Source organism: Streptomyces coelicoflavus, assembly GCF_045041415.1.
Classification (GTDB): domain Bacteria; phylum Actinomycetota; class Actinomycetes; order Streptomycetales; family Streptomycetaceae; genus Streptomyces; species Streptomyces coelicoflavus.
The window spans coordinates 6302085-6532224 of the sequence record NZ_CP108218.1 but is presented as its reverse complement, the minus strand read 5'-3'; the positions used below and the strand labels follow the sequence as shown (position 1 = coordinate 6532224).

Here is a 230140-nt window from a genome sequence, read left to right as displayed (position 1 = left end):
ACGCGGCCACCTGCGGCAGATGCGTGACGACCACGACCTGCGCGTTCTTCGCCAGCCGTGCGAGCCGCCGGCCGATCTCCACCGCCGCCTTGCCGCCGACTCCGGCGTCGACCTCGTCGAACAGGTACGTCGGCACCGGGTCGGTACCCGCGAAGACGACCTCCACGGCCAGCATCACGCGCGACAGCTCACCACCGGACGCGCCCTTGGCGATCGGCCGCGGCGGCGCTCCGGGGTGCGGGGCGAGCAGCAGCTCGACCTCGTCGGCGCCCGACGGCCCGTAGGCGACCGTGCGCCCGCCGACCTCGACGCCCTGTTCGTCCTCGGTCTGCCGGATCTCGAACGACACGCGCGCGTGGGGCATGGCGAGCGACGCCAGCTCGGCGGTCACCGCGGCGGCGAACCGCTCGGCGGCCTCGGTGCGCGCGTCGGTCAGCGCCTGCGCGAGACCGCCCAGTTCGGCCCGCAGCGCGTCCCGCTCGGCGGTCAGCTCGCCGATCCGCTCGTCGTCGCCGTCCAGCTCGGTCAGCCGCGCGGCACTCTGCTCGGCCCAGCTCAGCACGGCCGCGATGTCCTCGCCGTACTTACGGGTCAGCGCGGTGAGCGCCGCCCGGCGCTCCTCGACCGCCGCGAGACGCAGCGGGTCGGCGTCCAGGTCGTCGGCGTATCCGGCCAGCTCCCCGGCCACGTCCCGCAGCAGGATGCCCACCTCGCCGATCCGCTCGGCGAGCGCGGCCAGCGCCGGGTCGTGGGACCGTACGGCGTCCAGGGCCCGCTGCGCGCCCGCGACGAGCGTCGCCCCGTCCACGCCCTCGGGATCCTCGGGATTGCCCGCCAGGGCGGCGTGGGCGGCCGTGGCGGCCGACGCGAGCGCCTCCGCGTGGCCCAGCCGCTCCGCCTCCTCCGCCAGCTCCACGTCCTCACCGGCGCGCGGCTCGACCGCGGCGACCTCGTCGAGGCCGTAGCGCAGCAGGTCGGCCTCCTGGGCGCGTTCCCGCGCGCGGGTGGTGATCTCGTCCAGCTCCGTGGCGACGGCGCGCAGCCGCCGGTACGCCTCGGCGTACTTGGCGAGCGGCCCGGCGACCGCGTCGCCCGCGTACCGGTCGAGCGCCTGTCGCTGCCGGGACAGCTTGAGCAGCCCCTGCTGGTCGGTCTGCCCGTGCACGGCCACCAGCTCGTCGGCCAGCTCGGCGAGCATCCCCACCGGCACCGACCGCCCGCCCAGATGCGCGCGCGATCTCCCCTCGGCGGAAACGGTACGGCTGATCAGCAGCGCGCCGTCGTCCAGCTCGGCCCCGGCCTCCTCGGCCCGCACGGCGGCCGCGGCGTCGCCGGGCACGGCGATCCGCCCCTCGACGACCGCGCTCTTCGCCCCGATCCGCACGAGCGCCGCGTCGGCGCGTCCGCCCAGGAGCAGCCCGAGACTGGTGACCACCATGGTCTTGCCCGCACCCGTCTCACCGGTGACAGCGGTGAACCCGGGCGACAGCTCGACCACGGCGTCATCGATGACTCCGAGCGACCGTATCCGCATCTCCTCAAGCACGGACACGACCATACGAGGTCGAGGGCGCGAAGCGCACACAGCCCACCCTTGTCACGCCGGGAAGGGTCATGCCCTCAGGGCGCGGGGCTGTGCTGACAGCGGCTGCGCCGCGGGGCGCGACCAGCCACAACGGGCCCGCACCCCGCGACGCACCGAAACCACCCCTTCGAGACCGCTAATGCGGCGCCCCGCGCCACCCGGACACCGGCAACGCGAACTTCGCGACCAACCGATCCGTGAACGACGCGTGATGCAGTCGAGCCAGCCGCACCGGCACCGCCCCCCGCCGCACCTCCACCCGCGCCCCCGGCGGCAACTCCACCGTCCGCCGCCCGTCGCACCACAGCACCCCCGGCGGGACGTGCGGCAGCACCTCCACCGCGAGCACCGAGTCCGGCGAGGTCACCAGCGGCTTCGCGAACAGCGCGTGGGCGCTGATCGGCACCATCAGCAGCGCCTCCACCTCCGGCCACACCACGGGACCGCCGGCCGAGAAGGCGTACGCCGTCGACCCGGTCGGCGTCGACAGCACGATCCCGTCGCAGCCGAAGCCCGTCACCGGCCGCCCGTCGATCTCCAGGACGACTTCCAGCAGCTTCTCCGCGCCGGCCTTCTGCACGGCGGCCTCGTTCAGCGCCCAGTCGGTGTGCACGATGTCGCCGTTGCGATGCACGACGACGTCGACGGTCATCCGCTCCTCGACCTCGTAGGCGCGGTTCACCACCCGGTCGACGACCTTGTCGAGGTCGTCGCGCTCGGCCTCCGCGAGGAACCCGACCCGTCCGAGGTTGACGCCGAGCATCGGCACCCCGGAGGCGCGGGCGAACTCGGCGCCGCGCAGCAGCGTGCCGTCGCCGCCCAGCACGATCAGCAGCTCGCACCCGTCCAGGCACTGCGGGGTGGCCTCGCCGACCAGTTCCACCTCGCCCGGCAGCGGCAGGTCGCGGGCTTCGGCCTCCAGGACCCGTACGCCGATCCCGGCCCGCAGCAGCCCGCCCACCACCAGCTCCGCGCTGCGGATGGCGGCGGGGCGCCCGGTGTGGGCGAGCAGGAAAACAGTTCGCGCTCGGTTCTGTGTCAACGCGGCCCCTCCGCCACTGCACGGTCAACATCGGCCGGGTCCAGTGCGGCGGCGCCGGCCCGCAGCCACAGAAAGTACTCGACGTTCCCGGAGGGGCCCGGCAGCGGACTGGCGGTGACCCCCTCCACCCCGAGACCCAGCTCCCAGGCCTTCTGGGCGACTCCCCGCACGGCCTCGGCCCGCAGCTGCGCGCTGCGTACCACTCCCCCGCTGCCCAGCCGTTCCTTCCCCACCTCGAACTGCGGCTTCACCATCATCACCAGGTCGGCGTCCGGCCGGGTGCACCGCCGCAGTGCGGGCAGTACCAGTCCGAGCGGGATGAAGGACAGATCCCCCACGACCAGGTCCACGGGCTCCCCATCGATCGCTTCCGGCGTCAACTCGCGTACGTTCGTACGGTCCTTGACGGTGACGCGTTCATCCTGCCGGAGACTCCACGCGAGTTGTCCGTATCCCACGTCCACGGCGACGACGTGCGCGGCGCCCGCCCGCAGCAGTACGTCGGTGAAGCCACCGGTGGAGGCGCCCGCGTCCAGGGCCCGCCGTCCTTCGACGACGAGCCCCCGCGGCACGAAGGCGGCGAGGGCGCCGGCGAGCTTGTGGCCGCCGCGCGAGACGTAGTCGGGGTCGTCGCCGTCGGCGGTCACCACGATCGCCGCGGCGGTCTCGACCTGCGTGGCGGGTTTGGTCGCGACGGTCTTGCCTACGGTGACCCGCCCGGCGGCGATCAGCTGGCTCGCGTGCTCGCGCGAGCGCGCCAGCTTGCGGCGCACCAGCTCCGCGTCGAGACGGCGGCGTGCGACTCCTGCCACGTTCGGTTCAGCTCCTGCGGTCGTACGGTGATGACGGCGACGGGGGTCCCGGGCGCCCCGGAGGTTCCGGAGGTCCCGGGCGGGCGTCGAGCGCGGTGAGCGCGTCGCGCAGCCCCCGGTGTACATCCTCGTACACCTCGACATGTCCGTCGGTGGCGAGGTGGTCGGCGTCGGCCAGCCTCGCCAGCCGGGCGTCGACCTCGGCGTTCCCGGTGGGGGCGCGCGGGACGTCCAGCGGGGCGGGGGCGGCCGGCTCGTACCCGGTGTCCGGGCGTGCCCCGGGCTCCGCTTCCTCGGACTCCGGTCGCGGCTCCGGCTCAGGTACTGCGTCGCTCATGCCCCGACGCTACCGCGTGGTGCTGGGGTACGGTCGGTCGCGATGGCGACGACTGAGGAGTGCCGTGCCGCACTCGAGAAGCTTTCGGACAGCATGCGCGGCGCCGAAGGGGACGTGCGGGCGGCCACGGAGCTGGACCGCTCGGTGAGCTGCCACATCACCGACCTGGACGTCACCTTCGCCGGGCGCATGGCGGACGGCCGCATCGACGTGCGCGAGACCCTTGAGGGGCCCCCGCGCGAGAAGGCCGAGATCAGGCTGTCGATGACCGGCGACGACCTGGTGGCCCTGGTGGCGGGCGATCTGAACTTCGCCAGGGCCTGGGGCTCGGGCCGGGTGAAGCTGGAAGCGGGCCTGCGCGACCTGTTCCGGCTCAGGAAGCTCCTGTAGCGACCGTCTTCACCTGCTTGTCCGTCTGCCTGTCCGTCTGCTTGTCCGTCTGCTTGTCCGTCTGCTCGTTCGCCTGCTTGGTGCGTCCTTTGCGGGCGGCCGGCACCACCAGCGGCGTACCCGTCTCCGGGTCGTCGATGACCTGGCAGCGCAGCCCGAAGACCCGCTCGACCAGGTCGGCGGTGACGATGTCCTTCGGCGCCCCCTCGGCGATGACCTCCCCGCCGCGCAGGGCGATGAGGTGGGTGGCGTAGCGGGCGGCGTGGTTGAGGTCGTGCAGGACGGCCACCAGGGTGCGGCCCTGCTCCTCGTGGAGCTCCGCGCACAGGTCGAGGACGTCGATCTGGTGCTGGATGTCCAGGTACGTCGTCGGTTCGTCGAGCAGCAGCAGCGGCGTCTGCTGGGCGAGCGCCATGGCGATCCACACGCGCTGGCGCTGGCCGCCGGAGAGTTCGTCGACGTAGCGGTCGGCCAGCTCGGCGATGCCGGTCTGGGCCATCGCCTCCTGGACGACCCGCTCGTCCTCGGCCGACCACTGGCGCAGGATGCCCTGGTGCGGGTAGCGGCCGCGGCCGACGAGGTCGCCGACGGTGATGCCGTCGGGCGCGATGGACGACTGCGGGAGCAGGCCGAGGGTCCGCGCCACCTTCTTGGCGGGCATCGACTGGATGACCGAACCGTCGAGCAGCACCCGGCCGTCGCTCGGCTTGAGCATCCGCGACAGGGCCCGCAGCAGGGTGGACTTGCCGCACGCGTTCGGGCCGACGATCACCGTGAAGGAGTTGTCGGGTATCTCCACCGACAGCTTCTCGGCGATGACCCGCTGGTCGTAGGCGAGGGTGACGTTCTCGGCGGTCAGGCGGTTCACGTTGCTCCTTTGGTTCTCGCTCCTCTGGTTCCCGGCCCCGCTGCGGGTGGCGCCGCCGGCGCTCATATCCGGCCCGCCTTGCGCTCGGTGACCAGCAGCCACAGCAGGTAGACGCCGCCCAGTACGCCGGTGACGACGCCCACGGGCAGCTGGTCGGCGCCGAAGGCCCGCTGCGAGATCCAGTCGGCGCTGACCAGCAGGGCGGCGCCCATGCACAGGGACGGCACCAGGTTGGGTCCGGGCGAGCGGGTCAGGCGCCGGGCGAGCTGCGGCGCGGTGAGCGCGACGAAGCTGACCGGTCCGGCGGCGGCGGTGGCCGAGGCGGTGAGCAGGACGGCGGCCACCATCAGCAGCGCCCGCACCCGCTCGACGCGCACCCCGAGGGCGTACGAGATGTCGTCGCCCATCTCCATCATCCGCAGCGCCCGTCCGTTGGTGAGCACGAGCGGCACGAGCACGGCGCACAGCGCGAGCAGGGGCCACACCTGGTCCCAGTCGCGGCCGTTGAGGGTGCCGGTCATCCAGACGACGGCGCGGGAGGCGTCGACGATGTCGGCGCGGGTGAGCAGGTAGCCGTTGACCGCCGTGACGATCGCGGACACGCCGATGCCGACCAGGACCAGCCGGTATCCGTGCACGCCCCGCTTCCAGGCGAGCAGGTAGATGGCGACGCCGGTCACCAGGCCGCCGACCAGTGCGCCGACGGTGACCTGGGCCGAGCTGCCGGAGAACAGGACGATCATGATGAGCGCGCCGGCCGTCGCACCCTGCCCGAGGCCCAGTACGTCCGGACTGCCCAGCGGGTTGCGGGAGATGGCCTGGAAGAGCGCGCCGCCGACGCCGAGCGCCCCGCCGACCAGCAACCCGACCAGGACCCGCGGCAGCCGCAGTTCGTTGACGATGAACTCCTGCCCGGCGTCGCCCTGGCCGACCAGGGTCTTCAGCACGTCGACGGCCGGTATGTCGAAGTCCCCTGTGCCGATCAGCAGCACGCTCACGGCGAGGGCGAGGAGCAGCAGCAGGGCGACCACGACGGTGGCCCGCACGTCGAGGCGGAGGGACAGCCCGCCCGGGGTGCGCACGGCACGGTTGGTCTTCACGGTCTTGCCGGTCTTCACAGCTGGGCCGTCCTCCGCCGTCGTACGAGAAAGATGAAGACCGGCCCGCCGAGTACGGCGGTGACGATGCCGACCTGGAGCTCCGAGGGCCGTGCGACGATCCGGCCCAGCACGTCCGCGCCGAGCAGCAGCACCGGGGACAGGATCGCCGCGTACGGGAGGATCCAGCGCATGTCGGGTCCGGTGAAGGAACGGACGATGTGCGGGATCATCAGCCCGACGAAGACGATCGGCCCGCAGGCCGCCGTCGCGGCCCCGCACAGCACGGTCGCGGCGAGCATGGACAGCGCCCGCGTCCGGTTCAGGTTGGCGCCGAGGGCCTTGGCGGTGTCGTCGCCCATCTCCATGGCGTTGAGCGGCCGGGAGAGCGCGAGCGCCAGGACCGTGCCCGTCACGAAGAAGGGCAGCACGTCCTTGATGGTCCCGGTCGTCGCCGAGGCGAGCGAACCGACCGTCCAGAAGCGGATCCGGCCCAGGGCCGCGTCGTCCATGATCATCACGGCCTGGAGGTAGCCGAAGAGCGCGGCGCTGATCGCGGTGCCGGCCAGCACCAGCCGCACCGGTGTGGCCCCCCGGCTGCCGCCCAGGAACCAGACCAGCGCGCCGACCCCCGCCGCACCGGCGAAGGCGAACCAGACGTACCCGGTCGGCGAGGTGACGCCGAAGAAGGTGATGGCCGTGACGACCGCCGCCGAGGCGCCCGCGTTGATGCCGAGCAGCCCGGGATCGGCCAGCGGATTGCGGGTCAGCGCCTGGAGCACGGCTCCCGCGAGACCGAGGGCGGCGCCGGCCAGCAGGCCGAGCACGGTCCGCGACAGCCGCTCGCCGACGACGACGTCGCCGTAGGTGTCCGAGTCGTGGAAGAGACCGTGCCAGACCTGTGCCAGGGACAGGTCCTTGGCGCCGATCGCGATGCTCGCCAACGCGACGAACACCAGAACCGCGACGGAGACGGGCAGCCCCGCAGCACGCAGGACACGGCGCTTGGCGGGCGGCGCGGGAGCGGTCTCCGCGCGCTGTTCGGGGGGACTCTCGACCAACACGCAGTTAGGTTAGCCTACCCTGCCAATCGATCATGATCCCGAGGCCGCCAAGAGGCCCCGGCCCGACAGGCACCGACAGGCACCGACAGGCACCGACAGGCACCGACAGGCACCGACAGGCACCGACAAGCTCTGGCCCACTCCGGCCCGTGAACGGGCGCCTTCCCCCGTACGCCGTCTCACAACCCCAACCGCGCCAGCGCCTTCCCCGAGTCCAGCCCGCACCCCTGCTCGCCGCCCGCCGTCCAGGCCGCCGCGCACAGGGCCCGCAGCCCGTCCAGCTCCGCGCCGTCGCCGGTCAGCTCCAGCCGCTCCGCACCGGCCGTCGCCGTCCAGCCGCCGCAGCGGAAGCCGTCGTCCGCGTCACCGGTGACCTCCGGCTGGCCGGTGAGCAGCCCGCGCAGGTCGGCGTCGACGTACGTCGGCCGGTGCTGCGGCGGCGCCGCCAGCAGCTGGGCACCGTCGGTCACGCCGGTCAGGACGAGCAGCGAGTCGACCTCCCCGTTGAACGCCCCCTCGATGTCCGTGTCCAGGCGGTCGCCCACCACGAGCGGTCGCTGCGCGCCGGTCCGCAGGATCGTCTCCCGGTGCATGGGCGGCAACGGCTTCCCCGCGACCTGCGGCTCGGCACCGGTCGCGATCCGCACGACCTCCACCGCCGCGCCGTTGCCCGGGGCGATCCCCCGGGCGCCCGGGATGGTCAGGTCGGTGTTGGAGGCGTACCAGGGGACACCGCGCGCGATCGCGTAGGAGGCCTCGGCGAACCGCCCCCAGGGCAGCTCCGGGCCGCCGAATCCCTGCACGACGGCCGCCGGATCGTCCTCGGCCGACTCCACCGGCTCGAGACCGCGCTCGCGCAGCGCCACGCGCAGCCCCTCGCCGCCGATCACCAGCACCCGCGCCCCCGAGGGCACCTGCTCGGCGATCAGCCGGGCCACCGCCTGCGCCGAGGTGATGACGTCACCGGCGTCCGTCGCTATCCCCAACTCGGTCAGGTGCGCGGCCACCGTGCCGGGCGTCCGGAGCGCGTTGTTGGTGACGTACGCCAGGCGCATACCACCGTCCCGGGCGGTGCCGAGGGACTCGACGGCGTGAGCGATCGCGTTCCCCCCGGCGTACACCACGCCGTCCAGGTCGAGCAGCGCCGTGTCGTAGGCCTCGTTCAGAGCCCGCCCACTGCCCTCGGGACTCGTCCTGACGCTCCGGCTCATTCCGCATCGCTCCTCGTTCGTCGCCTTTCCCCCGATCATCCCCCATGCCACTGACACACGTACGATGCCGGGATGAACTCTGCAGGTCACCCGGAAGCAACGGCGCGCCGGGGCCTGGAACTCACCCCGTTCCGAGGCCTCCGCTACGACCCCGACCGGGTCGGCAGCCTGGCCGCCGTGACCTCCCCGCCCTACGACGTCGTGGTCCGCCCCGACGGCCTGCTCCACCTCGAGTCGGCCGACCCGTACAACATCGTCCGGCTGATCCTGCCCCAGGCCGCCACGCCCGAGGCGCGCAACGAGCAGGCCGCCCGCACCCTGCGGCGCTGGACCGCGGAGGGCGTCCTGACCACCGACCCCGAACCGGGCCTGTACGTTTACGAACAGCGCGACGGCGAAGGCATGCTCCAGCGCGGCATCATCGGCGCCGTGCGCGTGTCGGACCCCTCCGAGCAGGTGGTCCTGCCGCACGAGGACGTCATGCCCCACGTCGTCGCCGACCGCGCGGCCCTCATGCGGGCCACCCGGGCGAACCTCGAGCCTCTGCTCCTGACCTACCGCGGCGACGGCGGGACACCGGTCACCACCGGCCTCGTGGAACGCACGGCCGCACAGCCGCCGCTCCTCGCCACGACCACGGAGGACGGTTTCCGCCACCGTCTGTGGTCGGTCACCGACCCGGACACCGTGGCCGGCGTCCGGACCGAGCTGTCCCGGCAGCAGGCCCTCATCGCGGACGGCCACCACCGCTGGGCCACCTACCGCACCCTCCGCGCGGAACACCCCTCCCCCAGTCCCTGGGACCACGGTCTCGTCCTCCTGGTCGACACGGTCCGCTATCCGCTCCGCGTCCGCGCCATCCACCGCCTGCTGCACGACGTCCCGGTACGCGACGCGGTGGCCGCCCTGGACGGGCACTTCCGCGTCCGCCGCCTCGACACGTCCCTGGACGGGTCCCTGGAGACCCTGGCGAAGGCGGCCGACGCGGGCAACGCCTTCCTCCTCGCCGGCGACGGCGCCTTCCACCTCGTCGATCTGCCCGACCCCGGCCTGCTGGCGCGCACGGTCCCCACCGACCGGCCCGAGGCCTGGCGCACCCTGGACGCCACCGTCCTGCACGCCACGCTCCTCGCCCACGTCTGGCACGTCGCCGACGACTCGGCGGCCCACATCTCCTACATCCACGACACGGCGGCCACCGTGGAGAAGGCCGAACGCGACGGCGGCACGGCGGTGCTGATGCACCCGGTTCGCGAGGAGGTCGTCCGCGAACTGGCCCGCCAGGGCGTCACGATGCCCCGCAAGTCGACGTCCTTCGGCCCGAAACCGGCTTCCGGCCTGGTGCTCCGCGCCCTCGACGTCTGACGCCGTCCACAACGGGACGAGGGGGCGGGCCCGTGTACCGGGCCCGCCCCCTCGCCGTACGGAACGTCAGTCCTCGTCGCCGTCCTCGGCGGAGGAACGCTCCACGTCACCACCGGACCCGGTCTCGTCCTCGTCCTCGTCCAGGGCGTCCATGAACTCCACGCCGTCCAGCTCGGCGAGCCGGTCGGAGGCGTCCGTGCTGCCGTCCCGGTCGGACTCCACGGCCTTCGCGAACCATTCCCGCGCCTCCTGCTCCCGGCCTGCGGCCAGCAGCGCGTCGGCGTAGGCGTAACGCAGCCGCGCGGTCCAGGGCTGTACGGAGTGGGAGGCCAGCTCGGGGCTCTGCAACGTCACGATGGCCGCGTCCAGCTGTCCCATGTCACGCCGGGCACCGGCCGCCACGAGGCGCATCTCGACCTGACCGGCCTTGTCCAGCTTGTGCACCTCGGGGGCACCGGCCATGTCCAGCGCCTTCTCCGGCCGGCCCAGCCCACGCTCACAGTCGGCCATCACCGGCCACAGCTCCACCGACCCGGTCATCCGCCGCGCGGCCCGGAACTCCGCCAGCGCCTCGCTGTACTTCTGGTTGGCGTACGCGGCGAAGCCGGCCGCCTCGCGTACGGCGGCGACGCGGGAGGCCAGACGCAGGGCCACCCTGGAGTACCCGTACGCGGCCTCCGGGTCCTCGTCGAGCAGCCGCGCGACCATCACCAGGTTCCTGGCGACGTCCTCCGCGAGCGTCTTGGGCAGGCTCTGCAGCTCCTGCCGCACGTCCTTGTCGATCTCGTCGCCCGTGACCTCCTCGGGGATCGGCAGGCGCTTGATCGGCTCGCGGTCCCGGTCGCGGTCGCGCTCGTCACGGAACCGGCCACCGCCGCCCTGTCGGTCGTCGCGCCCCCGGTACCCGCCGGGGCGCCCACCGCGGTCGTCGCGCCGGGGCCCGCGTCCCCCGCGGTCGTCCCGCCCGCGGAACCCACCGCGGTCGTCACGCCGGCCGTCGTCACGCCGGTCGTCACGCCGACCGAATCCGCCACGCTCACCGCGATTGTCGTCCCGACGGAAACCACCGCGGTCGCCACGGTCGTCCCGGCGGAACCCACCGCGGTCGTCGCCCCGGCGGTCGTCCCGCCGGTCGTCGCGGCGGAAGGGGGGACGGTCATCCCGGCGGTCATCCCGGCGGTCGTCGCGGCGGAAGGGAGGACGGTCGCCGCCTCGGTCGTCACGACGGTCGTCACGCCGGTACGAGGGACGGTCACCGCGATCGTCGCGGCGGAAGGACGGACGGTCACCGCCCCGGTCATCACGACGGAAACCCCGGTCGCCACCACGATCACGATCGTCACGACGCGGCCCACGGTCACGATCGTCACGACGGAAACCACCGCGCTGCCCACCACGGTCATCCCGGCGGTCGTCCCGCCTGTCGTCGCGGCGGAAGGACGGGCGGTCGTCACGCCGGTCGTCACGACGGTCGTCACGACGGAAGGGAGGACGGTCGCCGCCTCGGTCATCACGACGGTCGTCACGGCGGTCGTCGCGGCGGAAGGGAGGACGGTCGCCGCCTCGGTCATCACGACGGTCGTCACGGCGGTCGTCGCGGCGGAAGGGAGGACGGTCGCCGCCTCGGTCATCACGACGGTCGTCACGGCGGTCGTCGCGGCGGAAGGGAGGACGGTCGCCGCCTCGGTCGTCACGACGGTCGTCACGACGGTACGAGGGACGGTCACCGCGATCGTCGCGACGGAAGGACGGACGGTCACCGCCCCGGTCATCACGACGGAAACCCCGGTCGCCACCACGATCACGATCGTCACGACGCGGCCCACGGTCACGATCGTCACGACGGAAACCACCGCGCTGCCCACCACGGTCATCCCGGCGGTCATTGCCCCGGCGGTCGTCGCGGCGGAAACCGCCACGGTCACCGCGCTGACCGCTACGGTCACCGCGGTCACCACTGTCCCGTCGCCGCTGGTCGCGCTCCGGTCGGTCGTCGGGAGAGTTGGTGGACATCGTGGTGACTCCTGTCTTCGGTACCGCAAGTCATTCTCGCGCAGCCGGGTACCCGGTGCGCCCTGGAAAAACGAAAGGACCCCTGGTCCCCAGCTGAACGCTGGGGACCAGGGGTCCTTTCCAAAGATTGTTCGGCGGCGTCCTACTCTCCCACAGGGTCCCCCCTGCAGTACCATCGGCGCTGTAAGGCTTAGCTTCCGGGTTCGAAATGTAACCGGGCGTTTCCCCTACGCTATGACCACCGAAACCCTAATGGTTTCGAGCGAACAAGCACACTCTTCAATTGTGCGTTCTACTCAAAGCCGGCAACGGTCGTTGCCTCAGAACTAACACAGTGGACGCGAGCAACTGAGGACAAGCCCTCGGCCTATTAGTACCGGTCACCTCCACACCTCACGGTGCTTCCAGATCCGGCCTATCAACCCAGTCGTCTACTGGGAGCCTTAACCCCTCAAGGGGGTGGGAGTCCTCATCTCGAAGCAGGCTTCCCGCTTAGATGCTTTCAGCGGTTATCCCTCCCGAACGTAGCCAACCAGCCATGCCCTTGGCAGAACAACTGGCACACCAGAGGTTCGTCCGTCCCGGTCCTCTCGTACTAGGGACAGCCCTTCTCAAGACTCCTACGCGCACAGCGGATAGGGACCGAACTGTCTCACGACGTTCTAAACCCAGCTCGCGTACCGCTTTAATGGGCGAACAGCCCAACCCTTGGGACCGACTCCAGCCCCAGGATGCGACGAGCCGACATCGAGGTGCCAAACCATCCCGTCGATATGGACTCTTGGGGAAGATCAGCCTGTTATCCCCGGGGTACCTTTTATCCGTTGAGCGACGGCGCTTCCACAAGCCACCGCCGGATCACTAGTCCCGACTTTCGTCCCTGCTCGACCCGTCGGTCTCACAGTCAAGCTCCCTTGTGCACTTACACTCAACACCTGATTGCCAACCAGGCTGAGGGAACCTTTGGGCGCCTCCGTTACTCTTTAGGAGGCAACCGCCCCAGTTAAACTACCCATCAGACACTGTCCCTGATCCGGATCACGGACCCAGGTTAGACATCCAGCACGACCAGACTGGTATTTCAACGACGACTCCACCCACACTGGCGTGCGAGTTTCAAAGTCTCCCAGCTATCCTACACAAGCCGAACCGAACACCAATATCAAACTGTAGTAAAGGTCCCGGGGTCTTTCCGTCCTGCTGCGCGAAACGAGCATCTTTACTCGTAGTGCAATTTCACCGGGCCTATGGTTGAGACAGTCGAGAAGTCGTTACGCCATTCGTGCAGGTCGGAACTTACCCGACAAGGAATTTCGCTACCTTAGGATGGTTATAGTTACCACCGCCGTTTACTGGCGCTTAAGTTCTCAGCTTCGCCACACCGAAATGTGACTAACCGGTCCCCTTAACGTTCCAGCACCGGGCAGGCGTCAGTCCGTATACATCGCCTTACGGCTTCGCACGGACCTGTGTTTTTAGTAAACAGTCGCTTCTCGCTGGTCTCTGCGGCCACCCCCAGCTCGGAGTGCAAGACTCGTCACCGGGTGTGGCCCCCCTTCTCCCGAAGTTACGGGGGCATTTTGCCGAGTTCCTTAACCATAGTTCACCCGAACGCCTCGGTATTCTCTACCTGACCACCTGAGTCGGTTTAGGGTACGGGCCGCCATGAAACTCGCTAGAGGCTTTTCTCGACAGCATAGGATCATCCACTTCACCACAATCGGCTCGGCATCAGGTCTCAGCCCTATGTGCGACGGATTTACCTACCGCACGGCCTACACCCTTACCCCGGGACAACCACCGCCCGGGATGGACTACCTTCCTGCGTCACCCCATCACTCACCTACTGCAAGTCTGGTTCGTCGGCTCCACCACTCCCCTCAACTCCGAAGAGATCAGGGCGGCTTCACGGACTTAGCATCGCCTGGTTCGATGTTTGACGCTTCACAGCGGGTACCGGAATATCAACCGGTTATCCATCGACTACGCCTGTCGGCCTCGCCTTAGGTCCCGACTTACCCTGGGCAGATCAGCTTGACCCAGGAACCCTTAGTCAATCGGCGCAAACGTTTCTCACGTTTGTATCGCTACTCATGCCTGCATTCTCACTCGTGAACCGTCCACAACTCGCTTCCGCGGCTGCTTCACCCGGCACACGACGCTCCCCTACCCATCACAGCCGGCGTTGGCCGTATTGCTGCAATGACACGACTTCGGCGGTACGCTTGAGCCCCGCTACATTGTCGGCGCGGAATCACTAGACCAGTGAGCTATTACGCACTCTTTCAAGGGTGGCTGCTTCTAAGCCAACCTCCTGGTTGTCTGTGCGACTCCACATCCTTTCCCACTTAGCGTACGCTTAGGGGCCTTAGTCGATGCTCTGGGCTGTTTCCCTCTCGACCATGGAGCTTATCCCCCACAGTCTCACTGCCGCGCTCTCACTTACCGGCATTCGGAGTTTGGCTAAGGTCAGTAACCCGGTAGGGCCCATCGCCTATCCAGTGCTCTACCTCCGGCAAGAAACACACGACGCTGCACCTAAATGCATTTCGGGGAGAACCAGCTATCACGGAGTTTGATTGGCCTTTCACCCCTAACCACAGGTCATCCCCCAGGTTTTCAACCCTGGTGGGTTCGGTCCTCCACGACCTCTTACAGCCGCTTCAACCTGCCCATGGCTAGATCACTCCGCTTCGGGTCTTGAGCGTGCTACTAAAACCGCCCTGTTCGGACTCGCTTTCGCTACGGCTTCCCCACCCGGGTTAACCTCGCAACACACCGCAAACTCGCAGGCTCATTCTTCAAAAGGCACGCAGTCACGAGACACCAAGCAAGCTTGATGTCCGACGCTCCCACGGCTTGTAGGCACACGGTTTCAGGTACTATTTCACTCCGCTCCCGCGGTACTTTTCACCATTCCCTCACGGTACTATCCGCTATCGGTCACCAGGGAATATTTAGGCTTAGCGGGTGGTCCCGCCAGATTCACACGGGATTTCTCGGGCCCCGTGCTACTTGGGTGTCTCTCAAACGAGCCGTTAATGTTTCGACTACGGGGGTCTTACCCTCTACGCCGGACCTTTCGCATGTCCTTCGCCTACATCAACGGTTTCTGACTCGTCCTGTTGCCGGCAGACAACAGAAGAGAGATCCCACAACCCCGCACACGCAACCCCTGCCGGGTCTCACACGTATACGGTTTGGCCTCATCCGGTTTCGCTCGCCACTACTCCCGGAATCACGGTTGTTTTCTCTTCCTGCGGGTACTGAGATGTTTCACTTCCCCGCGTTCCCTCCACACTGCCTATGTGTTCAGCAGCGGGTGACAGCCCATGACGACTGCCGGGTTTCCCCATTCGGACACCCCCGGATCAAAGCCTGGTTGACGACTCCCCGGGGCCTATCGTGGCCTCCCACGTCCTTCATCGGTTCCTGGTGCCAAGGCATCCACCGTGCGCCCTTAAAAACTTGGCCACAGATGCTCGCGTCCACTGTGCAGTTCTCAAACAACGACCAACCACCCATCACCCCGGAAAAACTCCCGAGTGCACTGGGGCCGGCAACTGAAGGAAAATCATTCCCTCAGACACCCAACAGCGTGCCCGACACGTTCAGTCAAGATCCTGCGTTCCACGCCGAAGCAGTACTAGCAGTCCTCATCCCGATCGTGCCGAGTAGTCAACGTTCCACCCATGAGCAACCAGTGCGAGACGTTCGCTCGCATCCTGGCCTCTGACCAGCCCGAAGGCCGGTAAGAAATGCTCCTTAGAAAGGAGGTGATCCAGCCGCACCTTCCGGTACGGCTACCTTGTTACGACTTCGTCCCAATCGCCAGTCCCACCTTCGACAGCTCCCTCCCACAAGGGGTTGGGCCACCGGCTTCGGGTGTTACCGACTTTCGTGACGTGACGGGCGGTGTGTACAAGGCCCGGGAACGTATTCACCGCAGCAATGCTGATCTGCGATTACTAGCGACTCCGACTTCATGGGGTCGAGTTGCAGACCCCAATCCGAACTGAGACCGGCTTTTTGAGATTCGCTCCACCTTGCGGTATCGCAGCTCATTGTACCGGCCATTGTAGCACGTGTGCAGCCCAAGACATAAGGGGCATGATGACTTGACGTCGTCCCCACCTTCCTCCGAGTTGACCCCGGCGGTCTCCCGTGAGTCCCCAACACCCCGAAGGGCTTGCTGGCAACACGGGACAAGGGTTGCGCTCGTTGCGGGACTTAACCCAACATCTCACGACACGAGCTGACGACAGCCATGCACCACCTGTACACCGACCACAAGGGGGGCACCATCTCTGATGCTTTCCGGTGTATGTCAAGCCTTGGTAAGGTTCTTCGCGTTGCGTCGAATTAAGCCACATGCTCCGCCGCTTGTGCGGGCCCCCGTCAATTCCTTTGAGTTTTAGCCTTGCGGCCGTACTCCCCAGGCGGGGCACTTAATGCGTTAGCTGCGGCACGGACAACGTGGAATGTTGCCCACACCTAGTGCCCACCGTTTACGGCGTGGACTACCAGGGTATCTAATCCTGTTCGCTCCCCACGCTTTCGCTCCTCAGCGTCAGTATCGGCCCAGAGATCCGCCTTCGCCACCGGTGTTCCTCCTGATATCTGCGCATTTCACCGCTACACCAGGAATTCCGATCTCCCCTACCGAACTCTAGCCTGCCCGTATCGACTGCAGACCCGGGGTTAAGCCCCGGGCTTTCACAACCGACGTGACAAGCCGCCTACGAGCTCTTTACGCCCAATAATTCCGGACAACGCTTGCGCCCTACGTATTACCGCGGCTGCTGGCACGTAGTTAGCCGGCGCTTCTTCTGCAGGTACCGTCACTTTCGCTTCTTCCCTGCTGAAAGAGGTTTACAACCCGAAGGCCGTCATCCCTCACGCGGCGTCGCTGCATCAGGCTTTCGCCCATTGTGCAATATTCCCCACTGCTGCCTCCCGTAGGAGTCTGGGCCGTGTCTCAGTCCCAGTGTGGCCGGTCGCCCTCTCAGGCCGGCTACCCGTCGTCGCCTTGGTGAGCCATTACCTCACCAACAAGCTGATAGGCCGCGGGCTCATCCTTCACCGCCGGAGCTTTCGACCCGCCAAGATGCCTTGGCAGGTCAGTATCCGGTATTAGACCCCGTTTCCAGGGCTTGTCCCAGAGTGAAGGGCAGATTGCCCACGTGTTACTCACCCGTTCGCCACTAATCCCCACCCGAAGGTGGTTCATCGTTCGACTTGCATGTGTTAAGCACGCCGCCAGCGTTCGTCCTGAGCCAGGATCAAACTCTCCGTGAATGTTTACCCGACAGTGCTTAATTAAAAGCTTCGGGGCGACACCACGAGAGCGGAACATCGAGAGGAATAGTCCCGACGTTCACAGCGTCCTCGCTGTGTGTTTCTTCAAAGGAACCTCGCCCTCCCGAACGGGAGAGACGGGGTATCAACATATCTGGCGTTGACTTTTGGCACGCTGTTGAGTTCTCAAGGAACGGTCGCTTCCTTTGTACTCACCCTCTCGGGCTTTCCTCCGGGCGCTTCCCTTCGGTCTTGCGTTTCCGACTCTATCAGATCCTTTTCGAACCGATTCCCTGTCGGCGGGATTTGTCATCGGCTTTGGGCTTTCGCTCCTCGACCTTTCGACATTCACTACGTTAGCCGATTTCCCTGCGGACTCATAATCGGGTCCGGCGAGTTCGAATTCGGGCATGCGGGCACGCCAAAATCGCTCCCGCTGAGGGAAGTCGTAGGTAGTGGGTTGGCCGCTTCCGGCTGCTGGCGATTGCCGTACCCGGGTCAAGCGGCTCGGGCTACATTACGCGTCTCCCAAAGGAGAGTCAACTTCGGCGCTTCCTCGGGACATGCGCCCGATACGGGCTGACCGTCGGGTCGTCGGCGACCCAGTAACGCCAGGGGTGCACGCCGCCTTCGCCGGCCACACCGGTCCGGGGTCCGTTGCGCACCTGTTCACCGGGGACGGGGGCGCCCGTCAGGATGCGCAGCGGGGTGTCCTCGGAGGTGCAGGCGTCCGTACCGTTCAGTGCGCGGTCCACGCCCAGGGCGGTGGCGAGGCGGGCCGGGCCCTTGGCCAGTTCCTTGTCGTTGCGGGCGGACTGCCGACGGGTCCGGGCGAGCTCGGCGCCCTCGATGATTTCGCCGGCTCGCAGCAGAACCGCGCTCGCCCGGCCCTCGGGACCGCACACGAGGTTCATGCAGAACCACATGCCGTACGTGAAGTAGACGTACACGTGGCCGGGCGGGCCGAACATCACGTCGTTGCGGGGTGTGCGACCGCGGTAGGCGTGGGAGCCGGGGTCGTTCTGACCGTCGTAGGCCTCCACCTCCGTCAGGCGGAGGGCGATCGGACCGTCCGGGGTGTTGCGCACCAGGATGCGGCCCAGGAGGTCGGGGGCCACCTCGAGGATGGGGCGGTCGAAGAAATCCCTGGGCAGGGGCGTACGGTCGGGGCTCGCGATCATGCCGTCCGAGCGTAACGCAGCCGGGACCGTGCGCGGGGTGGCCGGGGAGCGTCCGCCTTGCCAGGGTGTGGGGCGCGGAACCGGCCACGGTCGGATCGCGTTTGTATGGGTCGAGGATCCACACGTAAGCCTGGAGAGGGAGAGACATGGCGTTCAAGAAGCTGCTCGCGAGTCTGGGGGCCGGCGGGGCCTCGGTCGAGACCGAGCTGCACGAGGTCAACGTCGTTCCGGGGGGTGTCGTCCAGGGCGAGGTGCGGATCCAGGGCGGGTCCGTCGACCAGGAGATCGAGGGGCTGTCGGTCGGGCTCCAGGCCAAGGTCGAGGTGGAGAGCGGCGACCAGGAGTACAAGCAGGACATCGAGTTCACCAAGGTGCGGCTCGGAGGCGCATTCCAGCTCAAGGCCGGCGTGGTGCACGCGGTGCCGTTCGGGCTCGAGATCCCGTGGGAGACGCCGATCACCATGATCGACGGGCAGTCGCTGCGCGGGATGAACATCGGCGTCACCACCGAGCTGGAGATCGCGCGCGCCGTGGACTCCGGTGACCTGGACGCGATCAACGTGCACCCGCTGCCGGCGCAGAAGGCGATCCTGGACGCGTTCATCGGCCTGGGCTTCCGCTTCAAGAGCGCGGACATGGAGCGCGGTCACATCCGGGGCACGCGGCAGCAGCTGCCCTTCTACCAGGAGATCGAGTTCTTCCCGCCGCAGCAGTACCGCGGGCTGAACCAGGTCGAGCTGAGCTTCGTGGCCGACGCGCAGGCGATGGACGTCGTGCTGGAGATGGACAAGAAGCCCGGGCTGTTCAGCGAGGGCAGCGACACGTTCCGTTCGTTCAAGGTCGGGCTGAACGACTACCAGGGCACCGACTGGGCGGCGTACCTCAACCAGTGGCTGTCGGAGGTCGGCAGCAAGCGCAACTGGTTCTGAGGGATCCGGGGCCGAAGCCCGTAGGCTCGGTCGTCTCTGCACCAGAACATCAGGAGGTACCGAGGTGACCGAGCTGAAGCGGCGTCCGCTCCCCCATGACTTCCACCCGCCCGTGCCGTCGTTCACCGTCACGAGTGAGGACGTGCAGGAGGGCGGGACGCTCAAGGACGCTCAGGTCCACGCGGCCGGGAACACCTCGCCGCAGCTGCGGTGGGAGGGCTTCCCGGCCGAGACCAAGAGCTTCGCCGTGACGTGCTACGACCCGGACGCCCCGACGGGCAGCGGGTTCTGGCACTGGGTGGTGTTCGACATCCCGGCCTCGGTGACCGAGCTGCCGGTGGGCGCGGGCAGCGGCGCGTTCGAGGGGCTGCCGCAGGGCGCCGTACAGGCCCGCAACGACTACGGCGGCAAGGAGTTCGGCGGTGCCGCGCCGCCGGCCGGGGACGGCCCGCACCGGTACGTGTTCACGGTGTACGCCGTTGACCAGGAGAAGCTCGGCCCCGACGCGGACGGCACCCCCGCCTTCGTCGGCTTCAATCTGCGGTTCCACACGATCGCGCGAGCCCAGCTGATCGGTGAGTACGAGGTGCCCGCGGACAGCTGAGTGTTCCCAGCGTTCATGGAACGTTTGCCCGCCCCCGGTCTTGGAATGGATCAGGGGCGGGCATTTTTGTTGCGGGGGGTGGCGCGGGGGTATCCCTCGTGGGAGCAGCAGATATTGCGTTGTCCATCCCGGCGTGCCCGGCCAGAGTTGTTCCCAGCCCGCCAGGGGGTGGGCCGGTGCGCACGGGAGGTGGGCTGGTATGCGGGACACGCTGGTGCTGAACGCGAGCTTCGAGCCGTTGTCGACGGTGACGTTGAATCGGGCCGTCGTTCTGGTGCTCCAGGACAAGGCCGTCGTCGAGCAGGCCCACCCCTCGCTGCGGATGCGCGGAGCCGCGCTGGACATACCCGCGCCGCGGGTGATCAGGCTGTGCCAGTACGTACGGGTGCCGTTCCGAAGACGTGCCCCGTGGTCGAGGCGGGGTGTGCTGGTCCGGGACCGGCACCGGTGCGCGTACTGCGGGCGGCGGGCCACGACCGTCGACCACGTGGTGCCGCGGTCGCACGGCGGGCAGGACACGTGGCTGAACACGGTGGCCTCGTGCGCGGAGGACAATCACCGCAAGGCGAACCGGACGCCGGAGCAGGCGGGGATGCCGTTGCTGCGGGAGCCGTTCGAGCCGACGCCTGCGGATGCGATGTTGCTGGCGCTGGCCCGGGACGACTTCGCCGCGTTGCCGGAGTGGTTGGTGTTGGACGCGGCGTGACGGCTGCGCCGTCGGGGCGTGAGTGTCGATGCAGGGTGCCGGCCGGATGTGGCGGGTCGCGCAGTTCCCCGCGCCCCTATCGGGGCGCCGACGGAACCCTGCGTCAAGAGGTGCCCGCTAGTCGATCGACGGCTTCTCGCGGCGTTCCTGGGCCGGGACGCTTGCGCCGCCGTTTCCGGAGCCCGAACCGCCGCCCAGGCCGCCGAGGTTGCCCATGGCGCCGGAGAGGCCCTTGAGGGCGTCGCCGATTTCGCTGGGGACGATCCAGAGCTTGTTGGCGTCGCCCTCGGCGATCTTCGGGAGCATCTGGAGGTACTGGTAGGAGAGCAGCTTCTGGTCCGGGTCGCCGGCGTGGATGGCCTCGAAGACCGTGCGGACGGCCTGGGCCTCGCCCTCGGCGCGCAGGGCGGCGGCCTTGGCCTCGCCTTCGGCGCGCAGGATCTGGGACTGCTTCTCGCCCTCGGCGCGCAGGATCTCGGACTGCCGGACACCTTCGGCCTGGAGGATCGCGGCGCGCTTGTCGCGGTCGGCACGCATCTGCTTCTCCATCGAGTCCTGGATGGAGGTGGGCGGTTCGATGGCCTTGAGCTCGACGCGGTTGACGCGGATGCCCCACTTGCCGGTGGCCTCGTCGAGGACGCCGCGCAGGGCCGCGTTGATCTCCTCGCGGGAGGTCAGGGTCCGCTCCAGGTCCATGCCGCCGATGATGTTGCGCAGGGTGGTGACGGTGAGCTGCTCGATCGCCTGGATGTAGCTGGCCACTTCGTAGGTCGCGGCACGGGCGTCGGTCACCTGGTAGTAGATGACCGTGTCGATGTTGACGACCAGGTTGTCCTGGGTGATGACCGGCTGCGGCGGGAAGGGGACGACCTGTTCGCGCAGGTCGATGCGGTTGCGGATGGTGTCGATGAACGGGACCACGATGTTGAGGCCCGCGTTCAGGGTCCGCGTGTAGCGGCCGAAGCGCTCGACGATGGCGGCGCTGGCCTGTGGGATGACCTGGATGGTCTTGATCAGGGCGATGAAGACCAACACCACCAGGATGATCAGGACGATGATGACCGGTTCCATCGTGGGTGTCCGTCCCCTTCTCCGCCTCGGCGCTCCGGCAGATCCCGTTGAGCTGTCTGGCTCTGACTACTGCTGATCTTACGGCTGTTGAGGATCTTGCTGGTCGAGTCTGACAGACCGTCGCACGACTCGGGGGTCGTTCGGGCCACTTTCGGCACGTCGGGGTCACATGATGACGGCTGTGGCCCCGTCGATCTCCACGACGTCCACTTCCTCGCCGGGCTCGAAGGCACGCCCGGTGTCCAGGGCGCGTGCCGACCAGATCTCCCCGGCGAGTTTGATCCTGCCGCCGGAGCCGTCGACGCGCTCCGTGACGACGGCCTGTCTGCCCTTCAGCGCGTCCACGCCTGAGGCCAGTTGGGGTTGTTGGGCGCGGTGTCGGGCGGCGAGGGGCCGTACGACGGCGATGAGGGCGACCGAGACGACGACGAAGACGAGGACCTGGACGACCAGGTCCGCGCCCAGTCCGGAGGCGACGGCGGCGGCGACGGCGCCGACGGCGAACATGCCGAACTCCGGCATCGCGGTCACGACGAGCGGGATTCCGAGCGCTGCCGCGGCGACGAGCCACCACACCCATGCATCGATGTCGTTCACGCTGTCATGGTAGGTCCGTTGGGGCCGCCGGGGACAGGGCGCACGGGGGGCGGGTCAGGACAGCGGGAGTCCCTTCGCGGTCCAGCGGTCCCCGGCCTGCTCCACGATGAGCGGGAGTCCGAAGCAGAGGGACAGGTTGCGGGAGGTGAGTTCCAGCTCCAGCGGTCCCGCGGCCATGACCTTGCCCTGACGGATCATCAGGACGTGGGTGAAGCCCGGGGCGATCTCCTCGACGTGGTGGGTCACCATGATCATGGAGGGCGCGATGGGGTCGCGGGCGAGCCGCCCGAGGCGGCGGACGAGGTCCTCGCGGCCGCCCAGGTCGAGGCCGGCGGCCGGCTCGTCGAGGAGGAGCAGCTCGGGGTCGGTCATCAGGGCGCGGGCGATCAGGGTGCGCTTGCGCTCGCCCTCGGAGAGGGTGCCGAACCTGCGGTCCAGGTACTCGGTCATGCCGAGGCGGTCGAGGAAGGCGCGGGCGCGCTGCTCGTCGATGTCCTCGTACTCCTCCTGCCAGCCGGCGGTCATGCCGTACGCGGCGGTCAGGACGGTCTGAAGGACGGTCTGGCGCTTGGGCAGCTTGTCGGCCATGGCGATGCCGGCGACGCCGATGCGCGGGCGCAGTTCGAAGACGTCGGTGCCGGGCCTGCCGAGGGTCTCGCCGAGGATGGTGGCGGTGCCGCTGCTCGGGTAGAGGTAGCTGGACGCGACATTGAGGAGGGTGGTCTTGCCGGCGCCGTTGGGGCCGAGGATGACCCAGCGCTCGCCCTCCTTGACCGACCAGGAGACCTGGTCCACCAGAGCCCGGCCCTCGCGGACCACGGATACGTCCTGAAGCTCCAGAACATCGCTCATGAGCGCGTTGTCTCCCCTTGCATTGTGGCCGGTCTCGGCTGTCGCGTACACCTGTTGCTCGGGCCGCGGCGCCGGTGGGCGCAGGCCCCTCCAGGAAATCTACGCCACCGGTCGGCTTCACCGTTCCATCGGTCCGGTCCTTAGGGTGGGGGCATGCTCTCGGAACCACGCGCAGGGCGCCTTGCCGCCTGGGGAAATGCCCTTATTGCCGGAATGGTCTCACCGGACGACGCCGCGATCGCCATCGTGGGTGAGGACGCGGTGCACCGGGTGGAGGGGCTGCCGGGTGAGGACGCGCCGGTCGGTCTCACGCTGGCGCTGGGGCGGCTGCGGGCACTCGGCGCGAGTGGGCTGCGGGTCGCGCTGCCCGCGCCGGGGCATCCGCTGGGGCTGAGCGGGCCGCCGGAGTTCAACGCGCGGGCGTTGGAGGCCGAGCAGGCGGTGATCTGCGAGGGGGCGGCGCTGGGGCTGGTGCCGGAGGTGTACGAGGCGGGGCCCGCGGGCGACGTGCACGTCGAGGTGGTGTGGCACTGCCTGGTGGTGCGGGAGGCCCCGCCGGCGGACGTGCCCTCGCTCGGAGAGGCGGAGCGGGAGCTGGCGGAGGCGCTGCGGGACGCGACGGAGGTGCTGACGCGGCTGGACGTGGCCGGGTCGGGGCCGGTGGCGGAGGCGGCGGTCGCGGCGTACCGGGCTCGGGCGGAGCGGTCGTCCGGGCGGGAGGTGCTGGCGCCGGGGTATCCGCCGCGGGCGGTGCGGGTGCTGGAGTTGGCGCAGCGGGTGGGGGTGCTGGTGTCGCTGGCGTCCGAGAACGGGCACGGGGGTGCGGTGAGCGCGTCCGAGATGGCCGCGCGGGGGGAGGCGCTCAGGCCGGTGGAGCGGGTGTCTCGGCGGGCGCAGGTCGCGGCGTACAACTCCGTTGTGGTGGAGCGGCGTCGGTGACGGTGCCGTGTCCTGGCGGGTGCGCGGCGTGAGTGTCGCCGTGGGGCCGGAGTGCGCTGCTCGGCGCTGACGAGGTGCCGCAGCGCCCACCCGTGCCGCCCCCAGCGGCACGGGTGGGCGCTGCTGGGGGCGGCACGGGTGAGGGGTGGCCTGTGTCAGTGGTTGACGCCCAGGTTGCCGAAGGCCGGGTTCAGGAGGCCGATGACGTTGACGCTGTTGCCCACGGCGTTGACCGGGATGTGGATCGGCGCCTGGACCAGGTTGCCGGAGACGACGCCCGGGGAGCCGATGGCCTCGCCGTGGGCGTGGGAGCCGCCGTCGGTGGCGGAGGCCATGCCCGCGCCGGCGGCGATCAGCCCGCCGGCCACCATCGTCACGGCCGCTGCCTTCTTCAGGTTCTTCACTTACAAGCCCTCCTTGCGATCGCCGCGGCAGTCGCCGCGGCACGCACTGGAGAACGGCCGGACCCCTCGAAGGATGCGCCATATGGGGGACATTCCCACGACGGTATGAATCTCCGACCGGAGGGGAACCCTCCGCCACGGTGGCGCGTACCCGGTCAGCCGGTCACACCGTGTCGTACGGCCCACAGGGCGGCCTGGGTGCGGTCGGCGAGGTCGAGTTTCATCAGGATGTTCGAGACGTGGGTCTTGACCGTCTTCTCGGAGAGGACGAGCGCACGCGCGATCTCCCGGTTGGAGCGGCCGTCCGCTATCAGGCCCAGCACCTCGCGCTCCCGCTCCGTGAGGGAGCCCGCCCTGCCCGGCCCGGAGCTGCTCTCCTCCTGGCTCAGCAGGGCGCCCGCGACCTCGGGCTGGAGCAGGATGTGACCGGCGTGGACGGAGCGGATGGCGCCGGCCAGCGCGTCGGGGTCGACGTCCTTGTAGACGTATCCGGCCGCGCCGGCGCGCAGGGCCGGGACCACGGTGCGCTGCTCGGTGAAGCTGGTGACGACGAGCACGCGCGCGTGGTTGTCCAGCTCGCGGAGCCGGCGCAGCGCGTCTACGCCGTCCATGCCCGGCATCTTGACGTCCATGAGGATCACGTCGGGTTTCAGCTCCTGCGCGCGGTCGACTCCCTCGGCGCCGTCGGCGGCCTCGCCGACCACCTCGATGTCGTCCTGCACCTCCAGGAAGGTGCGCAGCCCCCGGCGGACCACCTGGTGGTCGTCGACGAGCAGCACCTTGATCGTTTCAGCCACCGGGAACCTCCATCTCGATCGTGGTGCCCTCGCCGGGCGCGGACCGCACGGTCAGCCGGCCGCCGGTGCCGTTCGCCCGGTCGCGCATGGAGACCAGGCCGAGGTGGCGTCCGGCGCGGCGGACCGTGCGCGGGTCGAAGCCGCTTCCGTCGTCGGTGATCCGCAGGACGGTTCCGGTGTCCCGCCGGTGCAGGGTCACCTCGACGTGTTCCGCCCCCGAGTGGCGCAGGGCGTTGTGCAGTGCTTCCTGGGCCACGCGCAGCAACGCCTCCTCGTGGGCGGCGGGCAGGGCCTTGACGCCGTGGCCGGTGAAGGTCACGCGGGCGGTGTGGGCGCGGTCGAGGACCTGGATCTGGGTGCGCAGGGTGGCGACGAGGCCGTCCTCCTCGAGGGCGGCGGGGCGCAGCTCGACGACGGCGGCACGCAGTTCGTCGGCCGCCTCGGCGGCGAGCGTGGCGACCTGGTGCAGCTCGTCCTTGGCGCGCGCGGGGTCGCGGTCGACCAGGGCGGTGGCGGCCTGGGCGGTCAGGCGCAGGGAGAACAGCTTCTGGCTGACCGCGTCGTGCAGTTCGTGGGCGAGGCGGGAGCGCTCCTCGGCGATGGTCAGCTCGCGGCTGCGCTCGTACAGGCGCGCGTTGGTGAGGGCGATCGCGGCGTGCTGGGCGAGGATGCCGAGCAGTTCCTCGTCGTCCTGGGTGAAGCCGCAGGTGCCCGTGGGTTTCGGACAGTTCTTGTTGGCGAGGAACAGGGCCCCGATGACCTCGTCGCCGTCGCGGATCGGCAGGCCGAGGAAGTCGACCAGGTCGGGGTGGGCTGCGGGCCAGCCCCCGAAGCGGGGGTCCTTGCGGACGTCGCCGAGACGCTCGGGGGTGGCCTCCTGGAGCATGGCGGCGAGGATGCCGTGCTGCCGGGGCAGGGGGCCGATGGCCTTCCACTGCTCGTCGCTGACGCCGTCGACCACGAACTGGGCGAAGCCGCCGTGGTCGTCGGGGACGCCGAGGGCGGCGTACTGCGCGTCGAGCAGTTCGCGGGCCGAGGCGACGATCGTCTTGAGGACGTCGCGCACCTCGAGGTGTCTGCTCATGGCCAGCAGCGCGGAACTCACCGCGGTGAGGCCGGACCGGGGGCCGTGGCTCATGTCCTCACGGTACCCGCGGGGGGTGGGGACGGGATCGGCCCGGTGACGGGCGTCGCCTAGGCCGGTGGGACTAGGTCCGGAGTCCCGCCCGCCGGGCCTAGGGCGAAGGGCCCTCCCCGGTCGGGACCCGTGCCCGAGGTGACCGGCGGGGCCGGGTTCCTACGTTGGGATCACGCCGGCCGAACGGACGGCGGGGACGACGAAGGGGACGTGCGTCATGCCGGTTGCGATCATCACGGGAGCGTCGAAGGGGCTGGGCCGGGCGCTCGCCGAGGCTCTGGCGGCACGGGGGTGGGACCTGGTGCTGGACGCCAGGAACCCCGAGGTGCTCGGGGAGACGGAGACGGCGCTCAAGGCGTACGGCAGCCGTGTGACGGCGTTGTCCGGCGACGTCACGGACGCCTGGCACCGCACGGCGCTGGTGGCGGAGGCCGGGCGGCTGGGCGGGGTGGATCTGCTGGTCAGCAACGCGAGCGCGCTGGGCGCCGAGCCGCTGGTGCGGCTGGAGGAGCTGCCGCTGGACGGGCTGCGGCGGGCCCTGGAGGTGAACGTCGTGGCCGCGCTCGGTCTGGTGCGGGAGGCGCTGCCGTCGCTGCGGGCGGCTCCCGCGGGCGCGGTGGTGACGGTCAGCTCGGACGCGGCCGCCGAGGCGTACGAGACGTGGGGCGGCTACGGGGCCTCCAAGGCGGCCCTGGACCAGCTGGCGGCGGTACTGGGCGCCGAGGAGCCGGGGCTGCGGGTGTGGGCGGTCGATCCGGGGGACATGGCCACGGACCTGTACGCCGCGGCCGTACCGGACGACGACGATCCGCGACCGGATCCGGCCAGTGTCGTGCCGGCGCTGCTGCGGCTGCTGGACGAGCGGCCGGCGAGCGGGCGCTACGGGGCTCCGGCGCTGCTGGAGTCGCGGTGATGCGGGCACCGGCGGTGAGGGTGCCGGAGGAGTTGTCGGCCCGGGTTCCGGTGGAGCAGCGGGGGCCGGGCCTGGACCGGGACGGTGTGCGGCTGCTGGTGTCGCGCGGCACCGAGGTGTCGCACCACGTCTTCGGGGAGCTGCCGGGGCTGCTGCGGGCCGGCGATCTGCTGGTCGTCAACACCTCGCCCACGCTGGCCGCCGCCGTGGACGGCCGGGTCGGGCACGCGCGCGTGGTGGTGCACTTCTCCACGCGCGGGGACGACGGCCGGTGGGCGGTGGAGCTGCGGGGACCGGACGGAAGGGGCACCACGCGCGCGCGTGCGGATGTAGTGGAGTGGCGCGGGTGCGGTGGCCCGGCGGGGACGAAGGTGCGGCTGCCGGGTGGTGCGCGGCTGGTGCTGGAGGAGCCGCTGAGTGCGCGCGGGGAGCGGTTGTGGTGGGCGCGGGTGTCGGGGGCGGAGGTGCCCGCGCTGCTGCGCGAGCACGGGCGGCCGATTCGTTACTCCTATACGGAGCGGGACCAGCCGCTGTCCGTCTACCAGACCGTTTTCGCGCTCCCGCCCGGGGACGGGGCGGGCAGTGCGGAGATGCCGAGCGCGGCGCGGCCCTTCACGGCGCGGCTGGTGGCGGAGCTGGTGAGCCGGGGGGTGCAGTTCGCGCCGGTGACGCTGCACACGGGGGTGGCGTCGGCGGAGTCGCACGAACCGCCGTATCCGGAGCGGTTCGCGGTGCCGGAGGCGTCGGCGCGGCTGATCAACGCCGTGCGCGCCGGTGACGGGCGGGTGGTGGCGGTGGGGACGACGGCCGTCCGGGCGGTGGAGTCGGCGGTCGGTACCGACGGGGTCGTACGGGCGCGGGCCGGGTGGACCGATCTGGTGGTGACTCCGGAGCGCGGGGTGCGGGTGGTGGAGGGGCTGCTGACGGGGCTGCACGAGCCCGAGGCCTCGCATCTGCTGATGCTCGAGGCGGTGGCGGGGCGGGCGGCGATCGACCGCGGGTACGACGCGGCGGTGCGGGGGCGCTACCTGTGGCACGAGTTCGGGGACGTCCATCTCCTCCTGCCGTAGGAGAGCGTCACCGATCCACTCACACATCGCATTGCTTCAGCAACCAACAGTGAGAACGGCGAGGGGTCGATGTGAGCCCGCGCATAGGGCGCACGTCACGTACGAAGGGGAGTAGGAGAAGGACTCGTCCGTTTTGAGCGGGGCAGATGGTCCAATCTGCCCCGCTTTGCCGTTCCCTGATCCACTATCCCGGATCGTACGTCACACCTTTGCCTCCGGATTTTGCGGTCGCTAAGAATTGCTCTCGTCGCTCAGCGCCGTGGGTTCTCCCCCGCGGCGTTTGTGCCGGAAGCACCAACTGTCCCCACCGGACGAGAGCGACCTCCGCGCTATCCGAAGAGGTCTATCCCGCCATGCTCAAGAACATCCTTCCCCGTGGTCGCAGTCGTTCCCTGACCCGCACGCACAAGGTCGCGATCGCCGGTGTCGGCACGCTCGGCGCCGCCGCCGTCGCCCTCACCGCCGTCCCGGCCAGCGGTCAGACGTCGACCACGAGCGAGGCCGCTCCGACGGCCAAGGTGGCGTACAGCACCAAGCAGATCCAGGACGTGCACGCCGGTGTCACCGGCCAGCTCGCCGGCGCCAGCCAGAAGGTCGCCGCCATCGAGGCCAAGAAGGAGGCGGCCGCCAAGAAGGCGACCGCCGAGAAGAAGGCCGCCGCCGAGAAGGCCGCCTCCAAGCGTGAGGCGAAGGAGACCACCAGCCGGTCCGCCCAGCGCACCGAGGTCAAGAAGGCCGCGCCGAAGTCCTACCCGGACAACCTCGACGGCTGGATCCGCGAGGCCCGGGCCATCATGAAGAAGCACGACATCCCCGGCTCCTACGAGGGCATCCACCGCAACATCATGCGGGAGTCGTCCGGCAACCCGATGGCCATCAACGACTGGGACATCAACGCCATCAACGGCATCCCGTCGAAGGGCCTGCTCCAGGTCATCCCGCCGACGTTCAAGGCCTACCACGTGGCCGGCACCTCGAAGAACATCTACGACCCGGTCGCCAACATCGTCGCCGCGTGCAACTACGCCGCGGACAAGTACGGCACCATGGACAACGTCGACAGCGCGTACTGAGGTCGGCGCGGACCTCTTCACGACGTCGCCGACGCCGCACCGTACGCCGAAGGGCGGCACCCTCCTGACGGGGTGCCGCCCTTCGGGGCGTGCGGGGGGGGCCTTCGGGCCCCGCCGGACGACGGTCTACTTGCGCATGACCTCGGGCTCGTGCCGGCGCAGGAAGCGGGCGACGAAGAAGCCGCAGATCACGCCCAGGACGATCAGCGCGGCCATGTCCATGCCCCAGGCGCCCACCGTGTGCTCCCACAGCGGGTCGGCCTCGGCGCCCTTCTCCGGCGGGCTGATCCTGTTGAAGTCCAGCGTGGCACCGGCCGCGGCGACCGCCCAGCGCGAGGGCATCAGGTACGAGAACTGGTTGACGCCGACCGCGCCGTTCAGGGCGAAGAGGCAGCCGGTGAAGACGACCTGGATGATCGCGAACATCACCAGCAGCGGCATGGTCTTCTCGGCGGTCTTCACCAGCGAGGAGATGACCAGGCCGAACATCATCGAGGCGAAGCCGAGGGCCATGATCGGCAGGGACAGCTCGACGAGTGTCGCACCGCCCAGGATCAGTCCCTCGTCCGGGATCTCGCGGCTGGCGAAGCCGATCACGCCGACCAGCAGGCCCTGGAACACGGTGATCAGGCCGAGCACGAAGACCTTGGACATCAGGTACGCGGACCGGGACAGGCCGGTGGCGCGTTCCCGCTCGTAGATCACCCGTTCCTTGATCAGCTCACGGACCGAGTTCGCGGCACCGGCGAAGCAGGCGCCGACCGCGAGGATCAGCAGGACCGTGGTCGCCGTGCCGTTCGGGATGATCCGGCCGGTCTGCGGGTTGGCCGGATTGGGCAGCAGGCCCTTGTCCGCGTCGATGAGCAGGCTCACCGCGCCCAGCACCGCGGGCAGGATCACCATCAGGGCGAGGAAGCCCTTGTCCGAGGCGATCACCGACGTGTAGCGCCGCACCAGCGTGACGAACTGCGACATCCAGCCCTGCGGCTTCGGCGGCCGCATCGCCTGCATCGGCGGCACCTGTACGGACTGCGGCGCGACGGCGTCCAGGTCCGCGGCGTACATCTGGTAGTGCTGCGAGCCCTTCCAGCGGCCCGCCCAGTCGTAGTCGCGGTAGTTCTCGAAGGCGGAGAAGACGTCGGCCCAGGTGTCGTAGCCGAAGAAGTTCAGCGCCTCCTCGGGCGGGCCGAAGTAGGCCACGGAACCGCCCGGTGCCATCACGAGGAGCTTGTCGCAGGTCGCCAGCTCGGCCACCGAGTGGGTGACGACGAGGACGGTGCGGCCGTCGTCGGCGAGGCCGCGCAGCAGCTGCATGACGTCGCGGTCCATGCCCGGGTCGAGGCCGGAGGTCGGCTCGTCCAGGAAGATCAGCGACGGCTTGGTGAGCAGCTCCAGGGCGACGGAGACGCGCTTGCGCTGGCCGCCGGACAGGGACGTGACCTTCTTGTCCTTGTGGATGTCCAGCTTCAGCTCGCGCAGCACCTCGTCTATCCGGGCGTCACGCTCGGCGGCCGTGGTGTCGGCCGGGAAGCGCAGCTTCGCCGCGTACTTGAGGGCCTTCTTGACGGTCAGCTCCTTGTGCAGGATGTCGTCCTGCGGGACCAGACCGATGCGCTGGCGCAGCTCGGCGAACTGCTTGTACAGGTTCCGGTTGTCGTAGAGGACCTCGCCCTGGTCGGCCGGCCGGTAGCCGGTGAGCGCCTTGAGCAGGGTCGACTTGCCGGATCCCGACGGGCCGATGACCGCGATCAGCGACTTCTCGGGCACGCCGAAGGAGACGTCCTTGAGGATCTGCTTGCCGCCGTCGACCGTGACGGTCAGGTGACGGGCGGAGAAGGAGACCTCACCGGTGTCGACGAACTCCTCGAGGCGGTCGCCGACGATCTGGAACGTCGAGTGGCCGACACCGACGATGTCGGTCGGGCCGAGCAGCTGGGTGCCGCCCTTGGGAATCGGCTGGCCGTTGACGTACGTGCCGTTGTGCGAGCCGAGGTCGCGGATCTCCATGCGCCCGTCGGGCGTCGAGTGGAACTCCGCGTGGTTGCGGGAGACCTGGAGGTCCGAGACGACCAGGTCGTTCTCCAGGGCGCGGCCGATGCGCATCACCCGGCCGAGCGAGAACTGGTGGAACGTGGTCGGACTGCGGTCCCCGTAGACCGGTGGCGCCCCCGCCGCGCCGCCGGGTCCCTGCTGCTGGGGGAAGTGCGGCGCGGCCTGCTGCGGCGGCTGTTGCTGCTGCCAGCCGGCCTGCTGGGCCTGGTGCTGCTGCCCGTGCTGCGGTGCCTGCTGCTGCGGTGCCTGCTGCTGGAACGGCTGCTGCGCGGGCGGCGCCTGCTGGGCCCAGCCCGCGTTGGCGCCCTGCGCGGCGTACGGCTGCTGCTGTTGCTGCTGCGGCTGCTGCGGCTGGGCCTGGGGCGCGCCGGCCGGGGCCTGCGCGCCGGTCAGGCTCACGCGTGGCCCGTCGGTCGCGTTGCCCAGGTTCAGCACCGTGCCGGCGCCGAGCTCCGTCTGCTGGACCCGCTGCCCGTGCACGAACGTGCCGTTGGTGCTGCCGTGATCGTCGACCACCCAACTGCGGCCGTTGAAACTGATCGTGGCATGCCGCCAGGAGACCCTGGCGTCGTCGAAAACAAGCTCCCCCTGCGGATCGCGTCCTAGCGCGTATGACCGGGACGGATCGAGCGTCCAGGTCCGTCCATTGGATTCCAGTACGAGTTCCGGCACTCCATGCCCCACTGAGTTGTCCCCCGATGTGCTCCCGTCGCGGGGAGTCTAGGGATGTCGAACATCGGGGGGAACTATTTCAGGCTCGCCCCCCTGACCGAAAGTCGGGCCTTGTGAAAAGTGCGTAGGCACCCAGCGGCCGTTCCCGTCGGCGGGGTTGAAACCTGCCCGAAAAGTGGTATTCCACGTGAGGGGGACATGCGCGGCAACCCGACCGCGCAGCGGATCGGGGGGTCTGCCATGGGCGCGTCCACGAGCGTGGGAACCGAGGGCCACGGCGCCCGTGTGCCGTGGGGCGACGTGCTGCTGTCCGCCCTCGCCTCCGTGAGCTGGGCGTTGATCGGCATGGCGGGCACGGCGGCGCTCGGCCTGCGGCTGCTGGACGCGGACGCGGCGGGCTCGTTGGGGCCGATGACCGCGGCGGTCGTGGCGCTCGGGGCGGGTGGTTCGGTCTCGCCGGCCGGTGATGTGTCCGCGTTCGGGCTGGAAGGGGCCCGGGCCCACGCGGCCGTCGAGATCACGCCACTGGGGGTGAGCCTGGTCGGCGCCCTGTTCCTGTCGTTCTTCTTCCTGCGGTCCCTGCGGGCGGCGGGAGTTGTCGTCGCCCCCGCCGAACTCCTGGCGCGCGCGGGCTCGGTGATCGCCCTGTTCGTGGCGATGACGGGTGGTCTGGCGTGGGCGGGTCACGACCTCATCACGATCGACGGCGCCTCGTTCGGGCTCGACGACCTGGGCGGCGGGGGCGGGGACGGCGGGCTGGAGATTCCGGGGCTCGGTGAGGTGGGCGACATCGGCGGGCTGCTGCCCGACCGGGTCGGTGACCTCGCCGGCGCCCGGGTCGCCGTCGGGTTCGGCGTCGACACCGCGCCGACGTTGCTGGGCGGTCTCGTCTGGTCCGCCGGGGTGCTGCTGGTCGCGATGCTGGCCTCGCGGCGCACTCCGCTGCCGCGCGGGTGGGAGGCCGTGCACCGGGTGGTGCGACCGGCCGTGTCCGCCCTGGTCACGGTGGCGCTGACGGCGGTGGCGGCGGGTTGCGCGGCGGCGGCCTGGGCGGCGACCGGCGACGATCATCCCCGGCGGATCGCGGGGGCCGCGCTGCTTGGCGCGCCGAACGGGGTCTGGCTCGGCGTCCCGACCGGCCTGTTCGTGCCGTGGGACGGGCGGGCCACCGGCACCCTGACCGGCGTCCTCCCGGCGCCCCTGGACGACCTGCTCGGCTCCGGCACCGAGGAGCCGGTCACGCTGGGGCGGCTGGCGGAGCTGGACGGGCGGGTGTGGCTGCTGGGAGTGGCCGCGGCACTGCTGATGCTGCTGGCAGGGGTCCTGACGGCGGTACGGACGCCGGTGGGGCCCGGCGACGCACGTCCCCTCGTCTTCGCCGGGCGCTGTGCGCTGCGGCTGGGCATCGCGACCGCGGTGACGCTGCCGCTGTCGGCCCGGCTCACGGAGGTGTCCGTGGGCGCCTCCCTGTCGGTGCTCGGCATCGACGCCTTCGGCGCGGGCATCGGCCTGCACGGACACCTCGGTGTGGCCCTGCTGCTGGGCGCCGTCTGGGGCGCGGTTGCGGGGGCCGCCGGGGCGCTGGCGGCGTGCGCGAGCGGGGCGGCGGGGGCCCGGGCGACGGGCTTGGCACGCGGTGCCGGGGCAGTGACGGAGGGCGTCGGCGCGAGAGGCGGGGCGGTGACGGAGGGCATCGGCACGGGAAGCGGGGCAGCGACGGAGGGCATCGGCACGGGAAGCGGGGCAGCGACGGAGGGCATCGGCACGGGAAGCGGGGCGTCTGCGGGCCCGGCCTCGGGGCCGTACCTGCCGGGTGCGCCGCACCGGCCGCCCGACCCGGGCGCCCATCCCTGCCCGCGGTCGTGGAAGGCGTGGGAGGGGGCGGCGCGGCCGGAGTCGGGCACGGCACCGGGAACGGGTGAACCCGAGGACGCCCGCCCGGCGGGGGCGCCCCCGCCACCGCGCGGTGCCTGGCCCCTTCCGGGGCCCGGGCATACGGCGTCCGGGGCCCAGCCGCCCGGCAGCACGGGGCAGGGGCATGGGCATGGGCAGGCGGAGCAGGCGGACCCGGCGTGGCAGGGCGGCGGCGGGGGCCGTCCGAGCGGTGCCCCCGGGCAGTACGGCGACGGGGCGGGCCGGGAGGACGGCGGGACGGATCGCCGGTCCGACGACGACGTGTACGACGCCCCCACGGTGGCCGGGCCGCCGGGTCCGCCCCCGGGAACGCCGCGCCGGCCGCCGAGGCCGGGAGAACGGCCCCCGCGGCCCCGGCCCCGGGCCCGGCCCTGGGGCGAGGGCCCTCCTCCCCCGCCGCCCCCGCCACCCGCACCGCCTCGGCGGCCCCGCGACGGGTAGCCGCGGTCTGGTCCACGGCCCGACCGCTCCGGCGGCCCCGGCGGCGTCGGCGGAAAGGGGTGCCGTTCCTGTCCGCCAGTCGGACCTGGGGCGCGGGCGGCACGGGGTGCCGGATACGGTTGGAGCACCATGAGCGCTACGCAGACCTCTGACGTTCCCACGCTTCTCGTCAAGATCTTCGGCAAGGACCGGCCGGGCATCACGGCCGGCCTGTTCGACACCCTCGCCGCCTACTCCGTCGATGTCGTCGACATCGAGCAGGTCGTCACCCGTGGCCGGATCGTGCTGTGCGCGCTCGTGACCGAGCCGCCCCGCGGCCTGGAGGGCGATCTTCGTGCGACCGTCCACAGCTGGGCGGAGTCGCTGAAGCTGCAGGCGGAGATCATCTCCGGCATCGGCGACAACCGGCCGCGCGGCCTCGGCCGCTCCCTGGTCACGGTGCTGGGTCACCCGCTCACCGCGGAGGCGACCGCCGCCATAGCGGCCCGGATCACCGAGTCGGGCAGCAACATCGACCGTGTTTTCCGGCTGGCCAAGTACCCGGTGACCGCCGTCGAGTTCGCGGTGTCCGGTGTCGAGACCGAGCCGCTGCGCACCGCGCTGGCCACCGAGGCCGCCGCGCTGGGCGTGGACATCGCGGTCGTCGCGGCGGGGCTGCACCGGCGGGCGCAGCGACTGGTCGTGATGGACGTGGACTCCACACTGATCCAGGACGAGGTCATCGAGCTGTTCGCCGCGCACGCCGGGTGCGAGGACAAGGTCGCCGAGGTGACGGCGGCCGCGATGCGCGGGGAGCTGGACTTCGAGCAGTCGCTGCACGCGCGCGTGGCGCTGCTGGCGGGGCTGGACGCGTCGGTGGTGGACAAGGTACGCGCCGAGGTGCGGCTGACGCCGGGCGCGCGCACCCTGATCCGCACGTTGAAGCGGCTCGGCTACCAGGTGGGCGTCGTCTCCGGCGGCTTCACCCAGGTCACCGACGCACTGAAGGAGCAGCTGGGGCTGGATTTCGCGCAGGCCAACACGCTGGAGATCGTCGACGGCCGGCTGACCGGCCGGGTCACCGGGGAGATCGTGGACCGGGCGGGCAAGGCGCGGCTGCTGCGCCGGTTCGCCGCCGAGGCGGGGGTGCCGCTGTCGCAGACCGTGGCGATCGGCGACGGCGCCAACGACCTGGACATGCTGAACGCGGCCGGGCTCGGCGTCGCCTTCAACGCCAAGCCGGTGGTGCGCGAGGCGGCGCACACCGCGGTGAACGTGCCCTTCCTGGACACGGTGCTGTACCTGCTGGGCATCACCCGCGAGGAGGTCGAGGCCGCGGACACGCTGGACGAGGGCCTCGGCGAGGGCCTCACCCCGCCCGCCGAGCGGGTCTGACCCAGCGCGGGAGCGAGCGGAGGTACGGGGCGACGGGACCGGGGCCGGGACGGGGCACGCGACACGGCGAGGGCCCGGACCACGCGGGTACCGGGCCCCCGGCCACGAGTGCGGTCAGTCGGTCGGCGCCCAGTAGTCGACCAGGGCGGCCGTGCCGGGCTCCACGTCCTTCCAGGAGCCCGTGAAGGTCAGGACGGCGAAGGCGGCGGTCGGGAAGCCCCGACGGCCGATCCGCTCACGGACCTCGTCCTCGGCCGAGCCGGCCAGGATCTCGGTGAGAGCCTCCATGCCCGGGTTGTGGCCGACCACCAGCACGTTCCGCAGGTCGTCCGGGGTCTCGTTGAGCACGGCGATCAGTTCGCCGGGCGAGGCCTCGTAGATCCGCTCCTCATAGACGGTTTTCGGCCGGTGCGGGAACTCCTGGACGGCCAGCTTCCAGGTCTCCCGGGTCCGGGCCGAGGTGGAGCACAGGGCCTGGTCGAAGGGCACGCCGGTATCCGCCAGCCGGCGCCCGGCCTCCGCGGCGTCCATGCGGCCCCGGTCGGCGAGCGGCCGCTCGTGGTCGCTCACCTGTGGCCAGTCGGCTTTCGCATGCCGGAAGAGAACAATCCTGCGGGGTTCTGCGACGCTCATGGCATCCAGCTTCGCATGAAACAGGCCACGGGGCTCTGGGAGTTGACATGCGGATCCCCCACGGGACGCGAGCGGGAGGAAACGGTCGGCGCTCAGCGTGCCGTCAGCTGCTCCACCCGCTCCAGCAGGTGGGCTATCGCGGGCTGCTCCGCGGCGGCGTGGGCGTCGGCGGGATTGAGGATGAGCAGAAGCAGCGCGACGAAGGCGAGCACGGGCAGGGCCAGTGCCCACCAGGGCAGCCGGGTGTCGGCGCCGCCCCGGGTCGCCTGGGGAGGCCGGGTGTGGGTAGTGGCCGACATGAGTGCCTCCGCTGGTCTTCGGGCGTCCCGGTCCGTGCTCCGCGGCCCGCCTGTCGCGGGCACATCTCGAAGTTACGGACTCCGCGGGGCCCGGCCCATCCGGAGACCCACCCACTTGACCCTGACCCTCGCCCCCTAGGGGATGGGGGGTTAACCCCACCGTCCGCCCGGCGAGAGCGGTGTCACGGCGAGGCGATCGTCGCGATGACGCCGATGATCACGAAGATCGCGAGGAAGGAGCCGAAGACGATCAGCATCTTCTTCTGGCCGTTCTGGGGATTCGGATCGAGGACTGGCATGGGGCAAGTCTCGCATCCCCGGCACGGGACGCTTCCGGCGGGCCACCGGCCGACCGGCACGCCGCCCGCCGGGGCTCAGCGTGCCGCCTCGTCCTCCACCGTGCGGTCGCGCCCCGCCAGGACGCCCACCACGATCTGCGGCACCATCAGCGCGCTCATCAGCGCGATCGGCAGCCCCCAGCCGCCGCTGTGCTGGTAGAGCACGCCCACCAGGAGCGGACCGGGGATGGAGATCAGGTAGCCGGTGCTCTGCGCGAAGGCGGACAGCTGGGCGACGCCCGCTCCCGTCCTGGCCCGCATGCCGACCATGGTCAGCGCGAGCGGGAAGGCGCAGTTGGAGACGCCGAGCAGCAGGGCCCAGGCCCAGGCGCCCCCGACCGGGGCGAAGTACAGACCGGCGTATCCGGCGAGCCCGCACACGCCCAGGACCAGCACGATCGGGCCCTGGTGGGGCAGCCGGGTGGCCACCCTCGGGATGACGAAGGCGAGCGGCACGCCCATCACCATGATGACGGCGAGCAGCAGCCCGGCGGTACCGGCGGACACGCCCGAGTCACGGAAGATCTGCGCCATCCATCCCATCGTGATGTAGGCGGCGGTGGCCTGGAGGCCGAAGAAGACGGCGAGCGCCCAGGCCGTACGGCTCTGGGTGATGCGCAGCGGCGGCTGTTCCGCGGGCTTCTCGGCGGCCTGCCCGCCCTCGGTCCGCGGCGACGACGCGCCCGGCGCGGTGGACGTGGGCGCGGTGGACGTCGGCGCCTTGCGGTTGCGTACGAAGGGGATCCACGGCACGACGGCCAGCGCCGGGAGCACGGCCCACACCGCGAGACCGGGCTGCCAGTGACCGCCCAGCGCGTTCGTGACGGGCACGGTCGCCGCGGCGGCGACGGAGGTGCCGAAGGCCAGGGCCATCGAGTAGAGGCCGGTCATGGAACCGACGCGGTCGGGGAAGTAGCGCTTGACGATGACCGGCATCAGCACGTTGCTGACCGCGATGCCCATGAGGGCCAGGGCGGTGGCGGCCAGGAAGCCGCCCGTGCCGCCGACGTACGGGCGTATCAGCAGGCCGGCGGTGATGGCGACCATGCCGGCGCAGACCACCGCGCCGGGCCCGAAGCGGCGGGCCAGGCGGGGGGCGGTGACCCCGAAGACGGCGAAGCAGAGCGGCGGCACGGAGGTGAGCAGTCCGGCGACGCTGCCGCTCATGCCGAGCCCGTCGCGGACCTCCTCCAGGAGCGCGCCGAGGCTGGTGATGGCGGGGCGCAGGTTCATCGCGGCCAGGACGATGCCGAGGACGAGCAGCCGGGTCGTCCACGTCGTCCACGCGCGCGTGGCGGGCGCCTCGGCGGACGTCTCGCGGGCACCGCCGTCCACGCGCGCGTGGGTACGCGTCTCGGCGGGCGCCTGCACGCCGGTCTCCGTCCGGGTTTCCGTCCGGGTCTCGTCACTAGCCATGAGACCCATCATAGAATCATGGGATGATTGGTTGTCCACTCGCTCGTCCACCCGTGTGCGAAGGTGAGCCATGCCACTGAGCCATCCCCGCCGTTCGGCCCTGTCCGAGCAGGTCATCACGGCGCTGCGCCAGCAGATCACCTCGGGCGAGTGGCCGATCGGCTCCCGTATCCCCACGGAACCGGAACTGGTCGAGCAGCTCGGCGTCGCGCGGAACACGGTCCGTGAGGCGGTCCGCGCGCTGGCGCACAACGGTCTGCTGGACATCCGCCAGGGCTCGGGCACGTACGTCGTGGCGACCAGCGAGCTCGCGGGCGTGATGCAGCGCCGCTTCGCCGGGGCCGCTCCCCAGCACATCGCCGAGCTGCGCTCCACGCTGGAGTCGGCCGCCGCGCGCCTGGCCGCCGAGCGGCGTACGGACAAGGACCTCAAGCAGATCGACGGCCTGCTGCTGCGCCGGGAGGAGGCCTGGGAGTCGGGTGAGGCGGAGGCCTTCGTGACGGCGGACGCCACGTTCCACCTGGCGGTCGTGGCCGCCTCGCACAACGACGTGATGACCGCGATGTACGCGGACCTGAGCGAGGTGCTGCGGGACTGGCTGCGCGGCGACGTGGGCGAGGGCATGTCCCCGGCGATGCACATGGACCACGGCCGGCTGGTGGACGCGATCCGCGCGGGCGACGCGGCGACGGCGGCCGAGGAGGCCGCCGCCTATCCGTTCGTGTGCCGTCCCGGGCTGTTCGCCCCCGCCTCGGGCGACTGACCGCGCCGGGCCGGCCGCGCCGCCGGTCCGCTCGACGGCACCGCTCCGGGAACGACGCGAGGGCCCGCACCCCGTACGGGATGCGGGCCCTCGGCGTGGCGTCCGGTCAGGCGCCGATGGCGTGCAGACCGCCGTCGACGTGGACGATCTCGCCCGTGGTCTTCGGGAACCAGTCGCTGAGCAGCGCGACGATGCCGCGGCCGGCCGGCTCCGGGTCCTTCAGGTCCCACTCCAGCGGGGAGCGGCTGTCCCACACGGCGGCCAGGTCGCTGAACCCCGGGATGGACTTGGCGGCCATGGACCCGATCGGGCCCGCCGAGACCAGGTTGCAGCGGATGTTCTGCTTGCCGAGGTCACGGGCCATGTAGCGGCTGGTGGCCTCCAGCGCGGCCTTGGCCGGGCCCATCCAGTCGTACTGCGGCCAGGCGTACTGCGCGTCGAAGGTGAGGCCGACGACCGAGCCGCCGTTCTGCATCAGCGGCAGGCAGGCCATGGTCAGCGACTTCAGGGAGTACGCCGAGACGTGCATGGCGGTGGCGACCGACTCGAACGGCGTGTTCAGGAAGTTGCCGCCGAGCGCGTCCTGCGGCGCGAAGCCGATGGAGTGCACGACACCGTCGAGGCCGCCCAGCTCCTCGCCCACGATGTCGGCGAGCCGGGCGAGGTGCTCGTCGTTGGTGACGTCCAGCTCGATGACCTTGGTGGGCTTGGGCAGCTTCTTGGCGATGCGCTCGGTCAGCGTGGGCCGCGGGAAGGCGGTCAGGATGATCTCGGCACCCTGCTCCTGGGCCAGCTTCGCGGCGTGGAAGGCGATGGAGGACTCCATCAGCACACCGGTGATCAGGACGCGCTTGCCCTCGAGAATTCCGCTCATGGTGATCAGTGACCCATTCCCAGTCCGCCGTCAACGGGAATGACGGCTCCAGTGATGTACGACGCGTCGTCCGAGGCGAGGAACCGCACCGTCGCGGCGATCTCCTCGGGCCGCGCGTACCGCCCCAGCGGCACCTGCGACACGATGTTCGCCCGCTGCTCGTCGGTGAGCACCTTGGTCATGTCGGTGTCGACGAAGCCCGGCGCGACGACGTTGAAGGTGATGTTGCGCGACCCCAGCTCACGGGCGAGGGAACGCGCGAAGCCGACCAGACCGGCCTTGGAGGCGGCGTAGTTCGCCTGCCCCGCGGAGCCGAGGAGCCCGACCACCGACGAGATGAGGACGACGCGGCCCTTCTTGGCCCGCAGCATGGCGCGGTTGGCGCGCTTGACGACGCGGAAGGTGCCGGTGAGGTTGGTCTCGAGGACGGAGGTGAAGTCCTCCTCGGACATGCGCATCAGGAGCTGGTCCTTGGTGACGCCGGCGTTGGCGATCAGGACCTCGACGGGACCGTGCGTCTCCTCGATCTCCTTGTAGGCCTGCTCCACCTGCTCGGTGTCGGTGATGTCGCACCTGACGGCCAGGAAGCCCTCCGGCGGCTCACCCGAACGGTACGTGATCGCGACCTTGTCGCCGGCGTCGGCGAAAGCGCGGGCGATGGCGAGGCCGATGCCCCGGTTTCCTCCGGTGACGAGAACCGAGCGGCTCAACGGATCACCCTTTCCCTAGCGGTCGTCCACCCGTCCGGTCACCCGTACGGCGGGCGGCGAGAGCAGGCGGCTTCCTCAAAAATCTATCGGTCCCCCACCTCGCTCAGAGACTCGGGCACCCACAGTGGCTTACGGGGCTGTCTGTCGGGTCCCTACAGAACCGGTGCCGGATGCGAGAGGAAAGGTGTGGTCGCCGGACCGCCGACGCGACATGATGCGGCGCAGCCCCCGGTGTCGCGGCAGACGACCGGTCACGCCGACAGAAAGAGACGCAGGTGCCTCACAGCATCGACCAAGCCTTCACGGCACTCCCCCTACGCGCCCTCGCCGACGCCGCCCTCGCCCGTGCGCGTGCCCTCGGCGCCGAGCACGCCGACTTCCGCCTCGAGCGGGTGCGCAGCGCGTCCTGGCGGCTCAGGGACGCCAGGCCCGCCGGGTCCTCGGACACCACCGACCTCGGGTACGCGGTGCGGGTGGTGCACGGCGGCACGTGGGGTTTCGCGTCCGGCGTGGACCTGACCCTGGACGCGGCCGCCAAGGTCGCCTCGCAGGCGGTGGCGATGGCGAAGCTGTCGGCGCAGGTGATCAAGGCGGCCGGGTCGGACGAGCGGGTCGAGCTGGCCGCCGAGCCCATGCACGCCGACAAGACCTGGGTCTCGGCGTACGAGATCGACCCCTTCGCCGTGCCGGACGCGGAGAAGTCGGCCCTGCTGGCCGACTGGAGCGCGCGGCTGCTGGCGGCCGACGGGGTCGACCACGTGGACGCCTCGCTGCTCACCGTGCACGAGAACAAGTTCTACGCCGACACCGCGGGGACCACGACGACGCAGCAGCGGGTGCGGCTGCACCCCGTGCTCACCGCGGTGTCGGTGGACGACTCCAGCGGCGAGTTCGACTCCATGCGGACGCTCGCGCCGCCCGCCGGGCGCGGCTGGGAGTACCTGACCGGCACCGGCTGGGACTGGGATTCCGAGCTGGCCGAGATCCCGGAGCTGCTGGCCGGGAAGATGCGGGCGCCGAGCGTCGAGGCGGGGCTGTACGACCTGGTCGTCGACCCGTCGAACCTGTGGCTGACCATCCACGAGTCCATCGGGCACGCCACCGAGCTGGACCGCGCCCTCGGCTACGAGGCCGCCTACGCCGGCACCTCCTTCGCCACCTTCGACCAGCTCGGCAAGCTGCGCTACGGCTCGGAGCTGATGAACGTCACCGGCGACCGCACCGCCGAGCACGGGCTGGCGACCGTCGGGTACGACGACGAGGGCGTCGCGGGCCAGTCCTGGGACCTGGTGAAGGACGGCAGGCTGGTGGGCTACCAGCTCGACCGGCGGATCGCGAAGCTCACCGGGTTCGAGCGGTCCAACGGGTGCGCGTACGCCGACTCCCCCGCGCACGTGCCGGTGCAGCGCATGGCCAACGTGTCGCTGCGGCCGGATCCGGGCGGGCTGTCGACCGAGGACCTGATCGGGGGCGTCGAGCGCGGGATCTACGTCGTCGGGGACCGGTCGTGGTCCATCGACATGCAGCGCTACAACTTCCAGTTCACCGGTCAGCGGTTCTTCCGGATCGAGAACGGGCGGCTCGCCGGGCAGCTGCGGGACGTGGCGTACCAGGCGACGACCACCGACTTCTGGGGGTCCATGGCGGCCGTCGGCGGCCCGCAGACGTATGTCCTGGGCGGTGCCTTCAACTGCGGCAAGGCCCAGCCGGGGCAGGTCGCGGCGGTGTCCCACGGCTGCCCGTCGGCGCTCTTCAAGGGAGTCAACATTCTGAACACGACGCAGGAGGCCGGTCGATGAGCGCTAGCACGGGGATTGGCCGGGGGTCCGGGGGTTGTCCCCCGGGAAAGCACAGCCTGAACACCACCCAGGAGGCGGGTCGATGAGCGCCGGGACCAACAAGCCGCACGAGATCGTCGAGCGGGCGCTGGAGCTGTCCCGGGCGGACGGGTGCGTCGTCATCGCCGACGAGCGGTCCACCGCCAACCTGCGCTGGGCGGGCAACGCGCTCACCACCAACGGCGTCACGCGCGGGCGCACGCTGACGGTCGTCGCCACCGTCGACGGGCAGCAGGGCACGGCGTCCGGGGTCGTGTCGCGCTCGGCCGTGACCGTGGACGAGCTGGAGCCCCTGGTGCGCGCCGCAGAGGCGGCCGCGCGGGGGGCCGGTCCGGCCGAGGACGCGCAGCCGCTGGTCCCGGGCGGGCCGGGGTCGCCGGACTTCGCCGACGCGCCCGCCGAGACCTCGTCGGCCGTCTTCGCCGACTTCGCGCCGGCGCTCGGGGAGGCGTTCGCACGCGCGCGTGCGGGCGGCCGGGAGCTGTACGGCTTCGCGAACCACGAGATGACGTCGACCTACGTCGGCACGTCGACGGGGCTCAGGCTGCGGCACGACCAGCCGAACGGGACGCTGGAGCTGAACGCCAAGTCGCCGGACCGGAGCCGGTCGGCATGGGCGGGGCAGGCCACGCGGGACTTCAAGGACGTCGACCCGGCGGCCCTCGACGCCGAGCTGGCCGTGCGGCTCGGCTGGGCCGGGCGCCGGGTGGAGCTGCCCGCCGGGCGGTACGAGACGCTGCTGCCGCCCACCGCGGTCGCGGACCTGCTGATCTACCAGTACTGGTCGGCCTCCGGGCGGGACGCGGTCGAGGGGCGCACGGTGTTCTCCGAGCCGGGTGGCGGCACCCGGCTCGGCGAGCGGATCGGCGCGCTGCCGCTGACCCTGCGCAGTGATCCGCACGAGCCCGGCCTGGAGAGCGCGCCGTTCGTGGTCGCGCACTCCTCGGGCGGGGACCAGTCGGTGTTCGACAACGGGCTGCCGGTGACGGCGACCGACTGGATCCGCGCGGGTGAGCTGCACCGGCTGACGACCACCCGGCACAGCGCGGGGCTGACCGGGCTGCCGGTGGCGCCCGCGGTCGGCAACCTGATCCTGGACGGCGGCGACCCCGACCGCTCCCTGGCGGACATGGTCGCGGGCACCGAGCGCGGGCTGCTGCTGACCTGCCTCTGGTACATCCGCGAGGTCGACCCGGCGACGCTGCTGCTGACCGGCCTGACCCGGGACGGTGTCTATCTCGTCGAGCACGGCGAGGTCGTCGGCGAGGTGAACAACTTCCGGTTCAACGAGTCGCCGGTGGATCTGCTGGGGCGGGCCTCGGAGGCGGGGCGGACCGAGAAGACGCTGCCCAGGGAGTGGGGCGACTGGTTCACCAGGGCGGCGATGCCTGCGCTGCGGGTCCCCGATTTCAATATGAGTTCTGTCAGCCAGGGCGTATAACCTCGTACCTGATTTCGCGAGACCACTCAAGGAGACACGAGAACCGTGACGGACATCGTCGACGAGCTGAAGTGGCGCGGGCTGTTCGCCCAGTCCACCGACGAGGACGCTTTGCGCAAGGCGCTCGCGGACGGTCCCGTCACGTTCTATTGCGGTTTCGACCCGACCGCGCCGTCCCTGCACGTCGGGCACCTGGTGCAGGTGCTCACCGTGCGCCGGCTCCAGCAGGCCGGTCACCGGCCGCTGGCGCTGGTCGGCGGCGCCACGGGGCAGATCGGCGACCCGCGTCCGACCGCGGAGCGCACGCTGAACTCGCCGGAGACCGTGGCGGGCTGGGTCCAGCGGCTGCGCGGCCAGATCGAGCCGTTCCTGTCCTTCGAGGGCGAGAACGCCGCGGTGATGGTCAACAACCTGGACTGGACCGAGGGCCTGTCGGCGATCGAGTTCCTGCGGGACATCGGCAAGCACTTCCGGGTCAACAAGATGCTGACCAAGGACTCCGTGGCCCGGCGTCTGGAGTCCTCCGAGGGCATCAGCTACACGGAGTTCAGTTACCAGCTGCTCCAGGCGATGGACTTCCTCCAGCTCTACCGGAGGTACGGCTGCACGATGCAGCAGGGCGGCAGCGACCAGTGGGGCAACCTGACGGCCGGCCTCGACCTGCTGCACCGGCTGGAGCCGGACGCGTCGGTGCACGCCTACGCGACGCCGCTGATGACCAAGGCGGACGGCACCAAGTTCGGCAAGACCGAGGGCGGCGCCGTCTGGCTCGACCCGGAGATGACGACGCCGTACGCGTTCTACCAGTTCTGGCTGAACGTGGACGACCGGGACATCTCGACGTACATGCGCATCCTGTCCTTCCGTTCCCGTGAGGAGCTGGAGGAGCTGGAGCGGCAGACCGGGGAGCGTCCGCAGGCGCGTGCCGCGCAGCGGGCGCTGGCCGAGGAGCTGACGACGCTGGTGCACGGCGCCGGTCAGACGGCCGCGGTGATCGCCGCGTCGAAGGCCCTCTTCGGCCAGGGCGACCTGGCGGAGCTGGACGAGCGGACGCTGGCCGCGGCCCTCTCCGAGCTGCCGCACGTCCGGGTCGCCGAGCCGGCCCCGGTCGTCGACCTGCTCGCCGAGGTCGGCCTGGTGGCCAGCAAGTCCGCCGCGCGCCGCACGGTGAAGGAGGGCGGCGCCTACGTGAACAACGCCAAGGTCACCGGCGAGGACGCCGTCCCCGCCAAGGAGGACCTGCTGCACGGGCGCTGGCTGGTGCTGCGCCGCGGCAAGAAGAACCTGGCCGCGGTGGAGATCACCGGCGCCTGAGCCGGCGCGCACGCGCGAGGGGCGGCCTCCGGGACCATGCGGTCGCCGGGGTCCGCCCCTTCGCCGTACCCGGACGGTCCTGGGCTAGTCAGGCCCGTTCGCGCCGCTTGTTGCCGCGTACCGCCGTGTAGGCCGCGTCGCCGAGGCCGACGACGATGATCGCCGCCACCAGCTGGAAGAGGTGTCGCCACCAGTCGATACCGGAGGTCGCCTCGACGCCGGCCGCGCGGGCGATCGCGTTGCCGACGATCGCGCCGATCATGCCGCAGATGGTGGTCAGCCACAGCGGCATGTGCTGCTTGCCGGGAATGATCGCCTTGGCGATCAAGCCGAGCACGAATCCCACGATGATCGCCCACAACCAGCCCATGGCTGCCTCCTCGTCCGGCCCTACGCGAGCATTGCCACCAGTGTTCGGCCCTACCGCGTACGGCGCATGCCGCGTACGGCCGAACGGGTTACCGGTTCCTACGCCGTGCGGCGCACACGGTGCGGCCGAGGCGTGGTGCCCCGGTCTCGTGAGCGGCGCAGGCGCGGCGTAACGTGGTGAGTTGTCCGGGACCGGTGTCCCCGAGCGGCCGCGGACGAGAGCGGGGCGGGGAGAGTCCGATGCGGGCGGATGGTGGAACCAGATGCGGAATCAGAGCGCCGGCGGCAGTGCCGAGGTGTTCCGGATCACCGGGGCCCGTACGGGCCTCCAGGAGGATGTGCGCGGGCGGCAGCGCCGGTACGTCATCTCGATGTCGATCCGCACGGTGTCGGTGATCCTCGCCGTCTGCCTGTGGAACGTGGAACGGCACGTCGCGATCGCGGCGCTGATCCTCGGGGCGGCGCTGCCGTACATCGCGGTCGTGATCGCCAACGCCGGGCGTGAGAACGCGCCATCCTTGCCGTCGACGTTCGTGACGGCGCCGACCCCTCCGATGATCACACCGCCGCGGGCCGGGAACGGCGTGGCGGAATCCGTCCCGGAGGGCGCCGCGGCCGATCCGGGGCCGGGCCCGACCGGTGAGTCACGCGGTCGGCCGTGACCGCGGCACCCCCTTCGGGGCAGCGTCGATTCCGCGCCAGGCCGAAGAACTGCTCAGATGAATTCGTGTTGTTCCGGGCCCGGCGAAGGGTGGGCCGTGACATACTTCGTACGCGCTCCGCATCCCCCGTCGGAGCGACGGACCGACGCCGGGCAGCTCCCCCCGTGGCTGCTCGGCGTCGCCTTGTGTGGGGACCTGTGAGAAGAAACAGTGAGTGACGAGACCACCCCGATCTGCTCCGCCAAGGGCTGCCGCACCGCCGCCGTGTGGGTGCTGGCCTGGAACAACCCGAAGCTGCACACCCCGGAGCGCCGCAAGACGTGGATCGCGTGCGACGAGCACCGCGAGTCCCTGTCCCAGTTCCTCGGCGTCAGGGGCTTCCTGAAGGACGTGGTCCCGCTCGCCGAGTGGGAAGCCACGGAGTCCACAGAGGGCTCGGGCGAGGCCGGGGGGACCGGCGGGCGGGCCTAACCCCCGATCGCCGACATCGGGCGGTCGGGCTGGACGAAGGTCGGGTCGTCGAGGCCCGCGCCCGCCTTCTTGCCCCACATGGCCAGGCGCCAGATGCGGGCGATCTCCTCGTCGGGGGCGTCGGAGCGCAGGGCCGCGCGCAGGTCGGTCTCCTCGGTGGCGAACAGACAGGTGCGCACCTGGCCGTCGGCGGTCAGGCGGGTGCGGTCGCAGGCCGAGCAGAACGGGCGGGTGACGGAGGCGATGACCCCGACGCGGTGCGGGCCGCCGTCCACGAGCCAGCGTTCGGCGGGGGCCGAGCCGCGCTCCCCGGCGCCCTCCGCGGTCAGCTCGAAGCGGGTGCGCAGCGAGGTGAGGATGTCACCGGCGGTGATCATGCCCTCGCGCTTCCAGCCGTGCTGGGCGTCCAGGGGCATCTGCTCGATGAAGCGCAGCTCGTAGTCGTGCTCGACGGCCCAGGCGAGCAGGTCGGGTGCCTCGTCGTCGTTGAGCCCCGGCATCAGGACGCTGTTGACCTTGACGGGGGTGAGTCCGGCCTCGCGGGCGGCTTCCAGGCCCTCCAGGACGTCCTGGTGGCGATTGCGCCGGGTGAGGGTCTTGAAGACGTCCGGGCGCAGCGTGTCCAGGGAGACGTTGACCCGGTCCAGTCCCGCGGCCTTCAGGGCGCTCGCCGTGCGCTTGAGGCCGATGCCGTTGGTGGTCAGTGACATCCGGGGGCGTGCTGCGAGGGCGGCGACCCGCTCGACGATGCCGACCAGGCCGGGGCGCAGCAGGGGCTCCCCGCCGGTGAAGCGGACCTCCTCGATACCGAGGGAGGTGACCGCGATGTCGATGAGGCGGACGATCTCGTCGTCCGTGAGCAGGTCGGGCTTGGCGAGCCACTGGAGGCCCTCTTCGGGCATGCAGTAGGTGCAGCGCAGGTTGCAGCGGTCAGTGAGCGAGACCCTCAGGTCGGTGGCCACTCGGCCGTAGGTGTCGATGAGCACGTGGGCCCCCTCCCTCGACGCGGATCGGCGGAGCACTTCTTCTCCTCCGACACCGTCGAGCCTACGTGACCGGTCCGACATCGACAGCCGCCCGAACCCACGACGTGCGGCGCGGCCGCGTCGTAGGGATCTACGAGCGGCCGCGCCGGCAAGGGTCGGACCGGGGGTGTCAGTGTGCTCCGGTGCCGGTCAGGGACCTGACCTCCAGCTCCGCGTACTTCGCCTCGTCGGGCTTCTCCTTCGACAGGACCGTGCCGAGCCAGCCCATCAGGAAACCGAACGGGATCGAGATGAGTCCCGGGTTCTGCAGCGGGAACCAGGCGAAGTCGACGTCCGGGAACATCGCCTTCGGGTCGCCGGAGACGACGGGCGAGAACAGCACCAGGCCGACGGCGACGATCAGACCGCCGTAGATCGACCACAGGGCGCCCTGGGTGGTGAACCGCTTCCAGAACAGGCTGTAGAGGATCGTCGGCAGGTTGGCCGAGGCGGCGACGGCGAAGGCCAGGGCGACCAGGCCGGCCACGTTCAGGTCGCGGGCGAGGGCGCCGAGGGCGATGGAGACGATGCCGATGAAGACGGTCGCCCAGCGGGCCGCCCGCATCTCCTCCTTCTCGGTGGCCTGCCCCTTGCGGATGACGTTCGCGTAGATGTCGTGCGCGAAGGACGACGACGAGGCGAGGGTGAGGCCCGCGACGACGGCGAGGATGGTCGCGAAGGCCACCGCCGAGATCGTGGCGAGCAGGATCGCGCCCCACGCCGAGTCGACGCCGCCCACATGGAGCGCGAGCAGCGGCGCGGCCGTGTTGCCCGACGGGTTGGAGGCGATGATCTCGTCCTTGCCGATGAGCGCGGCGGCGCCGAAGCCGAGGGCGATGGTCATCAGGTAGAAGGCGCCGATGATGCCGATCGCCCAGTTCACGGACTTACGGGCGGCCTTGGCGTTGGGCACCGTGTAGAAGCGGATCAGGATGTGCGGCAGACCGGCGGTGCCGAGCACCAGGGCGATGCCGAGCGAGATGAAGTCCAGCTTGGACGTGCCGGTCGCGCCGTACTTCAGTCCGGGCTCCAGGAAGGAACTGCCCGCACCGCTGTTCTCGGCGGCCTTGCCGAGCAGGTCGGAGATGTTGAAGTCGAACTTCAGCAGCACCAGGAAGGTGATCAGGATGGTGCCGCCGATCAGCAGCACGGCCTTGACCATCTGGACCCAGGTGGTGCCCTTCATGCCTCCGATGGTGACGTACACGATCATCAGGACGCCGACGAGGGCGACGATGAGGATCTTGCCGGCGTCGGAGGTGATGCCGAGCAGCAGCGAGACGAGGATGCCCGCGCCCGCCATCTGGGCCAGCAGGTAGAAGATCGACACGACGATCGTGGAGGTGCCGGCGGCGGTGCGCACGGGCCGCTGGCGCATGCGGTACGCGAGGACGTCGCCCATGGTGTAGCGGCCGGAGTTCCTCAGTGGCTCGGCGACCAGGAGCAGAGCGACCAGCCAGGCGACCAGGAAGCCGATGGAGTACAGGAAGCCGTCGTAGCCGAAGAGGGCGATCGCGCCGGCGATGCCGAGGAAGGACGCGGCCGACATGTAGTCGCCGGAGACGGCGAGGCCGTTCTGGAAGGCACTGAACGACCGGCCGCCGGCGTAGAAGTCGGCGGCGTCCTTGGTCTGCCGGCCCGCCCAGACGGTGATGAACAGCGTCGCGGCGACGAAGACCGCGAAGAGCGTGATGATCAGCGGCCGGTGCTCGCTCGCCTCGTTGGCGGCCAGTTCGGCGGCGAATACGGACTGTGCGGGGCTCATGCGCCGCCCTCCATCCGGGACTTGATGGCCTCGGCCTTGGGGTCGAGCTTCGCGGCGGCGTGCCGCGAGTACCACCAGGCGATGAGGAACGTGGTGACGAACTGGGCGATGCCGAAGACGAACGCGACGTTGATGTTGCCGAAGAGCTTGGTGCCCATGAAGCCGCCGGCGTAGTTCGACAGCAGCACGTAGAGCAGGTACCAGGCGACGAAGGCGACGGTCAGCGGAAACGCGAAGGAGCGGAAGGAGCGGCGCAGTTCGGCGAACTCGGCGCTCTGCTGCACTTCGGAGAACTCCTCGGCGGAGGGGAGTCGGTGTTCCTCTCGCGAGGGGGGCTCCTCTTTCGAGGGGGGCGGTGCGTCGGTGGCCACGGAGTCTCCTCGTACGACGGACATGACGGCTTGGACCTCGGTGTTCTCGCAGGGGGGCCGGTCGGGCTCGGGCTCCCTGCCCAACGACACGGAGCCCCGGGGGGACCGGTTCAACACCCGTGGCACTTTCCGAAGTCACCCTCTGCGGGTCATTGCTGGCCGGCGACTTCGGGGATAGCTTCACCCTGCACCACTACGTCATGTACCTGCCCGGTCCGTTACCCGTGTCCCGGGCAGGTGCCGTCTGCCGATGATGTGGAGACCCCATGGATCATCTGCGTTTCCCGGGTGGCCCGCGCTCGGCACGAGTTTCCCGAGCTTTCCCGACGGACTGGAGACACCACGCATGACCGCACCTCACCCGCGTCACCGCCGTGCCCTCGCGATCCCGGCCGGCCTGGCCGTGGCCGCGTCGCTGGCGCTCCTGCCGGGCACCACGGCCACCGCGGCTCCGGCCGCCGAGGCCGCCCCCGCGACGGCGACCGACGGGACCTCGCTCAGCTACGTCGTCAACGTCTCCCCCGGGCACCGCCCTTCGGCCACCGTGCGCCGCGCGATAGCCAAGGCGGGCGGCACGATCGTGACGTCGTACGACCGGATCGGCGTGATCGTCGTCCACTCCGCCAACCCGGACTTCGCCAAGACCGTCCGCAAGGTGCGCGGTGTGCAGTCGGCCGGAGCCACCCGCACCGCACCGCTGCCCTCGGCCGCCACGACCGACACGGGCGCGCCGCAGGTGCTCAGCGGCAAGGAACTGGCCGCCGCCGAGGCCACCTCCGCGAAGGCCGAGGGCCAGGACCCGCTGGAGTCGCTCCAGTGGGACCTGCCCGCCATCAAGGCGGACAAGGCGCACGAGAAGTCGCTGGGCAGCAAGCGGGTGACCGTCGCCGTGCTCGACACCGGCGTCGACGACACGCACCCGGACATCGCCCCGAACTTCGACCGCGAGGCGTCCGTCAACTGCGTCGCGGGCAAGCCGGACACCACCGACGGCGCCTGGCGGCCGAGCGCGTCCGAGAGCCCGCACGGCACCCACGTGGCCGGGGAGATAGCCGCCGCCAAGAACGGCATCGGCATGACCGGCGTGGCGCCCGGGGTGAAGGTGTCCGGCATCAAGGTCGGCAACCCCGACGGCTTCTTCTACACCGAGGCCGTGGTCTGCGGCTTCATGTGGGCGGCCGAGCACGGCGTCGACGTGACCAACAACAGCTACTACACCGACCCGTGGTACTTCAACTGCAAGGACGACCCGGACCAGAAGGCGCTCGTCGAGGCCGTCTCACGGGCCACGCGGTACGCGGAGAAGAAGGGCGCGGTGAACGTCGCCGCGGCCGGCAACGAGAACTACGACCTCACCTCCGACGAGATCACCGACCCGTCCTCGCCGAACGACACCACACCCGGTGACCGGACGGTCGACCCGTCGAAGTGCCTGGACATCCCGACCCAGCTGCCGGGGGTCGTGACGGTCGCGGCGACCGGAGCGAAGGGCCTCAAGTCGTCCTTCTCCAACTACGGTCGTGGCGTCATCGACATCGCCGCGCCCGGCGGCGACTCGACGGCCTACCAGACGCCCGAGCCGCCCGCCACCAGCGGACTGATCCTGGGCACGCTGCCCGGCGGCAAGTGGGGCTACATGGCCGGTACGTCGATGGCCTCGCCGCACGTCGCGGGCGTCGCCGCGCTCATCAAGTCGACGCACCCGTACGCCTCCCCCGCGATGGTCAAGGCCCTGCTGTACGCCGAGGCCGACGCCACGGCGTGCACCAAGCCGTACGACATCGACGGCGACGGCAAGGTCGACGCGGTGTGCGAGGGCCCGAAGAACCGCAACGGCTTCTACGGCTGGGGCATGGCCGACGCGCTGGACGCCGTGACCTGGTAACCGGTGCCCAGCTGAGCGGCACGCGCGCGTGAGCGGCACCTGTGTGCAGGACCCGCGAAGACCCTCACGCGCGCGTACAGCGGGCCGGGCGGCCGCCCGGCCCGCTGCGCGACTTGCCCGGATCTGAGGACTTGGTGAAGATCCTGGGGTGACCTCGATACGACCCCCTTCCCGGACCACCGGCACCGGACGCCACGCGCGGCCCTCCGGAACCGGCCGGACCGTGGCCGTACTCGTACTGGTGGCACTGGGCGCGCTGATACCCGTGCTCGGCCCGTCCCCCGCGCTGCACGGCACCGGGGAGGCCGAGGCGCCCGGCACCGGCGGCATCGCCCTGCTGCGCACGGTGCTCTTCGCCGCGCTGAGCGTGCCGCTCGGCGAACTCTTCGTGAACCGGCTGGCCCGGCGGCTGCCCGGCGCTCCCCCGGACCGGCCGCGCGGCTGGGCCCCGTACGCGGCCGCCACCGGTTTCGTCGCCGCCCTCGCACTGGCCTCGGTGGTGGCCACCGGCAACCTGGTGCCGGACTCCGCCGCCGACATCGACGTCGGCGGCCTCTACGCGACCCGCGACGGCAAGCTCGCGCTCCTGGAGGTCAACGGGTTCCTCGCGGCCTGGCTGTGCGCGACCTCGCGCCGGCCCGGGCTCCAGGTCTGGCCGCTGGCCGCGGTGATCGTCGCGGACGCGCTGCGCGCCCACCCCACGACCGAGTACAGCCCGCTGCTCGGCTCCGGTCTGACCCTCGTCCATCTGACCTGCGCCTCGCTGTGGGTGGGCGGTCTGCTGTACGCGCTGCGGGTACTGCGGTGTTGGCGGGACGCGGAGGCGGGGCCCGCCCTGCTGGGGCTCTACGCGCGCGTGGCGGCCGTTCTGCTGGCCGCCCTCACGGCGACCGGGGTGGGAAGTTCGCTGCGCCGGATGCCGGCGGGGACGATCCTGGACCAGCTCACGGACACCGCGTACGGGCGTGTCCTGCTCGCCAAGGTGCTGCTGGTGGCCGCCGTCGCCGTCCTGGCGCTGTGGGCGAGGGTCCGGCTGGGCCGCGCGGCCGATCCGCTGGCCGCCTGCTCCCCCGCGCGCGCGGAGGTCGTCGCGCTGGGCGTGGTGGTCGCGGTCTCGGGGCTCCTGACGGCGCTTCCGGTGCCGATCCGCTGGTGACCCCGGGCGCCGTGCGACACGCCGGGCCGGCGGCGGGTGCGCGAGGGGCACCGCAACGCTCCCCGGCCGTCCGGAACTTGACGGAAGGGGGCACCTGCGGGACCGGAGTGTCGGTCCCGGCCCGTATCCTCATTGACCATGCTCGAAGACCGCACGACCGCAGCGCCGTCCGCCACGGCGTGGCCGACCGCGTATCCGCAGGGGTACGCGGTCGTCGACGTGGAGACCACCGGCCTGGCCCGCGACGACCGCATCATCTCGGCGGCCGTCTACCGGCTGGACGCCCGCGGCGAGGTCGAGGACCACTGGTACACCCTGGTCAATCCGCAGCGCGACCCCGGGCCGGTGTGGATACACGGTCTGACGAACGACGTGCTCCGGGACGCACCCCTCTTCCCGGACGTCGCCGAGGAGTTCGCGGCCCGGCTGGACGGGCGGGTCCTCGTCGCGCACAACGCCGTCTTCGACTGGCAGATGATCGCCCGCGAGTACGCGCGTGCCGAGCGCGAGGCGCCGGTGCGGCAACGGCTGTGCACCATCGCCCTGTCCAAGGCGCTGGACCTGCCGCTGCCCAACCACAAGCTGGAGTCGCTGGCCGCGCACTTCGGCGTCGTGCAGCAGCGGGCGCACCACGCGCTGGACGACGCGCGGGTGCTGGCGGAGGCGTTCCGGCCGAGCCTGGTGGCCGCGGCGGCGGGGGGCGTACGGCTGCCGCTGCACGAGTGCCGGCCGCTGACCGAGTGGTCGGACCGGCCCGCCCCCCGGATCGGGCAGCAGGCGGGCTACGGGAGCTACCGGCCGACCAGTTGGCGCCCCTCCCGCAAAAGGCCCGCATGCCCCCATCCCAACCCGGGCCGGTACGAAGTGGGCAAAAAGCTCAAGCAGGGCATGCGGGTCGCCTTCTCGGGTGACACCTCCGTCGAGCGGGACCTGCTGGAGGACCGTGCCGTCGAGGCGGGGCTGCACGTCGCGACCAGCCTGTCCCGGCTGACCAGCCTGCTGGTCACCAACGACCCGGACTCGGGCACCTCCAAGGTGGTCAAGGCCCGGCAGTTCGGCACGCCGGTGGTGGACGAGGCCGCCTTCGGGCAGCTGCTCGCGGACGTCGAACCCGCGGACGCCGCGTCCTGAGACGCGCGGCCGGGCGGAGCCGTACGGACGGGTGATTCCGGGCGACTCGCCCGGCGCCCGCCCACCCGTCTCCGCGGCGACGGCCCACCCTGTGGCGCATGGCGACATGCGAAGTCTGCGGCAACAACTACGGAATGACCTTCGAGGTCCACGCCCAGGGAGCGGTGCACGTCTTCGACTGCTTCTCCTGCGCGATCCACCGGATGGCCCCGATCTGCGAGCACTGCCGGGTGCAGATCATCGGCCAGGGCGTCGAGGTCGACGGCCACTGGTTCTGCGGCGCCCACTGCGCCCGCGCGGAGGGGAGGGCGGGGATCGTCGACAAGGTCTGAGTGCTGCGCGTGACCGCCAGGCGAAGCCATCGTTGAACCCACGCCGCGGCACTGACGTCGGACGTGCTCCCCGCCGAAGCGGGGATGGTCCGCGGTAGACCCCATGCCCGTACAAGCGGGGCATGTGCTCCCCGCAGACGCGGGGCCGCGGCCCTCGTGGGTACCTCCCCGCGAGGGCCGCTCCCGGCCAAGGTACCGTCGATGCGTGTACCGCTTCCTGTTGTCCCGCCAGTGGGTGATCCTCACGCTGGTCGCCGTGCTGCTCATCCCCACGATGATCCAGCTGGGCTTCTGGCAGATGCACCGCTACGAGGAGCGCACCGCCCGGAACGACCTGGTCGCGCGCGCGCTCGAGGCGTCGCCGGTGCCCGTGGAGTCGCTGACCGCGCCCGGCGAGAAGATCACCACGCGTGAGCGGTACCGGACCGTCACCGCGAAGGGCCGCTTCGACACGGACCGCGAGGTCGTCGTCCGGCGCCGCACCGACGGCGACGACAACATCGGCTACCACGTGCTGACCCCGTTCGTGCTGGACGACGGCAAGGTCATGCTGGTCAACCGGGGCTGGATCCCCGCCGACGGGCCGAGCCAGACGGAGTTCCCCGAGATCCCCGCGCCGCCCCGGGGGGAGATCACCGTCACCGGACGGCTGATGCCCGACGAGACGACCGAGGCGAGCGGCATCAAGGATCTCGAGGGTCTGCCGGACCGGCAGATCATGCTCATCAGCAGCGAGCAGCAGGCCGAGCGCCTGGACGCCCGGGTACTCGGCGGGTACGTCGTCCTGAAGACACCGGAGCCGACGGGCAAGACCCCGGAGCCGATCGGTAGGCCCGGCAACGAGAACGCGGCGCTAAACTTCGCCTACGCGATCCAGTGGTGGCTGTTCGCCGCGGCCGTACCGGTCGGCTGGTGGTTCCTGGTCCGCCGCGAGAGGCGCGAGCGCGAGTCCGCCGAGGAGACGGAGCCGGCGCAGGCGGAACCCGCGGCGGTGTAGCCCTCGGGGGAGCCTCCGAGTCCGCACGGGCGGATCCGATTGCTCCGTGCTCCTGTCGGGAAGACGAAACCCCGTGCACCCCCACATCGAGGACTACGCGCTCATCGGCGACCAGCAGACCGCGGCCCTGGTCGGCACGGACGGTTCCGTGGACTGGCTCTGCCTGCCCCGCTTCGACTCGGCCGCCTGCTTCGCCCGGCTGCTCGGCGACGACGACAACGGCCACTGGCGCATCGCCCCCAAGGGCGCGGACCGTTGCACGCGGCGCGCCTACCGGCCCGACACCCTCGTCCTGGACACCGAGTGGGAGACCGCGGACGGCTCGGTCCGCGTCACCGACCTGATGCCCCAGCGCGACCGCGCCCCCGACCTCGTCCGCATCGTGGAGGGCCTGAGCGGCGAGGTCACCGTGCACAGCGTGCTCCGGCTGCGCTTCGACCACGGCTCGATCGTGCCGTGGGTGCGCAGGGCCGACGGGCACCGGGTGGCCGTCGCCGGGCCGGACTCGGCGTGGCTGCGCAGCGAGCCGGACGTGCACACCTGGGGCCAGGACCTAGGGACGCACGCGGAGTTCACCGTCGCCGCGGGCGAGAAGGTCGCGTTCGTACTGACCTGGCACCCCTCGCACGAGCCCAGGCCTCCGCTGGTCGACCCGTACATGTCGCTGGAGCACAGCGTCGAGGACTGGCGCGAGTGGGCGGCGCGGTGCCGCTACGAGGGCCCGCACCGGGACGCCGTGGTCCGCTCCCTGATCACGCTGAAGGCACTCACGTACAAACCCACCGGCGGCATCGTCGCCGCCCCCACCACCTCGCTGCCCGAGGAGCCGGGCGGGGTGCGCAACTGGGACTACCGCTTCTGCTGGCTGCGCGACTCCACGCTCACCCTGGGCGCCCTGCTGTCGGCCGGGTATCTGGAGGAGGCCGAGGCCTGGCGCGACTGGCTGCTGCGCGCGGTCGCGGGCAACCCGGCGGACCTCCAGATCATGTACGGCGTCGCGGGCGAGCGGCGGCTGCCCGAGTTCGAGCTGCCGTGGCTGTCCGGCTTCGCCGGGTCCACGCCGGTCCGCATCGGCAACGACGCGGTGAACCAGCTCCAGCTGGACGTGTACGGGGAGGTCATGGACTCCCTGTCGCTGGCCCGGCTGGCCGGGATGCGTCCGCGGCCGCAGATGTGGGAGCTCCAGTGCGCCCTGATGGACTACCTGGCCACGGTGTGGCGGGAGCCCGACGAGGGGCTGTGGGAGGTGCGGGGCGGGCGCCGGCAGTTCGTGCACTCGAAGGTGATGACGTGGGTGGCCCTGGACCGGGCGGTGCGCACCCTGGAGGCGCACCCCGAACTGGGCGGCGGGGACCTCGACGCGTGGCGCGCGCTGCGCGACGAGGTGCACCGCGAGGTGTGCGAGAAGGGCTACGACCCGGAGCGCAACACCTTCACCCAGTACTACGGCTCGCGGGAACTGGACGCCTCGCTGCTGCTCGTCCCGCGCGTCGGCTTCCTGCCGCCGGACGACCCGCGCGTCGTCGGCACGGTCGACGCGATCGGCGCGGAGCTGACCCGGGACGGTCTGGTGCGCCGCTACAGCACCGAGGGCCGCCGGGTCGACGGGCTGCCTGGCGGCGAGGGGACGTTCCTGGTGTGCTCGTTCTGGTACGCGGACGCGCTGCACGCCACCGGCCGGACCAAGGAGGCCCGGGAGCTGTTCGAGCGGCTGGTGGGGCTCGCCAACGACGTGGGGCTGCTGGCCGAGGAGTACGACCCGGTGGCCGGGCACCAGCTCGGCAACTTCCCGCAGGCCTTCAGCCACGTCGGCCTGGTGAACACGGCCCTCGCCCTGTTCGGGGAGGAGAAGGCAGGATAGGGCCATGGATCTTGGACTGAAGGACCGGGTGTACGTCGTCACGGGAGCCACCCGGGGCCTGGGCAACGCCGCCGCGCGCGAACTGGTCGCCGACGGGGCGAAGGTGGTCGTCACGGGGCGGGACGGGAAGAGCGTCGCCGAGGCGGCGTCGGCACTGGGACCGGACGCGGTCGGCGTGGCCGCGGACAACGCCGACCCGGAGGCCGCCGCGCGCCTGATCGCGACCGCCCGCGAGCACTTCGGCCGTTTCGACGGCGTGCTGATCAGTGTGGGCGGGCCGCCGCCCGGGTTCGTCGCCGACAACACCGACGAGCAGTGGCAGACGGCGTTCGAGTCGGTGTTCCTCGGCGCGGTGCGCCTCGCCCGGACGGCGGCGGCCGAGCTGACGGACGGCGGGGTGATCGGCTTCGTCCTGTCGGGCTCGGTGCACGAGCCGATCCCGGGCCTGACCATCTCCAACGGCCTGCGCCCCGGGCTCGCGGGCCTCGCCAAGTCCCTCGCCGACGAGCTGGGCCCGCGCGGCATCCGCGTCGTCGGCCTGCTGCCGGGCCGCGTCGACACCGACCGGGTGCGCGAGCTGGACGGTCTGTCCGCCGACCCGGAGGCGACCAGGGCGGCCGCCGAGTCCCGCATCCCGCTGCGCCGCTACGGCGCACCGGAGGAGTTCGGCCGCGTGTCCACGTTCCTGCTCTCCCCGGCGGCGTCGTACATCACGGGCGTCATGCTGCCGGTGGACGGCGGCCTGCGGCACGGGTTCTGAGCCGGGAGAACGCGGCCCGGCAGTCCTCAGCTGACCCGCTCGGCCCCGTGCTTGACGCCCCGGAGCTGGACCTCCGCCGGGAGCGACGGCAGGTTCGCCGAACCGCGGGCGTGGGTCAGGGCGCGGGTGGTGAGCTCGTGCAGGGCGGTGCCGGGGTCCACGTGCGGGGCCAGGAGCAGCCGGACGCGGGCTCTCGGGGCGTCGCGGCGGCCGGTGAGCCGGACACCGGCCCGTTCCACCCCGTCCACCCGGTCCGCCTCGCCGGCGAGGACGTCCTCGAGCGCCCTGCCGCGCAGCGTGGCGCCCTCTCCGTCCCCGGTGTCGACGAGGACCTCGGTGAGCCTGCGGCGGCGCACCACCGCGACGAGCCACCACAGGGCGAGCAGCAGCAGGACGGCGAGCGCCGCGATGACGACCGGCCACCACCAGCCCGCGTCCCGCCACCGGGTCCGTTCGGCGTTGCTCAGCAGCACGTCGTGCGGCCCCTGGTGGACCCACCAGGAGGGTGCGGGGGCGTCGAACCCGACGGCCAGCACCGCGCCGCCGACGGCCAGCAGGACCAGTCCCGCCAGTGCGGTCAGTACCCGGTTCACGGTCCTGAGCACCGCGCTCACCCCTTCCGTCCGGGACGCTTGACCCGCAGCGACACGGCGGGCGGCCGGGCCAGGCCGAGGCCGCGCACCGCGTCGTCGAGCACGCCGTCCAGATCGGCCCGTACGTCGTCCAGTTCCCGGAAGTGCGACAGCGCCCGTACGCGGGCCCGGCGGCGGCGCAGCCGCACGCGTGCCGCCTGCACCCCGGACACCTCCATGGCCCGGTCGCGCAGCACCGTGGCGGCGGCGTCCCGGTGCAGTCCGGCGCGTACGTCGGGGTGCGTGCGCCGCATCGGCAGCACCCGGCGCAGACCGGGGGTGAGGGCCAGCACGAGCAGCCACAGCCCGAGGGCCGCGGCGACTCCCGCGCCGACCAGCACCCAGGTGTCGTCGACGGGCCGTTCGACGAGCTGCCGGGCCAGGTCGCGGCGCCAGCCGAGCGCGGACCGGCCGGCGCGCACCGCGACGACGTCGTAGAGGAAGGCTCCGGCGAGGAGCAGGAGCAGGAGCGCCACGAGCCCGGCGGGGAGGCGGCGCGGGGACCAGAAGCGGCCGGCCCGGCCGCCCCCGGCCCCGTCCTGGATTCCGGGCCCACGCTCCTGAGGTGCCGGCTCCGTGCCGCGTTCCACGACGGGCAGGCGCTGGGTGGCGCCCTCGCCCGTCCCCGCGTCCCGGGGCTCGCTCATCGCGTCCTCCCCTGCCTCGCGCCGTACTCCGCCGCCAGGTGCAGCCGCTCCACCCGGACGGCGACCTCCGGCACCGACATGCCCACCAACGCGCGTACCCGCTGGACGACTTGGTGACGCACCCGGCCGCAGCGGGCGCCGATGTCGCACGGGTAGTCGAGTTCCAGGTGGACGCTGACACGGGCACTGTCGTGGTGGACGACGACGGTGGCGTACGGCCGTGCGGCGTCCGGGTGGAGCGGGCCGAGAGCCTCGCGCGCCGCCCGGGCGGCGACCTTGGCGACGACCCGGTCGGCGATCCGGGTGGCGCCGCGCTCGCCCGGCGCCACCCGGGCCAGGGGTTCGAGGAGTTCGCCGGCCCCCTCGCTCACGGCGGTCACCGCCGCCGGTCGTCGCGGCTGCGGAAGAAGTCCCCGAGGTCCATGTCCCCCTCCAGGAGGCGGCCGACGACGAACCCGACGGCCCCCAGGGCCGCCACCAGCAGGAAGGCGCCGAACCCGCCGAAGTATCCGGCGAAGCCCAGTGCCATGCCGGCGATCATGCCGACCACGGCCATGCTCATGGTGCGCTCCCCTCACTCACCGCTCGGTCCTCCACCGTTCGGTCCTCCACCGCTCGGTCCGCCGTCCGTCCCGGTCCGCCGGCCGTCCCGGTCCGCCGTCTGTTTCGGTCCGTGTCATTTGATCCGGGGCTCCGGTTCCTCGTCCTCCTCGTCGGGGAGCTTCACGTCGCTCACCGCGATGTTGACCTCGACGACCTCGAGCCCGGTCATCCGCTCCACCGCCGCGACCACGTTCTCCCGTACGTCCCGGGCCACGTCCGCGATCGACACGCCGTACTCGACGACGATCTCCAGGTCGAGGGCGGTCTGCTTCTCGCCGACCTCGGCCTTCACCCCGCGCGTCACCCCGGACCTGGTCCCGCCGGGGACCCGGTCGCGCACGGCGCCGAAGGTCCGCGACATCCCGCTGCCCATGGCGTGCACACCCGCGACGTCGCGGGCCGCCATTCCGGTGATCTTCTCCACGACGCCGTCGGCGATCGTGGTCCGTCCCCGGGCTCCGGGGTCTCCGCCGCCGCGCCGCACGGTCTGGGCCTTGACCGCTCCGGGGGTGTCGATCGTGTCCTGTCCGCTCCGGTGGCTCTCCATGTCGCTCATCGCCGTCCGTCCCTTCCGGTCGTGGTCCTGTGTCCACGTTAGGCGGGGTCGCGGGGGCGCGCGCCACGGATGTGGCAGGCGGGAGGAACCACGACGGCGGCGGCCGCGCGCACGGTGCGCGCGGCCGCCGCCGTGGGCCGGGGAACCGGAACCGGGCTCCCGGGAGCGGCTCCTACTCCCCGAGGCCCGCCAGGTCGCGCAGGCGGCGTCCCTGCGCGGCGCGTTCGGCGGTGCGCTGGGCTTCGTAGTCCCGCGTGCGGGCGCCCTGGAGCAGCGCCTTCGTCTCGACGACCGCGTCGCGCGGTGCGGCCAGGATCGCGGCCACCAGGTCGTGCACCGCCGGGTCGAGCTGGTCGGCGGGCACGGCGAGGTTGGCCAGGCCGGTGCTGACGGCCTCCTCGGCCGCGACGAAGCGCCCGGTCGCGCAGATCTCCAGCGCGCGGGCGTAGCCGACGAGGGACACCAGGGGATGCGTGCCCGTCAGGTCCGGTACGAGGCCCAGGCTGGTCTCGCGCATGGCGAACTGCACGTCGTCGGCGACGACCCGCAGGTCGCAGGCGAGGGCCAGCTGGAAGCCCGCCCCGATGGCGTGTCCCTGGACGGCGGCGACCGACACCAGGTCGCTGCGCCGCCACCAGGTGAACGCCTCCTGGTACTCGGCGATGGTCGCGTCCAGCTCGGCGTCGCCGCCCCGCGCGAGGTCGATGAACGACGGTTCGCCGTCGAAGCCCTCGGGCGTGAACGCCTGCCGGTCGAGCCCGGCCGAGAACGACTTGCCCTCGGCACGCAGCACCACGGCCCGGACGGAGCCGGGCAGCAGCCGGCCGGCCTCGGTGAGCGCCCGCCACAGAGCGGGGCTCTGCGCGTTGCGCTTGGCCGGGTTGGTCAGCGTCACCGTGGCGATCGCGTCGTCGACGGTGAGCCGCACGCCGTCCTGGTCGAGTGCGGGACCGGGGTCGTGGGCGGGCGAAGCCATGGGGCGCCTCCGAAAGGTGCGGTCGTCGTCCCCGCCGCGCGACGGACGGTGCGCCGTGCGACGGCAGGGCTAAATGACTGCACAGTAACCACCCGAGCGGTCGGACGACCGGCCGGGTGGCCACCATCACTTTCGGAACAAGTTGGGAGCCGGGAGCCGCCCGGGACGTCAGGCCGATGTGGCCTTTTTGCCCCGGGTAGCCCCGCCACGCCCTCGGAGCGTGACGCCCGACTCACTGAGCATGCGGTGCACAAAGCCATACGAGCGGCCGGTTTCCTCGGCCAACGCCCGGATGCTCGCACCGGCGTCGTACTTCTTCTTCAGGTCTGCCGCGAGCTTGTCGCGCGCGGCGCCGGTAACCCGGCTGCCCTTCTTCAGAGTCTCGGCCACCCGTGCCTCCTCATGGGAAGTGCGCTCTGGTCTTCTCATGATCACCCCTCCCGGCGCTCATGGCCACCCATTCGGCAAGGTCGATGAGACAAGGTTGTGACGACAGGAGCGCGTCCCCACATACGGAATCCGTGATTCCAAAGAATCGGGCCCGTTCGGCCGAACGGGTTTTCCCGCGAAATTCCTGGTCAGAAAGGCGCGGCGGCCGGGCCCCCGGCGATGGGGGCCCGGCCGCGAATTCGATGTAGGACACACCTCTTGATGAGGAGATCTCACACAGATGGTGGATCACGCATCGGCCGAATGATCCACCACCAGTGGATCATCCATTCGATCAAGCGAGGGTGACGCTCAGGCGAGGGCGACGAGGTCCGCGTAGTCGGCGCCCCACAGGTCCTCGACGCCGTCCGGAAGCAGGATGATCCGCTCCGGCTGGAGCGCCTCGACGGCGCCCTCGTCGTGGGTGACGAGGACGACGGCGCCCTTGTAGGTGCGCAGCGCGCCGAGGATCTCCTCGCGGCTGGCCGGGTCGAGGTTGTTGGTGGGCTCGTCGAGGAGCAGCACGTTCGCCGAGGACACCACGAGGGTGGCCAGCGCCAGACGGGTCTTCTCGCCGCCGGAGAGGACGCCGGCGGGCTTGTCGACGTCGTCGCCGGAGAACAGGAACGAGCCGAGCGTCTTGCGGACCTCCACGAGGTCGAGGTCTGGGTTGGCCGAGCGCATGTTCTCCAGGACGGTGCGCTCGGGGTCGAGGGTCTCGTGCTCCTGCGCGTAGTAGCCGAGCTTGAGACCGTGGCCCTCGATGACCTCGCCGGTGTCGGGTTTCTCGGCGCCGCCGAGGAGACGGAGCAGGGTCGTCTTGCCCGCGCCGTTGAGGCCGAGGATGACGACGCGCGAGCCCTTGTCGATGGCCAGGTCGACGTCGGTGAAGATCTCCAACGACCCGTACGACTTCGACAGGCCTTCGGCCATGAGCGGGGTCTTGCCGCACGGGGACGGCTCGGGGAAGCGGAGCTTGGCGACTTTGTCGGACTTGCGCTCGGCCTCCAGGCCCGCCAGCAGCTTGTCGGCCCGGCGGGCCATGTTCTGGGCGGCGACGGTCTTGGTGGCCTTGGCGCGCATCTTGTCGGCCTGCGAGTGCAGCGCGGACGCCTTCTTCTCGGCGTTCTGCCGCTCGCGCTTGCGGCGCTTCTCGTCGGCCTCGCGCTGCTGCTGGTAGAGCTTCCAGCCCATGTTGTAGACGTCGATCTGGGAGCGGTTGGCGTCCAGGTAGAACACCTTGTTGACGACCGTCTCGACCAGGTCGACGTCGTGGGAGATCACGATGAAGCCGCCGCGGTAGGTCTTCAGGTAGTCCCGCAGCCAGATGATCGAGTCGGCGTCGAGGTGGTTGGTCGGCTCGTCGAGCAGCAGGGTGTCGGCGTCCGAGAACAGGATCCGGGCCAGCTCGATACGGCGGCGCTGACCGCCGGAGAGCGTGTGCAGGGGCTGGCCGAGCACCCGGTCGGGCAGGTTGAGCGCGGCGGCGATGGTGGCGGCCTCGGCCTCGGCGGCGTATCCGCCCTTGGTGAGGAACTCGGTCTCCTGGCGCTCGTACTGCCGGAGCGCCTTGTCGCGGGTGCTGCCCTGGCCGTTGGCGATGCGCTGCTCGTTCTCCCGCATCTTGCGGATCAGGGTGTCCAGGCCGCGCGCGGACAGGATGCGGTCGCGGGCGAGCACGTCGAGGTCGCCGGTGCGCGGGTCCTGCGGGAGGTAGCCGACCTCGCCGGAACGGGTGACGGCACCGGCTGCGGGCTGGCCCTCGCCGGCCAGGACCTTGGTGAGGGTGGTCTTGCCGGCGCCGTTGCGGCCGACCAGGCCGATGCGGTCGCCCTTGGCGACGCGGAAGGTGGCGCTCTCGATGAGGACACGGGCACCGGCGCGCAGCTCGATGCCGGAGGCGGAGATCACGGTCAGACTCCAGGGCAGGTGGATTGGCGGGGTGGGCGGTGGTGGAGGATCCCGCCGTCTAATGCACGAGGAGAATGGCCATGAGGGCCAGTCTAACGGGGCCGTGCAACCGCTTTTCCCCGTGAGCGTTGTCGGTGGCCGGTGCGAGACTGGGCGAAACGGGCCCAAAACAGCACGGGCCACCGGCTCACGAGGAAGTGATCGGCATGGCAGGCATTGCGGGCGGGCGCCCGAGCATCTGCCCGACGCTCCAGTACGCGGACGCCAAGGCGGCGATCCGGCAGCTCACCGAGGCCTTCGGCTTCACCGGGCTCGCGGTGTACGAGGACGAGGACGGCTCGGTCGCCCACGCCGAGCTGGTCCAGGGCAACGGCGTGGTCATGCTCGGCTCGAAGGGCAAGGGCGGCCGGTTCGACGAGGCGATGAAGAGCGGCGGCACCACGGGGGTGTACGTGGTGGTGGCGGACGTCGACGCCCATCACCGGCGGGCCGTGGAGCACGGCGCGGAGATCCTGATGCCGCCGACCGACCAGGACTACGGCTCGCGGGACTACATGGCCCGCGACCTGGAGGGCAACGTCTGGAGCTTCGGGACGTACGCGCCGGAGGTACCCGGGTAGCCTCCGGCGGTCCGCCGTGGGCCGCGGCGCTCAGCCGCCCCCGGTGTGGACCTGGAAGGCCGCCCGGCGGACCGCCTTGGCCAGGGCCGGGTCGGGGTGCGCTGCGGCGAGGGCGACCAGGACCTGCACCGTGCGGGGGTGGCCGACCGCGCGCACCTCGTCGAGCAGGGCGGGGACGGTGGCCTGCACCGCCGACTCCAGGTGCCGCACGAGCAGCGGGGCCTCCCCGTGGTCGGCGACGGCCGCGGCGGTGTCGACCCACAGCCAGGTGGCCTCCGGACGGGTGAGGACCTCGTGGGCGTCCTCGGGGTCGGCGCCGTCGTGCTCGGCCAGCCACAGCAGCGCGTACGGGCGCAGCGTCGGCTCGTCGACGACGCCGCGCACGTCGGGCTCGGCGGGGGCGCCGACGACCCGCAGCGCGTCGAAGGCGAGGCCGCGCAGCAGGGCGTCCTCGCCGCGGGCGGCGCCGAGGAGCTCGGCGACGGCGCTGCCGACGGGACGGGCGGCGAGCCAGGCGCGGTACTCGTCGCGGGCGGCGTTGGGGCGGAGCCGGCCGCAGCCGCGGAGCATGCCCTCGGCCGACTGCTCGATGTTGCCGGCGGGGCTCTGCGCGGCGACGCAGATCTGCTCCAGCTTGACCCAGACCGCCCAGCTGCCCAGCGGGGTGAGCGTGGCGTGTCCGTCGCCGCAGGTGAGGGCTCCGACGGAGGCGAGGGCGTGCAGGGCCCAGTCGAGGAGCGGGGCGAGCGGGGTGTCGTCGGCGGGCTCCGGGGCGGGCGGGACCGCTCCCGCGGTGCCGGGCGCCGGCTGGGGACCGTAGGGCACCTCGCAGCGTTCGGTGCGCAGTTCGGTGACGCGCTGCTCCAGCAGGTCCAGGAGCTGCGCCACGGGCACGGGTCCGGCGGACAGCTGGAGGAAGGAGAGCACCTGGGGCATCGCGGAGACGACCTCGGCGACGACCGCGGGCTCCTCCGCGGGCTCGGGGTGGGCCAGCGACCAGGCGTCGAAGAGGGCGACCCAGCCGCGCAGCACGGCGCTGTCGTCGCGGTTCCAGGCGCGCAGCCGCCAGCCGGGACGGGCGGTGTCGCCGTGCACCTCGATCAGTCCGGCGAGGCGGGCGGTGTCCCAGTCGGCGCGCACCTCGGCCGCGGTGAGGCCCAGTTCGCGGGCCGCGTGGTCGGCGGTGGCGTCGGACAGGGTGGCCTTGCCGTCGGCGGTCGCGCTGCCGCGGCCGGGACCGAGGGCGGAGTCCGCCCAGCGGGCGACGCGGGCCGCGCCGGCGAGACCGGAGCGTGCCATTCTGGCCAGCTCCGACCGGGCCGGGGTGCCCTCCGGGGGGCGCGGCGCGGGGCGGCGCGAACGCCGCTGGTTCATCGCTTGGGGGGCGGCGGCCAGGGGTCGGGAGCGGACGAGTCGAAGCCTGGAGTCGCGCGGGATACGGGACGTCACGGGTGCAGTCTTCCGGTTGACGGTCCGAAAACCCAAACGGAATGCCTCCGGGGCCTCCTGGTACGGCGGGCACGGGGCTCGGGCGCGCCTTCCGGGCACCGGATCGGGCCAGTGGTACGGCGCCAAACGGAACCGCGTCGGCGGTCGCCGGGGCGGGGGCGCGACCGGGCGGTGGCGGGGTCGCGCCGGCAAGGTCACACCAGTGGGGTCATGAAGCGGCGCAGGGTCTCCTCGTAGTCCGCGGGGTCGGCGTTCCACATGGCGCCGTGCGGGGCGTCGCGGACGGCGTGGAGGGAGACCAGCCGCGCGTGGGTGTCGGCGAGGCGGCGGGAGAGGTGCCAGGGGGCCACCGTGTCGTCGGGGCCGTGGAGGATCAGGGTGGGGACGGCCGGGCGGTGCAGACCGGCGGTACCGGTGTCCCGGTCGCCGTGCAGCCCGGCGCGGCCCTGCGCGGCGCGGACGGCGAGGGGCAGAAGTGCGGCGGGGGTGCGGCGGGCGGCGGCCAGGGCGCGCAGGGTGGTCTCCCAGCTGAGCACCGGGGAGTCCAGGACGAGCCCCGCGATGCGGTCGCGCACGCCCGAGAGCGCGGCGGTGCGCAGCGCCATGGTGGCGCCGGTGGACCAGCCGAGCAGGACGACCTGGCGGGCGCCGTGGTCGAGGGCGTAGCGGACGGCCGCGTCCACGTCGCGCCACTCGGTCTCGCCGAAGTGGTGCAGGCCGTCGGGCGAGGGCGGCGCGCCGACGTCGCCGCGGTACGCCGGGGCGAGGACCGGGACGCTCCTGCGGTGCAGGGGTTCCATCAGGTTCATGGCGTGCTCGCGGGTGGCGGCCAGGCCGTGCACGGCGACGATCCAGGTCGGGCGGGCGCCGGGCACGAACCAGGCCGGGAGCGGGCCGAGTTCCCCGGGGACCTCGACGTCGGTGTACTCGAGGCCGAGGGCCGTGCCGGGGTTGCCGACGTACAGGTTCGGGGTGAACCACGCCCGGTCACCGGCCTCGAGGGTGCCGTGGGTGACCCGTTCGAGGCGGCGCACGACGGTGTCGGCGCCGTGCTCGACGGTGCCGAGGACCGGGCCGACGACCGCGTGCGACCCGTCCCCGGCGAGCCCGTACCGGCCGGGGCGCAGTGCGGCCAGGTCCCGGGTGAGGGTGATCTGCCCGGCGGCGGTGCCGTGCACGGTGAGCCGGGGCTCGGTGGGCAGGGGCCGGCCGGGGGGCGCCTTCAGCGCGGCGTCGCTGGCGTACCGGCCGGCGGCGACGCTCGCCGCCCCGGTCGCCAGAGCTGCGGTGACGGCGGCTGCCGTTGCGGTGACAACAGTGCGCATGGGGCCAGTCTCCTGGTGGAGTCCTCGGGCGGCCAGTGGACGCGTGACGGTGGGTGACGGGCGGTTCGTTTCCCGTAGCCGGTACCCGCTGGGCCGCCCGGCACGCGTCAGCTCCGCTGCCCGTATCCGCGCAGGCGTTCCGTCACCTCCGTGAGCTGGTCCGGCGTCAGCAGGGACGGCGAGTGGCCCGGCACCGAGGAGGCCGTCAGCCACAGGCGGCACATCCACTCGAGCTGGGCGGTCCGGTCGTAGGCCTGGTCGAGGGAGGTGCCGTAGGTGATCGTGCCGTGGTTGCGCAGCAGGCAGCCGGTGCGGCCGGCGAGCGCGTCGAGCATGCCGCGGGCGAGTTCGTCGGTGCCGTAGGCCGCGTACGGGGCGACCCGGACGGGGCCGCCGAGCGCGGCGGTCATGTAGTGCACCGGCGGGAGTTCCGGCACGAGCAGCGAGACCGCCGTGGCGTGCACGGCGTGGGTGTGGACGACGGCCCGGGCGGCCGGGTCGGCGCGGTACACGGCCAGGTGCATGGGCAGTTCGCTGGTGGGGACCAGCGTGCCGAGGATCTGCCGTCCGTCCAGGTCGACGCCGGTCGCGTCGGCCGGGGTCAGCCGGTCGTAGGGCACGCCCGACGGGGTGACCAGGACCGTGTCGCCGACGCGCACCGAGACGTTGCCGGAGGTGCCGACCACCAGTCCGTCCGCCACCGTCCGGCGGGCGGCGGCGACGAGTTCCGCCCAGGCCGCCGCCGTGGCCGGCTCCCCGGCCCGCGCCCCGGGCGACTCCCCGGTCCCGTCCGTCCCCGCGGCCCGCGAATGCGTCACAGTCACCGTCTCCTCCCGGGCGTCCCGCACGCCCCTCACGACCCGTCGCCGAACGGCTTTCCGACGATCCTGCCAGGGGCGTCTCCGGAGAGCACCGGTGCGGCCACGCAGAGGGAGACTCCGGCACCGCTTCCGGTCACCGTGACGCCCTGCCCAGTTCATCTTCCGTTCACCCTGGTTACCTACGTTCGACGCGCCAACGACCTCGAACGATTGCCTGGGTAAATGGAAAGCTTCTCGCTGATCCTCGCGATTGTGGTGGTAACCGCACTCGCGTTTGATTTCACGAACGGTTTCCACGACACCGCGAACGCGATGGCAACGACCATTTCGACCGGTGCGCTCAAGCCCAAGGTGGCGGTGGCGATGTCCGCCGTCCTCAACCTTGTAGGCGCCTTCCTCTCCGTGGAGGTCGCCAACACGATCTCCAAGGGTCTCGTCGACGAGACCGGCATCCGTCCCGAGGTCATCTTCGCCGCACTGGTCGGCGCGATCCTCTGGAACCTGCTGACCTGGCTGGTCGGACTCCCGTCCAGTTCCTCGCACGCCCTGATGGGCGGTCTGATCGGTGCCGCCGTCGCCTCGGCCGGCATCGGCGCGGTCAACGGCGACGTGCTCGTCACCAAGGTGCTCCTCCCCGCGATCGCCGCCCCGATCGTGGCCGGCGTCGCGGCGTTGCTCGCGACCCGGATGACGTACTCGCTGGGCCGCAAGGCCGACGGCAAGGCCTCCGCGAAGGGCTACCGCGCCGGGCAGATCGCCTCGGCCGGTCTGGTCTCGCTGGCCCACGGCACCAACGACGCCCAGAAGACGATGGGCATCATCACCCTCGCCCTGATCGCCGGCGGCTCGCTCGCCCCCGACTCCGACCCGCCCGTGTGGGTCATCCTGTCCGCGGGCCTGGCCATCGCGCTCGGTACCTACCTGGGCGGCTGGCGCATCATCCGCACCATGGGCAAGGGCCTGACCGACCTCCAGCCGCAGCAGGGCTTCGCCGCCCAGACCAGCGCCGCCACGGTCATCCTGGCCTCCTCCCACCTCGGCTTCTCCCTCTCCACCACGCACTCGGTCTCCGGTGCGGTGATGGGCGCGGGCCTCGGCCGCAAGGGCGGTGTGGTCCGCTGGTCCACGGCCACCCGGATGTTCGTCGCCTGGGGCCTGACGCTGCCGGCCGCGGCCCTGGTCGCCGCGCTCGCCGAGTGGGTCTGCCGCGCCGGCGACTGGGGCACGGCCCTCGTCGCGGTGTTCCTGGTCGCGTCCAGCTTCGCGATCTGGCGGATCTCCCGCCGCGAGGTCGTCGACCACACCAACGTCGTCGACACGGAGGAGCCCGGGTCCGCCGAGCCGGTCGGTGTGGTCACCACGGCGATGGCCGCCGTGTCGCCGCCCCCGGCGGGCGTGACCGAGGACCTGGCGGCCACCGTCCCGGCCCCGGCCGCCACCGCCGATCCCAAGGCCCCGTCGGCCACCACCGTCTGAGCCCGCGTCCCGGGTACGAAGGAAGCGAACCTCCATGAGCATCGACTGGGCAGCCCTCGGCTCCGTCTTCGGCATCAGCCTCGTGGTCACGGTGGCCCTGGTGAGCCTGTTCACCCTCGGCGTCGTCGGCCTCTCCCGCCAGGAGCGGGCCGCCGCCCAGGGCGGCTCCGCGGCCCTCGCGGTCACCGGCGCGTACGCCTGCTTCGCGGCCTGCACGGCGGCGGTGGCGTACGGGATCTATCTGATCGTCGCCTGAGCGCTCCACGCACCACCGCGCACGCCCCGGGGCGGGGCGCGGAACGGACTCGAACCGTTCCGCGCCCCGCCTCTTCGCGTGCCGGCGCACACCCTCGGGGTGTGGGCCTTCGCACACTCCCCCGCCGCAGGTCAACGCCAGGTTGACGGGTGTTCGCGGGCCGTGGTGGACTTCCGGGGCCATCTACGGCGGCAGGAGAGGAAGCCCGGTGCGAATCCGGCGCGGTCCCGCCACTGTGACCGGGGATCAGGACCCCCGGGAGCCAGGAACTCTCACCGCCGGACTCTTCGAACCAGGGCGTGGACACCCTGAGTGAGGACATGACGCGATGCCCGGCTGCCGCCACCGCTCGACGCCCAGTACCAGGTGCCTTCCTGCCCGTGTGACCGGCTGAGCCCATGCGTGCCGGACGCGTCTTCGCGTACGGCGCCGCCGCCGGCCTCCTCGGCGACCTCCTCCTCGGCGACCCGCGCCGCGGACACCCGGTCGCCGCGTTCGGCCGTGCCGCGGGCGCCGTGGAACAGGTGCTGTGGCGGGACCACCGGGGCTGGGGCGCCCTGCACACCGCCGTGTGCGCCGGTGGCATTGCCGCCCTCGGGCTGGCCGCCTCCCGTGCCGTACGCCGCTCCCCCGCCGCCTCGGTCGCACTGACCGCGGCGGCCACCTGGGCCGTCGTCGGCGGCACGTCGCTCGCCCGCGAGGCGGACGCGATCGGCCGGGCCCTGGACGCCGGGGACGTCGAGGCGGCCCGGGCCCGGCTGCCGCACCTGTGCGGGCGGGACCCGCAGGCGCTGGACGCCGACGGGATCGCCCGGGCCGTCGTGGAGTCCGTCGCCGAGAACACCTCCGACGCGGTGGTGGGCGCCCTGGTGTGGGGCGCCGTGGCCGGGGTGCCCGGCCTGCTCGGCTTCCGGGCCGTGAACACCCTGGACGCCATGGTCGGCCACAGGTCGCCCAGGTACCGCCGCTACGGCTGGGCCTCGGCCCGCCTCGACGACCTCGCGGGCTGGCCCGGCGCCCGCCTCACCGCCGTACTGACCACCGTCGCCGGTGGCGACCCGCGGGGCGCCGTACGGGCCTGGCGTGCGGACGCCGGGCGGCATCCGAGCCCCAACGCCGGGCCCGTGGAGGCCTCGTTCGCGGGCGCCCTGGGCGTGCGGCTGGGCGGGACGCTCTCGTACGGCGGCCGGGTGGAGCACCGGCCCGTCCTCAACGGCGCCGCGGGACGCGCCGTACGCGCCGGTTCCGGCGACATCGCCCGGGCCGTACGCCTCTCCCGGCGCGTGGGCGGGCTGGCGCTGGGCGTGTGCGCGGGCGCACGGCTGCTCGCGAGCGGGGCCGCCTCCCTGAGGAACCGGGGCGTCACGAAGGGACGTACGTCATGAACGGTGGCCTGCTCGTCGCCGGCACCACCTCCGACGCCGGCAAGAGCGTCGTCACCGCCGGGATCTGCCGCTGGCTGGTGCGCCAGGGCGTCAAGGTCGCGCCCTTCAAGGCGCAGAACATGTCGCTGAACTCCTTCGTGACCCGGGACGGCGCCGAGATCGGGCGGGCCCAGGCCATGCAGGCCCAGGCCTGCCGGGTGGAGCCGACCGCGCACATGAACCCGGTCCTGCTCAAGCCCGGCGGGGAACGCAGCAGCCAGGTCGTGCTGCTCGGCAGGCCGGTCGGCGAGATGAGCGCCCGCGGCTACCACGGCGGGCGCCAGGAGCGGCTGCTCGGCACGGTGCTCGACTCGCTCGCCGAACTGCGCGGCACGTACGACGCGGTGATCTGCGAAGGGGCGGGCAGCCCGGCCGAGATCAACCTGCGCCGCACCGACATCGTCAACATGGGGATCGCCCGGGGCGCCCGACTGCCCGTCCTCGTCGTCGGCGACATCGACCGCGGGGGCGTCTTCGCCTCCTTCTTCGGCACGGTGGCCCTGCTCGCACCCGAGGACCAGGCGCTGGTCGCCGGGTTCCTCGTGAACAAGTTCCGGGGTGACGTGTCGCTCCTGGAACCGGGGTTGGACATGCTCCACGGGCTCACCGGGCGGCGGGCGTACGGCGTGCTGCCCTTCCGGCACGGGCTCGGCATCGACGAGGAGGACGGGCTGCGCGTCTCCCTGCGCGGGACCGTGCGGGAGTCCGTCGTCGCCCCGCCGGTCGGCGAGGACGTGCTGCGGGTCGCCGTCTGCGCGGTCCCGCTGATGTCCAACTTCACGGACGTGGACGCGCTGGCCGCCGAACCGGGCGTCGTGGTGCGGTTCGTGGACCGGCCGGAGGAGCTGGCCGACGCCGACCTGGTGATCGTGCCGGGGACGCGCGGGACGGTCCGGGCGCTGGAGTGGCTGCGGAAGCGGGGGCTCGCGGACGCGCTCGTGCGGAGGGTCGCGGAGCGGCGGCCCGTGCTGGGCATCTGCGGCGGCTTCCAGCTCCTCGGCGAGCACATCGAGGACGACGTCGAGTCGCGTGCCGGTCACGTGGACGGGCTGGGACTGCTGCCCGTGCGGGTGCGGTTCGCCCGCGAGAAGACCCTCACCCGGCCGGTGGGCGAGGCCCTCGGCGAGCGCGTCGAGGGGTACGAGATCCACCACGGGGTCGCCGAAGTCGTGGAAGGTGATGCGTTCATCTCTGATGACAGAGGACGCAGCCTGGACGGCTGCCGGGTCGGCCAGACCTGGGGCACGCACTGGCACGGCTCGCTGGAGTCGGACGGCTTCCGGCGGGCGTTCCTCCGCGAGGTGGCCGCCGCCGCGGGCCGCCGCTTCGTGCCCGCCCCCGACACCTCGTTCGCCGCGCTGCGCGAGGAGCAGCTCGACCGGCTCGGCGACCTGATCGAACACCACGCGGACACCGACGCGCTGTGGCGGCTCATCGAGTCCGGCGCGCCACAAGGACTGCCCTTCATTCCACCGGGAGCGCCCGCATGAGCACAGTGTTGTTGTTGTCGACCGCCGACACGGACCTGCTGGCGGCCCGCGCGTCGGACGCCGCCTACCGGATCGGCAACCCGACCCGGGTCGACGTCCACGAGGAACTGCCGGGCCTGGTCGAGGGCGCGGACCTCGCCGTCGTGCGCCTGCTGGGCGGCAAACGCGCCTGGGAGGACGGGCTCGCCGCACTCAGGGCCGCCGGCATCCCGACCGTCCTGCTGGGCGGCGAGAACGTGCCGGACGCGGAACTGATGGCCGAGTCGTCGGTCCCGGCCGGGGTGGTGGCCGAGGCGCTGCGCTACCTGGTCGAGGGCGGCCCGGGCAACCTCACCCAGCTCGCCCGCTTCCTGTCGGACACGGTGCTGCTGACCGGCGAGGGCTTCGACGAGCCGGAGAAGATGCCGGAGTACGGCGTCCACGGCGAACGCCCCTTCACCGAGGGCCGTCCCACGGTCGGCGTGCTCTTCTACCGCGCCCACCAGCTGAGCGGCAACACCGCGTTCGTCGACACGCTGTGCGACGCGATCGAGGCCCGCGGCGCCAACGCCCTGCCGGTGTACTGCGGTTCGCTGCGCGGCGCGGACCCCGGGCTGTACGAGCTGCTGGGCCGGACCGACGCCCTGGTCGCCACGGTCCTCGCGGCCGGCGGCACGCACGCCTCGCAGGCCTCGGCGGGCGGTGACGAGGAGGCCTGGGACATCGGTGCGCTGGCCGACCTGGACATCCCGGTGCTGCAAGGGCTCTGCCTCACCTCCTCCCGGGCCGCCTGGGAGGCGTCGGACGCGGCGCTGTCCCCGATGGACGCGGCGATGCAGGTCGCGATCCCGGAGTTCGACGGGCGGCTCGTCACCGTGCCGTTCTCGTTCAAGGAGCAGGGGCCGGACGAGGTGCCGGTCTACGTGGCCGACCCCGAGCGGGCCGGGCGGGTCGCCGGGATCGCCGTCCGGCACGCGGCGCTCGGGCACAAGGCGAACGCCGACAAACGGGTCGCGCTGGTCTTCACGGCGTACCCGACCAAGCACTCCCGCGTCGGCAACGCCGTCGGTCTCGACACCCCGGCGTCGGCGGTGCGGGTGCTGGACGCGCTGAGGGACGCGGGGTACGGGGTCACCGGGTACCCCGCCGAGGGCGACGAGCTGATCCACCGGCTGATCGCGGCCGGCGGTCACGACGTGGAGTGGCTGACGGAGGACCAGCTGGCCGCGGCGCCCGCGCGGGTGCCGCTGGCCGACTACCGGGCGTGGTTCGAGAAGCTGGACCCGGAGCTGCGGGAGGGCATGCGGGAGGCGTGGGGCGAGCCGCCGGGCTCGCTGTACGTGGACGGCGACGACATCGTGCTGGCCTCCCTCCGGTTCGGGAACGTCGTGGTGATGATCCAGCCGCCGCGCGGCTTCGGGGAGAACCCGATCGCGATCTACCACGACCCGGACATGCCGCCGTCGCACCACTACCTGGCCGCCTACCGCTGGCTGGACAACACTTTCGGCGCCGACGCGATCGTGCACATGGGCAAGCACGGCACGATGGAGTGGCTGCCGGGCAAGGGGCTGGGGCTGGGCGCCGGCTGCGCACCGGACGCGGTCCTCGGCGATCTGCCGCTGATCTACCCGTTCATCGTCAACGACCCCGGCGAGGGCACCCAGGCCAAGCGGCGCGGCCACGCCACGGTCGTCGACCACCTCGTCCCGCCCATGGCGCGCGCCGACACCTACGGCGACCTGGCCAAGCTGGAGCAACTGCTCGACGAGTACGCCCTCGTGTCCGACCTGGACCCGGCGAAGGCGCCGGCGGTCCGGGCGCAGATCTGGACGCTGGTGAAGGCCGCCGAGCTCCACCACGACCTGCACGTGGACGACCAGCCGGCCGACGACGCGTTCGACGAGTTCGTCATGCACATCGACGGCTACCTGTGCGAGATCAAGGACGTGCAGATCCGCGACGGCCTGCACGTCCTGGGCGGCGGCCCGGTCGGCGAGCCCCGCGTCAACCTGGTCCTGGCGGTGCTGCGCGCCTCGCAGGTGTGGGGCGGGCAGGCGAACGCCCTGCCGGGCCTCAGGGCGTCGCTGGCCGAGCACTTCGGGCTGGTCGAGAAGGAACTGCTGGCCGAGCCGGGCGCCCCGGTGAAGGTGCCGGTGGAGCTGACGGACCTGGTGGACGGCCCGGCCCGGTCGGCGGCCGACGCGATCGACCTGCTCGAGCAGCTGTGCCGGCGGATCGCGGAGGGCCTGGAGCTGCGGGCGTGGGACACGGCGGCCGTCCCGGACCTGGTCCGTGACGTGCTCGGCACCGAACTCCCCGACGCGGCTGCGGTGCTGGAGTTCGCCTGCACCGAGGTCGTGCCGCGCCTCGCCCGGACCACGGACGAGATCGGGCACATCCTGCGGGCCCTGGACGGCGGTTACGTCCCGGCCGGGCCGTCGGGCTCCCCGACCCGCGGCCTGGTCAACGTCCTGCCGACCGGCCGCAACTTCTACTCCGTCGACCCGAAGGCCATCCCGTCCCGGCTGAGCTGGGAGGTGGGCCAGTCGCTCGCGGACTCACTGATCCAGCGGTACCTGACCGACACCGGCGAGTACCCGAAGTCGGTCGGCCTCACGGTGTGGGGCACGTCCGCGATGCGCACCCAGGGCGACGACATCGCCGAGATCCTCGCGCTGCTGGGGTGCCGTCCCGTCTGGGACGACGCGTCGCGCCGGGTGACGGGCTTCGAGGTGGTCCCGGTCGCGGAGCTGGGCCGGCCGCGCGTCGACGTCACGGTGCGCATCTCGGGGTTCTTCCGGGACGCGTTCCCGCACGTGGTGGGGCTGATCGACGACGCGGTGCGGGCGGTGGCGGAGCTGGACGAGCCCGCCTCGCAGAACTTCGTCCGCGCCCACGCCGACGAGGACACCGCCGAGCACGGCGACCGGCGCCGGGCGACCTCCCGCATCTTCGGCTCCAAGCCGGGCGCGTACGGCGCGGGTCTGCTGCCGCTGATCGACGCCCGCAACTGGCGCTCCGACGCGGACCTCGCCGAGGTGTACGCGGTGTGGGGCGGTTACGCCTACGGGCGCGGTCTTGACGGGCGTGCGGCGCGCGGGGACATGGAGACGGCGTTCCGGCGGATCGCGGTGGCGGCGAAGAACGTGGACACGCGCGAGCACGACCTCGTGGACGCCGACGACTACTTCCAGTACCACGGCGGCATGGTCGCCATGGTGCGGCACCTGACGGGCGAGAGCCCTGAGGCGTACGTGGGCGACTCCGCCACCCCGGACCAGGTGAAGACCCGGACGCTGGGCGAGGAGACCCACCGCGTCTTCCGCGCCCGCATCGTCAACCCGCGCTGGATGGCGGCGATGCGGCGGCACGGCTACAAGGGCGCCTTCGAGATGGCGGCCACCGTGGACTACCTCTTCGGCTACGACGCCACGGCCGGGGTGGTGGACGACTGGATGTACGAGCGGCTCAGCGCCGAGTACGTCTTCGCCCCGGAGAACCGGGACTTCATGAAGAAGTCCAACCCCTGGGCGCTGCGCGGCATCACCGAGCGGCTGCTGGAGGCCGCCGACCGCGGTCTGTGGGCGGAGCCGGACGCGGAGACGCTGGAGCGGCTGCGCGCCACCTATCTGGAGCTCGAAGGCGATTTGGAGGGCGACGACAAGTGAGTACCCCGTTCCCGTTCACGGCCGTCGTGGGCCAGGACGACCTGCGGCTCGCGCTGGTGCTGAACGCCGTTTCCCCGGCCGTCGGCGGTGTGCTGGTGCGCGGCGAGAAGGGCACCGCGAAGTCCACGGCCGTGCGGGCGCTGTCCGCGCTGATGCCGGAGGTGGACGTCGTCTCCGGGTGCCGTTTCTCCTGCGACCCCGACTCCCCCGACCCGGGCTGCCCGGACGGTCCGCACGCGCCGGGCGCCTTCGCCTCGCGCGCGGCCCGCATGGTCGAGCTGCCCGTCGGGGCCTCCGAGGACCGGCTGGTGGGCGCCCTCGACATCGAGCGGGCGCTGGCGGAGGGCGTGAAGGCCTTCGAGCCGGGCCTGCTGGCCGACGCGCACCGCGGGATCCTGTACGTCGACGAGGTCAACCTGCTCCACGACCACCTGGTCGACCTGCTCCTCGACGCCGCCGCGATGGGCGCCTCCTACGTCGAGCGCGAGGGTGTGTCGGTGCGGCACGCCGCGCGGTTCCTGCTCGTCGGGACCATGAACCCCGAAGAGGGCGAGCTGCGGCCGCAGTTGCTGGACCGGTTCGGACTCACCGTCGAGGTCGCCGCCTCGCGCGAGCCCGACCAGCGGGTGGAGGTCGTCCGGCGCCGGCTGGCGTACGACGACGACCCCGCGGCCTTCGCCGCGCGCTGGGCCGACGAGGAGGCCGCCGTACGGGCGCGGATCGTGGCGGCGCGGGAGCTGCTGCCGTCGGTGCGGCTGGGCGACGGGGCGCTGCGGCAGATCGCGGCGACCTGTGCCGCCTTCGAGGTGGACGGCATGCGGGCCGACATCGTGATGGCGCGTACGGCCACCGCGCTGGCGGCGTGGGCCGGGCGGACGGACGTACTCGCGGAGGACGTGCGGCAGGCGGCGCTGCTGGCGCTGCCGCACCGGCGGCGGCGGAATCCCTTCGACGCGCCGGGGCTCGACGAGGACAAGCTGGACGAGACGCTGGAGGAGTTCGGCGGCCAGGACGGCCCGGCCGACGACGGGGACGGGGACGGGGACGACGACCCGGACCCGGGGCCCGGGGGCGGCCCCGGTGGGCAGCCGGAGCCCGACGACGCGCCCCAGGGGGACGGGGACGCCGCCGCGCGCCCCGAAGCCGGGGAGGGTGGCGAGCCGCAGCCTTCCGGCGGTGCCGGTGAGCAGTCCCCCGCGCGGTCCGCCGAGCCGTTTCGCACCAAGGTGCTGAGCGTGCCGGGACTGGGTCAGGGCGCCGCCGGGAGGCGTTCGCGGGCGCGGACCGAGCACGGCCGTACGACGGGCGCCCGGAGGCCGCGGGGCGCGCTGACGAAGCTGCACCTGGCCGCGACCGTGCAGGCCGCCGCGCCGCACCAGCGGGCCCGGGGCCGCAGCGGGCCGGGGCTCGTGGTGCGCCGGGACGACCTGCGGCAGGCGACGCGGGAGGGGCGTGAGGGGAACCTCGTGCTGTTCGTCGTCGACGCCTCCGGGTCGATGGCGGCGCGGCAGCGGATGAGCGCCGTCAAGGGTGCTGTGCTGTCGCTGCTGCTGGACGCCTACCAGCGGCGGGACAAGGTGGGACTGGTGACCTTCCGGGGGTCGGCGGCCGACGTGGCGCTGCCGCCGACCTCGTCGGTGGACGCGGCGGCGGTGCGGCTGGAGTCGCTGCCGACGGGCGGGCGTACGCCGTTGGCCGCCGGGCTGCTGCGTGCCCACGAGGTGCTGCGGGTGGAGCGGCTGCGGGATCCGGCGCGGCGGGCGCTGGTGGTCGTCGTGACGGACGGGCGGGCCACGGGTGGTCCCGAGCCCGTCGCGCTGGCGGGGCGTGCCGCGCGGCTGTTCGCCGCCGAGGGCACCGCCTCCGTCGTCGTGGACTGCGAGTCGGGGCCCGTGCGGCTCGGGCTGGCCGGGCAGCTGGCGGGTGAGCTGGGCGGTACGGCGGTGACGCTGGACGAGCTGCGGGCGGACTCGATCGCCGGGCTCGTGAAGGACGTTCAGGGCAGCAGGAGGGCCGCGTAATGCCGCAGGGCAAGCCGAGTGTCGTGCCGGACGACGGGCTGACGACCCGTCAGCGGCGTAATCGTCCGCTGGTCGTGGTGCACACGGGCGTCGGGAAGGGCAAGTCCACCGCCGCCTTCGGGCTGGCGCTGCGGGCCTGGAACCAGGGGTGGCCGATCGGGGTGTTCCAGTTCGTCAAGTCGGCGAAGTGGAAGGTCGGCGAGGAGAACGCCCTGCGGGTGCTCGGCGCCAGCGGCGAGGGCGGATCGGTCGACTGGCACAAGATGGGCGAGGGCTGGTCCTGGGTCCAGCGCGACGCGCAGCTGGACAACGAGGAGAAGGCCCGGGAGGGCTGGGAACAGGTCAAGCGGGACCTGGCCGCCGAGACGTACAAGCTGTACGTGCTGGACGAGTTCGCCTATCCGATGCACTGGGGGTGGGTCGACACCGACGAGGTGGTGTCGGTGCTGCGCGAGCGGCCCGGGACCCAGCACGTCGTGATCACGGGGCGGAACGCGCCCGCCGCGCTGGTGGAGTGCGCCGATCTCGTCACCGACATGTCCAAGGTCAAGCACCCGATGGACGCGGGGCAGAAGGGGCAGAGGGGCATCGAGTGGTGACCTCCCCGGATTCCGGTGTTCCTCGGCTGGTCATTGCCGCGCCCTCGTCCGGGAGCGGCAAGACCACCGTCGCCACGGGGCTGATGGCCGCGCTCGCCGGGCGCGGGCTCGCCGTGTCGCCGCACAAGGTCGGGCCCGACTACATCGACCCCGGGTACCACGCGCTCGCCACCGGGCGGGTGGGCCGCAACCTCGACGCGTACCTGTGCGGGCCCGAGCTGGTCGCGCCGCTGTTCCTGCACGGGGCGCGCGGGTGCGACATCGCCGTGGTCGAGGGCGTGATGGGGCTGTACGACGGGGCCGCCGGCGAGGGCGAGCTGGCGTCCACCGCGCAGGTCGCGAAGCTGCTGCGGGCGCCGGTGGTGCTGGTCGTGGACGCGTCGTCGCAGTCACGGTCGGTGGCGGCGCTGGTGCACGGGTTCGTGTCCTGGGACCCGGAGGTGCGGATCGGGGGCGTGATCCTCAACAAGGTCGCGTCGGACCGGCACGAGGTGTTGTTGCGGGAGGCGGTGGACTCCGTCGGGGTGCCGGTGCTCGGGGTGTTGCGGCGGGCCGCGCCGGTCGACGTGCCGTCGCGGCATCTGGGGCTGGTGCCGGTTGCCGAGCGGGGCTCGGATGCGGTGGAGGCCGTGGCGGCGATGGGTGCGCAGGTTGCGGCGGGGTGTGATCTGGAGGCGTTGGTCGGGTTGGCGCGGGCTGCCGGACCGTTGCCAGGGGGCTCCGCCCCCTGGACCCCCGGGCCTGTGCCCACCCTCCCCCACGCTCGAATGCGCTCGCGCGGGGGGACCCCCATCCCGTCTCGGCCGGGCAAGAAGTCACCCCAGCGCGTCGCCATTGCCGGTGGACCCGCCTTCACCTTCTCCTACGCCGAGCACACCGAGTTGCTCGCCGCCGCCGGGGCCGAGGTCGTCACCTTCGACCCGTTGCGGGACGAGGAACTGCCGGAGGGCACTCAAGGGCTCGTCATCGGCGGCGGGTTCCCCGAGGTGTACGCCGCCGAGCTGTCCGCCAACGAGGGGCTGCGGAAGTCCGTGGCCGAGCTGGCGCTCTCCGGTGCTCCCGTCGCCGCCGAGTGTGCGGGGCTGCTGTACCTGTGCCGGGAGCTGGACGGGTTGCCGATGTGCGGGGTGCTGGACGCCTCCGCGCGGATGTCGGAGCGGCTGACGCTGGGCTACCGGGACGCCGTGGCCGTGTCCGACAGTGCGCTGGCCGGCGCGGGGACGCGACTGCGGGGGCACGAGTTCCACCGGACCGTGGTGGAGCCGGGGGCCGGGGCGGCGCCGGCGTGGGGGATGCGGGCGCCCGAGCGGCGCGTCGAGGGATTCGTGGAGCGCGGTGTGCACGCGAGCTATCTGCACACGCACTGGGCGGCCGAGCCCGGTGTCGCCCGTCGGTTCGTGGAGAGGTGCCGGACGTCATGAGCAGCAGGCTGATCGGTGTGGGGGTCGGGCCCGGTGACCCGGAGCTGGTGACCGTGAAGGGCGTCAACGCGCTGCGGGCCGCCGATGTCGTGGTCGTACCGGTGATGGCTGCATCCGATGGACAGGATGGCGGCGAGCGCGGCCGGGCCGAGGCGACCGTGCTGCACTACGTGGGCGCCGAGAAGACCGTGCGGGTCGTGTTCGCGCTGAACGAGCGCACCGACCGGGCGCGGCGCGAGGCGGCCTGGGACGCGGCCGGGGAGCGGGTGGCCGGGCTGCTGCGGGAGCATACCGCCGTCGCCTTCGCGACCATCGGTGATCCCAACGTGTATTCCACGTTCACCTATCTCGCGCAGACCGTGGGCGTGCTCGTGCCGGGGACGGTCGTGGAGACCGTGCCGGGGATCACCGCCATGCAGGACCTCGCGGCGCGGTCGGGGGCCGTGCTGACCGAGGGCACGGAGCCGTTGACGCTGGTGCCGGTCACGGCGGGGGCGGCGGTGCTCAAGGAGGCGCTGCACGGGCCGGGCACGGTCGTCGCCTACAAGTTCGGCCGGCAGGCGGCCGAGGTGGCGGAGGCGCTGCGGGAGAGCGGGCGGCTCGACGACGCCGTGTGGGGGTCGGCGCTGGGGCTGCCGGAGGAGTCGGTGCGGTCGGCGGGCGAGCTGGACGGTGCGCCGTTGCCGTATCTGTCGACGCTGATCGCGCCCGCCCGGCGCGAGGGCGGGCGGGGCGGGAAGCTGTGAGCGCCTTCCGTTCCCGGCGCTCACTCCGCGATGCCGACCACCAGCCAGATGAACGCCGCGCCCGCGACCGTGCACAGCAGGGTCGAGCGGGCGGGGTGCTCGTGGTGGGCCTCGGGGAGGATCTCGGCCGCGGCGAGGTAGAGCAGTACGCCGCCGAAGAGGCCGAGATAGGCGCCGAGCGCTTGCTCCGGGATGGTGAACAGGAGGGTGGAGGACGCGCCGACGACGGGGGCCAGCGCGTCGGCGACCAGCATCGCGACGGCGCGGCGGCGGGCGTTGCCGTACAGGCTGGTCAGCGTGTAGGTGTTGAAGCCGTCCGCGAAGTCGTGGGCGATCACCGCCAGCGCGACCGCGGCGCCCATGCCGCCGCCGACCTGGAAGGCGGCGCCGATCGCCACGCCGTCCATCGCGCTGTGCCCGACCATCGCGGCCGCGGCCGTCAGGCCCACCTCGGGCGAGCGGTGGCCGTGCTCGTCGCCCCCGTGTGCGGCGCGGCGGGCCGCCAGCAGGCGTTCCACCAGGTGGGCCAGGAGGAATCCGGCCACGAAGAGCAGCAGGGCCGCGGGGACGCCGAACACCTCGTCACCCGCCGCCTCCAGGGCCTCCGGCAGCAGGTCGAGGCCGACCACGCCCAGCATGAGGCCGCCGGCCAGGCCCAGGACCAGGTGGCGCCGGTCGGTCACGCGCTGCGCCGTCCAGCCGCCGGCCAGCGTCATCAGGAACGCGCCGAGCGCGACGAAGACCGCCATGGGCCCTTGGTATCCGATCACCCCGCGTTCACGCGCGTACGACAGCAGCAACCGCAGTAAATATGCACAGGATGCGCAGGATGCACAGGAGAGGACCGAAAACGATGGATTCCGAGGCCAGGGTGACCTTCGTCGGTGCCGGTCCCGGCGCCGCCGACCTGCTGACGTTCCGTGCGGCGCGTGCCATCGCCGAGGCGGACGTGGTGATCTGGGCGGCGAGCCTCGTCCAGGCGGAGGTGCTCCAGCACGCGCGGGAGGGTGCCGAGGTGCTGGACTCGGCGACGATGTCGCTGGAGGACGTCGTCGCCGTGTACCGGCGGGCCCGGGAGCAGGGGCTGCGGGTGGCCCGCATCCACTCCGGCGACCCGGCGCTGTGGGGCGGCACGCAGGAGCAGCTGGACCGGTGTGCGGAGATCGGCGTCGCGACCGAGGTGGTGCCCGGTGTCTCCGCGTTCTCGGCGGTGGCCGCGCTCGCGCAGCGGGAGTTGACCATCCCGGAGGTCGCGCAGTCGGTGGTCCTCACCCGCCTCGGCGGGGGCAAGACGCCGATGCCGCCCGGGGAGGAGGTCCGCGAGTTCGCGAAGCACGGCACGACGATGGCGGTCTTCCTGTCCGCGGCCCGCAGCGGTCAGCTGGTGCGGGAGCTGCTGGAGGGCGGTTATCCGACGGACACGCCGGTCGTCGTCGCCTACCAGGCCACCTGGCCGGAGGAGCTGATCGTGCGGTGCACGATCGGGACGCTGGAGGAGACGGTCAAGGAGCACAAGCTCTGGAAGCACACCCTGTTCCTGGTCGGCCCGGCCCTCGACGCGCACGGCACCCGCTCGCACCTCTACCACCCGGGGCACTTCCACGGCTATCGCAGGGCCGACCCCGAGGCGCGCCGGGAGCTGCGCTCGCGGGGTGCGCGCACGTGATCACGGTGGTCGGGGCGGGGACCGGTTCCCCGCTGCCCGAGGACGTGGCCGTCGGCGCGGAGCTGGTCGTCGGCGGGCGGCGGCACCTGGACGCCGTACGGCTGCCGGAGGGCGCGAGGACGGTCGTCCTCGGGGCGCTGGCGCCGGCCCTGGACACGGTCGCGGAGTACGTCGCGAAGGGGCGGCCGGTGACGGTGCTGGCCTCCGGCGACCCGGGGTTCTTCGGGATCGTGCGGGCGCTGGCCGAGCGGTTCGGGCCGGAGCGGCTGGACGTGCGGGCCGGGGTCTCCTCCGTCGCGGCGGCCTTCGCGCGGGCCGGGCTGCCGTGGGACGACGCCGTGGTGGCGAGCGCGCACGGGCGGGACCTGCGCACGGCGGTGAACCTGTGCCGGGCGTACCCGAAGGTCGCCGTGCTGACCGGTCCCGGGGCCGGTCCGGCGGAGCTGGGGGCCGCGTTGCGGTCCGACGGGCGGGTGTTCGTCGTCGCCTCCGCGCTGGGCTCCGACGGGGAGCGCGTGGAGCGGGTGACGCCCGCCGAGGCCGCCGGACGGGACTGGGGCGCGGCGGTGAGCGTGCTGCTGTGCCTGGACGAGGCGCGGGCGCTGGGGCCGGTTCGGGCGGTCGCGGGGCCGCGTCCCGGGCCCGCCGGGTGGGCGCTGGACGAGGACGCGTTCGCGCACCGGGACTCGATGATCACCAAGTTCGAGGTGCGGGCGCTGGCCCTGGCCCGCCTCGGGCCGCGCCCCGGCGACCTGGTGTGGGACGTCGGCGCGGGCTCCGGGTCGGTGGCCGTGGAGTGTGCGCGGCTCGGTGCCGCCGTCACCGCGGTCGAGAAGACGTCGGACGGGGTCGGGCGGGTCCGGGCCAACGCCGCCGCGCACGGTGTCGACGTGCGGGTGGTGCACGGGGCGGCGCCCGCGGTCCTGTCCGGTCTGGGGGACGACCCCGACGCCGTGTTCGTGGGCGGCGGCGGGCGCGAACTGCCCGCGATCGTCGCCGCGTGTGCGCGGCGGGCCCGGCGCGTCGTGGTCGTCGCCGTGGCCGCGCTCGACCGGGTGCCGGCGGCCCGCGAGGTGCTGCTCGGCGCCGGTCTGGAGTGCGACGGGGTGCTGTTGCAGTCCTCGCGGCTCGCGCCGCTGCCGGGTGACGTGACCCGGCTGGCGGCCGCCAATCCCGTCTTCCTGCTGTGGGGCGTCAGGCCGCACGGCCGTACCGAAGGAGTTGCCCCTTGATCGGCCTCATTTCCGCCACGGCGGCGGGAGCGGCGGCGCGGGACCGGCTGGCCGCGGCCTGGCCGGGCCGCACGCGGGTGTACGGGGGTCCCGTCGGGGACGCCGTGCGGACCGCGTTCGCCGAGTGCGACCGGCTGGTGTGCTTCCTGGCGACGGGGGCCGCGGTCCGGCTCGTGGCGCCGCTGCTGGACGACAAGCGGACCGACCCGGGTGTGGTGTGCGTCGACGAGGGCGGGCGGTTCGCCGTGTCGCTGGTCGGCGGGCACGGGGGCGGCGCCAACGAGCTGGCCCGTGCGGTCGGCGAGGTGCTGGGCGCGGAGCCGGTGGTGACGACGGCGACGGACGCCGTCGGCCTGGCCGGCCTGGACACGCTCGGGCTGCCCGTAGAGGGCGATGTCGCCGGGGTGTCGCGGGCGCTGCTGGACGGCGAGCCGGTGGCGCTGCGCGCGGAGGTGGCGTGGCCGCTGCCGCCGTTGCCGGTCGGCGCCGAAGGAGCGTACGGAATCCGGGTGACGGACCGCACGGTGGAGCCGTCGGAGGGCGAGGTCGTCCTGCGTCCGCCGTCCCTGGTGGTCGGTGTCGGCGCCTCCCGGGGCGCACCGGTGGACGAGGTGCTCGGGCTGGTGGAGGACGCCCTGCGCGAGGCGGGGCTGTCCGCCGCGTCGGTCGCCGAGTTGGCCACCGTGGACGCCAAGGCCGAGGAGCCCGGGATCGTCGGGGCCGCCGAGCGGCTGGGCGTGCCCCTGGTGACGTACGCCGCCGACGCGTTGGCGGGCGTCGAGGTGCCGAACCCCTCCGACGCGCCGCTCGCGGCCGTGGGCACCCCGTCGGTCGCGGAGGCGGCGGCGCTGGTGCGCGGGGGCGAACTCCTCGTGCCCAAGCGGAAGTCGGCGGCGGTGCCCGCGATGGCGACCTGTGCGGTGGTACGGCGTCCCGGGCGCGGGCGGCTCGCGGTGGTCGGGCTCGGGCCGGGCGCCCGGGACCTGGTGACGCCGCGGGCGCGGGCGGAGCTGCGGCGGGCGTCGGTGCTGGTCGGGCTCGACCAGTACGTCGACCAGATCCGCGATCTGCTGCGGCCCGGCACCCGGGTGCTGGAGTCGGGTCTCGGCGCGGAGGAGGAGCGGGCCCGCACGGCGGTCGAGGAGGCGCGGCGCGGGCAGGCCGTGGCGCTGATCGGCAGCGGGGACGCCGGGGTGTACGCGATGGCCTCGCCCGCGCTGGCCGAGGCGTCCGACGACATCGACGTGGTCGGGGTGCCGGGCGTGACGGCGGCCCTGGCGGCCGGGGCGATCCTGGGCGCGCCGCTGGGCCACGACCACGTGTCGATCAGCCTGTCCGACCTGCACACGCCGTGGGAGGTCATCGAGCGGCGGGTGCGGGCGGCGGCGGCGGCGGACCTCGTCGTGACGTTCTACAACCCGCGCAGCCGGGGCCGCGACTGGCAGCTGCCGAAGGCGCTGGCGATCCTCGCCGGGCACCGCGAACCGTCGACCCCGGTGGGCGTCGTGCGCAACGCGTCGCGCGCCGACGAGTCGAGCCGCCTGTCCACGCTCGCCGCTCTGGACCCGGCGACCGTCGACATGATGACCGTCGTGACGGTGGGCAACACCGCGACCCGGGAGATCGCCGGGCGCATGGTGACACCGCGCGGCTACCGCTGGCAGGAGAACCCGGCGTCCCGCCGCTCCCCCGCCGCTTCTTCCCTGACCTCCGGGTCCGGGACGTCCGCATCAAAGACATCAGAGACATCAGAGGAGACCCTGTGACGACCCCGCCCGCCCTGCTCATCGCCGGACACGGCACCCGGGACGAGGCCGGAGCCGAGGCGTTCCGCGACTTCGTGCGCGAGCTGGGCCGACGCCACCCCGAGCTGCCCGTCGCGGGCGGCTTCATCGAGCTCTCCCCGCCGCCGCTGGGCGACGCGGTCGCCGAGCTGGTCGAGCGCGGTGTGCGCCGGTTCGCGGCGGTGCCGCTGATGCTGGTGTCCGCCGGGCACGCCAAGGGCGACATCCCGGCGGCGCTGTCCCGCGAGAAGGAGCGCCACCCCGGCATCTCGTACACGTACGGTCGTCCGCTGGGCCCGCACCCGGCGCTGCTGCGGGTGCTGGAGCGGCGCCTCGCGGAGGCGGTCGACCCGTCCTGGGACCCGTCCGAGACGACCGTGCTGCTGGTGGGTCGCGGGTCGACCGATCCGGACGCCAACGCCGAGGTGTTCAAGGCGGCGCGGCTGCTGTGGGAGGGGCGCGGGTACGCGGCCGTGGAGACGGCGTTCGTGTCGCTGGCGAAGCCGGACGTGCCGGGCGGCCTGGACCGGTGTGCGCGGCTGGGGGCGCGGCGGGTCGTCGTGCTGCCGTACTTCCTGTTCACCGGCATCCTCCCGGACCGGGTCCGGCACCAGACGGACGAGTGGGCGGCCGCGCACCCGGAGACGGAGGTGCGATCGGCGGACGTCATCGGGCCCGAGCCGGAGCTGCTCGACCTGGTGTGGGAGCGGTACGAGGAGGCCGTGAAGGGCGACCTGCGGATGAACTGCGACAGCTGCGTGTACCGCATCGCGCTGCCGGGGTTCGAGGACAAGGTGGGGCTGCCGCAGCAGCCGCACTTCCACCCCGACGACGACGGCGACCACCACCACGGGCACCATCACGGGCATGGACACGCACACTCCCACGCACACTGAGTCCGGGACCGGGACCGGCGGCCCGGACCTGCGGCACCACGGGGACGCCGAGGTGCGCGACGACGGTTCGGCGCTGGTGGACCTCGCGGTGAACGTCCGCGCGGACACTCCCCCGGCCTGGCTGCGTGCGCACGTCGCCGCCTCGCTCGGCTCGCTCGCCGCCTATCCGGACGGGCGGGCCGCGCGGGCGGCGGTGGCGGCGCGGCACGGGCTGCCGGTGGAGCGGGTGCTGCTCACGGCGGGCGCGGCGGAGGCGTTCGTGCTGCTGGCGCGGGCGCTGAAGGTGCGCCGGCCGGTCGTGGTGCACCCGCAGTTCACCGAGCCCGAGGCGGCGCTGCGGGACGCCGGGCACACCGTGGGCCGGGTACTGCTGCGGGCGGCGGACGGCTTCCGGCTCGATGCGGCGGCCGTACCTGAGGACGCCGACCTGGTCGTGGTGGGCAACCCGACGAACCCGACCTCGGTACTGCACCCGGCGGACGTGCTGGCGTCGCTGGCCCGGCCCGGCCGGACGCTGGTCGTGGACGAGGCGTTCATGGACGCGGTGCCGGGTGAGCGGGAGGCGCTGGCCGGGCGGACGGACGTGCCCGGGCTGGTCGTCCTGCGCAGCCTCACCAAGACGTGGGGCCTCGCGGGGCTGCGTATCGGATACGTGCTGGCGGACCCGGAGACGGTCGGCGAACTGGAGCGCGCCCAGCCGCTGTGGCCGGTGTCCACGCCGGCGCTGGCGGCGGCGGAGGTGTGTGTGACGCCGCGGGCGCTGGCGGAGGCCGCCCACGCCGCCCACCGCATCGCCGCCGACCGGGAGCGTCTGGTCGCCGGGCTCGCGGGGTGCGCCGGGGCCGGTCTCCGGGTCGTCGCACCGCCCGAGGGTCCCTTCGTGCTGCTCCGCGTCCCGGACGGCGCCGCCGTACGGCACCGGTTGCGCGAGCTGGGGTACGCGGTGCGGCGCGGGGACACGTTCCCGGGTCTCGGCGGGGAGTGGCTGCGCCTGGCGGTACGGGACCGGGCGACGACGGAGGGCTTCCTGCGGGCGCTGGAGCGGGCGGTGGCGGCGCCGGGACCGGCCTGAGGCGTACGTCGTACACCCCCGGCCGGTCCCGCGTGCTCGGTCCGGTCAGCCGCGCCTGCGCCGGGCCAGGACCAGTGCTCCGCCGCCCGCCAGGACCAGGGCCGCGGCGCCGGCCGCGACGTACGGCGTCGACGAGCTGCCGCCCGTCTCGGCGAGGTCGGCCTCGGTGCGGGCGCCCTGGGCCCGCACGTCGCCCGCGGGCTCGGCGTCGGGATCAGCGGGGTCGGCCTTCTGGCCCGCGTCCTGGCCGGCCGGGGGCTCGTCGGTCTTCGCCGGGGGCTGCCCGGCCCCGTCCGCCGGGGCGGCCGGGGACTCGCAGGTCGCCTTCGCCAGGGTGACGGTGCCGTCGACCTCGGCGACGTTCAGGTCGAGCGGGTTGACGTGGACCTTGAGTTCGAGCGCGGTCGCGGCGGCCGTGCGGGAGGTGGTCTCCTCCTTCGAGAGGTCGAGCCGCACCTCGCCGACGCCGGGCACCTTCACGTCGGTCGTGCCGCCGGTGGTGAGCGTGACCTTCTTGCCGAGGACGGTCACCGGGCCCAGCAGGTTGGCGTCGGCGACCGGCTGCTTCCCGGCCTCGCAGGTCGCGGTGGAGGTGACCTCCTGGACCTCGATCACCGACAGCAGCGGCAGGCCCGGGACGTGCAGCCGGGCGCGGGCCAGCGTCGTGGTGCCCTCGCTCCTGCCGGCGGTGGCCGTCGCCTTCGCCTCGGCGACGTCGGCGCGCAGGACGCTGAAGGGCTTTCCGCCGTCCACGCCGTCCAGCCGGGCGGTGAGCGCCGTCTTCTCGGCGCTCTGGGGCGCCTGCACCTCGTTGAGGGTGACCGCGAGCGGGACGTTCACGGTCTTGTTGAGCAGGGAGACGTCGAGCCCGGTGCGCAGCACGGTGGCGCTCGCGCGGCCGTGGTCACCGGTCGCGTGGGCCGATGCCGCGCCGGCCAGGGTCGCGGGACCCGCGGCCAGGGCCGTGGCCGCCGCGACGACGGCGAGACGGCGTGCGGGCATGCGGAAGGTGTTGCCGTTCAAGGTGGTGGGACCCCCAGTGAGACATGCGTGCGGGGCACGCATGAGCGACGTGCTTGGGACCCGGACAGAATGTCGCCGCCTCCGCCGAACCGTCAGCGAACCGGGGGCACTTCACCCCTTCGTGGGGTTTTGGCGAACCTGTTCGAACCTGCTTCGCATCGCTCGGCACAGGTGTTCGCCGGTGTCACTCCCATTGGTCAACCGACGACCCGCCCGTTGAGCACCACCCGGCGCGGAGCGGTGAGCACGCGCACGTCCGCGCGCGGGTCCTGTTCGTACACCACCAGGTCCGCCGGTGCGCCCTCGTCCAGTCCCGGACGGCCGAGCCAGCGCCGGGCCGCCCAGGTCGTCGCGGAGAGTGCCTCGAGGGGCGGGATGCCCGCGGTGACCAGTTCCGCGACCTCGGCCCCGGCCAGTCCGTGGGCGAGGGCGCCGCCGGCGTCGGTGCCGACGAAGACCGGGACGCCGGCGTCGTAGGCGTTGCGCACGGTGTCGTAGCGGCGTTCGTGGAGCCGGCGCATGTGGGCCGACCAGCGCGGGAAGCGGGACTCGCCGCCGTCGGCCAGCGCGGGGAAGGTGGCGATGTTGACCAGGGTGGGCACGATGGCGACCCCGCGCTCGGCGAAGAGGGGGATCGTGTCGTCGGTCAGTCCCGTGGCGTGCTCGACGCAGTCGATCCCGGCCTCCACCAGGTCGCGCAGGGAGTCCTCGGCGAAGCAGTGCGCGGTGACGCGGGCGCCCAGGCGGTGGGCCTCGGCGATGGCCGCCTCGACGGCGCCGCGCGGCCAGCAGGCCGACAGGTCGCCGAGGTCGCGATCGATCCAGTCGCCGACCAGCTTCACCCAGCCGTCGCCGCGCCGCGCCTCCTGGGCGACGTACGCGACGAGGTCGTCGGGCTCGACCTCCCAGGCGTAGTTGCGGATGTAGCGGCGGGTGCGGGCGATGTGGCGGCCGGCCCGGATGATCTTCGGGAGGTCCTCGCGGTCGTCGATCCAGCGGGTGTCGGAGGGCGAGCCCGCGTCGCGGATGAGCAGGGTGCCCGCCTCGCGGTCGGTCAGCGCCTGCTTCTCGGCGACGTCGGCGGGGACGGCGCCGTACTGGTCGAGGCCGACGTGGCAGTGCGCGTCGACCAGGCCGGGCAGCGCCCACCCCTCGACGGTGCGGACGTCGGCGGCGCCCGCGGGGCGGTCGTAGGAGATCCGGCCGTCGATCACCCACACCTCGTCCCGGACCTCCTCCGGTCCGACGAGCACCCGACCCTTCACGTGCAGCACCGCGCGATCGCTCATGCCCCGCACCCTAAAGGCTGCCCCCACGGCGGTTCGAGGCCGGTGCCCGGCCGTCGCTCCGCGCCGCCGCGCGGGCGCGCCGCTCGGTCGCGTACCCGGCCGCCACGGCGCTCCCGACGGCGGTGAGCGCCAGGACGGCGACGCCGGGGTTGAGGTGGCCGGGGATGTCGGCGGAGTCGTAGCCGTCGCCGTCGAGGGTCTCGCAGCGGAAGCCGAGGGGCAGGTAGGAGACGGAGTAGTCGACGACCTGTCCGGACCGCTCCGGCGGCACCCCGTCACGGCACGGCCGCGGCGGCACGGAGTCCGTCCCGCCGTCCTCCGCTTCCATGACCGCGCCCCCGACGCACAGCAGGCCCCAGAGGTACAGCAGGGCGGCGGCCCCGCCGGCGGCCCCGGCGACGCCCCGCAGGGGCGCGCCCGGCAGGCGCGGCACGCGAGCCGCGGCCACCGCTGCCGCGGCGGGGTGGCGGGGGTAGGTGCCGGCGCCCCGGCGGAGGACGGCGGCCGTCGCCGCCGCGACGAGGACCAGCAGCACAAGAGCGAGCACGGGGCCCATTCCACCAGCCGAACGATCACCCGGCTGTGACGGAAGCCATGATTCCGGGCGTGGGGGTGTCGCAACGGAAGCCCTCCGGCGCGAGTGCCGGCGGGCGCCATGGTTACTCTCGATTCCGTACGCGACGTACCCGCGTCCGTACGGGACGTGTGCGCGTGCGGACGAACGTGCGCGTGTCCGTACGCGACGCACCCGCGTCGTACACCTGCCGTTACTGAAGAGAGCACCGCCGTGACCCATCCCTTCCTGGATCTCGCCCCGCTGAGCGCCGGCCGTTTCGCCGCGATCGAGGACCGGGTCGCGCGCCTGCTCGGCACCGGGCAGGACGTGGTGGTCATGCAGGGCGAGGCGCTGCTGCCGCTGGAGGGCGCGATCCGCGCCGCCGCGGGTCCGGGCACCGTCGCGCTGAACGTCGTCACGGGCCCGTACGGGCAGACCTTCGGGAACTGGCTGCGGGACTGCGGCGCGACCGTGCACGACCTCGCCGTGCCGTTCCACACGGCCGTCTCCGCCGAGCGGATCGGCGAGGCCCTCGCCGAGCACCCGGAGATCGACTTCGTGTCGCTGGTGCACGCCGAGGCGGCGACCGGCAACACCAACCCGGTCGCGGAGATCGGCGAGGTGGTGCGGGCGCACGGCGCGCTCTTCTACCTGGACGCGGTCGCCTCGGTGGGCGCGGAGCCGGTGCTGCCGGACGCGTGGGGCGTGGACCTGTGCGTGATCGGCGCCCAGAAGGCGATGGGCGGCCCGGCCGGGGTGTCGGCGGTGTCGGTGAGCGAGCGGGCCTGGGCGCGGATGGCGGCGAACCCGAACGCGCCGCGGCGGTCCTACCTGTCCCTCCTGGACTGGAAGGAGCGCTGGATCGACGGCGGGCGCAGGGCGCTGCTGCACGCGCCGGCGCAGTTGGAGATGCTCGCGCTGGAGGCGTGCGTGGAGCGCGTCGAGGCGGAGGGTGCCGGCACGGTGATGGCGCGGCACGCGTCCGCCGCGGCGGCCACCCGGGCCGGGGCGCTCGCGCTGGGCGGTCTGGAGCCGTACGTGTACGAGGCGAAGGACGCGGCGCCGGTCGCGACGACGCTGCGCACGCCGTCGGACGTCGACGCGTCCGCGCTGGTGGCGCGCGCCCTGGAGTCCGACCCCGCGCTGCCGCTGGCGGCGGGCGGGGGCGCGCTGGCGGGCGAGATGATCCGGGTCAACCACTACGGTCCGGACGCGACGCGCGAGGCCGTGCGGGGCTGCCTGGCGGCACTGGGTGCCGCGCTGGCCGAGCGGGGTCTGAAGGCCGATCCGGAGGCGGCCCGGCGGGCCGTCGAGGAGGCGTGGGAGCGGCCGGCCGGTACCGGCCCGTCGGAAGGATGAATTCGAGGGAATTCCCGATGCTCACACAAGCAGAATTAAGGAATTCCACTCAGCGCAGCTTCCCGTATTCTTCTGCCCGCTTTCCTCGGACCTAAACACAACAATTTCACGAGTTCCGATCTTCACATTTCGGACACGTCTCGCGCGGGTTACGCGATTGTGACCCGATCCACATGCTGCCCGTTTTGCGGCTTGCGTCCCCCACAAATCGCCCCATAGCGCCGCCGTCTCGCGCGGTGGCACGCGCCCGCGTGATAACACACGAGGCGCCCATTCGTAACCCCATCCGGCGATGCAATTTCGAATTTCCCTGGGTAAATTCAATTTGCATGACTGCCGCGCAAGCAGACCTGCAAATCGACCGTCCGAGAGTGGCCGACGGAGCCGCGCTGTGGCGCATAGCGAGGGATTCCGAGGTCCTCGACCTGAACTCCTCGTACAGCTACCTGCTCTGGTGCCGGGACTTCGCCGCCACCTCTGCCGTCGTCCGCGACGGGCACGGCGTGCCGGTCGGCTTCATCACCGGCTACGTACGGCCGGACAGCCCCGACACCCTGCTCGTGTGGCAGGTGGCGGTGGACGGGACGTACCGTGGTCGTGGGCTCGCGGCCACGCTGGTCGACGGACTGGCGGAGCGGGTGGCCCGCGAACGCGGGATCACCACCCTGGAGACAACGATCTCTCCCGACAACACGGCGTCCCAACGGCTGTTCACCTCGTTCGCCGAGCGCCGCGGCGCCCGGCTCGAGCGAGAAGTCCTGTTCGACACGGCAGTGTTCCCCGACGGGCCGCACGAGCCCGAGGTCCTGTACCGCATCGGCCCCCTGTCCGCCGGCGGCTGACCCCTCGCCGAGCCGCCGGGGCACCCCCGGCCGTCCGGCCCCCAGACTTCCCGGCCGGGACCGCGACCGGTCCCACCGGACCCGTACGACCTTCCTCTCCCACCCTCACCCCACGAGGAGCGATTCGTCGTGACCATCACCCAGCCCGACCTCAGCGTCTTCGAGACCGTCGAGTCCGAGGTGCGCAGCTACTGCCGCGGCTGGCCCACCGTCTTCGACCGTGCGGTCGGCAGCCGCATGTACGACGAGGACGGCCACGAGTACCTCGACTTCTTCGCCGGAGCGGGCTCGCTCAACTACGGGCACAACAACGCCGTGCTGAAACGCGCGCTGATCGACTACCTGGAGCGGGACGGCGTCACGCACGGGCTCGACATGTCGACCACCGCCAAGCGTCGCTTCCTGGAGACGTTCCAGAACACCATCCTGCGCAAGCGCGACCTGCCGTACAAGGTCATGTTCCCGGGCCCGACGGGCACCAACGCCGTCGAGGCCGCGCTGAAGCTGGCGCGCAAGGTCAAGGGACGCGAGTCGATCGTGTCCTTCACCAACGCCTTCCACGGCATGTCGCTGGGCTCGCTCGCCGTGACCGGCAACGCGTTCAAGCGGGCCGGCGCCGGCATCCCGCTGGTGCACGGCACGCCCATGCCGTTCGACAACTACTTCGACGGCACCGTCGAGGACTTCATCTGGTTCGAGCGGCTGCTCGAGGACCAGGGCTCCGGCCTGAACAAGCCGGCCGCCGTGATCGTCGAGACCGTGCAGGGCGAGGGTGGCATCAACGTCGCCCGGGCCGAGTGGCTGCGCGCCCTGGCCGCCCTGTGCGAGCGCCAGGACATGCTGCTCATCGTCGACGACATCCAGATGGGCTGCGGCCGTACCGGCGCCTTCTTCTCCTTCGAGGAGGCGGGCATCACGCCGGACATCGTCACCGTCTCCAAGTCGATCAGCGGCTACGGCATGCCGATGGCGCTGACCCTGTTCAAGCCGGAGCTGGACGTCTGGGAGCCGGGCGAGCACAACGGCACCTTCCGCGGCAACAACCCGGCGTTCGTCACGGCGACCGCCACGCTGGAGGCCTACTGGGCCGACGGGTCGGCGATGGAGAAGCAGACCCGCAAGCGCGGTGAGCAGGTCGAGCAGCACATGATCGCCATCACCGAGGAGAACCTCGCCGACGTCAAGGAGTACCGCGGCCGCGGCCTGGTCTGGGGCCTGGAGTTCCACGACAAGGACCGCGCGGGACGCGTCGCCAAGCGCGCCTTCGAGCTGGGGCTGCTCATCGAGACGTCCGGGCCCGAGAGCGAGGTCGTCAAGCTGCTGCCGGCGCTCACCATCACGCCCGACGAGCTGGACGAGGGCATGAAGACCCTGGCCCGGGCCGTGCGCGAGACCGCCTGACCCGCACGGCACCACCCGTACTTCCGGCGCCTTCGGCCCGCGCGGCCGAAGGCGCCGGGGACCATTGCACACCCTCACCTAGGAGGCATCGCAACACCGTGATCGTCCGTTCGTTCAAGGAGTTCGAAGGCACCGACCGGCACGTGAAGAGCGCGTCCGGCACCTGGGAAAGCACCCGGATCGTCCTCGCCAAGGAGAAGGTCGGCTTCTCCGTGCACGAGACGATCCTGTACGCGGGTACGGAAACGTCGATGTGGTACGCGAACCACATCGAGGCCGTCGTCTGCACCAAGGGCGACGCCGAGTTGACCGACCGCGAGACGGGGAAGACGTACCACATCACGCCGGGCACGATGTATCTCCTCGACGGCCACGAGCGGCACACGCTCAAGGTCAAGGAGGACTTCCACTGCATCTGTGTCTTCAACCCGCCCGTCACCGGACGGGAGGATCACGACGAGAACGGCGTCTACCCGCTGCTCACCGAGGAGGTGTGAGTCACCGTGACCACGACCACGCACGTCACTGATCTCTATCCCACCCGCGGCGCCACCGAGGTGGCAACCCCCCGGCAGGACCCGGTGGTCTGGGGCTCCCCGGACACGCCCGGTCCCGTCTCGGCGGGTGACCTCCAGGCCCTGGACCGCGACGGCTTCCTCGCCATCGACCAGCTCATCGGCCCCGACGAGGTCGCCGAGTACCAGCGCGAGCTGGAGCGCCTCACCAGCGACCCGGCCATCCGCGCGGACGAGCGCTCGATCGTGGAGCCGCAGTCCAAGGAGATCCGGTCGGTCTTCGAGGTGCACAAGATCAGCGAGGTCTTCGCGAAACTGGTGCGCGACGAGCGCGTGGTCGGTCGGGCCCGGCAGATCCTCGGCTCGGACGTCTACGTCCACCAGTCGCGGATCAACGTCAAGCCGGGCTTCGGGGCCAGCGGCTTCTACTGGCACTCGGACTTCGAGACCTGGCACGCCGAGGACGGCCTGTCCAACATGCGCACGATCTCGGTCTCGATCGCGCTCACGGAGAACTACGACACCAACGGCGGTCTGATGATCATGCCGGGGTCGCACAAGACGTTCCTCGGGTGCGCGGGGGCCACGCCGAAGGACAACTACAAGAGGTCCCTGCAGATGCAGGACGCGGGGATCCCGTCCGACGAGGCGCTGACGAAGATGGCCTCGGAGTACGGCGTCAAGCTGTTCACCGGCAAGGCCGGCTCGGCGACCTGGTTCGACTGCAACTGCATGCACGGGTCGGGCGACAACATCACGCCGTTCCCGCGCAGCAACGTGTTCATCGTGTTCAACAGCGTGGAGAACACGGCCGTGGAGCCGTTCGCGGCACCGATCCGACGGCCGGACTTCATCGGCGCGCGGGACTTCACTCCGGTGAAGTGAACCGCGTCTGAATCTCGGGCAGGGGCCTTTTCGTGTGGGACGGGAGGCCCCTGCCCGATGCCGTTCCAGGGCCCCCTCCGCTCAGCCCGCCAGCACGTCGAGCAGCCGGTCCACGTCGGCCGCGGTGTTGTACACGTGGAAGGCGGCCCGCAGATTGCCTGCCCGGTCGGACACCTGGACGCCGGCCTCGCCCAGTTCCGCCTGCCGACGGCCGAGCCCCGGCACGGACACGATCGCCGAACCCGGCGCGTCCACCGGCTCGTGCCCCAGCGAGCGCACCCCCGCGCGGAACCGGTCGGCGAGCGCGGTGTCGTGGGCGTGCACGGCGTCGACGCCCAGTTCCTCGATCAGGGCCAGGGAGTGCCGGGCGCCGGTGTACGAGAACAGGGCGGGGGACTCGTCGAACCGCCGGGCGGAGTGCGCGTACTCCTCGACGGGCCCGTAGCAGCTGTCCCAGGGTCGCTCACCGGTCGCCCACCCGGCGAACAGCGGCGTCAGCCCGGCCGCGGCGCCCAGGTCCTCCGGTACGACGAGGAAGGCGACGCCGCGCGGGCAGAGCACCCACTTGTAGCCGACGGCGGTCACGTAGTCGAAGTCGTCCGCGGCCGTCGGCAGCCAGCCGCCCGCCTGGGAGGCGTCGATCAGCGTCCGCGCCCCGTGCGCCCGGGCGGCGTCCCGCAGCCCGGCGAGGTCGGCGATCCGTCCGTCGGCGGACTGCACGGAACTGACCGCCACGAGCGCGGTGTCCGGCCCCACGGACTCGGCGATCCGCTCCAGCGGCACACTGCGCACCTTGAGGTCGCCGCGCGCGTACAGCGGATTCACCAGGGAGCTGAAGTCGGCCTCCGCGGTGAGCACTTCGGCGCCCGTCGGCAGCGACGCGGCGACGAGCCCGCTGAACGTGGCGACGGACGCGCCGGTCGCGACCCGCGTCGCGGGCACCCCCACGAGGCGGGCACAGGCGGCGCGGGCCGCCTCGACGTCGGCGAACATGTCGAGCGGCCGCCCCTCCGCCGCCGAGGCCGCCGCGTCCCGCATCGCGACGAGGGTCCGGGCGGGGAGCAGGCCGGTACTGGCGGTGTTCAGATACGTGGTCTTCGGGGCGAACTCGGTGCGGACGAGATTCTCGAAGCTCTCCATGGCACCACTGTGCGGCCCCGTGACCTCCCCGTCCATCGCGTATTTCTACGCGGTTCCTCCAAGCAACGCTTATGAACGGCCTCTCACCTGGGCGTTCGCCCCGACCTTCATTCCTGGGGCACGGCGCACCCGTCCGGACCGCACGCCTCCGCTCCCCCGTCGTCGATCAGCTTCAGCGGCGTGCGCCCGCCCCACGCCTGGGTCAGCGCCTGGCTGAAGACCTCGGCGGGCTGGGCGCCCGAGACGCCGTAGGCGCGGTCGAGGACGAAGAACGGCACCCCGGTGGCCCCGAGCTGGGCGGCCTCGCGCTCGTCGGCGCGCACCTCGTCGGCGTAGGCGCCGGAATCGTCGAGCACCGCGCGGACCTCCCCGGCGTCGAGCCCGGCGCCGACGGCCAGCTCCACGAGCCGCTCGTCGTCGTTGAACACGGAGCGCTCGTCGGCGAAGTTGCCCCGGTAGAAGGCGTCGAGCAGCGCCTCGTGCCGGCCCCGCTCCTTGGCGAGGTGCAGCAGCCGGTGCATGTCGAAGGTGCTGCCGTGGTCGCGGTCCCGGGTGCGGTAGTCCAGGCCCTCGGCGGCGGCCTGCGCACCGAGGTTGTCCTCACCGGACTGCGCCTGCGCCTCGCTCATGCCGTACTTCGCGGTGAGCATCGTCAGCACCGGCTGCACGTCGTCCTTGGCCCGCCCGGGGTCCAGCTCGAACGAACGGTGGACCACCTCGACCCCGTCCCGGTGCGGGAAGGCCGCGAGCGCCTTCTCGAAGCGGGCCTTGCCCACGTAGCACCAGGGGCAGGCGATGTCGCTCCAGATCTCGACGCGCATGTCTCGGCTCTTCTCCAGGTCGTACGAGGCGGAGACCCTCTCCGCCTCATACGTGAACCTTCAACCAGCCGCGCTCATTCCCGCTCCTCGCTCAGCTGCCGTCCCGCAGATCCGCGGGCCAACCCGGCCGGAACTCCAGGTGGTCGTACGTCACCGTGCACCCCTCCCCCGTCGGCGCCTGTGCCAGGAAGCCGACCAGGGCGGCGCCGGTCTCCTCCTCGTCGCCCAGCGTGAAGAGCCGGACGAAGGTCCAGCGCTCACCGTCGAGGGAGGCGTGGAAGGCGAAGGCCCGTCCGCTGCGGCTGACCCGGAACCAGACGGAGTCCCCGTCGACGGTGAAGGAGTTGCAGTCGTCGGAGTGCCCCCGGGTGACCACCGTGCAGACGGTGGCCACGTCCGGGGAGTACTCCAGACACAGCTTGGCCCAGGCCCGCTCCCCCACGTGCACGTAGAGCACCCCGGCGTCGAAGGCGTCCCGGAACCCGACGGAGACCCGCGCGATCAGCTGGAAGTCCCCCTCGGGCGCCCCCAGCAACCGCGGCGCGTCGGACACGGACTCCAGCGACTCCCCGGTCGGCGGCACGAACCGGTCCTGCCGGGCCCCGGCGACGCCGGTGAGCACACCGTCGGCGTAGGACCAGTGACCTTCGGGCCCGTACGGGCTGAGGGGAAACGGCAGTTCGGGAAGCTGAAGAGTCATGCACTGATCATCGCAGGCCCAGTGAACGCTTTTTAAGGGGCGCGGGGCTGTGTCATTCTGCGGCTCCGCCGCGGGGGCGCGACCAGCCACGACGGCGCCGCACCCGGCGAAACACCCGCACCTCTGCGGCGCGCTACCGCTCCAGCACCCCGTTGAACCGCCGCGGCAGCCCCAGCGGATTGTCGTCCCGAAGCTCCACCGGAAGCAGCGCCTCGGGCGTCCCCTGATAGGCCACCGGCCGCAACCACCGCTCGATGGCCGTACCCCCCACCGACGTGGACGTCGACGTGGTCGCCGGGTAGGGCCCCCCATGCTGCTGAGCCGCCGCCACGGCGACCCCCGTGGGCCAGCCGTTGACCAGCACCCGCCCTGCCAGCGGCGTCACCTCCGCGAGGAGAGCCGCCCCGGCACCCTCTCCCGCCACTTCCTCGGCGGAGAGCTGCACCGTCGCCGTGAGGTTCCCCGGCAGCCGCGACAGCACCCCCCGCACCTCCCCCTCGTCCTGATAGCGGGCCACCACGGTGACCGGCCCGAAGCACTCCTCCAGGAGCAGGTCGTGCGCGCCCTCCGCCGCCAGTCGCGCCGCCGGCACCGTGAGGAAACCGGCGCTGACGGTGTGCTCGCCGCCCGCGCCCGGCGTCACCGGGGAGTCCACGTCGGGCAGCGCGGCGCGCTCGGCGACGCCCGCGACGAAGTTGTCCCGCATGCGGTGGTCGAGCAGCACACCGGCGTCGGTGGCGCTGACCGCGTCGGTGAGGGACTTGACCAGGCCGTCACCGGCGTCACCGGCCGGCACGAGCACCAGGCCGGGCTTCACGCAGAACTGCCCGACGCCCAGCGTCATGGAACCGGCCAGCCCCGCGCCGATCGCCTCCGCCCGCTCCGCGGCCGCCGCCTCCGTGACGACGACCGGGTTCAGCGAGCCCAGTTCGCCGTGGAAGGGGATCGGCACCGGACGCGCCGCCGCCGCGTCGAACAGCGCGCGGCCCCCGCGCACCGACCCCGTGAAGCCCGCCGCGGCGACCAGCGGGTGCTTGATCAGCTCGACGCCGGCGTCGAAGCCGTGCACCAGACCGAGGACACCGTCCGGGATGTCGTGGCGGGCCGCGGCCCGGCGCAGCACCTTGGCGACCAGCTCGGACAGGGCCGGGTGGTCGGGGTGGGCCTTGACGACGACCGGGCAGCCGGCCGCCAGCGCGCTCGCGGTGTCGCCGCCGGGGACGGAGAAGGCGAAGGGGAAGTTGGAGGCCGAGTAGACGGCGACGACGCCGAGCGGCACCTTGTAGCGGCGCAGGTCGGGGATGGGCGGGGTGGCGGTGTCGTCGGGGTGGTTGACGACCACGCCGAGGAACTCGCCCTCGTCGACGATGTCGGCGAAGGCCCGCAGCTGGTAGCAGGTGCGGGCGAGTTCGCCGGTGAGCCGGACCGGGCCGAGCGCGGTCTCCGCGTCGGCGACCTCGACGAGGGTGCCCTCGGCCGCCTTCAGCTCGTCGGCGGCGCTCCGCAGGAAGGCCGCGCGGACGGTGCGGTCGGCGAGGGCCTGACGGGCGGCGTGCGCGGCGCGGACGGCGGCGTCCACCTCCTGCGCCGTGGCCTCCACGGCGACTTGTTCACGCTGCTTCCCGGTACGGGGGTCGACACTCCAGACTGGTGCTGCTGCCACCGCGGGTCCCTCCACGTGCTCTGCACAGAAGTTGTTCGATATACTGAACGCTGTCTCTACTGATGAATATGCTGTTCGAGACTATATCTTCAGCTTCTCGTCGAACGAAGGGGTCAGGAGCGATGTCGGCTGTCGAGACGGGGGGCGGAGCGCAGGTCAAGTCCGCGGTGCGGACGGTTGAGCTGCTGGAGTACTTCGCCGGACGCCCCGGTATGCACTCGCTCGCGTCGGTCCAGGAGGCCGTCGGGTATCCCAAGTCCAGCCTGTACATGCTGCTGCGCACGCTGGTGGAGCTGGGCTGGGTGGAGACGGACGCCACGGGCACGCGGTACGGCATCGGCGTACGGGCGTTGCTGGTCGGCACGTCGTACATCGACGGCGACGAGGTGGTGGCGGCGGCCCGGCCGACGCTGGACCGGCTCTCGGACGACACGACGGAGACCATCCACCTGGCCCGTCTGGACGGCACGAACGTCGTCTACCTGGCCACCCGCCAGTCGCAGCACTACCTGCGGCCGTTCACCCGGGTCGGCCGCCGGCTGCCCGCGCACTCGACCTCGCTGGGCAAGGCGCTGCTGAGCACGTACAGCGACGAGCAGGTCCGCAAGATGCTTCCCGAGACGCTGCCCGCGCTCACCGAACACACCATCACCGACCGGGAGAAGCTCATCGAGGAGCTGCGCCAGGTGCGGGAGCAGGGCTTCGCCGTGGACCGCGAGGAGAACACTCTGGGGCTGCGCTGCTTCGGCGTGGCGGTCCCCTACCGCACCCCCGCGCGGGACGCGATCAGCTGCTCGGTGCCGGTGGCGCGGCTGACGCCCGCGCACGAACAGACGGTGAAGGACGCGCTGTTCGACGCGCGGGACCGGCTGACACTGGCCACGCGTAGGCTCTGACCCATGCACATCGCACTGCGCGAGGTTCACGACAGCGATCTGCCCGTCTTCTTCCGGCAGATGAACGATCCGGAGGCCCTGCGCATGGCGGCCTTCACCCCGAGGGATCCCGCCGACTGGGAGGCGTTCGCGACGCACTGGGGAAAGATCCGGGCCTCCCGGGACGTCGTGCGCACCATCCTCGGCGACGGTGACGTCATCGGCAGCACGGCGGTGTACGGGGATCCGGGCGAGCGCGAGGTGACGTACTGGGTGGACCGCGCGTACTGGGGTCGGGGCGTGGCCACGGCCGCGCTGCGGGCCCTGCTCGCCGAGGTGCCGGACCGCCCGCTGTACGCGCGTGCGGCGGCCGACAACACGGGGTCGCGGCGCGTGCTGGAGAAGTGCGGCTTCGTGACCAGCGCGCGGGCCCGCGGGTTCGCGCCGGCCCGGGGCGAGGAGATCGACGAGGTCGTGCTGCACCTCGCGGAATGACCCGCCGGGGGTCGCGTCTCCGCCACGCGGCGGAGGCGGATCGTCGCGGCGCAGGACGTGCCGGGGGCGTGCGCGCGGAAGCGTGGACGCATGACGCCGACACCCGCCACCGCCAGCACCCGGTCAGCCCCGCTCTCCCCGGCTCCGCCGACGGACCCGGGGCCCGCCCGGGGCCGGCGGCTGCTGCGGGCGGTCGCCGTCGTGGCCTGCCTTCCGTACCTCGTGCTCAAGGCCGCCTGGATCGGCGGGAGTCACATCGGCATCCCGGAGGGCAGCACGCTGCTCGACCACCGGGTGGCGATGATCGTCGCCAACGGGGTCTCGCTCCTGCTGGACAGCTGCGTGATCGTGCTGGCGCTGGTGCTGACCCGGCCCCGGGGGCGCCGGGTGCCCGCGTGGTCGCTGGCGTTCCCGGTGTGGGCCGCCACCGGGCTGCTCGCGCCGATCATGGCCGGGTTCCCGCTGCAACTCCTCGCACGGGCGTTCACCGGCGGGGTCGCCACGGCCTCCGACCCCCGGCGGGACCCGTTCCTGCACGAGTGGGTGTTCGGGGTCGTGTACGGCGGGTTCATCGTGCAGGGTCTCGCCCTGGGCGCGCTGTTCGTGCTGTACGCCCGGGACCGCTGGGGACATCTGTGGCGCGGGCGGATCCGGGACCTGCCGTCCGCCGTCACCGGGAGGATTCCGAGGGCCGCCGTCGCCGTGGCCGGCGTGCTCGCGCTGTTCCCGTTCGCCGTCCGGCTGCTGTGGGCCTGCGGTTCCGCCGCCGGGCTCGGCGCCGAGCGGGCGGCGGACCGCACCAGCGACTTCTACGTGCTCGAGGGGCTGTACGTCGCCTTCCTCGTCCTGGCCGTCGCCGCCGGGGTGGCGCTCGCGTTCCGCCGCGCGCGTGCCCTGCCGGTCGCCGTGCCGCTCGCCACGGCCTGGGTGTGCTCCGGTGCCGTGGCCTGCTGGGGCGGCTGGATGCTCCTCGCCTCGCTGCTCGGGCCTGGCGAACCCGCCGACCGTCCGACACGGCTGACGGTCCTCACCTACGCTGCCCAGATGACCGTCGGCCTGCTCCTCGCCTCAGCCTGCGCCCACTTCCTCGTCCGGCGGTCGGCCGCCGCCCGTACCCGGCCGTGACCGCGCTCGCCCGGTTGCTGTGCGGCCGACGGGCCCGCTTGAGGTGGATCCACCTGATCCTCGGCGGCGCGCTCGCCATGCCGTACGTCCTCGTCGGCTCCGTCGTCGTCGGTCCGGTCGCCGGGGACGCGAACGTCTTCGGCTCGCTCCGCCTCCAACTGGCCTCCTTCGCGATCGGGTTGCCGCTCGCCGCCGTGACCTCGCTGTTCCCGCTGACCCGTCCGCTGGAGTCCTGGGTGGTGCGGTCGCTGTGCGGGGTCGAGGCGGAGCGGCTCGCGTACGGACCGGCCCGGACGACGGGTGAAAAGGGGCGCACGGCGGCCTGGTTCACCCTGCACCTGGGGGCCGGCGGGATCGTGGCGGGGATGTCGCTGGCGGTGCCGCCGTTCGCGGGCACGCTGATCGTCCTGCCCTTCGTGCCGGCGCTGCGCGAGGGATGGCCGGTGCTGCCCGGCGTTCTCCACCACACCTGGGCGCTCGTGCTGTCGCCGCTCGCGGGCGCCGCCATGCTGATCGCCCTCGCCGGGTGCGCCGCCGCCGTGGGCACGCTGCTGGCCCGCTGGGCGCCGGCGCTGCTCGGCCCGTCCGCCGAGGACCGGGTCGCGGCGGCCGAGGCGCGCGCCGCCGACCTCGCCGTGCGCAACCGGCTCGCGCGTGAACTGCACGACTCCGTCGGCCACGCCCTGAGCGCGGTCACCCTCCAGGCGAGCGCCGCCCGCCGGCTGCTGGACACCGACCCGGAGTTCGTCCGCGAGGCGCTGGGCGCGATCGAGGACACCACGCGTCGTACGGTCGGTGAGCTGGACGCCGTGCTGGGCGTGCTGCGCGACGGCGACGCGACCGGTGACGCCTGGGCCACCGCGCCCGCGCCCACGCTCGCCGCCGACCTGGACGGCCTGCTGCGCCGCACCCGCGCGGGCGGACTGCGCGTGGACGCCACCGTCGCCGCGCTCGCCGCCGACCCGCGGGCGCTGCCGGCGCCGGTCTCCCGCGAGGCGTACCGGATCGTGCAGGAGGGGCTGAGCAACGCGCTCAGGCACGCGGGTGAGAAGGTCACCGTGGCGCTGCGCGTCGAGGTGCTGGACGGTCACCTGCGGATCACCGTCGAGAACCCGTTCGGTACGCCGGTCTCCGCTCCCCGTCCCGGCGGCGGCCACGGCCTGCGCGGTGTCGCCGACCGGGCCCGGCTGCTGGGCGGCGCGGCCGAGGCGGGCCCCGAGGGGCCGGTGTGGCGTCTGAGCGTCCGACTGCCGTTGAAGGGAACCGCGTGACCCACCCGCCCGTCCGTGTCGTCGTCGCCGACGACGAACGCATGGTCCGTACCGCCCTGCGCGCCATCCTCTCCGCCGAACCGGACCTGGAGGTCGCCGGTGAGGCCGCCACCGGTGCCGAGGCCGTCTCCGTCGTGCGCGAGGTGCGGCCGGACGTGGTGCTGATGGACGTCCGCATGCCCGAGGTCGACGGCATCCGCGCCACCGAGCAGATCCTGGCCACGCTCGACGCGCCGCCCCGCGTCGTCGTCGTGACCACCTTCGAGAACGACTCGTACGTCTACGACGCCCTGCGCGCCGGCGCCGCGGGCTTCCTGCTCAAGCGGGCCGACGCCGACACCCTGGTCCGGGCCGTGCGGCTGGTGGCGCACAGCGACACGCTGCTGTTCCCGTCGGCGGTGCGGACGCTGGCCGCCGAGCACGCGCGCGCGAACCCCGCGCCGCCGCCCTGGGTGGCGCGGCTCACCGAACGCGAGGGCGAGGTACTGCGTCTGATGGCGACCGGGCTGACCAACGCGGAGATCGCCGGGCGGCTGGGGGTGGGCCCGGCCACGGCGAAGACCCACGTGGCGGCGGTGCTGGCGAAGACCGGCGCCCGGGACCGCACCCAGGCGGTGATCCGGGCCTACGAGGCGGGCTTCATGAACGGGCGATGAGACCGGATGAGAAGGATGAGAAAACGGGGCAGACGGGAACGATCAGCTCCGGCCCGTTCGTCCTGTCAGCGGGATGAACGGGATGAACAAGACGATCAGGCGCGCCTCCGTCTTCACGCTGCTCCTGGTGTTCGCTCTGCTGGTCAGGGCGACCTGGGTGCAGTTCTACGAGGGTCGGGCGCTCGCGGACAGCAAGGACAACCGGCGGGGCGCGATCGAGACGTACGCGGAGCCGCTCGGGAACATCATCGTGGCCGGCCGGTCGGTCACCGGCTCGGCGCCGACGGAGGGTGGTGACCTCGCCTACAAACGCACGTACGAGAACGGCAAGCTGTACGCGGCGGTGACGGGCTACGCCTCGCAGGCGTACGCGCCGACCCAGCTGGAGGGCATCTACCAGGACGTGCTGAACGGCACCGATCCGCGGCTGAAGACCGTGATGGACACCGTCACCGGCACCCGGGCCGAACCGGGCAACGTGGTGACGACGATCGACCCGGACGTGCAGAAGGCCGGGCTCGAGGCGCTGGGCGACAAGAAGGGCGCCGCCGTGGCGATCGACCCGAAGACCGGCAGGATCCTGTCGGTCGTGTCGACTCCGTCCTACGACCCGACGTCGCTGACCGACGCCAACACCGCCGGTGCGGCCTGGGAGAGGCTGACCGGTGATCCCGACAAGCCGCTGACCAACCGCGCGCTGCGCCAGCCGCTGCCGCCGGGCTCGACGTTCAAGCTGGTCGTGGCGGCCGCCGCGCTGGAGAACGGGCTGTACGACTCGGTGGACGTGAAGACGGACAGCCCCGACCCGTACACGCTCCCGGACACCACGACGGACCTCACCAACGAGAACCCGAACGCCCCCTGCGAGAACGCCACGATCCGCACCGCGCTCCAGTACTCGTGCAACAACGTGTTCGCGAAGATGGCCGTCGACCTCGGCCAGGACGACCTGCGCGCGACGGCGGAGAAGTTCGGCTTCAACGACGAGACGCAGGACGTGCCGGTACGGGCCTACACCAGCGTCTACCCGAAGGACATGAACCGGCCGTCGACGGCCCTGACGGGCATCGGCCAGTTCGACGTGACGGCGACCCCGCTTCAGATGGCGATGGTCTCGGCGGCCCTGGCCAACGGCGGCGAGCTGGTCTCCCCGCACATGGTGTCGCAGATCACCGACAGCGGCGGTGACGTCCTGGAGGACCACACCGACGCGGACTCGAAGCGGATCGTCAGCTCCTCCACCGCCGAACAGCTGCAATCGGCCATGGAGACCGTCGTCGAGGACGGCACGGGGTCCCACGCGCGGATCGCCGGAGCGACGGTGGGCGGCAAGACGGGCACGGCCCAGCACGGCGAGAACAACAGCAAGACGCCGTACGCCTGGTTCACGTCGTACGCCAAGTCCGGCACCTCGGACAAGGAGGTCGCGGTGGCGGTCGTCGTCGAGCAGTCCGACGCGGCCCGCAGCGAGGTCAGCGGCAACGGCCTGGCGGCCCCGGTGGCCAAGGCGATGATGGAGGCGGCGCTCAAGGGCTGACTTTCCCCGGGCCGTGCGGGTTCGGTCTGCCGTACGGTGTTCGGCGTCCGGGAAGCCGCTGCGAGGAGAGTCCGCCGTGAGGACAGTCGTCGACGACGCCGCCTCCGCGGAGTTCCACGCCTTCTTCGAGCGCCACTACGCCGAACTGGCCCGGCTCGCCCACCTGCTGACCGGCGAGCCGGACGCCGCCGACGACCTCGCGGCGGACGCCCTGCTGGCGCTGTGGCACCGCTGGGACCGGGTCCGCGCGGCCGACCACCCGGTGGCGTACGCGCGCGGGGTCGTCGCCAACCTGGCCCGTAGCCGCGTCCGGAGCGCCGTGCGCGAACGCAGGCGCGTCGCCCTGTTCTGGTCGCAGCGCGAGGAGCGGACGGAGAACCCGGACGTCGCGGGCGTGGTGGACGTCCAGGAGGCGCTGCGCAGGCTGCCGTTCCGCAAGCGGGCGTGCGTGGTGCTGCGGCACGCGTTCGACCTCTCGGAGAAGGACACGGCCCTCACCCTGGGCGTCTCGGTGGGCACGGTCAAGAGCCAGACGTCGAAGGCGGTGGCCGAACTCCAGCGACTGCTCGGCACCCGGACCGCGCCCCGCGCTCCCCAGCAGGTGCGCGCGGCGATCGCGCACAGCGGTGAGGCCGCGGGAGGGACCCGATGACCGGATCGCGGCGGGACGGGGACCGGAACGTGGACGCGGACGACGGCCTGCGCGCCCGGCTGCACGAGGCGGCCGGGGCGCACCGGCCGGACCGGGCCCGGATGCTGGCCCGGGTCGAACGCGGCATGACGGCCGGGGACCGGGGGCCGGCCCGCCCGGCACCGGCGGGCTGGGTACGGGTGGCCGGTGCGACGGCGGCCGTGGCGGCCGTCCTGGTGGCCGGCGGCTACACCGTCGCCTCGGCGGTACGGGACGACGCTCCCGCGCAGCGCTCGGTCGCCGGCTCACCGACTTCGCGCGAAACCGGCCCGCTGTGGTCGAGCGGCGCGGTGGACCCGCACAGCAACGAGTTCTGGGCACAGAGCAACATCACCCTGAAAACGGGTGCTCCCCTGGCCGCGCTCACCGTCGAACTGCGGGTGGCGCAGACGGGGTCGGTGACCTCCACCGGGGCGTGGCGGTCGCTGCCGGAGGAGGACTTCACGTTCACGGCCGGCGAGCGGGACGGCTTCCTCGTCTACCGGTGGACGCTCAAGGAGGGCCGTACGGTCCCGGCGGGCGAGTGGATCTTCGCGGGGCAGTACAACCACGAACGCGGCGGCCGGGACGCGGGCGGCGACCGCTACACGGCGACGGCCACCACCGCGTCCGGGCGCCTCTCGGCGGAGGGCGGATTCACCACGCGCGGCTGAGCGGGCGGTCCGCTATTCGACGAAGTACGTCGGGTTGGGCAGCTTGTAGGTGCGGTCCGCGTAGCCGCCCTGGAGGTCGGAGTACTGGTCGCCGAAGTTGGCGACGATGTCGTACCCGAGGTCCCGTTCGATGTGCCGGCGGGTGCCCGCCTTGTACTCCACCGTGGTGCACTTCCAGGCGCCCGGGGTGGCGCAGTGGGCCAGGTAGGACGGCGGGTTCGCCTTGTCCTTCAGGAAGATGTGGGCGGTGTCGAGGTTGACGTCGGCGCCGACCTTCTTCAGGTTCTCGACGGCGGCGGTGCGCTGCGCCTCGCTCAGCCCCGAGTTGTAGAAGACCTCGACGCCCTTCTTCTCGGCGTACCGGGCGAGTTCCGGGCTGCCGGGGACGGCCGGGCGGTCGGCCCGGTCGACGTAGGCGGCCCAGGTGGCGCCGTCGTAGCCGTAGTTGTTCTTCTTCTCGTAGTCGAGGCTGAGCAGCAGCGTGTCGTCGATGTCGAAGACGACCGCGGGCCTGGTGTGCCGGTGGTGCGCCGCGCGGGCCGCCCGGTCGATCTGCTTCTTCGCGGCGGCGTCGACGCGGGCCAGGTCGTCGGCGTACGGGCTGTCCGGGGAGGCCTGGTAGACGCCGTCGGCGTCGAGCGTGGTGCCGTAGTAGGCGTCGATGTCCTTGGCCAGCACCCCGATGTTGTACGGCTCGTGGGTGGAGTTGGCGGTGGACTGGCCGGCGGTGGCGGCGCCCGTGCCGTACAGGACGGCACCGGCGACGGCACAGGCGGCGGTGACGGTCGCGATGCGCAGTGGTTTATGCATGGCACATGTTTCTACGCGCGTCACCCGGGTGAGCGCGAGACCCGTGGCCGGATTCGCGCCCCCGTATCTGGCAAAGATCGCGTCAAGCAGGTCAAGTACCGGCCGCGCTGGCCCGGTCGGGCCCGTTCAGTGCCGCCCTCCGCGGTGCGGCAGCCGGTCGTAGGGCCGCCAGTCGCCGAGGTACGCCTCCCGGGTGTGCCCGGCGGCTTCGGCGCGGGTGAGCTGCGGCCGGTTCTCCGGAACGGTGGTCGCGGCGCCGGGCCCGGTGTTGCGGTACTCGCGGAACCGCTGCTCCTGCCAGGGGTACGCGTCCCGCATGTTCGCGTACGGCGCCACCGCGTCGATGCCCGCGCCCAGGTGGGTCTCGCGCACGGTGAGCATCGGGCGGGCGGTGGTGTCGGAGCTGGGCACCCAGGGGCGGGCCAGCTTGTAGTAGCCGTCGGGGGCCTCGCTGCCGACGCGGCCGCGGATCACCAGGTGGCCGCGCGGGTTGGCGCCCGCCGTGGAGGGCGCGAAGACGAAGCCGTACGGGGCGGCGTCGAGGTCGGGGCGGACCAGGGTGCGGAAGTGGCAGTGCTCGTACACGGCGGTCGCCCGGCCGAAGACGAAGTCGACGTCGCCCTCGACGTAGCAGCGCTCGTAGTACTGGCGGGCGAAGAGGGAGAGGTCGCGGGTGTCGGCGTAGAGGGTGTCCTGGTGGCCGAGGAAGCGGCAGTCGTGGAAGGCGGACCGGTCGCCCATGACCTTGATCGCGACCGCCTGGGTGCCGGTCCAGTCGGGCCGGTCGGCGCGCAGCCAGTCGTTGGCGAAGGTGAGGGCGCGGGCGGTGAAGCCGTCGGCGCGCACGGTGGTGGTGGCGGACCCGCTGGTGCCGTAGGTGCCGGAGCCGTCGGGCTTGGGGGTGCCGGCGGCGTTGTCGTAGACGATGACGACGTCGCGCGGGTCCCCGGAGGCGCCGATCCAGGTCGCTCCGGTGCGCGAGGCGTCGACGGAGACCGTCTCGCGGTAGGTGCCGGGGGCGAGGACGAGCGTCCAGCCGTCGCCCTGCGCGGCGTCGACGGCGGCCTGGACGGAGGTGAAGTCGCCGCGGCCGTGCGGGTCGACGTACAGGGTCTTGGGTGTGCGGCGGGCGGCCGGTGAGCCGTACCGGCCGAAGGGGCGCGGGTGCGGGTGGGGCCGGGTGCCGGCGACCGCGGGGCCGGCTGCCGCGAGGCCGAGGCCGAGGGCGGCGCCCGTGCCGGCGGTCGCCAGGAGGAAGCCCCTGCGGGAGGGGGCGGGTCGGGGCATGCGGGTGCTCCTTCGAAGACGGGCGGGGTGGGCCGGGGCGGTGCGGGCGCCCCGGCCCGGTTCACGGGGGACGGGTCAGCGCAGGCGGCCGGCGCCGGCGCCGTGGTCGACGACGAAGGGGACCGCCCGGGACGGCAGGACCCCGGTGCGCAGCGTCGGCGTCCAGCCCGCGCCGGAGCGGAGGGCGGCGTCCGGGTTGGCGGCGTTGTGGGCCGCGACGAGGTCGACGGTGCGGCCGTTGACGCGGTTGTGGGCGGCGCTGAGCGGCGAGTCGTTCCAGCGCTTGAGCACCTTCGCGGGGCTGACGCCGGCCGGCAGGGTGAACGCGTTGTGCTCGGCGACGAGGGCGGACTCCTTGCCGACGCCGAAGCTGTAGGCGTAGTCGTCCGAGGCGACGAAGTGGTTGTTGTAGACGTCGACCTGGCCGAAGCGGACGCGGGGCGCGCGCTCGACGAGGTTCTTGAACAGGTTGTGGTGGAAGGTCGCCTTCAGGTGGCCGCGGTCGACGGCGGCGGTGGACTCGCTGTCGCTGTTGCCGATCAGGATGGTCTTGTCGTGCTCGGTGAAGACGTTCCAGGACGCGGTGACGTAGTCGGCGCCCTTGACGATGTCCAGTTGGCCGTCGTGCTGCTGGTAGAGCATGCCGAAGTGGGTGGGCGCCGCGCTGTCGGGGTGCTCGCCGTCGGTGAAGGTGTTGTGGTCCAGCCACACGTGCGTCGACCCGTACACGACGGCGCTGTCGTACTCGGAGTTCCAGTTGCCCCGGTCCCCGTCGGTCGGGTCCCACTGCGGGAAGCAGTCGACGGGGCTCTCGAAGGTCAGGTTGCGGACGATGACGTTGTCCACGCCCTTGATCTGGAGGCTGGCGCCCTTGAGCGCGGCGCCCCGGCCGACGCCGATGATGGTGGTGTTGGAGGGCACGTTCGCCTTGATGGACCGGTCCTGCTGTGCGGCGGAGTCACGGCGCAGGCCCTCGGGGCTGTCGTCGGGCTCGGCGCTCAGGTCGGTCTCCATGCCCCAGTTCTCGGGCGCGTACTTCTCCAGGTAGGCGTCGAAGTCGTACCCGGGCGCGGCGAAGGCCTCGCAGCCCTCCGAGACGGCGTCGACGGTGCCCCTGACCTTGATGATCCTGGGCGCGGTGCCGTCGGCGGCGAGGGCGGCCCGGAACTCGGCCCAGGTGGAGACGGTGTACACGTGCTCGGCGTCGGCGGCGGCCCCGCCGGTGGTGCCGGCGCCCTGTGAGGCCCAGCCGTCGCCCGCGGGCAGGGTCTGCCGGGCGGTGTCCCGGTGGTGGTGGTGACCGGGGCGGGCCTCGGCCGTGGCGGCGGTCAGACTCAGCACGAGGGCGGTGCAGCCGGCGAGTGCGGCGGTTCTCTTCATGGCATGCCCATGCCATCCAGGTGTGCTCATGGTGCGGCTCTCCCTTGTTCTCGGGGTCGGTCGACGGTGTTACGCGGTGGCCGGTGCGGGCCAGCTGATCCAGGACTCGGGGATCTCCTCGTCCAGCCGGCGCACGTCCCGGTGCGCCAGTACTCGCCCGCGCAGCAGTTCCCGGGCGACGAGCCGGGCGACCGCGATCGCGCCCGGCGGGTTGAAGTGGGTGTTGTCCTGCTCGGTGGCGGTCCAGTTGAAGTACGCCTTGGTCCCCTCGGCCCCGAGCCGCTGCCACAGCGCGAGCGACAGCGCCTGTACGTCGAGCAGCGCCACGCCCTCCCGCCGTGCGAGCGCCCGCATCGCCGCCGGGTACTCGCCGTGACTCGGCACGGCGTTCCCCGCCGTGTCGAACCGCCGCCGCTCCACGGGCGTGGCGAGCACCGGCCGCGCCCCACGGGCCCGCGCCCCGTCGACGTACCTCCGCAGACAGTCCTGGTACGTCGTCCAGGGCTCGGTGTAGCGGGCGGGGTCCTCGTCCTTCTCGTCGTTGTGCGCGAACTGGACCAGCAGGAAGTCACCGGGCCGGATCGCCCCGAGGACGACGTCGAGCCGCCCCTCGTCGACGAAGCTCTTGGAACTCCGCCCGTTCACGGCGTGATTGGCGACGCGGAGGTTGTTGCGGAGGAAGAAGGGCAACGCCATGCCCCACCCGGTCTCGGGCGCGGCGTCGGCGTACTTCTGCGCGGCGGTGGAGTCCCCGGCGATGTAGAGGGTGCGGGGGTGGGGACGTCCGCCGGCCCGGGCGGTGCCGGTGGCGGCGAACGCCAGTGGAATGGAGGCAACAGCGGCTGAGGTGAGTTGTCTTCGGCTGAGCGACATGCCGGTCTGCCTTTCAGAAGGGAGATGGACAGCTCCCCCAGGGGCGCGGGGAACTGCGCGACAAGCCACGGACGGCCCGCAGCCCGCGACGAACCACGGACCATCCACGGCGAAACCGAAACCGCCGACTAACCCATCTGCTCCGTCCACTCGGCCTGCGCCTCATTCAGCTTCTCGGCCAGCCCGTCCAGAAAATCCTTCGCACTCATGTCGCCCAGCAGCACCTTCTGGAATCCCGGCTCACTCTCCGACTTGGACAGCGTGTTCCAGTCCGGCAGGTAGTACGGCAGCTGAACGATGGTCGTGGACCCGTCGTTCAGCGCCTGAGCCGCCAGCTTCGTCGGCTCGGCCTTCTGGATCCACGCGTCGTTCGCGGCCTCGGTGTTGGACGGCACCTGCCCGGCCGACTCGTTGAACTTCGAGTTCTGTTCCTTCGACGTGGCGAACTCGATGAACTTCCAGGCGGCCTCCTTGTTCTTCGAGCTCTTGAAGATGCCGAGCCCGTCGACCGGGTTGGACACCTGGACCCGCTTGCCGGAGGCGCCGACCGGCTGCGGGACGCCGCGGAACTTGTCGACGCCGAGCGCCTTCACGTGGTCCTGGTAGGAGCCCAGGTTGTGGTTGACCATGCCGATGGTGCCGGTGTCCCACTGGGCGACCATCTTGGCGAAGTCGTTGTTGACGTCGGCGGCCGGTGTGACCTTCTTGTAGAGGGCCGCGTACTTCTCCAGCGCCTCGACGTTCTTCGGGTCGTTGACGGTGGTCTTCTTCTTGCCGGCGTCCCAGAACGAGGTGATGCCGGACTGCCCGTACATCGCGTCGAGCGCCTGGGCGATGGAGCCGGAGCCGCCGCGGATGGTGTAGCCGAACTCGTTCTTGCCCGCGTCGGTCAGCTTCTCGGCTGCGGTGTAGAACTTGTCCCACGTCGTCGGCGCGTCGAGTCCGGCCTTCTCGAACAGGTCGGTGCGGTAGTAGAGGACGCCGTTGTTGGCGGAGGTCGGCATCGAGTACAGGGTGCCGTCGCCGCCGCCCGCGGCCTTCAGGGACTCGACCATGTCCTTGTTGAGCTTGGCGCTCAGGGAGGACTTGGCGAGCCGGTCGTCCAGCGGCTCCAGGGCGCCCTGGGCGGAGAAGCCCGCGAGCATGGACGCCGTCACACCGCCGACGTCGGGCAGGCCGCCGCCCTGGATGGCGGTGTCGACCTTGGACTGGTACTCGGTGGCGGCGATCCCGACGTACTCCACGTCGATGTCCGGGTTCGCCTTCTCGAAGTCGGCGATGATCGTCTTCCAGACGGCCGTACGGATACCGCCGTTGTTGTCCCAGAAGGTGATCTTCCCCTTGCCGCTGCCCTCGGCGCCCTTGTCGCCGCCCGCCCCGCTGCCGTCGTCACCGCAGGCGGTGGCGGTCAGCGCGAGTACGGCCCCCAGGGCGACGGCGGCGGACGTCCGGCGCCCGACTGTGCCTCGGTCTCTGCTGCTGCGCATGCTGATCCTCATTGGTCGGCTCTCTTCTTCCGGGTCTTCTGGATCGAACGAAGCGGTGGAACGACAACGTGGGGGTTCAGTGGGGCCCGACGCGGAACCGCGTGAAGGTGGCGGTACCGGCGGGTCCCTGGCCGGCGGGCGCGAGGGCGAACAGGCCGAGCAGTGCGCCGACCCAGCGCCAGGGGGTGGCGGCGAACTCCCGGCCGACGGGGACGGGGCACGAACCGTCGCCCGGGTCGCCGTCGCCGAGGTCGTACGAGAAGCGGCAGCGCGCCCCCGGCACCGTCTCGATCCGCAGCCGGACCCGTCCCCCGGGTGCGGGGCGGGGCAGGTCGGCGTCCCGCTCGGCCTCGGCCACGGACTCCGCGAAGCGGTGCACCAGGTGCACGGTCCCGTCGGTGTCCCGCTGGAGCCCGATCCAGCGGTAGGCGTCGCCGAGGACCGCGAGCCCGGCCCGCGCGCCGGGTTCCGCGCTGTCCAGGCGCAGCTCGACCTCGATCACCGAGGGCGCGCCGGGGAAGCGCTGGGTCAGGACGCTCGGCAGCAGGCGCAGGTCGTGCGCGTCGGCCGAGCGGACGCAGGCGAGGCGCAGCCCGTCCCCGGCGTGCTGGGTGGCCCAGCCGGCGCGGGGGTTGGCCGTCCACGACCACTGGCGGCCGAACCGTCCGCCGGGGAAGTCGTCGTCGGTCGCGGGCGCGGCGGGCGGCTGCAGGGGCAGCGCGGGACGCGGGTGCTCGGCGACCGGCGCACCGTCGTCCCCGAGGACCGGCCAGCCGTCCGTCCCCCACCGCATCGGCTGGAGGTGGACCACCCTCCCGTACGCGCCGCGCTGCTGGAAGTGCAGGAACCAGTCCTCCCCGGACTCCGTGCGCACCCAGCCGCCCTGGTGGGGGCCGTTGACGTCGGTGTCCTTCTGTTCCAGGACGACCTTTTCCTCGTACGGCCCGAAGAACCCGCGGGAGCGGAAGGCGCCCTGCCAGCCGGTCTCCACGGAGCCGGCGGGGGCGAGGATCCAGTACCAGCCGTCGTGCCGGTAGAGCTTGGGGCCCTCCAGGGTGAACCAGCCGGGGAGCCGGTCGCCGTCGACGATCACCCTGCCCTCGTCGAGCAGTCCGGTGCCGTCGGGGCGCATGCGGTGGCCGGTGAGCCGGTTCTTGATCCCGGAGCGGGAACGGGCCCAGGCGTGCACGAGGTACGCCTCGCCGCTCTCCTCGTCCCACAGGGGGCAGGGGTCGATCAGGCCCTTGCCCGCCTTGACCAGGTGGGGCGCGGTCCACGGGCCCCGGATGTCGGGGGCGTTGACCTGGAAGACGCCCTGGTCCGGGTCGCCCCAGAAGATCCAGAAGCGGCCCGCGTGGTGGCGCAGGGACGGCGCCCAGACGCCGCAGTCGTGCCGGGGCCGCGTGAACTCCCGCTCGGGCTCCAGGCGCTCCAGGGCGTGCCCGACCAGGGTCCAGTCGACCAGGTTCCGGGAGTGCAGGAGCGGCAGTCCGGGGACACGGCCGAAGCTGGAGGCGGTCAGGTAGAAGTCGTCGCCGACGCGGACGACGTCCGGGTCGGACCAGTCGGCGTTCAGGACGGGGTTGGTGTACGTCTCCGCGGTCCCGGGGGCGGTCTCGGCGGCGGTCACGTGCTCACCGCCTTGCGCACCAGGGCGGCGGCGCCGTCCGCGTCGAGGCCGCCGTCGGCGACGACGGTGACGATCCGGCGGACCAGGGTGTCGCCGGGGGCGACGGTCACCCGCTCCTCGTGGGCCAGCGAGGACCCGACCCCCGGGTACTCCTCGGTGCGCACGAACCACGGGTCGCGCCGGGTGCGTTCGGTGGCCCCGGCGAACACCAGCGACCAGGTCTCCCCGCTCAGCGCGAGCCAGTCGGCGCTGCGGCCGTGCACCTCCCGTTCGCCCTCCCGGTCGGCGGTGAACACCCTGGGCGCCGCGTTCTCCTTGCGGGCGCGCCAGAAGAAGCCGCCGTAGGCCGCGCCGGGGCGCCCGTTGGTGGCGGGGCTGCCGATGCCGAGCGGGTCCGGGGTGGTGTTGGTGAGGGAGAAGGTGAAGTCCAGCGCCCAGGCGGTGCCCGTGAGTTCGGTGGCCGCGACCGTGCGGCGCTCGCGCAGCAGCTCGGTGCCGGCGGCGATCCAGCGCAGTTCCTCGACGAAGCCGTCGGGGTCGCGGAGCTGGAAGGCGGTGTGCCGCTGGGTGCCGTGGTTGTCCAGCTCGGTCGGCCCCCGGCCCCGGACGAAGGTGCGCCCGCCCCAGAAGTTGTGCCCCTCGACGTCGGGAACGGCGACACCGACGCCGAGGTGATGGAGGTGGTCGGCAGGACGGAACTCGGTCACGGCCGTGCCGGCCAGGGTGGTGACGGGGTGCAGACAGGGGCGTGGGGAGAGCCGGTGGGGCAGCTCGGGCCGGGTGACGTAGCGGGCGACGGGGCGGCCCGCCACGCGCAGCACCGGGAAGTCGTTGCCGGTCACAGGGTGCTCACCTCGTAGCGCGGGTGCTCGGTGCGCGGCGCCCAGGGCGCGCCCAGTTCGGAGTAGAGGGAGAGGGTCTCGGCGGCGGCGACCACGAGGGCGTCCACGCCGGGGACCACGCGGCGCTCCTCGCCGGGGACGCGGCGCCAGGCGGCCTCGGGCAGCGGCTCCGGGTCGGGCGCCCGGCGGATCGCCTCGACGACCCGCATGAAGGCGCCCGTCTCGTCCGGCGGGACCAGCAGCGGAGCGCCGGTGGTGAGGTGGTCGACCAGGTTTTCCAGCAGGTCGGTGCGGTCGTGGTGGAACTCCTCGGGGCCGTGGCCGCCACGCTGGAGCAGGACGCGGTCCTGCTTGTACCAGAAGGTGACGCGGCCGCTCGAACCGTGCACCAGGACGTACGGTTCGTCGGCCCGCTCGGCGCACAGGGTCGCGGCGACGGTGACGCGGTGCCCGCGCGCGGTGCCGATCCGCACGCAGGAGGTGTCGTCGGACTCGATGTCGTTGGCGTGGCTCAGCTCGGTCTCGATGCCGGTGACGTCCTCGGCGCGGGCGGTGCCGCCGAGCGCGAGGGCGGTGGCGACGGCGTGCGCCAGCGGGTTGGTCAGCGCGCCGTCGATCACGTCGGCCCCGTTCAGCCGCCGTTTGCCCGACCAGGGCGCCCGGCGGAAATAGGCCTCGTCGCGCACCCAGGCGCCGGCCGCGCCGATGCCCACGACCTCGCCGATGGCGCCCCGGGCGACCAGTTCCCGGATGGCGGGCACCGCGTGCGAGCCCAGCGACTGGAACCCGATCTGGCAGGCGACCCCGGCCTCCGCGACCCCGTCGGCCATCCGCCGGAACTCGGCGTACGACGGTGCCGGGGGCTTCTCCAGGAGGAGGTGCACGCCCCGCCGGGCGGCGGTCAGCGCGAGGTCGGTGTGGGTGGGGATCGGCGTGCAGATCACGGCGATCCGGGCGCCGGTGGAGTCGAGCAGGGCCCCGAAGTCGGCGGACTGCTCGGGGAGTTCTCCCTGGGCCTCCTCCCCGGTCAGCGGGGTCAGCTCGCAGAGGCCGGCCAGCCGGACCAGTCCCGCCCGCTCCAGGCGGCGGATGTTGGCGACGTGCCAGCGGCCGTGGCCGCGGGCGCCGGCGAGGACGACGGGAACCGGGCTCATCCCTTCACCGCCCCCGCGCTGAAGCCGGTGATCAGCCACTTCTGGATGAAGGCGAAGACGATCACGACCGGGACGGCGGCGACGATGCCGCCGGCGGCGAGCGCGCCGAGGTCGACGCTGTCCGCGCTCATCAGGGAGTTCAGGCCGACCGGGATGGTCTGCTTGCTCTGGTTGTTGAGGAACATCAGGGCGAACAGGAAGTGGTTCCAGGAGTGCACGAAGGCGAAGGAGCCCACCGCGATCAGGCCCGGCCGCAGCAGCGGCAGGACGACGATCCGGAAGGCCCGGAACCGGCCGCAGCCGTCGACCCAGGCGGCCTCCTCCAGGGAGTACGGCACGTTCTTGATGAAGTTGCTGATCAGGATGATCGACAGGGGCAGCTGGAAGACCGTCTCGGCGATGATGACGCTGCCCAGCGAGTTGATCATCTGGAGTTCGGCGAAGATCTCGAACAGCGGCACCAGGAGCAGCGCACCCGGCACGAACTGGGAGCAGAGCAGGGCGAGCATGAAGCCCCGCTTGATCCTGAAGTCGAACCGGGCGAGGGCGTAGCCGCCGGCGAGGGCGACGAGGGTGGTCATCACCAGGGTCGCGAGCCCGACGTACACGCTGTTGGTGAAGTAGGTGCCGAAGCCGCGGTCGGTCCACACCTTCTCGAAGTGCTCGGTGGTCATCGGCCAGGGCACGAGCGAGGTCGACCCGGTCGGGCGCAGCGCGAAGAGCAGGATCCAGTAGAACGGGATCAGTGTGAAGACCAGGTAGATGCCGAGGGGCAGATAGATCTGCCAGCGGGGCACCTCGTCCCAGGCCGGGCGCTTCCTGCCGGGCCGCGGCGCTTCGGGGACGGCCGGCGTGGGGGCGGGGGCGGCCGCGGGGGCCTCTTTGGTGATCACTTGTTCTCGCCTCCGAACTTGCTCAGCCGCAGGTAGACGATCGAGCAGAAGAGCAGGATCACGAACGCGACCGTGGTGAGGGCCGACGCGTAGCCGAAGTCGTGGGCGTCGACGCTGGTGTTGGCGATGTACAGGGGCAGTGTCGTGGTCTCGCCCGCGGGTCCGCCGCCGGTCAGGGTGTAGAGCAGGTCGACGTTGTTGAACTCCCACACCGCGCGCAGCAGCGTGGACAGGATGATGGCGTCCTTCAGGTGCGGCAGCGTGATGTGCCAGAACTGCTTGATCCGGCTGGCCCCGTCGACCTCGGCGGCCTCGTACAGGTCCTTCGAGACGGACTGGAGGTCGGCGAGGATGAGGATCGCGAAGAAGGGCACGCCGCGCCAGAGGTCGGCGACCACCGCCGCGGAGAACACGGTCGAGGTGTCGGAGAGCCAGCTGGTGCCGTACGAGCCGATGCCCATGTCGGCGAGGTAACGGGTCACGCCGGTCTGGGAGTTGTAGAGCAGCACCCAGATCGCGGAGGTCAGCACGCCGGAGACGGCCCACGGCGAGAACACCAGCGCCCGGCCGATGCCCCGGCCCACGAAGGTCTGGTTGACGATGAGCGCCAGCGCCAGGCCGAAGAGCAGTTGCAGTCCGACCTCGACGAAGACCCACTTGGCGCTGAAGACCAGGGTGTCCCAGAACACCGGGTCGTCGGTGAAGATCTTGACGAAGTTGTCGAAGCCCGCGAAGCCGTTCCGCCACGGCTTGGTGGGGTTGTACTCCTGGAGGCTGTAGTAGAAGACGCTGATGACCGGGTAGGCGATGAAGCCCAGCATCAGCAGGGCGGCCGGTCCGATCAGCAGGTAGGGGAGCCTGCGCGGCGTGGCCGAGGCACGGCGCCGCCGGGGTGGCGCGGGCGGTTTCGCCACGGCTGCGGCTTGGGCCATGACAGTTCTCCGTTCTGGTACGTCATCTCTGGTACGTCGTGCGGGGCTTGGCGGAGCTGATGGGAAGCGCTTTCTCGACGGGTAGGGGTGTGCCGGGTCCCGCCGTTCGGCGGGCTCAGCCCGCGTAGGGGTCCCGCACCTTGCCCGGGCGGGCCAGGAACTCGAAGTCGCAGCCGGTGTCGGCCTGGGTGATCTGTTCGTTGTAGAGCGCGCCGTAGCCGCGCTCGTAGCGGGCGGGCGGCGGGGTCCAGGCGGCCCTGCGGCGCTCCAGTTCCTCGTCGTCCACGCCCAGGTGCAGGGTGCGGGCCTCGACGTCGAGGGTGATCGGGTCGCCGGTCCGGACGTGGGCGAGCGGTCCGCCGACGTACGACTCGGGGGCCACGTGCAGCACGCACGCGCCGTAGCTGGTGCCGCTCATCCGGGCGTCGGAGATCCGGACCATGTCCCGCACGCCCTGCTTGAGCAGGTGGTCGGGGATGGGCAGCATGCCGTACTCGGGCATGCCCGGGCCGCCCTTGGGCCCGGCGTTCCGCAGCACGAGCACGCTGTCGGCGGTGATGCCCAGCTCCGGGTCGTTGATGGTGCGCTGCATGGTCCGGTAGTCGTCGAAGACGACGGCGGGACCGGTGTGCTTGAGCAGGTGCGGCTCGGCGGCGATGTGCTTGATGACGGCGCCGTCCGGGCAGAGATTGCCGCGCAGTACGGCGACCCCGCCCTCGCCCGCGACCGGGTTGTCGCGGGTCCTGATGACGTCGTCGTGGTGGACGAGGGCGCCGTCGAGCTGCTCGCGCAGGGTGTCGTGGGAGACGGTGGGCCGGTCGAGGTGGAGCAGGTCGGTGATGCGGGAGAGGAAGCCGGGCAGGCCGCCGGCGAAGTGGAAGTCCTCCATCAGGTAGGTCTGTCCGCCGGGGCGGACGTTGGCGAGCACCGGGACGGTGCGGGCGATCCGGTCGAAGTCGTCCAGGGTGAGGGTGACTCCGGCCCGGCCCGCCATGGCGATCAGGTGGATCACGGCGTTGGTGGAGCCGCCGAGGCCGAGCACGGTGGTGACGGCGTCCTCGAAGGCGTCGGCGGTGAGGATGTCGCTCAGCTTCCGGTCCCGGTGCACCAGTTCGACGATGCGCAGTCCGGCGGCGGCGGCCATCCGGTCGTGCCCGGAGTCGACGGCCGGGATGCTGGACGCCCCGGGGACCGTGACGCCGAGGGCCTCGGCGGCGGCGGTCAGCGTGGAGGCGGTGCCCATCGTCATGCAGTGGCCGGGCGAGCGGGCCAGGCCGCTCTCCAGTTCCTGCATCTCGTAGTCGCCGATGAGGCCGGCCCGCTTGTCGTCCCAGTACTTCCACATGTCGGTGCCGGAGCCGAGGGTCTCGCCGCGCCAGTGTCCGGGGAGCATGGGCCCGGCGGGCACGAAGACCGCGGGCAGGTCGACGCTGGCGGCGCCCATGAGCAGGGCGGGCGTGGACTTGTCGCAGCCGCCCATCAGCACGGCGCCGTCGACCGGGTAGGAGCGCAGCAGCTCCTCGGTCTCCATGGCGAGGAGGTTGCGGTAGAGCATGGGGGTCGGCTTCTGGAAGGTCTCGCTGAGCGTGGAGACCGGGAACTCCAGCGGGAACCCGCCCGCCTGCCACACTCCCCGCTTGACCGCCTGGGCGCGGTCGCGCAGGTGGACGTGGCAGGGGTTGATGTCGGACCAGGTGTTGAGGATGGCGATGACGGGCTTGCCGAGGTGCTCCTCGGGCAGGTAGCCGAGCTGGCGGGTGCGGGCGCGGTGGCTGAAGGAGCGCAGGCCGTCCGTGCCGTACCACTGGTGGCTGCGGAGCTCCTCCGGGGACTTCCTGGCGGTCATATGGACCACCCCGCGACGATGGCGGCGACCTCGGCGCGCTCGCTCTCGGGCAGCGGCTTGCTCGGCGGGCGGACCTCCCGGCGGCACAGGCCCAGCGAGGCGAGGGCCTCCTTGACCACGGTGACGTTGTTGGCGGAGCCGTTGGCGGCGCGCAGTTCCTCGAAGCGGCGGATCTGCTCCCAGACCTTCATGGCGGCCGGGTAGTCGCCGGAGCGAAGCGCTTCGATCATGTTCAGCGAGACGGCCGGGGCGACGTTCACCAGTCCCGAGGTGAAGCCGGTGGCGCCCGCGCTGAAGTACGAGGGGGCGTACGGCTCGGCGAGCCCCGCGACCCAGACGAAGCGGTCGAGGCCGGCGTCGCGGGCGAACGCGGCGAACTTCGAGGCGTCCGGCACGGCGTACTTCACGCCGACGACGTTGGGGCAGGCGTCGGCGAGGTCGGCGAGGCGGGCGCCGGTGAGCTGGGGGTTGCGGATGTAGGGCACCACGCCCAGCTCCGGCACGGCCTCGGCGATGGCGCGGTGGTAGTCGACCCAGCCGCCCTGGGAGACGTAGGGGTGGACGGGCTGGTGGACCATCACCATGGAGGCGCCCAGGTCGCGGGCGTGCCGGGCGGAGGCGACGGCGGTGGGCACGTCGTGGCCGACGCCGACCAGGATCGCGGCGCGCTCGCCGGCCTCCTCGAAGGTCAGCTCGGTGACGAGGCGGCGCTCGGCCGGGTCGAGGGCGTAGAACTCGCCGGTGTTGCCGTTGGGGGTGAGGGTCGTGATGCCACCGTCGAGGAGACGACGCAGCAGGGCCCGGTAGGTGGCGGGGTCGACGGTGCCGTCCTCGGCGAACGGGGTCACCGGGATCGCCACCACGTCGGCCAGGGCCGCCCGCTGGGTCTCGAACGTCGCTGTCATGCCTGACCGTCCTCTTCCTGGGCCGCGGTCCCCGCTTCGGGGAAGGCCCGCTCGACGAACGACGCGATGTGCGCGTGGAGGGCGCGGGCGGCGCCGTCCGCGTCACCGGCGAGGGCGAGGCGCAGGATCTCCTGGTGCTCGCCGGCCTCCCGTTCCCAGGAGGGGTCGGCGGCCCAGGCGACCGCGGAGACGAGGGCCGCCTGGTCGCGGACCTCGTCGAGCATCCGGCCGAGCAGCGGGTTGCCGCACGGCACGTACAGGGCGCGGTGGAACTCGCGGTTGGCCAGCGACCGTTCGGCGGTGTCCGTGGCCCCGTCGGCGCGGGTCAGCGCGTCCTGGGCGGCGTCCAGGGAGGCACCGCGGCGCACGGCGCGCCTGAGTGCCTCGGGCTCGAGGAGCAGTCGGACGTCGTAGACCTCGCGCGCCATGTCCGCGTCCACCATGCGTACGGTGACGCCCTTGTACTGGCTCATCACGACCAGTCCGGTGCCGGCCAGGGTCTTGAGCGCCTCGCGCACCGGTGTCTTGGACACCCCGAACTGTGCGGCGAGGTCGGTCTCGACCAGGGCCTGGCCGGGCGTCAGCCGGCCGGTGAGGATGCGGCGTTTGATCTCCTCGAGCACGTACTGCGTGCGGGAGGGGATCGGCGTGGGCACAGAGGTCATGCGCGCCTCTCGGAATCTCGCGTCGGATCCGCGGACCTCGGACGTCCGGTCTCCGCACCGGTGCCGGAACGGAGCTCGGACATCAGATCTCGCGTATCGCGTCTCATATATGACGTACGGAGTACGACGCGTTGAAGGTAAGAGGGGCGCGCGACGGCGTCAATGGTTCTGACAAAGGAAGTTGTTCGGGTGCCGCCTTGCTCAGGCGGTGCGGCTCCAGCCCGGGTCCCGCCCGCTCAGCCCCACCGCGCGCTCCAGCAGCGGCGCGTCGGCGGGCACGGCGACGACGGGCCCGAAGATGCCCTGGTCCCGGTCGGACTCCTCCGCGGCGGCGGCGAGCAGCCCGTACGCCGCCCGCAGCGCGGCCGCGTCGGGGGCGTACTCCTGGCCGGTCGCGCGGGCCAGGTCCCAGCCGTGGATCACCAGTTCGTCGGCGACGACGGCGCCCGCGACCTCGCCGGGCAGGTCGATGCCGCCGGCCCGGGTCATGCCGGTCCAGGCCTCGGGCGTGCGCCACGCGTCGGCGAGTTCGGCGAGGACCTTCGCAAGCTCGTCGCGCCAGCCGGGCCCGATGTCCGGCACGGATGCCTCGGGGCTGGTGTCCGTGGTGGGTCCCAGGTCCTTGCGCGCGGCGTCGCGGAAGGCGACGGCGAGGCCGGTCAGGTGCCCGAGCAGGTTGCGCACGGCGAGGTCGGGGCAGGGCGTCGGGTCCGCGAGCCGGACGTCGCGCACGCCGTCGGCGAGGCGGGCGAGGATCCGGGCCTGCGGCCCGAGGTCGAGGGTGTCGGTGGCGGTCTCGTGTGTCATCCGTGTCTCCCGGGAACGTGCGCTCGCTCTGTCGGGAGGTAGACCGATCACGACCGCGAAACTCATCGGCCTCCAAGCTCGCGTCCTGGGGCACCTGCCCGATGCCGGCCGTCGCGCCTTAGCCCCACGATGACCAGGCATGACGACAAGAACCACGGACCCGGCCGAGCCGCGGCGGAGCCCCTGGCCCCTGACCCGCGTCCTGCGCGACCGCAACGCCGGTCTGTATCTCGCCGGGGTGGTGGTGTCCGGTTTCGGCAGCTCGGCGCTCGGCCTGGCGGCGGGCGTGTGGGTGAAGGACCTCACCGGCTCGGACGGTCTGGCGGCCCTGTGCCTGCTCGCGCTCTGGACGCCCACCCTGGCCGGACCCGCGCTCGGCACGATCGCCGACCGGGTCCGCCGCAAGCCGCTGCTGATCGTCGCGAACCTGCTGCCGGCCGGCCTCCTGCTCAGCCTCTTCGCGGTCGACTCGCCGGGCGCCCTGTGGCTGCTGTTCGCGGTGCTGTTCCTGTACGGCGTGGCCGGTGTCGTCCAGGACGCGGCCGAGTCGGCCCTCGTGGCCGCCGCCGTCGATCCCGGCCTGCTCGGCGACTTCAACGGGCTGCGCATGACCGCCAACGAGGGCATGAAGCTGGTCGCACCCCTCGCCGGTGCGGGACTCTACGCGGCGTACGGCGGGCCGAGCGTGGCGGCACTGGACGCGCTGACGTTCGTGCTGGCCACGGGGCTGTACGCGGCCCTGCGGGTGCGGGACGCGCCACCGGGGCGCCCCACGGTGAACTGGCGGCGGCAGACGGCCGAGGGCGCCCGGTACCTGTGGGGGCATCCGGGGCTGCGCCCGCTGGTCCTCGCGGGCGGGGTGACGATGCTGTGCGCGGGCGTCGGCGGCGCCACCCTGTACGCCGTCGTCGACGCCCTGGACCGCTCCCCCGCCTACGCCGGTGTGCTGTACGCCGTCCAGGGCGCCGGCTCGGTGGCGGTCGGGGTCCTGTCCGGCCCCGCCCTGCGCCGCCTGGGCGCACGGCGGTTCGGGGCGGCCGGGATCGCGCTGTTCGCGGTGGCGGTGGCGGTGCGGGCGGTCCCGTCCGACGCGGTGACCCTGACCTCGAGCGCGGCGGTCGGCGTGGGCCTGCCCACGGTGCTGATCGCCGCCCTGACCGCCGTCCAGCACGAGGCGCCGGGTCCCCTGCTGGGCCGGGTCTCGGCGACGGCCAACTCCCTGGTCTTCGCCCCGAACGTCCTCGGCCTGGCCGCGGGGGCGGCGCTGGTGGAGACGGTCAGCCTGTGGCTGTTGCTGCCGACGCTGAGCGCGGTCCTGCTGGCGACGGCGACAACGTTGCGGTCGCCGTAGTACGTCGTGCCCCCTCGCGCAGCTCCTCCCATCACGGAGCCGAAGGCACACGGTGGATTCGTCCCCCTGCGAATGCGCTTGAGGTCGGCGATGGGGCCTTTCCCGCGGGTGCGGGGAGCAGTCCGGGTCCGGATCCGGCTTCGTGTGCTCAGGGGGACCATCCCCGCGGATGCGGGGACCATGTGGCCTCGCGGGTCAGCAGGGTGCGGACGTCGGGACCATCCCCGCGGGTGCGGGGAGCAGCACTTGGCGGCCTGGGGGCTGGGGTTCTCGAGGGGACCATCCCCGCGGGTGCGGGGAGCAGTGGGTCATGTCGGTGCCACGGGTGAACGGCGGGGGACCATCCCCGCGGGTGCGGGGAGCAGCGCGCAATGGCCGCCTGACGGTGCTGCTTGGGGGGACCATCCCCGCGGGTGCGGGGAGCAGAAGGAGGCAGAGAAGCGGTTCGGCCGGGTCCTGGGACCATCCCCGCGGGTACGGGGAGCAGGTTCATCGCATGCTGGTAGGCGGCCGGGTCGGGGGACCATCCCCGCGGGTGCGGGGAGCAGTGCGACCGTCCTTGCAGGTAGTTGTTGACGTAGGGACCATCCCCGCGGGTGCGGGGAGCAGGACCGCGACGCCGACGTGGCAACGCCCGCACAGGGACCATCCCCGCGGGTGCGGGGAGCAGGCCGCACCCACCCTGGTCCTCCTCCTGGAGCTGGGACCATCCCCGCGGGTGCGGGGAGCAGCATGGCCGGTCAACGACTGCGGGCCCCTGGGGGGGACCATCCCCGCGGGTGCGGGGAGCAGCGTACGTCCGGGCTGAGCGGGGTGGTTCCCTCGGGACCATCCCCGCGGGTGCGGGGAGCAGGGCTGCCCCGGGATGCCGTACCTGCTTGCCTGGGGACCATCCCCGCGGGTGCGGGGAGCAGCTGGACCGGTACGCCTCGCAGATCCTCAACCAGGGACCATCCCCGCGGGTGCGGGGAGCAGGGGGACATCGTCCGCGCCCACCGATCCACCCTGGGACCATCCCCGCGGGTGCGGGGAGCAGTTCCTGCACGCCGCCGCCGTGGCGGTGCGGGAGGGACCATCCCCGCGGGTGCGGGGAGCAGCGCTGACCGCTGTTGCGTTCGCTGCGGTGGTCGGGACCATCCCCGCGGGTGCGGGGAGCAGGTCACCCGTCACGGTGACCTGGTCGAACTCGACGGGACCATCCCCGCGGGTGCGGGGAGCAGACTGATTGACCTGGGAGTTTATGGTTGCTGAGACGTGTTTTCAGCGACCTTTGCAGATCCCGGCAAATCGGATATAGAGCGACGCGAATTCATGGGTGCCACGAAGACTGGCGGGTCATCCAAGTTCTGGAGGCGCTGACCGCCCTCACCCCTCTCCTACGCAGGCTCCGGAAGCAGACCAAAGTACTCCACGCCGCGCTCACGCAGCAGGGTGCTCTCCCACCAGCGGCAGCGCCGAAGTAGCCCTCGTCGCCTGTGAGGTTGCGGCCGGAAATGTCCCAGGTACTCAAGGGCGGCACGTCGCATGTCCTCAAATCCCAACTGGCTCGCAGTGCTGTGCCGATGTCGATCAGGGTGCAAAGGCCACCCCCTCCCCCGCATCGCAGCCACCTCTGGCCTGCAGCCCCTCGTATTCGCGGCGCCTGCCGACGGCACAGCCGCCCTGTCGTCCGCTCCTCGGGCAGGGCAGGATCGGAGCATGAGGATTCTCGTCATGGGCGGAACGTGGTTTCTGGGTAAGGCGATTGCCGAGACGGCGTTGGCCAAGGGGTGGGACGTCACCACCTTCAACCGCGGTCGGTCCGGGGTGGACGTACCCGGTGTGGAGGCGGTACACGGTGACCGCACAGAACGGGCAGACCTGCGAAAGCTCACCCAGCACGGCCCTTGGGACGCCGTCGTCGACACGTCGAGCTCGGAGCTGCCGCCCCGTGACGTACTCCTGGCCACCACGACGCTGGCCGGCCATGCGCGCCGTTGGGTGCACCTGTCCACCGTCTCCGTTTACGAAGGCTGGCCGCACGAGCCGTTGACAGAGGACTCCGCCCTACTTCGGTGCCCGGCCGACGCCGACGGATCGTTCGGCTACACCGGTGAGGACGGCAGCCCCACGAAGTACGGCTTCCAGAAGGCCGGCGGAGAGCGAGCCGTGGCCGAGGCCTTCGGCGACGAAGGGGTTTTCCTCAGGCCGGGGGTCATTCTGGGCCCCGGCGAATATGTGGGCCGATTGCCCTGGTGGCTGGAGCGTACGAAGCGCGGTGGCCGCATGCTCGCGCCTGCGCCTGCGGAGCAGCAGATCCAGCCGGTGGACGTCCGGGACGTCGCCGCCTTCGCAGTGCACCAGGCCGCGAGCACCGACCGCGGTGCCTTCAACGTGACTCATCCCGACGGAATTTCGTTCTCCAGCTTCCTCACCGAGTGCTCGCGGGTCACGAGGAGCGACGGAACGCCGGTCTGGGTGGACCCTGCCGTACTGACGGAGCACAGCGTGAAACAGTGGACCGAGGTGCCCCTGTGGCGCACCCATGCCGGTGTCTGGTCGGTCGACGCCCGGCGTGCGGTCAAGGCGGGCCTGCGCTGTCGGCCGATCGCCGACACCGTGCGGGACACCTGGAAGTGGTGGTCGGAAGACGGGCGCCCCGTGGACCACCCGCGGCGGGCGGAGCATGGGATCGCGGCGGAGAAGGAAGCGCGGATTCTCGCCTCGCTGTGAGCCCCGTGGTCCGGCCCTTGTAGTCGGGACCCTTGTGCTCTCCGTGCCTCTTGCCGCAATCCCTGTAATCAGGGCCCGATCGACAGCAGTGCCGCGGACGGACCGAGTCGGTATGGCGGGGAGACACGGGTGAACTCCTCGACCTGCTCACGCAACTGCGACGGGAGTGGTGAGCCGTGGTAGCGCGGTCGCGCCAGGTGCCTGCCGATCCTGGCCGTCCGGACGACCACCCCCGTTTTGCGCCGCTCGGCCGGCACTTCCCAGAGTGGTGTCAGCGCCTCGGCCGCGCCCTCCACGTTGTCGGACAGGAGGCGGGCGTACGCCAGGTCGGCTGCCGCTCCCGCCAGGACGTGGGTCGACTGCTCGTCCTGCGCCCGTTGCCCGAGGAGGGCGATGGCGCGGCCGGCCTCGGTCTCTGCCTGCTCCGCGTCGCCCATGAGCAACGCCGTCGTGCTGTTGGACATGGCCAGCCGCTCCTCGGAGAAACCGAACTCGCCTCCCACCTCATCGTGCAACTCGTCGCGAGCGTCACCGCGGTCCTGAGAGAGCCGGATCGTGCGGCGTGCTGACGCGATGTCGCCGAGGTGGGCGTACGCGCGAGCAGCGATGGCGTGCAGGCGCCGCTGCGCAACGGCGCCGAGACCGCCGTACGAAAGTGCTCGCCGAGCCTTCGACAGGGCCTCGTTCGACTCACACGAGTGGTAAGCGATGTAGGCCAGGGTTCCGTCGGCGTAGGCCTGCAAGGGTGCGAAGCGCGTGCTCTCCCCGTAGACAGCCGCGGTGCGGGCCAGGGTACGGGCGCTGGGGAAGTAGCCCAGGTCGAACGCTGCGACCGCAAGAAGTGCGGCCGTCTGCCCGTTGAGGATCATCAGGGTCTGCTGCTGGAACGGAACCTGCGTGCGGTCCCGGTGCCGCTCGATCTCCCGGCGCAGGTTGTCGGCAGTTTCGTAGGCACCTGCGGCCGGCAGGCCGTGATAGCGCCGAGCGAGACTGACCACTTGGTCGCGGAGTTCGTCGATGGTGTTGTCGGAGATGGACGCCGCGGCGGTCGCGCCGGCGCCGTCGTGGGCTTCACGTGCGGTCATTTGCACTCGCTCTTCCAGGTCGAACACGGACACCTGGGGATCGTCCGCCGGTGGCGGCGCAAACAGTTGTGCTGCCGTGTAGCCGGGCCACATGGCTTCCAGGACGTGGCAGGTCTCCGGCCCCGGTAACCCGGTGAGTTTGCCGCCGGTCCAACGCCGGAACTGCGTCTCTCCACACGTCGGGTTGTTGGGGCTGTTACCGAAGAGGCGAACGCCGGTCTCGTTGAACTTCTTGTCGAACCGGCGGTAGGTGAGCTTGCCCCGGTCGCACAGCTTGGCGAGCAGTGTCCTCGGTTCGCTTCTCATCCCGCCCCCAAGTCTGCGGAGCCGCGCAGCACGGCCTGCGGATGGATCCCTTCCCTCGAAGGAGACCCCGGCCTTCCGTCCGGCGGCAAGACGCCTCATGCGGAAGTCACTTCAAAGCTATCCCGAGGCCAGGGGGTGTCACCCGTAAGAGCCGCGGGAGCCACGGTCCAAGCCATGGCGGAGCCATGTGCACCGGGTGAACGATGAACACCAGCTTTCACCGAGAGTGCCCGACCCAGCACAGAGGGGCGAGGGAGGGAGGGAGCGACCACGATGCTCGCCGAGCGCATCAGCCCCTCACCGGCACTCGCTGTTGGGCAGCAGGACGGGCCGCACAGGCCCGGTCTCGACCAAGCAAGCGGTCCGACGTACTGCTGGCGATCCGCCGCCTGTCGATCAACAGAACACGCCCACCAACGCCCGGGACTCTGCCGCCCATTCGCCGTCTGTCCCTCCGCCACTGCCAACCGCCTCGAAGGGAACCGTTCCATGGCGCCTGTCGCGACTGCCGCGAAAGCCCGCCCCACTCCCCCGCCCGTGTGGCTCGTCACGCCCGTTCCACCTGTTCCGTCCTGGACACGGCACACGGAGGACCTCGAACGCATCGTCGTCATGCTCCGGGCCGACCTTCCGATCGACCGGGCGTTCGATGACGTGGCAGCGGTCTTCGGTGACGGAGCCGACCCGGCCGAGGACGACATCCCGGCCCTCGTCGAGCGCTTCTGCGGAACCGATGACGTACGGGGTCACCTTGCGACCCTGATCGACCTCGTGACCGAAAGGCAGTCCGGCGAACCGGACGTCAGGGCGCGGCTCATCACGAGGGCAAAAGACGCCCTCGGGTCACCGGCGCGTTCGGACGGCATGAAAAGGATCGGTCTCCTTCGCCGGCTCGCTCTGGCTGCGCAGGACCTGCTGGAGCTGTTGCTGTCCGGCGAACCTGACGAACCCGACGAAGAGGAGGCGACGCGTTGACCGTTCTGGCACGACCGGGGGAGCCCGACATCGTCGTCATGCCCCCGGCCGAGGCGTACGACTTCGAGTACTTCCGGGCCCGGGTGGATGCTGGGCTCCTGTCGCGGAGCATCGCCGTCCGCGTGTTCCGCATGCCCTTCCTCGCCGTGCCGGTGGGCGGGGCCAGGCGCGGCGGCTGGTTCGGTGCCGACAGCCTCGTCGTGGCGCTGGCCGTTCGTGACGTCCTGGCACCCATCAGCGGTTTCTCCGGCGCGCGCATCGTGTGGCAGTGCACACCGCGCTCGTCGTACGCCGTCGAGTGGGGGGACCGTCCTCCGGCCACCTGGCTCGACGACAGCGAGCGCCTGTCCTTCTACGGACTCACGCAGCCCCACACCCCTGCCCCAGGCTTCGAACCCACGCCCGGCCTTCACGACCGTGCCTGCCACCCTCCCCCACTGACTTCAACTGTTCTTCACGGCTCCGTACATCCGCGACTCTCGCTGCAAGGGCCGGACGTGCGCACTCATAGATCAAGGAGTTTTCCCATGTCCCCCAGGCCTGCCGCGGCGAATACAGCGGTACGGGCGCAGCGCACAGCCCCGCTTGTCGACGGGGAAGTGATGAACGAGCGGATCGTAGTGGCCCCTCGTCGCCGTGACGACATGCCCCGCCCACAAGATGCAGCGCGGGTGGGCGTCCTCCGCCGGATCGCTGCCGCCAGGCTCAAGCACCACGGGTTGGACGCGCTGATCGACGACGTCCTGCTCATTTCCTCCGAACTGCTGACGAACGCCTTGCTGCACAGCGGGGCGGCCGAGATCACGTTGAACCTGACCGTCCGTGGCGGATGCCTCCGCATCACTGTCATCGACGGCATGCCGGGTCGAGCGGAGCGCAGAAAGGTCGACGACGAGGCCGAGACAGGGCGTGGGCTGGGACTCATCGCGATCCTGGCCGCACAGAGCGGCGGCACCTGGGGTACCAGCGAGGACGGCGCGGCGACCTGGTGCAGCCTTCACGTACCCGCCGGGCAGCGGCAGTGATGGCGGCGGTCTATGGGCCGGAGCACGGTCCGCTCTGTTCAGCACCACCCCGCTCGCTGCCCGGCAACCCGGACGGCGCAGGGCAGTACGGAAGGCCCGGCGCCACGCTCCGGTGACAAGCAGTGCCTCAGTTGCAGGCTGCACCCTCACGGCACGGCAGCCCGCACCTGGGGTCCTGAGACCCCCCGCCCGTCCAGGGCGGACCGACTACCAAGGAGCCATCCGTGTCGATCCCCACCTACCAGCCGCCACAGCCGACCGCAGCTTTCGCCGAGCCCATGTCCATGCCCGTCGAAGAGTGGGAGCTGAAGACCACCGTCACCCGGGCTCCTACTCCCATCGTCGAGGCCTGTGGCACCGGTGACGGCTGCGCCAAGACCTGCGCCTCGTCCTGCGCGTCCAGCTGACGCGCAGGTCCGTTGCGGTGGTGTGGGCGTGCCCTCCCGCACCCGCACCACCGCGCCGGCGTATCACCCACCAAGGAATCGCTGATGAGGAGGAATCGCTAATGACGACACATCCTGCCTTCCGTAGACACGGTGACGTCCTGGTTCTGCGTGCCGCCGTTCTTCCGCTACAGGCCCGCCCGGACGACTGGCCCGACGTCGAATCGCTCGACAGTTGCCGCGCCTGGCTCACACATGTGTGGTCCGACGAGGCTTTTGTCGTTCCGCTGCGCGCGGCGTCTCCGCGGCTGGTCGGCTTCGTCGAGAGGATCTTGAACGGCGACGAAGTCCCGCAGAAGCGGGTCCGCAGCGCGACCCTGTCCGTCACCAGCTACCTTCTGCGGGCATCGGCCCGAGCGACGCCCTTCGGTCTCTTCGCCGGTGTGGCACTCGCCGACGTCGGGCCGGTGTCCGCGAACCTTGGTACCCGTCACCGAGCCTCGGCGCGCCCCGACACGCTGTGGGTGGATCACGTACGCCGTACGCTGCAGCGTCGTGCCGATGTGCTTCGGCATCTGACCATCCAGATCAACACCTTGTCGTTCCGGCGAGGCAACGCCATCTGTGCTCCTCGGCCGGGCGGACGCCTGGCGAGTGCACCGGTGACTCGTCCCCTGGCCGTCCTGCTGAGTGCGGCGGCCGCACCCGCCACGGGCCGCCGTCTCGTCGAGGCGCTGACGGAGGCGGGCGGCACACCCGAGCAGGCCATCCGCCTGACCGGGCAGGCTCTTGAGGACGGGTATCTGACCAGTGATCTCACCGCTCCCATGACGGACCAGGACCCCGCCCGGCACATCGTGTGCACCCTGCGGCCGCACATGGGCACGCTCGAGCCGGACACGGTCCAGATCATCGACCGCCTTGAGGAAACGGGACGGGCCCTCGCCCTGCACAATCGGGCTGAACCGGAGGTGGCCCCCTCACTGCGTGCCACGGCCGACAAGGGAATGCGGGAGATCCAGTCGGCGGACTGCCGAAGCAGGATCAGCCTGGACCTGTGCGTCGATGCACAAGTCACCGTGCCTCGCCAGGTCCTGGCCGAAGTGGAACGCGCCGCGCACGCACTCCTGCGCCTGACCCGTGCCAAGGGGGAATCGCCTGCATGGGCCGCCTACCAGACTCATTTCTGGGAGCGTTACGGCGCCGGTGTCCTGGTCCCGGTCCGTGACGCCGCCGACCTGGCCGCGGGCGTCGGGCTGCCCGCCGACTACCCGATGTCCGTATGGAGCGAGGCGCCGCCCAGGGTGTTGCCGCGCGACGAGCAACTCGCGGCACGTGCCATGCGGGCGGCCATGACCGGGGACAGCGAGATCGTCCTCACGGAGCAGGACATCGACGCTCTCTCCGGCAGCGATCCGGAGAGGCCGACGGCGCCGCACGTGGAAGTCGGTTTCAGGGTCCGCGCCGCCAGCAGGAAGGCCGTGGGCGACGGAGACTTCACGCTCGACCTGCGACCGGCGTGGGCGGCCGGCGTCCTGTCCGGCCGCTTCGCCTCCATGCTGGGACACCGGCTGTCGGACCTTTACCGGACACTGCCCACCATGACCCAAGGAGCCTTGCCCGCACAGCTCTCCTTCGTGCCAGGCTTTCCGCACGCCCAGAACGTCTCCCGTATCCCCGCCCTGCTGCCCTACGTGATCCCCGTGGGCGAGACCGGGGCGGCGGCGGACGGCATCATCGGCCTTGACGACCTCGCCGTGTTCTCCACCGGCGAGCAGCTGCACCTGGTCAGCATGTCCCGGCGGCTCATCGTCGAGCCGCACGTCCTTCACCCCCTCGCTCTGGAGAAACAGGCCCCTCCGCTGGTCCGGTTCCTGGCCCAAGTGGGGCGTGGCTTCGCGACGGCCTGGACCGCGTTCGACTGGGGCCCGGTCGCTTCCGTGCTCCCCTATCTGCCGCGTGTCCGCCATCGCCGCACCGTGTTGACTCCGGCACGGTGGAAACTGTCCGCCGTGGACCTGCCGACCGGTCCGTTCGGGCCGACCTGGCACAAGGCACTGGGCGAGTGGGCAGTCACCTGGCGATGCCCCGCCCGGGTGCAACTGCTGGACGACGACCGCGGCGTGATCGTGGACCGGACCGATCCCCTCCACGCACGTCTCATCCACCAGCACCTTCGCCGCTCCGAGCACGCGGTGCTTGCCGAGGCCGTGAACGACGAAGAACTCGGCTGGTTGGGCCACGCCCACGAGTTCACCGTCCCGCTGGCCACCACCCGCCCGCAGGTGCCACACCCGGACCTGACCCACGCCCCCGTGGTGACGAACCGGGACCTGGCGCACCCCGGAGATACCGGGCAGCAATGGACTCAAGCAAAGGTGTTCACCCACCCCACCGCCATGGACCAGATCCTGACGCTGTGGCTGCCCCGCTTGCTCGATGCACTCGGAACTTCCCAGGTGTGGTTCGTGCGGTACCGGTCCCTGCAGGAGACCGACCATCTCCGGATCCGTGTGCCCAGCGGCGGGCCGGACGGCCGCGAGGCCGCCCTGCGCCTGCGCGCCCTGTCCGACTGGACGAAGCGTCTGACCGAAGACCGGCTCGCCTCTCAACTCGTCCTCGACGGCTACCGGCCCGAGACCGGCCGCTACGGCACCGGGGCCGCCATGGACGCGGCCGAGGACGTGTTCGTCGCTGACAGCCTCGTGGCTCGTTACGCTCTCACCGACGTGCCCGACCTGGAGAGGGCATCAGTCTGCGCCCTGAACATGGTCGACATGGCGGAGGGGTTCCTCGGCACCGACGAGGGCAGGGCCTGGATGGCGCGGACTCCGGTACGGACTCCGGCGTGTGGCACGGCCGACCTCGACGTCACGCGGCAGACCATCGACCAGGTGAAGAACCACCCGCTTCTGCACGCGACGCCGCGCCTCGCCCGGGCGGTCTCCCAGCGGCGGGCCGCGCTGGGGGCCTACCGGTCGCAGACCGACACGAGCCGTCCGGGACAGACCCTCGAGTCCCTGCTCCACATGCACCACAACCGGCTGATCGGGCCCGACCGCGACAGTGAGGCCGCCTCCCGCCACGCGGCACGGCAGGCCTGCCGGTCCTTGGTGATGAGGAAGAACCCATGAACCACGACGACCTCGGCGGCGGCCTCGCCGGAAACGCCCTGTACGAGATGGTGATCGCCCGCGAGCAAGGCGACTGGACGGCGGCCCATGCCGCGGCGAAGGCGCTCAGCTCCCTTCCCGTCACCGCCCACCCGCCCCACGCGAACCTCTACCGAGGCGCGCCCGCGGTCGCATACGTCCTGCACATCGCGGAACACCCGGCCTACGCGCGGTCCCTCGCCGAACTCGACGCCGAGACGGTCGCGATCGTCTCGGGCCGCCTGGACACCGCGCACCGCCGCATGGACAGCGGACGCCCGCCACGCCTTCGGGAGTACGACCTGATCAGTGGTCTCACCGGACTCGGCGCGTACCTCCTCCACCGTGGGCGAGGCAGCGTCCTCGAACGCGTCCTGCACTACCTGGTGCGGCTGATGACCGAACCTCTCGCCGTCGACGGCTGCCAGGTCCCTGGCTGGTGGGCGGCGACCGACCCGCGCGATGCCATCGGTACCGGACGGTTCGAGCACGGCCACGCGAACTTCGGGATCGCGCACGGTGTCACCGGCCCTCTCGCGCTCCTAGCCCTGGCCCGCCGCGCCGGCCATTCCGTCGAGGGGCAGGACGCCGCCTTGGCCAAGGGCATCGCTCACCTCACCGCATGGGCGCAGCCCTTCGACAACAACAGCATCGGCTGGCCCGAACTCCTGCCCCTGGACGCCTACCGGAAAGGCCCCGAACCCGGAACCGCACCCAGCCGCCCTTCGTGGTGCTACGGCACCCCCGGCATCGCGCGCGCCCTGCAACTGGCCGCACTCGCCCTCCACGACGACGCGGCCCGCCGACTCGCGGAGCTTACGGCGCTTCAGGCCGTCACCGACTCGCGGCAAACCTGCCAGCTCACCGACGCATCGGTCTGCCACGGATGGGCGGGACTGCTCCTGGCCACCGACCGAATGGCCTCGGACGCCGCGCTCCCCGACCTCACCGGCGCACTGCCGACACTGCACGCATGCCTCGAGTCCGCCATGGCACACAACGAGAGGCCCAAGGACGCCGGTCTGCTCACCGGCAACGCCGGCGTCCTCCTGACCGCCCACACCCTCAACGTCTCCCACCCCCTCGACCTGGGGTGGGAGACGTGTCTCCTCCTCAACTGAAAGCGAAGCAACTGTGAGCCAGACCCCCACGGCCGACCGACTCCGCAACCGACTGGTCGACGACATCATCAGCGAACGCGCCGTGCCCTCCGACGTGGAGCGCGCCATGCGAACCGTGCCCCGGGACGCGTTCCTGCCGGGCATCGAGCTTGAGAACGCGTACACGGACCAGGCCGTCACCATCAAGGACAACCCCGGCAAGCCGCTCCCGCTGTCCTGCGCATCGGTGCCGTCCGTCGTGGCGATGATGCTCGACCAACTCGGCGCCCGCCCCGGCGACAAGGTCCTCGAGGTCGGTGCCGGTACCGGGTACAACGCCGCCCTTCTCGCCGAGCTCACCGGCGGCCGCAATGTCACCACGGTCGACATCGACTCCGCCGTCGCCCTGCATGCGCGGTCCACTCTCAACGCTGCCGGCTACGAGAGCGTCACGGTGATCGAGCGCAACGGCCTGCTCGGCGTCCACGAGAACGCGCCGTACGACCGGATCATCGCCACGGTGGGCGTTTGGGACATCCCGGCCACCTGGTGGGACCAGTTGGTGGACGGCGGACGCCTCGTCCTGCCGCTGCGCTGGCGCGGACAGACTCGATCGGTCTCCCTGAGTCGTCGCGGGGACGAGCTGGTCTCCGACGGCATGGAGCTGTGCGGCTTCGTTCCGATCATCGGGCAGAAAGGCGAGAAGACGGCTCCCCTCAACGCCGCCGACACGATCCGCGTCCACTACGACCAGGACCAGGTCGTCGACACCGACGCGCTCGCCGACACTCTGGCGGCTGACGAACCGGCCGGGCACTTCCTGTCCGCCCAGCGGATCGGCGGCGAGGAGTCGTTCGACGGCGTGTGGCTGCGCGCCACAGCTGGCGACGACCGCGTCTGCCGACTCGAAGTCACCCCGGAGGCCGTGGAGCAGGACCTGATCCCCAGGCCCGCTGCACCGGGCCGCAGCCCCGTCCTGGTCGAAAGCGGCTCCCTCGCCTACCTCACCGTGACCCGCGAAGGCATCGCCCCGAACCGCCCGTTCCGGCTAGGTGCGACGGCATACGGACCTCGCGGTGAGGCTCTGGCCCACGATCTCATCGCCCACATCGACGCGTGGGGCGCCGCCCGCCTGGCCGTACCGCAGATGACCATCACACCCTCCGCGACCGGGGCCGCGCCCGGCCACGTCATCAGCAAGCCGGAGAGCCGAATCACACTCGCCTACTGAGGCGACCTCGACGGCGCTCCCATCCGCGCGGACGGGGGCGCCGTTGGGCCGTGCAGGGAAATCCCCGCGACGTGTGGGGAGCAAGGTGTCGCCATGCACGCGGTGATCCCGGTGCTGGGACCATCCCCGCGGGTGCGGGGAGCAGGGGTCCTCGCCCGGCACTTCGCGCTGCTGGCCGGGACCATCCCCGCGGGTGCGGGGAGCAGGCGTCGCCGATGTCCCAGGGAGAGGCTTCCCCGGGACCATCCCCGCGGGTGTGGGAGCAGGAGGCCGCGGGCCCACTGGTCAAGCCAGTGCCGGGACCATCCCCGCGGGTGCGGGGAGCAGGTGTCAGCTTGCGCAATGGGTAGGCCCCGCCGGGGACCATCCCCGCGGGTGCGGGGAGCAGCCTGCCGACGGTGGCCTCGGAACCGCGTCGGAGGGACCATCCCCGCGGGTGCGGGGAGCAGGGTGGGCTTGGGCATGGTCACCTTCCGATCGCGGGACCATCCCCGCGGGTGTGGGGAGCAGTTCGTGGACCGGTACGCGCGGATCGTGAACCCGGGACCATCCCCGCGGGTGCGGGGGGCAGGCGTTCGGGTTCCTGCTGCACATCCCGGTCCAGGGACCATCCCCGCGGGTGCGGGGAGCAGAAGATGCCCCGCCAGCTCCAGAAACCGTCGACGGGACCATCCCCGCGGGTGCGGGGAGCAGAACATCGTCCTCGCTCCCTACATGCCGCCCGAGGGACCATCCCCGCGGGTGCGGGGAGCAGAATTTCGTCCACTTCCAAGATCATTTCGTGGCGGGACCATCCCCGCGGGTGCGGGGAGCAGACTGATTGACCTGCAAGTTTATGGCCACAGAGGCGTGGGTTCAGCAACTTTTACAGATTCCGGCAAATAGGACATAAGGTGATGGGTCGGTTCCGTAGACGCATCCATAGATAGCCGATCATCGTATGACTGAGAAGTGCCATCTCTCAGTGCGTTCGTCTCTTTTCTGGTTCTGGTGGGGCGAGCCGGGTTTTCCCTGTATGAATCACCCATGAGTGATGGGGGGAACGCCCGTTCCTGCCTGCTGCGTCGGCTTGGGGAGTCGGCCAGGACGGTTTGGGCCAAACATGACTGTAAGACTGATGGGTGGCTGCCTCTGTGGCGGCACATGGAAGACAGTGCCGCAGTGGCGGGCCTGTTGTGGGACCGGTGGTTGCCTGTAGGGGTGCGGCGGCTGATCGCCGGGGCGTTGCCCCAAGGGGAGTCGGACGCGCGTGCTCTTGCCGTGTGGCTCGCTGGTGTGCACGACATCGGCAAGGCCACGCCGGCATTCGCGTGTCAGGTCGACCAGCTCGCCGACGCGATGCGCGGGCAGGGGCTGGAGATGCGGTCGGCGAGGGCTTTGGGCCCGGATCGACGGGTTGCGCCGCACGGTCTGGCCGGGCAGGTGCTGCTGGAGGAATGGCTGGAGGAACGGCACGGTTGGGCGCCCGCTCGGACTGGACAGCTCACGGTTGCCGTGGGCGGGCATCACGGTGTGCCTCCCGAGCACGGGCAGATCAAGGCTCTCTACGAGCACGAGGAGTTGCTGCGCACCCCGGGCACGAGCAGCCGTGTCTGGCGGCAGGTGCAGACCGAGCTGCTCGATGCCTGTGCCGAGCAGTTCGGCGTGGCGGAACTGCTGGGCGGATGGCAAAGGATCAGGTTGCCGCAGCCAGTGCAGGTGCTGCTCACCGCGCTGGTCATCGTCTCCGACTGGATCGCCAGCAATCCGGACCTCTTCCCCTACTTTCCCGACGGCGCGTCCCGTAAGGACGATGAGCGTCTTGCCGCGGCCTGGCAGGGACTGGACCTGCCGGAGCCCTGGCTGGCCGAGGAACCGATGGGCGGCGCTGGGGAGCTGTTCGCCTCCCGGTTCGACTTGCCCGCTGGAGCCGAGGTACGCCCCGTCCAGGAAGCCGCCTTGGAACTCGCGCGGGAGCTGGAGACGCCCGGGCTGATGATCGTCGAGGCGCCGATGGGCGAAGGGAAGACGGAGGCGGCCCTCGCCGCAGCCGAGATCTTCGCCGCACGCTCGCGGGCCGGCGGAGTCTTCTTCGCCCTGCCGACGATGGCCACCGGTAATGCGATGTTCCCCCGCCTGCTCGACTGGCTGGAGCGGGTGCCGGGGGTGGCGGGCTCGCGGCGTTCGGTGCACCTGGCTCACTCCAAGGCGGCCCTCAACGAGGACTTCGCCGGCCTGATGGCCGGTACGGGAGGCGTCGCGGCCGTCGACGTGGACGAAGCGGCCCACGCGTCCCGGCAGAAACTGGACGAACGGCGCCGTGCGGGAGCGGAACTCGTGGCGCATGCCTGGTTACGCGGCCGTAAGAAGGCCATGCTGGCGTCGTTCGTCGCGGGCACCATCGACCAGTTGTTGTTCGCCGGCCTGAAGAGCCGGCACTTGGCGCTGCGTCACCTCGCCGTGGCCGGGAAGGTCGTCGTCATCGACGAGGCGCACGCCTACGACACCTACATGAGCGTGTACCTCGACCGAGTGCTGTCCTGGCTGGGCGCGTACCGGGTTCCGGTCGTGGTGCTGTCCGCGACTCTGCCGGCCTCACGTCGGCGGGAGCTCGTGGCGGCGTACTCCGGCCGTGCCGATGCGGCGGCCATTGCCGCAGAAGCGGTTGATTCGGACGCGTATCCATTGCTGACCGCCGTGGCTCCGGGCGGCATTCCGCTGGTCCGGCGCCCGCAGGCATCGGCCCGGTCGACGCAAGTGCGGGTCGAGCGTCTGGCCGACAGCCTGGACGTCCTCGCCGACCGGCTGGAGGGAGAGTTGACCGACGGCGGGTGCGCCCTGGTGATCCGGAACACCGTCACACGGGTACTGGAAACAGCTCACGCACTGCGCCAAAGGTTCGGTGCCGAGAACGTGACGGTGGCCCACTCCCGTTTCATCGACCTCGACCGGGCAGGAAAGGACAAGGCACTGCTCCGCCTCTTCGGGCCCCCGGAGAAGACGGACGACCGGCCCGCGGGCCGGCACATCGTGGTGGCCAGCCAGGTCGCGGAACAGTCCCTCGACGTCGACTTCGACCTGCTGGTCAGCGACCTGTGCCCAGTCGACCTGCTCCTGCAGCGCATGGGCCGCCTGCACCGCCACCAGCGCGGTGAGGAGCAGCGGGACCGCCCCAAGCGCTTGCGTACCGCGCGTTGTCTGGTGACGGGCGCTGCCTGGGACACGGAGGTACCCGCACCGGTACGCGGGTCCGTGGCGGTGTACGGACGGTACGCCCTGCTGCGGTCGGCGGCGGCACTCCTCCCCCACCTGGATGGCAGGCCGCGGCAGCCGGTGCGTCTCCCGGAGGACATCAGCCCCCTCGTACAGAGCGCGTACGGGAATGACCCGGTCGGGCCGGACAACTGGCAGGACGCGATGAAGGCGGCGGCCGAGCGCTTCGAGGAGCACCGCGACGACCAGGCTCAGCGCGCCGCGGTATTTCGTCTGGGGGACGTCGGCAAACCCGGGCGACCGCTGTTCGGCTGGGTCGCCGCCGGCGTGGGCGACACCGACGACTCCCCCACCGGGCGTGCCCAGGTCCGCGACAGCCGGGACAGCTTGGAGGTCGTCGTCGTGCAGCGACGCGGCGACGGCAGCCTTGCCACCCTTCCGTGGCTCGAGCCGGACGGCAAGGGCCGGCAACGAGCCGGCCTCGAGCTGGCGCAGGACGCGACGCCGACACGGTTCGCGGCCCGTACGGCCGCGAGCTGCGGGCTGCGGCTCCCCCTGCAGTTCTCCGGCGAGACCATGGACCGGGCCATCGAGGACCTGGAACAGCTGTATCTGCGCAGTTGGCAGGGCAAGGACAGCCCTTGGCTCGCCGACCAGCTGATTCTCGCTCTCGACGAGGACTGTCAGACCCACCTGGCAGGGTTTGCACTCCGCTACAGCCCAAGTGACGGTCTTGAGGTGACCCGAGCTGCAGACGGAGAGCCGACGGCTTGAACCGCGAGGTATCCCCGCTAGGTGCGGGGAGCAGTGATGCACGCCCCTAAGGCTGGGGCCATCCCCAGGGAGGTGGGGAGCAGTGGCCTTACGACATGAGGACTCGTACGTCATCAGATTCGGGCCGTTGGTCCAACGTACACAGGATCGCGCTGCCGCGCGGACAGAGGAGGCTCAATGCTCCTTCGGTAACTGGGCCCAACGAACAAGCGGCAGGACGGCCACGGGCGAGACCACAGTTGCCAGCGCCGTGGCGATACCCCACTTGACGGATTCGTCATCGGGCCCCCCGTACAGCAGGACGCGGCCCAATAAGAGACCTAACCAGAAGGTGACTATGACCGCCCCGACGACGAGGACCCAGCGACCCCAGCTACTCAACATCCCACTCCCCTAAGGCTGTTCCACTCAGTGCGCCATACCCTACCTGCCCCAGAGGGATGTGCTGTGTCACTTACCGCAAGTGGCCCCGCCGTCCCTCCCCTTGCCAGACCGCAGGGCGTTGTCAGTCCTGCCTGGCAGGCTGTTGTTCTCGCTGCAGTCAAGTAGCGACCCTGAGGAGACCTATGCCTGAAACCGTTTCCGGCAGCCCGAATGCGCCAGCATTCGACCTGACGAGCCAGCCCTGGATCGGTGTGTTGCGGCGCAACGGATCCCAGGACGAGCTGTCCCTCCGCCAGGTCTTCGCCCAGGCCGATGATCTGCGCTGCGTCGTAGGTGAACTGGCCACCCAGGAGTTCTCCTTGGTCCGTCTCCTGTTGGCCGTCGCGCACGACGCGCTGGCTGGCCCCGGTGACATCGAGGAGTGGGTGGAGCTGTGGGAGGACCCGGGCTGCTTCGTTCCGGTCCAGGCGTATCTGGACGAGCAGCGCGACCGGTTCGACCTTCTGCATCCGGTCGCGCCCTTCGGGCAGACGGCCAGGCTGCGTACGGCGAAGGACGAGGTGTTCTCCCTCAACCGAATCGTGGCTGACGTACCGGCCGGGGAGCCGTTCTTCAGCGCGCGGATGCCGGACGTGCAGCGGCTGTCCTTCGCCGAGGCCGCCCGCTGGGTCGTCCACGTCCACGCGTACGACACCTCCGGCATCAAGTCCGGCATGGTCGGTGACGACCGTGTCAAGGGCGGCAAGGTATACCCGCTCGGCACCGGCTGGGCGGGAGGCCTGGGTGGCGTCTTCGTTGAGGGTGCCACGCTGCGCGAGACACTGCTGCTTAATCTGGTGGCGGCAGACACCGAGCTGCTCGACTTCTCCGCCGACGACCGGCCGGCCTGGCGCCGCGAGCCCTGCGGGCCGGGGTCCGACGGGCGGACCGCGACCGGTCTGCGCGACTTGTACACCTGGCAGTCGCGCCGGGTCCGTCTGCACCACGACGCGGACGGCGTCCACGGTGTAGTTCTCGGCTATGGCGATCCGCTCGTCGCCCGGAACATGCACCAGGGTGAGCCGATGACTGCGTGGCGGCGCAGCCCTGCGCAGGAGAAGAAGCTGGGGCAGTCCCCCGTGTTCCTGCCGCTGGAGCACGATCCGGCCCGTGCGGCCTGGCGGGGCATCGCCGCACTTCTCGCCGACCGGCTGGAGGGCACCAACGGTGCAGCAGGCCCCTCCCGGCTGCGGCCGCGGATCCTCGAGTGGATTGCGCGGCTGGTGACCGAGCGCCATCTCTCCCGCCGCTTCCTCGTCCGTACCCGAGTGGTGGGTGTCCGGTACGGGACCCAGCAGTCCGTGATCGACGAGGTGATCGACGACCGCCTGGAGATACCGGTCGTCCTGCTGCACGGGCAGGACCCCGCCTACGCCGCACAGGCCATCGCCGCGGCCGAGGACGCGGACCGGGCGGTGCGGATTCTGGGAGACCTCGCAGCCGATCTGGCCCGGGCGCGTGGCTCCGAGCAGGAGGGGCCGAAGTACGTTGCCCGTGCCGAGGGGTTCGACGCGCTGGACCATCCGTACCGCGCCTGGCTGTCCGACATGGCGAAGGCGCCCGACCCCTTCGAACACCGGCACATCTGGCAGCGCCAGGTCCGGCACACGGTGGGCCGCCTCGGCGACCGTCTCATCGCAGCCGCGGGTGACGCCGCCTGGGAGGGGCGGATCCACACCGACCCCAAGGGCGGCACTCACTGGCTGAACGCGGGCCTGGCCGACGTGTGGTTCCGGGGGCGGCTGGCCAAGGCGCTGGGCGACCCCGACTCCCTCGACGCCTCGGGGTCTTCAGGCTCTTCGAGTGCCGCAGGCTCCAGCGGAAAGGGCACCGCCCCTCCCGAGGGCCGGCCGGCCGGGCCGGTTCCCGCCGGCCCGAGGAAAACCGAACACGCCGCTACCGACCCGGAGGTGCACGTATGACCACGACCGCATCCGCACCAGCCCCGCATGCCGCGGCCCCGGTTCAGCAGCAGGTCGCGGATCTCGCCGCCGCGCTCATCGGGTCCTGGCAGGAGGGGTACCTCAAGGACAGGTCCCACGCCGTCGGCGCTCTCGCCCGACTGCGCCGAGGCGCGGGTCGTGAGGCGGGCGAAATGCCCGACCTGTGGAGCCTGATCGACACCGGCCCGCTCCACACCACGGCCGCAGGAGCGCGACCGATGGGCGAACAGGAGCTGGAGCGTGCGGAGAACGCGCTGCACGCCGCCCTCACCCTGTGGGCGTTCCACCAGCAGTCCCGCGGCGTTCCCATGCACCGCCGGCACACTCGTGAGCGACCGGGCGGCCTGGGCGCAGCGGTCCGGCGTCTGATGCCGGCCGACGGCACCGACGCCCCCGTCCGCAAGCGCCTGGTCCGCGCGGGCACCGCCCCCGACCTCGCCATGCTCACCCAGCGGCTGCGCGACATCGTCGCCCTGCTGCGCAGCGCCAAGACCCCGATCCCGCTCGACTACGCGCTCCTCGCCGGTCAGCTCTACCTCTGGCAGTGCCCCGACGGGCCCGCCGCCGTACGGCGTCGGTGGGGCCGCTCCTTCCACGAGCAGATGCGAACCCGGCCGGACACCGACCAGAACACCACCCCGGACACCGACAAGGACGCCTCGTGAACCGCATCTTCCTGGACGTGCACGCCCTGCAGACCGTCCCGCCCAGCAACCTCAACCGGGATGACACGGGCGCCCCCAAGACAGCCGTCTACGGCGGAGTCCCCCGCGCCCGGGTCTCCAGTCAGGCATGGAAGCGGGCGATCCGTACCTGCTTCGCGGACGAGCATTTGCTCGACCCCGCGGAACTCGGTGTACGGACGAAGAAGATCGTGGAACTCCTCGCCGACCGGGTCACGGGACTCGACGACTCCGTCGAGCGGGAGACAGCGCTGCAACTCGCCGACGAGACGGTCAAGGCCGCGGGCTTCAAGACCGAAATCCCCAAGCGGAAGGCCGAGCAGGCGAAGAAGGACGGGAACCCCGCCCCCGCTCCGGAGAGCAAGTACCTGGTCTTCCTCAGCTCACGGCAGCTCGACGGCCTGGCCCGCCTCGCGCTGGAAGGCGCCGCCGACATCGCGGCGTTCCTCAAAATCAAGGACAACAAGGCCCGGGCCAAAGAACTCGCGGACACTCGGCACTCCGTGGACATCGCGCTGTTCGGCCGGATGGTCGCCGACGTCGCCGACATCAATGTCGACGCAGCCGTACAGGTGGCACACGCCCTGAGCGTCCACCGGGTCGACAACGAGTCCGACTATTTCACGGCCGTCGACGACGAGAACGCCGATGAGGAAACCGGCGCCGGAATGATCGGCACCGTCGACTTCAACTCCGCGACGCTCTACCGCTACACCGCCCTCTGCGTGCACCTGCTCGCCGACAACCTCGGCCAGGGACTGCGGGAGGAGGAACCCCGCACCGACCCGGTGCGCCGAGCCGTCGAGGCGTTCGTGCAGGCCTTCGTGGAGTCCCTTCCCACCGGAAAGATCAACACCTTCGGACACCACACCGAACCCGACGCCGTGGTCGTCAAGCTCCGCACCACCCGGCCCATCAGCTACGTCGCCGCCTTCGAGGACCCGGTTCGCAGCGACGGCGGCGGACACCTGCGCGAGGCCACCGACCGGCTCGCCTCCTACGCCTCGGACGTCGAACGCGCCTACGGCGACCCCGACACCACTTTGACCTGGGTTCTGCGGGTGGGCCCCGCCACGCAGAAGCTCGCCGACCTCGGCACCGAAACCGGCACGCTGCGTGAACTCGCCGCCGCCGTCGGGCAGGCCGTCGCCGAACGCCTGGACAAGCCCGCATGAGCAACGCCGGCGTACTCGTCCTTCGCCTGGCAGGCCCCCTGCAGTCCTGGGGGGCCTCCTCCCGCTTCACCCGCCGCACCACCGAATCCGCCCCCACCAAGAGCGGCGTCGTCGGTCTGCTCGCCTCGGCGGCCGGCATCGAACGCGGCGACGACACGCACCTGGCGCCCCTGGCAGCACTCCGGTTCGGAGTCCGCATCGACCAGCCCGGCACCCGTATTCGTGACTTCCACACCGCCCACCACGGCGTCACCGGTGCGTCCATGCCGCTGTCCGAGCGGTTCTACCTGGCCGACGCCGTCTTCGTCGCCGCCGTCGAGGGCGATCAGGCCCTGCTCGCCGGCCTGCACGACGCTCTGCGCGCCCCGGTCTACCTGCCGTACCTCGGTCGGCGCTCTTGCCCGCCCTCCGCACCGGTCGACCTCGCGCTGTACGAGGACACGACACTCGAGAACGTGCTGACAACCGTGCCGTGGCAGGCATCGTCCTGGTACCGCAGGCGCCACCCGACCCCGCAGTCCTTGACCGTCATGCGCGAGAGGGCCACCCACGAGCCCGCCGAGCCGGCGGCCGACGTCCTGCGCGACCAGCCCGTCAGCTTCGACGCCGCCCACCGGCGGCACGCCCTGCGCACCGTCGTCACCACCGCCGTACCCACTCCGGTCCCTGCCGACGGCGGCTACGGCCCGCAGGGCCTGCACGACCCATTCGCCGCCCTCGATGCCCTGGAGAATGAGAGCGCCTGATGTTCTTCTCCCGCTTCCGCGTCAACACGGCACGACCCGGCGCTCGCCATCTGCTGTCGTCTCCCCAGGCCATGCACGCGGCCGTCATGTCGTCCTTCCCTCACATCCTGCCCTCCGACAGTCCGCAGCCCGACGCACCGCGCGTGCTGTGGCGCCTGGACCAGCGGGGCCGTGCCGAGGTGTTGCTGTACGTCGTCAGCCCCGAGCGCCCCGACCTGACGCACCTGGTCGAGCAGGCCGGATGGCCCGCCGTCGCCGACCCCGAGAACCCAGGCTGGCAGACCCGTCCCTACGCCCCCCTCCTCGACCGCCTGACCGCCGGCGACCGCTGGGCGTTCCGCCTGACCGCGAACCCCGTGCACACCGTCCGTCGCAAGGAGGGCGAGCCCCGCAAGCTCACCGCCCACCTCACGCCCGTTCACCAGATGGGCTGGCTGCTCGACGAGGAACGGCAAAAGCGCCTCGGCTTCCGGATCTGCGAGAAACCGACCGACCAGCGTCTCCTGCCCGAGGGCACCACCCACCAGAAGCGGCCCCACTCCGGCGACCGGTACGAGCTGGCCATACGGGACACCCGCTCCCTCACCTTCGACAAGTCCCGCGGCTCCGGCAGCCGCCGCGACAAGCCGGTCACCGTCGTCACCGTCACCTTCGAAGGACGGTTGGAGGTCACCGACCCCGCCGCGCTGCGCCGCTCCCTCACCCAGGGCATCGGCCGGGCCCGCGCGTACGGCTGCGGTCTGCTCACCCTGGCCCCCCTCACCCAGCCGACGCGGCCAACGCCATGAGCACGGTCTCCCAGCGCACCGCACTCACTCCACGGCAGCTCACCCGCACCGGCGAACGCCTCTCCTTCGTCTACCTGGAACGCTGCACGGTCCACCGTGACGCCAACGCCATCACGGCCCAGGACGCCGAGGGCACCACCCACATCCCCTCCGCGACCATCGGCACACTCCTCCTCGGTCCCGGAACACGCGTCACCCACCAGGCCATGAGCGTGCTCGGAGAAACCGGTGCGGCCGTCTGCTGGGTCGGCGAACGCGGCGTGCGCTACTACGCCTCCGGCCGCGCCCTCAGCCGCTCCGCCGCCCTCATGGAGGCCCAGGCCCGCCATTGGGCCAACCAGCGCAGCCGCCTCGCCGTGGCCCGGGCGATGTACCGGCTGCGCTTCCCGGACGAGGACCCCACCGGTCTCACCCGGCACGAACTCCTCGGCCGCGAGGGAAGGCGCGTCAAGGACTGCTACCGGTCCGAGGCCGCCCGCACCGGCGTCCGCTGGCGGGGCCGCCGCTACACCCCCGGCGACTTCACCAGCGGCGACGCCGTCAACCAGGCCATCACCGCATCCGCCCAGTGCATGTACGGCATCGCTCACGCCGTCGTCACGTCCCTGGGATGCAGCCCGGCTCTCGGTTTCATCCACTCCGGCCACGAGCTGTCCTTCGTCCTGGACATCGCCGACCTCTACAAGACGGAAATCGGCATACCGCTCGCCTTCGACATCGCCGCCGAGGACGAGGAGGACACCGGCCCACGCACCCGCCGCGCACTACGGGACCGCATCAACGAAACGTCCTTGCTCGACCGGTGCGTCAACGACATCAGGCGCCTCCTGCTCTCGGAAGCAACCGGCCCCAGAGGCACCGCCGACGACCGGGACGTGGTCACACTCCAGAGCGATCACGGCCACCAGGTTGCCTCCGGCACCAACTACGACGGCCCCGAGGACTACGGGGACGAGCTCTGGTGACCGTCATCGTCCTCACCAACTGCCCGGCCGGGTTGCGCGGCTTCCTCACACGCTGGCTGCTGGAAATCTCCGCCGGAGTCTTCGTCGGCAACCCCTCGGCCCGCATCCGCGACGCGCTCTGGGCAGAAGTCCAGCAGTACGCAGGCCAGGGCCGCGCCCTGCTGGCCCACACCACGAACAACGAACAGGGCTTCACCTTCCGCACCCACGACCACGCATGGCACCCGACCGACCACGAAGGCATCACCTTGATCCACCGCCCCGCCCCCAACGCCCCCGCCCGCGGACCAGCTCCCCAAGCCCAACCACCATCCGGCTGGAGCAGAGCGGCCAAACGTCGGCGCTTCGGCAGGGGCTGATTCCCTTGGAGTCACATATGCCCCATTCACCGGAATCAGTGAAGCTACTCGACAACCACCCCCGTCGCCGGTAAAACCGCAGGTCATTCAGTCTACTCCCCGCACACGCGGGGATGGTCCCGGCACGCACTGCTGGAGCGGGTCCAGGGCGCCACTGCTCCCCGCACACGCGGGGATGGTCCCGACGTCCCCGCGGTCCGGCCGGTCACCGCGAGCTGCTCCCCGCACACGCGGGGATGGTCCCCGGAGGAAATCAGCATGATCGAATCCCTGGTGCTGCTCCCCGCACACGCGGGGATGGTCCCACGATCCCGGTCACGGCGGGGACGGTGGACATCTGCTCCCCGCACACGCGGGGATGGTCCCGTCTCGGCGTACTTCCAGTTGAGCTGGTTGGTCTGCTCCCCGCACACGCGGGGATGGTCCCACCTTCGACTCACGGATGTACGGCATCCTCGCCTGCTCCCCGCACACGCGGGGATGGTCCCCGTTGCTGACGGTCCGACCGAACGCGTCATAGCTGCTCCCCGCACACGCGGGGATGGTCCCACCACGCATGCGCGCCGAAGTCGAACGGGTCCTCTGCTCCCCGCACACGCGGGGATGGTCCCGGCCCGGCAACCGAGCCACGGTGGTGCGGCAGCTGCTCCCCGCACACGCGGGGATGGTCCCGGGTAGTCCTCGTTGAAGGCGACGTCGGCGGACTGCTCCCCGCACACGCGGGGATGGTCCCAGGAGCATTCCGGGCGCCTCCGGCGACTGGCCCTGCTCCCCGCACACGCGGGGATGGTCCCCGGGTCTCGGGCTCGCGCTCGAGGAAGAGGATCTGCTCCCCGCACACGCGGGGATGGTCCCCTTTCCAATACGGCCGAGAACCGGGTCGTGGACTGCTCCCCGCACACGCGGGGATGGTCCCTTGACGCCGTTGGCGGTGCCGGGCGTCGTTGGCTGCTCCCCGCACACGCGGGGATGGTCCCGGCGGCAACGCGAACGCGGGCGCCGCGCACCGCTGCTCCCCGCACACGCGGGGATGGTCCCCAGGCGGCCGGCGCCCGCCACACCTCCGCTCCCTGCTCCCCGCACACGCGGGGATGGTCCCGAACCCGTCAGCTCGTACCGGGTGGACTGCGTCTGCTCCCCGCACACGCGGGGATGGTCCCAGGTTCCCCAGCTCCGGGTCCTTCACGGTCGGCTGCTCCCCGCACACGCGGGGATGGTCCCTCCGCAAGGAGCGCCACGCCAGGGCGGCCATCCTGCTCCCCGCACACGCGGGGATGGTCCCGCGAAGAGGGCCGCGCCCTGGCGACCCTCAAACTGCTCCCCGCACACGCGGGGATGGTCCCGTCTGCAGGACGCGGCCCTCGATCCGCTCGAACTGCTCCCCGCACACGCGGGGATGGTCCCGAGCAGCGCCTCGCCGTCACCGCCAGCGTGGACTGCTCCCCGCACATGCGGGGATGGTCCCGACGAGCACGCCGATCCCGTCCTGACGGTCCACTGCTCCCCGCACACGCGGGGATAGTCCCAAGCCCGTGGCGTCACCGGACTCTCCGGTCGTCTGCTCCCGGCACTCGCGGGGACCGTCCACCTCCCCGCCCGGTCTCCCGCTGCCACTACACCGCGCAGCGGGAGACCGGGCCGAGGGCAGTCGCCCGCCCCACGGCCACCGTCCAGCCGTGCTCACACCGCCCCCAGCCCCGCCCGCACCCCCTCCAGATCCCCGTCCGAAGCCAGCCCCGCGTGATACAGCCGCAGTTCCGTCGCCCCCAGCTCCCGCGCGCGGGCCGCGTCGGCCGCGAGGGTGCCGGGGCTGCCGCCCATGCCCGAGACCACCGTGAGGTTGGCGGCGAGGACGGTCCCCTCGGCGGCCTGTTCGGCGAACGGAGTCAGCAGGGCCGGGCCGCCGGTGCAGGGGACGACGACGCCGTCCGCGACGGAGAGGATGTGCGCGGGGTCGACTCCGGCGTTGGCGCCGCAGTGGTGGGAGACCGGGTCGGCGTGCAGCAGGACCTGGAAGCCGTCGGGTGCGGCGGCGCGGACCGCCGTGACCGCCGTCTCCTGGAGGGTGCGGGCCCGGTCGTCGCGCCACGCGCGCGTGGCGTTCGCCGTCGCCGCGCCGAGCAGCTTCTCGACGCCCGCCCAGCCCCCGTCCGAGGGCGCCGCGCCCCGCCACACCGGCTCGAGGGCGGTGCGTACGGCGGTGGCGAGTTCGTCGGGGTCGAGGCCCCGAGCGGCGTACCCGGCGCGGCAGTCGGGGCAGAAGCACAGCGACATCAGGTACTGCCCGGCGTCCCCGAGCCCCACCCCGCCGGTCTTGTCGTGGGCGTGCAGGTGGGCGAGGCCGTACCAGCCGAGGGACTCCAGCTCCGTGCCGCGCGCCCCGGGCCGTACCGCCGCCTCGGCGGCCAGGTCGGTGAGGTACGCGCGGGTGGCGGGCTGCGCGATGCAGGGGGCCCAGGGGTAGCGGTCGCCGTAGGCGTTGACGACGGAGGTGTCGGGGTGCTCCGCGCCGAGGCGGGAGTTGTGGGCGAGGACGACCCAGGTGTGGACGTCGAGGCCCGCGTCGGCGAGGGCGGCGGCGGCCTCGCCGTACGCGTCGCCGGGAGCCCAGGCGCCGGACGCGTAGGGGCGGAGTGCGCGGCCCTGCCAGCGGGCGGCGTCCGGCGGGTAGAGGACGGCGGCGTGTTCGGCGGTGACGACGCGGTGGCGCGGGTGGCGGGGGGTGAGGGCGCGGGTGGAGTGGTAGGCGGCGGCGAGGGTCACCTGCGCCACGCCCAGGTCCGCGATGCGCGCCGGGGCCTGCGGGTCGCCGTTGACGTCCCAGGGGTAGACGAACGCCGAGGCCTTCACCGGTCCACCTCCGCGTCGAGCAGCGCCCGGCCCCGCTCGATGATCCGCGCGAGCTGCTTCACGTGGTCCTCGGCCGGCTCCCGCAGCGGCGTCCGCACCTCCCCCACGTCCAGGCCGCCCAGCCGTACGCCCGCCTTGACCAGGGCGACGGCGTATCCGCGTCCCTGGGCGCGCAGTTCGACGAACGGCCGGTAGAAGCCGTCCAGCAGGCGGTGCACGGTGGGGTCGTCGCCCTCGCGCAGCGCCCGGTGGAAGGCGAGGGCGATCTCGGGGGCGAAGCAGAACACGGCGGAGGAGTAGAGGGGCACGCCGAGTGCGCGGTAGGCGAGCTGGGTCTGTTCGGCGGTCGGGAGGCCGTTGAAGTACAGGAACTCCTCGCCGGGCAGCTCCGTGCGCACCGCGCTGACGATCCGCTGCATCAGGTCGAGGTCGCCGAGCCCGTCCTTGAGGCCGACGATGCCTTCCGTGCGGGCGAGATCCACGACGCCCGACGGGGTGAACACGGCGTTGTCGCGCTGGTAGACGATCACGGGCAGCGGGGTCGCGGCGGCCACCTCCCGGTAGTGCCGCACCAGTCCCTCCTGCCCGGCGTGCACCAGGTAGGGCGGCATGGCAAGCAGTCCGTCGGCCCCGGCCTCCTCGGCGAGGCGGGCGTAGCGCACGGCGAGGGCGGTGCCGTAGCCCGCGCCCGCCAGCACGGGCACCCGGCCGGCGCTCTCCTCGACGGCCGCGCGGACGCAGGCGGCGAACTCCTCGGGCGTCAGGGCGTGGAACTCGCCGGTGCCGCAGCAGGCGAACACGGCGGCGGCGCCGGCCTCGATCCCGCGGCGCACATGGGTGCGGTAGACGTCGAGGTCGAGTCCGCCGTCGGGTCCGTACGCCGTGACGGGGAAGAACAGCGGCCCGCTGGGCGCGGTGAGCCGGGCGGCGAGAGGGGCTGAGGTCACGGGAGCTCCCCATTCCATGTGCAGGGTCGATTCACGGGCGTCATCGTCATCGTCATCACATTCATGACCTACGTCTACATTTCTGAACGCGACCACGCTAAGCCGCCCCGCGAACACCGTCAAGCAGGCGCCCCCTTGACGCGCGACCACCCGTTCCTTAGCGTGTCCACGCATATGAACACGAGGCACGCACTCGTACAATCGCCGCTTCAGGAGACCTAGGAGTCCCGAGGATGCCCGCTCCCCGCACCGTCCTGCTCACCGGCGCCGCCGGCGGCCTCGGCACCCTGATGCGGGCACTGCTCCCCGACCACGGCTACGCGCTGCGCCTGCTCGACCTGCGCCCGGTCGAGGGCGAGCCGGACGCGGTCGTCGCCGACCTCGCCGACCGCGACGCCCTGCGCGAGGCGGTCCGGGGCGTCGACGCGATCATCCACCTCGCGGGCATCTCCCTGGAAGCCTCCTTCGAGAAGATCCTCGCGGCGAACATCGAGGGCACGTACAACCTGTACGAGGCCGCCCGCGAGGAGGGCGTCGGCCGCATCGTCTTCGCCTCCTCCAACCACGCCGTCGGCTACACGCCGCGCCCGCGGGGCGACGACCCCCTCATCCCGATCGACACGCCGCGCCGCCCGGACACCTTCTACGGCCTGTCCAAGTGCTTCGGCGAGGACCTGGCCCAGCTCTACTGGGACAAGCACGGCATCGAGACCGTCTCCGTCCGCATCGGCTCCTGCTTCCCGGAGCCGACCAGCGTGCGCATGCTGTCGGTGTGGATGAGCCCCGCGGACGGCGCCCGCCTCTTCCACGCGGCCCTCACCGCCGAGAACGTCGGGCACACCGTCGTCCACGGCTCCTCCGCCAACACCCGCCTGTGGTGGGACCTCACCTCCGCGCGGGCGCTCGGTTACGAGCCGCAGGACGACTCCGAGCCGTACGCCGAGAAGCTCGTCGCCGAGCAGGGCGAACTCGACCCCGGCAACCCGGCGCACGCGTGCCTCGGCGGCCCCTTCGTGACCGACCCCCCGATCTGGCCGTACTGACCGGAAGTAGACCCCACACCACCCCCGAAGAGGCGGACGGGCACCGAACGGGCCCGTCCGCCTCGGCATGCGGGCATCCGGACCGCCCGTTCTCACCCCGCTTCGCACTGCGCCCCAGGTCCGAGACGGGCACCCGGCGCCGCAAACGGGCGCAACCGGGCAGTATCGGATCCGCAACAGGCCTGGTCAGTGCCGCGGGACGCCTGTAGAACTCTCCCCAAGGGCCACGCGGGCCCGAAACGGGCAACCACACGGCGACGAGGCGGTGAGGCAGGTGTTCCGCATGAGCACGGGGACAAGGACGACGGAAGAACGCCGGCACGAGATCGTGCGGGTCGCCCGCGCCACCGGCTCGGTCGACGTCACCGCGCTCGCCGCCGAACTGGGCGTCGCCAAGGAGACCGTACGACGGGACCTGCGCGCCCTGGAGGACCACGGCCTGGTCCGCCGCACCCACGGCGGCGCCTATCCGGTGGAGAGCGCCGGCTTCGAGACCACGCTCGCCTTCCGGGCCACCAGCCACGTGCCCGAGAAGCGCCGGATCGCCTCCGCCGCCGCCGAACTGCTCGGCGACGCGGAGACGGTCTTCATCGACGAGGGCTTCACCCCCCAGCTCATCGCCGAGGCCCTGCCCCGCGACCGGCCGCTGACCGTGGTCACCGCCTCCCTGCCGGTGGCCGGCGCACTGGCCGAGGCGGGCGACACCTCCGTCCTGCTGCTCGGCGGCCGGGTCCGCTCGGGCACCCTCGCCACCGTCGACCACTGGACGACGAAGATGCTGGCCGGCTTCGTCGTCGACCTGGCGTACATCGGCGCCAACGGCATCTCCCGCGAGCACGGTCTCACCACCCCCGACCCCGCTGTCAGCGAGGTCAAGGCGCAGGCGGTCCGGGCGGCCCGCCGCACGGTGTTCGCCGGCGCGCACACCAAGTTCGGGGCGGTGAGCTTCTGCCGGTTCGCGGAGGTCGGCACCCTGGAGGCCATCGTCACCAGCACGCTGCTGCCCACGGCCGAGGCCCACCGCTACTCCCTGCTCGGGCCGCAGGTCATCCGCGTCTGACACCACCGTCGCACCCGGTCCCCGCACCGCACACCCGCCCACACACCCTCCCAGTCGGACACACCCACACCCCTCCATGCCCCATACCTCCCCATATGTTCAGGAGCGATCCATGCGAACCCAGAGCCGACGGAGGCCGCGAGTCACACTCGCCATGGCCGCCGCAGGGACGCTGCTCGCCCCGCTGCTCACCGGCTGCTGGGTCGGGGCGGGCGGCGCCGGATCCGGCGGCAACGCCATCAACGTCCTGATGGTGAACAACCCGCAGATGGTCGAGTTGCAGAAGCTCACCGCGGACCACTTCACGAAGGACACCGGCATCAAGGTGAACTTCACCGTCCTGCCGGAGAACGACGTCCGCGACAAGATCAGCCAGGACTTCGCCAACCAGGCCGGCCAGTACGACGTCGCCACCCTCTCCAACTACGAGATACCGATCTACGCCCGCAACGACTGGCTGCACGAGATGAACACCTACGTCGCGAAGGACCCGGGCTACGACGAGGAGGACATCCTCGGCCCGATGCGCGAGTCCCTGACCGGCGACGACGGCAAGCTCTACGGGCAGCCCTTCTACGGCGAGTCGTCCTTCCTGATGTACCGCAAGGACCTGTTCGCCGAGGCGGGCCTGGAGATGCCCGAGCACCCCACCTGGACCCAGGTGGCCGGCTTCGCCGAGAAACTCGACGGGGCCGAGCCCGGCATGAAGGGCATCTGCCTGCGCGGACTGCCCGGCTGGGGCGAGATCATGGCGCCCCTGACGACGGTCGTGAACACCTTCGGCGGCACCTGGTTCGACCAGGACTGGCAGGCCCGGCTCGACTCCCCCGAGTGGGAGAAGGCCACCAAGTTCTACGTCGACCTCGTCCGCGAGCACGGCGAGTCCGGCGCCGCCCAGTCCGGCTTCGCCGAGTGCCTGAACAACATGACGCAGGGCAAGGTCGCCATGTGGTACGACGCCACCTCCGCGGCCGGCTCCCTGGACGCCGCCGACTCCCCGGTCAAGGGCAAGATCGGCTACGCGCCCGCCCCGGTGGAGAAGACGGACTCCTCCGGCTGGCTCTACACCTGGGCCTGGGGCATCCAGAAGGCCTCCCGCAACGCCGACAAGGCCTGGAAGTTCGTCTCCTGGGCGTCCAGCAAGGAGTACGAGCAGCTGGTCGGCGACGAGATCGGCTGGTCCAACGTCCCGGCCGGCAAGCGCGCCTCGACGTACGAGAACCCGGCCTACGTCAAGGAGGCCGCCGCCTTCCAGGAGATGACCAGGAAGGCCATCGAGGGCGCCAAGCCCAAGGACCCCGGTCTGCAACCCCGCCCGGCACCCGGCATCCAGTTCGTCGGCATCCCCGAGTTCACCGACCTCGGTACCAAGGTCTCCCAGGAGATCAGCGCGGCCATCGCCGGACGCCAGTCCGTCGAGGAGGCCCTGAAGAAGTCCCAGCAGCTCGCCGAGCAGATCTCCGAGGAGTACGAGGGACGATGACCGCCACGACCACGGCCCCCTCGGCCGCACCCGAACACACGCGCCCCACCGTCCGCCCGCCGTCCAACCGGCTGCGCGCCTGGGCCACCCGGGCCCCCCTCCTCCCCGCCCTGATCTTCATGATCGTGGTCACCCAGCTGCCCTTCGTGGCGACCCTGGTGATCTCCTTCTTCGACTGGAACGCCCTCTACCCGGACGCCCGCAGCTTCACCGGCTTCGCCAACTACGGCGACGTCCTCAGCGACCCCGCCCTGCGCAAGTCGGTGTGGACGACGATCCTGCTCACCGTGGCGGTCGTCCTGGCCAGCCTGGTCCTCGGCCTGGCCCTCGCCCTGCTCCTCGACCGGAAGTTCAAGGGCCGCGGCGTGGTCCGCACCCTCCTGATCGCCCCGTTCCTCGTGGTCCCGGTGGCGGCGGCGCTGCTCTGGAAGCACGTCCTGTACAACCCCGAGTACGGCCTGCTCAACGGCCTGTTGCACTACGTCGGCGGACCGCAGCCGGACTGGATCTCCAACACCCCGCTGCTGGCGGTCGAGGCCTCACTGGTGTGGCAGTGGACGCCGTTCATGATGCTCATCCTGCTGGCCGGACTGCAGAGCCGGGACCAGCAGCAGATCGAGGCCGCCCGGGTGGACGGCGCGGGCGACTGGCAGATCTTCGTCCACCTCACCCTGCCCCACCTGCGCCGCTACCTCGAACTCGGCGCCCTGCTCGGCTCGATCTACATCGTCCAGAACTTCGACGCCGTCTTCACCATCACCTCGGGCGGCCTGGGCACCGCCAACCTGCCCTACACCGTCTACCAGAGCTTCTACCAGGCCCACGAGAACGGCCTCGCCTCGGCCGCGGGCGTCCTGGTCGTCATCGGCTCGATCATCATCGCGACCTTCGCGCTGCGCGTGGTGTCGTCCCTGTTCCGCGAGGAGGTCGGCCGCGCATGAGCGCCACCGCCGTACGCCCCGTCGTCACCGACGCCAAGCCCGCACCCGCCCGCCGCAGGGCCGGTGCCGGCCTGGGCCTGGTGGCCTGGCTGGTGGGCATCGTCTTCTTCCTGCCCATCGCCTGGATGGCGCTGACCTCCTTCCACTCGGAGGCGGACGCCGCCACCAACCCGCCGTCCTTCGCCGCCTCCCTCACCCTGGACGGCTACCGCGAGTTCTTCGGCGCGGGCGGCGGCGCCAGCCCCTGGCCCGCGCTGATCAACTCGGCGGTGGCGTCGATCGCCTCGACCCTCTTCGTGCTGGTCCTGGCCCTCCCCGCCGCCTACGCCCTGTCCATCCGCCCGGTGAAGAAGTGGACCGACGTCCTGTTCTTCTTCCTCTCCACCAAGATGCTGCCGGTGGTGGCGGGCCTGCTGCCGATCTACCTCTTCGCCAAGAACACCGACATGCTGGACAACATCTGGCTGCTGGTCATCCTCTACACGTCGATGAACCTGCCGATCGCGGTCTGGATGATGCAGTCCTTCCTGGCGGAGGTCCCGGTCGCGATCATCGAGGCGGCCCGGGTGGACGGCGCGAAACTGCCCACGATCCTGGTCCGGGTCGTGGCCCCCATCGCCCTCCCGGGCATCGCCGCCACGTCCCTGATCTGCTTCATCTTCAGCTGGAACGAACTGCTCTTCGCCCGGGTGCTGACGGGCGTGGTCGCCGAGACCGCCCCCGTCTTCCTGACCGGCTTCATCACCAGCCAGGGCCTCTTCCTGGCCAAGGTGTGCGCCGCGTCGCTCGTCATCTCCCTGCCGGTGCTCGCCGCGGGGTTCGCCGCCCAGGACAAACTGGTCCAGGGCCTGTCGTTGGGAGCCGTGAAATGAAGGCCGCCGTCATCGAGTCCGTGGGCCGCGCCGTCGTCACCGAGGTCCCCGACCCGACGCCAGGACCCCGCGAGGTCGTCGTCGAGGTCGCCGCCTGCGGCCTGTGCGGCACCGACCTGCACATCCTCCAGGGCGAGTTCGCGCCCAAGCTCCCGATCGTGCCGGGCCACGAGTTCGCGGGCGCCGTGGTCGGCGTCGGCGCCCAGGTCACGGAGGTGGCCGTCGGCGACCAGGTCGCGGTGGACCCCTCCCTCTACTGCTACGAGTGCCGCTACTGCCGCACCGGCCACAACAACCTCTGCGAACGCTGGGCGGCCATCGGCGTGACGACGGCGGGCGGCGCGGCCCAGTACGCGGTGGCACCGGTCGCGAACTGCGTGAAGCTCCCCGAGCACGTCCGCACCCAGGACGCGGCCCTGATCGAGCCGCTCTCCTGCGCCGTCCGCGGCTACGACGTCCTCCAGTCCCGCCTCGGCGCCCACGTCCTGATCTACGGCTCCGGCACGATGGGCCTGATGATGCTGGAGCTGGCCAAGCGGACCGGCGCGGCCAGCGTCGACATGGTCGACCTCAACCCGGCCCGCCTGGAGACGGCCCGCGGCCTCGGCGTCTCGGCCTCGGCCGCGACCCCCGACGAACTGGACCGCCCCCAGGGCTGGGACCTGGTCATCGACGCCACCGGCAACGCGGCGGCGATCCAGGACGGCCTGGACCGGGTCGCCAAGGCGGGCACCTTCCTCCAGTTCGGCGTCGCCGACTACGCGACGCGCGTGCAGATCGACCCGTACCGCATCTACAACCAGGAGATCACCATCACCGGCTCGATGGCGGTCCTGCACAGCTACGAGCGCGCGGCGGAGCTGTTCGCGAACGGCGTCCTCGACCCGGACGTCTTCATCAGCGACCGCATCGAACTGGACCGCTACCCGCAGGCCCTGGAGCAGTTCGCGGCGGGCGTGGGCCGCAAGATCGTGGTCGTCCCGTGACCGTATAGCCCGTCCGGCGCTTGAGGACGAGGCCGTCCAGGCCGGAAGCGGGGGTCTGGGGGCGGCAGCCCCCAGGGACGGGAAGGGAAGGGGCGGCGGGGGCGAAAACCCATGGGGACGCCGCCCCCACCCCCCGTACGATCCCCCGCATGCCCAAACCGAACGGCTTCGCCTACACCGCCACCGCATCCGGCACCGTCCACATCACCCACCACGACCGTCCCGCCACCACCCTCAACGGCTCCCGAGCCGCCCGCTTCCTCGAAGAGGTCACGTCCGGCGACCCCCAACTCGTCATGGCCCGCTGGACCGGCAACTACAAGCACGGCAACGAACGCACGGCCCGCAACCACCCCCGAAACCGCCGCTGACCAGGGGGGACGCGACCCTGACCCGATTGGCCGCCGGGTAAGGGAACGGTAAAACGCCCTCGCTCGTTCACCCGGCATGACAGCTATGACCCCCGGCTCGAACATCCCCCTCTCCGCCGCCCGCGTGACGGTGGACGTCGCCGCGCCCGTGCGGCTCGACGTATCGGGCCTGCTGCTCACCGCCGACGGCAAGGTGCGCTCCGACGACGACTTCATCTTCTACAACCAGCCCACCGGCCAGGGCGTGACGTACCGCTCCGGCGGCGGCACGGCCCCGGACGCGATCGTGGTGGACACCTCCGCCGTCCCGCCGGGCATCGAGAAGATCGTCGTCACCGCCAGCCCGGACGCCGCCGGCCAGACCTTCCAGGGCATCGAGCCCACCGCCACCATCCGCAACGGGGACGACAACTCCGTGCTGGCCACCTTCACGCCCCCGCAGCTCGGCACCGAGACCGCCCTGGTCATCGTCGAGGTCTACCTGCGCAACGGCGCCTGGAAGGCCCGCGCGGTCGGCCAGGGCTACGCCAACGGCCTGGCCGGCATCGCGACGGACTTCGGCGTCACGGTGGAGGAGCCCGCGCCGGCCGCTCCCCCGGCGCAGCCGGCGGCCCCGCAGCGGTCCCACGCGGCCACACCCCCGCCGCCCGCCGCCGCACCCACGATGCCCGCCGCTCCGCCCGCTCCGCCCGCTCCGCCCGCCGCTCCGCCGGCCCCCGCCCCGGGCAGCGGCAAGATCAACCTCGACAAGGGCCGGGTCAGCCTCCAGAAGAACCAGACCGTCTCCCTGGTCAAGGGCGGCCGCCCGGTGCTCTCCCAGGTCAAGATGGGCCTCGGCTGGGAGCCGGCGTACCGCGGCAAGGACATCGACCTGGACGCGTCCGTCATCGCCTACGGCCCGCAGCGCAACCACATCGACAGCTGCTACTTCGGCAAGCTCTCGATCGTGAACGGCGCGATCAAGCACTCCGGTGACAACCTGACCGGCGAGGGCGGCGGCGACGACGAGGTGATCGTCGTGGACCTGGGCCGGCTCCCGCAGGAGGTCAGCGGCCTGGTCTTCACGGTGAACTCGTTCTCCGGCCAGAAGTTCACCGAGGTCGCCAAGGCGTACTGCCGCCTCATCGACGCCGCGAGCGGCGAGGAGCTGGTCCGCTTCGACCTCACCAGCGCCGAGCCGCAGACCGGCGTGATGATGGCGAAGCTGATCCGCCAGTACTCGGGCGAGTGGGAGATGACCGCCATGGGCGACTTCGTCAAGTCCCGCACGGTCCGCGGCATGGTCAAGCCGGCCGCGCAAGCGCTGTAAGCGACAGGGGACAGGTGTGAGGGGCGCCCGGCGGCGGGCGCCCCTCACACCTGTCCCCGCCGCCCCAGTCCCTCCATGAGCAGCGACAGATACCGCCGCACGGCGGCCCCGTCCACCTCGTCGGCCGCCTCCGCCGCCGTCACCACGCCGTGCAGCAGCCGCAGCACCTCGACGGGCTCCACGTCCGCCCGCAGCGCACCGGCATCCTGCGCGGCCCGCACCAGCCGGGTCGCCGCGCCGCGCACACAGTCGCCGCACGCGGGTCCGCCGCCGGTGACGGCCGTCCCGAGCAGCGCCTTCAGCCCGCGCACCTGGAGCATCCCGGCGGCCAGCTCGTCGAGCCACGCCACCAGCGCCGCACCCGGCGGCCGGGCGGCGGCGATCACGTCGGCACGGGCCGCGATCGCCTCCAGACGCTCCAGGTAGGCGGCCTCCAGCAACGCCTGCCGCGTCGGAAAGTGCCGGTACAGCGTGCCGACCCCCACCCCGGCACGCCGGGCGATGTCGTCCAGGGAGGCACCCTCCCCGTGCTCGGCGAACGCCTCCGCCGCCACCGCCAGCAACCGCTCACGGTTCCGCCGTGCGTCCGCCCGCATGGGCCTGACCTGCGTCACAGCCCCTCCCTGTACAGCGGGCAACGTTCCGGGCACCCTACCGCGCGTGCTCGGCCCGGTCCTCCCACGGCCAGTCGGCGTCCCGGCCCGCCTCGAGCAGCGGAACCATCCGGAACGCGGCGTCGGAGAGACCGCCGAAGGTGTGCCGGTTGCCCCGGCCCGAGGGACCGTGGCCCGCCCGGTACCCGGCGAGGTTCCAGGTGTAGACGGGCACGTGCCCCGGCACCTGCTCGGTCGGGTCGCCGTGCCGGCTGTACGCGTACTGCTCGTCGGTGACGATCAGCACTCGGTCGTGCTTCTTGTAGTGGCGCCGCACCGCCTCGGTGGTGTCGGTGCCGCCGAGGTCGCCGAAGCGCTCCAGGACCTTCAGCACCGACTCGCCCTTGCGGTACGTCACGCGGTTGCTCGACGAACCGAACTCGACCAGGTCCGCGTCGGCCGCCCGCAACGCCAGCGCCGTGCCGAAGACCGCCGCCGCGTCGGCCCGGGTCAGCTCGGAGCGGTCCGACATCCGCGAGTAGAACATCGAGCCCGAGCGGTCCACGAGGACCAGCGTCCGGCCGGACAGTGCGGGCACGTTGGCCAGCGAGTGGCCGAGCGCCTGCTCCAGCGGGTACGACCAGCGCAGCGACGGCGCGTGCCGGTACGCGGCGAGGTAGCGGAAGGGGAACTGCCGCGAGCGCGCCACCTCGGCCGGGTCGCTGATCCGCGCCGCGACCCGGGCGGCGACCTCGTCCGAGACACCGGCCTCGTCGAAGTTCCGCAGGTTGCGGACGAGCCCCATCGCTCCCATGGACGGGACCACCGCTTCCCAGGCGGCCTTGTCCATCGGGCCCTGGAGCCAGCCGGCCAGCATCTCCCACGTGATGCCCGCCGCCGCGAGCCGCTCGGCACCGTCGGGTGCCGTGACCACCGCTCGCCGCTCGGGAACGGGCAGCGCCATCAGCTCGCGGTGCGCGGTCAGGACGCGGTTCGAGGCGGGCGGCACCGCGGAGTCCGGGTTGTGCCGGCGGTCGAGGGCGTACTGGAACAGCTCGCCCTGCCAGGGCTTGTCCGGGTCGGGCGCCGCGTGCACCAGGTTGAGGATGTCGCCGAAGCGGTACCCCTTGGACGCGGTGTCGTACTTCAGCAGCGACGTGCCGTGGTAGAGCCGCCGTACGGCGTCGGCGATCCCCCGCTTGACCGGCTTCGGCACGGCGCGGCCGTACGTCGCGGTCCAGTACGCGAGCAGTTCACCGGGCTCGTCGGGGCGCCGCAGCACGGAGGCGACGACCTGCCGGTTCGCCGGTCCTTCGGTGACGCCGTGGTCGAGCCGCGCCTTGACGTACTCGGCGGCGCCGACGATCGAGGCGGTGCGCAGGTTGCCCTCGCCGCGCAGCCAGCCGAGCAGGCCGGCCGTCCAGGACGGGTCGGCGACCGCGAGTTCGCGCACCAGCGTGGCGAAGCGGTCGTCGCGGGCGGCGCCGGACTCGTAGAACGTCCGCTGGGAGACGAAGTTGGCCACCGCGAGCAGGAAGAGCTCGGAGCGCGCGTCGCGCTCGGTGCCCCGGCCGCCCTCGCAGGTGCGCAGCACGCGGCCCGTCGAGGTCACGCGCGAGGTGGGCTGCGCCTTGGCGGCGGCCTTGGAGTTGAAGCGTGCCATGCTGAATTCCCCCGAATTCTCGAAAGCCGGAACGTTTTCGGAGGGAGACACGGCAGCAGAAGGGTGCCCGAGGTCGGAATCGGCGACGGAACTGTGCGGATGCTCTGCCGAATTGAGCTACACCGACCCGAAGTCGATGACGGGATTCGAACCCGCAACCGTCCGATCAAAGGAAGTATCCGCTGCCTGCGCACCGGGCACCCTTCGACTGCTGGGCCTCCCGAGATCAGGTGGGCAGCGGCATGGGATTCTTTTTGCAGAAGAAGTAGCCGCGGCCCGCGCACCGGGAGGTGCGTGAAGTTGTGGGTGTCCAGAGTTCAGGTCGGCGGAACCGACAAGGTGCTCTAACCCCTGAGCTACACCGGCGCGTTGTGCCGGTGACGGGACTCGAACCCGTGGCCGCCCCATTATCAGTGGAAGTAGGTCCTGCCTTCGCACCTGGACGTTCATCACTCTAAAAGGGCGGCCACCGGTCGGGCGAGCGAATTAAATCAGCGGCGCTTCTGGCGCTTCCACGGCCCCGTGATGGCCAGCATGATGCCCGGCGTCTGGATGTTGGCGTAGAGGGTCCGGCCGTCGGGCGAGAAGGTGACTCCGGTGAACTCGCTGTACTCGGGGTCGTCCTCGGTGCCGAGGTTCAGTTCGTTGCGGGCGATGGGGTAGGTGCGGCCGCTGTCGGTGGCGCCGAACAGGTGCTGGACACCGTCGCCGTCCTCGGCGATGACCAGGCCGCCGTACGGGGAGACGGTGATGTTGTCGGGGCCGTCGAAGGCACCGTCGGCGGACGGGTCGGCGTTGACGCCGAGCAGCACCTTCAGCGTGAGGGTGCGGCGCTTGGGGTCGTAGAACCAGACCTGGCCGTCGTGCGGCCCGCCGGGGCTCTCGTCACGGGCGAAGGAGGAGACGATGTAGGCGCCGCCGTCGGCCCACCACATGCCCTCCAGCTTGCGCGCGCGGGTGACCTCGCCGGCGGCGAACTGCTTGCGCACGGAAGTGGTCTTCGCGTCGCGGTCGGGAACGTCGACCCAGTCGACGCCGTAGACGGTACCGGTCTTCGTCGCGCGGGAGAGGTCGTCGACGAACTTGCCGCCGGAGTCGAAGCACTTGAAGGCCTGGAGGACCCCGGCGTCGTCGGCGAGGGTGCGCAGCCGGCCGCGGCCGTGCCGGAAGTGCTCCGGCGGGGTCCAGCGGTAGAGGAGGCCGTTCGGTCCCGAGGCGTCCTCGGTGAGGTAGGCGTGGCCGCGCTTGTGGTCGATGACGACGGCCTCGTGGGCGTAGCGGCCGAGCGCCTTGACGGGCTTGGGGGCGCGGTTGGCGCGGTGGTCCTCGGGGTCGACCTCGAAGACGTAGCCGTGGTCCTTGGTCATCCCCTCCTCGCCGGCCCTGTCCTCGGTCTCCTCGCAGGTCAGCCAGGTACCCCACGGAGTGCTGCCGCCCGCGCAGTTGGTGGCGGTACCGGCGATGCCGACCCACTCGGCGACGTGGCCGCCGCGGCGGACCTCGACGACGGTGCAGCCGCCGGCCGCCGCCGGGTCGTAGACGAGGCCCTCGGTGAGCGGGACGGGGTGCGGCCAGTCGTCGCGGTGGCCGCCGAGTTCGTGGTTGTTGACGAGGAGGGTGGTGCCGCGCGGGCCGTCGAAGGCGGCGGTGCCGTCGTGGTTGGACGGGGTGTACTCGCCGGACTCCAGCCTGGTCCGGCCGGAGTAGGTGATGATCTCGTACCGGAAGCGGGCGGGCAGGGCGAGGATGCCGTCCGGGTCGGGGATCAGCGGTCCGTAGCCGACCCCGCCGTGGTGGTGACCGTGGTCGTGGTCGTGGTCGTGGCCTCGTCCGTGCTCCTCCCCGGCACTGTCGGTGTCCGTGGACGCGAGGGCGTTGGGGGCGGTGGCGAGGGCGCCGACGCTGCCCGCCAGCACGACCCCGGCGCCGGTGAGCGCGGATCGGCCGGCAAAGTCCCTGCGGGTGAGCGACATGGTGTCTCCTGTGACGGTGGGGCTGGTCGTGGAGGGTGGCGGACCTCGGTCAGGCGTCACGGTCGCGCCCGCGCCTGAACGGGAGTCCCGCGGGTTCCTGAACGACAGTTGAACTGGCGAAGACGCCTCCCGCCCACGGCCCGGGCGGGGCTGGGCCGGGCTGGGCTGGGCTGGGCCTCGGGCACGGCTACCCGACCGGGCTTCGGGCTCGGGCTCGGGCTCGGACACGGCGACCCGACCGAGTCCCGGGCTCGGCGGGCCGATCGGGTGTCGGGCGCGGCAGGCCGACCGAGTCCCTGGCGCGACGGCCCAACCGGGCCTCGGGAACGACGACCCGACCCGACCCCGGGCTCGGCGGGCCGATCGGGTGTCGAGCACGGCGGGCCGACCGAGTCCCTGGCGCGACGGCCCAACCGGGCCTCGGGAACGACGACCCGACCCGACCCCGGGCGCGACGGCCCTATCCGGTCTCGGGCACGGCAACCCGACCGAGTCCCTGGCGCGACGGCCCAACCCGGCCCGGGCACGGCGGGCCGACCGGGTGTCGAGCACGGCGGGCCGACCGAGTCCCTGGCGCGACGGCCCAACCGGGCCCCGGGCACGGCAGCCCAACCCGGCCCCGGGCACAGCAACCCGACCGAGTCCCGGGCACGGCAGCCCAACCCGGCCCCGGGCACAGCAACCCGACCGAGTCCCGGGCACGGCAGCCCAACCCGGGCCGGGCGCGGGCGCGGGCGCGGGCCGTGCCGGCTCTCGCCCGCGGCCCAACCAGGTCCCGGGCGCGGGCCAGCCGACACTCACCCGCGGGTCAGCCGGGTCTTGGCCACAGGCCAGCCGGGTTTTGGCCACCGCGCCCCGGTCGCGCTCCCCCGCCCGGGGCGGGCCCAGCTCACCTCTCCGCCCGCAGGCCCGCATCGCGCCCCGGCGAGGGCCCCGCTGCGACCCTCCGGTCTCGGGTCACCCCACCGCTCCGGGCCGCGGACCGGCCGTCTCAGCCCGGCCTGGCCCCGGCCCGCAGGCCGACCACCGGCCCCCGACCGCCCGGACCCGGCTCTCCCGCCCCTCCGTCAGCCCGCCCGGCAGGGCGCCCCGCACCGCCCCGCGCCACCCCGCCGCGTCAGCCGCCCTGCTGCGAGCGTGCCTTGAAGGCCGCCTTGCGGGCCTCCTTGGCGATCTTCTTGTCGGGGTGCAGCCGCCCCATCGCTTCCAGGACGTCGGGCGTGGCCGGGTGCTCGACCCGCCAGGCGGTGTCGAAAAAGCCGCTGTGCTGCTGCGCCAGGCCCTCCACCAGGGCGCGCAGCTCCTCGGAGTTGCCCTCGGCGGCGAGCTGCGCGGCGACCGTGTCGATGGTCAGCCAGAAGACCATCTCCTGCGGCGGCGCGGGCACGTCCCGGGCGCCGTGCTCGGTGAGCCACACCCGGGCCAGGCCGCCCAGCTCGGCGTCGTCGAGGACCTCCCGCAGCGCGGGCTCGGCCTCCGCGCCGACGAGGGAGAGCGCCTGCTGGCAGCGGAGCCGGCGCAGGGGCGCGCCGGTGTCGGAGCCGCGGGCCGCCGCCAGCAGTTCGCGGGCGGCGTCGAGCGGGCCGCGTCCGGCCAGCCACAGCTCGGTCTCGGCGTGGGCGGCGGCCGGCGGGAAGGGGGCGGTGCCGTCGAGCAGCGCGTCGGCGCCCTTGTCGGCGAGGTCGCCCACGGCGGGGGCCTCGAAGCCGGCGTCCAGGAGCCGGGCGCGCAGTCCGTACAGTCCGAGCGGGGTGAGCCGCACCATGCCGTAGCGGGAGACGTCGGCCTCGTCGACGGGGGCGGCGGGCTCCTCGTCGGCGTCGGCCATGAGCGCCTCGTCGACCGGCTGGTACTCGACGAGGCCGATCGGCTCGAGCAGCCGGAACTGGTCGTCCAGGCGCATCATCGCGTCCGACACCTGCTCCAGGACCTCGTTGCTGGGCTCGCCCATGTCGCTGGGCACGATCACGGAGGCGGCCAGCGCGGGCAGCGGCACCGGGGCGTCGCCGGGGCCCTCCTCGCCGACGGTGAGCAGGTAGAGGTTGCCGAGCACGCCGTCGAGGAACTCGGACTCGGCGTCGGGGTCCCAGTCGAGGGAGGAGAGGTCGACCTCGCCGCCCTCGGCCATCGCGTCGACCAGGTCGTCGAGGTCGGGGACGCTCGCGTCGGCGAGGACCGCCTCCAGGGCGGTGAGCCAGACGCCGAGCACGTCCTGGGGGGAGCCGGTGAGCAGGGCGAGGTCCTCGCCCGGGGCGACGGTGCCCGCCTCCTCGTCGGTGATGTCGACGAGCCCGGTGTCCACGGCGATCCGCCAGGCCTCGCTCGCGTACGCGGCGGCGTCGTCCCCGCTCAGCCCGAGCTGCTCGGCCGCGGCGGGCAGCTGCTCCTCGACGAGTCCGCCCCCGGCGTCGACGCGGGTGCCGGGGCCGGCCCAGCGGGCCAGCCGCGCGGCGCGGGCCAGCACCGGCACCGACAGCGCGGCGCTGGCCAGCTCCGCTTCGGGGCGCAGCCGTGCGGGCGGCAGGGTGGAGCTGTCTGACATCGGAAGTTTCTCCTCGCGCGCCTCTTGACCGCCGTACGGCCGCGTTGGGACCGCGTACGGCTCAACTGCTCAGCCTAGACGGGTTTCGCCCCATGCCGCCCGGTTCATCTCCCCGTCGGGTGGTGTACATGGCCGAAACCTTGACAACTGGCCGGACCAGGCAGGAGATTGACGCGCGTAGAGTCCCCGCGCCACGTCACATCCCCGGAGGGATCCGTTGGCCAGCAAGTCCTCCGCGCGCCTCGCCGCGCTCACCGTCGCCGCCGTCTGCTCGGCGGCGTCCACCGTCGTCCTCACCGTGCCCGCGCACGCCGGTCCGGCAGCGGCCGATGCCGTGCGCGTCCACGACATCCAGGGCAGCACCAGGCTGTCGCCGTACGCCGGCAAGCAGGTCACGGACGTGGCCGGAATCGTCACCGGCGTCCGTGGCTACGGCTCCTCCAAGGGCTTCTGGATCCAGGACCCGCGGCCGGACACCGACCCGACCACCAGTGAGGGCGTCTTCGTCTTCACCGGCAAGGCCCCCGAGGTCGCCGTCGGTGACGCGGTCACCGTCTCCGGCACGGTCTCGGAGTACGTGCCCGGCGGCACGTCGTCGGGGAACCAGTCGCTGACCGAGATCACCCGCCCGACGGTCACCGTCGTCTCGAGCGGCAACGCGCTCCCGGCCGCGACGACCGTCTCCGCCCGCTCCGTGCCCCGGGCGTACGCCCCCGAGGGCGACCCGAGCGCGAACGGGTCGGTCAACGCCCTGCCGCTGAAGCCCGCGCGGTACGCCCTGGACTACTACGAGTCCCTGGAGGGCATGAACGTCCGGGTGTCCGACGCCCGTGTGGTGGGCGCCTCGGACCCGTACACCGAGCTGTGGGTCACGGTGAAGCCCTGGGAGAACGCCAACCGCCGCGGCGGCACGGTGTACGGCTCCTACGACGACCAGAACACCGGCCGGCTCCAGATCCAGTCGCTGGGCAAGCCGGCCGACTTCCCGGAAGCCAACGTGGGCGACACGCTGGCCGGTGCCACCGCCGGTCCGCTGGACTACAACCAGTACGGCGGCTACACGCTGGTCGCGAGCGAGATCGGCACCCTGGAGCGCGGCGGCCTGGAGCGCGAGTCGACGCGCCGGCAGAGCGCGCGCGAGCTGGCGGTGGCGACGTACAACGTGGAGAACCTCGACCCCTCGGACGACACGTTCGCCGCGCACGCCGACGCGATCGTGCACCACCTGAAGTCGCCCGACATCGTGTCCCTGGAGGAGATCCAGGACAACAACGGTGCCACGGACGACGGCACGGTGGCGGCCGACGAGACGCTCGGAAAGCTGGTCGACGCGATCGTCGCGGCCGGCGGCCCGCACTACGAATGGCGGGGCATCGACCCGGTGGACAAGGCGGACGGCGGCCAGCCCGGCGGCAACATCCGCCAGGCGTTCCTGTTCAATCCCGAGCGGGTCACCTTCACCGACCGTGCGGGCGGCGACGCCACCACGGCGACCGGGGTGCGCAAGGTGCGCGGCAGGGCCGCGCTGACCCTCTCCCCCGGCCGGGTGAACCCGGCGGACCCGGCCTGGGAGGACAGCCGCAAGCCGCTGGCGGGCGAGTTCGTCTTCCGCGGCCGGACGGTGTTCGTGATCGCCAACCACTTCAGCTCCAAGGGCGGCGACCAGGGCCTGACGGCGCAGTACCAGCCGCCGTCGCGCGGTTCGGAGACGCAGCGCCACGCCCAGGCGAAGGTCGTGAACACCTTTGTCAAGGAGATCCTGGCCGCCCAGAAGAACGCGGACGTGGTCGCCCTCGGCGACATCAACGACTTCGAGTTCTCCGAGACCGCCCGCGTCCTGGAGGACGACGGCACCCTGTGGTCGGCGGTGAAGTCGCTGCCGAGGAGCGAGCGTTACTCGTACGTCTACCAGGGAAACAGCCAGGTCCTGGACCAGATCCTGGTCAGCCCGTCGGTCCGCCGCGGCGGTCACCTGTCCTACGACAGCGTGCACGTCAACGCGGAGTTCCACGACCAGATCAGCGACCACGACCCGCAGGTGCTGCGGTTCCGTCCGTAACCGGCGCACCCCGGGGGCGGGTTCAGCGGGGCACGAGGCCCAGCGCGTGGTCGTAGCGGCTGACCGTGCTGCTCTTCAGGCCCGGCCAGTTCTGCACCCGCTCCCACTGGGGCGTCGCCGAGCCGACACCGTCGCCGGGCGCGGCGAGGGCGTCGAGGTGGGCCTCGGCGCTCTCCCACTCGGCGTAGTTGAGGACGCGCGTGCCGTCGGTGCCGAGGTGGAAGTGGGCGGAGATGCCCCCGGGGCGCGGGTCCGGCTCGCTCTCCAGTGCCTCGAAGACGGCGTCGACCCAGGCGCGCTGCCGGTCGGGGTCGGGTCCCTCGAACTCGACGTCGACGATCACGACGCAGCCGGGGACGACGGCTGCCGCCCGGTCGTCGCGGGTGGCGCTGCGGTAGCGCCGGTACCGGTTGAGCGCCAGCCGCTCGATGCCGGGCACAGCGGTGTCGATCTCGTCGACGCGCTCCTGCCGGTGCGTCTTGACGAAGGCCTCGTACGCCTGCTCGTTCGCCCACTGGGAGTGGTGCAGCAGGGTGCTGCCGTCGTGCCCGGCGTAGACGTGGTAGCCGCGCAGGTCTTCGGCGGGCCAGGGCCGCCTCTCCCAGGTGCGGGCGATGGCGTCGACGGCCTGCCGCTGCCGTTCGGGGGTGCCCGTCCGCCAGGTGCTGAAGAAGGGCGCCAGGACGTCGGGGCGGTCGAACCGGGGGTGTGCGTCGGTGCGGCGGGTCATGCCGGCCTCCGGTGGTCGTGGGGTCGGTCGTCGCGTGCGCGGTGCGTACGCGCGGTCGGTGCACACGGTCGCCGCACGGTCGATGCACACGGTCTGTGCGCTCGACCGGTGCGCCCGACCGGTGCATGCACCACCCTCCGACCTCGACCAAGGTTGAGGTCAAGCCCCTTCCGGTACCGGCGGGTCACACAGGGCGAGGGGCCCCGTCCGGGGCCCCTCGCCACACGCCGTTCCCGTGAGTGCCCTCAGCAGGGCCCGTGGTGACGGCGCCGAGCGAGGCTCGCCGCGACCACCACGCCGGCCGCCGCCCCGGCGACCAGCACGGCGCGCGGGTGACCGAGCCCCGCGCGCACCGCACCCCGCGCCCGTCCGGGCGGGGTGTGCCGGGCGCGGTCCGTCCTGTCCTGTGCGGCGTGCCCGGTGCGGCCCGCCTTGTCCTGCACGGCGTGCCCGGCGTGCGCGGCGGAGCTGCGCAGTTGCACGCTCATGGCGCCGGCCTTGTCCTTCAGGTCGGCGGCCCGGGCCTTGGCGCGGCCCTTCACGTCGGCCTTGCCCGCCAGTTCCTCCACGGTGTCGCCGAGCTGTCCGCGGGTCTGTTCGATCTGCTGCCGCAGCTCGTCGGGGCCCTTGGCCCCGCCGACCGGCTGCGCGGTGGAGCCGCTCCTCGTGCCGTCCCGGCTCGTCGCGTCGGTCATCGATGTGCCCTTTCCCTGATCTGGTCCACGTCGGCCCTGACGCTGCCGAGGGTCTCCTCGGGCTTGGGTGGCACGGCCCGGCGGAGCTGGGTGCGACCGGCCATGGCCAGTACGCCGGCAATCACGAAGAGCGCCGCCGTGACGATGAGCGCCGCGGCCCAGACGGGCAGTACCAGTGAGAGCGCGGCGGCGGCCGTGCCGGCCAGGGCGAACAGGCCCACGTACGCGATGGCGCCCGCGGCACCGAGCATTCCGCCGCCACGCCCGGCCCGCTTGCCCTTCTCGGCCAGTTCCATCTTGGCGAGGGCCACTTCCTGGCGCACGAGCCGGGAGAGCTGTTCGGTGGCCTGCCCGACGAGTTCGCCCACGGAGTGCTGCTCGTCGCGCACCGGCCTGGTGTGCATGGTTCCGGTCACGGTGTTCCCGCCTCCTCTCGGTTCGGAGCACCCCGGGTACCCCGGCCCGGGCGGCACTACCCGCACCCACCCCGCACCACTCGGCGCTGAAGCATCCCTTACAGGTACCTCGTAGAAGAATTAAGTGGAGCTACATCATCGGTCCGCCGACACTACTCCTATGACGCCAGACGACGACCGCCCCGCTCCCTTCGGCCGCGCCCTGTGCGCCATGGTCACCCCCTTCACCGAGTCCGGCGCGCTCGACCTCGACGGTGCCCGGCGCCTCGCGGACCGGCTGGTCTCGGGCGGCTGCGACGGTCTCGTGCTGTCCGGCACCACGGGCGAGTCGCCGACCACCACGGACGCCGAGAAGGCGGCGCTGGTGACGGCGGTCCGGGAGGCGGTCGGGGGCCGTGCGGCCCTCGTCGCGGGGGTCGGCACCGCGGACACCCGGCACACCGTGGAACTGGCCCTGGCGGCGGAGAAGGCCGGCGCGGACGGACTCCTGGTGGTCGCCCCGTACTACAGCAGGCCCCCGCAGGACGCCCTGGAGGCGCACTTCCGCGAGGTCGCCGACGCGAGCGGCCTCCCGGTGATGCTCTACGACATCCCGGGCCGCACCGGCACCCGCATCGAGCCCGACACCATGGTCCGCCTGGCCGGGCACCCGCGGATCGTCGCCGTCAAGGACTGCTCGTACGACCTCCTCGGCACCCAGAAGGTGCTGTCCCGCACGGACCTGGCGTACTACACGGGCTGCGACGAGCAGGTCCTCGCCCTGTACGCGCTCGGCGCGACGGGGTACGTCAGCACGGTCGCGAACGTCGTGCCGGGCCTGTTCCGGGCCGTCCTCGACGCCTTCGACGCGGGCGACACCGGGCGGGCCGCCCTGCTCCAGCGACGGGCGGTCCCGCTCGTCGAGGCGATGATGGCGTCGGGCCTGCCCGGCACGGTCACCGCGAAGGCCCTCCTCGGCGCGTTGGACCTCCCGGCGGGCCCGGTCCGCGCCCCGCTGCGGTCCGCCGACCGGGAGACCGCGGCCGCCATGCTGGCCGTCTACGCGGAACTGGCCGCCGGCGCCGGTCAGTTCCAGGCGTAGCAGTCGCCGAACAGCAGAGTGTGCTCCAGTACGTCCTCCGCCGGGTCGTCGATCTGCCCGACGTGGACGTTGAGGAGGCCCACGCGGGGGCCGTTGTGCGAGCCGGTCGTCGTCTCGTCGGCGTGCGCGGCACCCGCGGCCCCCAGCGGCAGCCAGCACACCAGCACCGCGGCCCCCGCCCCGGCCAGCAGCCGCGCCACGGCTCCCGCCCGCTCGTCCGTCGTCCCAGGTGTCGTCTCGGGCGTCATCCCAGGTCCCTCGTTTCGTCGGATCGGCGTCTGATCGGACTCTGTGTCCACCCGTTCATCGGCCGGGACCGCCGACAGGTCACGGGCAGTCATCCGTACGTGCGGGTTACGGTGCCCGCGATGAGCAGACGACGCTATGTGGCCCGGGGCGTCCCGGGCGGATACCGCATCTGGGACAGCAAGGGCCGCCGCTGGTGGGGCGACCACTACGAGTTGTGCCCCGACGACCTCCTGACCGAGCTGAACGGCGCGGCCGACCCGTCCCGCGTCACCGCGCTGCTCAAGCGCTACCGCGCCCTGAAACGCTGAACGCCCTCCCCGCGGCGGACGGGGAGGGCGCTCGGCGGACGTGCCGTCAGTTGTGGCTGTGCAGCACCTCGTTCAGGCCGCCCCACACCGCGTTGTTCGGGCGGGCCTCGACCGTGCCGGTGACCGAGTTGCGGCGGAAGAGGATGTGGGAGGCGCCGGAGAGCTCGCGGGCCTTGACGACCTGGCCGTCGGGCATCGTGACGCGGGTGCCCGCGGTGACGTAGAGGCCGGCCTCGACCACGCACTCGTCGCCCAGCGCGATGCCGACGCCCGCCTCGGCGCCGACCAGGCAGCGCTCGCCGATGACGATGCGGACGTTGCCGCCGCCGGAGAGGGTGCCCATGGTGGAGGCGCCGCCGCCGATGTCGGAGCCGTCGCCGACGACGACGCCGGCGGAGATGCGGCCCTCGACCATCGAGGTGCCGAGCGTGCCGGCGTTGAAGTTGACGAAGCCCTCGTGCATGACCGTGGTGCCCTCGGCCAGGTGCGCGCCGAGGCGGACGCGGTCGGCGTCGGCGATGCGCACGCCCTTGGGGGCGACGTAGTCCGTCATGCGCGGGAACTTGTCGACCGAGGTGACCTGGAGGTGCAGGCCCTCCGCGCGGGCGTTGAGGCGGACCTTCTCGATGTCGTCCACGGCGACCGGGCCCAGCGAGGTCCAGGCGACGTTGGCGAGGTGGGCGAAGATGCCGTCCAGGCTCTGGCCGTGCGGCTTGACCAGGCGGTGGGAGAGCAGGTGCAGGCGCAGGTAGACGTCGTGGGTGTCGACCGGCTTCTCGTCCAGCGAGGAGATGACCGTGCGGACCGCGACGACCTCGATGCCGCGGCGGGCGTCCGGACCGACCGCGGCGGTGGCGCCGCCGCCCAGGAGTTCGGCGGCCTGCTCGGCGGTGAGGCGCTCGGTGCCGGAGGGACCGGGCTCGTCGGACAGGGCGGGGGCCGGGAACCAGGTGTCGAGGACGGTGCCGTCGGCGGCGATCGTGGCGAGGCCGGCGGCCACGGCGCCGGTGGTGCGGGGAGCAGTCGTGTCGGTCATGAGGGCAACCTAACCGGCGGTCGCCGGTGGAAGCGAGCCGGGACCGGGGGCGTCTCGGGTGCCGGGCACGGGGAGCAGCCGGGTGAGCACCTCGCGCGCGTACTCCTCGTCGTACGGCGTGTCCGTGAGCAGGACCTGGAGGCAGATGCCGTCGATCACGGCGACCAGGGCGTGGGCCGTGACGGGGTCCGTGCGGGCGGCGAGCAGGGCGCCCACGCCCTCGGCCCACTCGGCGGCGACCGGGCGCAGGGCGGGGCGGCGCAGGGCGGCGAGGTACAGCTCGTACTCCAGCTCCACGCCAGTGCGGTCGCCGCCGAGCCACTCGCCGAGGACGCGGGCCAGTTCGGCGGGCAGGTCGGCCTCGGGGTCGGACAGCGCGGGGTGGGCGGCGACGACGTTGGCGAAGCCCTCGTTGGCCTGGCGCAGGGCGGCGACCATGAGGTCGTCCAGGGTCGCGAAGTGGTACGTCGTGGAGCCGAGCGGGACGTCGGCCTCGGCGGCGACGGTGCGGTGGCTGAGGCCGGCGATGCCCTTCTGCCCGACGACGCGGATCGCGGCGTCGATGAGGCGCTGGCGGCGCTCGGGGTCGTGGCGGCGGGCCATCAGTGCGCCCCGCCCAGATTGAGGACGACGACGCCGACGATGATCAGCGCGATACCGGCGGCCTTGGTGAGGGTCATCCCCTCGCCCATGAAGGCCACGCCGATGGTGGCGATGGCGGCCGTGCCCACCCCGGCCCAGATGGCGTACGCCGTGCCCATGGCGAGGACCTTCAGGGTCTGGGCGAGGAGTGCGAAGGAGAGCACGTAGGCGAGGGCCGTCAGGAGCGACGGCACCAGCCTGCTGAAGCCCTCGCTGTACTTCATGGCGGTGGTGCCGGCGACCTCGGCGGCGATGGCTCCGGCCAGGAGCAGATATCCCATGTGTACGAGCGTACATAACGAGGGGCGCGGGCGGGCGCGAAGACGAGGAACGGCGGCACCCGGAGGTGCCGCCGTTCCCGGAATCATCGGTGCCGGTGTGTCTCAGACGTTGAACCCCAGCGCGCGCAGCTGCTCGCGGCCGTCGTCGGTGATCTTGTCCGGGCCCCACGGCGGCATCCAGACCCAGTTGATGCGCAGCTCGTTGACGAGGCCGTCCGTGGCGGACTTGGCCTGGTCCTCGATCACGTCGGTCAGCGGACAGGCCGCCGACGTCAGGGTCATGTCGATGGTCGCGATGTTCGCGTCGTCGATGTGGACGCCATAGATCAGGCCCAAATTGACGACGTCGATGCCCAGCTCGGGGTCCACGACGTCCAGCAGGGCCTCACGGACCTCCTCCTCGGAGGCCGGCTTCATTTCCACGGTCTCGCTCATGCCGTCGTCTCCTTCTCGGCGTCGGCGCCGTCCAGTGCCTGGGCCGTCGCGTCCTTCCAGGCCATCCAGCTCAGCAGGGCGCACTTGACCCGGGCCGGGTACTTCGAGACCCCGGCGAACGCGACCGCGTCCTCCAGGACCTCCTCCATCGCGTCGTCGGGCTCGATCCTGCCCTTGGACTGCATCAGCTCCAGGAAGGTCTCCTGGATCCGCTGCGCCTGGGCGAGGTCCTTGCCGACCAGCAGGTCGTTCAGCACGGAGGCGCTCGCCTGGCTGATGGAGCAGCCCTGGCCCTCGTAACTGACGTCGCTGACCGTGGTGCCGTCGTACTTCACGCGGAGCGTGATCTCGTCCCCGCAGGTGGGGTTGACGTGGTGGACCTCGGCGTCGCCATCCCGCAAGCCCCGCCCGTGCGGGTTCTTGTAGTGGTCCAGGATGACTTCCTGGTACATGGAGTCCAGCTTCATGCTCTTCGCTCGTCCCGTCAGCCGAAGAAGTTCCGTACGTGCTCCAGGCCGTCGACCAGCGCGTCGATCTCGGCCGGCGTGGAGTACAGATAGAACGACGCTCGCGTGGTCGCAGGAATTCCGTAACGCAGGCAGACGGGGCGGGCGCAGTGGTGGCCGACCCGGACCGCGATGCCCTGCTCGTCGAGGACCTGGCCCACGTCGTGGGGGTGGATGTCCCCCAGCGTGAAGGAGATCGCCGCGCCGCGCTCCTCGGCCGTGGTGGGGCCGATGATGCGCAGGTCCGGGACCTCCAGCAGGCGCTTGACGGCGTACTCGGTCAGCGCGTGCTCGTGGGCGAGGATCTTGTCCATCCCGATCGAGTTCAGGTAGTCGATCGCCGCGCCCAGGCCGACCGCGCCCGCGATGGGGGGCGTGCCCGCCTCGAACTTGTGCGGGGCCGGGGCGTAGGTGGAGGAGTGCATCGAGACGGTCTCGATCATCTCGCCGCCGCCGAGGAACGGCGGGAGGTCCTCGAGCAGCTCCTGGCGGCCCCACAGCACGCCGATGCCGGTCGGGCCGCACATCTTGTGGCCGGTGAAGGCCACGAAGTCGGCCTGGAGGGCCTGTACGTCCAGCGGCATGTGCGGCGCGGCCTGGGAGGCGTCGATGCACACGAGCGCGCCGACCTCCTGGGCGCGGCGCACGATCGCCTCGACCGGGTTCTGGGTGCCCAGGATGTTGGAGACCAGCACGAAGGAGACGATCTTCGTCTTCTCGGTGATGACCTCGTCGATGTTGGACAGGTCCAGGCGGCCGTCGTCCGTGAGACCGAACCAGCGGAGCTTCGCGCCGGTGCGCTGCGAGAGCAGCTGCCACGGCACGATGTTGGAGTGGTGCTCCATCTCCGTGATGACGATCTCGGTCTCGTGGTCCACGCGGTAGGGGTCGTCGGCCCAGCCCAGCATGTTCGCGACCAGGTTGAGGGACTCCGAGGCGTTCTTGGTGAAGATCACCTCGTCGCGCGAGGGCGCGTTGACGAACTCCGCGACCTTGTCACGCGCGCCCTCGTACAGCGCCGTGGCCTCCTCGGCGAGGACGTGCACGCCGCGGTGGACGTTGGCGTTGTAGCGCTCGTAGTACTCGCTGAGCGCGTCCAGCACCTGTCGCGGCTTCTGGCTGGTCGCCGCGTTGTCCAGGTACACGAGCTTGTGCCCGTCGTGGACCTGGCGGTCCAGGATGGGGAAGTCCTTGCGGATCGCCTCGGTGTCGAGGAGGCCCGGCAGCTGTGTCACTCGGATGCGCCGCCCTTCGTGTATGCCTCGTAGCCCTCGGCCTCCAGCTTGTCGGCCAGCTCGGCGCCGCCCGACTCTGCGATGCGGCCGTTGGCGAAGACGTGGACGTAGTCGGGCTTGATGTAGCGCAGGATGCGCGTGTAGTGCGTGATCAGCAGGGTGCCGACCTCACCGGACTCGCGGACGCGGTTGACGCCCTCGGAGACGACGCGCAGGGCGTCGACGTCCAGGCCGGAGTCGGTCTCGTCGAGGATCGCCATCTTCGGCTTGAGCAGCTCGAGCTGGAGGATCTCGTGGCGCTTCTTCTCACCGCCGGAGAAGCCCTCGTTGACGTTGCGCTCGGCGAAGGCGGGGTCCATGTTGAGGCGCTCCATGGCCTCCTTGACCTCCTTCACCCAGGTGCGCAGCTTGGGGGCCTCGCCGCGGACGGCGGTGGCGGAGGTGCGCAGGAAGTTGGAGACGGAGACGCCGGGGACCTCGACCGGGTACTGCATGGCGAGGAAGAGGCCGGCGCGGGCGCGCTCGTCGACGGACATCTCCAGGACGTCCTCGCCATCGAGGGTGACGGTGCCGCCGGTGATCGTGTACTTGGGGTGACCCGCGAGGGAGTAGGCGAGGGTCGACTTGCCGGAGCCGTTCGGGCCCATGATGGCGTGCGTCTCGCCCTGCTTCACGGTGAGGTCGACGCCCTTGAGGATCTCCTTCGTGGCGTTGTCGGCCTCGACGGTGACGTGCAGGTCTCGGATTTCAAGCGTTGCCATGGGTGCCTCAGGACTCCTGGGTGAGGGAGGCGCGTACGTCAACGAGGACGCTGCCCCCTTCGATCTTTACGGGGTAAACGGGGACGGGGCGCGTCGCCGGAAGACTGTCGGGCTTGCCGGAGCGGAGGTCGAAGCGCGAGCCGTGCAGCCAGCACTCGATGTGGCAGTCGTCGACCTCGCCCTCGGCCAGCGAGACGTTCGCGTGCGAGCAGATGTCGTGGATGGCGAAGAGCTCGCCCTCGGTCCGCACGACGGAGATCGGCGTGCCGTCGAGTTCCACCCGCTTGGGGGTGTCCTCCTCCAGCTCGTCCGCTCCACAGACGCGTACGAAGGTCATGCGACCGACGCCTCCAGCTCTTCCGCGATCTTGACGAGGAGGCGCTCCTCGATGTCCGCCACGCCGATCTGCTGGACCAGCTCCGCGAAGAAGCCGTGGACCACCAGGCGGCGGGCGTCCAGCTCGGGGATGCCGCGCGCCATCAGGTAGAAGAGCTGCTCGTCGTCGAAGCGGCCGGTGGCGGAGGCGTGACCGGCGCCGACGATCTCGCCGGTCTCGATCTCCAGGTTCGGCACCGAGTCGACCCGCGCGCCGTCGGTGAGGACGAGGTTGCGGTTCATCTCGTAGGTGTCGGTGCCCTCGGCCGCGGCCTCGATGAGCACGTCGCCGATCCACACCGCGTGCGCGTCGTCGCCCTGGAGCGCGCCCTTGTAGACGACGTTGGACTTGCAGTGCGGGACGTTGTGGTCGACCAGGAGGCGGTGCTCCTGGTGCTGGCCGGCGTCGGTGAAGTACAGGCCGAACAGCTCGGCCTCGCCGCCGGGGCCCGCGTAGGCCACGCGGGGGTGCAGCCGGACCAGGTCGCCGCCGAAGGTGACGACGAAGGACTTGAAGGTGGCGTCGCGGCCGATCAGCGCGTTGTGCTGGCCGACGTGGACGGCCTTGTCGTCCCAGTCCTGCACGGAGACGACGGTCAGCTTGGCGCCGTCGCCCAGGACGTAGTCGACGTTGGCGGCGAGCACCGCGTCGCCGGTGTGGTCGATGACGACGACCGCCTCGGCGAAGGCGCCCAGCTCGATCACCTGGTGGCCGAAGCGGGTGCCGCCCTCGCCGTGCACGGTGATGCGGATCGGCTCGGTGAGGACCGTCTCCTTGGGGACGGTGATCACACCGGCCTTCTCGAACGCCGAGTAGGCCTGCGCGGCGACCCGGTCCACGGGGGTGCCGGCCCTGCCGATGCGCGCGTCGTCGCGGCCGACGGTCTCGACGAGGACGCCCTCGGGCGCGTCGACGTCGACCTTCACGCCGTCACCGGTGGCGACGGCGGTGCCGTCGTGCAGCCCGCGCAGCCGCTCCAGCGGGGTGAACCGCCACTCCTCCTCGCGGCCGTGGGGGACGGGGAAGTCCGCCACGTCGAAGGACGCGGGCGCGCTCATGCGCGTGGCGACGGTCGACTCGGCGGCCACCGCGATCTGGCCCGCGGTGGTGGACCCCACGGGGATGTTCTGAGCCTCAGCCATGGCTGTCGGTCTGCTCTCTTCCTACGTTCCTGGATCTGGTGACTGCGGTGGGGGCCGGGGTCAGCCGACCGCGCCCTCCATCTGCAGCTCGATCAGCCGGTTGAGTTCGAGGGCGTACTCCATGGGCAGCTCCTTGGCGATCGGCTCGACGAAGCCGCGCACGATCATCGCCATCGCCTCGAACTCGCTCAGACCGCGGCTCATCAGGTAGAAGAGCTGGTCCTCGGAGACCTTGGAGACGGTCGCCTCGTGGCCCATGGACACGTCGTCCTCGCGGACGTCCACGTAGGGGTACGTGTCGGAGCGGGAGATGGTGTCGACGAGCAGCGCGTCGCACAGCACGTTCGACTTGGAGCCGTGGGCGCCCTCGCCGATCTCGACGAGACCGCGGTAGGAGGTGCGGCCGCCGCCGCGCGCCACGGACTTCGAGACGATGTTGGAGGAGGTGTTCGGCGCCATGTGGACCATCTTGGAGCCGGCGTCCTGGTGCTGGCCCTCGCCCGCGAAGGCGATGGACAGGGTCTCGCCCTTGGCGTGCTCGCCCATCAGGTAGACGGCCGGGTACTTCATCGTCACCTTGGAGCCGATGTTGCCGTCGATCCACTCCATGGTCGCGCCCTCGTACGCCACGGCGCGCTTGGTGACCAGGTTGTAGACGTTGTTCGACCAGTTCTGGATGGTCGTGTAGCGGCAGCGGGCGTTCTTCTTGACGATGATCTCGACGACCGCGGAGTGCAGCGAGTCCGACTGGTAGATCGGCGCGGTGCAGCCCTCGACGTAGTGCACGTAGGCACCCTCGTCGACGATGATCAGGGTCCGCTCGAACTGGCCCATGTTCTCCGTGTTGATACGGAAGTAGGCCTGGAGCGGGATCTCGACGTGCACGCCCTTCGGCACGTAGATGAAGGAGCCGCCGGACCACACGGCGCTGTTCAGCGAGGCGAACTTGTTGTCACCGACGGGGATGACGGTGCCGAAGTACTCCTTGAAGAGCTCCGGGTGCTCCTTCAGGGCCGTGTCGGTGTCGAGGAAGATGACGCCCTGCTCCTCCAGGTCCTCGCGGATCTGGTGGTAGACGACCTCGGACTCGTACTGGGCCGCGACACCGGCGACGAGGCGCTGCTTCTCCGCCTCGGGGATGCCGAGCTTGTCGTACGTGTTCTTGATGTCCTCGGGCAGGTCCTCCCAGGACGCCGCCTGCTTCTCCGTGGAGCGCACGAAGTACTTGATGTTGTCGAAGTCGATCCCCGACAGGTCCGAGCCCCAGTTCGGCATGGGCTTCTTCTCGAAGAGGCGCAGGCCCTTGAGACGGAGCTTGGTCATCCATTCCGGCTCGTTCTTCTTCGCGGAGATGTCGCGGACGACGTCCTCGTTGATGCCGCGCTTGGCAGAGGCGCCGGCCGTGTCGGAGTCGGCCCAGCCGTACTCGTACTTGCCCAGGCCCTCGAGCTCGGGGTGAGCAGTCTCCGTGGGGAGAGTCATGCGGGGTTCCTCCCGGCCGTGCTTGCAGATGCGTTAGCGGTGTTCTCGGGCGCGCGCGCCGGGGGTGGCGCGTGCGAAGTCTTCGGAATGAACGTGGTGCAGACGCCGTCGCCGTGCGCGATGGTCGCGAGCCGCTGTACATGCGTACCGAGCAGCTCGGCGAAAAATTCCGTCTCCGCCTCGCACAGCTGCGGAAACTGCTCCGCGACGTGGGCGACGGGGCAGTGGTGCTGGCACAGCTGCTCGCCCTGCTGGGGGTGGGGCGCGCTCCGCGCGGTAGCAGCGTACCCGTCCCTGCTCAGGGCCTTGGCCAGCGCTTCGGCGCGCTGCTCGGCGGGGACGGACTCCACGGCCTTGCGGTACGCGCCCGACTGGGCGGCGATGCGGGCGCGGGCGAAGGCGGCGATCGCCTGCTCCCCGCCCTCCCGCTCGGCGATCCAGCGCAGGGCGTCGGCGGCCAGCTTGTCGTACGACTGGTCGAAGGCGTCCCGGCCGCAGTCGGTGAGCGCGAAGACCTTGGCGGGCCTCCCGCGCGTGCGCGCGCCGTAGACCCGCTGCTCGCGGGCCTCGACCACGTCGTCGGCGACCAGGGCGTCGAGGTGGCGCCGGACGGCGGCCTGGGTCAGGCCCAGGCGTCCGGCGAGCTCGGCGACGGTCGAGGGCCCGTGGTCCAGGATGGAGCGCGCGACCCGGTTGCGGGTGGACCGCTCACCGGTCGCGAGTTCCTCCTGCGGAGCCTCACCGACGTTTTTCACAACGCCATTGTTGCGTAATTCATCCGGGGCGGGCAAGCCGGGTCCGGATCATCGGACGGTGCCCTGCGTCACTTAGGCATACCTAAGGTGACCTGCGGAAACGATCTTTGATCGATCAGACGCCGGGCAATCCGCTGGCGTCCGCGACCGGCTTCCGGAACACTCCCCCGCATGCCCACGCCCCCTCCGACCGGCCCGCTCGTCACCCGCGGCACGCTCGCCGCCGGGCTGCGCGAACTGGGGGTGCGCAGCGGCGACACCCTCCTCGCGCACACCTCCCTCAGCTCGCTCGGCTGGGTCTGCGGCGGCCCCGTCGCGGTCGTCCGGGCGCTGCTCGACGTCCTCGGCCCGGACGGCACCCTGGTGGTCCCGACGCAGACCGGCGACCTCTCCGACCCGGCCCTGTGGACCAGCCCGCCGGTGCCCGAGGCGTGGTGGGAGAGCATCCGCGCGGCGACACCCCCCTACGACCCGCTGATCACGCCCTCGCGCGGCGTCGGCGTGGTCCCGGAGACCGTTCGCACCTGGCCCGGCGCCCGGCGCAGTGCCCATCCGCAGACCTCCTTCGCGGCCCTGGGGGCCCGCGCCGCCGAGGTGGTCGCCGGCCACGCGACCGACTGCCGGCTGGGCGAACGGAGCCCGCTGGCCGTGCTGGAGCGGCTGGACGCCCGGGTCCTGCTGCTCGGCGCGGGCTACGACGCGTGCACCGCCTTCCACCTCGCCGAGTACCGGATCCCCGGGCCGATGGTGGAGGTGGGGCGCCCGGGGCCGGTGGGCTGGGAGCGGGTGAGGGAGGTGTCGATCACCTCCGAGCGCTTCGACGAACTCGGCCACGACTTCGAACGGGACCGCCCCGTGGTGCGCGGCAGGGTCGGCTCGGCCGACGTACGCCTGTTCCCGTTGCCGGACGCGGTCGCCTACGCCGAGCGGTGGCTGCCCCTGCACCGCCCGCGCGAGTGAGCCCCGTCCACGGTGCGAGAAGGGTTTTCCACACCCCCGCGCCCGGCCGGTCGTCCGTCTCCCTAGACTCGTGACCCATGCGAAGCGAGCCCGTGGTCCAGGTCCAGGCCCTGGTGAAGCGGTACGGCACGAAGACCGCGGTGAACGGCCTCGACCTGGTGGCCCGTACGGGCGTGACCGCCGTGCTCGGTCCCAACGGGGCGGGCAAGACGACCACGATCGAGACCTGTGAGGGATACCGCAGGCCGGACTCCGGGACGGTGCGCGTCCTGGGCCTGGACCCGGTGGGACAGGGCGCCGACCTGCGCCCGCGGATCGGCGTGATGCTCCAGTCCGGCGGCGTCTACTCCGGCGCCCGCGCCGACGAGATGCTGCGCCACGTGGCGAAGCTGCACGCTCACCCGCTGGACGTCGACGCGCTGATCGAGCGGCTCGGCCTCGGCTCGTGCGGCCGCACCACGTACCGCAGGCTGTCGGGCGGGCAGCAGCAGCGGCTGGCCCTCGCGATGGCCGTGGTGGGCCGCCCGGAGCTGGTGTTCCTGGACGAGCCGACCGCCGGCCTGGACCCGCAGGCCCGCCGCGCCACCTGGGACCTCGTACGGGACCTGCGCGGCGACGGGGTCTCGGTGATCCTCACCACGCACCACATGGACGAGGCCGAGCAGCTGGCCGACGACGTCGCCATCGTCGACGTCGGCCGGGTCGTCGCCCAGGGCTCCCCCGAGGAGCTGTGCCGCGGCGGCGCCGAGAACACGCTGCGGTTCACCGGCCGACCGGGACTGGACGTCGCGTCCCTGCTCAAGGCCCTGCCCCCGGACTCCTCGGCCGCCGAGCTGACCCCGGGCTCCTACCGGGTGAACGGCGAGGTCGACCCCCAGCTGCTGGCGACGGTGACCTCCTGGTGCGCCCAGCACGGGGTGATGCCGGACCGCATCTCGGTGGAGCGGCACACGCTGGAGGACGTCTTCTTGGAGCTGACGGGCAGGGAGCTGCGCGCATGACCACGACCTCGACCACGGGCGGCACCGGCGCCACCGGTACGTACGCCCCCAGGCCCGGCGCCGCGCCGCTCGGGCGCATGATCGCGGCGCAGGCCGTGCTCGAGACCAAGATGCTGCTGCGCAACGGCGAGCAGCTGCTGCTGACGGTGATCATCCCGACGCTGCTGCTCGTCCTGTTCAGCTCCGTGGACATCATCGACACGGGAGCCGGTGAGGCGGTCGACTTCCTCACCCCCGGCGTCCTCGCGCTCGCCGTGATGTCGACGGCGTTCACGGGCCAGGCCATCGCCACCGGCTTCGAGCGCCGGTACGGGGTGCTGAAGCGGCTGGCCGCCTCCCCGCTGCCGCGCTGGGCCCTGATGACCGCGAAGACGGCGTCGGTCCTGGTCACCGAGGTGCTCCAGATCGCGCTGCTGACCGTGATCGCCTTCGCGCTGGGCTGGTCGCCGCACGGCAACCCGGCCGCCGTCCTGCTGCTCCTGGTCCTCGGCACCGCCGCCTTCTCCGGGCTCGGGCTGCTGATGGCGGGCACGCTGAAGGCGGAGGCCACGCTCGCCGCCGCCAACCTGGTCTTCCTGCTGCTCCTCGTGGGCGGCGGGGTGATCGTGCCGCTGGACAGGTTCCCGGACGCGGCGCAGAGCGTGCTGGGGCTGCTGCCCATCTCCGCCCTGTCGGACGGACTCCGCGACGTCCTCCAGCACGGCGCCGCGATGCCCTGGGGCGACCTGGGCATCCTCGCCGTGTGGGCGGTCGTGGGGCTCGCGGCCGCGGGGAAGTTCTTCCGCTGGGAGTAGGAACACATGCCGCGGACCGACCCTCGTGAAAGCGTGCACAAGCGGGCGCCTACGATGGACGGCGTGCCAAACGTGACCCGCGCCGACGCCGCAGCCGCCGTGCGCAATCCGCTCGCCTTCATCGCCGCGCGCTGGACCCCGCATCCCCGGACGGTCCAGCGGGCGGCCCTCGCGCCCCTCGTGATGTCCGTGATCATCGTCGTCACCGGCGGCGCCGTCCGGCTCACGGGCTCCGGTCTCGGCTGCCCGACCTGGCCGAAGTGCACCGACGACTCGCTCACCACCACGAGCGAGATGGGCTTCCACGGCGTCATCGAGTTCGGCAACCGCATGCTGACCTACGTGCTGTGCGCCGCGGTCGGCTGGGCGATCATCGCCGCCCGCTCGCAGAAGCCGTACCGGCGCAGCCTCACCCTGCTCGGGTGGGCGCAGTTCTGGATCGTGATGAGCAACGCCGTGCTCGGCGGCATCGTCGTGCTCGTCGGTCTCAACCCGTACACGGTCGCGGCCCACTTCGTGGCGACGACGGCGCTGCTGACGGTGGCCACGGTGATGTGGCAGCGCACCCGGGAGGGCGACGGGGCACCGCGCCCGCTGGTCGGCGGGTCCGTGCAGCAGCTGGTGTGGGTGATGGTCGTCGTCTCCGCGCTGCTGATCACGGTCGGCACCGTCGTGACCGGCGCCGGACCACACGCGGGCGACTCCAGCGACGTGCCGCGCATGCCGGTCGACTGGGAGATGATCAGCAAGGCGCACGCCGTCCTGGCGTGGATCGTGGTGACGCTGACGTTCGCCCTGTGGTTCGTGCTGAAGGCGGTCGACGCGCCCAAGGGCCCGCTGGCCCGCACCCGCGACCTGTTCCTGGTGCTGCTCGCCCAGGGGGTCATCGGGTACGTCCAGTACTTCACCGACCTGCCCGAGGTGCTGGTCGGGCTGCACATGCTGGGCTCGTGCCTGGTGTGGATCGCGGTGCTGCGGGTGCTGCTGGCGCTGCGCGAGCGGCCCGAGGAGCCGGTGCCCGGCCTGCCCGCTCAGGAGTACGACGCCACCAGCGTGTCGATGGCCGGTCCCAGGTAGCTCCGGGTCAGCTCGGCGCGGCGGGCGGTCCAGTCCGCAGTGGCCGGGGGGCGCGCGCCGTTCCCGTACCGCCGCTCGGCGACGTCCTCCACGACCTCGGCGGGCGCCCCCAGGGCGGGCAGCTCGGCCAGGGCCTCCCGCTTGGTGATCAGGCGGCCCTCCCGCAGCGTGACGGTGGCGCGGGCGAAGGTGATCAGGCCCAGGTCGACCCAGACGTCCTGCCGCCACAGCTCCGCCCTGCGCACGTTCGGCCGCCAGAACTCGCGCTGGTCGCGGACGACGAAGGAGTCCAGTTCCGGGTCCGGCACCGGCGGCAGCAGGTGGTCCGGCGCCGCGCCGTGCAGGACACGGCCGAAGCTGTGCAGTTCACGCCGGGTGACGGGGGTGACCGACCGCTTGAACAGCTGTTCGTGGGCCCAGGTCAGGTGCCGCCGGGCCGGGTCGGCGACCGTGTCCGGCGACAGGTACGTGCAGTGCAGCAGTCCGGCCAGGGGTTCCTCGCGCAGCCGGGCGTGGAGCAGCCCGAGGCGCCAGGCCGTGCGGGCGGTGGCCGGCCGGGGCAGGACCGCGATCAGGTCGAGGTCGCTGCGGCCCTCCTGGTAGTCCCCCGCGCCCAGTGAGCCGTGCGCCCAGACGGCGACGGGGTCGAGGGGCAGCAGTCCGGCGAGGAAGCGGTCGAGCAAGGCGTCGGTCGGCATGCGCCCAGTCTCGCCGACCCACTCCGGTCCGTACACCCGTTGCTCCGGTCCGTACACCCGTCACTCCAGTCCGTACGCCCGATACTCCAGTCCGTACACCCGTCACTCCAGTCCGTACACCCGCCCGGCGTTCCCCGAGGCGATCATCCCCGCCACCCGCTGGGCGTCCCCCAGCGACCACGCCCCCTCGGCCACCCAGGCGCCCAGCACCCTGCCCAGGGCCTCGCGGAACAGCCGGGCGGCGACGACGTGCAGTTCGGGCAGGCCCTGGGCGCCGCTGGAGAACAGGATCTTGCCGAACGGCGCCAGCTCCAGGATCTCCGCGAGGACCGTCGCCGCGCGGGCCCCGGTGCGCACCAGGGCGGCGCCGGAGTCGGCGTAGACGTGCGGGAAGACGCCGGCCAGGTGGGCGGCGTGGCGGTGGTACGGGTAGCCGTGCAGCAGGACCAGGTCGGTGCCGAGGCCGGCGGTGGCCCGTACGAAGTCGGTGAGCAGCACCGGGTCGGTGCGGTCGATGCGCAGGCCCGGTTCGCCGAGGCCCGCGTGCAGCTGGAGCGGCAGCCCCGAGGCGACGGCGATCCACAGGAGGTGGCGCAGCAGTACGGGGTCGCTCAGTTCCCCGCCGACCTCGCGCCCGGTGAGCCAGCGGGAGGCGGCCCCGCGCACCTCGCCGGGGCCGGGCGGTTCCGGGGCGAGGGACAGTCCGTGCCGTACCCCGGCGACGGAGGTGAAGGCGACCGCGTCCGCGGCGGCGCCGTGCACGGCCTCGGCGAGGTTGGCGAGGAAGGACTCGACGGTGCCGGAGGTGTCGGCGACCTGCTCGGCGAGGAGTTCCAGGCGCACGATCTCTCGGGTGTCGGCGTCCGCGGCGGAGGCCATCTCGCCGGGTCCTGTGAGGTCGCCGGGCAGTCCGGCGTCGACCAGGTAGGTGGTGATGCCGCTGCCGCGCAGCAGCCGGCGGTCGGCCTCCATGACGCCCAGTTCGCGGCGCCGGGCCAGGTAGCGGGCGGGCGGGCAGTGCGGTTCCAGGCCGAGCAGGGGCGGGCACCAGCGGCGTACCGCGAAGCCGGTCTGGGTGTCGAAGAGGGTGGTGCCCGGCGCGGGCGGACCCTCGGTGCGGGCCAGCTGGGCCTCGAAGGTGCCGAGGCCCAGCTCCGTTCTCAGGACGCCGTGGCAGTACTGGTCCACCAGGGACGGCGTTTCGATCATCCGGGCTCCCCGTGCTGGGACCGAGCGCCGCGCGGCTCGTGCGCCTCGCGGCCCGCGCGCCTCGCGGCTTCCTACGGTCCTAACGGGTGAACCCGGTCTCAGGTGTTGCTCGGGCCTCCGACCTGGATGCCCGCCATGCGCGACCACTCGTAGCGGCCGGTGGCGACCTTGGCCGCGTACTCGCCGTCGAAGTCGTCGTGGACGGTGATCCCGGACTGCTCCACGGCCTTCCGGGCCCGCTCGGGGGTGCGCGCGACCAGGTCGCCCCAGGCGCCGTCCGCACCGACGAGCACGATCCGGGCGCCGCGCTCACCGAGGTACGCCACCTGGGCCTCCGCGCCGCCGTGGGCCTTGGCGAAGGCCTCGATCCGCCCGGCCGTCCGGGTCACCTCGAACGCGTCCCACCGGTCGGCCCAGCCGCGCTTCGCGCCGGCCTGCTCCGTGTCCACCTGCTCCGTGTCTGCCATGACCAGGATGCTACCGACGGGTAGATCGAACGGCGACGGGCGGGGTGCGTGGCCTTGGCCACGCACCCCGCCCGTCGGACGTCCGCACCGGGGGCTCAGCGCAGGAAGGGGTCCACCGCGATCGCGAGGAACAGCACCGACACATAGGTGATGGACCAGTGGAACAGCCGCATCTCCTTGAGCTTGCCGCCCGTGACCTCGGCCTTGGCGCGGTTCTGGAGCCCGTGCGCCTCCCACAGCCACATCCCGCCGGCCGCCAGGGCCACCGCCGTGTAGAACCAGCCGGTGTAGCCGAGCGGCTGCAACAGCAGTGACACGACGACCATCACCCAGCTGTAGATGACGATCTGCCGGGCGACGACCTTGTTGGAGGCGATCACCGGGAGCATCGGCACGCCGACGCGCGCGTAGTCCTCCTTGACCTTCATGGACAGCGGCCAGTAGTGCGGCGGCGTCCAGAAGAACATCACCCCGAAGAGGATGACCGGCGCCCAGGACATCGAGTTGGTCACGGCCGACCAGCCGATGAGCACCGGCAGACAGCCGGCGATGCCGCCCCAGACGATGTTCTGCGACGTGCGGCGCTTGAGGATCATCGTGTAGACGACGACATAGAAGAGGAGGGCGCCGAGCGAGAGCCAGGCGGACAGCCAGTTGACCGTGAAGCCGAACAGCAGCGTCGAGACGATCGCCAGGGTGATGCCGAAGACGAGGCATTCCACCGGGCTGACCATGCCGGTCACCAGCGGGCGCTGCGAGGTCCGGTCCATCAGCGCGTCGATGTCGCGGTCGATGTACATGTTCAGCGCGTTGGCGCCGCCTGCCGACAGATAACCGCCGACGCAGGTCAGCAGCACCAGCTTCAGATTCGGAACACCCTGTTCGGCGAGGAACATCACCGGAACAGTGGTGATCAGCAGAAGCTCGATGATCCGCGGCTTGGTCAGTGCCACGAACGCCTTGACACGGGCCCCGAACGGCCGGTGACTCGGGCTCTGGCTCGTCCCGATTACCCCCGCAGGACGGGATTCAACGGCCGTCACGCACACCCCTGACAGAGACTCCCAGCAAGCCCGACCGTGTGAAGTGGCGGTAAAGGCTCGCGCGTACCACGCCACTTTAGACGTTGCCCATACCTCGGCCCTCGCGGGGGTGGGCTCGTGTTGGCGCGGGTGCTCCGACGTGCGTGCGGAGAGTCGATTGAGCAGTCAGATGAGCGCCTCCGTATTCACTTGCCGAATGCGGTTTCGCCCAGTCGACAGGCGGATCGAGAAGAGTCCCGGCAGTCTGGTTTCCAGCGGAAAAACGCACGTACTTACGGGGGTAGGCTCGGCCATGGCCGGCCGAACTCACGGACGCGCCGGCAGCCGGTGCACCCGTGCACCGGCAACCGACATGTGGAGAGGAGCCCTGACTCAGGGTGAGCACCAAGCCGACCACCACAGACCTCGAGTGGACCGAACTGGACCAGCGGGCCGTGGACACCGCCCGCGTCCTGGCCGCCGATGCCGTACAGAAGGTTGGCAACGGCCATCCGGGTACGGCGATGAGCCTGGCGCCCGCCGCCTACACCCTCTTCCAGAAGGTGATGCGGCACGACCCCGCCGACGCGAACTGGGTCGGGCGCGACCGTTTCGTGCTGTCCGCGGGTCACTCGTCCCTGACCCTCTACACCCAGCTGTACCTGGCCGGCTTCGGCCTGGAGCTGGCGGACCTGGAGTCCTTCCGCACCTGGGGCTCGAAGACTCCCGGCCACCCGGAGTACGGCCACACCACGGGCGTGGAGACCACGACCGGCCCGCTGGGCCAGGGTGTCGCCAACGCGGTGGGCATGGCGATGGCCGCCCGCTACGAGCGCGGACTGTTCGACCCGGAGGCCGCCGAGGGCGAGTCCCCGTTCGACCACTTCGTCTACTGCATCGCCGGTGACGGCTGCCTCCAGGAGGGCATCTCCGCCGAGGCGTCCTCGATGGCCGGTCACCAGAAGCTCGGCAACCTGGTCCTGCTGTGGGACGACAACCACATCTCGATCGAGGGCGACACCGAGACCGCCGTCTCCGAGGACACCTGCAAGCGGTACGAGGCGTACGGCTGGCACGTGCAGCGCGTCGCCCCGAAGCCGGACGGCGACCTGGACCCGAACGCGATCTACGACGCGGTCGAGGCGGCGAAGAAGGTCACCGACCGGCCGTCCTTCATCGCCATGCGCTCGATCATCGCCTGGCCGGCCCCGCACGCGCAGAACACGGAGGCCGCGCACGGCTCGGCGCTCGGCGACGAAGAGGTCGCGGCGACCAAGCGGGTGCTGGGCTTCGACCCGGAGAAGTCCTTCGAGGTCTCCGACGAGGTCATCGCGCACACCCGCAAGGCCCTGGAGAAGGGGCAGGCGGCCCGCGCGGTGTGGGAGAAGTCCTTCCAGCAGTGGCGGGACAACAACCCGGAGCGCGCCGCCGAGTACGAGCGCGTGGCCAAGGGTGAGCTGCCCAAGGGCTGGGAGGAGAAGATCCCGGTCTTCGAGGCGGGCAAGGGCCTCGCGACCCGTGCCGCGTCCGGCAAGGTGCTCCAGGCGCTCGGCGACGTGGTCCCGGAGCTGTGGGGCGGCTCGGCCGACCTGGCCGGCTCGAACAACACGACGATCGACAAGACGTCGTCCTTCCTCCCCACCGGCAACCCGCTGCCGGGGGCGGACCCGTACGGCCGCACCATCCACTTCGGCATCCGCGAGCACGCGATGGCCGCGGAGATGAACGGCATCGCGCTGCACGGCAACACCCGCATCTACGGCGGAACGTTCCTGGTCTTCTCCGACTACATGCGCAACGCGGTGCGGCTGTCGGCGCTGATGCACCTGCCGGTGACGTACGTGTGGACGCACGACTCCATCGGTCTGGGCGAGGACGGCCCGACCCACCAGCCGGTCGAGCACCTGGCCTCGCTGCGCGCCATCCCGGGTCTGAACGTGGTCCGTCCGGCCGACGCCAACGAGACGGCGATCGCCTGGCGCGAGATCCTGCGCCGCTGGACGAAGGAGTTCGGCAAGGGCCAGCCGCACGGTCTGGCGCTGACCCGCCAGGGCGTGCCGACGTACGAGCCGAACGAGGACGCGGCCAAGGGCGGCTACGTGCTGTTCGAGGCGGAGGGCGGCGACGCCGAGGTCGTGCTCATCGCCACCGGTTCCGAGGTCCACGTGGCCGTCGAGGCGCGTGAGGCGCTCCAGGCCGACGGCGTGCCGACCCGTGTGGTGTCCATGCCGTCCGTGGAGTGGTTCGAGCAGCAGGACCAGGGGTACCGGGACAGCGTCCTGCCCCCGTCCGTGAAGGCCCGGGTCGCGGTCGAGGCCGGGGTCGGGCTGACCTGGCACAAGTACGTGGGAGACGCCGGCCGCATCGTCTCCCTGGAGCACTTCGGTGCTTCGGCGGACGCCAAGGTGCTGTTCGCGGAGTTCGGCTTCACCGCCGAGAACGTGGCCTCCGCGGCGCGGGAATCCCTGGCCGCGGCCCAGCGCTGACGCCCATATACGACTCGTAGTAGGAGATGCAATTTCCATGACAGACGCACTCAAGCGCCTCTCCGACGAAGGCGTCGCGATCTGGCTGGACGACCTGTCGCGCAAGCGGATCACGTCCGGCAACCTCGCCGAGCTGATCGACCAGCAGCACGTCGTGGGCGTCACCACCAACCCGTCGATCTTCCAGAAGGCGATCTCGCAGGGCGACGGCTACGACACGCAGCTCACCGACCTCGCCGCCCGCGAGGTCACGGTCGAAGAGGCCATCCGCATGATCACCACGGCGGACGTCCGGGACGCCGCCGACATCCTGCGCCCGGTGTTCGACAACACCGGCGGCAAGGACGGCCGGGTCTCCATCGAGGTCGACCCGCGCCTGGCCCACAACACCCGGGCGACGGTCGCCGAGGCCAAGCAGCTGGCGTGGCTGGTGGACCGGCCCAACACCCTGATCAAGATCCCGGCCACCGAGGCGGGTATCCCGGCGATCGCCGAGACCATCGGCCTGGGCATCAGCGTCAACGTCACGCTGATCTTCTCGCTGGAGCGCTACCGCAAGGTCATGGACGCCTTCCTGACCGGCCTGGAGAAGGCCAAGGAGCGCGGCCTGGACCTCTCGCAGATCCACTCGGTGGCGTCCTTCTTCGTGTCCCGCGTGGACACCGAGATCGACAAGCGGATCGACGCGCTGGGCACCGACGAGGCCAAGGCCCTGCGCGGCAAGGCCGCCGTCGCCAACGCGCGCCTCGCCTACCAGGCGTACGAGGAGGTCTTCGGCACCGACCGCTGGGCCGCCCTGGAGAAGGCCGGCGCCAACAAGCAGCGTCCGCTGTGGGCGTCGACCGGTGTGAAGGACAAGGCGTACAGCGACACCATGTACGTCACCGACCTGGTGGCACCCAACACGGTGAACACCATGCCGGAGGCGACGCTGTTCGCCACCGAGGACCACGGCGAGATCGGCGGCAACGCCGTCGCCGGGACGTACGAGCAGGCCCGCGCCGACCTCGACGCGGTCGAGAAGCTGGGCATCTCCTACGACGAGGTGGTCCAGCTCCTGGAGAAGGAGGGCGTCGACAAGTTCGAGGCGTCCTGGAACGACCTGCTGAAGTCCACGGAGGCGGAGCTCAAGCGCCTCGCTCCCTCGAAGGGCTGACAATTGTCGAGCAGCAACCCGCTGCGTGACCCCGCAGACCGACGGCTCCCGCGCATCGCGGGGCCGTCGGGTCTGGTCATCTTCGGCGTCACCGGCGATCTGTCCCGCAAGAAGCTCATGCCCGCCGTGTACGACCTCGCCAACCGGGGTCTGCTGCCGCCGGGCTTCTCGCTCGTCGGGTTCGCCCGCCGCGACTGGGAGCACGAGGACTTCGCCCAGGTCGTGCACGACGCCGTCAAGGAACACTCCCGCACTCCGTTCCGCGAGGAGGTCTGGCAGCAGCTCATCCAGGGGATGCGCTTCGTCCAGGGCACCTTCGACGACGACGACGCGTTCGAGCGGCTGCGCGGCACCATCGAGGAGCTGGACAAGGCACAGGGCACGGGCGGCAACTTCGCCTTCTACCTGTCGGTGCCGCCGAAGTCCTTCCCGGTGGTCATCCAGCAGCTGAAGAAGCACGGGCTGGCCGACCAGTCGAGCGGCTCCTGGCGCCGCGCGGTGATCGAGAAGCCGTTCGGCCACGACCTGAGGTCGGCCGAGGAGCTCAACGCGATCGTCCACGAGGTCTTCGGCTCCGACCAGGTCTTCCGCATCGACCACTACCTGGGCAAGGAGACCGTCCAGAACATCCTGGCGCTCCGCTTCGCCAACACGATGTTCGAGCCGATCTGGAACCGGTCCTACGTGGACCACATCCAGATCACCATGGCCGAGGACATCGGCATCGGCGGCCGCGCCGGCTACTACGACGGCATCGGCGCCGCCCGTGACGTCATCCAGAACCACCTCCTCCAGCTGCTCGCACTGACCGCGATGGAGGAGCCCGCCTCCTTCGACGCGGACGCGCTGGCGGCCGAGAAGACCAAGGTGCTCGGCGCGGTCCGCCTCCCCAAGGACCTGGGCCGGGACACCGTGCGCGGCCAGTACGCGGCCGGGTGGCAGGGCGGCGCCAAGGCCGTCGGCTACCTCGAAGAGGACGGCATCGACCCCAAGTCGAAGACCGACACCTACGCCGCGATCAAGGTCGGGATCGACAACCGCCGCTGGGCGGGCGTCCCCTTCTACCTGCGCACCGGCAAGCGCCTGGGCCGCCGCGTCACCGAGATCGCGGTCGTCTTCCAGCGAGCCCCGCACTCCCCCTTCGACTCCACCGCCACGGAGGAACTCGGCTCGAACGCGATCGTCGTCCGCGTCCAGCCCGACGAGGGCGTCACCGTCCGCTTCGGTTCCAAGGTGCCGGGCACGTCGATGGAGATCCGGGACGTCTCGATGGACTTCGCCTACGGCGAGTCCTTCACCGAGTCCAGCCCGGAGGCGTACGAGCGTCTGATCCTGGACGTCCTGCTGGGCGACGCCAACCTCTTCCCGCGCACGGAGGAGGTCGAGCTGTCCTGGAAGATCCTCGACCCGATCGAGCAGTACTGGGACGCGCACGGCACCCCGGCGCAGTATCCGGCCGGCACCTGGGGGCCCGTCGAGGCGGACGACATGCTGGAGCGAGACGGACGGAGCTGGCGCCGGCCATGAAGACAGACCTCACGGACACCACGGCCAGCAAGATCAACAAGGCGTTGGTGCTGGGCCGCCGGGCGATCGGCACCCCGGCCATCGGCATGGTGCTCACCCTGGTCATCGTCACCGACGAGGAGAACGCCTACGACGCGCTGAAGGCCGCGAGCGACGCCGCGCACGAGCACCCCTCGCGCACGCTCGTCGTCATCAAGCGCGTCTCGCGCTCCCCCCGGGACCGCACCACGTCCCGGCTGGACGCCGAAGTCCGCCTCGGTGCCGACGCGGGCACCGGCGAGACGATCGTGCTGCGGCTGTACGGCGACGTCGTCGACCACGCCCAGTCGGTGGTCCTGCCGCTGCTGCTGCCGGACGCGCCGGTCGTGGTCTGGTGGCCGGTGAACGCGCCGCTGGACCCTGCGAAGGACCCGCTGGGCGCGCTCGCGCAGCGCCGGGTCACCGACACCTATGCCTGCGAGGAGCCGATACGGGAGCTGGTGGCCCGCGCCGACGCCTACGCGCCGGGCGACACGGACCTGTCGTGGACCCGCATCACACCCTGGCGTTCGATGCTGGCGGCGGCCCTCGACCAGGTCGACTGCCAGGTGCAGGCGGTCGAGGTGGAGGGCGAGGAGTACAACCCCAGCTGCGAGCTGCTCGCGATGTGGCTCGCGGACCGGCTGGAGGTGCCGGTGCGGCGCACGGTGTCGAGCGGCCCGGGTCTCACCGCGGTCCGCATGGACACCGACTGCGGTCCGGTCGTCCTGGACCGGGCCGACGGTGCGCTGGCGAACCTCTCCATCCAGGGCCAGCCGGCCCGCGCGGTCGCCCTCAAGCGCCGCGAGACGGCCGAGCTGATCGCGGAGGAGCTGCGCCGCCTGGACCCGGACGACACCTACGCCTCAGCGCTGCGCTACGGCGTGGACCGGCTGACCGCGCCGGCCAAAGGGGACGCCCGCAACGGGGAAGGCGCCGTCGCCGCTCCCGTGGAAGCGGTCGCGAAGGCTCCCGCGAAGGACGCGGCGCGGGAGAAGACACCGGTGAGGAAGGCGGCGGCGAAATGAGCGAGACCCCGCAGCTGGTCGTGCACCGCGACAAGGAGCTGATGGCCGAGGCCGCGGCGGCCCGCCTGATCACGAAGATCGTGGACGCGCAGGCCTCCCGGGGCAGCGCGTCCGTGGTCCTCACCGGCGGCCGCAACGGCAACGGCCTGCTCGCGGCGCTGGCCGGCTCCCCGGCCCGGGACGCGATCGACTGGGGCCGGCTCGACCTGTGGTGGGGCGACGAGCGCTTCCTGCCGGAGGGCGACCCGGAGCGCAACGTCACCCAGGCGCACGAGGCGCTCCTGGACGCGGTGCCGCTGGACCCGAAGCGGGTGCACGCGATGGCACCGTCCGACGGCCCCTACGGCTCGGACGTGGAGGCGGCAGCGGCAGCCTACGCGCAGGAACTGGCCTCGGCCTCCGTCCCCGAGAACCACGCCGCGGTCCCGTCCTTCGACGTCCTGCTCCTCGGCGTCGGCCCGGACACCCACGTGGCGTCGCTCTTCCCGGAGCACCCGGGCGTCCGGGAGACCGAGCGCACGGTGATCGGCGTCCACGGCTCCCCCAAGCCGCCGCCCGTCCGCATCTCCCTGACCCTGCCCGCGATCCGCGCCGCCCGTGAGGTGTGGCTGCTCGCGGCGGGCGAGGACAAGGCGAACGCGGTGGCGATGGCCCTGTCGGGCACGGGCGAGATCCAGGCCCCGGCAGCGGGCGCCCGGGGCCGCGCCCGCACCCTGTGGCTCCTGGACTCGGCGGCGGCGTCACAACTGCCGAGGTCGCTGTACCCGCCGGCGTCGGCCTAATCCAGCCCGTCCGGCGTTTGAGGACGAGGCCCGTTCAGGGCCGAAGCGGGGGTCTGGGGGCGCAGCCCCCAGGGACGGGAAAGGGAAGGGGCGGCGGGGGCGAAAACCCTCCCCGCCCCAGCCCGCCCGTCACTTCACGGACCCCGCCATGACCCCCTGCACGAAGTGCCGCTGGAACGCGAAGAACACCACCACCGGCACCACCAGGGACAGGAACGCACCCGGCGCCAGGACGTCGATGTTGCTGCCGAACTGGCGGATCTGCGACTGGAGCTCCACCGTCAGCGGCTGCGACGAGCTGTCCGCGAAGAGCAGTGCGACCAGCATGTCGTTCCACACCCACAGGAACTGGAAGATGGCGAGGCTGGCGATGGCCGGCTTGCCGACCGGCAGCACCAGCCGTGTGAAGATCCGCCACTCGTTGCCGCCGTCCATGCGCGCGGCCTCCAGCATCTCCTTGGGCATCTCGGCGAAGTAGTTCCGCAGCAGGAACACCGCGAACGGCAGCCCGTAGGCGACGTGGAACAGGACCACACCCGGGATGGTCCCGAACAGGCCCAGTTGCCCGAAGAGTTTGGCGACCGGCAGCAGCCCGATCTGCACGGGCACCACCAGCAGTGCCACGACGACCAGGAAGACCGTCTCGCGCCCCGGAAAGTCGAGCCAGGCGAAGGCGTACCCGGCGAGCGCCCCGACGACCACGACGAGCACGGTCGTCGGTACGGAGATCAGCACCGTGTTCCAGAAGGCCTGGGTGATGCCGGAGTTGCCGAGCAGCGCCGAGTAGTTGTCGAGGGAGAGCTGCCCCGGGCTCGCCAGGGCCGTCCACCAGCCGCCCTTCGCCGTGTCCTCGGACGAGCGCAGCGAGGACACGAACAGTCCGGCCAGGGGTGTCATCCACACCAGCCCGATGAGCACGAGGAAGGCCTGGACGACCCCGTTGCCCAGATACCGCCGGACGGCGTTCATCGCTGACTCCTCATCGCTGACTCCTCTTGAAGCGGCGGACGTTGAAGACCATGGCCGGGACGACGAGCAGCAGGAGCAGGACACCCAACGCGCTGCCGAGGCCCTGGTTGTTGCCGCCGCCGAACGACACCAGCCACATCTGCGTCGCGAGCACCGTCGCGTCCTCCTGCACGGGTCCGGGCGCGATGATGTAGACGAGGTCGAAGACCTTCATCACGTTGATCACGAGGGTGATGAAGACGACCGTGAGAACCGGGGCCAGCAGCGGCACGGTGATCCGCCGGAAGATCTGCCACTCGTTGGCGCCGTCCATCCGCGCCGCCTCCAGCGCGTCGCGCGGCAGCGAGGACAGCCCGGCGCCGATCAGCACCATCGCGAACCCGGTCCAGATCCACAGGTACGCCCCGATGATGGCGGGGGTGACGAGCGCGGGTCCGAGCCAGGAGACGCCCTCGTAGGGCGGGGCGAAGTTCGAGGCGGGGAGCTTCAGGGTGTAGGAGCCCCGGTCCAGCCCGTCGAAGCGGAAGGAGCCGTCGGCGGCGGTGGTCGCGGTCGCGACCGTACGGCCGTCGCGCACGGCCTCGACCGTCATCTCGGGCAGCCCGCTCTCGCGCCGGTCGACCCGGCCCTGCTCCCCTCCCCCGCCGGGCGTGAAGTCCAGGTAGACGACGCCGCGCACCTCGTCGGCGGCGGCGTCCCGTCCCGCCGCCCCGTACGCGGACTCCGCGCCGGACGGCAGGTCGTCGGGCCCCACGCCGACCAGGCCGAGGGTCACCGTGTCGCCGGGTGACACGCCCGCACCGGTCCGGTACGAGCCGTCGGCGCCCTTGACCAGACCGCCCTCCTGACCCTCACGCGCCCGCGCGCCCGGGTAGCTCGCCGTGCCGGCGAAGGCGTCGTGCACGCCGGTCACGGCGGCGTTGAGGACACCCTTGTCCGGGTCGTGGTCGTAGGCGAGCCGGAAGATGATGCCGGCGGCGAGGAAGGAGACCGCCATCGGCATGAAGAGGAGCAGTTTGAAGGCGGTGGCCCAGCGGACCTTCTCCACCAGGACGGCGAGGACCAGGCCGAGGCCGGTCAGCAGGGTGGGCGCGACGACGACCCAGATCGCGGTGTTGCGGACGGCCTTGAGGGTGGCCGGGTCGCGGAACATCTCGGTGTAGTTCTCGCCGCCCACGAAACGCGTGCCGGAGGCGTCGAAGAGGCTGCGGCCGACGGAGAACAGCACGGGGTAGACGACGAGGGCGCCCAGCAGGAGCAGCGCGGGCAGGACGAAGAGCAGGGCGACGGCCGCCCGGCGCCGCCGGGGGCGCCGCAGGGGCGCCGGGCCGGGAGCGGCGGGCGGGCTCGCCTCTTTCACCAGGGTGGAGGTCATGACCGGTCGGCCCTCAGCCCTTGTAGGCCTTGGCCGCCGCGGTCTCCAGTGCGGCCGCGGTCGCCTTCGGGTCGGAGGAGTCGCGCAGGAAGTCCTGGAGGATCTTCCACTCGCCGGTGCCCTTGGTGCCGCCGAAGGCCGCGGGTGCCTGGTCGGACATGTCGAAGCGGACCGAGTCCCCGGCTCCGACGAGGGACTCGGCGGTGGCCCGGGTGACGTCGTCGCCGTAGGAGGCGGGGTCGAGGTTCTTGTTCGGGGAGAGGAAGCCGCCCGCCTCCGCCCACACGGCCGCGGCCTCCGGCGTCGCGAGGTACTCCAGGAGCGCCATTCCGGCCTCGGAGTTCTTGCCGTCCTTGAGGACGACGGCCGCGTCGCCGCCGCTGACCACGGGTGCCTCGCCGCCGCCGACCGCGGGGAACGGGAAGAAGTTCGCGTCCTTGCCGATCTCCTTGCCGAACTGGTCCTTGGCGACCCCGGCGACGAAGTCGCCCTCGTAGACCATGCCGGCCTCGGGCTTCGGGCCGAACACCTTCTCCACCGAGCCCGGGAAGTCGGTGTTCAGGGCGCCCTTCTGGCCGCCCTCGACGAGCTGCTTGTCCTTGAAGAGCTTGCCGAGGGTGGTGAGCGCCTCGACCACGCTGGCGTCGGTCCACTTCAGTTCGTGGGCGGCCAGGGCGTCGTACTTCTCGGGTCCGGCCTGGGAGAGGTAGACGTTCTCGAACCAGTCGGTCAGCGTCCAGCCGTCCTGCCCGGCGACCGAGAAGGCGGCGAGCCCGGAGTCGGAGACGGTCTGCCCGGCCTTCAGCATCTCGTCGTACGTCGTCGGCGGCTCGACCCCGGCCTGGGTGAGGGCGTCGGGGCTGTACCAGACGGTCGACTTGTGGGCGGCCTTGAAGTAGAGGCCGTAGAGGGTGCCGTCTACGGTCCCGTACGTCTGCCAGACGTCCGCGAAGTTGGTGCCGACGGACTTCTGGGCCGTCTTGGACAGCGGCTTCAGCCAGCCCTTGCCGGCGAACTGCTTGAGCACGCCGACCTGCGGGACCATCACGACGTCTGGGGCGTTGCCGCCCTCGATCTTGCTGCCGACGACGGTGGAGACGTTGTCGCCGGTGGAGACGAAGGAGGTCTTGGCGCCGGTCTTCTCGGTGAAGGCGTCCAGCACCTTCTGGAAGTTCTCCTGCTCGGTGCCGGACCAGACGCCGGCCACGGTGACGGACTGTCCGTCGAGCGCCTTGTCGCCGCCGCCCGCGGTGACGGGTCCGGAGCCGCCGCAAGCGGTCGCGCCGAGGGCGAGGACGAGGGCGGTGCAGCCGGTGAGCAGGGTGGTACGTCGTCGCATCATCGTTGATGTCCCTTCGAGGGTGGGGCGAGAAGAGGTCGGGGGCGGGGTCAGAGGTCGGCGATCCACCAGGCGGCGGTGGAGCCGGGCAGGACGCCGGGCGGGCAGGGGCCGTCGCTGGCGAGCAGCGGGGCGCCGGGGACGGGGGCCGGCGTGGGGGCGGTGCCGAAGTTGACGGCGCAGACCAGGCCGTCGCCGCGGACGAAGGCCAGGACGCCGGGCGGGGTGTCGAGCCAGCGCAGGGTGCCCTCGCCCAGCTGGGGCAGTTCGGAGCGGAGTTGCAGGCCGTCGCGGTAGAGGTGCCAGAAGGAACGGGTGTCGGCGAGGGCGCGGTCGGTGGCGTACTCGGCGAAGTACTCGGGCTGCGGCAGCCAGGGTTTGGCCGCGCCGTCGCCCGAGGTGAAGCCGAACGGGGACGCCTGTCCCGACCAGGGCAGCGGCACCCGGCAGCCGTCGCGGACGCGGGCGCGGCTGCCGGTGCGGTGGAAGATCGGGTCGGTGAGCACGTCGTCGGGCAGGTCGACGACCTCGGGCAGGCCCAGTTCCTCGCCCTGGTAGATGTACGCGGCTCCGGGAAGGGCCAGCATCAGGAGGGCGGCGGCGCGGGCGCGGGCCGTCCCCAGGCCGCTGCCGTCGGTGGCGGGTTCGCCGTAGCGGGTGACGGTGCGGACCTGGTCGTGGTTGTTGAGGACCCAGGTGACCGTGGAGCCGGTGCCGGCGATGTCCTGCATGGCCTCGGAGATGACCTTGCGGAAGGCGTCGGGGTCCCAGGGGGCGCCGAGGAGGTCGAAGAAGAAGGCCTGGTGGAGTTCGTCGGGGCGGACGTAGCGGGCGTGTTCGCGGGCGCTGGGCACCGACACCTCGCCGACGAGGAGGCGTTCGCGGCCGTCGCGGGCGGTGTACTCCTCGCAGACCGCGCGCCACTGCCGCCACACGTCGTGCACCTCGGGCTGGTTCCAGGCGAGCGGGTTGACCGAGTCGCGGGTGCGGGCGTCGGCCTCCGGGTCCGGGGAGTCGGGCAGTTCGGGGTGCTTGTAGAGGCCGGCGGCGACGTCGATGCGGAAGCCGTCGACGCCCCGGTCCAGCCAGAAGCGGAGTATCCGGTCGAACTCGGCGGCGACCTCGGGGGTGCGCCAGTTCCAGTCCGGCTGTTCGGGCGTGAACATGTGCAGGTACCACTGGCCGGGGCGGCCGTCGGGCTCGGTCACCCGGGTCCAGGCGGGGCCGCCGAACATGGCGTGCCAGTTGTTGGGCGGCTCGTTCCCGTCCGGGCCGCGGCCGTCGGCGAAGTGGAAGCGGGCGCGGGCCGGGCTGCCGGGCGGGGACGCGAGCGCCTCGCGGAACCACGGGTGCTCGCTGGAGCAGTGGTTGGGGACGATGTCGAGCAGGACCCGGATGCCGAGGCGCCGGGCCGCGGCGGCCAGCGCGTCGAACTCGTCGAGGTCGCCGAAGAGCGCGTCGACTCCCCGGTAGTCGGCGACGTCGTAGCCGTGGTCGTGCTGGGGCGAGGGGTAGAAGGGGCTCAGCCAGATTCCGTCGACGCCCAGTTTGCGCAGGTAGGGCAGTCCGGACCGGACGCCGGCGAGATCGCCGACGCCGTCGCCGGTGCTGTCGAGGAAGCTGCGGACGTAGACCTGGTAGATCACCGCGTCACGCCACCAGTGGTGCCTGTTCACCCCGAGGACCTGTCTGTTGAGAGCCGTCGCTGTTGTGCATGCATGTTAGGTAGCGGTGTCGCGAAGGTGTCAACGAACAGAACAGAAGCTACTGAGCAGTTGGGGATTTATATGCGGACTTTTCACCGCACTGAAGGCGGAGATGAGACGTCGGCGTTACCTAACATGTAACTAGGAGGGGTTTCAGTGCCGTGCGATGGCGGCCAGCTCGCGGGCCAGCCGTCGCACCGCCGCCTCGGGCGTCTGCCGCCCGGTCATCGCGTCGTGCACGACCGCCTGCACGGCCAGGCTGACCTGGTCGTAGCGCGGGCTCTTGGGCCGCGGGGCGGCGGCGAGCACGCTCTCGCGCAGGGTCGGCAGGTACGGGAACGCCTCGATCAGCTCGGGGTCCTCGTACAGGTCGGCCCGTACGGGCGGCAGCGCGCCGCGGGTGAGGACCTGGCGCTGGACGCGCTCGCTGGTGAGGTACGCGATGAGGCGCGCGGCCGAGTCGGGGTGCTCGGCGTGGGTGCCGACGGCCAGGTTGGAGCCGCCGAGGACGCTGGTGCCGGGACCGGCGGGGCCGGGCAGCGGTACGGCGCCGACCTTCCCGGCGACCGCGGAGTCCGGGGCGGAGGCGCTGACGTAGGCGTAGGGCCAGTTGCGCAGGAAGAGCAGGCGGCCGTCCTGGAAGGCCTGCTTCGACTCCTCCTCCTTGTAGGTCAGCGCCGCCTTCGGTATCCAGCCCTCGCGCACCCCGCGCGCCAGGAAGCCGATGCCATCGCGGGCCGCCGCCGAGTCCACGGTGACGCGTTCGCCCTCGTCGCCGAGGATGCTGCCCCCGGCCGAGTAGACGGACTCGGCGGCGTTCACGGTCAGGCCCTCGTAGGGCAGGAACTGGCCCGCGTAGCCGTCCAGTCCGTGCTTCGGGGCGATGGCCTGGGCGTACCGCTCCAGCTCCGCCCAGGTGCGCGGCGGCGGGACGCCCTCGGCGGCGAGGACGTCCTTGCGGTACAGGAGCAGGCCGGCGTTGGTGACGTACGGGACGGCGTAGAGCCGGCCGTCGTAGGTCGCCGTGTCGACGACGGGCGGCAGGAAGGTGCCGAGCGGGAAGCGGTCGCGGGGCAGCGGGCGTATCCAGTCGGCGGCGGCGAACTCGGAGGTCCAGTTGACGTCGATGTTGAGGACGTCGAAGCGGTGCCGGCCGCCGTCGCGCAGGTCGGTGGCCATCTGCGCGCGGGTCTCGTCGGCGGAGTCGGGCAGTTCGACGAGGGTGACCCGTTCGCCGGGGTGGGCGCGGTTCCAGCCCTCGAGGAGCGGGCCGAGGTAGCCGGTGAGGTCGCCGGCGGTGGCCAGGGTGAGCGGGCCCCGGCCGCTCGCGGCACCCACCTGCGCGCGGGCGCCGGAGGCGGCGTACCCGGTCAGGACGACGAGGAGGACGAGGAGGCCCCTACCGGCGGCGTGGATCCACCGCATAGGTTCCTCCCTGTACACCCTCGTACACCGGTCCCGCCGGCTCGCACCGGCACCGGGCGTCCTCGTCCCGGATCAGAGGCCATGTATACCTGTTAGGTATGCGCGATACTAGGGCGTGGAGCACATCCGGGGACTCGAACAGAAGCGGGAGGACGGCTGAGTGCGCCTGCACCTCCTGGCTCTCCTGGCCCGCGGTCCGGCCCACGGCTACGAGCTGAAGCAGGACCTTGAGCAACTGCTGGGCTCCGCGTACCCTCAGCCGAACGTCGGCCAGATCTACGTCACCCTCGGCCGTCTCGAGAAGACGGGACTGATCGAGGGCGAGGACATCGAGCAGTCGAGCCGGCCCAACAAGAAGGTCTACCACCTCACCGACGCCGGGCGCGACGAGCTGCGGGCCTGGTACGAGGAGACGACGGACGAGCCGCGGGTGCGGGACGAGTTCTTCATGAAGCTCGCTCTGGCTCCGCAGACCGGGCTCGCCGACCAGATCGCCCTGATCAACAAGCAGCGGCGCCAGTACCTGAACACGATGCGGCAGTTGTCGAAACTGGCCGCCGCCGAAGACCGGGACAACCGCGTCGCCCACCTCCTCATCGAGGGCGCGATGCTGCACCTTCAGGCCGACCTCGACTGGCTGGAACGGTGCCAGGAAGAGCTGGAGGAGCTGGAGTGAGCGCTGGGACGAGTGCCGGCCCCGCTCCCGTGCTGCGCGCCGAGGGCCTGGTCAAGACGCACCGCGGCGAGGGCGCCCCGGCGCACGCCGTGCGCGGGGTGGACCTGACCGTGCGGCGCGGCGAGTTCGTGGCGGTCACCGGGCCGTCCGGTGCCGGGAAGTCGACGCTGCTGCACCTGCTCGGCGGGCTCCAGCGGCCGGACGCGGGCAGCCTCTGGCTGGACGGCGCGTGCACGGACGGCTACAGCGAGAAACGCTGGGCGGTCGAGCGCAGGAAGCGGATCGGGATCGTCTTCCAGTTCTTCAACCTGGTCTCCGACCTGTCCGTCGCCGACAACGTGGAGCTGCCCGCCCTGCTCGCCGGGCTGCCGCCGAAGCGGGCGCGCGCCGAGCGGGCGGAGCTGCTGGCCGAGCTGGGCCTGACGGGCAAGGAGCGCAGCATGCCGGGTGAGCTGTCCGGCGGCGAGCAGCAGCGGGTCGCGCTCGCCCGGGCGCTGGTCAACCATCCGCCGCTGCTGCTGGCGGACGAACCCGCGGGCAGCCTGGACGGCAAGGGCACCCGCGAGGTGATGCGGCTGCTGTCCCGCTTCCACCAGCGGGGCCAGACGATCCTGCTGGTCACCCATGACGCGCGGCTCGCCAGCGCCGCCGACCGGGTGATCAGCTTCTTCGACGGGCGGATAGCCGACGACGCCGAGCTGGACGCCGCGACGCCACCGCGCCGCCGTCCCGGGGCGTCCGCCGTCCTGGAACTCAAGGACTGACATGCGGGCGTACGACCACCGCGCGCACCGCGCACCGGAGGGCTGAGGCCGTGCGAGCGACCCTGCGCTGGGCCCACTCCGATCTGCGCACGCACCGGGGCGAGGCGCTGTTCCTCGTCCTGGCGACCGCCGGGATCGTCGCGTCGCTGCTGCTGGCCGCGGCCCTGTTCGGGTATGCGACCAACCCCTGGCAGCGGGTCTTCACGCAGGCCCGCGGCGCCCACGTCTGGCTGCACACCGACCGTGCCGCCGACACCGGCGAGCTGGCCGCGCTGGACGGCGTCCAGTCCGTCGCCGGCCCCTATCCCACGGCCTCCGCGACCGTCGCCGTACGCGGCACCCGGGCCTCCGTCGAACTGCGCGGCACCGGCGAGGAGCCCGACGTGGGGCGCCCGCTGCTCACCGCCGGGCACTGGCTCGACGCCGGCGACCCCGACGGGGTGGTCCTGGAGAGCCACCTCGCCCGCGCGCTGCTGGCCCAGCCCGGCGACACCCTCACCCTGCCCGGCACCCCGCGGACCCTCACGGTGCTCGGCATCGCCGACAGCCCCGAACGCCGCTACCGGCCGGGCGAGCAGCCGGGCCTGGTGTGGGCGCCGCCGGCCGCGGTGCCCGACCCGGGCGGTCAGGTGATCGGCCTGCGGCTGACCGATCCCGGGGAGACGGACTACGCCGTGCAGCGGGCGGTGACCGTGCTGGGCGCCGGGGCGATCGGGCAGGTCTCCACCTGGGAGCAGGCCCGCGCGGAGGCGCAGGGCGACAACCGGCTGCTCGGCCAGGTCCTCGGCCTGTTCGGACTGGGCGCGCTGCTCGCCGCGGGGCTGGCGGTGCACGGGGCGATCGGCACCCGGATCCGCGGTCATCTGCGGGACATCTCGGTGCTGAAGGCGATCGGCTTCACGCCGGGCCAGGTCGTGCGGGTCTTCCTGCTCCAGCACCTGGCCTACGCGCTGCTCGGCGCGGTGGCCGCCGCCGGGCTCACCCAGGCCCTCGGCAGCCGGGTGCCGGGGCGGCTCGGGGACGCGGTCGGGGTGTGGCAGGGGCTGCCCGAGCACACGGTGGCGCTGTTCGTCGTACCGGCGTGCGCGGTGCTGTTCATCGGCGCCACCACCGGCCTCGCGGCGTGGCGGGCGGGCCGGGTGCCGCCGGTTCCGCTGCCGCGCCCGGCGGGGGCGCAGGGCGGCGGGCTGTCCGGGGCGGCTCGGCGGGTGCTGGGGCTGCGGGTGCTGCGGGTGCCGGCGGGAGTCCGGGCAGGGGGACTTGCTGGACGGGGGCCTGGTGTACGAGAGCGTGGTGTACGGGGTTCCGACGGAGCCGGTGTGCCGGGTGCCGAGGCCTCGCCCGGCGTGCGCGAACTGGAGGTACGCGTGCCGCCCGCCCTCGTGCTCGGCTGGCACAAGGCGTTCGCCCGCCGCCCGCGCTCGTTGGCGACGGTGGCCCGGCTCACGCTGCCGCTGCTGCTGATCGTGGTGGCGATGAGCGCGTGGACCACCATCGACCGCTTCCACAGCCGGCCCGAGGAGATCGGCCTGCCGACCGCGCTGACCGTCCGCGTGGACGCCGACGCCGGTGACCGGAGCACCCGGGCCCTGCTGGAGCACGACCCCGGGGTGGCCGCCGCCTACCCGGGTGTCGAGGTGGCCGCCCTGGTGCCGGGGCAGACCGCCACGATCGCGCTGCGCGGGCTCGGCACCCGCGAGGACCCCTACCCGTACGCCCTGGCCGAGGGCCGCCGCGCGCACGGACCGGACGAGGCGGTGGCCGGGCAGGGGCTGCTCGACCTGCTGGAGGTGGAGGTCGGCGACTGGGTGCGGATGACCGTCGGCGACCGGCCGCAGATCCTGCACATCGTGGGCCGCAGCATCGAGCCGGAGAACGCCGGCCGAGTCGTCTCGACCTCCCTGGACACGCTCCGGGAGAACGATCCGCGGCTCGAGCCGGCCCTCTACCAGCTGCGTCTGCGCGCGGGCGCCGATCCGGACGAGGTCGCCGGGCGCCTCACCGAGGCCGGGCACGGCAGGCTCGACGTGCATGCCGTGGCGAACCCGGCCGACGGGCTCTCCCCGCTGCGCGGAGTCGTCCTCGGACTGGTGGCCGTCCTCGCGCTCGTCGGGCTGATCGAACTGCTCACCGCCATCGGCGGCACCGTCCGGGAGAGCGAACGGGACCTGCTCGCCCTCAAGGCGATCGGGCTCTCCCCGCGTCAGATCACCGGCATCACCGTCACGGCCACGGGCTGCACGGCCCTGGCGGCCGTGCTCCTCGCCGCCGCCCTCGGGCTGCCGCTCGCCCACTGGCTGATCGACGCCCAGGGCGCCTCCAGCGGCATCGGCGCGGGGATCGCCCGGGCGCCGTCCGCCGTTCTCCTGGTGGCCGTGGGCGCGGGGGCCGTGCTCGGTGCGGCGGCGCTGGCCGCGGTGCCGTCGGCCCGGGCGGCCCGGCGCCGCCTCGCGGACACGCTGAGCGCGGTGGCCTGACCGGTACCGGCCGGACCGCCGCGCCCCGTTCCGCTCACTGCCGGTCGCGCAGCTCCCGGTAGGCGGCGACCAGCGCCTCGGTGGAGGCGTCCAGGCCGGGGACTTCCGCGCCCTCGGTCAGCGCGGGCTCGATCCGCTTGGCGAGCACCTTGCCGAGCTCGACGCCCCACTGGTCGAAGGAGTCGATGTTCCAGATCGCGCCCTGCACGAACACCTTGTGCTCGTAGAGGGCGACGAGCTGCCCGAGCACCGACGGGGTCAGCTCGGCGGCCAGGATCGTCGTGGTGGGGTGGTCGCCGCGGAAGGTCTTGTGCGGGACCAGCTCCTCGGGCACGCCCTCCGCGCGGACCTCGTCCGGGGTCTTGCCGAAGGCGAGGGCCTGGGTCTGGGCGAAGAAGTTGGCCATCAGCAGGTCGTGCTGGGCCTTGAGCTCGTCGCTCAGCTCGCCCACCGGCCGGGCGAAGCCGATGAAGTCGGCGGGGATCAGCTTGGTGCCCTGATGGATCAACTGGTAGTACGCGTGCTGCCCGTTGGTGCCCGGCGTGCCCCACACCACCGGCCCCGTCTGCCACTCCACGGGGTTCCCGTCGCGGTCGACGGACTTGCCGTTGGACTCCATGTCCAACTGCTGGAGGTAGGCGGTGAACTTCGACAGGTAGTGCGAGTACGGCAGCACCGCGTGCGACTGCGCGCCCAGGAAGTCGCCGTACCAGACGCCCAGCAGGCCGAGGAGCAGCGGCGCGTTGGCCGGGGCCTCGGCGTTGCGGAAGTGCTCGTCGACGATGCGGAAGCCGTCGAGCATCTCCCGGAAGCGGTCGGGGCCGATGGCGATCATCAGGGACAGCCCGATCGCCGAGTCGAAGGAGTACCGGCCGCCGACCCAGTCCCAGAACTCGAACATGTTCGCCGTGTCGATGCCGAAGCCGGAGACCTTCTCGGCGTTCGTCGACAGGGCCACGAAGTGCCGGGCGACCGCGGCGTCGTCACCGAGGGCGTCCAGCAGCCAGGTCCGGGCCGAGGTGGCGTTGGTGACCGTCTCGATGGTGGTGAACGTCTTGGAGGCGATGACGAACAGTGTCTCGGCCGGGTCCAGGTCGCGGACCGCCTCGTGCAGGTCGGCGCCGTCCACGTTGGAGACGAAGCGGACCGTGAGCGAGCGGTCGGTGAAGGCGCGCAGCGCCTCGTAGGCCATCGCGGGGCCCAGGTCCGAGCCGCCGATGCCGATGTTGACGACGTTCCTGATGCGCCTGCCGGTGTGGCCGGTCCACTCGCCGGAGCGGACCCGGTCGGCGAAGCCGGCCATCTTGTCGAGCACGGCGTGCACCTTGGGGACGACGTTCTCGCCGTCGACCTCGATCACCGCGTCGCGCGGGGCGCGCAGCGCCGTGTGCAGCACGGCCCGGTCCTCGGTGATGTTGATGCGCTCACCGCGGAACATCGCGTCGCGCAGCCCGAACACGTCGGTCGCGGCGGCCAGTTCCTGGAGCAGGGCCAGCGTCTCGTCGGTGACGAGGTGCTTGGAGTGGTCGACGTACAGGTCGCCCACGCGGAGCGTCCAGCCGGTGCCGCGCCCCGGGTCGGCGGCGAACAGCTCACGCAGCCGCACCTGGCCGAGCTGCTCGCGGTGCTTGGCCAGCGCGGCCCATTCGGGCGTCTGGTGGAGCCTGGTACGACCGTCTGCGTTCATGTCGGACGTCAGCCTTCTTCCTTGAGATGTCCCAGCTGTCCCGGCTGTGTCCCGGCTGTACAGCTGTTCCAACCTAAGTGATCAGGAGTGAAGGCGACCGACCGAATCGGAAACCGCCGGAGGCGGAGACCGACGGTGTACGGAGCTAGATCTCGCCGCGCAGTTTGGCGAGTGCCTCGGCGAGGATCGCCTCGCCGTCCGCGTCGCTGCGGCGCTCGCGCACGTACGCGAGGTGGGTCTTGTAGGGCTCGGTGCGGGGCGGGTCCGGCGGGTTGTCCCGGTCCTGTCCGGCGGGGAAGCCGCAGCGCGGGCAGTCCCAGGTCTCCGGGACCTGGGCGTCGCTCGCGAAGCTCGGCTGTGTCTCGTGTCCGTTGGAGCACCAGAAGGAGATGCGCAGACGCGGCGCGGACTCGCCGCGCTCGGCCTCGCCCATCGGCCCCGCCCCGACCCGGCTTCCCCGGATCGCGTTGCCACTTGCCACGGTCGTAACTCCCTGCGTGATGGTGCCGCGAAGCGAGTCGGCGTTTCGCTTCGCTGCGAGCGCCTCAGTCTACGTAAGGCCCAACGCGCGTCCAGTATTTGGAGTTACAAGCTCCAGTGCACAGACGCAAGCCCCATGATAGGCGGCGCGCCGAGGCGCGTACCGGACATGGGGCTTTACGTGCACAAGTGTGTGACGGGTCGACGCGACCGGTCAGTTGTTGGCCTTCAGGAGCAGGCCGAGCACCATGATGCACGCGAACCAGACCAGACCGACCACCACGGTGATCCGGTCGAGGTTGCGCTCGGCGACCGAGGAGCCGCCGACGGACGACTGCATGCCGCCACCGAACATGTCGGAGAGACCGCCGCCCTTCCCCTTGTGCATCAGCACCAGCAGCATCAGCAGCAGGCTGAAGACGATCAGGGCGATCGAGAACCCCAAAACCACGGCTGGACCAACTTCCTCGGATTCGGATGAACGACGGGGGCACGATGACAGCAGGCCACCATGCCCCCGCAAGGGTACGACGTATCGCCGCTAGCGCATACTCACTGGTCGATCTGCCTTCCGACCAGGGCGTCGGCTACTGGTCGCGGAAGCGGACGATCTTGACGAACTCGTCCGAGTCCAGCGAGGCGCCGCCGACCAGGGCGCCGTCGATGTCGGGCTTCGCCATGATCTCGGCGACGTTGCCGGACTTGACGGAGCCGCCGTACTGGATGCGGACCTGGTCGGCCAGCTCCTGGGAGTACAGCTCGGCGAGCTTGCCGCGGATCGCCGCGCAGACCTCCTGGGCGTCGTCGGCGCCGCAGACCTTGCCGGTGCCGATGGCCCACACGGGCTCGTAGGCGATCACGACGGACTCGGCCTGCTCGGCCGCGAGGTCCTTCAGACCGCCCTCGACCTGGGCGAGGGTGTGCTCGACGTGGTTGCCCGCCTCACGGACGTCCAGCTCCTCGCCGACGCACAGGATCGGGGTCAGGCCGTGCTTGTAGGCGGCCTTGACCTTGGCGTTCACGATCTCGTCGGTCTCGGCGTGGTACTGCCGGCGCTCGGAGTGGCCGACGGCCACGTACGTGCACTTCAGCTTGGCCAGCATGGGGCCCGAGATCTCGCCGGTGTAGGCGCCGCCGTCGTGCGCGGAGATGTCCTGGGCACCGTACTTGATCTTGAGCTTGTCCCCGTCGACCAGGGTCTGCACGGAGCGCAGGTCGGTGAAGGGGGCGAGGACGGCGACCTCGACGGCGTCGTAGTCCTTGTCCGCGAGGGCGAAGGCGAGCTTCTGGACGTGGGCGATGGCCTCGAGGTGGTTGAGGTTCATCTTCCAGTTGCCCGCCATCAGCGGCGTGCGGGTGGTCATCGGGGTCAGTCCTCCAGTGCGGCGAGGCCGGGGAGCGTCTTGCCCTCGAGGTATTCGAGGGAGGCGCCGCCGCCGGTCGAGATGTGGCCGAATGCGTTCTCGTCGAAGCCGAGCGTGCGCACGGCCGCGGCGGAGTCGCCGCCGCCGACCACGGTGAAGCCCGGGGTGTCGACGAGGGCCTGGGCGACCGCTTTGGTGCCCTCGGCGTAGTCGGGGTGCTCGAAGACGCCCATGGGACCGTTCCAGAAGACGGTGCCGGCGTCGGCGAGCTTCGATGCGTACAGCTTGCGGGTCTCGGGACCGATGTCCAGACCCTCCTGGTCGGCCGGGATGGCGTCCGCGGCGACGGTGGTGGGGTTGGCGGGGGCCTTCGTCTTCAGGTCCGGGAACTCGGGCGCGACCAGGACGTCGACGGGCAGGACCAGCTCGACACCGTTCTTCTCGGCACGCTCGATGTACTCCTTGACCGCCGGGATCTGGTCCTCCTGGAGCAGCGAGATGCCGACCTCGTACCCCTTGGCCTTGAGGAAGGTGTACGCCATGCCGCCGCCGATGAGGAGCCGGTCGGCCTTGCCGAGCAGCTGGTCGATGACGGCGAGCTTGTCGGAGACCTTGGCACCGCCGAGCGCGACGACGTAGGGGCGCTTGACGTCGTCGGTGAGCTTCCTGAGGACGCCGACCTCGGTGGCGATGAGGTACCCGGCGTAGTGCGGGAGCCGCTTCGGCAGGTCGAAGACGGACGCGTGCTTGCGGTGCACGGCGCCGAAGCCGTCGCCGACGTAGACGTCCGCGAGGCCGGCCAGCCGGTCGGCGAAGGCGGCGCGCTCGGCGTCGTCCTTGCTGGTCTCGCCGGCGTTGAAGCGCAGGTTCTCGATGACGGCGACACCGCCGTCGGCGAGGCCGGCGACGACGGCCTCGGCGGAGGTGCCGACCGTGTCCTCGGCGAAGGCGACGTCGGCGCCGAGCAGTTCACCGAGGCGGGCGGCGGCCGGGGCGAGGGAGAAGGCGGGGTCCGGGGCACCCTTGGGGCGGCCCAGGTGCGAGGCCACGATCACCCGGGCGCCCGCGTCGGCCAGCGCCTTGACGGTGGGCACCACGGCGCGGATGCGGCCGTCGTCGGTGATGGTGGTGCCGTCCAGCGGGACGTTCAGGTCGGCGCGGACGAAGACGCGCTTGCCCGCGACGCCTTCGGAGAGCAGTTCGTCGATCGTCTTCAAGAGGGCTCCTGGATTCTCGGATCGCTCGTGATCCTACGAGGGCTGGTGGCGGCGGACGCGACGCAGGGCCCGGACAGCGCGACCTTGCGCTGCCCGAGCCCTGCTACCGCATGAGGTGCCTTGCTGAAGTGGATCAGAGCTGGTTGCCGACGAAGACCGTGAGGTCGACGAGGCGGTTCGAGTAGCCCCACTCGTTGTCGTACCAGCCGAGGATCTTCACCGACTTGCCCTCCTGGACCATGGTCAGGGAGGAGTCGAAGGTGCAGGAGGCCGGGTCGCCCGTGATGTCCGAGGAGACGATCGCGTCCTCGGTGTAGAACAGGATGCCCTTGAGGTCGCCGTCGTCGGCGGCCTTCTTGAACGCGGCGTTGACCTCGTCCTTGGTGACCTCGCGCTGGAGCTCCACGACCAGGTCGGTGGCCGAGCCGGTCGGGACCGGGACGCGCATCGCGATGCCGTCGAGCTTGCCCTTGAGCTGCGGCAGGACCAGCGCGGTGGCCTTGGCGGCACCCGTGGTGGTCGGGATGATGTTCTCCGCGGCGGCACGGGCGCGGCGCAGGTCCTTGTGCGGGAAGTCCAGGATCCGCTGGTCGTTGGTGTACGCGTGCACCGTCGTCATCAGGCCCTTGACGATGCCGAAGTTCTCGTCGAGGACCTTGGCCATCGGCGCCACACAGTTGGTGGTGCAGGAGGCGTTGGAGATGACGTGGTGGCTGGCCGGGTCGTACTTGTCCTGGTTGACGCCCATCACGATGGTGATGTCCTCGTCCTTGGCCGGGGCCGAGATGAGGACCTTCTTCGCGCCACCGGCGATGTGCTTCTCCGCGTCCGCCTTCTTCGTGAAGATGCCGGTCGACTCGATCACGATGTCGACGCCCAGCTCGCCCCAGGGGATCTCGGCCGGGTTGCGCTCGGACAGGACCTTGATGGTCTTGCCGTCGACGGTGATGGTGTCCTCGGTGTGCGAGACCTCCGCCTTGAGGCGGCCGAGGATGGTGTCGTACTTCAGCAGGTGGGCGGTGGTCGCGGTGTCACCCAGGTCGTTGACAGCCACGATCTCGATGTCCGCACCCTGCTCCAGCAGCGCGCGGAAGTAGTTACGACCGATGCGGCCAAAGCCGTTGATGCCTACGCGGATCGTCACGAACCGATCTCCTCGTTGGTACGCCGGCCCGATGTGCCGGCGAGCTGTATTTGGGATGTCCCCGACCACCTCCGACCCTACCTCCCTACGGCGTCGGGGGTGACATCGAGACGCCCCATACCCGGCAGGGCGGTCCGTACCCGCCAGTAGGGGTACGGACCGCCCTGGGCGACGGGGACCGATCACCCGATTTGGTTACACCGGGTCAGTCCCCCGCACACCGGGATTCACTCGTCCAGGGCACGCAGCGCCTGCCGGACCAGTGCCGCGCGGGCGGCCGGTTCGGCGAGGTGCTCCAGGCCGAAGCCGAGCAGCACGGTGTCGTCCGTGGTGACGGCGCCGTAGGTCTGGAACAGGGTCCCGGTCCGGGTCCAGTCCTTCAGGACGGCGGGACTGCCCGCGGGCGGGCCGGAGACCCGCCAGGCGCCCAGCGAGGTCTCGAAGCCCTCGGTCTGCGTCGCCGTGCCACCGACGACCAGGGAGGCCTCGTCGGCGAGGACGCCGCGGCCGCCGCTGCCGGGGTCGGTGACGTAGGCGACCGACAGCTCCACGGACTTCCCGGCGTAGGCGCTCAGGTCGAACTCGACCTGCTTCCAGCCGCCGGAGGAACCGGTGAGGCTGTTCCACTGCCCGGTGGTGCCGGTCGCGGTGCAGCCCTCGTCGGACAGCGTCAGGTAGTGCGCCAGCCAGGGGTGCCCGGCCAGGTAGAACCCGGCCGCGCACTCGGCGGGCACGGCCGTGCCGGTCGCGCCGTTCGCCTCGGGCAGCGTGGTCCAGTCGTCGGCGCCGGTGGTGTGCGCCTCGACCAGGGCGTTGTCGTAGCCGCGCTCGGTGTCCCACAGCAGCTGGGTGCGGAGCGTGGGACGGTCGGAGGCGGTGACTCCGGTGAGGTCGACGGTGCGGGTGAGGCGCTTGTAGGCGTCGTCGGTGTGGACGGCGGCGGCCATCCACTCCCCCGCGTACGGCCCGTACGGGTTGACCGTCCCGGCGAACTTCCCGGCGCCCGCGCTCGCGAACTGCGGGTAGGTGCCGGGATCCAGCTCGTCGGAGGTCACGCTGTACGCGCCGGCGGCGTCCAGCGGGTTGCCGGGGGCGTCGCCGAGGGCGCCGTCGGCCTGGTCGAGCTTGCCGGAGCCGGTGAACCCGGTGGCGCCGGAGGTGGCGGTGCGGGTGTAGGCGCCCAGGTAGTACTGGCTGAAGTCGTCGGAGAGGGTGCCGCCGCCGAGGTCGACGTCGCCGCCGGCCTGCTCGCCGGCCTCGATCAGCTTGCCGCCCTCGTTGAGGAAGGCGCGCAGCTGGAGCTGGGTGGCGTTGCCGGGCACCGCGGCGCCCGTGTAGTGGACGACCGTGTCGAAGTGGCCGAGGACGCCGAGCGCGTCGGGGGCGCCCTGCGTGGCGACGTCCCAGACGGCGGCGCGGTGGCCGTTGGCCTTGAGCGCGTCGACGTACGTCTGGGTCTGCGTGGCCTTCGCGCCCTCCTCGGCGACGACGAGGATGTCGGCGCGGGGCCGCTCGGCGACCTTGTACGTGAAGTGCTCGCTCTCGGTGCGCTTGCCGTGCCGGTCGTGGCCGTGGTGGGTGCCCCGGGGTGCCTCGCCGGTGAACCAGACCTCGACGCGGTCGCCGGGGTCGGCGCCCCTGACCTCGGCCCGGTACTCGTCGAAGTAGAGGTTGTCCTCGCCGCCGTACGTCTCGCCGCCCCGCCAGGGCCGCAGCGTCGCGTCGTGGGTGCGTCCGCCGTTGACGCGGTACTTCAGCTCCTTGTCGCGCACGGACTTGCGGACGACGACGGAGACCTCCTGGCCGGCGCCGCGCGCGTAGGAGGTGGTGAAGGGGGCCGGGGTGAAGTCGGCGGCGTCCAGGCCGACCGAGGAGGACGGCCGGTCGGGGTGGGCGGCGGTCTCGGCGACGGAGAGCGCGAAGGGGATGTTCTTGGCGAACTCCTGCTGGATCAGCTTCTCGTCGTCGGGGAAGTTGAAGCCCGACCGGCAGTCGCGCGCGTTCCACTGGTCGTCGGGGTCCACGTCGGAGGCCGTCTTGCAGGTCGACATCTCCGGGGTGAACATCGCCATGCCGTTGACGTTGGCCGCGTGCCCGTCGGCCTCGCCGTTGGTGGTGTACAGCTCCGAGGAGACCTGCGGGTGGTAGCCGGGGATCGCCGAGTTGTCGGGGGTGCCGGCCAGCGCCTTGTAGAGGACGTCGTCCGGGGTGTTGGTGGCCACCTGCCAGCCGACGCCGTAGAGGAGGAGTTCGGCGGCGGAGTGGTAGTTGATGCCGTACGTGAAGCCGATGCGCTTCTGGAAGGCGTCCAGCGCCTTGGTCTCGGGCTCGGAGCCGGGGCTCGCGCCGCGGTAGGTCTCGCTGGTGGGGTTGGGGGACGAGCCCTCGTCGTCGTAGCCCCACTTGTAGGCGAAGTTGCGGTTGAGGTCGACGCCGTCGCCGGTGCTGATGGTGCCGTCGCCGTTGACGTCGCGCAGGTTCTTGCGCCACAGGCGGTTGTCGTCGCTCTCGAAGGTGTAGTCGTAGCCGTCGGGGTTGGCCGACAGGACGAACCACAGCTCGGTGGAGTCGACGATCTTCCTGATCCGCCGGTCCTTCTTGTAGTTGTCCAGGTAGTGGTGCATCAGCCGCCGGGTCATCTCCGGGGTGATCCACTCACGCGCGTGCTGGTTGGACATGTAGAGGACGGAGGGCTTGGAACCGTCCCTCGACTTCTTCGCGTGCTTGGTGAGCTTGAGCGCCAGGATGTCCTGGCCGTTGACCGTCTTGCCGATGGAGACGACCTTGGTGAGGCCGGGGTTCTCGCGGGCGGTGCGGAGGATCTCCTCGCGCAGGCCGCCGCTGCCGCTGTAGGGGCGGAAGACGCCGTCGGCCGCGTCGTCGACGCGCTCGGCGGCCTTGGCGGACAGGGTGTGCTCGGCGAGGTCGACGCCCTGTTTCTCGAGCGTGCCGGCCTGCTTGTCGGTGAGGTAGAGCTCGACGGCGGCGGTTCCCCGGTCGGGTACCTGCTCGCCGAGTTCGTGGCCGTCCTGGCCGGCGGCCAGCAGCAGGGGTACCTGCTCCTTGGTGACGTCGGCGCGGAAGACCTTCACTTCGTTCGCGTCCGGGGTCGCCGGGTCCGCGGGTTGTGCCTGGGCGTTGGGTGCGAAGCTCGCTCCGCCGATCAGGAGCGCGCCGACGGCGAGGATCGTTCTCGCTCTTCGTCTCATGAAACCCCCTGGGTGGGGCCTGTCCGACAGGCCTGGGTCCGCCACGGCGGCGAACAGATGCCAGGCTCATGACAGCTCATGATCGAGTCAAGAGTGCGGCAAGGACACGCGAAAGCCGGTACCGGTCACCCAAGTGGGCGCCGGCACCGGCGTGTTGGCGATCGCGTTCGAGGGGACGGCGCCACCTGCCGTCCACGGCGCGGCCTCCGCCTGGCCACGGCGCCGCCTCGGCCTGTCCTCGCTCAGCCGACGAGGTTGTCGGCCATCTCCTCCTCGCCGAGGTTGGCGTCCGTGCCGGCGATGCCCAGGTCCGAGGCCCGCTTGTCGGCCATGGCCAGCAGGCGGCGGATGCGGCCGGCGACGGCGTCCTTGGTCAGCGGCGGGTCGGCGAGGGCGCCCAGCTCCTCCAGGGAGGCCTGCTTGTGCTCCATACGGAGCCGGCCCGCGGCGGCGAGGTGCTCGGGCACGTCGTCGGCGAGGATCTCCAGGGCGCGCTGGACCCGGGCGCCGGCGGCGACGGCCGCGCGGGCGGAGCGGCGCAGATTGGCGTCGTCGAAGTTGGCGAGGCGGTTGGCGGTGGCGCGGACCTCGCGCCGCAGCCGCCGCTCCTCCCAGGCCAGCACCGCGTCGTGGGCGCCGAGCCGGGTGAGCAGCGCACCGATCGCGTCGCCGTCGCGGACGACGACCCGGTCCACCCCGCGCACCTCGCGCGCCTTGGCGGGGATCGACAGCCGACGGGCGGCGCCCACCAGCGCGAGCGCGGCCTCCGGGCCCGGGCAGGTCACCTCCAGGGAGGAGGAGCGGCCGGGCTCGGTGAGCGAGCCGTGCGCCAGGAAGGCTCCGCGCCAGGCGGCCTCGGCGTCGCAGGTGGCCCCCGAGACCACCTGCGGCGGCAGACCGCGGATCGGGCGGCCCCGGCCGTCCACCAGGCCGGTCTGCCGGGCCAGCTGGTCACCGCCCGCGACCACCCGGACGACGTAACGCGAACCGCGGCGCAGCCCGCCCGGCGCCATCACGATCAGCTCGGAACTGTGTCCGAAGATCTCCAGGATGTCCTGCTTCAGCCGGCGGGCCGCCCTCGCGATGTCCAGCTCCGCCTCGATCACAATGCGCCCGCTCACCAGGTGGAGGCCGCCGGCGAACCGCAGAATGGCGGAGACCTCCGCCTTTCTGCAGCAGGTCCGGGTGACGGGGAGCCGGGAGATCTCGTCCTTCACCGCTGCCGTCATCGCCATGGGCCGATCCTTCCATGCATCCGAAAAATACGGTCGTACGCGGCGGCCAGCAGCTCCGGGTCGTGCCTCGGGGTCCCGTCGGTCCGGGCGACCGGAGCCAGCTCGACCGCGGCGCCGAACCGTTTCGCGGCGTCGGTGAGCGAGTCACGGTCGGGCACGGCGGCCTCGTCGGCCAGCACCACGTCCAGGGCGAGTTTAGGGGCGTGTCGTCCCAAAACCTCCAAATGACGCTGCGGTGAGAAGCCCTCAGTTTCTCCGGGCTGCGGGGCGAGGTTCAGCGAGAGCACCCGGCGCGCCTTCGTCTCGACCAGCGCGTCCAGCAGATCCGGCACGAGCAGGTGCGGGATGACCGAGGAGAACCAGGAGCCGGGGCCCAGCACCACCCAGTCGGCGTCCAGGACGGCGTCGACCGCGTCGGGGACGGCCGGCGGGTCGCTGGGCACCAGGTGCACGGACTGCACCTCACCGGGTGTGAGCGCCACGGTCGCCTGTCCCCGTACGGTGTCCACCTCGTCGGGCCGCTCCGGGTCGTGGCCCCTGACCAGGGCCTGGAGCTCCAGCGGGACGGCGGACATGGGCAGCACCCGCCCGTGCGCGCCGAGCAGCTTGCCCACCAGGTCCAGCGCCTGGACGTGGTCGCCGAGCTGCTCCCACAGGGCGACGATCAGCAGATTGCCGACCGCGTGTTCGTGCAGGTCGCCCTGGGACTGGAAGCGGTGCTGGATGACGCGGGCCCAGGTCTGGCCCCAGTCGTCGTCGCCGCACAGCGCGGCCAGCGCCTTGCGCAGGTCGCCGGGCGGGAGTACGCCCAGCTCGTCGCGCAGACGCCCGCTGGAGCCGCCGTCGTCGGCGACGGTGACGACGGCGGTGAGGTCGCCGGTGATCCGGCGCAGTGCGGCGAGCGAGGCGGACAGACCCATGCCGCCGCCGAGGGCGACGACCTTGGGCTGGGCCCCCCGGCGGCGCGGCTTGCCGCCGCGCGTCTGTTCGGGCCGGGCCGCCCGGGCGTCGGCGGGCCTGCCGCCGCGCCCCTCGGGCACCACCCGGCGCAGCCTGCTCAGCCGCGGAGTGCGTCCTGTCATTCCCCTGTCATTCCCGTCCCATGTCCCGGTGGACGACCACCGTCTCCACGCCCTCGGCGGCGAGCCGGGCGGCGAGCTTCTCCGACATGGCCACGGACCGGTGCTTGCCGCCGGTGCAGCCGACGGCGACGGTCACATAGCGCTTGCCCTCCCGACGGTAGCCCGCGGCGATCAGCTGGAGCAGCTCGGCATAGCGGTCGAGGAACTCCTTGGCCCCGGGCTGGTTGAGGACGTAGCTGGAGACCTCCTCGTTGAGCCCGGTGAAGGGGCGCAGCTCCGGGACCCAGTGCGGGTTGGGCAGGAAGCGCATGTCGACGACGAGGTCGGCGTCGACCGGGAGCCCGTACTTGAACCCGAAGGACATCACCGTGGCCCGCAGCTCGGGCTCCTCGTCGCCGGCGAACTGCGCGTCCATCTTGGCGCGCAGCTCGTGCACGTTGAGGCTGGAGGTGTCGATCACCAGGTCGGCGTCGCCGCGCAGCTCCCGCAGCAGCTCGCGCTCGGCGGCGATGCCGTCGACGATGCGGCCGTCGCCCTGGAGGGGGTGCGGACGGCGCACCGACTCGAAGCGGCGCACCAGGGCGTCGTCGGAGGACTCCAGGAAGACGATCCGGCGGGTGACGCCGCGGGCGTCGAGGTCCGCCAGGGACTCGCGCAGGTTGTCGAAGAAGCGCCGGCCGCGGACGTCGACGACCACCGCGATGCGGGCCACGTTGCCCTGGGAACGGGCACCCAGCTCCACCATCGTGGGGATCAGCGCGGGCGGGAGGTTGTCGACGACGAACCAGCCGAGGTCCTCCAGACACTTGGCGGCCGTCGAGCGGCCGGCCCCGGACATGCCGGAGATGATCACCAGCTCGGGGATGGCCGCCTCGTGCGCCCCGGCTGTTTCCTTGCCCGTACTCACCTGTGCTCCGTCGTCGCGCGTCTGTTCTCGGTCCGCTGCGGGCTGTGCCTCGTGCTCGGTCATCTCTCCTGCCCCCGTCGTTCGTCCGGGGTGCCCGCGGACACGGGCTCCCCCGGGGCATCCGCCGTCGTCTCGGGTGCCCCGTCCTCGTCATCCATGATCTCTCCGGTCGCCGTGTTCACGGCGGGCCCGGCCGGGGTGGCCCCGGCCAGGGCAGCGGCGACGGTCTCGGCCGTCTTGCGGCCTATGCCGGGCACCTCGCAGATCTGGTCGATCGTCGCCGACCGCAGCCTCTTCACCGAACCGAAGTGCTTGATCAGTGCCTGCTTGCGGGTCTCCCCCAGGCCGGGCACCTCGTCCAGCGGGCCGGCGCGGAAGCGTTTGGCGCGCTTGGCGCGCTGGTAGGTGATCGCGAAGCGGTGGGCCTCGTCACGGACCCGCTGGAGCAGGTAGAGGCCCTCGCTGGTGCGGGGCAGGACGACCGGGTCGTCCTCGCGGGGCAGCCAGACCTCCTCCAGGCGCTTGGCGAGACCGCAGACGGCGACGTCGTCGATGCCCAGCTCGTCCAGCGCCCGCTGGGCGGCCGCGACCTGCGGCTGCCCACCGTCGACGACGACGAGCTGCGGCGGGTACGCGAACCGCTTGGGCCGGCCGTCCTCGTCCTTGAGCGCCGGTCCGTGGGTGAGGGCCTCGCCGTCGTCCGGGCCGGCCCCGCCGGCCGTGCCGGCTCCACCGTCGGTGCCTGCTCCACCGTCGGTGCGCTGCCCGCCGTCGGTGCGCTGCTCATCATCGGTGCGCTGCTCGCCGTCGGTGAGTCCCTCGCCGTCCGCCCACTCGCCGGTCTTCTCCTTCTCGGCGAGGTAGCGGCGGAAGCGGCGGGTGATGACCTCGTGCATGGAACGGACGTCGTCCTGTCCCTCGAAGCCCTTGATCTGGAACCGCCGGTATTCGCTCTTCCGGGCCAGCCCGTCCTCGAAGACGACCATGGAGGCCACGACGTCGTCGCCCTGGAGGTGCGAGATGTCGTAGCACTCGACGCGCAGCGGGGCGCTGTCGAGGTCGAGGGCTTCAGCGATCTCCTCCAGCGCGCGCGAGCGCGTGGTCAGGTCGGAGGCGCGCTTGGTCTTGTGCAGGACGAGGGCCTGCTGGGCGTTGCGCTGGACGGTCTCCATCAGCGCCTTCTTGTCGCCGCGCTGCGGAATGCGCAGCGACACGCCCGACCCGCGGCGCTCGGTCAGCCACTGCTGGACGGGCTCGACGGGGTCGGGCAGGGCGGGGACCAGGACCTCCTTGGGCACGGCGTCGCCGCTCTCCTCGCCGTACAGCTGCTGGAGGGCGTGCTCGACGAGGGCGCCGGTGGTGATCTCCTCCACCTTGTCGGTGACCCAGCCGCGCTGGCCGCGCACGCGTCCGCCGCGCACGTGGAAGATCTGGACGGCCGCCTCCAGCTCGTCCTCGGCGACCGCGATCAGGTCGGCGTCGGTGGCGTCGGCGAGCACGACCGCGCTCTTCTCCATCGCCTTCCTGAGGGCACCGATGTCGTCCCGCAGGCGCGCCGCCCGCTCGTACTCCATCTCCTCCGCGGCGTCGGCCATCTGCCGCTCCAGGCGGCGCAGGTACGTGCCGGTGCGGCCGGCCATGAAGTCGCAGAACTCGTCGGCCAGGTCCCAGTGGTCGTCGGGCGTGATCCGGCCGACGCAGGGCGCGGAGCACTTGCCGATGTAGCCGAGCAGACAGGGGCGGCCGGTGCGGGCGGCGTTCTTGAAGACGCCCGCGGAGCAGGTGCGCACCGGGAAGACGCGGAGCAGGAGGTCGACCGTGTCGCGGATCGCCCAGGCGTGGCCGTAGGGCCCGAAGTAGCGCACGCCCTTCTTCTTGTGGCCGCGCATCACCTGGACGCGCGGGAACTCCTCGTTCATCGTCACCGCGAGGTACGGGTAGCTCTTGTCGTCGCGGTACTTGACGTTGAACCGGGGGTCGTACTCCTTGATCCAGGAGTACTCCAGCTGTAGCGCCTCGACCTCCGTGGACACCACCGTCCACTCCACGGACGCGGCCGTGGTGACCATGGTGCGGGTGCGCGGGTGCAGGTTCGCCAGGTCCTGGAAGTAGTTCGCCAGGCGTTGGCGCAGGCTCTTCGCCTTTCCGACGTAGATCACCCGGCGGTGCTCGTCGCGGAACCTGTACACCCCCGGGGAGTCCGGGATCTCTCCCGGCCTGGGGCGGTAGCTGGAGGGGTCGGCCATGACTCACACCCTACTGGCGCGGACCGACACTACGGCGGGGCTGTGGACGACGGGCCGGACCCTCTGTGGACAACCGGCGGGGAGACCGCGGGCAGCCGGCGAGGAGGGGCGCGGGGAGCCGGAGAAGGAGGTGGCGGGCAGCCGGAGAGGAGGGGCGCGGGCAGCCGGAGGAGAGAACCCGGGGAAGACGGTGCGGGGCCGGCCGGTCACGGTGGGTGGCGCCCGGGTGGGCGGGCCGGTGCGTTCTCGGCCAGGAGCGCACGGCGGCCGGCCGCCAGGTGTTGTCGGGACTAGGGCAACACGCTTCAATGCGGGGGGACTCGGGGCCTGAAGCGCGGCGTACGGATGTGAAGACCTCTGCGCCGCGACCGGGGGCGGCCCCGGCCGATCCGTGTCGACGGTCTGACCAGCCGTCGTGAACTTCACAGAAGGGCCCCTGCATGCCGCACGCCACACAGCACGCGGACGTCGCCACCGCTCAACTCGACTCGGCCCTGCGCGGTGGCCCCTTCCACGTCGCGCTGCGCGCGGCGATCGCCGCGCGCGGGCTGCCGTTGCAGCGCGTGCAGCACCATCTGTCGCGCCACGGTGTGAAGGTGGGCGTCACGAGTCTGAGCTACTGGCAGCAGGGGGCCCGGCGCCCGCAGCGTCCGGAGTCCCTGCGGGCCGTGCGGGCCCTGGAGGAGATACTCCAACTGCCCGAGGAGTCGCTGATCCGCCTGCTCGCCGAGTCCGACGCACAGGCTCCGGACCGGCGGCCCGCCCACCGCACCTACCGCGCCCGCCTGGCGGCCTCCGGCGTCCTGGACGGGCTGCTGACCGAACTGGGATGCCCGTCACCGGACGGCGGGGTGCACACCCTCGGACACCACGAACGGATCCGCGTCGGGCCCGGCCGTGAACTGGCGGGGCGCGAGTCCCACCTCATCGTGCGCGCCCACCGGGACGGCGTCGACCGCTTCGTCGCCGTCCACTACGGCGATCCGGGGTGCGTCCCCGCGCGGATGACGGTCCACGCCCTGGAGAACTGCCGCACGGGGCGGGTACGCGCCCACCACGAGACCGGTCTGCTCGTGACCGAGCTGCTCTTCGACACGCGGCTGGGCACCGGCGACACCCACCTCTTCCGTTACGGCGTCGAGGACGGCACGGCCGGTGTGTCGCGCGAGTACGTCCGCGGGTTCGGTACGGCGGGCGGGCAGTACGCGCTCCAGGTGCGGTTCGACGTCGCGGCCCTCCCGGTGCGCTGCCACCGGTTCACGCAGCACTCGCCGGCGGCACCGCGCGGCGGCCGGCAGGAGCTGGCGCTCAGCGGACGGCACCACTCGGTGCACCTGGTGGAACCGCGGGTCAGGTCGGGGATGCTGGGCATCGGCTGGGACTGGGAGTAGGCCTTCCAAGGAGGACGCCGACTCCTTCCGGGGAGGACGCCGGCTCCCCACCGGTCAGGTCCCCGGGCTCGCGACGATCCGGCCCTGCTTCACCTCGACCGGCAGCTCGACGAGGGGCACGGTCGCGGGGGCGTGCAGCACCTCGCCGGTGCGGGCGTCGAACTCGCTGCCGTGGCAGTTGCAGACGAGTGTGGTCCCCTCCAGCTTCTTGATGGGGCACCCGGCGTGCGTGCACACCGTGCTGAACGCCTTCAGGGAGCCGTCCTCGGCCCGGCTGACCACCACGTTCCCGTCCGGGAAGAGCTTGGTCGCGCCCTTGGCGACCTCGCCGTCCGCGCCGAGGTCCACCGGCGCGGTCGGCCTGGCCGGGACGGCGCCGTCGTCGCCCGGGGAGCACGCGGCCAGACCGAGTCCGGCGACGGGCGTGGCAGCCACCGAACGCAGGACGGTACGGCGACTCGGAACGGGGCGGCCGGTCATGGGGTCTCCACTGGTCGGGCGGGGCGGGGCGGGGTGTGGCGGGGTGTGGCGTGAGCGGGGATGCGCTTCAGAGCGACGATATCCGGCTGTCCGGGCGGCCCCGCGGCCCGGGTGGCGGGGAGGCGGAGGCCACCGCCCGTGCACGTAAACGCTTGCGCAAGCGTTTACGCGCCCGTGGAGCATGGGGTACGGTCCGGCCAGAACGCGACCGCGAGGCAAGCGAAAGGGGTGCGCGGTGACGACCATGGCCGACGTCGCGCGGAGCGCCGGGGTCTCCGTGGCGACCGTTTCCCACGTGCTCAACGGCACCCGCCCGGTGCTGCCGCACACCCGCCGGGCGGTGCTCGACGCCGTCGAGGAGCTGGGCTACACCCCGAACACCCTCGCGCGGTCCCTGGTGACCTCCCGCACCCGCTCCATCGGACTCGCGGTGTCGGCGATCAGCAACCCGTACTTCACGGAGATCCTCCAGGGCGTCGAGGCCAGTGCGCTCGAGCACGGTTACGGCCTGCTCATCGCCGATCCGCACGACGACCCCGGGCACGAGCGCAAGGTCGTCCAGCTGCTGCACGAGCGGCGCGTGGACGGCGTGATCGTCGCGCCCTCCGCGGACCCCCGGGATCTCGTCGCCTACCTCGCGCGCCACCGGGTGCCGACGGTGTTCCTCGACCGGATGGTCGACGTGCCGGCGGCCGAGGACGCTCCGCCTTTCGATCAGGTCTGTGCCGAGGGTGCCGAGCCGACCGCCGGACTGGTGGGCCATCTCGCCGGGCTGGGCCACCGCCGGATCGGACTGGTGGCGGGCCGGCCGGGACTCAGCACGACCCGCGAGCGGATCACCGGGTACCGGCACGGCCTCGCCGCCGCCGGGCTGCCCTTCGACGAGCGGCTGCTGGTCCACGGCGACTCCGAGGCGGCCGGCGGCGAACGGGCGGCGGCGCGACTGCTGTCCCTGGCGGTGCCGCCCACCGCACTGGTCACCGCCAACAACGCCATGACCATCGGCGCCCTGCGCGCCGTCCGCGAGCGGGGCCTGTCCGTACCCCGCGACCTCGCGCTGTGCTGCTTCGACGACTTCGCCTGGGCGGACCTCTTCTCGCCCCGGCTCACCGCGGTCGCCCAGCCCAGCAGGGACATCGGCGCGCGGGCCGTACGGCTGCTGCTTGAGCGCCTCGCCGAGCCGGACCGGCCGGCGCGGACCGTGCGGCTGCCCTGTTCCCTCGTCCACCGCACCTCCTGCGGCTGCCCCGAACAGCCCGAACAGCCCTCGGAACGGTCCGAGCGGTTTTCCGGGCCGTCCGGACCAGCCCACGCCAAGGCCCACGAAAGGACCCTCCCGTGATCGTCGTCGCCGGTGAGGCACTGATCGACCTGGTACCGCAGGGCACGGGCGCCCTCGCCGCGCTGCGGCCCGCGCTCGGCGGCGGTCCGTACAACACCGCCGTCGCGCTGGGCCGCCTCGGCTCGCCCGCCGCGTTCTGCTCCCGGGTGTCGTACGACGCCTTCGGCGAGGCGCTCCTCGACCGGCTGCGCGAGACCGGCGTGGACGTCTCGCCGGTGCAGCGCGGGACCGAGCCGACGACCCTCGCCGTGGCCTCGCTCGACGCGGACGGCTCGGCGGCGTACTCCTTCTACGTGGACGGGACGGCCGACCGGCTGTTCACGACGCCCGCCGGTCTGCCGCCCGGCACCCGGGCCGTCTCCTTCGGGACGTGTTCGCTGGTGCTGGAGCCGGGCGCGAGCGCGTACGAGGAACTGCTGCGCGAGACGGCCGCGCGGGGTGTGTTCACGGCCCTGGACCCGAACATCCGGGCCGGGCTGATCCCGGACCCGGACGCCTACCGGGCCCGGTTCAAGAGCTGGCTGCCGTCGGTGTCGCTGCTGAAGCTGTCCGCCGAGGACGCCGAGTGGCTCGGCGGCACGCCCCGGGAGTGGCTCGCGGCGGGCCCGGCCGCGGTCGTGGTCACCCGGGGCGGCGACGGTCTGACGGCGTTCACCCGTGACGGGGGCGAGTACACGGTGCCGGGCGAGCGCGTCGAGGTGGTGGACACGATCGGCGCGGGCGACACGGTGAACGCGGCCCTGCTGCACGGCCTCGCGGCACGGGACGCGCTCGGCGACACGGCGGTGGCCGCTCTGGGGGCGGACGGCTGGGCCGGGCTGCTGGGCTTCGCCGCCCGAGCGGCGGCGGTCACCTGCTCCCGCGCGGGCGCGGAACCGCCGTACGCCCATGAGGTCGCCGGCTGACGGACGGACACGGACACCGGATACGGCGCCGGGCCCCACGGACGATTCCGTGGGGCCCGGCGCCGACCGGACTCAGGCCTTGCTCGTCCGCGTGGTCTTCTTCGCGGCGGGCGTGGCGGCCTTCTTGGCCGTCTTCGCCGCCGTCGCCGTCTTGGCGGCGGTGGCCTTCTTCGTGGCCGTGGCGGTGACCGCCTTGGTGGCGGTCTTCTTGGCGCCGGCCTTGGCCGCGACCGTCCTCGCCGCCTTGCGCGGCCTGGTCACCGAGGCCGCGTCGCTGACCCGGTCGGCGCCGAGAACGTCTTGCAGGAACTTGCCGGTGTGGCTGGCGGGGACGCCCGCGACCTGCTCGGGCGTGCCCTCGGCGACCACCAGGCCGCCGCCGGCGCCGCCCTCGGGGCCCATGTCGACGACCCAGTCGGCGGTCTTGATCACGTCGAGGTTGTGCTCGATGACGATGACCGTGTTGCCCTTGTCGACGAGACCGCCGAGGACCGTCAGCAGCTTGCTGATGTCCTCGAAGTGCAGACCGGTGGTCGGCTCGTCCAGGACGTAGACCGTGCGCCCGGTGGAGCGGCGCTGCAGCTCGCTGGCGAGCTTGACGCGCTGGGCCTCACCGCCGGACAGGGTGGTCGCGGACTGGCCGAGACGGACGTAGCCGAGGCCGACGTCCTTGAGGGTCTTCATGTGCCGGGAGATGGCGGGGACCGCCTCGAAGAAGTCGGTCGCCTCCTCGATCGGCATGTTCAGCACGTCGGCGATGGACTTGCCCTTGTAGTGGACCTCCAGGGTCTCCCGGTTGTACCGGGCACCGTGGCAGACCTCGCACGGGACGTAGACGTCCGGGAGGAAGTTCATCTCGATCTTGATGGTGCCGTCGCCCGCGCAGTTCTCGCAGCGGCCGCCCTTGACGTTGAAGGAGAACCGGCCGGGCAGGTAGCCGCGGACCTTCGCCTCCGTCGTCTCAGCGAACAGCTTGCGGATGTGGTCGAAGACGCCGGTGTACGTCGCCGGGTTCGACCGCGGGGTGCGGCCGATGGGCGACTGGTCGACGTGGACGACCTTGTCGACGAGGTCGTCGCCGTCCACGCGCGTGTGCCTGCCCGGGACGTTCCGCGCGCCGTTCAGCTCGCGGGCCAGGTGGGTGTACAGGATGTCGTTGACCAGCGTCGACTTGCCGGAACCCGAGACGCCGGTGACGGCCGTGAAGACGCCCAGCGGGAAGGACACGTCGATGTCCTGGAGGTTGTTCTCCCGGGCACCGTGCACGGTGAGCCGCCGGGAGGGGTCCTGCGGGCGCCGGATGTCGGGCAGCGGGATGGCCTTGCGCCCGGACAGGTACAGGCCGGTCTGCGACTCGGCGTTGTCGAGCAGCTCCTTGAGCGAGCCGCTGTGCACCACCTTGCCGCCGTGCTCTCCGGCGCCGGGACCGATGTCGACGATCCAGTCGGCGACCTTGATGGTGTCCTCGTCGTGCTCGACGACGATGAGGGTGTTGCCCATGTCGCGCAGCCGGACGAGGGTCTCGATCAGCCGGTGGTTGTCGCGCTGGTGCAGGCCGATGGACGGCTCGTCGAGGACGTAGAGCACGCCGACGAGTCCGGAGCCGATCTGGGTGGCCAGCCGGATGCGCTGGGCCTCGCCGCCGGAGAGGGTGCCCGCCGCGCGGTTCAGCGAGAGGTAGTCGAGGCCGACGTCGACCAGGAAGCGCAGCCGCTCGTTGACCTCCTTCAGCACGCGCTCGGCGATCTTCTTGTCGCGGGCGTTGAGCTTCAGCTCGCCCAGGAAGTCCGCGCAGTCGCTGATCGACATCGCCGAGACCTCGGCGATCGACCTGCCCATGACGGTGACCGCGAGGACGAGGGGCTTGAGGCGGGTGCCCGCACAGGTGGGGCAGGGCACCTCGCGCATGTAGCCCTCGAAGCGCTCGCGGCTGGAGTCGCTCTCGGCCTCGCTGTGCCGGCGCTTGACGAAGGGGATGGCGCCCTCGAAGGCCGTGGTGTACCGGCGCTCGCGCCCGTACCGGTTGCGGTAGCGGACCTCGACCTGGGTCTTGTGGCCGTTGAGCAGGGCCTTGCGGGCGCGCAGCGGCAGGCCGGCGAAGGGGATGTCCGTACGGAAGCCGAGCGCGTCCGCGAGGGCGCCGATCAGGCGGCCGAAGTAGTCCTTGGTGTGCCCGTGCGACCAGGGGTGGATGGCGCCCTCGTCGAGGGACTTGTCCTCGTCGGGGACGATCAGCTCCGGGTCGACCTCCATGCGCGTGCCGATGCCGGAGCAGTCCGGGCAGGCGCCGAAGGGCGAGTTGAAGGAGAAGGAGCGGGGCTCCAGCTCCTCGAAGGACAGGTCGTCGTAGGGGCAGTACAGGTGCTCCGAGTACATGCGCTCGCGCTCGGGGTCGTCCTCGGGGAGGTCGACGAAGTCGAGCACGACCATGCCGCCGGACAGGCCGAGCGCGGTCTCCACGGAGTCGGTGAGGCGCCGCTTGGCGGTGTCCTTCACGGTGAGGCGGTCGACGACCACCTCGATGGTGTGCTTCTCCTGCTTCTTCAGCGTGGGCGGGTTGGACAGCTGGACGGTCTCGCCGTCCACCCGCGCGCGGGAGTAGCCCTTGGTCTGGAGGTCCGCGAAGAGGTCGACGAACTCGCCCTTGCGCTCGCGCACCAGCGGCGACAGCACCTGGAAGCGGCTGCCCTCCGGCAGCTCCAGGACCTTGTCGACGATGGCCTGCGGCGACTGGCGCGAGATGGGCCGGGAGCATTCCGGGCAGTGCGGCTTGCCGATGCGGGCGAAGAGCAGGCGCAGGTAGTCGTAGACCTCGGTGATGGTGCCGACCGTGGAGCGCGGGTTGCGCGAGGTCGACTTCTGGTCGATGGAGACCGCCGGGGAGAGGCCCTCGATGAAGTCGACATCCGGCTTGTCCATCTGGCCGAGGAACTGCCGGGCGTAGGAGGAGAGCGACTCCACGTAGCGCCGCTGGCCCTCGGCGAAGATGGTGTCGAAGGCCAGGGAGGACTTGCCCGACCCGGACAGGCCCGTGAAGACGATGAGCGAGTCACGAGGCAGGTCGAGCGAGACGTTCTTCAGGTTGTGCTCACGCGCGCCACGGACGATGAGACGGTCGGCCACGCCGGTCCGCACCTTTCTTGAGAGAAGTGACAGGGGCGAGGCCCCCGTCTTTCTCAGACTAGGGGGAGCCACTGACAACGCCGGTCGGATTCACCGGTTGTCAACAAACCCCGACTTCCCAGCATGCCCGACGCCGCAGTCGAGCTTATAGCACGCGCATTCGATTTACGGGGGTCGGCCACAACCTTCACCCGAAGGTGTGGTGCGGTCTAGGGTCAGCAGCATGATTGATCACGCTCATGACCTGGCGTCTGTACGTGACGCTACCGAGCGGCTGCTGACCGCGGTCGGGAAACTGGACAACGCGTCCGTGACGGAGTCGTCACGGCTGCCCGGCTGGAGCCGCGGTCACGTCCTCGCCCACCTCGCCCGCAACGCCGACGCCCTCGTGAACGTCCTCGAAGGACGCCCCATGTACGTCTCCGGCGAGGCCCGGGACGCCGACATCGAGCGGGACGCCCCGCGCCTCCTCGACGCCCAGCTCGCGGACGTGCGCGAGAGCGCGGCCCGGTTCCAGGACGTCGGTGCCGCCCCCGCGGACTGGTCGCGCACGGTGGAGCTGCGCAACGGGGTCACGGACTCGGCGTCCAGGGTGCCGTTCCGGCGCTGGGTCGAGGTGGAGCTGCACCACGTGGACCTGGGCATCGGCTACGAGCTGGAGGACCTTCCGGCGGAGTTCACCGAGCGGGAGACCGACTTCCTCGCCGCCCGGTTCACCGGGCACCCCGACGTGCCGCCCACCCGGCTCACGGACGGCACGCGCGCGTGGAGCACGGGACGGGAGGCCGACGCCCCCGAGGTGACCGTCACCGGTCCCCCGGCCGATCTGCTGGGCTGGCTCGCAGGTCGCCGTGAGGGCACCGCGCTCACGGCGGAGGGCGGCGCGCTGCCGGCACTGCCTCCGCTGTAGGCGGGCGGGAGACAGACGGAAGGTGACCGGGAGGCAGGCGGGCGGCGGCCGGGGAGGCGGTTTGCGGGCCGCCTCCCGGCGCTAGGCTGACCGTCATGACGTACAGCGGAGAGGTGACGGTCGGCGGACCCGCCGACGTGCACGAGCTCAAGGATCTGATGATCACCAAGGTCGCGGTCGGCCCGATGAACAACAACGCCTATCTGCTGCGCTGCCGGGCCACCGACGAGCAACTGCTGATCGACGCCGCCAACGACGCGCACACCCTGCTCGGCACGATCGGTGACGACGGCATCGCCTCCGTCGTCACCACCCACCGGCACGGCGACCACTGGCAGGCGCTCGCCGAGGTCGTCGCGGCCACCGGCGCCCGCACCCACGCCGGCCGGCACGACGCCGAGGGCATTCCGGTGCCGACCGACGTCCTGGTGGACGACGGGGACACGATCCGGGTGGGGCAGGTGGAACTCACCGCACGCCACCTCGTCGGGCACACGCCGGGTTCCGTCGTCCTGGTCTACGACGACCCGCACGGACATCCGCACGTGTTCACGGGGGACTGTCTCTTCCCGGGCGGTGTGGGGAACACCTTCGAGGACCCGGAGGCCTTCGCGAGCCTGATCCACGACGTGGAGACCAAGGTGTTCGACGCGCTGCCGGACGAGACCTGGGTCTACCCGGGGCACGGCGACGACACGACGCTCGGCACGGAGCGGCCGCACCTGCCGGAGTGGCGGGCGCGCGGCTGGTGACGGACGGGCGGGTCAGGTGCGCGCCCGCGCCTCCCGCCCGGCGTACGCGCCCCGTGTGAAGCGTTCGCACACACCCGTGGGCCGCGCGCGCTCCCGCCGCACCGGTGCGGCGCGGTCGACTGGTGGCAGCCCCGCACAGGATCGACGGCTCCTGGGCGGCACGGGCCGCCGGCCTCCCGATCCCCGCCCTCGGCCGGCGGCCCCGGCGCCTCAGGTCCTGGCCGAGCCCGCCCCGGCCAGGGCCGCGATCCGCTCCACGCCGAACACGTACCCCTGGACCCCGCATCCTGCGACGACGCCGTCGGCACGCTGCGAGACGTAGGAGTGGTGACGGAACGGCTCACGCTGGTGGATGTTGGAGATGTGGACCTCGACCACCGGCAGTCCGTCGCAGGTGTTGAGGGCGTCCAGGATGGCGACGGACGTGTGCGAGTACGCGGCGGGGTTGATCACGATCCCGCAGTGGTTCAGCCGGGCCTCGTGGATCCAGTCGACCAGTTCGCCCTCGTGGTTGGACTGCCGGAAGTCCACCGTGCCACCGTGCGCGGCAGCCGCCTTCACGCACAGTGCCTCGACGTCGGCGAGCGTGTCCGAGCCGTAGATCTCCGGCTGGCGCTGGCCGAGGAGGTTCAGGTTGGGCCCGTTGAGGATCATGATCGGGGCGTGGGCCAGGGTGCGGGGCACGGTTCCTCCGGTCCGTGGGGGTGCGGCGGTCCCTGCGCGACCGCTGCTCGGTCCCCGGTCTATCACGGTGCGCCGGCGCCCCGTTCGGCCTACGGGTTGACGGCCAGCTCCAGGTACGCCGCTAACAGCACCAGGTGGACGCCGCCCTGGAGGGGCGTGGCCCGGCCCGGTACGACCGTCAGGGAGGCCACGACCACGGTCAGGGCGAGCAGCACCATGTGGATGGAGCTGAGGCCCAGGACCAGCGGCCCGGAGAGCCACACGGAGGCCAGGGCGACGGCGGGGATGGTCAGGCCGATGCTGGCCATGGCGGAGCCGAGGGCGAGGTTCAGGCTGGTCTGCACCCGGTCGCGGCGCGCGGAACGCACCGCGGCGATCGTCTCGGGGAGCAGGACCAGCAACGCGATGACGACGCCGACGACGGCATGGTGGAGTCCGGCGGCCGCCACCACGCTCTCGATGGTCGGCGACACGCCCTTCGCGAGGCCGACGACCCCGATGAGTGCCAGGCCCAGCATGCCGAGGCTGGTCAGGGCCGTGCGCGAGGACGGCGCGTCGGCGTGCTCCTCGGACGTGATCACTTCGCCCTGCCGGGTGATCGGCAGGAAGTAGTCGCGGTGCCGCACGGTCAGGGTCGCGATGAACAGGCCGTAGAGGACGAGCGAGGACAGCGCCGCGAAGGTCAGCTGCACGGTGGAGAACTCGGGGCCGGGCGCGCTGGTGGTGAACGTCGGCAGCACCAGGCTGAGGGTGGCCAGGGTCGCCACCGTCGCGAGGGCGGCGCCGGTGCCCTCCGGGTTGAAGACCGCGATGCCGTGACGCAGGGAGGCGACGAGGAGGCTGAGGCCGACGACCCCGTTGCAGGTGATCATGACGGCGGCGAAGACGGTGTCCCTGGCCAGG

At 71.8% G+C, this 230140-nt stretch carries 202 protein-coding genes, 1 tRNA gene, 3 rRNA genes, 1 pseudogene, 3 CRISPR repeat arrays and 1 riboswitch (2 of these 211 only partly in view); of the genes and pseudogenes, 96 read left to right on the top strand and 111 right to left on the bottom strand.

Annotation, left to right across the window (positions count from 1 at the left end):
* The 4 genes from recN to OHA99_RS29255 all read right to left on the bottom strand — a co-directional run.
* A protein-coding gene (recN, locus tag OHA99_RS29270; RefSeq protein ID WP_194280138.1) for a DNA repair protein RecN crosses the window boundary here: on the bottom strand, positions 1-1558 show its 5' portion. The gene continues 185 nt to the left of window position 1, outside the view; 1558 of the gene's 1743 nt are visible here — the first part of the coding sequence; its start codon is at positions 1556-1558; its stop codon lies beyond the left edge, outside the window.
* Positions 1559-1721: 163 nt separating this feature from the next.
* A complete protein-coding gene (locus tag OHA99_RS29265; protein WP_007388321.1) occupies positions 1722-2627 on the bottom strand; it encodes an NAD kinase in 906 nt (301 codons plus the stop codon).
* On the bottom strand, positions 2624-3439 hold the full coding sequence (locus OHA99_RS29260) for a hemolysin (protein WP_164385280.1): 816 nt from the start codon (positions 3437-3439) through the stop codon (positions 2624-2626). The genes OHA99_RS29265 and OHA99_RS29260 overlap by 4 nt, the downstream gene beginning before the upstream one ends.
* A 7-nt stretch (positions 3440-3446) precedes the next feature.
* Positions 3447-3776: a hypothetical protein gene (locus OHA99_RS29255; RefSeq protein ID WP_153180540.1), complete on the bottom strand. Its 330-nt coding sequence runs from the start codon at positions 3774-3776 to the stop codon at positions 3447-3449.
* Between the two features lie 42 nt (positions 3777-3818).
* On the opposite strand from OHA99_RS29255, the gene OHA99_RS29250 reads away from it, so the two are divergent.
* Positions 3819-4166: an SCP2 sterol-binding domain-containing protein gene (locus OHA99_RS29250; protein WP_153180539.1), complete on the top strand. Its 348-nt coding sequence runs from the start codon at positions 3819-3821 to the stop codon at positions 4164-4166.
* Here the strand turns inward: OHA99_RS29250 and OHA99_RS29245 are convergent.
* From OHA99_RS29245 to OHA99_RS29230, 4 genes are all read right to left on the bottom strand, one after another.
* Complete coding sequence (locus OHA99_RS29245; protein WP_405698357.1) at positions 4150-5100, bottom strand: ABC transporter ATP-binding protein; 951 nt, start codon at positions 5098-5100, stop codon at positions 4150-4152. The two genes, OHA99_RS29250 and OHA99_RS29245, sit on opposite strands and share 17 nt — an antisense overlap.
* Positions 5097-6134 carry a FecCD family ABC transporter permease gene (locus tag OHA99_RS29240; protein ID WP_381501715.1) on the bottom strand — a complete coding sequence of 346 codons (1038 nt, stop codon included), beginning with the start codon at positions 6132-6134 and terminating at the stop codon, positions 5097-5099. Before OHA99_RS29240 ends, OHA99_RS29245 begins: the two co-directional genes overlap by 4 nt.
* Before the next feature lie 14 nt (positions 6135-6148).
* On the bottom strand, positions 6149-7195 hold the full coding sequence (locus OHA99_RS29235) for an iron ABC transporter permease (protein WP_153180537.1): 1047 nt from the start codon (positions 7193-7195) through the stop codon (positions 6149-6151).
* A 179-nt stretch (positions 7196-7374) separates the two neighbouring features.
* Positions 7375-8406: an HAD hydrolase-like protein gene (locus OHA99_RS29230; protein WP_164385277.1), complete on the bottom strand. Its 1032-nt coding sequence runs from the start codon at positions 8404-8406 to the stop codon at positions 7375-7377.
* A gap of 72 nt (positions 8407-8478) precedes the next feature.
* On the opposite strand from OHA99_RS29230, the gene OHA99_RS29225 reads away from it, so the two are divergent.
* Complete coding sequence (locus tag OHA99_RS29225) at positions 8479-9771, top strand: DUF1015 domain-containing protein (RefSeq protein ID WP_153180535.1); 1293 nt, start codon at positions 8479-8481, stop codon at positions 9769-9771.
* Between the two features lie 66 nt (positions 9772-9837).
* Here the strand turns inward: OHA99_RS29225 and OHA99_RS29220 are convergent, their stop codons facing one another.
* The 6 genes from OHA99_RS29220 to OHA99_RS29195 all read right to left on the bottom strand — a co-directional run bounded on the left by OHA99_RS29220 (position 9838) and on the right by OHA99_RS29195 (position 18263).
* Positions 9838-10587: a tetratricopeptide repeat protein gene (locus OHA99_RS29220; protein ID WP_405699016.1), complete on the bottom strand. Its 750-nt coding sequence runs from the start codon at positions 10585-10587 to the stop codon at positions 9838-9840.
* Positions 10479-11717, bottom strand: coding sequence for a hypothetical protein (locus OHA99_RS29215; RefSeq protein WP_405698356.1), 1239 nt, complete (start codon positions 11715-11717; stop codon positions 10479-10481). The genes OHA99_RS29220 and OHA99_RS29215 overlap by 109 nt, the downstream gene beginning before the upstream one ends.
* Before the next feature lie 196 nt (positions 11718-11913).
* Positions 11914-12030, bottom strand: a 5S ribosomal RNA gene (gene rrf / locus OHA99_RS29210).
* Between the two features lie 104 nt (positions 12031-12134).
* Positions 12135-15258, bottom strand: a 23S ribosomal RNA gene (locus tag OHA99_RS29205).
* Positions 15259-15553: 295 nt separating this feature from the next.
* A 16S ribosomal RNA gene (locus tag OHA99_RS29200) occupies positions 15554-17082 on the bottom strand.
* The 16S, 23S and 5S rRNA genes sit together here, the layout of an rRNA operon.
* A 539-nt stretch (positions 17083-17621) precedes the next feature.
* A complete protein-coding gene (locus OHA99_RS29195) occupies positions 17622-18263 on the bottom strand; it encodes a DNA-3-methyladenine glycosylase (RefSeq protein WP_282882063.1) in 642 nt (213 codons plus the stop codon).
* Between the two features lie 146 nt (positions 18264-18409).
* Here OHA99_RS29195 and OHA99_RS29190 point away from each other — a divergent pair, with 146 nt between their 5' ends.
* The 3 genes from OHA99_RS29190 to OHA99_RS29180 all read left to right on the top strand — a co-directional run bounded on the left by OHA99_RS29190 (position 18410) and on the right by OHA99_RS29180 (position 20502).
* Entirely contained in the window at positions 18410-19192 is a 783-nt protein-coding gene (locus tag OHA99_RS29190; RefSeq protein ID WP_153180532.1) for a sporulation protein, read from the top strand.
* 64 nt (positions 19193-19256) lie between these two features.
* Entirely contained in the window at positions 19257-19796 is a 540-nt protein-coding gene (locus OHA99_RS29185) for a YbhB/YbcL family Raf kinase inhibitor-like protein (RefSeq protein ID WP_007388339.1), read from the top strand.
* A 199-nt stretch (positions 19797-19995) separates the two neighbouring features.
* Complete coding sequence (locus tag OHA99_RS29180; protein WP_007388340.1) at positions 19996-20502, top strand: HNH endonuclease; 507 nt, start codon at positions 19996-19998, stop codon at positions 20500-20502.
* Positions 20503-20619: 117 nt separating this feature from the next.
* Here OHA99_RS29180 and OHA99_RS29175 read toward each other — a convergent pair whose 3' ends face one another.
* The 3 genes and pseudogenes from OHA99_RS29175 to OHA99_RS29165 all read right to left on the bottom strand — a co-directional run.
* Entirely contained in the window at positions 20620-21573 is a 954-nt protein-coding gene (locus OHA99_RS29175; RefSeq protein ID WP_087791681.1) for an SPFH domain-containing protein, read from the bottom strand.
* Between the two features lie 165 nt (positions 21574-21738).
* Positions 21739-22170 (bottom strand): NfeD family protein, encoded by a 432-nt coding sequence (locus OHA99_RS29170; RefSeq protein ID WP_153180531.1) that lies wholly within the window; start codon positions 22168-22170, stop codon positions 21739-21741.
* A 321-nt stretch (positions 22171-22491) separates the two neighbouring features.
* A pseudogene (locus OHA99_RS29165) lies at positions 22492-23022 on the bottom strand (ABC transporter ATP-binding protein); the annotation flags it as partial.
* A 153-nt stretch (positions 23023-23175) separates the two neighbouring features.
* Between OHA99_RS29165 and OHA99_RS29160 the strand changes: the two are divergent.
* On the top strand, positions 23176-23961 hold the full coding sequence (locus OHA99_RS29160; RefSeq protein WP_381501428.1) for a hypothetical protein: 786 nt from the start codon (positions 23176-23178) through the stop codon (positions 23959-23961).
* A gap of 155 nt (positions 23962-24116) precedes the next feature.
* On the opposite strand, the gene chpE is transcribed toward OHA99_RS29160, so the two are convergent.
* The 3 genes from chpE to OHA99_RS29145 all read right to left on the bottom strand — a co-directional run bounded on the left by chpE (position 24117) and on the right by OHA99_RS29145 (position 26300).
* Entirely contained in the window at positions 24117-24365 is a 249-nt protein-coding gene (gene chpE / locus OHA99_RS29155; protein WP_153180529.1) for a chaplin ChpE, read from the bottom strand.
* A gap of 155 nt (positions 24366-24520) precedes the next feature.
* Positions 24521-25162, bottom strand: coding sequence for a response regulator transcription factor (locus OHA99_RS29150; RefSeq protein WP_153180528.1), 642 nt, complete (start codon positions 25160-25162; stop codon positions 24521-24523).
* Positions 25155-26300, bottom strand: a complete 1146-nt coding sequence (locus OHA99_RS29145) for a GAF domain-containing sensor histidine kinase (RefSeq protein ID WP_087791676.1) — start codon at positions 26298-26300, stop codon at positions 25155-25157. Before OHA99_RS29145 ends, OHA99_RS29150 begins: the two co-directional genes overlap by 8 nt.
* A 217-nt stretch (positions 26301-26517) precedes the next feature.
* Between OHA99_RS29145 and OHA99_RS29140 the strand changes: the two genes are divergently transcribed.
* The 3 genes from OHA99_RS29140 to OHA99_RS29130 all read left to right on the top strand — a co-directional run bounded on the left by OHA99_RS29140 (position 26518) and on the right by OHA99_RS29130 (position 29356).
* Positions 26518-27213: an SDR family oxidoreductase gene (locus tag OHA99_RS29140; RefSeq protein WP_153180526.1), complete on the top strand. Its 696-nt coding sequence runs from the start codon at positions 26518-26520 to the stop codon at positions 27211-27213.
* Entirely contained in the window at positions 27213-28283 is a 1071-nt protein-coding gene (locus OHA99_RS29135; RefSeq protein WP_153180525.1) for an S-adenosylmethionine:tRNA ribosyltransferase-isomerase, read from the top strand. Before OHA99_RS29140 ends, OHA99_RS29135 begins: the two co-directional genes overlap by 1 nt.
* 353 nt (positions 28284-28636) lie before the next feature.
* A complete protein-coding gene (locus OHA99_RS29130) occupies positions 28637-29356 on the top strand; it encodes a transglycosylase SLT domain-containing protein (protein ID WP_153180524.1) in 720 nt (239 codons plus the stop codon).
* A gap of 126 nt (positions 29357-29482) precedes the next feature.
* On the opposite strand, the gene OHA99_RS29125 is transcribed toward OHA99_RS29130, so the two are convergent.
* Entirely contained in the window at positions 29483-32080 is a 2598-nt protein-coding gene (locus OHA99_RS29125; protein ID WP_405698355.1) for an FHA domain-containing protein, read from the bottom strand.
* Positions 32081-32320: 240 nt separating this feature from the next.
* Between OHA99_RS29125 and OHA99_RS29120 the strand changes: the two genes are divergently transcribed.
* Together OHA99_RS29120 and serB are read left to right on the top strand one after the other, a co-directional pair.
* Positions 32321-34435: a streptophobe family protein gene (locus OHA99_RS29120; RefSeq protein ID WP_405698354.1), complete on the top strand. Its 2115-nt coding sequence runs from the start codon at positions 32321-32323 to the stop codon at positions 34433-34435.
* 129 nt (positions 34436-34564) lie between these two features.
* Positions 34565-35809, top strand: coding sequence for a phosphoserine phosphatase SerB (serB, locus tag OHA99_RS29115; RefSeq protein WP_007448113.1), 1245 nt, complete (start codon positions 34565-34567; stop codon positions 35807-35809).
* A 114-nt stretch (positions 35810-35923) separates the two neighbouring features.
* Here the strand turns inward: serB and OHA99_RS29110 are convergent, their stop codons facing one another.
* The 4 genes from OHA99_RS29110 to OHA99_RS29095 all read right to left on the bottom strand — a co-directional run bounded on the left by OHA99_RS29110 (position 35924) and on the right by OHA99_RS29095 (position 38507).
* Positions 35924-36442: a histidine phosphatase family protein gene (locus OHA99_RS29110; protein ID WP_164247298.1), complete on the bottom strand. Its 519-nt coding sequence runs from the start codon at positions 36440-36442 to the stop codon at positions 35924-35926.
* A gap of 92 nt (positions 36443-36534) precedes the next feature.
* Positions 36535-36741 (bottom strand): hypothetical protein, encoded by a 207-nt coding sequence (locus OHA99_RS29105; RefSeq protein ID WP_007448083.1) that lies wholly within the window; start codon positions 36739-36741, stop codon positions 36535-36537.
* A gap of 182 nt (positions 36742-36923) precedes the next feature.
* Positions 36924-37040, bottom strand: a complete 117-nt coding sequence (locus tag OHA99_RS29100; RefSeq protein ID WP_007448085.1) for an SGM_5486 family transporter-associated protein — start codon at positions 37038-37040, stop codon at positions 36924-36926.
* A 75-nt stretch (positions 37041-37115) separates the two neighbouring features.
* The gene (locus OHA99_RS29095; RefSeq protein ID WP_405698353.1) at positions 37116-38507 is read right to left on the bottom strand and encodes a CynX/NimT family MFS transporter; all 1392 of its coding nucleotides are present in this window, start codon (positions 38505-38507) and stop codon (positions 37116-37118) included.
* A 58-nt stretch (positions 38508-38565) separates the two neighbouring features.
* Between OHA99_RS29095 and OHA99_RS29090 the strand changes: the two genes are divergently transcribed.
* On the top strand, positions 38566-39258 hold the full coding sequence (locus tag OHA99_RS29090) for a FadR/GntR family transcriptional regulator (RefSeq protein WP_153180520.1): 693 nt from the start codon (positions 38566-38568) through the stop codon (positions 39256-39258).
* Between the two features lie 106 nt (positions 39259-39364).
* On the opposite strand, the gene fabI is transcribed toward OHA99_RS29090, so the two are convergent.
* Both fabI and fabG read right to left on the bottom strand, forming a co-directional pair.
* Positions 39365-40132 carry an enoyl-ACP reductase FabI gene (fabI, locus tag OHA99_RS29085; protein WP_007448089.1) on the bottom strand — a complete coding sequence of 256 codons (768 nt, stop codon included), beginning with the start codon at positions 40130-40132 and terminating at the stop codon, positions 39365-39367.
* A gap of 5 nt (positions 40133-40137) precedes the next feature.
* Positions 40138-40842 carry a 3-oxoacyl-[acyl-carrier-protein] reductase gene (gene fabG / locus OHA99_RS29080; protein WP_153180519.1) on the bottom strand — a complete coding sequence of 235 codons (705 nt, stop codon included), beginning with the start codon at positions 40840-40842 and terminating at the stop codon, positions 40138-40140.
* Between the two features lie 275 nt (positions 40843-41117).
* Between fabG and OHA99_RS29075 the strand changes: the two genes are divergently transcribed.
* The 3 genes from OHA99_RS29075 to tyrS all read left to right on the top strand — a co-directional run bounded on the left by OHA99_RS29075 (position 41118) and on the right by tyrS (position 45435).
* Positions 41118-42641, top strand: a complete 1524-nt coding sequence (locus OHA99_RS29075) for a TldD/PmbA family protein (RefSeq protein WP_381501448.1) — start codon at positions 41118-41120, stop codon at positions 42639-42641.
* Between the two features lie 82 nt (positions 42642-42723).
* On the top strand, positions 42724-44121 hold the full coding sequence (locus OHA99_RS29070) for a metallopeptidase TldD-related protein (protein WP_153180517.1): 1398 nt from the start codon (positions 42724-42726) through the stop codon (positions 44119-44121).
* 45 nt (positions 44122-44166) lie between these two features.
* Positions 44167-45435, top strand: coding sequence for a tyrosine--tRNA ligase (gene tyrS, locus OHA99_RS29065; RefSeq protein ID WP_108989706.1), 1269 nt, complete (start codon positions 44167-44169; stop codon positions 45433-45435).
* 88 nt (positions 45436-45523) lie between these two features.
* Here the strand turns inward: tyrS and OHA99_RS29060 are convergent, their stop codons facing one another.
* On the bottom strand, positions 45524-45805 hold the full coding sequence (locus OHA99_RS29060; RefSeq protein ID WP_153180516.1) for a GlsB/YeaQ/YmgE family stress response membrane protein: 282 nt from the start codon (positions 45803-45805) through the stop codon (positions 45524-45526).
* Between the two features lie 262 nt (positions 45806-46067).
* Here OHA99_RS29060 and OHA99_RS29055 point away from each other — a divergent pair, with 262 nt between their 5' ends.
* The gene (locus tag OHA99_RS29055) at positions 46068-46466 is read left to right on the top strand and encodes a DUF3099 domain-containing protein (RefSeq protein WP_366474001.1); all 399 of its coding nucleotides are present in this window, start codon (positions 46068-46070) and stop codon (positions 46464-46466) included.
* 210 nt (positions 46467-46676) lie between these two features.
* On the top strand, positions 46677-46937 hold the full coding sequence (locus OHA99_RS29050) for a hypothetical protein (protein WP_366474002.1): 261 nt from the start codon (positions 46677-46679) through the stop codon (positions 46935-46937).
* Here the strand turns inward: OHA99_RS29050 and moaA are convergent.
* The 3 genes from moaA to OHA99_RS29035 form a co-directional block, all read right to left on the bottom strand.
* On the bottom strand, positions 46934-47923 hold the full coding sequence (gene moaA, locus OHA99_RS29045; RefSeq protein ID WP_228126233.1) for a GTP 3',8-cyclase MoaA: 990 nt from the start codon (positions 47921-47923) through the stop codon (positions 46934-46936). The genes OHA99_RS29050 and moaA overlap by 4 nt on opposite strands.
* Before the next feature lie 169 nt (positions 47924-48092).
* Positions 48093-49727, bottom strand: coding sequence for a cation acetate symporter (locus OHA99_RS29040; protein WP_007448097.1), 1635 nt, complete (start codon positions 49725-49727; stop codon positions 48093-48095).
* Complete coding sequence (locus tag OHA99_RS29035) at positions 49724-50098, bottom strand: DUF485 domain-containing protein (protein ID WP_007448099.1); 375 nt, start codon at positions 50096-50098, stop codon at positions 49724-49726. Before OHA99_RS29035 ends, OHA99_RS29040 begins: the two co-directional genes overlap by 4 nt.
* Before the next feature lie 346 nt (positions 50099-50444).
* Between OHA99_RS29035 and OHA99_RS29030 the strand changes: the two genes are divergently transcribed.
* From OHA99_RS29030 to OHA99_RS29000, 7 genes are all read left to right on the top strand, one after another.
* Positions 50445-51983, top strand: a complete 1539-nt coding sequence (locus tag OHA99_RS29030; protein ID WP_153180512.1) for a S8 family serine peptidase — start codon at positions 50445-50447, stop codon at positions 51981-51983.
* Between the two features lie 148 nt (positions 51984-52131).
* On the top strand, positions 52132-53139 hold the full coding sequence (locus OHA99_RS29025) for a CopD family protein (RefSeq protein WP_153180511.1): 1008 nt from the start codon (positions 52132-52134) through the stop codon (positions 53137-53139).
* Between the two features lie 138 nt (positions 53140-53277).
* Positions 53278-54270 carry a DEDDh family exonuclease gene (locus tag OHA99_RS29020; protein ID WP_153180510.1) on the top strand — a complete coding sequence of 331 codons (993 nt, stop codon included), beginning with the start codon at positions 53278-53280 and terminating at the stop codon, positions 54268-54270.
* A gap of 98 nt (positions 54271-54368) precedes the next feature.
* Positions 54369-54602, top strand: coding sequence for a hypothetical protein (locus tag OHA99_RS29015; RefSeq protein WP_003976994.1), 234 nt, complete (start codon positions 54369-54371; stop codon positions 54600-54602).
* 205 nt (positions 54603-54807) lie between these two features.
* Positions 54808-55599 (top strand): SURF1 family protein, encoded by a 792-nt coding sequence (locus OHA99_RS29010; RefSeq protein WP_164385259.1) that lies wholly within the window; start codon positions 54808-54810, stop codon positions 55597-55599.
* Positions 55600-55672: 73 nt separating this feature from the next.
* Positions 55673-57460, top strand: coding sequence for a glycoside hydrolase family 15 protein (locus tag OHA99_RS29005; RefSeq protein WP_153180509.1), 1788 nt, complete (start codon positions 55673-55675; stop codon positions 57458-57460).
* A 4-nt stretch (positions 57461-57464) separates the two neighbouring features.
* Positions 57465-58220 carry an SDR family oxidoreductase gene (locus tag OHA99_RS29000; protein ID WP_405698352.1) on the top strand — a complete coding sequence of 252 codons (756 nt, stop codon included), beginning with the start codon at positions 57465-57467 and terminating at the stop codon, positions 58218-58220.
* A 26-nt stretch (positions 58221-58246) separates the two neighbouring features.
* Here the strand turns inward: OHA99_RS29000 and amaP are convergent, their stop codons facing one another.
* The 8 genes from amaP to OHA99_RS28960 all read right to left on the bottom strand — a co-directional run bounded on the left by amaP (position 58247) and on the right by OHA99_RS28960 (position 63974).
* Positions 58247-58834: an alkaline shock response membrane anchor protein AmaP gene (gene amaP / locus OHA99_RS28995; RefSeq protein ID WP_366474004.1), complete on the bottom strand. Its 588-nt coding sequence runs from the start codon at positions 58832-58834 to the stop codon at positions 58247-58249.
* Entirely contained in the window at positions 58831-59499 is a 669-nt protein-coding gene (locus tag OHA99_RS28990) for a DUF6286 domain-containing protein (protein ID WP_405698351.1), read from the bottom strand. The genes amaP and OHA99_RS28990 overlap by 4 nt, the downstream gene beginning before the upstream one ends.
* On the bottom strand, positions 59496-59879 hold the full coding sequence (locus OHA99_RS28985) for a hypothetical protein (protein WP_153180505.1): 384 nt from the start codon (positions 59877-59879) through the stop codon (positions 59496-59498). Before OHA99_RS28985 ends, OHA99_RS28990 begins: the two co-directional genes overlap by 4 nt.
* Positions 59876-60061 (bottom strand): hypothetical protein, encoded by a 186-nt coding sequence (locus tag OHA99_RS28980; RefSeq protein ID WP_031047637.1) that lies wholly within the window; start codon positions 60059-60061, stop codon positions 59876-59878. The genes OHA99_RS28985 and OHA99_RS28980 overlap by 4 nt, the downstream gene beginning before the upstream one ends.
* A gap of 114 nt (positions 60062-60175) precedes the next feature.
* Positions 60176-60658, bottom strand: coding sequence for an Asp23/Gls24 family envelope stress response protein (locus tag OHA99_RS28975; protein WP_153180504.1), 483 nt, complete (start codon positions 60656-60658; stop codon positions 60176-60178).
* A 172-nt stretch (positions 60659-60830) separates the two neighbouring features.
* Positions 60831-61634: an enoyl-CoA hydratase/isomerase family protein gene (locus OHA99_RS28970; RefSeq protein WP_153180503.1), complete on the bottom strand. Its 804-nt coding sequence runs from the start codon at positions 61632-61634 to the stop codon at positions 60831-60833.
* A 168-nt stretch (positions 61635-61802) separates the two neighbouring features.
* Entirely contained in the window at positions 61803-62024 is a 222-nt protein-coding gene (locus OHA99_RS28965; RefSeq protein WP_003976983.1) for a helix-turn-helix domain-containing protein, read from the bottom strand.
* 351 nt (positions 62025-62375) lie between these two features.
* A complete protein-coding gene (locus tag OHA99_RS28960) occupies positions 62376-63974 on the bottom strand; it encodes an ABC-F family ATP-binding cassette domain-containing protein (protein ID WP_153180501.1) in 1599 nt (532 codons plus the stop codon).
* A 206-nt stretch (positions 63975-64180) separates the two neighbouring features.
* Here OHA99_RS28960 and OHA99_RS28955 point away from each other — a divergent pair, with 206 nt between their 5' ends.
* Positions 64181-64594 (top strand): VOC family protein, encoded by a 414-nt coding sequence (locus OHA99_RS28955; protein WP_153180500.1) that lies wholly within the window; start codon positions 64181-64183, stop codon positions 64592-64594.
* Positions 64595-64624: 30 nt separating this feature from the next.
* Here OHA99_RS28955 and OHA99_RS28950 read toward each other — a convergent pair whose 3' ends face one another.
* The 3 genes from OHA99_RS28950 to OHA99_RS28940 all read right to left on the bottom strand — a co-directional run bounded on the left by OHA99_RS28950 (position 64625) and on the right by OHA99_RS28940 (position 68186).
* The gene (locus OHA99_RS28950) at positions 64625-66043 is read right to left on the bottom strand and encodes a hypothetical protein (protein WP_194280132.1); all 1419 of its coding nucleotides are present in this window, start codon (positions 66041-66043) and stop codon (positions 64625-64627) included.
* A gap of 194 nt (positions 66044-66237) precedes the next feature.
* The gene (locus tag OHA99_RS28945; RefSeq protein ID WP_405698350.1) at positions 66238-67368 is read right to left on the bottom strand and encodes an alpha/beta hydrolase family protein; all 1131 of its coding nucleotides are present in this window, start codon (positions 67366-67368) and stop codon (positions 66238-66240) included.
* Positions 67369-67475: 107 nt separating this feature from the next.
* Complete coding sequence (locus OHA99_RS28940) at positions 67476-68186, bottom strand: class II aldolase/adducin family protein (RefSeq protein ID WP_405698349.1); 711 nt, start codon at positions 68184-68186, stop codon at positions 67476-67478.
* 225 nt (positions 68187-68411) lie between these two features.
* Between OHA99_RS28940 and pitH the strand changes: the two genes are divergently transcribed.
* The 9 genes from pitH (at position 68412) to cobI (ending at position 81272) form a co-directional block, all read left to right on the top strand.
* Complete coding sequence (pitH, locus tag OHA99_RS28935) at positions 68412-69665, top strand: low-affinity phosphate transporter PitH (protein ID WP_153180497.1); 1254 nt, start codon at positions 68412-68414, stop codon at positions 69663-69665.
* A gap of 34 nt (positions 69666-69699) precedes the next feature.
* Complete coding sequence (locus OHA99_RS28930) at positions 69700-69921, top strand: hypothetical protein (RefSeq protein WP_381549951.1); 222 nt, start codon at positions 69700-69702, stop codon at positions 69919-69921.
* A 196-nt stretch (positions 69922-70117) separates the two neighbouring features.
* Positions 70118-70193, top strand: a riboswitch (cobalamin riboswitch).
* A 126-nt stretch (positions 70194-70319) separates the two neighbouring features.
* Positions 70320-71306, top strand: a complete 987-nt coding sequence (locus OHA99_RS28925; RefSeq protein ID WP_405698348.1) for a cobalamin biosynthesis protein — start codon at positions 70320-70322, stop codon at positions 71304-71306.
* Entirely contained in the window at positions 71303-72835 is a 1533-nt protein-coding gene (locus OHA99_RS28920) for a cobyric acid synthase (protein ID WP_405698347.1), read from the top strand. The genes OHA99_RS28925 and OHA99_RS28920 overlap by 4 nt, the downstream gene beginning before the upstream one ends.
* Entirely contained in the window at positions 72832-76485 is a 3654-nt protein-coding gene (cobN, locus tag OHA99_RS28915; RefSeq protein ID WP_405698346.1) for a cobaltochelatase subunit CobN, read from the top strand. The genes OHA99_RS28920 and cobN overlap by 4 nt, the downstream gene beginning before the upstream one ends.
* Positions 76482-78506, top strand: coding sequence for a putative cobaltochelatase (locus OHA99_RS28910; protein WP_405698345.1), 2025 nt, complete (start codon positions 76482-76484; stop codon positions 78504-78506). The genes cobN and OHA99_RS28910 overlap by 4 nt, the downstream gene beginning before the upstream one ends.
* Positions 78506-79105 carry a cob(I)yrinic acid a,c-diamide adenosyltransferase gene (cobO, locus tag OHA99_RS28905; protein WP_153180491.1) on the top strand — a complete coding sequence of 200 codons (600 nt, stop codon included), beginning with the start codon at positions 78506-78508 and terminating at the stop codon, positions 79103-79105. The genes OHA99_RS28910 and cobO overlap by 1 nt, the downstream gene beginning before the upstream one ends.
* Positions 79102-80526: a cobyrinate a,c-diamide synthase gene (locus tag OHA99_RS28900; protein WP_405698344.1), complete on the top strand. Its 1425-nt coding sequence runs from the start codon at positions 79102-79104 to the stop codon at positions 80524-80526. The genes cobO and OHA99_RS28900 overlap by 4 nt, the downstream gene beginning before the upstream one ends.
* Complete coding sequence (gene cobI, locus OHA99_RS28895) at positions 80523-81272, top strand: precorrin-2 C(20)-methyltransferase (RefSeq protein ID WP_153180489.1); 750 nt, start codon at positions 80523-80525, stop codon at positions 81270-81272. Before OHA99_RS28900 ends, cobI begins: the two co-directional genes overlap by 4 nt.
* Positions 81273-81292: 20 nt before the next feature.
* On the opposite strand, the gene OHA99_RS28890 is transcribed toward cobI, so the two are convergent.
* Complete coding sequence (locus OHA99_RS28890) at positions 81293-82021, bottom strand: ZIP family metal transporter (RefSeq protein WP_153180488.1); 729 nt, start codon at positions 82019-82021, stop codon at positions 81293-81295.
* Between the two features lie 104 nt (positions 82022-82125).
* Here OHA99_RS28890 and cobM point away from each other — a divergent pair, with 104 nt between their 5' ends.
* From cobM to cobC, 5 genes are read left to right on the top strand one after another with little or no spacing between them, the layout of a single operon-like run.
* On the top strand, positions 82126-82938 hold the full coding sequence (cobM, locus tag OHA99_RS28885) for a precorrin-4 C(11)-methyltransferase (protein ID WP_164385242.1): 813 nt from the start codon (positions 82126-82128) through the stop codon (positions 82936-82938).
* Positions 82935-84170: a precorrin-6y C5,15-methyltransferase (decarboxylating) subunit CbiE gene (gene cbiE, locus OHA99_RS28880; protein ID WP_405698343.1), complete on the top strand. Its 1236-nt coding sequence runs from the start codon at positions 82935-82937 to the stop codon at positions 84168-84170. The genes cobM and cbiE overlap by 4 nt, the downstream gene beginning before the upstream one ends.
* Positions 84167-85936: a precorrin-3B C(17)-methyltransferase gene (cobJ, locus tag OHA99_RS28875; RefSeq protein ID WP_405698342.1), complete on the top strand. Its 1770-nt coding sequence runs from the start codon at positions 84167-84169 to the stop codon at positions 85934-85936. The genes cbiE and cobJ overlap by 4 nt, the downstream gene beginning before the upstream one ends.
* Entirely contained in the window at positions 85933-86850 is a 918-nt protein-coding gene (locus OHA99_RS28870) for a sirohydrochlorin chelatase (RefSeq protein WP_153180486.1), read from the top strand. The genes cobJ and OHA99_RS28870 overlap by 4 nt, the downstream gene beginning before the upstream one ends.
* Complete coding sequence (cobC, locus tag OHA99_RS28865) at positions 86822-87922, top strand: Rv2231c family pyridoxal phosphate-dependent protein CobC (protein WP_153180485.1); 1101 nt, start codon at positions 86822-86824, stop codon at positions 87920-87922. Before OHA99_RS28870 ends, cobC begins: the two co-directional genes overlap by 29 nt.
* 45 nt (positions 87923-87967) lie before the next feature.
* On the opposite strand, the gene OHA99_RS28860 is transcribed toward cobC, so the two are convergent.
* The 3 genes from OHA99_RS28860 to OHA99_RS28850 form a co-directional block, all read right to left on the bottom strand.
* Complete coding sequence (locus tag OHA99_RS28860; protein ID WP_194280130.1) at positions 87968-88945, bottom strand: SCO1860 family LAETG-anchored protein; 978 nt, start codon at positions 88943-88945, stop codon at positions 87968-87970.
* A 197-nt stretch (positions 88946-89142) separates the two neighbouring features.
* Positions 89143-90234: an amidohydrolase family protein gene (locus OHA99_RS28855; protein WP_405698341.1), complete on the bottom strand. Its 1092-nt coding sequence runs from the start codon at positions 90232-90234 to the stop codon at positions 89143-89145.
* A 10-nt stretch (positions 90235-90244) separates the two neighbouring features.
* Complete coding sequence (locus tag OHA99_RS28850; RefSeq protein WP_405698340.1) at positions 90245-90781, bottom strand: hypothetical protein; 537 nt, start codon at positions 90779-90781, stop codon at positions 90245-90247.
* Between the two features lie 240 nt (positions 90782-91021).
* Between OHA99_RS28850 and OHA99_RS28845 the strand changes: the two genes are divergently transcribed.
* From OHA99_RS28845 to thpD, 5 genes are all read left to right on the top strand, one after another.
* On the top strand, positions 91022-92149 hold the full coding sequence (locus OHA99_RS28845; RefSeq protein WP_405698339.1) for a pyridoxal-phosphate-dependent aminotransferase family protein: 1128 nt from the start codon (positions 91022-91024) through the stop codon (positions 92147-92149).
* 329 nt (positions 92150-92478) lie between these two features.
* A complete protein-coding gene (gene ectA, locus OHA99_RS28840) occupies positions 92479-92991 on the top strand; it encodes a diaminobutyrate acetyltransferase (RefSeq protein WP_153180480.1) in 513 nt (170 codons plus the stop codon).
* A 129-nt stretch (positions 92992-93120) separates the two neighbouring features.
* Entirely contained in the window at positions 93121-94392 is a 1272-nt protein-coding gene (gene ectB / locus OHA99_RS28835; RefSeq protein ID WP_007448159.1) for a diaminobutyrate--2-oxoglutarate transaminase, read from the top strand.
* 98 nt (positions 94393-94490) lie between these two features.
* A complete protein-coding gene (locus OHA99_RS28830; protein ID WP_003976954.1) occupies positions 94491-94889 on the top strand; it encodes an ectoine synthase in 399 nt (132 codons plus the stop codon).
* 6 nt (positions 94890-94895) lie between these two features.
* Entirely contained in the window at positions 94896-95792 is an 897-nt protein-coding gene (thpD, locus tag OHA99_RS28825; protein WP_194280129.1) for an ectoine hydroxylase, read from the top strand.
* A gap of 81 nt (positions 95793-95873) precedes the next feature.
* On the opposite strand, the gene OHA99_RS28820 is transcribed toward thpD, so the two are convergent.
* From OHA99_RS28820 to OHA99_RS28805, 4 genes are all read right to left on the bottom strand, one after another.
* Complete coding sequence (locus OHA99_RS28820; protein ID WP_153180479.1) at positions 95874-96968, bottom strand: aminotransferase class V-fold PLP-dependent enzyme; 1095 nt, start codon at positions 96966-96968, stop codon at positions 95874-95876.
* Positions 96969-97039: 71 nt separating this feature from the next.
* Positions 97040-97753 (bottom strand): DsbA family oxidoreductase, encoded by a 714-nt coding sequence (locus OHA99_RS28815; RefSeq protein WP_381500878.1) that lies wholly within the window; start codon positions 97751-97753, stop codon positions 97040-97042.
* 91 nt (positions 97754-97844) lie between these two features.
* Positions 97845-98453 (bottom strand): DUF1349 domain-containing protein, encoded by a 609-nt coding sequence (locus OHA99_RS28810; RefSeq protein WP_405698338.1) that lies wholly within the window; start codon positions 98451-98453, stop codon positions 97845-97847.
* 133 nt (positions 98454-98586) lie between these two features.
* Positions 98587-100116, bottom strand: a complete 1530-nt coding sequence (locus OHA99_RS28805; RefSeq protein ID WP_366473591.1) for an aldehyde dehydrogenase (NADP(+)) — start codon at positions 100114-100116, stop codon at positions 98587-98589.
* Positions 100117-100238: 122 nt separating this feature from the next.
* Between OHA99_RS28805 and OHA99_RS28800 the strand changes: the two genes are divergently transcribed.
* From OHA99_RS28800 to OHA99_RS28765, 8 genes are all read left to right on the top strand, one after another.
* Entirely contained in the window at positions 100239-101012 is a 774-nt protein-coding gene (locus OHA99_RS28800) for an IclR family transcriptional regulator (RefSeq protein ID WP_153180475.1), read from the top strand.
* 3 nt (positions 101013-101015) lie between these two features.
* Complete coding sequence (locus OHA99_RS28795; RefSeq protein WP_153180474.1) at positions 101016-101486, top strand: GNAT family N-acetyltransferase; 471 nt, start codon at positions 101016-101018, stop codon at positions 101484-101486.
* Positions 101487-101576: 90 nt separating this feature from the next.
* On the top strand, positions 101577-102611 hold the full coding sequence (locus tag OHA99_RS28790; RefSeq protein ID WP_405698337.1) for a hypothetical protein: 1035 nt from the start codon (positions 101577-101579) through the stop codon (positions 102609-102611).
* The gene (locus OHA99_RS28785) at positions 102608-103882 is read left to right on the top strand and encodes a sensor histidine kinase (protein WP_405698336.1); all 1275 of its coding nucleotides are present in this window, start codon (positions 102608-102610) and stop codon (positions 103880-103882) included. The genes OHA99_RS28790 and OHA99_RS28785 overlap by 4 nt, the downstream gene beginning before the upstream one ends.
* Positions 103879-104538: a response regulator transcription factor gene (locus OHA99_RS28780; protein WP_345963722.1), complete on the top strand. Its 660-nt coding sequence runs from the start codon at positions 103879-103881 to the stop codon at positions 104536-104538. Before OHA99_RS28785 ends, OHA99_RS28780 begins: the two co-directional genes overlap by 4 nt.
* 82 nt (positions 104539-104620) lie before the next feature.
* Positions 104621-106075: a peptidoglycan D,D-transpeptidase FtsI family protein gene (locus OHA99_RS28775; protein ID WP_405698335.1), complete on the top strand. Its 1455-nt coding sequence runs from the start codon at positions 104621-104623 to the stop codon at positions 106073-106075.
* 76 nt (positions 106076-106151) lie between these two features.
* Complete coding sequence (locus OHA99_RS28770) at positions 106152-106727, top strand: SigE family RNA polymerase sigma factor (protein WP_405698334.1); 576 nt, start codon at positions 106152-106154, stop codon at positions 106725-106727.
* Complete coding sequence (locus OHA99_RS28765) at positions 106724-107419, top strand: hypothetical protein (protein WP_405698333.1); 696 nt, start codon at positions 106724-106726, stop codon at positions 107417-107419. Before OHA99_RS28770 ends, OHA99_RS28765 begins: the two co-directional genes overlap by 4 nt.
* A gap of 12 nt (positions 107420-107431) precedes the next feature.
* Here OHA99_RS28765 and OHA99_RS28760 read toward each other — a convergent pair whose 3' ends face one another.
* The 14 genes from OHA99_RS28760 to OHA99_RS28695 all read right to left on the bottom strand — a co-directional run bounded on the left by OHA99_RS28760 (position 107432) and on the right by OHA99_RS28695 (position 122930).
* Positions 107432-108229 (bottom strand): HAD family acid phosphatase, encoded by a 798-nt coding sequence (locus OHA99_RS28760; protein WP_153180469.1) that lies wholly within the window; start codon positions 108227-108229, stop codon positions 107432-107434.
* Positions 108230-108355: 126 nt separating this feature from the next.
* Positions 108356-109516, bottom strand: a complete 1161-nt coding sequence (locus tag OHA99_RS28755; RefSeq protein WP_405698332.1) for a pectinesterase family protein — start codon at positions 109514-109516, stop codon at positions 108356-108358.
* 75 nt (positions 109517-109591) lie between these two features.
* The gene (locus OHA99_RS28750) at positions 109592-110926 is read right to left on the bottom strand and encodes a polysaccharide lyase family 1 protein (RefSeq protein ID WP_153180467.1); all 1335 of its coding nucleotides are present in this window, start codon (positions 110924-110926) and stop codon (positions 109592-109594) included.
* 39 nt (positions 110927-110965) lie between these two features.
* On the bottom strand, positions 110966-111769 hold the full coding sequence (locus OHA99_RS28745; RefSeq protein WP_153180466.1) for a rhamnogalacturonan acetylesterase: 804 nt from the start codon (positions 111767-111769) through the stop codon (positions 110966-110968).
* Between the two features lie 128 nt (positions 111770-111897).
* A complete protein-coding gene (locus OHA99_RS28740) occupies positions 111898-113268 on the bottom strand; it encodes a sugar ABC transporter substrate-binding protein (RefSeq protein ID WP_164385221.1) in 1371 nt (456 codons plus the stop codon).
* Positions 113269-113332: 64 nt separating this feature from the next.
* Entirely contained in the window at positions 113333-114886 is a 1554-nt protein-coding gene (locus OHA99_RS28735) for a family 43 glycosylhydrolase (RefSeq protein ID WP_405698331.1), read from the bottom strand.
* Entirely contained in the window at positions 114883-115728 is an 846-nt protein-coding gene (locus tag OHA99_RS28730) for a PmoA family protein (RefSeq protein ID WP_405698330.1), read from the bottom strand. Before OHA99_RS28730 ends, OHA99_RS28735 begins: the two co-directional genes overlap by 4 nt.
* A complete protein-coding gene (locus OHA99_RS28725; protein WP_282882021.1) occupies positions 115725-116882 on the bottom strand; it encodes a Gfo/Idh/MocA family protein in 1158 nt (385 codons plus the stop codon). Before OHA99_RS28725 ends, OHA99_RS28730 begins: the two co-directional genes overlap by 4 nt.
* On the bottom strand, positions 116879-117775 hold the full coding sequence (locus OHA99_RS28720; protein ID WP_164385217.1) for a carbohydrate ABC transporter permease: 897 nt from the start codon (positions 117773-117775) through the stop codon (positions 116879-116881). The genes OHA99_RS28725 and OHA99_RS28720 overlap by 4 nt, the downstream gene beginning before the upstream one ends.
* Positions 117772-118707: a carbohydrate ABC transporter permease gene (locus OHA99_RS28715; protein ID WP_042825915.1), complete on the bottom strand. Its 936-nt coding sequence runs from the start codon at positions 118705-118707 to the stop codon at positions 117772-117774. The genes OHA99_RS28720 and OHA99_RS28715 overlap by 4 nt, the downstream gene beginning before the upstream one ends.
* A gap of 115 nt (positions 118708-118822) precedes the next feature.
* On the bottom strand, positions 118823-120553 hold the full coding sequence (gene araD, locus OHA99_RS28710; RefSeq protein ID WP_405698329.1) for an L-arabinonate dehydratase: 1731 nt from the start codon (positions 120551-120553) through the stop codon (positions 118823-118825).
* Positions 120550-121458, bottom strand: a complete 909-nt coding sequence (locus tag OHA99_RS28705) for a dihydrodipicolinate synthase family protein (RefSeq protein ID WP_007448190.1) — start codon at positions 121456-121458, stop codon at positions 120550-120552. The genes araD and OHA99_RS28705 overlap by 4 nt, the downstream gene beginning before the upstream one ends.
* Positions 121455-122123 carry a GntR family transcriptional regulator gene (locus OHA99_RS28700; RefSeq protein ID WP_007448191.1) on the bottom strand — a complete coding sequence of 223 codons (669 nt, stop codon included), beginning with the start codon at positions 122121-122123 and terminating at the stop codon, positions 121455-121457. Before OHA99_RS28700 ends, OHA99_RS28705 begins: the two co-directional genes overlap by 4 nt.
* A gap of 201 nt (positions 122124-122324) precedes the next feature.
* On the bottom strand, positions 122325-122930 hold the full coding sequence (locus OHA99_RS28695) for a TIGR03086 family metal-binding protein (protein ID WP_405698328.1): 606 nt from the start codon (positions 122928-122930) through the stop codon (positions 122325-122327).
* A 139-nt stretch (positions 122931-123069) separates the two neighbouring features.
* Between OHA99_RS28695 and OHA99_RS28690 the strand changes: the two genes are divergently transcribed.
* Both OHA99_RS28690 and OHA99_RS28685 read left to right on the top strand, forming a co-directional pair.
* On the top strand, positions 123070-124281 hold the full coding sequence (locus OHA99_RS28690; RefSeq protein ID WP_405698327.1) for an MFS transporter: 1212 nt from the start codon (positions 123070-123072) through the stop codon (positions 124279-124281).
* Between the two features lie 92 nt (positions 124282-124373).
* A CRISPR array of direct repeats spans positions 124374-125501; the repeat unit is 29 nt; unit sequence GGGACCATCCCCGCGGGTGCGGGGAGCAG.
* A 478-nt stretch (positions 125502-125979) separates the two neighbouring features.
* Entirely contained in the window at positions 125980-126993 is a 1014-nt protein-coding gene (locus tag OHA99_RS28685; protein ID WP_405698326.1) for an NAD-dependent epimerase/dehydratase family protein, read from the top strand.
* 68 nt (positions 126994-127061) lie between these two features.
* Here OHA99_RS28685 and OHA99_RS28680 read toward each other — a convergent pair whose 3' ends face one another.
* Positions 127062-128384, bottom strand: a complete 1323-nt coding sequence (locus OHA99_RS28680; protein ID WP_405698325.1) for a DNA-binding protein — start codon at positions 128382-128384, stop codon at positions 127062-127064.
* Positions 128385-128873: 489 nt separating this feature from the next.
* Between OHA99_RS28680 and OHA99_RS28675 the strand changes: the two genes are divergently transcribed.
* The 14 genes from OHA99_RS28675 (at position 128874) to cas2e (ending at position 147301) form a co-directional block, all read left to right on the top strand.
* Positions 128874-129359, top strand: a complete 486-nt coding sequence (locus OHA99_RS28675; protein ID WP_405698324.1) for a DUF6415 family natural product biosynthesis protein — start codon at positions 128874-128876, stop codon at positions 129357-129359.
* Entirely contained in the window at positions 129356-130384 is a 1029-nt protein-coding gene (locus OHA99_RS28670; RefSeq protein ID WP_405698323.1) for a DUF6302 family protein, read from the top strand. Before OHA99_RS28675 ends, OHA99_RS28670 begins: the two co-directional genes overlap by 4 nt.
* A gap of 224 nt (positions 130385-130608) precedes the next feature.
* On the top strand, positions 130609-130791 hold the full coding sequence (locus OHA99_RS28665; protein ID WP_405698322.1) for an FxLD family lantipeptide: 183 nt from the start codon (positions 130609-130611) through the stop codon (positions 130789-130791).
* A 101-nt stretch (positions 130792-130892) separates the two neighbouring features.
* Complete coding sequence (locus tag OHA99_RS28660) at positions 130893-133904, top strand: lantibiotic dehydratase (protein WP_405698321.1); 3012 nt, start codon at positions 130893-130895, stop codon at positions 133902-133904.
* Positions 133901-135043 (top strand): lanthionine synthetase C family protein, encoded by a 1143-nt coding sequence (locus OHA99_RS28655; RefSeq protein WP_405698320.1) that lies wholly within the window; start codon positions 133901-133903, stop codon positions 135041-135043. The genes OHA99_RS28660 and OHA99_RS28655 overlap by 4 nt, the downstream gene beginning before the upstream one ends.
* A gap of 13 nt (positions 135044-135056) precedes the next feature.
* Entirely contained in the window at positions 135057-136253 is a 1197-nt protein-coding gene (fxlM, locus tag OHA99_RS28650) for a methyltransferase, FxLD system (protein ID WP_405698319.1), read from the top strand.
* A gap of 297 nt (positions 136254-136550) precedes the next feature.
* Positions 136551-137068: a CRISPR direct-repeat array (repeat unit 29 nt; unit sequence GGGACCATCCCCGCGGGTGCGGGGAGCAG).
* A gap of 211 nt (positions 137069-137279) precedes the next feature.
* Entirely contained in the window at positions 137280-140219 is a 2940-nt protein-coding gene (cas3, locus tag OHA99_RS28645; RefSeq protein WP_405698318.1) for a CRISPR-associated helicase Cas3', read from the top strand.
* A gap of 566 nt (positions 140220-140785) precedes the next feature.
* Positions 140786-142564, top strand: a complete 1779-nt coding sequence (gene casA, locus OHA99_RS28640) for a type I-E CRISPR-associated protein Cse1/CasA (RefSeq protein WP_405698317.1) — start codon at positions 140786-140788, stop codon at positions 142562-142564.
* Complete coding sequence (gene casB, locus OHA99_RS28635; protein WP_405698316.1) at positions 142561-143250, top strand: type I-E CRISPR-associated protein Cse2/CasB; 690 nt, start codon at positions 142561-142563, stop codon at positions 143248-143250. Before casA ends, casB begins: the two co-directional genes overlap by 4 nt.
* A complete protein-coding gene (gene cas7e / locus OHA99_RS28630) occupies positions 143247-144443 on the top strand; it encodes a type I-E CRISPR-associated protein Cas7/Cse4/CasC (protein WP_405698315.1) in 1197 nt (398 codons plus the stop codon). The genes casB and cas7e overlap by 4 nt, the downstream gene beginning before the upstream one ends.
* Positions 144440-145189 carry a type I-E CRISPR-associated protein Cas5/CasD gene (cas5e, locus tag OHA99_RS28625; RefSeq protein ID WP_405698314.1) on the top strand — a complete coding sequence of 250 codons (750 nt, stop codon included), beginning with the start codon at positions 144440-144442 and terminating at the stop codon, positions 145187-145189. The genes cas7e and cas5e overlap by 4 nt, the downstream gene beginning before the upstream one ends.
* Complete coding sequence (gene cas6e, locus OHA99_RS28620; RefSeq protein ID WP_405698313.1) at positions 145189-145977, top strand: type I-E CRISPR-associated protein Cas6/Cse3/CasE; 789 nt, start codon at positions 145189-145191, stop codon at positions 145975-145977. Before cas5e ends, cas6e begins: the two co-directional genes overlap by 1 nt.
* Positions 145974-146942, top strand: coding sequence for a type I-E CRISPR-associated endonuclease Cas1e (cas1e, locus tag OHA99_RS28615; RefSeq protein ID WP_405698312.1), 969 nt, complete (start codon positions 145974-145976; stop codon positions 146940-146942). The genes cas6e and cas1e overlap by 4 nt, the downstream gene beginning before the upstream one ends.
* On the top strand, positions 146939-147301 hold the full coding sequence (gene cas2e / locus OHA99_RS28610; RefSeq protein ID WP_405698311.1) for a type I-E CRISPR-associated endoribonuclease Cas2e: 363 nt from the start codon (positions 146939-146941) through the stop codon (positions 147299-147301). Before cas1e ends, cas2e begins: the two co-directional genes overlap by 4 nt.
* A gap of 92 nt (positions 147302-147393) precedes the next feature.
* Positions 147394-148888: direct repeats of the CRISPR family, unit length 29 nt; unit sequence CTGCTCCCCGCACACGCGGGGATGGTCCC.
* 93 nt (positions 148889-148981) lie between these two features.
* Here cas2e and OHA99_RS28605 read toward each other — a convergent pair.
* Together OHA99_RS28605 and OHA99_RS28600 are read right to left on the bottom strand one after the other, a co-directional pair.
* Positions 148982-150151: a hypothetical protein gene (locus tag OHA99_RS28605; protein WP_405698310.1), complete on the bottom strand. Its 1170-nt coding sequence runs from the start codon at positions 150149-150151 to the stop codon at positions 148982-148984.
* A complete protein-coding gene (locus OHA99_RS28600; RefSeq protein ID WP_153180454.1) occupies positions 150148-151098 on the bottom strand; it encodes a 5-dehydro-4-deoxyglucarate dehydratase in 951 nt (316 codons plus the stop codon). Before OHA99_RS28600 ends, OHA99_RS28605 begins: the two co-directional genes overlap by 4 nt.
* A gap of 233 nt (positions 151099-151331) precedes the next feature.
* On the opposite strand from OHA99_RS28600, the gene OHA99_RS28595 reads away from it, so the two are divergent.
* From OHA99_RS28595 to OHA99_RS28560, 8 genes are all read left to right on the top strand, one after another.
* Positions 151332-152141, top strand: coding sequence for an NAD(P)-dependent oxidoreductase (locus OHA99_RS28595; RefSeq protein ID WP_007448205.1), 810 nt, complete (start codon positions 151332-151334; stop codon positions 152139-152141).
* A 283-nt stretch (positions 152142-152424) separates the two neighbouring features.
* Complete coding sequence (locus OHA99_RS28590; RefSeq protein ID WP_054101615.1) at positions 152425-153201, top strand: DeoR/GlpR family DNA-binding transcription regulator; 777 nt, start codon at positions 152425-152427, stop codon at positions 153199-153201.
* 112 nt (positions 153202-153313) lie between these two features.
* Positions 153314-154684, top strand: a complete 1371-nt coding sequence (locus OHA99_RS28585) for a sugar ABC transporter substrate-binding protein (protein WP_153180451.1) — start codon at positions 153314-153316, stop codon at positions 154682-154684.
* A complete protein-coding gene (locus OHA99_RS28580) occupies positions 154681-155625 on the top strand; it encodes a carbohydrate ABC transporter permease (RefSeq protein WP_153180450.1) in 945 nt (314 codons plus the stop codon). Before OHA99_RS28585 ends, OHA99_RS28580 begins: the two co-directional genes overlap by 4 nt.
* Positions 155622-156497 (top strand): carbohydrate ABC transporter permease, encoded by an 876-nt coding sequence (locus OHA99_RS28575; protein ID WP_042825919.1) that lies wholly within the window; start codon positions 155622-155624, stop codon positions 156495-156497. The genes OHA99_RS28580 and OHA99_RS28575 overlap by 4 nt, the downstream gene beginning before the upstream one ends.
* Positions 156494-157483: a zinc-dependent alcohol dehydrogenase family protein gene (locus tag OHA99_RS28570; protein WP_007448217.1), complete on the top strand. Its 990-nt coding sequence runs from the start codon at positions 156494-156496 to the stop codon at positions 157481-157483. The genes OHA99_RS28575 and OHA99_RS28570 overlap by 4 nt, the downstream gene beginning before the upstream one ends.
* A 149-nt stretch (positions 157484-157632) precedes the next feature.
* Entirely contained in the window at positions 157633-157854 is a 222-nt protein-coding gene (locus tag OHA99_RS28565) for a hypothetical protein (RefSeq protein ID WP_153180448.1), read from the top strand.
* A gap of 85 nt (positions 157855-157939) precedes the next feature.
* A complete protein-coding gene (locus OHA99_RS28560) occupies positions 157940-159163 on the top strand; it encodes a TerD family protein (RefSeq protein WP_405699015.1) in 1224 nt (407 codons plus the stop codon).
* A gap of 44 nt (positions 159164-159207) precedes the next feature.
* Here the strand turns inward: OHA99_RS28560 and OHA99_RS28555 are convergent, their stop codons facing one another.
* From OHA99_RS28555 to OHA99_RS28535, 5 genes are all read right to left on the bottom strand, one after another.
* Entirely contained in the window at positions 159208-159777 is a 570-nt protein-coding gene (locus OHA99_RS28555; protein WP_194280126.1) for a TetR/AcrR family transcriptional regulator, read from the bottom strand.
* Positions 159778-159814: 37 nt separating this feature from the next.
* Complete coding sequence (locus OHA99_RS28550; protein ID WP_153180446.1) at positions 159815-161419, bottom strand: TROVE domain-containing protein; 1605 nt, start codon at positions 161417-161419, stop codon at positions 159815-159817.
* Positions 161420-161794: 375 nt separating this feature from the next.
* Positions 161795-161864 (bottom strand) — tRNA-Ile (locus OHA99_RS28545).
* A 46-nt stretch (positions 161865-161910) separates the two neighbouring features.
* Positions 161911-163392 (bottom strand): PhoX family protein, encoded by a 1482-nt coding sequence (locus tag OHA99_RS28540; RefSeq protein ID WP_405698309.1) that lies wholly within the window; start codon positions 163390-163392, stop codon positions 161911-161913.
* Positions 163393-164509: 1117 nt separating this feature from the next.
* Positions 164510-165934, bottom strand: a complete 1425-nt coding sequence (locus OHA99_RS28535) for a hypothetical protein (protein WP_381380771.1) — start codon at positions 165932-165934, stop codon at positions 164510-164512.
* 217 nt (positions 165935-166151) lie between these two features.
* Between OHA99_RS28535 and OHA99_RS28530 the strand changes: the two genes are divergently transcribed.
* On the top strand, positions 166152-167993 hold the full coding sequence (locus OHA99_RS28530; protein ID WP_405698308.1) for an endonuclease/exonuclease/phosphatase family protein: 1842 nt from the start codon (positions 166152-166154) through the stop codon (positions 167991-167993).
* A 22-nt stretch (positions 167994-168015) separates the two neighbouring features.
* On the opposite strand, the gene OHA99_RS28525 is transcribed toward OHA99_RS28530, so the two are convergent.
* From OHA99_RS28525 to OHA99_RS28515, 3 genes are all read right to left on the bottom strand, one after another.
* The gene (locus OHA99_RS28525) at positions 168016-168723 is read right to left on the bottom strand and encodes an antibiotic biosynthesis monooxygenase (protein WP_153180442.1); all 708 of its coding nucleotides are present in this window, start codon (positions 168721-168723) and stop codon (positions 168016-168018) included.
* A gap of 245 nt (positions 168724-168968) precedes the next feature.
* Positions 168969-169418: a DUF3618 domain-containing protein gene (locus tag OHA99_RS28520; protein WP_153180441.1), complete on the bottom strand. Its 450-nt coding sequence runs from the start codon at positions 169416-169418 to the stop codon at positions 168969-168971.
* Complete coding sequence (locus OHA99_RS28515) at positions 169415-169834, bottom strand: phage holin family protein (RefSeq protein WP_153180440.1); 420 nt, start codon at positions 169832-169834, stop codon at positions 169415-169417. Before OHA99_RS28515 ends, OHA99_RS28520 begins: the two co-directional genes overlap by 4 nt.
* A 160-nt stretch (positions 169835-169994) precedes the next feature.
* Between OHA99_RS28515 and dapA the strand changes: the two genes are divergently transcribed.
* Positions 169995-170915: a 4-hydroxy-tetrahydrodipicolinate synthase gene (gene dapA / locus OHA99_RS28510; RefSeq protein WP_381502252.1), complete on the top strand. Its 921-nt coding sequence runs from the start codon at positions 169995-169997 to the stop codon at positions 170913-170915.
* Here dapA and OHA99_RS28505 read toward each other — a convergent pair.
* Positions 170900-171163: a hypothetical protein gene (locus tag OHA99_RS28505; protein WP_381502249.1), complete on the bottom strand. Its 264-nt coding sequence runs from the start codon at positions 171161-171163 to the stop codon at positions 170900-170902. The genes dapA and OHA99_RS28505 overlap by 16 nt on opposite strands.
* A 120-nt stretch (positions 171164-171283) precedes the next feature.
* Here OHA99_RS28505 and OHA99_RS28500 point away from each other — a divergent pair, with 120 nt between their 5' ends.
* Complete coding sequence (locus OHA99_RS28500; protein WP_042825930.1) at positions 171284-171472, top strand: hypothetical protein; 189 nt, start codon at positions 171284-171286, stop codon at positions 171470-171472.
* A 46-nt stretch (positions 171473-171518) separates the two neighbouring features.
* On the opposite strand, the gene dapD is transcribed toward OHA99_RS28500, so the two are convergent.
* From dapD to OHA99_RS28445, 11 genes are all read right to left on the bottom strand, one after another.
* A complete protein-coding gene (gene dapD / locus OHA99_RS28495; RefSeq protein ID WP_381502246.1) occupies positions 171519-172508 on the bottom strand; it encodes a 2,3,4,5-tetrahydropyridine-2,6-dicarboxylate N-succinyltransferase in 990 nt (329 codons plus the stop codon).
* Between the two features lie 9 nt (positions 172509-172517).
* Positions 172518-173111: a TetR/AcrR family transcriptional regulator gene (locus OHA99_RS28490; protein ID WP_405698307.1), complete on the bottom strand. Its 594-nt coding sequence runs from the start codon at positions 173109-173111 to the stop codon at positions 172518-172520.
* Entirely contained in the window at positions 173111-173431 is a 321-nt protein-coding gene (locus OHA99_RS28485) for a multidrug efflux SMR transporter (RefSeq protein ID WP_007448278.1), read from the bottom strand. The genes OHA99_RS28490 and OHA99_RS28485 overlap by 1 nt, the downstream gene beginning before the upstream one ends.
* A gap of 102 nt (positions 173432-173533) precedes the next feature.
* Positions 173534-173866, bottom strand: coding sequence for a metal-sulfur cluster assembly factor (locus OHA99_RS28480; RefSeq protein ID WP_007448279.1), 333 nt, complete (start codon positions 173864-173866; stop codon positions 173534-173536).
* Entirely contained in the window at positions 173863-174333 is a 471-nt protein-coding gene (gene sufU, locus OHA99_RS28475; RefSeq protein WP_007448280.1) for a Fe-S cluster assembly sulfur transfer protein SufU, read from the bottom strand. Before sufU ends, OHA99_RS28480 begins: the two co-directional genes overlap by 4 nt.
* A 17-nt stretch (positions 174334-174350) precedes the next feature.
* Positions 174351-175607, bottom strand: a complete 1257-nt coding sequence (locus OHA99_RS28470) for a cysteine desulfurase (RefSeq protein ID WP_007448281.1) — start codon at positions 175605-175607, stop codon at positions 174351-174353.
* Positions 175604-176368, bottom strand: coding sequence for a Fe-S cluster assembly ATPase SufC (gene sufC, locus OHA99_RS28465; RefSeq protein ID WP_153180421.1), 765 nt, complete (start codon positions 176366-176368; stop codon positions 175604-175606). Before sufC ends, OHA99_RS28470 begins: the two co-directional genes overlap by 4 nt.
* Positions 176369-176375: 7 nt before the next feature.
* Positions 176376-176705 carry a non-heme iron oxygenase ferredoxin subunit gene (locus OHA99_RS28460; protein ID WP_153180420.1) on the bottom strand — a complete coding sequence of 110 codons (330 nt, stop codon included), beginning with the start codon at positions 176703-176705 and terminating at the stop codon, positions 176376-176378.
* Positions 176702-177886: a Fe-S cluster assembly protein SufD gene (gene sufD, locus OHA99_RS28455; protein WP_153180419.1), complete on the bottom strand. Its 1185-nt coding sequence runs from the start codon at positions 177884-177886 to the stop codon at positions 176702-176704. The genes OHA99_RS28460 and sufD overlap by 4 nt, the downstream gene beginning before the upstream one ends.
* Positions 177887-177946: 60 nt before the next feature.
* Positions 177947-179368, bottom strand: a complete 1422-nt coding sequence (gene sufB / locus OHA99_RS28450; RefSeq protein ID WP_007448284.1) for a Fe-S cluster assembly protein SufB — start codon at positions 179366-179368, stop codon at positions 177947-177949.
* On the bottom strand, positions 179365-180123 hold the full coding sequence (locus tag OHA99_RS28445) for a metalloregulator ArsR/SmtB family transcription factor (RefSeq protein WP_054102436.1): 759 nt from the start codon (positions 180121-180123) through the stop codon (positions 179365-179367). The genes sufB and OHA99_RS28445 overlap by 4 nt, the downstream gene beginning before the upstream one ends.
* 171 nt (positions 180124-180294) lie before the next feature.
* On the opposite strand from OHA99_RS28445, the gene OHA99_RS28440 reads away from it, so the two are divergent.
* The 4 genes from OHA99_RS28440 (at position 180295) to OHA99_RS28425 (ending at position 183955) form a co-directional block, all read left to right on the top strand.
* The gene (locus tag OHA99_RS28440; protein ID WP_405698306.1) at positions 180295-181083 is read left to right on the top strand and encodes an aminoglycoside N(3)-acetyltransferase; all 789 of its coding nucleotides are present in this window, start codon (positions 180295-180297) and stop codon (positions 181081-181083) included.
* 77 nt (positions 181084-181160) lie between these two features.
* Positions 181161-182084 carry an ATP-binding cassette domain-containing protein gene (locus tag OHA99_RS28435; protein WP_405698305.1) on the top strand — a complete coding sequence of 308 codons (924 nt, stop codon included), beginning with the start codon at positions 181161-181163 and terminating at the stop codon, positions 182082-182084.
* Entirely contained in the window at positions 182081-182878 is a 798-nt protein-coding gene (locus tag OHA99_RS28430; RefSeq protein WP_381502243.1) for an ABC transporter permease, read from the top strand. The genes OHA99_RS28435 and OHA99_RS28430 overlap by 4 nt, the downstream gene beginning before the upstream one ends.
* Before the next feature lie 54 nt (positions 182879-182932).
* Positions 182933-183955 carry a heme A synthase gene (locus OHA99_RS28425; protein ID WP_381502240.1) on the top strand — a complete coding sequence of 341 codons (1023 nt, stop codon included), beginning with the start codon at positions 182933-182935 and terminating at the stop codon, positions 183953-183955.
* Here the strand turns inward: OHA99_RS28425 and OHA99_RS28420 are convergent.
* The 4 genes from OHA99_RS28420 to OHA99_RS28405 all read right to left on the bottom strand — a co-directional run bounded on the left by OHA99_RS28420 (position 183910) and on the right by OHA99_RS28405 (position 187378).
* Complete coding sequence (locus OHA99_RS28420; RefSeq protein WP_366473568.1) at positions 183910-184653, bottom strand: nucleotidyltransferase; 744 nt, start codon at positions 184651-184653, stop codon at positions 183910-183912. The two genes, OHA99_RS28425 and OHA99_RS28420, sit on opposite strands and share 46 nt — an antisense overlap.
* A gap of 102 nt (positions 184654-184755) precedes the next feature.
* Positions 184756-185862 carry an amidohydrolase family protein gene (locus tag OHA99_RS28415; RefSeq protein WP_153180413.1) on the bottom strand — a complete coding sequence of 369 codons (1107 nt, stop codon included), beginning with the start codon at positions 185860-185862 and terminating at the stop codon, positions 184756-184758.
* Positions 185863-185960: 98 nt separating this feature from the next.
* Positions 185961-186329, bottom strand: coding sequence for a hypothetical protein (locus OHA99_RS28410; RefSeq protein ID WP_164385194.1), 369 nt, complete (start codon positions 186327-186329; stop codon positions 185961-185963).
* A 95-nt stretch (positions 186330-186424) separates the two neighbouring features.
* A complete protein-coding gene (locus tag OHA99_RS28405) occupies positions 186425-187378 on the bottom strand; it encodes a heme o synthase (protein ID WP_003976885.1) in 954 nt (317 codons plus the stop codon).
* A 371-nt stretch (positions 187379-187749) separates the two neighbouring features.
* Here OHA99_RS28405 and tkt point away from each other — a divergent pair, with 371 nt between their 5' ends.
* From tkt to pgl, 5 genes are read left to right on the top strand one after another with little or no spacing between them, the layout of a single operon-like run.
* The gene (gene tkt / locus OHA99_RS28400; protein ID WP_345963689.1) at positions 187750-189837 is read left to right on the top strand and encodes a transketolase; all 2088 of its coding nucleotides are present in this window, start codon (positions 187750-187752) and stop codon (positions 189835-189837) included.
* A 37-nt stretch (positions 189838-189874) separates the two neighbouring features.
* The gene (gene tal, locus OHA99_RS28395; protein WP_164385192.1) at positions 189875-190993 is read left to right on the top strand and encodes a transaldolase; all 1119 of its coding nucleotides are present in this window, start codon (positions 189875-189877) and stop codon (positions 190991-190993) included.
* 3 nt (positions 190994-190996) lie between these two features.
* Positions 190997-192520, top strand: coding sequence for a glucose-6-phosphate dehydrogenase (gene zwf, locus OHA99_RS28390; protein WP_007448325.1), 1524 nt, complete (start codon positions 190997-190999; stop codon positions 192518-192520).
* Complete coding sequence (gene opcA / locus OHA99_RS28385; RefSeq protein ID WP_405698304.1) at positions 192517-193566, top strand: glucose-6-phosphate dehydrogenase assembly protein OpcA; 1050 nt, start codon at positions 192517-192519, stop codon at positions 193564-193566. Before zwf ends, opcA begins: the two co-directional genes overlap by 4 nt.
* Positions 193563-194348 (top strand): 6-phosphogluconolactonase, encoded by a 786-nt coding sequence (gene pgl, locus OHA99_RS28380; protein ID WP_153180408.1) that lies wholly within the window; start codon positions 193563-193565, stop codon positions 194346-194348. The genes opcA and pgl overlap by 4 nt, the downstream gene beginning before the upstream one ends.
* A 129-nt stretch (positions 194349-194477) precedes the next feature.
* On the opposite strand, the gene OHA99_RS28375 is transcribed toward pgl, so the two are convergent.
* The 5 genes from OHA99_RS28375 to OHA99_RS28355 all read right to left on the bottom strand — a co-directional run bounded on the left by OHA99_RS28375 (position 194478) and on the right by OHA99_RS28355 (position 201162).
* The gene (locus tag OHA99_RS28375) at positions 194478-195317 is read right to left on the bottom strand and encodes a carbohydrate ABC transporter permease (RefSeq protein WP_153180407.1); all 840 of its coding nucleotides are present in this window, start codon (positions 195315-195317) and stop codon (positions 194478-194480) included.
* A gap of 10 nt (positions 195318-195327) precedes the next feature.
* The gene (locus OHA99_RS28370; RefSeq protein WP_153180406.1) at positions 195328-196692 is read right to left on the bottom strand and encodes a carbohydrate ABC transporter permease; all 1365 of its coding nucleotides are present in this window, start codon (positions 196690-196692) and stop codon (positions 195328-195330) included.
* 13 nt (positions 196693-196705) lie between these two features.
* The gene (locus OHA99_RS28365; protein ID WP_405698303.1) at positions 196706-198034 is read right to left on the bottom strand and encodes an ABC transporter substrate-binding protein; all 1329 of its coding nucleotides are present in this window, start codon (positions 198032-198034) and stop codon (positions 196706-196708) included.
* Positions 198035-198081: 47 nt separating this feature from the next.
* On the bottom strand, positions 198082-199707 hold the full coding sequence (locus OHA99_RS28360) for a glycoside hydrolase family 13 protein (protein WP_405698302.1): 1626 nt from the start codon (positions 199705-199707) through the stop codon (positions 198082-198084).
* Between the two features lie 183 nt (positions 199708-199890).
* Positions 199891-201162 (bottom strand): ABC transporter substrate-binding protein, encoded by a 1272-nt coding sequence (locus tag OHA99_RS28355; RefSeq protein ID WP_405698301.1) that lies wholly within the window; start codon positions 201160-201162, stop codon positions 199891-199893.
* Positions 201163-201322: 160 nt separating this feature from the next.
* On the opposite strand from OHA99_RS28355, the gene OHA99_RS28350 reads away from it, so the two are divergent.
* The 3 genes from OHA99_RS28350 to OHA99_RS28340 are packed head-to-tail and all read left to right on the top strand — an operon-like array spanning position 201323 to position 205079.
* Positions 201323-201838, top strand: a complete 516-nt coding sequence (locus OHA99_RS28350; protein ID WP_007448335.1) for a PadR family transcriptional regulator — start codon at positions 201323-201325, stop codon at positions 201836-201838.
* Positions 201835-202602 (top strand): ABC transporter ATP-binding protein, encoded by a 768-nt coding sequence (locus tag OHA99_RS28345; RefSeq protein ID WP_405698300.1) that lies wholly within the window; start codon positions 201835-201837, stop codon positions 202600-202602. The genes OHA99_RS28350 and OHA99_RS28345 overlap by 4 nt, the downstream gene beginning before the upstream one ends.
* Positions 202603-202652: 50 nt before the next feature.
* Positions 202653-205079 carry an FtsX-like permease family protein gene (locus OHA99_RS28340; protein WP_405698299.1) on the top strand — a complete coding sequence of 809 codons (2427 nt, stop codon included), beginning with the start codon at positions 202653-202655 and terminating at the stop codon, positions 205077-205079.
* A gap of 34 nt (positions 205080-205113) precedes the next feature.
* Here OHA99_RS28340 and pgi read toward each other — a convergent pair whose 3' ends face one another.
* The 11 genes from pgi to uvrC all read right to left on the bottom strand — a co-directional run bounded on the left by pgi (position 205114) and on the right by uvrC (position 219650).
* Positions 205114-206766: a glucose-6-phosphate isomerase gene (gene pgi, locus OHA99_RS28335; protein ID WP_405698298.1), complete on the bottom strand. Its 1653-nt coding sequence runs from the start codon at positions 206764-206766 to the stop codon at positions 205114-205116.
* Between the two features lie 145 nt (positions 206767-206911).
* A complete protein-coding gene (locus OHA99_RS28330; protein ID WP_003976875.1) occupies positions 206912-207247 on the bottom strand; it encodes an RNA polymerase-binding protein RbpA in 336 nt (111 codons plus the stop codon).
* Between the two features lie 213 nt (positions 207248-207460).
* A complete protein-coding gene (gene secG, locus OHA99_RS28325) occupies positions 207461-207697 on the bottom strand; it encodes a preprotein translocase subunit SecG (RefSeq protein WP_153180398.1) in 237 nt (78 codons plus the stop codon).
* 136 nt (positions 207698-207833) lie between these two features.
* The gene (gene tpiA, locus OHA99_RS28320) at positions 207834-208610 is read right to left on the bottom strand and encodes a triose-phosphate isomerase (RefSeq protein WP_153180397.1); all 777 of its coding nucleotides are present in this window, start codon (positions 208608-208610) and stop codon (positions 207834-207836) included.
* Positions 208611-208615: 5 nt separating this feature from the next.
* Entirely contained in the window at positions 208616-209827 is a 1212-nt protein-coding gene (locus OHA99_RS28315; RefSeq protein ID WP_153180396.1) for a phosphoglycerate kinase, read from the bottom strand.
* 133 nt (positions 209828-209960) lie between these two features.
* Positions 209961-210971 carry a type I glyceraldehyde-3-phosphate dehydrogenase gene (gene gap / locus OHA99_RS28310; RefSeq protein WP_153180395.1) on the bottom strand — a complete coding sequence of 337 codons (1011 nt, stop codon included), beginning with the start codon at positions 210969-210971 and terminating at the stop codon, positions 209961-209963.
* Positions 210972-211198: 227 nt separating this feature from the next.
* Positions 211199-214180, bottom strand: a complete 2982-nt coding sequence (locus OHA99_RS28305) for a M14 family zinc carboxypeptidase (RefSeq protein ID WP_405698297.1) — start codon at positions 214178-214180, stop codon at positions 211199-211201.
* Positions 214181-214422: 242 nt separating this feature from the next.
* A complete protein-coding gene (gene whiA, locus OHA99_RS28300) occupies positions 214423-215415 on the bottom strand; it encodes a DNA-binding protein WhiA (protein WP_007448247.1) in 993 nt (330 codons plus the stop codon).
* Positions 215406-216497 (bottom strand): uridine diphosphate-N-acetylglucosamine-binding protein YvcK, encoded by a 1092-nt coding sequence (gene yvcK / locus OHA99_RS28295; RefSeq protein WP_054103417.1) that lies wholly within the window; start codon positions 216495-216497, stop codon positions 215406-215408. The genes whiA and yvcK overlap by 10 nt, the downstream gene beginning before the upstream one ends.
* A gap of 7 nt (positions 216498-216504) precedes the next feature.
* Positions 216505-217467: an RNase adapter RapZ gene (gene rapZ, locus OHA99_RS28290; protein ID WP_007448225.1), complete on the bottom strand. Its 963-nt coding sequence runs from the start codon at positions 217465-217467 to the stop codon at positions 216505-216507.
* Positions 217464-219650 carry an excinuclease ABC subunit UvrC gene (gene uvrC / locus OHA99_RS28285; protein WP_405698296.1) on the bottom strand — a complete coding sequence of 729 codons (2187 nt, stop codon included), beginning with the start codon at positions 219648-219650 and terminating at the stop codon, positions 217464-217466. The genes rapZ and uvrC overlap by 4 nt, the downstream gene beginning before the upstream one ends.
* Before the next feature lie 440 nt (positions 219651-220090).
* Here uvrC and OHA99_RS28280 point away from each other — a divergent pair, with 440 nt between their 5' ends.
* Positions 220091-221041 (top strand): hypothetical protein, encoded by a 951-nt coding sequence (locus tag OHA99_RS28280; RefSeq protein ID WP_153180392.1) that lies wholly within the window; start codon positions 220091-220093, stop codon positions 221039-221041.
* A gap of 54 nt (positions 221042-221095) precedes the next feature.
* On the opposite strand, the gene OHA99_RS28275 is transcribed toward OHA99_RS28280, so the two are convergent.
* On the bottom strand, positions 221096-221521 hold the full coding sequence (locus tag OHA99_RS28275) for a Rieske (2Fe-2S) protein (protein ID WP_007448228.1): 426 nt from the start codon (positions 221519-221521) through the stop codon (positions 221096-221098).
* A 235-nt stretch (positions 221522-221756) separates the two neighbouring features.
* Here OHA99_RS28275 and OHA99_RS28270 point away from each other — a divergent pair, with 235 nt between their 5' ends.
* Positions 221757-222863 (top strand): LacI family DNA-binding transcriptional regulator, encoded by a 1107-nt coding sequence (locus OHA99_RS28270; protein ID WP_153180391.1) that lies wholly within the window; start codon positions 221757-221759, stop codon positions 222861-222863.
* A complete protein-coding gene (locus OHA99_RS28265; RefSeq protein ID WP_153180390.1) occupies positions 222860-223768 on the top strand; it encodes a carbohydrate kinase in 909 nt (302 codons plus the stop codon). The genes OHA99_RS28270 and OHA99_RS28265 overlap by 4 nt, the downstream gene beginning before the upstream one ends.
* 72 nt (positions 223769-223840) lie before the next feature.
* Here the strand turns inward: OHA99_RS28265 and uvrA are convergent, their stop codons facing one another.
* Positions 223841-226891, bottom strand: a complete 3051-nt coding sequence (uvrA, locus tag OHA99_RS28260) for an excinuclease ABC subunit UvrA (protein WP_153180389.1) — start codon at positions 226889-226891, stop codon at positions 223841-223843.
* A 223-nt stretch (positions 226892-227114) separates the two neighbouring features.
* Between uvrA and OHA99_RS28255 the strand changes: the two genes are divergently transcribed.
* Together OHA99_RS28255 and OHA99_RS28250 are read left to right on the top strand one after the other, a co-directional pair.
* Complete coding sequence (locus OHA99_RS28255; protein ID WP_153180388.1) at positions 227115-227801, top strand: maleylpyruvate isomerase family mycothiol-dependent enzyme; 687 nt, start codon at positions 227115-227117, stop codon at positions 227799-227801.
* Between the two features lie 95 nt (positions 227802-227896).
* Positions 227897-228553: an MBL fold metallo-hydrolase gene (locus OHA99_RS28250; RefSeq protein WP_153180387.1), complete on the top strand. Its 657-nt coding sequence runs from the start codon at positions 227897-227899 to the stop codon at positions 228551-228553.
* 210 nt (positions 228554-228763) lie between these two features.
* On the opposite strand, the gene aroQ is transcribed toward OHA99_RS28250, so the two are convergent.
* Complete coding sequence (gene aroQ, locus OHA99_RS28245; protein WP_153180386.1) at positions 228764-229237, bottom strand: type II 3-dehydroquinate dehydratase; 474 nt, start codon at positions 229235-229237, stop codon at positions 228764-228766.
* 89 nt (positions 229238-229326) lie between these two features.
* Positions 229327-230140, bottom strand: partial view of a calcium:proton antiporter gene (locus OHA99_RS28240; protein WP_405698295.1) — the 3' portion only. The gene runs 287 nt beyond the window's last position; 814 of the gene's 1101 nt are visible here — the last part of the coding sequence; its start codon lies off the right edge, out of view — the gene reads right to left on this strand; the stop codon is at positions 229327-229329.

What these genes read in the sequence shown, in the direction of transcription:
- OHA99_RS29255 (WP_153180540.1), bottom strand. Translation starts at nt 3,776, where the DNA reads ATGAGCGACGCAGTACCTGAGCCGGAGCCGCGACCGGAGTCCGAGGAA.
- OHA99_RS29250 (WP_153180539.1), top strand. Translation starts at nt 3,819, where the DNA reads ATGGCGACGACTGAGGAGTGCCGTGCCGCACTCGAGAAGCTTTCGGAC.
- OHA99_RS29245 (WP_405698357.1), bottom strand. Translation starts at nt 5,100, where the DNA reads ATGAGCGCCGGCGGCGCCACCCGCAGCGGGGCCGGGAACCAGAGGAGC.
- OHA99_RS29230 (WP_164385277.1), bottom strand. Translation starts at nt 8,406, where the DNA reads ATGAGCCGGAGCGTCAGGACGAGTCCCGAGGGCAGTGGGCGGGCTCTG.
- OHA99_RS29225 (WP_153180535.1), top strand. Translation starts at nt 8,479, where the DNA reads ATGAACTCTGCAGGTCACCCGGAAGCAACGGCGCGCCGGGGCCTGGAA.
- OHA99_RS29195 (WP_282882063.1), bottom strand. Translation starts at nt 18,263, where the DNA reads ATGATCGCGAGCCCCGACCGTACGCCCCTGCCCAGGGATTTCTTCGAC.
- OHA99_RS29190 (WP_153180532.1), top strand. Translation starts at nt 18,410, where the DNA reads ATGGCGTTCAAGAAGCTGCTCGCGAGTCTGGGGGCCGGCGGGGCCTCG.
- OHA99_RS29180 (WP_007388340.1), top strand. Translation starts at nt 19,996, where the DNA reads ATGCGGGACACGCTGGTGCTGAACGCGAGCTTCGAGCCGTTGTCGACG.
- OHA99_RS29175 (WP_087791681.1), bottom strand. Translation starts at nt 21,573, where the DNA reads ATGGAACCGGTCATCATCGTCCTGATCATCCTGGTGGTGTTGGTCTTC.
- OHA99_RS29160 (WP_381501428.1), top strand. Translation starts at nt 23,176, where the DNA reads ATGCTCTCGGAACCACGCGCAGGGCGCCTTGCCGCCTGGGGAAATGCC.
- OHA99_RS29145 (WP_087791676.1), bottom strand. Translation starts at nt 26,300, where the DNA reads ATGAGCCACGGCCCCCGGTCCGGCCTCACCGCGGTGAGTTCCGCGCTG.
- OHA99_RS29140 (WP_153180526.1), top strand. Translation starts at nt 26,518, where the DNA reads ATGCCGGTTGCGATCATCACGGGAGCGTCGAAGGGGCTGGGCCGGGCG.
- OHA99_RS29135 (WP_153180525.1), top strand. Translation starts at nt 27,213, where the DNA reads ATGCGGGCACCGGCGGTGAGGGTGCCGGAGGAGTTGTCGGCCCGGGTT.
- OHA99_RS29130 (WP_153180524.1), top strand. Translation starts at nt 28,637, where the DNA reads ATGCTCAAGAACATCCTTCCCCGTGGTCGCAGTCGTTCCCTGACCCGC.
- OHA99_RS29120 (WP_405698354.1), top strand. Translation starts at nt 32,321, where the DNA reads ATGGGCGCGTCCACGAGCGTGGGAACCGAGGGCCACGGCGCCCGTGTG.
- serB (WP_007448113.1), top strand. Translation starts at nt 34,565, where the DNA reads ATGAGCGCTACGCAGACCTCTGACGTTCCCACGCTTCTCGTCAAGATC.
- OHA99_RS29110 (WP_164247298.1), bottom strand. Translation starts at nt 36,442, where the DNA reads ATGAGCGTCGCAGAACCCCGCAGGATTGTTCTCTTCCGGCATGCGAAA.
- OHA99_RS29105 (WP_007448083.1), bottom strand. Translation starts at nt 36,741, where the DNA reads ATGTCGGCCACTACCCACACCCGGCCTCCCCAGGCGACCCGGGGCGGC.
- OHA99_RS29100 (WP_007448085.1), bottom strand. Translation starts at nt 37,040, where the DNA reads ATGCCAGTCCTCGATCCGAATCCCCAGAACGGCCAGAAGAAGATGCTG.
- OHA99_RS29095 (WP_405698353.1), bottom strand. Translation starts at nt 38,507, where the DNA reads ATGATGGGTCTCATGGCTAGTGACGAGACCCGGACGGAAACCCGGACG.
- OHA99_RS29090 (WP_153180520.1), top strand. Translation starts at nt 38,566, where the DNA reads ATGCCACTGAGCCATCCCCGCCGTTCGGCCCTGTCCGAGCAGGTCATC.
- fabI (WP_007448089.1), bottom strand. Translation starts at nt 40,132, where the DNA reads ATGAGCGGAATTCTCGAGGGCAAGCGCGTCCTGATCACCGGTGTGCTG.
- OHA99_RS29070 (WP_153180517.1), top strand. Translation starts at nt 42,724, where the DNA reads ATGAGCGCCGGGACCAACAAGCCGCACGAGATCGTCGAGCGGGCGCTG.
- OHA99_RS29060 (WP_153180516.1), bottom strand. Translation starts at nt 45,805, where the DNA reads ATGGGCTGGTTGTGGGCGATCATCGTGGGATTCGTGCTCGGCTTGATC.
- OHA99_RS29055 (WP_366474001.1), top strand. Translation starts at nt 46,068, where the DNA reads ATGCGGAATCAGAGCGCCGGCGGCAGTGCCGAGGTGTTCCGGATCACC.
- OHA99_RS29040 (WP_007448097.1), bottom strand. Translation starts at nt 49,727, where the DNA reads ATGAGCCCCGCACAGTCCGTATTCGCCGCCGAACTGGCCGCCAACGAG.
- OHA99_RS29030 (WP_153180512.1), top strand. Translation starts at nt 50,445, where the DNA reads ATGACCGCACCTCACCCGCGTCACCGCCGTGCCCTCGCGATCCCGGCC.
- OHA99_RS29020 (WP_153180510.1), top strand. Translation starts at nt 53,278, where the DNA reads ATGCTCGAAGACCGCACGACCGCAGCGCCGTCCGCCACGGCGTGGCCG.
- OHA99_RS29015 (WP_003976994.1), top strand. Translation starts at nt 54,369, where the DNA reads ATGGCGACATGCGAAGTCTGCGGCAACAACTACGGAATGACCTTCGAG.
- OHA99_RS29000 (WP_405698352.1), top strand. Translation starts at nt 57,465, where the DNA reads ATGGATCTTGGACTGAAGGACCGGGTGTACGTCGTCACGGGAGCCACC.
- OHA99_RS28990 (WP_405698351.1), bottom strand. Translation starts at nt 59,499, where the DNA reads ATGAGCGAGCCCCGGGACGCGGGGACGGGCGAGGGCGCCACCCAGCGC.
- OHA99_RS28980 (WP_031047637.1), bottom strand. Translation starts at nt 60,061, where the DNA reads ATGAGCATGGCCGTGGTCGGCATGATCGCCGGCATGGCACTGGGCTTC.
- OHA99_RS28975 (WP_153180504.1), bottom strand. Translation starts at nt 60,658, where the DNA reads ATGAGCGACATGGAGAGCCACCGGAGCGGACAGGACACGATCGACACC.
- OHA99_RS28970 (WP_153180503.1), bottom strand. Translation starts at nt 61,634, where the DNA reads ATGGCTTCGCCCGCCCACGACCCCGGTCCCGCACTCGACCAGGACGGC.
- OHA99_RS28955 (WP_153180500.1), top strand. Translation starts at nt 64,181, where the DNA reads ATGGCAGGCATTGCGGGCGGGCGCCCGAGCATCTGCCCGACGCTCCAG.
- OHA99_RS28945 (WP_405698350.1), bottom strand. Translation starts at nt 67,368, where the DNA reads ATGCGCACTGTTGTCACCGCAACGGCAGCCGCCGTCACCGCAGCTCTG.
- pitH (WP_153180497.1), top strand. Translation starts at nt 68,412, where the DNA reads ATGGAAAGCTTCTCGCTGATCCTCGCGATTGTGGTGGTAACCGCACTC.
- OHA99_RS28930 (WP_381549951.1), top strand. Translation starts at nt 69,700, where the DNA reads ATGAGCATCGACTGGGCAGCCCTCGGCTCCGTCTTCGGCATCAGCCTC.
- OHA99_RS28925 (WP_405698348.1), top strand. Translation starts at nt 70,320, where the DNA reads ATGCGTGCCGGACGCGTCTTCGCGTACGGCGCCGCCGCCGGCCTCCTC.
- OHA99_RS28920 (WP_405698347.1), top strand. Translation starts at nt 71,303, where the DNA reads ATGAACGGTGGCCTGCTCGTCGCCGGCACCACCTCCGACGCCGGCAAG.
- cobN (WP_405698346.1), top strand. Translation starts at nt 72,832, where the DNA reads ATGAGCACAGTGTTGTTGTTGTCGACCGCCGACACGGACCTGCTGGCG.
- cobO (WP_153180491.1), top strand. Translation starts at nt 78,506, where the DNA reads ATGCCGCAGGGCAAGCCGAGTGTCGTGCCGGACGACGGGCTGACGACC.
- cobI (WP_153180489.1), top strand. Translation starts at nt 80,523, where the DNA reads ATGAGCAGCAGGCTGATCGGTGTGGGGGTCGGGCCCGGTGACCCGGAG.
- OHA99_RS28890 (WP_153180488.1), bottom strand. Translation starts at nt 82,021, where the DNA reads ATGGCGGTCTTCGTCGCGCTCGGCGCGTTCCTGATGACGCTGGCCGGC.
- cobM (WP_164385242.1), top strand. Translation starts at nt 82,126, where the DNA reads ATGGATTCCGAGGCCAGGGTGACCTTCGTCGGTGCCGGTCCCGGCGCC.
- cobC (WP_153180485.1), top strand. Translation starts at nt 86,822, where the DNA reads ATGGACACGCACACTCCCACGCACACTGAGTCCGGGACCGGGACCGGC.
- OHA99_RS28855 (WP_405698341.1), bottom strand. Translation starts at nt 90,234, where the DNA reads ATGAGCGATCGCGCGGTGCTGCACGTGAAGGGTCGGGTGCTCGTCGGA.
- ectA (WP_153180480.1), top strand. Translation starts at nt 92,479, where the DNA reads ATGACTGCCGCGCAAGCAGACCTGCAAATCGACCGTCCGAGAGTGGCC.
- OHA99_RS28820 (WP_153180479.1), bottom strand. Translation starts at nt 96,968, where the DNA reads ATGGACGGGGAGGTCACGGGGCCGCACAGTGGTGCCATGGAGAGCTTC.
- OHA99_RS28815 (WP_381500878.1), bottom strand. Translation starts at nt 97,753, where the DNA reads ATGCGCGTCGAGATCTGGAGCGACATCGCCTGCCCCTGGTGCTACGTG.
- OHA99_RS28810 (WP_405698338.1), bottom strand. Translation starts at nt 98,453, where the DNA reads ATGACTCTTCAGCTTCCCGAACTGCCGTTTCCCCTCAGCCCGTACGGG.
- OHA99_RS28800 (WP_153180475.1), top strand. Translation starts at nt 100,239, where the DNA reads ATGTCGGCTGTCGAGACGGGGGGCGGAGCGCAGGTCAAGTCCGCGGTG.
- OHA99_RS28795 (WP_153180474.1), top strand. Translation starts at nt 101,016, where the DNA reads ATGCACATCGCACTGCGCGAGGTTCACGACAGCGATCTGCCCGTCTTC.
- OHA99_RS28790 (WP_405698337.1), top strand. Translation starts at nt 101,577, where the DNA reads ATGACGCCGACACCCGCCACCGCCAGCACCCGGTCAGCCCCGCTCTCC.
- OHA99_RS28775 (WP_405698335.1), top strand. Translation starts at nt 104,621, where the DNA reads ATGAACAAGACGATCAGGCGCGCCTCCGTCTTCACGCTGCTCCTGGTG.
- OHA99_RS28765 (WP_405698333.1), top strand. Translation starts at nt 106,724, where the DNA reads ATGACCGGATCGCGGCGGGACGGGGACCGGAACGTGGACGCGGACGAC.
- OHA99_RS28760 (WP_153180469.1), bottom strand. Translation starts at nt 108,229, where the DNA reads ATGCATAAACCACTGCGCATCGCGACCGTCACCGCCGCCTGTGCCGTC.
- OHA99_RS28755 (WP_405698332.1), bottom strand. Translation starts at nt 109,516, where the DNA reads ATGCCCCGACCCGCCCCCTCCCGCAGGGGCTTCCTCCTGGCGACCGCC.
- OHA99_RS28750 (WP_153180467.1), bottom strand. Translation starts at nt 110,926, where the DNA reads ATGAGCACACCTGGATGGCATGGGCATGCCATGAAGAGAACCGCCGCA.
- OHA99_RS28745 (WP_153180466.1), bottom strand. Translation starts at nt 111,769, where the DNA reads ATGTCGCTCAGCCGAAGACAACTCACCTCAGCCGCTGTTGCCTCCATT.
- OHA99_RS28740 (WP_164385221.1), bottom strand. Translation starts at nt 113,268, where the DNA reads ATGAGGATCAGCATGCGCAGCAGCAGAGACCGAGGCACAGTCGGGCGC.
- OHA99_RS28725 (WP_282882021.1), bottom strand. Translation starts at nt 116,882, where the DNA reads ATGAGCCCGGTTCCCGTCGTCCTCGCCGGCGCCCGCGGCCACGGCCGC.
- OHA99_RS28715 (WP_042825915.1), bottom strand. Translation starts at nt 118,707, where the DNA reads ATGGCCCAAGCCGCAGCCGTGGCGAAACCGCCCGCGCCACCCCGGCGG.
- araD (WP_405698329.1), bottom strand. Translation starts at nt 120,553, where the DNA reads ATGACCGCCAGGAAGTCCCCGGAGGAGCTCCGCAGCCACCAGTGGTAC.
- OHA99_RS28705 (WP_007448190.1), bottom strand. Translation starts at nt 121,458, where the DNA reads ATGACAGCGACGTTCGAGACCCAGCGGGCGGCCCTGGCCGACGTGGTG.
- OHA99_RS28700 (WP_007448191.1), bottom strand. Translation starts at nt 122,123, where the DNA reads ATGACCTCTGTGCCCACGCCGATCCCCTCCCGCACGCAGTACGTGCTC.
- OHA99_RS28695 (WP_405698328.1), bottom strand. Translation starts at nt 122,930, where the DNA reads ATGACACACGAGACCGCCACCGACACCCTCGACCTCGGGCCGCAGGCC.
- OHA99_RS28690 (WP_405698327.1), top strand. Translation starts at nt 123,070, where the DNA reads ATGACGACAAGAACCACGGACCCGGCCGAGCCGCGGCGGAGCCCCTGG.
- OHA99_RS28685 (WP_405698326.1), top strand. Translation starts at nt 125,980, where the DNA reads ATGAGGATTCTCGTCATGGGCGGAACGTGGTTTCTGGGTAAGGCGATT.
- OHA99_RS28680 (WP_405698325.1), bottom strand. Translation starts at nt 128,384, where the DNA reads ATGAGAAGCGAACCGAGGACACTGCTCGCCAAGCTGTGCGACCGGGGC.
- OHA99_RS28675 (WP_405698324.1), top strand. Translation starts at nt 128,874, where the DNA reads ATGGCGCCTGTCGCGACTGCCGCGAAAGCCCGCCCCACTCCCCCGCCC.
- OHA99_RS28660 (WP_405698321.1), top strand. Translation starts at nt 130,893, where the DNA reads ATGACGACACATCCTGCCTTCCGTAGACACGGTGACGTCCTGGTTCTG.
- OHA99_RS28655 (WP_405698320.1), top strand. Translation starts at nt 133,901, where the DNA reads ATGAACCACGACGACCTCGGCGGCGGCCTCGCCGGAAACGCCCTGTAC.
- cas3 (WP_405698318.1), top strand. Translation starts at nt 137,280, where the DNA reads ATGAGTGATGGGGGGAACGCCCGTTCCTGCCTGCTGCGTCGGCTTGGG.
- casA (WP_405698317.1), top strand. Translation starts at nt 140,786, where the DNA reads ATGCCTGAAACCGTTTCCGGCAGCCCGAATGCGCCAGCATTCGACCTG.
- casB (WP_405698316.1), top strand. Translation starts at nt 142,561, where the DNA reads ATGACCACGACCGCATCCGCACCAGCCCCGCATGCCGCGGCCCCGGTT.
- cas5e (WP_405698314.1), top strand. Translation starts at nt 144,440, where the DNA reads ATGAGCAACGCCGGCGTACTCGTCCTTCGCCTGGCAGGCCCCCTGCAG.
- cas6e (WP_405698313.1), top strand. Translation starts at nt 145,189, where the DNA reads ATGTTCTTCTCCCGCTTCCGCGTCAACACGGCACGACCCGGCGCTCGC.
- cas1e (WP_405698312.1), top strand. Translation starts at nt 145,974, where the DNA reads ATGAGCACGGTCTCCCAGCGCACCGCACTCACTCCACGGCAGCTCACC.
- OHA99_RS28595 (WP_007448205.1), top strand. Translation starts at nt 151,332, where the DNA reads ATGCCCGCTCCCCGCACCGTCCTGCTCACCGGCGCCGCCGGCGGCCTC.
- OHA99_RS28590 (WP_054101615.1), top strand. Translation starts at nt 152,425, where the DNA reads ATGAGCACGGGGACAAGGACGACGGAAGAACGCCGGCACGAGATCGTG.
- OHA99_RS28585 (WP_153180451.1), top strand. Translation starts at nt 153,314, where the DNA reads ATGCGAACCCAGAGCCGACGGAGGCCGCGAGTCACACTCGCCATGGCC.
- OHA99_RS28580 (WP_153180450.1), top strand. Translation starts at nt 154,681, where the DNA reads ATGACCGCCACGACCACGGCCCCCTCGGCCGCACCCGAACACACGCGC.
- OHA99_RS28575 (WP_042825919.1), top strand. Translation starts at nt 155,622, where the DNA reads ATGAGCGCCACCGCCGTACGCCCCGTCGTCACCGACGCCAAGCCCGCA.
- OHA99_RS28570 (WP_007448217.1), top strand. Translation starts at nt 156,494, where the DNA reads ATGAAGGCCGCCGTCATCGAGTCCGTGGGCCGCGCCGTCGTCACCGAG.
- OHA99_RS28565 (WP_153180448.1), top strand. Translation starts at nt 157,633, where the DNA reads ATGCCCAAACCGAACGGCTTCGCCTACACCGCCACCGCATCCGGCACC.
- OHA99_RS28560 (WP_405699015.1), top strand. Translation starts at nt 157,940, where the DNA reads ATGACCCCCGGCTCGAACATCCCCCTCTCCGCCGCCCGCGTGACGGTG.
- OHA99_RS28550 (WP_153180446.1), bottom strand. Translation starts at nt 161,419, where the DNA reads ATGGCACGCTTCAACTCCAAGGCCGCCGCCAAGGCGCAGCCCACCTCG.
- OHA99_RS28540 (WP_405698309.1), bottom strand. Translation starts at nt 163,392, where the DNA reads ATGTCGCTCACCCGCAGGGACTTTGCCGGCCGATCCGCGCTCACCGGC.
- OHA99_RS28535 (WP_381380771.1), bottom strand. Translation starts at nt 165,934, where the DNA reads ATGTCAGACAGCTCCACCCTGCCGCCCGCACGGCTGCGCCCCGAAGCG.
- OHA99_RS28525 (WP_153180442.1), bottom strand. Translation starts at nt 168,723, where the DNA reads ATGACCCGCCGCACCGACGCACACCCCCGGTTCGACCGCCCCGACGTC.
- OHA99_RS28520 (WP_153180441.1), bottom strand. Translation starts at nt 169,418, where the DNA reads ATGACCGACGCGACGAGCCGGGACGGCACGAGGAGCGGCTCCACCGCG.
- dapA (WP_381502252.1), top strand. Translation starts at nt 169,995, where the DNA reads ATGACGCCAGACGACGACCGCCCCGCTCCCTTCGGCCGCGCCCTGTGC.
- OHA99_RS28505 (WP_381502249.1), bottom strand. Translation starts at nt 171,163, where the DNA reads ATGACGCCCGAGACGACACCTGGGACGACGGACGAGCGGGCGGGAGCC.
- OHA99_RS28500 (WP_042825930.1), top strand. Translation starts at nt 171,284, where the DNA reads ATGAGCAGACGACGCTATGTGGCCCGGGGCGTCCCGGGCGGATACCGC.
- dapD (WP_381502246.1), bottom strand. Translation starts at nt 172,508, where the DNA reads ATGACCGACACGACTGCTCCCCGCACCACCGGCGCCGTGGCCGCCGGC.
- OHA99_RS28490 (WP_405698307.1), bottom strand. Translation starts at nt 173,111, where the DNA reads ATGGCCCGCCGCCACGACCCCGAGCGCCGCCAGCGCCTCATCGACGCC.
- OHA99_RS28485 (WP_007448278.1), bottom strand. Translation starts at nt 173,431, where the DNA reads ATGGGATATCTGCTCCTGGCCGGAGCCATCGCCGCCGAGGTCGCCGGC.
- OHA99_RS28480 (WP_007448279.1), bottom strand. Translation starts at nt 173,866, where the DNA reads ATGAGCGAGACCGTGGAAATGAAGCCGGCCTCCGAGGAGGAGGTCCGT.
- sufU (WP_007448280.1), bottom strand. Translation starts at nt 174,333, where the DNA reads ATGAAGCTGGACTCCATGTACCAGGAAGTCATCCTGGACCACTACAAG.
- sufC (WP_153180421.1), bottom strand. Translation starts at nt 176,368, where the DNA reads ATGGCAACGCTTGAAATCCGAGACCTGCACGTCACCGTCGAGGCCGAC.
- OHA99_RS28460 (WP_153180420.1), bottom strand. Translation starts at nt 176,705, where the DNA reads ATGACCTTCGTACGCGTCTGTGGAGCGGACGAGCTGGAGGAGGACACC.
- sufD (WP_153180419.1), bottom strand. Translation starts at nt 177,886, where the DNA reads ATGGCTGAGGCTCAGAACATCCCCGTGGGGTCCACCACCGCGGGCCAG.
- sufB (WP_007448284.1), bottom strand. Translation starts at nt 179,368, where the DNA reads ATGACTCTCCCCACGGAGACTGCTCACCCCGAGCTCGAGGGCCTGGGC.
- OHA99_RS28440 (WP_405698306.1), top strand. Translation starts at nt 180,295, where the DNA reads ATGCCCACGCCCCCTCCGACCGGCCCGCTCGTCACCCGCGGCACGCTC.
- OHA99_RS28435 (WP_405698305.1), top strand. Translation starts at nt 181,161, where the DNA reads ATGCGAAGCGAGCCCGTGGTCCAGGTCCAGGCCCTGGTGAAGCGGTAC.
- OHA99_RS28430 (WP_381502243.1), top strand. Translation starts at nt 182,081, where the DNA reads ATGACCACGACCTCGACCACGGGCGGCACCGGCGCCACCGGTACGTAC.
- OHA99_RS28425 (WP_381502240.1), top strand. Translation starts at nt 182,933, where the DNA reads ATGGACGGCGTGCCAAACGTGACCCGCGCCGACGCCGCAGCCGCCGTG.
- OHA99_RS28420 (WP_366473568.1), bottom strand. Translation starts at nt 184,653, where the DNA reads ATGCCGACCGACGCCTTGCTCGACCGCTTCCTCGCCGGACTGCTGCCC.
- OHA99_RS28415 (WP_153180413.1), bottom strand. Translation starts at nt 185,862, where the DNA reads ATGATCGAAACGCCGTCCCTGGTGGACCAGTACTGCCACGGCGTCCTG.
- OHA99_RS28410 (WP_164385194.1), bottom strand. Translation starts at nt 186,329, where the DNA reads ATGGCAGACACGGAGCAGGTGGACACGGAGCAGGCCGGCGCGAAGCGC.
- tal (WP_164385192.1), top strand. Translation starts at nt 189,875, where the DNA reads ATGACAGACGCACTCAAGCGCCTCTCCGACGAAGGCGTCGCGATCTGG.
- opcA (WP_405698304.1), top strand. Translation starts at nt 192,517, where the DNA reads ATGAAGACAGACCTCACGGACACCACGGCCAGCAAGATCAACAAGGCG.
- pgl (WP_153180408.1), top strand. Translation starts at nt 193,563, where the DNA reads ATGAGCGAGACCCCGCAGCTGGTCGTGCACCGCGACAAGGAGCTGATG.
- OHA99_RS28375 (WP_153180407.1), bottom strand. Translation starts at nt 195,317, where the DNA reads ATGAACGCCGTCCGGCGGTATCTGGGCAACGGGGTCGTCCAGGCCTTC.
- OHA99_RS28370 (WP_153180406.1), bottom strand. Translation starts at nt 196,692, where the DNA reads ATGACCTCCACCCTGGTGAAAGAGGCGAGCCCGCCCGCCGCTCCCGGC.
- OHA99_RS28365 (WP_405698303.1), bottom strand. Translation starts at nt 198,034, where the DNA reads ATGATGCGACGACGTACCACCCTGCTCACCGGCTGCACCGCCCTCGTC.
- OHA99_RS28355 (WP_405698301.1), bottom strand. Translation starts at nt 201,162, where the DNA reads ATGCGGTGGATCCACGCCGCCGGTAGGGGCCTCCTCGTCCTCCTCGTC.
- pgi (WP_405698298.1), bottom strand. Translation starts at nt 206,766, where the DNA reads ATGAACGCAGACGGTCGTACCAGGCTCCACCAGACGCCCGAATGGGCC.
- tpiA (WP_153180397.1), bottom strand. Translation starts at nt 208,610, where the DNA reads ATGACCACCCGCACGCCGCTGATGGCGGGCAACTGGAAGATGAACCTC.
- OHA99_RS28305 (WP_405698297.1), bottom strand. Translation starts at nt 214,180, where the DNA reads ATGAGACGAAGAGCGAGAACGATCCTCGCCGTCGGCGCGCTCCTGATC.
- whiA (WP_007448247.1), bottom strand. Translation starts at nt 215,415, where the DNA reads ATGGCGATGACGGCAGCGGTGAAGGACGAGATCTCCCGGCTCCCCGTC.
- yvcK (WP_054103417.1), bottom strand. Translation starts at nt 216,497, where the DNA reads ATGACAGGACGCACTCCGCGGCTGAGCAGGCTGCGCCGGGTGGTGCCC.
- rapZ (WP_007448225.1), bottom strand. Translation starts at nt 217,467, where the DNA reads ATGACCGAGCACGAGGCACAGCCCGCAGCGGACCGAGAACAGACGCGC.
- uvrC (WP_405698296.1), bottom strand. Translation starts at nt 219,650, where the DNA reads ATGGCCGACCCCTCCAGCTACCGCCCCAGGCCGGGAGAGATCCCGGAC.
- OHA99_RS28280 (WP_153180392.1), top strand. Translation starts at nt 220,091, where the DNA reads ATGCCGCACGCCACACAGCACGCGGACGTCGCCACCGCTCAACTCGAC.
- OHA99_RS28275 (WP_007448228.1), bottom strand. Translation starts at nt 221,521, where the DNA reads ATGACCGGCCGCCCCGTTCCGAGTCGCCGTACCGTCCTGCGTTCGGTG.
- OHA99_RS28255 (WP_153180388.1), top strand. Translation starts at nt 227,115, where the DNA reads ATGATTGATCACGCTCATGACCTGGCGTCTGTACGTGACGCTACCGAG.
- OHA99_RS28250 (WP_153180387.1), top strand. Translation starts at nt 227,897, where the DNA reads ATGACGTACAGCGGAGAGGTGACGGTCGGCGGACCCGCCGACGTGCAC.